The organism is Bradyrhizobium brasilense, from assembly GCF_029714345.1.
Taxonomy (GTDB): domain Bacteria; phylum Pseudomonadota; class Alphaproteobacteria; order Rhizobiales; family Xanthobacteraceae; genus Bradyrhizobium; species Bradyrhizobium australafricanum.
Window position 1 is genome coordinate 2,305,451 of record NZ_CP121669.1, and the last position, 227,652, is coordinate 2,533,102.

General features: G+C 64.7%; 206 protein-coding genes, 2 tRNA genes and 2 pseudogenes (1 of these 210 running past the window's edge). 115 read left to right on the forward strand and 95 right to left on the reverse strand.

All coding sequences use genetic code 11. The features are described from left to right. From QA635_RS10630 to QA635_RS10655, 6 genes are all read left to right on the forward strand, one after another. Positions 1–1,173 carry the 3' portion of an electron transfer flavoprotein-ubiquinone oxidoreductase gene (locus tag QA635_RS10630; RefSeq protein WP_283068778.1) on the forward strand. 486 nt of this gene lie to the left of the window's left edge, so 1,173 of the gene's 1,659 nt are visible here — the last part of the coding sequence; the start codon falls outside the window, past its left edge; its stop codon occupies positions 1,171–1,173. Between the two features lie 434 nt (positions 1,174–1,607). Further along, the gene (locus QA635_RS10635) at positions 1,608–3,392 is read left to right on the forward strand and encodes a tetratricopeptide repeat protein (protein ID WP_225160009.1); all 1,785 of its coding nucleotides are present in this window, start codon (positions 1,608–1,610) and stop codon (positions 3,390–3,392) included. A gap of 321 nt (positions 3,393–3,713) precedes the next feature. After that, the gene (locus tag QA635_RS10640) at positions 3,714–4,601 is read left to right on the forward strand and encodes a 4-(cytidine 5'-diphospho)-2-C-methyl-D-erythritol kinase (protein WP_283068780.1); all 888 of its coding nucleotides are present in this window, start codon (positions 3,714–3,716) and stop codon (positions 4,599–4,601) included. Between the two features lie 446 nt (positions 4,602–5,047). Then, entirely contained in the window at positions 5,048–5,974 is a 927-nt protein-coding gene (locus tag QA635_RS10645) for an SMP-30/gluconolactonase/LRE family protein (protein ID WP_283068783.1), read from the forward strand. A gap of 124 nt (positions 5,975–6,098) precedes the next feature. Next, the gene (locus QA635_RS10650) at positions 6,099–6,692 is read left to right on the forward strand and encodes a GNAT family N-acetyltransferase (RefSeq protein WP_253625584.1); all 594 of its coding nucleotides are present in this window, start codon (positions 6,099–6,101) and stop codon (positions 6,690–6,692) included. A gap of 28 nt (positions 6,693–6,720) precedes the next feature. Further along, positions 6,721–8,364 (forward strand): GMC family oxidoreductase, encoded by a 1,644-nt coding sequence (locus tag QA635_RS10655; RefSeq protein WP_283068786.1) that lies wholly within the window; start codon positions 6,721–6,723, stop codon positions 8,362–8,364. Between the two features lie 175 nt (positions 8,365–8,539). Here QA635_RS10655 and QA635_RS10660 read toward each other — a convergent pair whose 3' ends face one another. Further along, positions 8,540–10,042, reverse strand: coding sequence for a flavin-containing monooxygenase (locus QA635_RS10660; protein WP_283068788.1), 1,503 nt, complete (start codon positions 10,040–10,042; stop codon positions 8,540–8,542). A gap of 90 nt (positions 10,043–10,132) precedes the next feature. Further along, positions 10,133–10,975 (reverse strand): AAA family ATPase, encoded by an 843-nt coding sequence (locus tag QA635_RS10665; protein ID WP_028342982.1) that lies wholly within the window; start codon positions 10,973–10,975, stop codon positions 10,133–10,135. A 365-nt stretch (positions 10,976–11,340) separates the two neighbouring features. Here QA635_RS10665 and QA635_RS10670 point away from each other — a divergent pair, with 365 nt between their 5' ends. The 3 genes from QA635_RS10670 to sseA all read left to right on the forward strand — a co-directional run bounded on the left by QA635_RS10670 (position 11,341) and on the right by sseA (position 14,019). After that, the gene (locus QA635_RS10670) at positions 11,341–12,516 is read left to right on the forward strand and encodes a vWA domain-containing protein (protein WP_016847779.1); all 1,176 of its coding nucleotides are present in this window, start codon (positions 11,341–11,343) and stop codon (positions 12,514–12,516) included. 132 nt (positions 12,517–12,648) lie between these two features. Then, complete coding sequence (locus tag QA635_RS10675) at positions 12,649–13,062, forward strand: rhodanese-like domain-containing protein (RefSeq protein ID WP_283068790.1); 414 nt, start codon at positions 12,649–12,651, stop codon at positions 13,060–13,062. A gap of 99 nt (positions 13,063–13,161) precedes the next feature. Beyond that, the gene (sseA, locus tag QA635_RS10680) at positions 13,162–14,019 is read left to right on the forward strand and encodes a 3-mercaptopyruvate sulfurtransferase (RefSeq protein WP_283068791.1); all 858 of its coding nucleotides are present in this window, start codon (positions 13,162–13,164) and stop codon (positions 14,017–14,019) included. Positions 14,020–14,036: 17 nt separating this feature from the next. Here sseA and QA635_RS10685 read toward each other — a convergent pair whose 3' ends face one another. Further along, positions 14,037–14,882 carry a hypothetical protein gene (locus tag QA635_RS10685; protein ID WP_283068792.1) on the reverse strand — a complete coding sequence of 282 codons (846 nt, stop codon included), beginning with the start codon at positions 14,880–14,882 and terminating at the stop codon, positions 14,037–14,039. 329 nt (positions 14,883–15,211) lie between these two features. Between QA635_RS10685 and QA635_RS10690 the strand changes: the two genes are divergently transcribed. Then, positions 15,212–16,456, forward strand: a complete 1,245-nt coding sequence (locus tag QA635_RS10690; protein ID WP_225160017.1) for a L,D-transpeptidase family protein — start codon at positions 15,212–15,214, stop codon at positions 16,454–16,456. Between the two features lie 102 nt (positions 16,457–16,558). Further along, positions 16,559–17,302 carry a DUF4336 domain-containing protein gene (locus QA635_RS10695; RefSeq protein WP_283068793.1) on the forward strand — a complete coding sequence of 248 codons (744 nt, stop codon included), beginning with the start codon at positions 16,559–16,561 and terminating at the stop codon, positions 17,300–17,302. An 18-nt stretch (positions 17,303–17,320) separates the two neighbouring features. Here the strand turns inward: QA635_RS10695 and QA635_RS10700 are convergent, their stop codons facing one another. Together QA635_RS10700 and QA635_RS10705 are read right to left on the reverse strand one after the other, a co-directional pair. Beyond that, positions 17,321–18,283 carry a D-2-hydroxyacid dehydrogenase family protein gene (locus tag QA635_RS10700; protein WP_283068794.1) on the reverse strand — a complete coding sequence of 321 codons (963 nt, stop codon included), beginning with the start codon at positions 18,281–18,283 and terminating at the stop codon, positions 17,321–17,323. A gap of 117 nt (positions 18,284–18,400) precedes the next feature. Continuing rightward, on the reverse strand, positions 18,401–18,652 hold the full coding sequence (locus QA635_RS10705) for a hypothetical protein (RefSeq protein ID WP_283068795.1): 252 nt from the start codon (positions 18,650–18,652) through the stop codon (positions 18,401–18,403). A 273-nt stretch (positions 18,653–18,925) separates the two neighbouring features. Between QA635_RS10705 and ettA the strand changes: the two genes are divergently transcribed. The 3 genes from ettA (at position 18,926) to QA635_RS10720 (ending at position 22,666) form a co-directional block, all read left to right on the forward strand. Further along, positions 18,926–20,575 carry an energy-dependent translational throttle protein EttA gene (gene ettA, locus QA635_RS10710; protein ID WP_057019129.1) on the forward strand — a complete coding sequence of 550 codons (1,650 nt, stop codon included), beginning with the start codon at positions 18,926–18,928 and terminating at the stop codon, positions 20,573–20,575. Positions 20,576–20,740: 165 nt separating this feature from the next. Further along, a complete protein-coding gene (locus QA635_RS10715) occupies positions 20,741–21,322 on the forward strand; it encodes a TIGR00645 family protein (RefSeq protein WP_283068796.1) in 582 nt (193 codons plus the stop codon). A gap of 117 nt (positions 21,323–21,439) precedes the next feature. Beyond that, a complete protein-coding gene (locus tag QA635_RS10720; RefSeq protein ID WP_283071584.1) occupies positions 21,440–22,666 on the forward strand; it encodes a lytic murein transglycosylase in 1,227 nt (408 codons plus the stop codon). 95 nt (positions 22,667–22,761) lie between these two features. Here the strand turns inward: QA635_RS10720 and QA635_RS10725 are convergent, their stop codons facing one another. Together QA635_RS10725 and QA635_RS10730 are read right to left on the reverse strand one after the other, a co-directional pair. Then, entirely contained in the window at positions 22,762–23,046 is a 285-nt protein-coding gene (locus QA635_RS10725) for a hypothetical protein (RefSeq protein ID WP_016843728.1), read from the reverse strand. A gap of 236 nt (positions 23,047–23,282) precedes the next feature. After that, positions 23,283–23,588: a hypothetical protein gene (locus QA635_RS10730; RefSeq protein ID WP_016843729.1), complete on the reverse strand. Its 306-nt coding sequence runs from the start codon at positions 23,586–23,588 to the stop codon at positions 23,283–23,285. 391 nt (positions 23,589–23,979) lie between these two features. On the opposite strand from QA635_RS10730, the gene QA635_RS10735 reads away from it, so the two are divergent. Both QA635_RS10735 and bfr read left to right on the forward strand, forming a co-directional pair. Beyond that, entirely contained in the window at positions 23,980–24,252 is a 273-nt protein-coding gene (locus QA635_RS10735) for a (2Fe-2S)-binding protein (RefSeq protein WP_016843730.1), read from the forward strand. Positions 24,253–24,442: 190 nt separating this feature from the next. After that, positions 24,443–24,931 carry a bacterioferritin gene (gene bfr, locus QA635_RS10740; protein ID WP_026193251.1) on the forward strand — a complete coding sequence of 163 codons (489 nt, stop codon included), beginning with the start codon at positions 24,443–24,445 and terminating at the stop codon, positions 24,929–24,931. 95 nt (positions 24,932–25,026) lie between these two features. Here the strand turns inward: bfr and QA635_RS10745 are convergent, their stop codons facing one another. The 5 genes from QA635_RS10745 to QA635_RS10765 form a co-directional block, all read right to left on the reverse strand. Continuing rightward, positions 25,027–25,437, reverse strand: coding sequence for a hypothetical protein (locus QA635_RS10745; RefSeq protein ID WP_283068797.1), 411 nt, complete (start codon positions 25,435–25,437; stop codon positions 25,027–25,029). 187 nt (positions 25,438–25,624) lie between these two features. Continuing rightward, entirely contained in the window at positions 25,625–25,978 is a 354-nt protein-coding gene (locus QA635_RS10750; protein ID WP_225160027.1) for a hypothetical protein, read from the reverse strand. A 154-nt stretch (positions 25,979–26,132) separates the two neighbouring features. Next, a complete protein-coding gene (locus QA635_RS10755) occupies positions 26,133–26,480 on the reverse strand; it encodes an MmcQ/YjbR family DNA-binding protein (protein ID WP_283068798.1) in 348 nt (115 codons plus the stop codon). Between the two features lie 17 nt (positions 26,481–26,497). After that, entirely contained in the window at positions 26,498–27,559 is a 1,062-nt protein-coding gene (locus tag QA635_RS10760) for an alpha/beta fold hydrolase (protein WP_283071586.1), read from the reverse strand. Positions 27,560–27,670: 111 nt separating this feature from the next. Next, positions 27,671–28,072, reverse strand: coding sequence for a nuclear transport factor 2 family protein (locus QA635_RS10765; protein WP_283068799.1), 402 nt, complete (start codon positions 28,070–28,072; stop codon positions 27,671–27,673). A 139-nt stretch (positions 28,073–28,211) separates the two neighbouring features. Between QA635_RS10765 and QA635_RS10770 the strand changes: the two genes are divergently transcribed. Then, positions 28,212–28,901 (forward strand): ArsR/SmtB family transcription factor, encoded by a 690-nt coding sequence (locus QA635_RS10770; protein WP_283068800.1) that lies wholly within the window; start codon positions 28,212–28,214, stop codon positions 28,899–28,901. A 15-nt stretch (positions 28,902–28,916) separates the two neighbouring features. Here the strand turns inward: QA635_RS10770 and QA635_RS10775 are convergent, their stop codons facing one another. Next, positions 28,917–29,162, reverse strand: a complete 246-nt coding sequence (locus QA635_RS10775) for a DUF2188 domain-containing protein (RefSeq protein WP_283068801.1) — start codon at positions 29,160–29,162, stop codon at positions 28,917–28,919. A 119-nt stretch (positions 29,163–29,281) separates the two neighbouring features. On the opposite strand from QA635_RS10775, the gene QA635_RS10780 reads away from it, so the two are divergent. Both QA635_RS10780 and QA635_RS10785 read left to right on the forward strand, forming a co-directional pair. Further along, complete coding sequence (locus QA635_RS10780) at positions 29,282–29,548, forward strand: DUF2277 domain-containing protein (protein ID WP_057019313.1); 267 nt, start codon at positions 29,282–29,284, stop codon at positions 29,546–29,548. An 85-nt stretch (positions 29,549–29,633) separates the two neighbouring features. Further along, on the forward strand, positions 29,634–29,858 hold the full coding sequence (locus QA635_RS10785) for a hypothetical protein (RefSeq protein ID WP_092087309.1): 225 nt from the start codon (positions 29,634–29,636) through the stop codon (positions 29,856–29,858). 55 nt (positions 29,859–29,913) lie between these two features. On the opposite strand, the gene QA635_RS10790 is transcribed toward QA635_RS10785, so the two are convergent. Then, positions 29,914–30,441 (reverse strand): collagen-like domain-containing protein, encoded by a 528-nt coding sequence (locus QA635_RS10790; protein ID WP_057019139.1) that lies wholly within the window; start codon positions 30,439–30,441, stop codon positions 29,914–29,916. Between the two features lie 130 nt (positions 30,442–30,571). Here QA635_RS10790 and QA635_RS10795 point away from each other — a divergent pair, with 130 nt between their 5' ends. Beyond that, positions 30,572–31,567, forward strand: a complete 996-nt coding sequence (locus tag QA635_RS10795) for a hypothetical protein (protein WP_283068802.1) — start codon at positions 30,572–30,574, stop codon at positions 31,565–31,567. A gap of 112 nt (positions 31,568–31,679) precedes the next feature. Here QA635_RS10795 and QA635_RS10800 read toward each other — a convergent pair whose 3' ends face one another. Together QA635_RS10800 and QA635_RS10805 are read right to left on the reverse strand one after the other, a co-directional pair. Continuing rightward, entirely contained in the window at positions 31,680–31,940 is a 261-nt protein-coding gene (locus QA635_RS10800) for a helix-turn-helix domain-containing protein (RefSeq protein ID WP_016840962.1), read from the reverse strand. Between the two features lie 169 nt (positions 31,941–32,109). Beyond that, entirely contained in the window at positions 32,110–32,877 is a 768-nt protein-coding gene (locus tag QA635_RS10805) for an SDR family NAD(P)-dependent oxidoreductase (RefSeq protein WP_225648960.1), read from the reverse strand. A 127-nt stretch (positions 32,878–33,004) separates the two neighbouring features. Here QA635_RS10805 and QA635_RS10810 point away from each other — a divergent pair, with 127 nt between their 5' ends. Continuing rightward, positions 33,005–33,478, forward strand: coding sequence for a hypothetical protein (locus QA635_RS10810; protein WP_283068807.1), 474 nt, complete (start codon positions 33,005–33,007; stop codon positions 33,476–33,478). An 88-nt stretch (positions 33,479–33,566) separates the two neighbouring features. On the opposite strand, the gene QA635_RS10815 is transcribed toward QA635_RS10810, so the two are convergent. Continuing rightward, entirely contained in the window at positions 33,567–33,821 is a 255-nt protein-coding gene (locus QA635_RS10815) for a hypothetical protein (RefSeq protein WP_225160034.1), read from the reverse strand. A 273-nt stretch (positions 33,822–34,094) separates the two neighbouring features. Here QA635_RS10815 and QA635_RS10820 point away from each other — a divergent pair, with 273 nt between their 5' ends. Continuing rightward, positions 34,095–34,535, forward strand: coding sequence for a hypothetical protein (locus QA635_RS10820; protein ID WP_225160036.1), 441 nt, complete (start codon positions 34,095–34,097; stop codon positions 34,533–34,535). A gap of 204 nt (positions 34,536–34,739) precedes the next feature. Here the strand turns inward: QA635_RS10820 and QA635_RS10825 are convergent, their stop codons facing one another. From QA635_RS10825 to QA635_RS10840, 4 genes are all read right to left on the reverse strand, one after another. Then, positions 34,740–35,321 (reverse strand): NUDIX hydrolase, encoded by a 582-nt coding sequence (locus QA635_RS10825; protein ID WP_092087295.1) that lies wholly within the window; start codon positions 35,319–35,321, stop codon positions 34,740–34,742. 19 nt (positions 35,322–35,340) lie between these two features. Beyond that, on the reverse strand, positions 35,341–35,790 hold the full coding sequence (locus QA635_RS10830) for a GNAT family acetyltransferase (protein WP_225160039.1): 450 nt from the start codon (positions 35,788–35,790) through the stop codon (positions 35,341–35,343). A gap of 14 nt (positions 35,791–35,804) precedes the next feature. Continuing rightward, positions 35,805–37,232: an FAD-binding oxidoreductase gene (locus QA635_RS10835; protein WP_283068811.1), complete on the reverse strand. Its 1,428-nt coding sequence runs from the start codon at positions 37,230–37,232 to the stop codon at positions 35,805–35,807. A gap of 134 nt (positions 37,233–37,366) precedes the next feature. Then, positions 37,367–38,326 (reverse strand): L-threonylcarbamoyladenylate synthase, encoded by a 960-nt coding sequence (locus tag QA635_RS10840; RefSeq protein WP_283068812.1) that lies wholly within the window; start codon positions 38,324–38,326, stop codon positions 37,367–37,369. 105 nt (positions 38,327–38,431) lie between these two features. Here QA635_RS10840 and QA635_RS10845 point away from each other — a divergent pair. Next, positions 38,432–38,508 (forward strand) — tRNA-Pro (locus QA635_RS10845). A gap of 298 nt (positions 38,509–38,806) precedes the next feature. On the opposite strand, the gene QA635_RS10850 is transcribed toward QA635_RS10845, so the two are convergent. Continuing rightward, the gene (locus QA635_RS10850) at positions 38,807–40,063 is read right to left on the reverse strand and encodes a site-specific integrase (protein WP_283068814.1); all 1,257 of its coding nucleotides are present in this window, start codon (positions 40,061–40,063) and stop codon (positions 38,807–38,809) included. 1,091 nt (positions 40,064–41,154) lie between these two features. On the opposite strand from QA635_RS10850, the gene QA635_RS10855 reads away from it, so the two are divergent. From QA635_RS10855 to QA635_RS10890, 8 genes are all read left to right on the forward strand, one after another. Beyond that, positions 41,155–41,382 carry a hypothetical protein gene (locus QA635_RS10855; RefSeq protein WP_283068816.1) on the forward strand — a complete coding sequence of 76 codons (228 nt, stop codon included), beginning with the start codon at positions 41,155–41,157 and terminating at the stop codon, positions 41,380–41,382. Between the two features lie 331 nt (positions 41,383–41,713). Then, positions 41,714–42,814: a dimethylsulfone monooxygenase SfnG gene (sfnG, locus tag QA635_RS10860; RefSeq protein ID WP_283068817.1), complete on the forward strand. Its 1,101-nt coding sequence runs from the start codon at positions 41,714–41,716 to the stop codon at positions 42,812–42,814. Positions 42,815–42,836: 22 nt separating this feature from the next. Further along, entirely contained in the window at positions 42,837–43,754 is a 918-nt protein-coding gene (locus QA635_RS10865; RefSeq protein ID WP_283071588.1) for an ABC transporter ATP-binding protein, read from the forward strand. Then, a complete protein-coding gene (locus QA635_RS10870) occupies positions 43,754–44,644 on the forward strand; it encodes a branched-chain amino acid ABC transporter permease (protein ID WP_283068818.1) in 891 nt (296 codons plus the stop codon). Before QA635_RS10865 ends, QA635_RS10870 begins: the two co-directional genes overlap by 1 nt. A 3-nt stretch (positions 44,645–44,647) precedes the next feature. Beyond that, positions 44,648–45,715 (forward strand): branched-chain amino acid ABC transporter permease, encoded by a 1,068-nt coding sequence (locus QA635_RS10875; RefSeq protein WP_283068819.1) that lies wholly within the window; start codon positions 44,648–44,650, stop codon positions 45,713–45,715. Positions 45,716–45,717: 2 nt separating this feature from the next. Continuing rightward, on the forward strand, positions 45,718–47,046 hold the full coding sequence (locus tag QA635_RS10880) for an ABC transporter substrate-binding protein (protein ID WP_283068820.1): 1,329 nt from the start codon (positions 45,718–45,720) through the stop codon (positions 47,044–47,046). 61 nt (positions 47,047–47,107) lie between these two features. Continuing rightward, positions 47,108–47,893: an ABC transporter ATP-binding protein gene (locus QA635_RS10885; RefSeq protein ID WP_283068822.1), complete on the forward strand. Its 786-nt coding sequence runs from the start codon at positions 47,108–47,110 to the stop codon at positions 47,891–47,893. Positions 47,894–47,918: 25 nt separating this feature from the next. After that, on the forward strand, positions 47,919–49,115 hold the full coding sequence (locus QA635_RS10890) for an acyl-CoA dehydrogenase family protein (RefSeq protein WP_283068824.1): 1,197 nt from the start codon (positions 47,919–47,921) through the stop codon (positions 49,113–49,115). A gap of 437 nt (positions 49,116–49,552) precedes the next feature. On the opposite strand, the pseudogene QA635_RS10895 reads toward QA635_RS10890, so the two are convergent. Continuing rightward, positions 49,553–49,673: pseudogene (locus QA635_RS10895) on the reverse strand (IS630 family transposase); the annotation flags it as partial. Positions 49,674–49,972: 299 nt separating this feature from the next. Here QA635_RS10895 and QA635_RS41755 point away from each other — a divergent pair. Beyond that, positions 49,973–50,209 carry an excisionase family DNA-binding protein gene (locus QA635_RS41755; RefSeq protein ID WP_168855855.1) on the forward strand — a complete coding sequence of 79 codons (237 nt, stop codon included), beginning with the start codon at positions 49,973–49,975 and terminating at the stop codon, positions 50,207–50,209. A 162-nt stretch (positions 50,210–50,371) separates the two neighbouring features. Here QA635_RS41755 and QA635_RS10900 read toward each other — a convergent pair whose 3' ends face one another. Continuing rightward, positions 50,372–51,748, reverse strand: coding sequence for a tyrosine-type recombinase/integrase (locus tag QA635_RS10900; RefSeq protein ID WP_283068825.1), 1,377 nt, complete (start codon positions 51,746–51,748; stop codon positions 50,372–50,374). A 110-nt stretch (positions 51,749–51,858) separates the two neighbouring features. Between QA635_RS10900 and QA635_RS10905 the strand changes: the two genes are divergently transcribed. The 4 genes from QA635_RS10905 to QA635_RS10920 all read left to right on the forward strand — a co-directional run bounded on the left by QA635_RS10905 (position 51,859) and on the right by QA635_RS10920 (position 57,218). Then, positions 51,859–51,939, forward strand: a tRNA-Glu gene (locus tag QA635_RS10905). A gap of 229 nt (positions 51,940–52,168) precedes the next feature. Continuing rightward, on the forward strand, positions 52,169–54,952 hold the full coding sequence (locus tag QA635_RS10910; protein WP_283068826.1) for a UPF0182 family membrane protein: 2,784 nt from the start codon (positions 52,169–52,171) through the stop codon (positions 54,950–54,952). A 534-nt stretch (positions 54,953–55,486) separates the two neighbouring features. Beyond that, positions 55,487–55,882, forward strand: a complete 396-nt coding sequence (locus QA635_RS10915) for a hypothetical protein (protein ID WP_229189152.1) — start codon at positions 55,487–55,489, stop codon at positions 55,880–55,882. Positions 55,883–56,036: 154 nt separating this feature from the next. Next, the gene (locus QA635_RS10920) at positions 56,037–57,218 is read left to right on the forward strand and encodes a radical SAM protein (protein WP_283068829.1); all 1,182 of its coding nucleotides are present in this window, start codon (positions 56,037–56,039) and stop codon (positions 57,216–57,218) included. A 72-nt stretch (positions 57,219–57,290) separates the two neighbouring features. On the opposite strand, the gene fabF is transcribed toward QA635_RS10920, so the two are convergent. From fabF to QA635_RS10940, 4 genes and pseudogenes are all read right to left on the reverse strand, one after another. Then, complete coding sequence (fabF, locus tag QA635_RS10925; protein WP_283068831.1) at positions 57,291–58,553, reverse strand: beta-ketoacyl-ACP synthase II; 1,263 nt, start codon at positions 58,551–58,553, stop codon at positions 57,291–57,293. A gap of 379 nt (positions 58,554–58,932) precedes the next feature. Beyond that, the gene (locus tag QA635_RS10930; RefSeq protein WP_283068833.1) at positions 58,933–61,242 is read right to left on the reverse strand and encodes a tetratricopeptide repeat protein; all 2,310 of its coding nucleotides are present in this window, start codon (positions 61,240–61,242) and stop codon (positions 58,933–58,935) included. 304 nt (positions 61,243–61,546) lie between these two features. Then, positions 61,547–62,665: a glycoside hydrolase family protein gene (locus tag QA635_RS10935; protein WP_283068835.1), complete on the reverse strand. Its 1,119-nt coding sequence runs from the start codon at positions 62,663–62,665 to the stop codon at positions 61,547–61,549. Between the two features lie 266 nt (positions 62,666–62,931). Further along, positions 62,932–63,232 (reverse strand): annotated as a pseudogene (locus QA635_RS10940) (beta-ketoacyl synthase N-terminal-like domain-containing protein); the annotation flags it as partial. A gap of 355 nt (positions 63,233–63,587) precedes the next feature. Between QA635_RS10940 and QA635_RS10945 the strand changes: the two are divergent. The 4 genes from QA635_RS10945 (at position 63,588) to QA635_RS10960 (ending at position 68,003) form a co-directional block, all read left to right on the forward strand. Next, positions 63,588–64,928 carry a dsDNA nuclease domain-containing protein gene (locus QA635_RS10945; protein WP_283068837.1) on the forward strand — a complete coding sequence of 447 codons (1,341 nt, stop codon included), beginning with the start codon at positions 63,588–63,590 and terminating at the stop codon, positions 64,926–64,928. Positions 64,929–64,930: 2 nt separating this feature from the next. Continuing rightward, positions 64,931–65,503 carry a hypothetical protein gene (locus QA635_RS10950; RefSeq protein WP_283068839.1) on the forward strand — a complete coding sequence of 191 codons (573 nt, stop codon included), beginning with the start codon at positions 64,931–64,933 and terminating at the stop codon, positions 65,501–65,503. Between the two features lie 13 nt (positions 65,504–65,516). Further along, on the forward strand, positions 65,517–67,487 hold the full coding sequence (locus QA635_RS10955) for a hypothetical protein (RefSeq protein WP_283068841.1): 1,971 nt from the start codon (positions 65,517–65,519) through the stop codon (positions 67,485–67,487). 141 nt (positions 67,488–67,628) lie between these two features. After that, positions 67,629–68,003 carry a hypothetical protein gene (locus QA635_RS10960; RefSeq protein ID WP_283068843.1) on the forward strand — a complete coding sequence of 125 codons (375 nt, stop codon included), beginning with the start codon at positions 67,629–67,631 and terminating at the stop codon, positions 68,001–68,003. Here QA635_RS10960 and QA635_RS10965 read toward each other — a convergent pair. The 4 genes from QA635_RS10965 to QA635_RS10980 all read right to left on the reverse strand — a co-directional run bounded on the left by QA635_RS10965 (position 68,000) and on the right by QA635_RS10980 (position 70,653). Further along, the gene (locus tag QA635_RS10965; RefSeq protein ID WP_283068845.1) at positions 68,000–68,398 is read right to left on the reverse strand and encodes a hypothetical protein; all 399 of its coding nucleotides are present in this window, start codon (positions 68,396–68,398) and stop codon (positions 68,000–68,002) included. The genes QA635_RS10960 and QA635_RS10965 overlap by 4 nt on opposite strands. Before the next feature lie 180 nt (positions 68,399–68,578). After that, positions 68,579–69,004: an HGGxSTG domain-containing protein gene (locus QA635_RS10970; protein ID WP_283068847.1), complete on the reverse strand. Its 426-nt coding sequence runs from the start codon at positions 69,002–69,004 to the stop codon at positions 68,579–68,581. A gap of 729 nt (positions 69,005–69,733) precedes the next feature. Next, positions 69,734–70,000, reverse strand: a complete 267-nt coding sequence (locus tag QA635_RS10975; RefSeq protein ID WP_283068849.1) for an HGGxSTG domain-containing protein — start codon at positions 69,998–70,000, stop codon at positions 69,734–69,736. Next, the gene (locus QA635_RS10980; RefSeq protein WP_283068851.1) at positions 69,997–70,653 is read right to left on the reverse strand and encodes a hypothetical protein; all 657 of its coding nucleotides are present in this window, start codon (positions 70,651–70,653) and stop codon (positions 69,997–69,999) included. The genes QA635_RS10975 and QA635_RS10980 overlap by 4 nt, the downstream gene beginning before the upstream one ends. Before the next feature lie 418 nt (positions 70,654–71,071). Between QA635_RS10980 and QA635_RS10985 the strand changes: the two genes are divergently transcribed. The 3 genes from QA635_RS10985 to QA635_RS10995 all read left to right on the forward strand — a co-directional run bounded on the left by QA635_RS10985 (position 71,072) and on the right by QA635_RS10995 (position 75,485). Further along, positions 71,072–73,393: a molybdopterin guanine dinucleotide-containing S/N-oxide reductase gene (locus QA635_RS10985; RefSeq protein ID WP_283068854.1), complete on the forward strand. Its 2,322-nt coding sequence runs from the start codon at positions 71,072–71,074 to the stop codon at positions 73,391–73,393. Between the two features lie 145 nt (positions 73,394–73,538). After that, positions 73,539–74,582 (forward strand): alpha/beta fold hydrolase, encoded by a 1,044-nt coding sequence (locus QA635_RS10990; RefSeq protein ID WP_283068856.1) that lies wholly within the window; start codon positions 73,539–73,541, stop codon positions 74,580–74,582. 27 nt (positions 74,583–74,609) lie between these two features. Then, complete coding sequence (locus QA635_RS10995; RefSeq protein ID WP_283068858.1) at positions 74,610–75,485, forward strand: PhzF family phenazine biosynthesis protein; 876 nt, start codon at positions 74,610–74,612, stop codon at positions 75,483–75,485. A gap of 44 nt (positions 75,486–75,529) precedes the next feature. Here QA635_RS10995 and QA635_RS11000 read toward each other — a convergent pair whose 3' ends face one another. After that, positions 75,530–76,036, reverse strand: a complete 507-nt coding sequence (locus QA635_RS11000) for a winged helix-turn-helix transcriptional regulator (RefSeq protein WP_028334861.1) — start codon at positions 76,034–76,036, stop codon at positions 75,530–75,532. 206 nt (positions 76,037–76,242) lie between these two features. Here QA635_RS11000 and QA635_RS11005 point away from each other — a divergent pair, with 206 nt between their 5' ends. Genes QA635_RS11005 through QA635_RS11060 form a run of 12 tightly spaced genes read left to right on the forward strand, consistent with a single transcriptional unit; the run spans position 76,243 to position 88,670 of the window. Beyond that, complete coding sequence (locus QA635_RS11005) at positions 76,243–76,881, forward strand: 2-hydroxychromene-2-carboxylate isomerase (protein WP_283068862.1); 639 nt, start codon at positions 76,243–76,245, stop codon at positions 76,879–76,881. Between the two features lie 59 nt (positions 76,882–76,940). Beyond that, positions 76,941–78,485, forward strand: coding sequence for a class I adenylate-forming enzyme family protein (locus QA635_RS11010; protein WP_283068864.1), 1,545 nt, complete (start codon positions 76,941–76,943; stop codon positions 78,483–78,485). A 51-nt stretch (positions 78,486–78,536) separates the two neighbouring features. Continuing rightward, complete coding sequence (locus tag QA635_RS11015; RefSeq protein WP_016845326.1) at positions 78,537–79,274, forward strand: SDR family oxidoreductase; 738 nt, start codon at positions 78,537–78,539, stop codon at positions 79,272–79,274. Positions 79,275–79,286: 12 nt separating this feature from the next. Beyond that, positions 79,287–80,468, forward strand: coding sequence for an acyl-CoA dehydrogenase family protein (locus QA635_RS11020; RefSeq protein WP_283068867.1), 1,182 nt, complete (start codon positions 79,287–79,289; stop codon positions 80,466–80,468). Between the two features lie 20 nt (positions 80,469–80,488). Then, a complete protein-coding gene (locus tag QA635_RS11025; RefSeq protein ID WP_283068869.1) occupies positions 80,489–81,619 on the forward strand; it encodes an acyl-CoA dehydrogenase family protein in 1,131 nt (376 codons plus the stop codon). A gap of 15 nt (positions 81,620–81,634) precedes the next feature. Next, positions 81,635–82,822, forward strand: a complete 1,188-nt coding sequence (locus QA635_RS11030) for an acetyl-CoA C-acyltransferase (RefSeq protein WP_283068871.1) — start codon at positions 81,635–81,637, stop codon at positions 82,820–82,822. A 21-nt stretch (positions 82,823–82,843) separates the two neighbouring features. Then, on the forward strand, positions 82,844–83,854 hold the full coding sequence (locus tag QA635_RS11035) for an NAD(P)H-dependent flavin oxidoreductase (RefSeq protein WP_283068872.1): 1,011 nt from the start codon (positions 82,844–82,846) through the stop codon (positions 83,852–83,854). 12 nt (positions 83,855–83,866) lie between these two features. Beyond that, on the forward strand, positions 83,867–84,640 hold the full coding sequence (locus QA635_RS11040; protein WP_283068873.1) for an enoyl-CoA hydratase-related protein: 774 nt from the start codon (positions 83,867–83,869) through the stop codon (positions 84,638–84,640). Between the two features lie 41 nt (positions 84,641–84,681). Next, a complete protein-coding gene (locus tag QA635_RS11045) occupies positions 84,682–85,842 on the forward strand; it encodes an iron-containing alcohol dehydrogenase (protein WP_283068874.1) in 1,161 nt (386 codons plus the stop codon). 24 nt (positions 85,843–85,866) lie between these two features. Then, positions 85,867–86,673 (forward strand): glutathione S-transferase family protein, encoded by an 807-nt coding sequence (locus QA635_RS11050; protein WP_283068875.1) that lies wholly within the window; start codon positions 85,867–85,869, stop codon positions 86,671–86,673. 39 nt (positions 86,674–86,712) lie between these two features. After that, on the forward strand, positions 86,713–87,414 hold the full coding sequence (locus QA635_RS11055; RefSeq protein WP_283068876.1) for an SDR family NAD(P)-dependent oxidoreductase: 702 nt from the start codon (positions 86,713–86,715) through the stop codon (positions 87,412–87,414). Positions 87,415–87,467: 53 nt separating this feature from the next. After that, the gene (locus QA635_RS11060; protein WP_283068878.1) at positions 87,468–88,670 is read left to right on the forward strand and encodes an ABC transporter substrate-binding protein; all 1,203 of its coding nucleotides are present in this window, start codon (positions 87,468–87,470) and stop codon (positions 88,668–88,670) included. A gap of 18 nt (positions 88,671–88,688) precedes the next feature. Here QA635_RS11060 and QA635_RS11065 read toward each other — a convergent pair whose 3' ends face one another. Next, entirely contained in the window at positions 88,689–90,242 is a 1,554-nt protein-coding gene (locus QA635_RS11065) for a glucosamine inositolphosphorylceramide transferase family protein (protein ID WP_283068880.1), read from the reverse strand. 15 nt (positions 90,243–90,257) lie between these two features. Beyond that, on the reverse strand, positions 90,258–91,448 hold the full coding sequence (locus QA635_RS11070) for a glycosyltransferase family 4 protein (protein WP_425249180.1): 1,191 nt from the start codon (positions 91,446–91,448) through the stop codon (positions 90,258–90,260). Between the two features lie 279 nt (positions 91,449–91,727). Between QA635_RS11070 and QA635_RS11075 the strand changes: the two genes are divergently transcribed. Then, the gene (locus QA635_RS11075; RefSeq protein ID WP_425249145.1) at positions 91,728–93,836 is read left to right on the forward strand and encodes a GumC family protein; all 2,109 of its coding nucleotides are present in this window, start codon (positions 91,728–91,730) and stop codon (positions 93,834–93,836) included. Between the two features lie 74 nt (positions 93,837–93,910). Here the strand turns inward: QA635_RS11075 and QA635_RS11080 are convergent, their stop codons facing one another. Next, positions 93,911–95,236 carry a lipopolysaccharide biosynthesis protein gene (locus QA635_RS11080; protein ID WP_425249181.1) on the reverse strand — a complete coding sequence of 442 codons (1,326 nt, stop codon included), beginning with the start codon at positions 95,234–95,236 and terminating at the stop codon, positions 93,911–93,913. A gap of 618 nt (positions 95,237–95,854) precedes the next feature. Between QA635_RS11080 and QA635_RS11085 the strand changes: the two genes are divergently transcribed. Then, complete coding sequence (locus QA635_RS11085; RefSeq protein ID WP_283068885.1) at positions 95,855–97,075, forward strand: FAD-dependent oxidoreductase; 1,221 nt, start codon at positions 95,855–95,857, stop codon at positions 97,073–97,075. 24 nt (positions 97,076–97,099) lie between these two features. Here the strand turns inward: QA635_RS11085 and QA635_RS11090 are convergent, their stop codons facing one another. Beyond that, positions 97,100–98,230, reverse strand: coding sequence for a GNAT family N-acetyltransferase (locus QA635_RS11090; RefSeq protein ID WP_283068886.1), 1,131 nt, complete (start codon positions 98,228–98,230; stop codon positions 97,100–97,102). Positions 98,231–98,693: 463 nt separating this feature from the next. Between QA635_RS11090 and QA635_RS11095 the strand changes: the two genes are divergently transcribed. From QA635_RS11095 to QA635_RS11105, 3 genes are all read left to right on the forward strand, one after another. Further along, positions 98,694–99,548 carry a WecB/TagA/CpsF family glycosyltransferase gene (locus QA635_RS11095; RefSeq protein ID WP_283071592.1) on the forward strand — a complete coding sequence of 285 codons (855 nt, stop codon included), beginning with the start codon at positions 98,694–98,696 and terminating at the stop codon, positions 99,546–99,548. Between the two features lie 75 nt (positions 99,549–99,623). After that, on the forward strand, positions 99,624–100,913 hold the full coding sequence (locus QA635_RS11100) for an O-antigen ligase family protein (RefSeq protein ID WP_283068887.1): 1,290 nt from the start codon (positions 99,624–99,626) through the stop codon (positions 100,911–100,913). Next, a complete protein-coding gene (locus QA635_RS11105) occupies positions 100,910–101,935 on the forward strand; it encodes a glycoside hydrolase family 5 protein (RefSeq protein WP_283068889.1) in 1,026 nt (341 codons plus the stop codon). Before QA635_RS11100 ends, QA635_RS11105 begins: the two co-directional genes overlap by 4 nt. A gap of 27 nt (positions 101,936–101,962) precedes the next feature. On the opposite strand, the gene QA635_RS11110 is transcribed toward QA635_RS11105, so the two are convergent. Beyond that, entirely contained in the window at positions 101,963–103,174 is a 1,212-nt protein-coding gene (locus tag QA635_RS11110; protein ID WP_283068891.1) for an amidohydrolase family protein, read from the reverse strand. Between the two features lie 187 nt (positions 103,175–103,361). On the opposite strand from QA635_RS11110, the gene QA635_RS11115 reads away from it, so the two are divergent. Further along, positions 103,362–104,582, forward strand: coding sequence for an MFS transporter (locus QA635_RS11115; RefSeq protein WP_283071599.1), 1,221 nt, complete (start codon positions 103,362–103,364; stop codon positions 104,580–104,582). Positions 104,583–104,597: 15 nt separating this feature from the next. On the opposite strand, the gene QA635_RS11120 is transcribed toward QA635_RS11115, so the two are convergent. The 5 genes from QA635_RS11120 to clpB all read right to left on the reverse strand — a co-directional run bounded on the left by QA635_RS11120 (position 104,598) and on the right by clpB (position 109,858). After that, complete coding sequence (locus tag QA635_RS11120) at positions 104,598–104,789, reverse strand: hypothetical protein (protein WP_057019217.1); 192 nt, start codon at positions 104,787–104,789, stop codon at positions 104,598–104,600. 82 nt (positions 104,790–104,871) lie between these two features. Continuing rightward, positions 104,872–105,687 (reverse strand): family 1 encapsulin nanocompartment shell protein, encoded by an 816-nt coding sequence (locus tag QA635_RS11125; protein ID WP_069279514.1) that lies wholly within the window; start codon positions 105,685–105,687, stop codon positions 104,872–104,874. Further along, the gene (locus QA635_RS11130; protein WP_283068896.1) at positions 105,680–106,741 is read right to left on the reverse strand and encodes a Dyp-type peroxidase; all 1,062 of its coding nucleotides are present in this window, start codon (positions 106,739–106,741) and stop codon (positions 105,680–105,682) included. Before QA635_RS11130 ends, QA635_RS11125 begins: the two co-directional genes overlap by 8 nt. A gap of 149 nt (positions 106,742–106,890) precedes the next feature. Beyond that, entirely contained in the window at positions 106,891–107,145 is a 255-nt protein-coding gene (locus QA635_RS11135) for a DUF2171 domain-containing protein (protein WP_057019219.1), read from the reverse strand. Between the two features lie 100 nt (positions 107,146–107,245). Next, positions 107,246–109,858 (reverse strand): ATP-dependent chaperone ClpB, encoded by a 2,613-nt coding sequence (clpB, locus tag QA635_RS11140; RefSeq protein WP_283068897.1) that lies wholly within the window; start codon positions 109,856–109,858, stop codon positions 107,246–107,248. 672 nt (positions 109,859–110,530) lie between these two features. Between clpB and QA635_RS11145 the strand changes: the two genes are divergently transcribed. The 5 genes from QA635_RS11145 to QA635_RS11165 all read left to right on the forward strand — a co-directional run bounded on the left by QA635_RS11145 (position 110,531) and on the right by QA635_RS11165 (position 113,798). After that, a complete protein-coding gene (locus tag QA635_RS11145; protein ID WP_283068898.1) occupies positions 110,531–111,943 on the forward strand; it encodes a hypothetical protein in 1,413 nt (470 codons plus the stop codon). Positions 111,944–112,026: 83 nt separating this feature from the next. Beyond that, on the forward strand, positions 112,027–112,209 hold the full coding sequence (locus tag QA635_RS11150; RefSeq protein ID WP_028343296.1) for a hypothetical protein: 183 nt from the start codon (positions 112,027–112,029) through the stop codon (positions 112,207–112,209). A gap of 125 nt (positions 112,210–112,334) precedes the next feature. Then, complete coding sequence (locus QA635_RS11155) at positions 112,335–113,237, forward strand: J domain-containing protein (RefSeq protein ID WP_283068904.1); 903 nt, start codon at positions 112,335–112,337, stop codon at positions 113,235–113,237. Beyond that, a complete protein-coding gene (locus tag QA635_RS11160; protein ID WP_283068906.1) occupies positions 113,234–113,509 on the forward strand; it encodes a chaperone modulator CbpM in 276 nt (91 codons plus the stop codon). Before QA635_RS11155 ends, QA635_RS11160 begins: the two co-directional genes overlap by 4 nt. 64 nt (positions 113,510–113,573) lie before the next feature. Further along, the gene (locus QA635_RS11165) at positions 113,574–113,798 is read left to right on the forward strand and encodes a hypothetical protein (RefSeq protein ID WP_016843345.1); all 225 of its coding nucleotides are present in this window, start codon (positions 113,574–113,576) and stop codon (positions 113,796–113,798) included. A gap of 99 nt (positions 113,799–113,897) precedes the next feature. Here QA635_RS11165 and QA635_RS11170 read toward each other — a convergent pair whose 3' ends face one another. Continuing rightward, positions 113,898–114,131: a hypothetical protein gene (locus QA635_RS11170; protein ID WP_028343292.1), complete on the reverse strand. Its 234-nt coding sequence runs from the start codon at positions 114,129–114,131 to the stop codon at positions 113,898–113,900. 61 nt (positions 114,132–114,192) lie between these two features. Continuing rightward, on the reverse strand, positions 114,193–115,914 hold the full coding sequence (gene ybaL, locus QA635_RS11175) for a YbaL family putative K(+) efflux transporter (protein ID WP_283068910.1): 1,722 nt from the start codon (positions 115,912–115,914) through the stop codon (positions 114,193–114,195). Between the two features lie 114 nt (positions 115,915–116,028). On the opposite strand from ybaL, the gene QA635_RS11180 reads away from it, so the two are divergent. The 11 genes from QA635_RS11180 (at position 116,029) to QA635_RS11230 (ending at position 128,539) form a co-directional block, all read left to right on the forward strand. After that, positions 116,029–116,694: an HAD family hydrolase gene (locus tag QA635_RS11180; RefSeq protein ID WP_229190986.1), complete on the forward strand. Its 666-nt coding sequence runs from the start codon at positions 116,029–116,031 to the stop codon at positions 116,692–116,694. A gap of 9 nt (positions 116,695–116,703) precedes the next feature. Continuing rightward, positions 116,704–117,657, forward strand: a complete 954-nt coding sequence (locus QA635_RS11185; protein ID WP_057019228.1) for a sugar-binding transcriptional regulator — start codon at positions 116,704–116,706, stop codon at positions 117,655–117,657. Positions 117,658–118,022: 365 nt separating this feature from the next. Continuing rightward, complete coding sequence (locus QA635_RS11190; protein WP_283068913.1) at positions 118,023–119,336, forward strand: ABC transporter substrate-binding protein; 1,314 nt, start codon at positions 118,023–118,025, stop codon at positions 119,334–119,336. 188 nt (positions 119,337–119,524) lie between these two features. After that, complete coding sequence (locus QA635_RS11195) at positions 119,525–120,397, forward strand: carbohydrate ABC transporter permease (RefSeq protein ID WP_024583852.1); 873 nt, start codon at positions 119,525–119,527, stop codon at positions 120,395–120,397. A 4-nt stretch (positions 120,398–120,401) separates the two neighbouring features. Beyond that, a complete protein-coding gene (locus QA635_RS11200) occupies positions 120,402–121,232 on the forward strand; it encodes a carbohydrate ABC transporter permease (protein WP_069279505.1) in 831 nt (276 codons plus the stop codon). A gap of 16 nt (positions 121,233–121,248) precedes the next feature. Beyond that, entirely contained in the window at positions 121,249–122,256 is a 1,008-nt protein-coding gene (locus QA635_RS11205) for an ABC transporter ATP-binding protein (protein ID WP_092081652.1), read from the forward strand. Between the two features lie 93 nt (positions 122,257–122,349). Beyond that, positions 122,350–123,123, forward strand: a complete 774-nt coding sequence (locus QA635_RS11210) for an SDR family NAD(P)-dependent oxidoreductase (protein ID WP_283068919.1) — start codon at positions 122,350–122,352, stop codon at positions 123,121–123,123. Between the two features lie 42 nt (positions 123,124–123,165). After that, a complete protein-coding gene (locus QA635_RS11215) occupies positions 123,166–124,818 on the forward strand; it encodes an FGGY-family carbohydrate kinase (RefSeq protein ID WP_283068923.1) in 1,653 nt (550 codons plus the stop codon). Positions 124,819–124,828: 10 nt separating this feature from the next. Then, on the forward strand, positions 124,829–125,767 hold the full coding sequence (locus tag QA635_RS11220; RefSeq protein WP_283068924.1) for a carbohydrate kinase family protein: 939 nt from the start codon (positions 124,829–124,831) through the stop codon (positions 125,765–125,767). A gap of 406 nt (positions 125,768–126,173) precedes the next feature. After that, positions 126,174–127,883: a pyrroloquinoline quinone-dependent dehydrogenase gene (locus tag QA635_RS11225; RefSeq protein ID WP_283068925.1), complete on the forward strand. Its 1,710-nt coding sequence runs from the start codon at positions 126,174–126,176 to the stop codon at positions 127,881–127,883. 89 nt (positions 127,884–127,972) lie between these two features. Next, positions 127,973–128,539: a c-type cytochrome gene (locus tag QA635_RS11230; RefSeq protein ID WP_283068927.1), complete on the forward strand. Its 567-nt coding sequence runs from the start codon at positions 127,973–127,975 to the stop codon at positions 128,537–128,539. Positions 128,540–128,653: 114 nt separating this feature from the next. Here the strand turns inward: QA635_RS11230 and QA635_RS11235 are convergent, their stop codons facing one another. Further along, positions 128,654–129,586 (reverse strand): ankyrin repeat domain-containing protein, encoded by a 933-nt coding sequence (locus QA635_RS11235; protein ID WP_283068929.1) that lies wholly within the window; start codon positions 129,584–129,586, stop codon positions 128,654–128,656. Positions 129,587–129,786: 200 nt separating this feature from the next. Here QA635_RS11235 and QA635_RS11240 point away from each other — a divergent pair, with 200 nt between their 5' ends. Then, complete coding sequence (locus tag QA635_RS11240; protein WP_283068934.1) at positions 129,787–131,208, forward strand: amidase; 1,422 nt, start codon at positions 129,787–129,789, stop codon at positions 131,206–131,208. Positions 131,209–131,227: 19 nt separating this feature from the next. Here the strand turns inward: QA635_RS11240 and bla are convergent, their stop codons facing one another. Next, entirely contained in the window at positions 131,228–132,127 is a 900-nt protein-coding gene (gene bla, locus QA635_RS11245) for a class A beta-lactamase (RefSeq protein ID WP_283068936.1), read from the reverse strand. Positions 132,128–132,227: 100 nt separating this feature from the next. Here bla and QA635_RS11250 point away from each other — a divergent pair, with 100 nt between their 5' ends. Continuing rightward, complete coding sequence (locus tag QA635_RS11250) at positions 132,228–133,190, forward strand: LysR family transcriptional regulator (protein ID WP_283068938.1); 963 nt, start codon at positions 132,228–132,230, stop codon at positions 133,188–133,190. Positions 133,191–133,377: 187 nt separating this feature from the next. On the opposite strand, the gene QA635_RS11255 is transcribed toward QA635_RS11250, so the two are convergent. From QA635_RS11255 to QA635_RS11285, 7 genes are all read right to left on the reverse strand, one after another. Then, a complete protein-coding gene (locus QA635_RS11255; RefSeq protein WP_283068940.1) occupies positions 133,378–134,346 on the reverse strand; it encodes an ABC transporter ATP-binding protein in 969 nt (322 codons plus the stop codon). Then, positions 134,343–135,323, reverse strand: coding sequence for an ABC transporter ATP-binding protein (locus QA635_RS11260; RefSeq protein ID WP_229190991.1), 981 nt, complete (start codon positions 135,321–135,323; stop codon positions 134,343–134,345). The genes QA635_RS11255 and QA635_RS11260 overlap by 4 nt, the downstream gene beginning before the upstream one ends. Beyond that, on the reverse strand, positions 135,320–136,237 hold the full coding sequence (locus tag QA635_RS11265; protein ID WP_028334911.1) for an ABC transporter permease: 918 nt from the start codon (positions 136,235–136,237) through the stop codon (positions 135,320–135,322). Before QA635_RS11265 ends, QA635_RS11260 begins: the two co-directional genes overlap by 4 nt. Further along, on the reverse strand, positions 136,203–137,159 hold the full coding sequence (locus QA635_RS11270) for an ABC transporter permease (protein WP_016842735.1): 957 nt from the start codon (positions 137,157–137,159) through the stop codon (positions 136,203–136,205). The genes QA635_RS11265 and QA635_RS11270 overlap by 35 nt, the downstream gene beginning before the upstream one ends. 280 nt (positions 137,160–137,439) lie before the next feature. Then, complete coding sequence (locus QA635_RS11275; RefSeq protein WP_283068943.1) at positions 137,440–139,230, reverse strand: peptide ABC transporter substrate-binding protein; 1,791 nt, start codon at positions 139,228–139,230, stop codon at positions 137,440–137,442. A gap of 437 nt (positions 139,231–139,667) precedes the next feature. Beyond that, positions 139,668–141,086 (reverse strand): M20 family metallopeptidase, encoded by a 1,419-nt coding sequence (locus tag QA635_RS11280; protein WP_283068944.1) that lies wholly within the window; start codon positions 141,084–141,086, stop codon positions 139,668–139,670. A gap of 219 nt (positions 141,087–141,305) precedes the next feature. Then, a complete protein-coding gene (locus QA635_RS11285) occupies positions 141,306–142,397 on the reverse strand; it encodes a mandelate racemase/muconate lactonizing enzyme family protein (protein WP_283068945.1) in 1,092 nt (363 codons plus the stop codon). A gap of 148 nt (positions 142,398–142,545) precedes the next feature. On the opposite strand from QA635_RS11285, the gene QA635_RS11290 reads away from it, so the two are divergent. Then, on the forward strand, positions 142,546–143,904 hold the full coding sequence (locus QA635_RS11290; protein WP_283068946.1) for a metallophosphoesterase family protein: 1,359 nt from the start codon (positions 142,546–142,548) through the stop codon (positions 143,902–143,904). A gap of 168 nt (positions 143,905–144,072) precedes the next feature. Then, on the forward strand, positions 144,073–144,423 hold the full coding sequence (locus QA635_RS11295; RefSeq protein WP_283068948.1) for a hypothetical protein: 351 nt from the start codon (positions 144,073–144,075) through the stop codon (positions 144,421–144,423). Between the two features lie 141 nt (positions 144,424–144,564). Here QA635_RS11295 and QA635_RS11300 read toward each other — a convergent pair whose 3' ends face one another. From QA635_RS11300 to QA635_RS11315, 4 genes are all read right to left on the reverse strand, one after another. Next, entirely contained in the window at positions 144,565–144,771 is a 207-nt protein-coding gene (locus QA635_RS11300; protein WP_283068949.1) for a hypothetical protein, read from the reverse strand. Positions 144,772–145,157: 386 nt separating this feature from the next. Beyond that, positions 145,158–145,532, reverse strand: coding sequence for a response regulator transcription factor (locus QA635_RS11305; protein WP_283068951.1), 375 nt, complete (start codon positions 145,530–145,532; stop codon positions 145,158–145,160). Beyond that, positions 145,529–146,395 carry a S1C family serine protease gene (locus tag QA635_RS11310; protein ID WP_283068953.1) on the reverse strand — a complete coding sequence of 289 codons (867 nt, stop codon included), beginning with the start codon at positions 146,393–146,395 and terminating at the stop codon, positions 145,529–145,531. Before QA635_RS11310 ends, QA635_RS11305 begins: the two co-directional genes overlap by 4 nt. A gap of 97 nt (positions 146,396–146,492) precedes the next feature. Beyond that, positions 146,493–147,521: an AraC family transcriptional regulator gene (locus QA635_RS11315; protein ID WP_283068955.1), complete on the reverse strand. Its 1,029-nt coding sequence runs from the start codon at positions 147,519–147,521 to the stop codon at positions 146,493–146,495. A gap of 263 nt (positions 147,522–147,784) precedes the next feature. Between QA635_RS11315 and QA635_RS11320 the strand changes: the two genes are divergently transcribed. Both QA635_RS11320 and QA635_RS11325 read left to right on the forward strand, forming a co-directional pair. Beyond that, positions 147,785–148,234, forward strand: a complete 450-nt coding sequence (locus QA635_RS11320) for a cupin domain-containing protein (RefSeq protein WP_283068956.1) — start codon at positions 147,785–147,787, stop codon at positions 148,232–148,234. Positions 148,235–148,355: 121 nt separating this feature from the next. Next, complete coding sequence (locus tag QA635_RS11325) at positions 148,356–149,849, forward strand: flavin-containing monooxygenase (RefSeq protein ID WP_283068957.1); 1,494 nt, start codon at positions 148,356–148,358, stop codon at positions 149,847–149,849. Positions 149,850–150,046: 197 nt separating this feature from the next. On the opposite strand, the gene QA635_RS11330 is transcribed toward QA635_RS11325, so the two are convergent. Then, the gene (locus QA635_RS11330) at positions 150,047–150,772 is read right to left on the reverse strand and encodes an alpha/beta hydrolase (RefSeq protein WP_283068958.1); all 726 of its coding nucleotides are present in this window, start codon (positions 150,770–150,772) and stop codon (positions 150,047–150,049) included. A gap of 152 nt (positions 150,773–150,924) precedes the next feature. Between QA635_RS11330 and QA635_RS11335 the strand changes: the two genes are divergently transcribed. Together QA635_RS11335 and QA635_RS11340 are read left to right on the forward strand one after the other, a co-directional pair. Continuing rightward, positions 150,925–151,905 carry a helix-turn-helix domain-containing protein gene (locus tag QA635_RS11335; protein WP_283068963.1) on the forward strand — a complete coding sequence of 327 codons (981 nt, stop codon included), beginning with the start codon at positions 150,925–150,927 and terminating at the stop codon, positions 151,903–151,905. Positions 151,906–151,925: 20 nt separating this feature from the next. Then, positions 151,926–152,993 (forward strand): maleylacetate reductase, encoded by a 1,068-nt coding sequence (locus QA635_RS11340; RefSeq protein ID WP_283068964.1) that lies wholly within the window; start codon positions 151,926–151,928, stop codon positions 152,991–152,993. Between the two features lies 1 nt (position 152,994). Here the strand turns inward: QA635_RS11340 and QA635_RS11345 are convergent, their stop codons facing one another. Beyond that, positions 152,995–154,449 carry a GH1 family beta-glucosidase gene (locus QA635_RS11345; protein WP_283068965.1) on the reverse strand — a complete coding sequence of 485 codons (1,455 nt, stop codon included), beginning with the start codon at positions 154,447–154,449 and terminating at the stop codon, positions 152,995–152,997. 250 nt (positions 154,450–154,699) lie between these two features. Between QA635_RS11345 and QA635_RS11350 the strand changes: the two genes are divergently transcribed. The 7 genes from QA635_RS11350 to QA635_RS11380 all read left to right on the forward strand — a co-directional run bounded on the left by QA635_RS11350 (position 154,700) and on the right by QA635_RS11380 (position 166,504). Continuing rightward, the gene (locus QA635_RS11350; protein WP_283068967.1) at positions 154,700–157,366 is read left to right on the forward strand and encodes a M1 family metallopeptidase; all 2,667 of its coding nucleotides are present in this window, start codon (positions 154,700–154,702) and stop codon (positions 157,364–157,366) included. 78 nt (positions 157,367–157,444) lie between these two features. Beyond that, on the forward strand, positions 157,445–159,097 hold the full coding sequence (locus tag QA635_RS11355) for an acetolactate synthase large subunit (protein ID WP_283068969.1): 1,653 nt from the start codon (positions 157,445–157,447) through the stop codon (positions 159,095–159,097). Between the two features lie 244 nt (positions 159,098–159,341). Continuing rightward, a complete protein-coding gene (gene pgm, locus QA635_RS11360; protein ID WP_283068971.1) occupies positions 159,342–160,982 on the forward strand; it encodes a phosphoglucomutase (alpha-D-glucose-1,6-bisphosphate-dependent) in 1,641 nt (546 codons plus the stop codon). Positions 160,983–161,005: 23 nt separating this feature from the next. Continuing rightward, positions 161,006–161,962 carry an NAD-dependent epimerase/dehydratase family protein gene (locus QA635_RS11365; RefSeq protein WP_283068972.1) on the forward strand — a complete coding sequence of 319 codons (957 nt, stop codon included), beginning with the start codon at positions 161,006–161,008 and terminating at the stop codon, positions 161,960–161,962. Then, complete coding sequence (locus QA635_RS11370) at positions 161,955–162,830, forward strand: dihydrodipicolinate synthase family protein (protein WP_168855765.1); 876 nt, start codon at positions 161,955–161,957, stop codon at positions 162,828–162,830. Before QA635_RS11365 ends, QA635_RS11370 begins: the two co-directional genes overlap by 8 nt. Positions 162,831–162,928: 98 nt before the next feature. After that, positions 162,929–164,017 (forward strand): S1C family serine protease, encoded by a 1,089-nt coding sequence (locus QA635_RS11375; protein ID WP_283068975.1) that lies wholly within the window; start codon positions 162,929–162,931, stop codon positions 164,015–164,017. A gap of 159 nt (positions 164,018–164,176) precedes the next feature. After that, the gene (locus QA635_RS11380) at positions 164,177–166,504 is read left to right on the forward strand and encodes a xanthine dehydrogenase family protein molybdopterin-binding subunit (RefSeq protein WP_283068977.1); all 2,328 of its coding nucleotides are present in this window, start codon (positions 164,177–164,179) and stop codon (positions 166,502–166,504) included. Between the two features lie 121 nt (positions 166,505–166,625). Here QA635_RS11380 and QA635_RS11385 read toward each other — a convergent pair whose 3' ends face one another. Genes QA635_RS11385 through QA635_RS11395 form a run of 3 tightly spaced genes read right to left on the reverse strand, consistent with a single transcriptional unit; the run spans position 166,626 to position 169,844 of the window. Further along, a complete protein-coding gene (locus QA635_RS11385) occupies positions 166,626–167,822 on the reverse strand; it encodes an acyl-CoA dehydrogenase family protein (RefSeq protein ID WP_283068979.1) in 1,197 nt (398 codons plus the stop codon). Between the two features lie 13 nt (positions 167,823–167,835). Further along, positions 167,836–168,981, reverse strand: coding sequence for an acyl-CoA dehydrogenase family protein (locus QA635_RS11390; protein ID WP_283068981.1), 1,146 nt, complete (start codon positions 168,979–168,981; stop codon positions 167,836–167,838). A gap of 8 nt (positions 168,982–168,989) precedes the next feature. Further along, the gene (locus QA635_RS11395) at positions 168,990–169,844 is read right to left on the reverse strand and encodes an enoyl-CoA hydratase (protein WP_038386235.1); all 855 of its coding nucleotides are present in this window, start codon (positions 169,842–169,844) and stop codon (positions 168,990–168,992) included. Positions 169,845–170,004: 160 nt separating this feature from the next. On the opposite strand from QA635_RS11395, the gene QA635_RS11400 reads away from it, so the two are divergent. The 3 genes from QA635_RS11400 to QA635_RS11410 are packed head-to-tail and all read left to right on the forward strand — an operon-like array spanning position 170,005 to position 172,037. Next, positions 170,005–170,622 carry a LemA family protein gene (locus QA635_RS11400; protein WP_283068982.1) on the forward strand — a complete coding sequence of 206 codons (618 nt, stop codon included), beginning with the start codon at positions 170,005–170,007 and terminating at the stop codon, positions 170,620–170,622. A 21-nt stretch (positions 170,623–170,643) separates the two neighbouring features. Next, on the forward strand, positions 170,644–171,540 hold the full coding sequence (locus tag QA635_RS11405) for a TPM domain-containing protein (protein ID WP_283068984.1): 897 nt from the start codon (positions 170,644–170,646) through the stop codon (positions 171,538–171,540). 2 nt (positions 171,541–171,542) lie between these two features. Next, positions 171,543–172,037, forward strand: a complete 495-nt coding sequence (locus tag QA635_RS11410; protein ID WP_283068987.1) for a TPM domain-containing protein — start codon at positions 171,543–171,545, stop codon at positions 172,035–172,037. A gap of 72 nt (positions 172,038–172,109) precedes the next feature. Here the strand turns inward: QA635_RS11410 and QA635_RS11415 are convergent, their stop codons facing one another. The 3 genes from QA635_RS11415 to QA635_RS11425 all read right to left on the reverse strand — a co-directional run bounded on the left by QA635_RS11415 (position 172,110) and on the right by QA635_RS11425 (position 174,045). After that, entirely contained in the window at positions 172,110–172,724 is a 615-nt protein-coding gene (locus QA635_RS11415; RefSeq protein ID WP_283068989.1) for a glutathione S-transferase family protein, read from the reverse strand. 140 nt (positions 172,725–172,864) lie between these two features. Next, on the reverse strand, positions 172,865–173,674 hold the full coding sequence (locus tag QA635_RS11420) for an MBL fold metallo-hydrolase (protein ID WP_069279480.1): 810 nt from the start codon (positions 173,672–173,674) through the stop codon (positions 172,865–172,867). Beyond that, positions 173,671–174,045: a Crp/Fnr family transcriptional regulator gene (locus QA635_RS11425; protein WP_018273297.1), complete on the reverse strand. Its 375-nt coding sequence runs from the start codon at positions 174,043–174,045 to the stop codon at positions 173,671–173,673. The genes QA635_RS11420 and QA635_RS11425 overlap by 4 nt, the downstream gene beginning before the upstream one ends. Before the next feature lie 204 nt (positions 174,046–174,249). On the opposite strand from QA635_RS11425, the gene QA635_RS11430 reads away from it, so the two are divergent. From QA635_RS11430 to QA635_RS11440, 3 genes are all read left to right on the forward strand, one after another. Further along, the gene (locus QA635_RS11430; RefSeq protein ID WP_283068993.1) at positions 174,250–175,320 is read left to right on the forward strand and encodes a hypothetical protein; all 1,071 of its coding nucleotides are present in this window, start codon (positions 174,250–174,252) and stop codon (positions 175,318–175,320) included. A 91-nt stretch (positions 175,321–175,411) separates the two neighbouring features. Further along, on the forward strand, positions 175,412–176,959 hold the full coding sequence (locus QA635_RS11435) for a hypothetical protein (protein WP_283068994.1): 1,548 nt from the start codon (positions 175,412–175,414) through the stop codon (positions 176,957–176,959). 99 nt (positions 176,960–177,058) lie between these two features. Continuing rightward, positions 177,059–177,223, forward strand: coding sequence for a hypothetical protein (locus QA635_RS11440; RefSeq protein ID WP_176731389.1), 165 nt, complete (start codon positions 177,059–177,061; stop codon positions 177,221–177,223). A gap of 26 nt (positions 177,224–177,249) precedes the next feature. Here the strand turns inward: QA635_RS11440 and QA635_RS11445 are convergent, their stop codons facing one another. Both QA635_RS11445 and putA read right to left on the reverse strand, forming a co-directional pair. Further along, complete coding sequence (locus tag QA635_RS11445; protein ID WP_225646481.1) at positions 177,250–178,455, reverse strand: CaiB/BaiF CoA transferase family protein; 1,206 nt, start codon at positions 178,453–178,455, stop codon at positions 177,250–177,252. 369 nt (positions 178,456–178,824) lie between these two features. Further along, positions 178,825–181,833, reverse strand: coding sequence for a bifunctional proline dehydrogenase/L-glutamate gamma-semialdehyde dehydrogenase PutA (putA, locus tag QA635_RS11450; RefSeq protein WP_283068997.1), 3,009 nt, complete (start codon positions 181,831–181,833; stop codon positions 178,825–178,827). A 114-nt stretch (positions 181,834–181,947) separates the two neighbouring features. Here putA and QA635_RS11455 point away from each other — a divergent pair, with 114 nt between their 5' ends. The 3 genes from QA635_RS11455 (at position 181,948) to QA635_RS11465 (ending at position 185,419) form a co-directional block, all read left to right on the forward strand. After that, complete coding sequence (locus tag QA635_RS11455) at positions 181,948–182,409, forward strand: Lrp/AsnC ligand binding domain-containing protein (RefSeq protein WP_038386239.1); 462 nt, start codon at positions 181,948–181,950, stop codon at positions 182,407–182,409. A 104-nt stretch (positions 182,410–182,513) separates the two neighbouring features. Beyond that, positions 182,514–183,137: a hypothetical protein gene (locus QA635_RS11460; protein WP_425249182.1), complete on the forward strand. Its 624-nt coding sequence runs from the start codon at positions 182,514–182,516 to the stop codon at positions 183,135–183,137. Positions 183,138–183,346: 209 nt separating this feature from the next. Then, positions 183,347–185,419, forward strand: a complete 2,073-nt coding sequence (locus QA635_RS11465) for a tetratricopeptide repeat protein (RefSeq protein WP_283068999.1) — start codon at positions 183,347–183,349, stop codon at positions 185,417–185,419. A gap of 211 nt (positions 185,420–185,630) precedes the next feature. On the opposite strand, the gene QA635_RS11470 is transcribed toward QA635_RS11465, so the two are convergent. From QA635_RS11470 to QA635_RS11490, 5 genes are all read right to left on the reverse strand, one after another. Next, positions 185,631–185,831, reverse strand: a complete 201-nt coding sequence (locus QA635_RS11470) for a cold-shock protein (RefSeq protein ID WP_057019268.1) — start codon at positions 185,829–185,831, stop codon at positions 185,631–185,633. 283 nt (positions 185,832–186,114) lie between these two features. Beyond that, complete coding sequence (gene sorB / locus QA635_RS11475; RefSeq protein ID WP_283069001.1) at positions 186,115–186,426, reverse strand: SorB family sulfite dehydrogenase c-type cytochrome subunit; 312 nt, start codon at positions 186,424–186,426, stop codon at positions 186,115–186,117. Between the two features lie 11 nt (positions 186,427–186,437). Further along, on the reverse strand, positions 186,438–187,637 hold the full coding sequence (sorA, locus tag QA635_RS11480; RefSeq protein ID WP_283069003.1) for a SorA family sulfite dehydrogenase catalytic subunit: 1,200 nt from the start codon (positions 187,635–187,637) through the stop codon (positions 186,438–186,440). 208 nt (positions 187,638–187,845) lie between these two features. Next, complete coding sequence (locus QA635_RS11485; RefSeq protein ID WP_253607271.1) at positions 187,846–188,073, reverse strand: hypothetical protein; 228 nt, start codon at positions 188,071–188,073, stop codon at positions 187,846–187,848. 160 nt (positions 188,074–188,233) lie between these two features. Continuing rightward, on the reverse strand, positions 188,234–189,970 hold the full coding sequence (locus tag QA635_RS11490) for an adenylate/guanylate cyclase domain-containing protein (RefSeq protein ID WP_283069007.1): 1,737 nt from the start codon (positions 189,968–189,970) through the stop codon (positions 188,234–188,236). Positions 189,971–190,199: 229 nt separating this feature from the next. Between QA635_RS11490 and QA635_RS11495 the strand changes: the two genes are divergently transcribed. After that, entirely contained in the window at positions 190,200–191,717 is a 1,518-nt protein-coding gene (locus QA635_RS11495; protein ID WP_283071603.1) for a glycosyltransferase family 39 protein, read from the forward strand. A 115-nt stretch (positions 191,718–191,832) separates the two neighbouring features. Here QA635_RS11495 and QA635_RS11500 read toward each other — a convergent pair whose 3' ends face one another. Then, on the reverse strand, positions 191,833–192,864 hold the full coding sequence (locus tag QA635_RS11500) for a YcjF family protein (protein ID WP_283069009.1): 1,032 nt from the start codon (positions 192,862–192,864) through the stop codon (positions 191,833–191,835). Beyond that, complete coding sequence (locus QA635_RS11505; protein ID WP_283069011.1) at positions 192,861–194,324, reverse strand: YcjX family GTP-binding protein; 1,464 nt, start codon at positions 194,322–194,324, stop codon at positions 192,861–192,863. The genes QA635_RS11500 and QA635_RS11505 overlap by 4 nt, the downstream gene beginning before the upstream one ends. A gap of 194 nt (positions 194,325–194,518) precedes the next feature. Between QA635_RS11505 and trhA the strand changes: the two genes are divergently transcribed. Further along, positions 194,519–195,214 carry a PAQR family membrane homeostasis protein TrhA gene (gene trhA, locus QA635_RS11510; protein WP_057019273.1) on the forward strand — a complete coding sequence of 232 codons (696 nt, stop codon included), beginning with the start codon at positions 194,519–194,521 and terminating at the stop codon, positions 195,212–195,214. Positions 195,215–195,440: 226 nt separating this feature from the next. Then, positions 195,441–196,235, forward strand: a complete 795-nt coding sequence (locus tag QA635_RS11515; RefSeq protein WP_283069013.1) for an SDR family oxidoreductase — start codon at positions 195,441–195,443, stop codon at positions 196,233–196,235. A gap of 114 nt (positions 196,236–196,349) precedes the next feature. On the opposite strand, the gene QA635_RS11520 is transcribed toward QA635_RS11515, so the two are convergent. After that, positions 196,350–196,964 carry a TetR/AcrR family transcriptional regulator gene (locus QA635_RS11520; RefSeq protein ID WP_283069014.1) on the reverse strand — a complete coding sequence of 205 codons (615 nt, stop codon included), beginning with the start codon at positions 196,962–196,964 and terminating at the stop codon, positions 196,350–196,352. A gap of 91 nt (positions 196,965–197,055) precedes the next feature. Between QA635_RS11520 and QA635_RS11525 the strand changes: the two genes are divergently transcribed. Next, positions 197,056–198,600: a 4-hydroxyphenylacetate 3-hydroxylase family protein gene (locus QA635_RS11525; protein ID WP_283069016.1), complete on the forward strand. Its 1,545-nt coding sequence runs from the start codon at positions 197,056–197,058 to the stop codon at positions 198,598–198,600. 124 nt (positions 198,601–198,724) lie between these two features. Here QA635_RS11525 and mdlC read toward each other — a convergent pair whose 3' ends face one another. From mdlC to QA635_RS11545, 4 genes are all read right to left on the reverse strand, one after another. Beyond that, on the reverse strand, positions 198,725–200,353 hold the full coding sequence (gene mdlC / locus QA635_RS11530; RefSeq protein WP_283069017.1) for a benzoylformate decarboxylase: 1,629 nt from the start codon (positions 200,351–200,353) through the stop codon (positions 198,725–198,727). Positions 200,354–200,654: 301 nt separating this feature from the next. Then, positions 200,655–201,542 carry a BJP family subclass B3 metallo-beta-lactamase gene (blaBJP, locus tag QA635_RS11535; RefSeq protein WP_283069019.1) on the reverse strand — a complete coding sequence of 296 codons (888 nt, stop codon included), beginning with the start codon at positions 201,540–201,542 and terminating at the stop codon, positions 200,655–200,657. Positions 201,543–201,670: 128 nt separating this feature from the next. Next, the gene (locus tag QA635_RS11540) at positions 201,671–202,054 is read right to left on the reverse strand and encodes a tautomerase family protein (RefSeq protein ID WP_283069021.1); all 384 of its coding nucleotides are present in this window, start codon (positions 202,052–202,054) and stop codon (positions 201,671–201,673) included. A gap of 98 nt (positions 202,055–202,152) precedes the next feature. Beyond that, on the reverse strand, positions 202,153–202,659 hold the full coding sequence (locus tag QA635_RS11545) for a winged helix-turn-helix transcriptional regulator (RefSeq protein ID WP_283069022.1): 507 nt from the start codon (positions 202,657–202,659) through the stop codon (positions 202,153–202,155). A gap of 114 nt (positions 202,660–202,773) precedes the next feature. On the opposite strand from QA635_RS11545, the gene QA635_RS11550 reads away from it, so the two are divergent. Next, entirely contained in the window at positions 202,774–203,373 is a 600-nt protein-coding gene (locus QA635_RS11550) for a VOC family protein (protein WP_283069023.1), read from the forward strand. Positions 203,374–203,493: 120 nt separating this feature from the next. Here QA635_RS11550 and QA635_RS11555 read toward each other — a convergent pair whose 3' ends face one another. Next, positions 203,494–203,682 carry a Rossmann-fold NAD(P)-binding domain-containing protein gene (locus tag QA635_RS11555; RefSeq protein WP_028334959.1) on the reverse strand — a complete coding sequence of 63 codons (189 nt, stop codon included), beginning with the start codon at positions 203,680–203,682 and terminating at the stop codon, positions 203,494–203,496. Between the two features lie 107 nt (positions 203,683–203,789). Continuing rightward, complete coding sequence (locus tag QA635_RS11560; RefSeq protein WP_283069026.1) at positions 203,790–204,581, reverse strand: MBL fold metallo-hydrolase; 792 nt, start codon at positions 204,579–204,581, stop codon at positions 203,790–203,792. Here QA635_RS11560 and QA635_RS11565 point away from each other — a divergent pair. Then, positions 204,567–204,767, forward strand: coding sequence for a hypothetical protein (locus QA635_RS11565; RefSeq protein ID WP_283069028.1), 201 nt, complete (start codon positions 204,567–204,569; stop codon positions 204,765–204,767). The genes QA635_RS11560 and QA635_RS11565 overlap by 15 nt on opposite strands. Before the next feature lie 7 nt (positions 204,768–204,774). Here QA635_RS11565 and hisC read toward each other — a convergent pair whose 3' ends face one another. The 4 genes from hisC to QA635_RS11585 form a co-directional block, all read right to left on the reverse strand. Then, complete coding sequence (gene hisC, locus QA635_RS11570; protein ID WP_283069030.1) at positions 204,775–205,827, reverse strand: histidinol-phosphate transaminase; 1,053 nt, start codon at positions 205,825–205,827, stop codon at positions 204,775–204,777. 103 nt (positions 205,828–205,930) lie between these two features. Continuing rightward, a complete protein-coding gene (locus QA635_RS11575; RefSeq protein ID WP_157347131.1) occupies positions 205,931–206,785 on the reverse strand; it encodes an HTD2 family dehydratase in 855 nt (284 codons plus the stop codon). A 27-nt stretch (positions 206,786–206,812) separates the two neighbouring features. Continuing rightward, complete coding sequence (locus QA635_RS11580) at positions 206,813–207,913, reverse strand: CaiB/BaiF CoA transferase family protein (protein WP_283069033.1); 1,101 nt, start codon at positions 207,911–207,913, stop codon at positions 206,813–206,815. A gap of 11 nt (positions 207,914–207,924) precedes the next feature. Further along, entirely contained in the window at positions 207,925–209,094 is a 1,170-nt protein-coding gene (locus QA635_RS11585) for an acyl-CoA dehydrogenase family protein (RefSeq protein WP_050386889.1), read from the reverse strand. A gap of 152 nt (positions 209,095–209,246) precedes the next feature. Between QA635_RS11585 and QA635_RS11590 the strand changes: the two genes are divergently transcribed. After that, positions 209,247–210,170: a LysR substrate-binding domain-containing protein gene (locus QA635_RS11590; RefSeq protein WP_028334965.1), complete on the forward strand. Its 924-nt coding sequence runs from the start codon at positions 209,247–209,249 to the stop codon at positions 210,168–210,170. 13 nt (positions 210,171–210,183) lie between these two features. Here QA635_RS11590 and QA635_RS11595 read toward each other — a convergent pair whose 3' ends face one another. After that, the gene (locus QA635_RS11595) at positions 210,184–210,777 is read right to left on the reverse strand and encodes a thiamine pyrophosphate-dependent enzyme (RefSeq protein ID WP_283069037.1); all 594 of its coding nucleotides are present in this window, start codon (positions 210,775–210,777) and stop codon (positions 210,184–210,186) included. Beyond that, a complete protein-coding gene (locus QA635_RS11600) occupies positions 210,777–211,337 on the reverse strand; it encodes a thiamine pyrophosphate-binding protein (protein WP_156436427.1) in 561 nt (186 codons plus the stop codon). Before QA635_RS11600 ends, QA635_RS11595 begins: the two co-directional genes overlap by 1 nt. 366 nt (positions 211,338–211,703) lie before the next feature. Between QA635_RS11600 and QA635_RS11605 the strand changes: the two genes are divergently transcribed. Further along, positions 211,704–213,422 (forward strand): adenylate/guanylate cyclase domain-containing protein, encoded by a 1,719-nt coding sequence (locus QA635_RS11605; protein WP_283069039.1) that lies wholly within the window; start codon positions 211,704–211,706, stop codon positions 213,420–213,422. A 179-nt stretch (positions 213,423–213,601) separates the two neighbouring features. Then, complete coding sequence (locus tag QA635_RS11610) at positions 213,602–214,555, forward strand: ABC transporter substrate-binding protein (RefSeq protein WP_283069040.1); 954 nt, start codon at positions 213,602–213,604, stop codon at positions 214,553–214,555. A gap of 83 nt (positions 214,556–214,638) precedes the next feature. Here the strand turns inward: QA635_RS11610 and QA635_RS11615 are convergent, their stop codons facing one another. Beyond that, on the reverse strand, positions 214,639–215,442 hold the full coding sequence (locus QA635_RS11615; RefSeq protein ID WP_283069041.1) for an isocitrate lyase/PEP mutase family protein: 804 nt from the start codon (positions 215,440–215,442) through the stop codon (positions 214,639–214,641). A gap of 69 nt (positions 215,443–215,511) precedes the next feature. After that, positions 215,512–216,411 (reverse strand): alpha/beta fold hydrolase, encoded by a 900-nt coding sequence (locus QA635_RS11620; RefSeq protein ID WP_283069042.1) that lies wholly within the window; start codon positions 216,409–216,411, stop codon positions 215,512–215,514. On the opposite strand from QA635_RS11620, the gene QA635_RS11625 reads away from it, so the two are divergent. Next, the gene (locus QA635_RS11625; RefSeq protein WP_283069044.1) at positions 216,395–217,027 is read left to right on the forward strand and encodes a MarR family winged helix-turn-helix transcriptional regulator; all 633 of its coding nucleotides are present in this window, start codon (positions 216,395–216,397) and stop codon (positions 217,025–217,027) included. The two genes, QA635_RS11620 and QA635_RS11625, sit on opposite strands and share 17 nt — an antisense overlap. A gap of 239 nt (positions 217,028–217,266) precedes the next feature. On the opposite strand, the gene QA635_RS11630 is transcribed toward QA635_RS11625, so the two are convergent. The 4 genes from QA635_RS11630 to QA635_RS11645 form a co-directional block, all read right to left on the reverse strand. Further along, positions 217,267–219,027 carry a class I SAM-dependent methyltransferase gene (locus tag QA635_RS11630; protein ID WP_283069046.1) on the reverse strand — a complete coding sequence of 587 codons (1,761 nt, stop codon included), beginning with the start codon at positions 219,025–219,027 and terminating at the stop codon, positions 217,267–217,269. Positions 219,028–219,207: 180 nt separating this feature from the next. Continuing rightward, positions 219,208–220,482, reverse strand: coding sequence for a cytochrome P450 (locus QA635_RS11635; protein WP_157347120.1), 1,275 nt, complete (start codon positions 220,480–220,482; stop codon positions 219,208–219,210). A gap of 30 nt (positions 220,483–220,512) precedes the next feature. Further along, positions 220,513–221,784: a cytochrome P450 gene (locus QA635_RS11640; RefSeq protein ID WP_225648144.1), complete on the reverse strand. Its 1,272-nt coding sequence runs from the start codon at positions 221,782–221,784 to the stop codon at positions 220,513–220,515. Between the two features lie 241 nt (positions 221,785–222,025). After that, positions 222,026–222,400: a Rap1a family protein gene (locus QA635_RS11645; protein WP_283069051.1), complete on the reverse strand. Its 375-nt coding sequence runs from the start codon at positions 222,398–222,400 to the stop codon at positions 222,026–222,028. Between the two features lie 266 nt (positions 222,401–222,666). Between QA635_RS11645 and QA635_RS11650 the strand changes: the two genes are divergently transcribed. The 3 genes from QA635_RS11650 (at position 222,667) to QA635_RS11660 (ending at position 225,690) form a co-directional block, all read left to right on the forward strand. Then, complete coding sequence (locus QA635_RS11650) at positions 222,667–223,818, forward strand: DUF898 family protein (RefSeq protein ID WP_283071605.1); 1,152 nt, start codon at positions 222,667–222,669, stop codon at positions 223,816–223,818. A 4-nt stretch (positions 223,819–223,822) separates the two neighbouring features. Then, entirely contained in the window at positions 223,823–224,947 is a 1,125-nt protein-coding gene (locus QA635_RS11655; RefSeq protein WP_283069053.1) for a M48 family metallopeptidase, read from the forward strand. A gap of 116 nt (positions 224,948–225,063) precedes the next feature. Continuing rightward, positions 225,064–225,690, forward strand: coding sequence for a class I SAM-dependent methyltransferase (locus QA635_RS11660; protein WP_283069055.1), 627 nt, complete (start codon positions 225,064–225,066; stop codon positions 225,688–225,690). A 4-nt stretch (positions 225,691–225,694) separates the two neighbouring features. On the opposite strand, the gene QA635_RS11665 is transcribed toward QA635_RS11660, so the two are convergent. Further along, on the reverse strand, positions 225,695–226,843 hold the full coding sequence (locus QA635_RS11665; protein ID WP_057019298.1) for an ABC transporter substrate-binding protein: 1,149 nt from the start codon (positions 226,841–226,843) through the stop codon (positions 225,695–225,697). Positions 226,844–227,295: 452 nt separating this feature from the next. Between QA635_RS11665 and QA635_RS11670 the strand changes: the two genes are divergently transcribed. After that, complete coding sequence (locus QA635_RS11670) at positions 227,296–227,508, forward strand: hypothetical protein (protein WP_283069057.1); 213 nt, start codon at positions 227,296–227,298, stop codon at positions 227,506–227,508. The last annotated feature ends 144 nt before the right edge of the window (positions 227,509–227,652 follow it).

Below are 227,652 nucleotides of genomic sequence, written 5' to 3' on the forward strand. Positions count from 1 at the left end.
GGCATCGCCAGGGACGGCAGCCACAAGGATTCCTACACCCGGGGCATGGAGCTGCTCGGCAAGTACACGCTGTTCGCCGAAGGCGCACGCGGCTCGCTGTCCAAGCAGCTGATCGCGAAGTTCAATCTCGATGCCAACTCCGAGCCGCCGAAGTTCGGCATCGGCCTCAAGGAGGTCTGGCAGATCGACCCGGCGAAGCACAAGAAGGGTCGGGTGCAGCACACGCTTGGCTGGCCGCTGAACGACAAGACCGGCGGCGGCTCGTTCCTCTATCACTACGACGACAACCGCGTCGCGGTCGGCTTCGTGGTGCATCTGAACTACAACGACCCCTATCTGTCGCCGTTCGACGAATTCCAGCGCTTCAAGACCCATCCCGATGTCCGCGAGCTGTTCGAGGGCGGCAAGCGGCTCGCCTATGGCGCGCGCGCCATCACCGAGGGCGGCTATCAGTCGGTGCCGCGGCTCTCGTTCCCCGGCGGCGCGCTGATCGGCTGCGCGGCGGGCTTCGTCAACGTGCCGCGCATCAAGGGCGTCCACAATGCGATGGGCTCCGGCATGCTCGCCGCCGAGCATGTCGCGGCCGCGCTCGGCGCCGGCCGCGCCAATGACGAGCTCGTCGAGTACGAGAACGCCTGGCGCTCGTCGGCGATCGGCAAGGACCTGTTCAAGGTCCGCAATGCCAAGCCGCTGCTGTCGAAGTTCGGCAATTTGCTCGGAATGGCGCTCTCCGGCTTCGACATGTGGTGCAACACGCTCGGCTTCTCGCTGTTCGGCACCCAGTCGCACGCCAAGCCGGACCGCAAGACGCTCGATCCGTCCAAGCAGCACCAGCCGATCGCCTATCCGAAGCCGGACGGCAAGATCTCGTTCGACAAGCTGTCGTCGGTGTTCCTGTCCAACACCAACCATGAGGAGGACCAGCCGGTCCATCTCAAGGTTGCCGACCTCAATCTGCAGAAGACCTCGGAACACGACGTGTTCGCCGGTCCTTCCAACCGCTATTGCCCGGCCGGCGTTTATGAATGGGTCGAGGAATCGACGGGTCCGCGCTTCCAGATCAACGCCCAGAACTGCGTCCATTGCAAAACCTGCGACGTGAAGGACCCCAACGGCAACATCACCTGGGTTCCGCCGGAAGGCGGCGGCGGTCCGAACTACGAGGCAATGTGAGGCCAGGGTGAGCTCGAGGCGGCCGACCACATTTGCGTGAGGCGGCCGCGCGAGTTGCCGCAACCTCCGCTTTGCCTCTCCGCGCGTGGAGCGGCCGGATTGCACTTCAGGTTACAACGGAAGACGCGGAAAAGGGTGCCGTGGCACCCTTATCTCGCGCCTTTTTGCGTCCGCGCTCGAATATGCCTGGCCCGGTCACGATACCGCCATAGTGGAAGCGTCTTGCGGAGGCTGGCTGGATCGGCGGGCCTAAAGGCCTAATCTGCCAATTGATTCGTCATGGGTTGCCTTTGGGCGATCCTTGCGGATAAGCGCCAAAAGCGGCATTGTCCCCCGCCGTGATGCCGCCGCTTGGGTTCGCATTTTGAGACTGATCGCAAGATCTTGGCCATAAAATCCATCTTGGCGTAAATCCCTGGAGCAAGGCGACCGTGATGCTGTCCACCCGATTCCACCGCCTGACGATTGCCGTTCTCGCTGCCGCGGCTCTTGCCGTGCCTGCGCAGCTTGCAGCGCAAACGCCGGACCATCCGACCGACAATACCGCGCAGTTCCCGTCCAAGAACGACCTGAAGTCGCTGACCACCGCCGGCAGCTATCTCGCCGCCCGCCACGCCAGCGTCGAGCGCGATGCGACCTCGGCCGCGACGTTCTACCGCTCGGCGCTGCGCACCGACCCGAAGAATTCGGAGCTGCTCGACCGCGCCTTCATCTCCTCGCTCGCCGACGGCGACATCGAGGAGGCGGTCAAGCTTGCCGACCGCATCCTGACCCAGGACAAGGCCAACCGCGTCGCGCGCCTGGTCGTCGGCGTGCGCGATCTCAAGCTGAAGAAATATGCCGCCGCGCAGTCCAACATCAACCAGTCGGTGCGCGGCCCGATCACCGATCTCGTCGCGACGCTGCTGTCGGCCTGGGCCGCCTATGGCGCCGGCGACAGCAAGGCCGCGGTCGCCTCGATCGACAAGCTGACCGGCCCCGAGTGGTACCCGATCTTCAAGGACCTCCATGCCGGCATGATCTACGAGCTGTCCGGCAAGGAGAAGGATGCCGGCGCCCGCTTCGAGCGCGTCTACAAGCTCGACGATTCGATGCTGCGCACGGTCGACGAATATGCGCGCTGGACCTCGCGCAACAAGGACGCGGCCGCCGCGACCGCGATGTACGAGGCCTTCGACAAGAAGCTGCCGCGTCACCCGCTGGTGCTGGAAGGCATCAAGGAGACCAAGGCCGGCAAGAAGCTGCCGCCGCTGGTCGAGTCACCGCAGGCCGGCGCGGCCGAGGCGCTGTACGGCATCGGCGCGACGCTGACCCGCCGCGGCGGCGAGGACCTCGCGCTGGTCTATCTGCAGCTCGCGCTCTATCTGCAGCCCAACCATCCGCTGGCGCTGCTGTCGCTCGCCGATCTCTATGAATCGGTGAAGAAGCCGCAGATGGCGATCAAGGTCTATGAGCGGATGCCGGCGTCCTCGCCGCTGAAGCGCAACGCGCAGATCCAGCTCGCGACCAATCTCGACGCCGCCGACCGCAGCGACGAGGCGATCAAGATCCTCAAGGAAGTCACATCGGATCAGCCGAAGGACATCGAGGCGATCCTGGCGCTCGGCAATATCGAGCGCGGCCGCAAGAAGTTCGCCGACTGCGCCACCACCTATTCGCAGGCGATCGACGCACTGCCGGCCGGCGGCGACAAGAACGCCTGGGTCACCTATTACTATCGCGGCATCTGCGAGGAGCGCTCCAAGCAGTGGAACAAGGCCGAGGCCGACATGCGCAAGGCGCTCGAGCTGCAGCCCGAGCAGCCGCATGTGCTGAACTATCTCGGTTATTCCTGGATCGACCAGGGCATCAACCTCGACGAAGGCATGAAGATGATCAAGCGTGCCGTCGATCAGCGCCCTGACGACGGCTACATCGTGGACTCGCTCGGCTGGGCCTATTACCGGATCGGCAATTACGAGGAGGCGGTCAAGAACCTCGAGCGCGCGATCGATCTGAAGCCGGAAGATCCGACCATCAACGACCATCTCGGCGACGCTTACTGGCGCGTCGGCCGCACCCTGGAAGCCAAGTTCCAGTGGGCGCATGCCCGCGACCTCAAGCCCGAGCCGGAAGAGCTGCCGAAGATCCAGGCCAAGATCGACAACGGGCTGCCGGATGACACCTCCAACGCCGCCGCCGCCGAGAAGAAGAAGGACGACGACGGCAAGGGCGGCTGAGCGGCGGTCGTCGCGCTGCATCTTCATAAAATACCGTGATGCCCGGGCAAAAGCGCGAAGCGCGTCTTCGCGCAAGATGTCCCGGGCATTGACGTTTGCCCGTCATGGCCGGGCTTGACCCGGCCATCCATCCCTTCGAGAAATTCGTTCTTGGTTGATAGATGCCCGGGGCATAGGCGAGCGGAAGCGACGCCGTCCTTCAGACGGCTATGCCCGGGCATGACGAGTCATGGCGGAATTTCCATCCCAACAAAGGGATAGGATCGTACGGCGATTTACGCTAATCGCATCACGATGTTTGTTTTTTAGGGGTTTATCGCCGTGCCGGCGCTGATTGAAGAAGGGCGTGCCAAGGTCAACCTGACGCTGAAGGTTGTCGGGCGGCGCGTCGACGGGTTTCACGACTTGGAGAGCGTCGTCGCGTTTGCCGATTGCGCCGATCGCCTCACGCTCGAGCCGGGACCGGGGCTGTCGCTTTCGATGGCGGGGCCGCTGGCCGATGCCTGCGGCGACACCTCTGACAATCTGGTGCTGAAGGCCGCGCGGCTGCTCGGCGAGCGCGTCGCGGACCTCGAGGTCGGTCACTTCACGCTGGAGAAGGTGCTGCCGGTTGCGGCCGGCATCGGCGGCGGCTCGGCGGACGCCGCGGCGGCGCTGCGGCTGTTGGCGCGGCTCAATGAGCTCTCGCTCGACGATAGCCGGATCATGGAGGTCGCGCTGCAGACCGGCGCCGACGTGCCGGTGTGCGTCGCCTCGCGGGCCTGCGACATGACCGGCGTCGGCGAAGGCCTGCTGCCGCTCGACCTGCCGAAAATGCCGTGCGTGCTGGTCAATCCGCGCGTGCCGGTTGCGACCAGGGACGTCTTCAATGCGCTCGGTCTGCGCAACGGCGAGCTCCTGATCGGCGCCACCGACGTCGTGATGCAGGCGCCGTCATGGCCGGAAGCCGGCCGCGCGATCGACGATTGGATCGCGGCGCTGGCGCGCGGCACCAACGATCTCGAAGCCCCCGCGGCGCGCATCGAGCCTGTCATCAGTGACGTGCTGTCCGCCCTGCTCGAGACCAGGGACGTTCGTCTGGTGCGCATGTCGGGCTCGGGCGCGACCTGCTTTGCCGTGTTCGGAACCGACGCCGACGCCGAGGCGGCCGGCGAACAACTCCGCGCCGATCACCCCGGCTGGTGGGTGCATGCGGGCACGCTGAGCTAGCGCGCGCCCATTCTCTCTCCGTGATTCCGAGGCTCGCGCCAGGAGGCGCGCCCTCAGGCGCGCAATTGCGCACTGGGGAATGACGACGGAGAGGGGTGCGACAAAACAACCCGACGGGCAACTCAGCAAAACCTGTCAATCCTCGCGCGCGAAAATATTTCGCTTTATCCGAAGCGCGAAGCTCGGACAGTGTCGCGAGAAGGCGGAAGTTTGAATCACTGACCGTGCCACCTACTCGGTGTCGTCCCTGCCTAGTGCGCAATTGCGCACTAGGCAGGGACGACAGGGGCATTTGCGGCGCGCCCATCCCGCCCCAACGCCGGGCAGCCTTGCGGGGCCATTGCTTGGCAAGCCAAATCCCGTTTGCCATAACAGGATGAAACAACAACGTTGCGCGTGCGGGGCCGTTCGGAATCCGCCTGCAGCCAAAGAGCCGGGAGGATGCCATGGCCAATATCCGAGTTCTCGCCACCGATCTGGAGTTTCCCGAAGGTCCCGTCGTCATGCCCGACGGTTCGGTCGTGCTGGTCGAAATCCGCGGCCAGCGGCTGACGCGGGTCTATCCCGACGGGCGCAAGGAGATCGTCGCCAAGGTGCCGGGCGGCCCGAACGGCGCGGCGCTCGGTCCCGACGGCAAGATGTACATCTGCAACAATGGCGGCTTCTCCTGGATTCCGACCCGCAACATGATCATGCCGGGGCCGCAGCCCGAGGATTATCTCGGCGGCTCGATCCAGCGCGTCGATCTGCAATCCGGCAAGGTCGAGACCGTGGTGACTAAATGCGGCGAGCACGCGCTGCGCGGGCCGAATGACCTGGTGTTCGACAGGCAGGGTGGCCTGTGGTTCTCCGACCTCGGCAAGCGCCGCGCCCGCGACATGGATGTCGGCGCGTTCTATTATCTGAAGCCCGGCATGAACGAGATCGTCGAGGCCGTGCACGGCATCCTGCCAGCCAACGGCATCGGCCTGTCGCCGGACGAGAAGACCGTCTACATCGCGGAGACGCCGACCGCGCGGCTGTGGGCGTATGAAGTTTCAGAGCCCGGCACCGTCAAGCCGCGCGATGTGATCTATCGCGGCGAGCGCGGCAAGCCGATCGCCGGCCTCGGCGGCTACCAGATGTTCGACTCGCTCGCGGTCGAGGCATCGGGCAATGTCTGCGTCGCGACGCTGGTGTCGGGCTGCATCTCGGTGATCGCGCCCGACGGCACCGTGGTCGAGCAGGTGCCGACCGGCGACCGCGTCACCACCAACATCGCCTTCGGCGGCCCCGAGCTGAAGACCGCTTACATCACACTGTCGGGCAAGGGCGAGCTGATCGCGATGGACTGGCCGCGGTCGGGATTGCCGCTGAACTTTCTGAATAGATGACGATTGCGGTTCGCGAAGCGCAATCGTCATTCCGGGATGGTGCGAAGCGCCAGACCCGGAATCTCGAGATTCCGGGTTCGATGCTGCGCATCGCCCCGGAATGACAAAGATGGAGAGATCTCGAATGCCCTGGCTTGAACCGGTCACCCTTCGCGGCGCGCATGCGCGGCTGGAGCCGTTGTCCCACGATCATCGCGACGGGCTGGTCGAGGCGGTGAAGGACGGCGAGTTGTCAAAGCTCTGGTACACCGCGATCCCGCAGCCGGAGAACATGGCCAAGGAGATCGACCGCCGGCTCGGCCTGCAAAAGGCCGGATCGATGCTGCCGTTCACGGTGTTCGACGCCGACGGCAAGATTTCCGGCATGACGACCTACATGAACGTCGACACGTCGAACCGTCGCGTCGAGATCGGCTCGACCTGGTACGCCAAGCGTGTGCAGCGCAGCGCGGTCAATACGCAGTGCAAACTGCTACTGCTGACCCATGCCTTCGAGAAGCTTGATTGCATCGCGGTCGAGTTCCGCACGCATTTCTTCAATCACCAGAGCCGGCGTGGCATCGAGCGTCTGGGTGCGAAGCAGGACGGCATTCTGCGCAGCCATCAGATCGCGCCCAACGGCACGTTGCGCGACACCGTGGTTTACAGCATCATCGCCAGCGAATGGCCGACGGTGAAGGCGCATCTGACCTATCAACTCAACGAAAAGCCGCGCTGACACGATAGTCGGCGCCAGAAACGAGACGATGGAAACGTTCGATTATGTGATCATCGGCGCAGGCTCCGCCGGGAGCGTGCTGACCAACCGCTTGAGTGAAGACGCAGGCACCAAGGTGTGCGTGCTCGAGGCGGGGCCGAGCGACTGGCATCCCTACATCCATCTGCCGGCCGGCTTCATCAAGACCTTCCATATGAAGAGCGTGAACTGGGCCTATCAGCAGGAGGTGGGTCCCTACACCGGCGGGCGCAGCATCTATGCGCCGCGCGGCAAGACGCTCGGCGGCTCGTCCTCGATCAATGGCCACATCTACAACCGCGGCCAGCGCCAGGACTTCGACACCTGGGCGCAGCTCGGCAATCGCGGCTGGGGCTATCCCGACGTGCTGCCCTATTTCCGGCGCATGGAGAGAAGGATCGGCGAGGGCGACGACACCTATCGCGGCCGCGACGGCAACCTCACCGTCACCACCATGGACTGGCAGGATCCACTCTGCGAGGCCTTCATGGCAGGCGCGGTCAGCCTCGGCATTCCGCGCAATCCTGATTACAACGGCCAGTTACAGGAAGGCGTGTCGTACTGCCAGCGCACCATCCTAAACGGCCGCCGGGTCAGCGCCGCGACCGCGTTCCTGCATCCGGCGCGGCGGCGGCCCAATGTCGATGTGCGCACGCATGCGCATGTCACCGGCATCATCTTCGAGGGCAAGCGCGCGGTCGGCGTGCGCTACAACCGCGGCGGCAAGCACGGCGATCCCCTGGATATCCGCGCTACCAAGGAGGTCATCCTCTCCGGCGGCGCCTACAACTCGCCGCAGCTGTTGCAGCTCTCCGGCGTCGGCGCGCCCGAGCTGTTGCAGGCGCACGGCATCGAGGTGCGCCACGCGCTGCCGGGTGTCGGCGAAGGTTTGCAGGATCATTACGCGCCGCGCTCGGTGGCGCGGGTCAAGAACATCAGGACCATCAACGAGCTTCGCCGCGGCTTCAGCCTGTGGGGCGAGGCGATCAAATGGGCGACGACGCGGCGCGGCCTGCTGTCGCTGTCGCCGACCATGGTCTACTGCTTCTGGCATTCCGGCGAGACCACCGAGAGCTCCGATCTGCAGCTCACCTTCACGCCGGCGAGCTACAAGGAAGGCGTGCAGGGCCAGCTCGAGGACGAGCCCGGCATGACGGTGGCGTCATGGCAGCAGCGGCCGGAGAGCCGCGGCTATGTCCGGATCCGCTCCGCCGATCCGTTCGCGCCGCCGATCATCCAGACCAACTACCTTGCCGAGGAGATCGACCGCCGCGTCGTCGTCGCCGGCATGAAGCTGGCGCGCCGGCTGCTCGCCTCCGAGCCGCTCGGTCCGTATTACGCCTACGAGGACTTTCCGGGCCCGAAGGTCACGAGCGACGACGAGCTGCTCGCGGCCGCGACCGAGCGCGGCACCACCACCTTCCATCCCGGCTGCACCTGCCGGATGGGACCGGCGGACGCGCCGTGGGCGGTGGTCGACGACCAGCTTCGGGTCCATGGCATGGAGGGCCTGCGCGTGATCGACGCCTCGATCATGCCGCGGATGATCTCGGCCAATCTCAACGCCTCGACCCTGATGATCGCCGACAAGGCCTCCGACATGATCCGCGGCAAGGCGCCCGAGGCGGCTGCGAAGCTGCCGGAGTATGCGTGAGGGAATAGAGGCGAGCGCGATGGATGTTGCTTCTTGATCAGCGCGCTGTGTCTAACACCGTCATGCTGAGGAGGCCGCGAAGCGGCCGTCTCGAAGCACGACGGCCCGACTGGGGCCGTGCATCCTTCGAGACGCGCTACGCGCTCCTCAGGATGACGGGACTAATATCAGGAGCTCAGCCGTAGACGAACGCCTTGTCCTTGAGGTCGATCGCAGGGAATTCGTCCTTCTCGGCCCAGTAGTCCTGATTGTGCTGCCACTCCGGCTTGTCGCCGCGCTTTGGCAAGAGGTGCATGCCGCGCATCATGTAGCCGGGGTTGAAGTTCTCCGGATCGATCCACGGCAGCAGCGGCATGTTGTGGTCTTCGGGGCGAAGCTCCGGCGTCACCTTGTTCGCGCCGGTCGCCTTCATGTGCTGCAACAGGCGGCAGACGAAGTCGCCGACCAGATCGACGCGCAAGGTCCAGCTGGCGCGGAAATAGCCGAACACCCAGACGAGGTTCGGCACGCCGGTGAACATCATGCCGCGATAGGTCACGGTATCGGCGAAGTCGAGCGGCTTGCCGTCGATCTCGAAGTCGATGCCGCCATTGGCCGAGAGGTGGAAGCCGGTCGCGGTGATGATGATGTCGGCCTCGAGCTCTTTGCCGGACTTGAGCAGGATGCCCGTCTCGGTGAAGCGGTCGATCTCGTCGGTGACGACCGACGCCTTGCCGCCCTTGATGGCGTGGAACAGGTCGGCATCCGGCACGAAGGCGATGCGCTGCCGCCACGGCCGGTAGCTCGGCGTGAAATGCGTGGCGATGTCGTAGTCCTTGCCGAGGACGGCTTCGACCGCTGCCAGCAGGTCCTTCTTGGCGCCCTCGGGCTCGGCGAAGGTCCGCCTGGTGAAGGCGTCCTGCTCGAACAGGATCTTGCGGCGGGTGATCTCGTGGATCCAGTGCTCGTCGACCTGCAGCCTGCGCAGCTCCTCGGCGATCTCGATCGCGTTGCGGCCGGTGCGGAAATAGGTCGGCGAGCGCTGCAGCATGGTGACATGGCCGGCGTCCTTGGCCATCGCCGGGATCAGGGTCGCGGCGGTGGCGCCGGAGCCGATCACGACCACGCGCTTGCCCTTGTAGTCGAGGTCGTCGGGCCAGGTCTGCGGATGCACGACGGTGCCCTTGAACTTCGCCATGTCGGTCCATTCGGGCGTATAGCCGGCGTCGTGGCGATAATAGCCCTGGCACATCCAGAAGAAGTTGGTGGTGAAGCGCAGCCGCTCGCCGGTATCGATGCGCGTCGCATCGATGGTCCAGAGATTGGTCTCGTTCGACCACTTCGCCGCGGTGATGGTGTGGCGATAGCGGATGTGACGGGCGATGTCGTTCTCCTCGATCACCTCGCCCATGTACTTCAGGATCTCGGCCGCGGTTGCGATCGGCGCGCTGGTCCACGGCTTGAAGCGATAGCCGAAGGTGTGCAGGTCGCTGTCGGAGCGGATGCCGGGATAGCGGTGGGTGGACCAGGTACCGCCAAAACTCTTCTGCGTCTCCAGCACCACGAAGCTGGTGCCGGGGCATTGCGTGGTGAGGTGGTAGGCGGCGCCGACGCCGGAGATGCCGGCGCCTGCGATCAGGACGTCGAAGTGCTCTGTCGTGACGGGCTCGGCGGCCCGGATCTGGGTTTGGACGTTCATCTTCCCTGGTCTTCTTGCTTGTTGGCTTGTTTCTTGAACTGCAGAAGCAAAACGCCGGAGCCATCGCCCCGGCGTTTGCCGATATCGGAACTAGACTTCGCGGCGGCTGAGGAAAGCCAGCCGCTCGAACAGATGCACGTCCTGCTCGTTCTTGAGCAGCGCGCCATGCAGCGGCGGGATCAGCTTGCGCGGATCGCGCTCGCGCAGCATCTCGGGGGTGATGTCCTCGTTCAACAGCAGCTTGAGCCAGTCGAGCAGTTCCGAGGTCGAGGGCTTCTTCTTCAGGCCCGGCACCTCGCGGACTTCGAAGAAGATCCGCAGCGCCTCTTCCACCAGGCGCTTCTTGATGCCGGGGAAATGCACGTCGACGATCTTGCCCATCGTCTCACTGTCGGGGAACTTGATGTAGTGGAAGAAGCAGCGGCGCAGGAAGGCGTCCGGCAGTTCCTTCTCGTTGTTCGACGTGATCATCACGATCGGGCGCAGCTTCGCCTTGATGGTCTCGCCGGTCTCGTAGACGTGGAATTCCATGCGGTCGAGTTCGAGCAGCAGATCGTTGGGGAATTCGATGTCGGCCTTGTCGATCTCGTCGATCAGCAGCACCGGACGCTTCTCGTTGGTGAAGGCCTCCCACAGCTTGCCGCGCTTGATGTAGTTCTTGATGTCGGACACGCGGGCGTCGCCGAGCTGGCTGTCGCGCAGCCGCGAGACGGCATCGTATTCGTAGAGGCCCTGCTGCGCCTTGGTGGTCGACTTGATGTGCCAGGTCAAAAGCGGCGCGTCGATCGCCTTGGCGACTTCCTCGGCCAGCACGGTCTTGCCGGTGCCGGGCTCGCCCTTCACCAGCAGCGGGCGCTCGAGCACGATGGCGGCATTGACGGCGACCTTGAGGTCATCGGTGGCGACGTAGTCCTTGGTACCCGTGAATTTCATCTATCTGTTTGCCTTGCTTCGTTCGTCGGCGGCCCGGGCCCCCACACGAAACGACCGCTCTCGCAGCGGTCGCATGTCCTCTCCGATATCTTGTCCGGTACAATTCTAATTGAAAAAGCCGGGCGGTCTAGCGCGGATTCCGCAGCGCAGCGGTACCGATGTGGGCTTCCGCATGGAATGTCATGCATCATCTTTCCGCTCTGCGGAATGATCACCGGCGTGGCGCGACCTTGCCGCGATGGCGCGGGCGCCGCCACGGATCGACGGCGGCGGAGGTAACCCGGTGAAAGTGGATGGCTGATCTCGGGATGAAGCACGGCCGGGGGCCCTTGACGCCACCGGCCCAGCGGGCGATCTAGGTGGGTATGTTCCTGCAGTTTTTCACATCGCTGCGCGACGCCCAGGTCCCCGTGACGCTACGGGAATATCTGACCTTGATGGAAGCGCTTGACGCCGATCTCGCCGAGCAGACGGTCGAGAACTTCTACTATTTGTCGCGCGCCGCGCTGGTGAAGGACGAACGCAATCTCGACAAGTTCGACCGCGTGTTCGGCACCGTGTTCAAGGGGCTCGAGAGCCTGCTCGATGCAATGGGCAAGGCGGAGATCCCCGAGGAGTGGCTGAAGAAGCTTGCTGAGAAATATCTTACCGAGGAAGAGAAGAAGCAGATCGAGGCCATGGGCTGGGACAAGCTCATGGAGACCCTGAAGAAGCGGCTCGAGGAACAGAAGGGCCGCCACCAGGGCGGCAGCAAGTGGATCGGCACCGCCGGCACCTCGCCGTTCGGCGCGCATGGCTATAATCCCGAGGGCGTCCGCATTGGGCAGGAGAAGAACCGCAACAACCGCGCCGTGAAGGTGTGGGACAAGCGCGAGTTCAAGGATCTCGACGGCAATGTCGAGCTCGGCATCCGCAACATCAAGGTGGCGCTGCGGCGGCTGCGCAAGTTCGCGCGCACCGGCGCGCCAGACGAGCTCGACCTCGACACCACGATCAAGGAGACCGCCAACCACGGCTATCTCGACGTGCACATGCGCCCCGAGCGGCGCAACGCGGTCAAGGTGCTGGTGTTCTTCGATATTGGCGGCTCGATGGATTCGCATATCGAGCAGGTCGAGGAACTGTTCTCGGCCGCCAAGAGCGAATTCAAGCACATGGAGTATTTCTACTTCCACAACTGCCTCTACGAAGGCGTCTGGAAGCAGAACAAGCGGCGCTTCACCGATCGCACGCCGACCTGGGACGTGCTGCACAAATATCCGCACGACTACAAGGTGGTGTTCGTGGGCGACGCCTCGATGTCGCCTTACGAGATCATGGTTCCCGGCGGCTCGGTCGAGCATGTCAATGAAGAGGCCGGCTCGGTCTGGCTCGATCGCATCATCCGCACCTATCCGCACGCGGTGTGGCTCAATCCGGTGGCGCAGAAGCACTGGGACTATTCGGAATCGACCACCATCATCCGCCGCCTGTTCTCCGAGCGCATGTATCCGATCACGATCGAAGGTCTGGAGAACGCGATGCGGGAGCTGGTGCGGTAACCAATCCCGTCATTCCGGACGGTCCGCAGGACCGATCCGGAATCTCGAGCTGATGAAATTCGATCGAGATTCCGGGTTCGATGCTGCCGCATCGCCCCGGAAAGACGATCAAGAAAAGCCAGGGAGAGCCCCATGCCCCAGAACATCCACCGCGGCATCAAGGTGATGATCGACGAGGCCAATGCCGAGATCGAGACCATCAGCGCGGCCGACGCGATCACGCTGATCGGCAAGAACGACGTCGTCATCGTCGACATCCGCGATCCCCGCGAGATCGAGCGCGACGGCAAGATCCCCGGCGCGTTCTCCTGCACTCGCGGCATGCTCGAGTTCTGGATCGATCCGAACAGCCCCTATGCCAAGCCGATCTTCCAGGAAGACAAGAAGTTCATCTTCCACTGCGCCGGCGGCCTGCGCTCGGCACTCGCGGCCAAGACCGCGAAGGACATGGGCCTGAAGCCGGTCGCGCATATGGGCGGCGGCTTTGCCGCCTGGCGCGAGGCCGGCGGGCCGATCGAGGCGTGGGAGGCGAAGAAGAAGGGCTAGGCAGGATGTCACACGCGGGCTTGACCCGCGTGTCCATCGCTTCAAGGCAAGATGGATTGCCGGATCAAGTCCGGCAATGACGATGGAGAAACACGCAAGATGACGATGACTGACGATCCGCTCGTTTCGACCGAATGGCTGGCTGCGCATCTCGGCGATGCCAACGTCAAGGTGCTCGACGCGACCTTCAAGCTGCCCGGCGTGCTGCCATTGCCGAAGGACGATTATCTCGCCGCGCATCTGCCGGGTGCTGTGTTCTTCGATGTCGACGCGGTGTCCGACCATGCCAATCCGCTGCCGCACATGTTTCCGAGCGTCGAGCAGTTCGGCCGCGACATCGGCGTGCTTGGCATCGGCAATGCCGACACCGTGGTGATCTACGATTCCGGCGGCTGGGTTGCGGCGCCGCGCGCCTGGTGGATGTTCCTGTCCTACGGCCATCGCAACGTGCGCATTCTCAACGGCGGCCTGAAGAAGTGGCGCGCCGAGGGCAGGGCGGTCGAGAGCGGCGAGGTGAAGCCGAAGCCTGCGACCTTCAAGGCGAGCTACGATCCGCAGCGCGTGCGCAGCATCGAGCAGATGATCGCCAATGTCGAAAGCCGTGCCGAGCAGGTGATCGATGCGCGCGCCGCCGACCGCTTCGAAGGCCGCGCGCCGGAGCCGCGTCCGGGCATCCGCGCCGGCCACATCCCCGGCGCCCGCAACGTGCCCTACAACCAATTGTTCGATGCCGCGACCGGCGAGATGAAGCCGCTCGATGACCTGCGCAAGTCGTTCGCGGGCGCCGGCGTAAAGCTCGATGCGCCCATCGTCACGAGCTGCGGCTCGGGCGTCTCGGCCGGCGTGCTGACGCTGGCGCTCTACCGGCTCGGCGTCACCGAGAGCGCGCTCTATGACGGCTCGTGGTCGGAATGGGGGCAGGCGAGCGGCCCGCCGATCGCAACGGGGCCGGCCTGACAGGTCATTCCTGCTTGCTAGCGCCGGGTGAGCGGCACCAGGGTCGGCTGGCCGAACGGATCGAGCTGCTGCTGCTGAACGACCTGCCGAACCGGCGGCGCGCGGACAATCCGCCGCCGCTCCTTGCGATGTGCCGGCTTGCTGACCGCGCTGCGCTCCGGCTTCTTCGCCTCAGCGGCCTTCGGCGCCACCGGCGCTTCGACAACAACTTCAGGCCCACCCAGCGTCGCGATCTTGGTCGCGGCCGCGATCGCCTCGGGTGATGGCGGCGGGGCGGGCTCCGGCGCTGCCATTGCGGGTGCCGGCGGCGGAAGCGCGGGCTCGCTGGGGCCGGGCGGATCGGCGACGGCGGCGACCTTGGCCTCCGTAGCCGCCGGTGCGGCTTCGGCGGCAGCGGGCGTCGGCTCCGATGCCGCCGAGGGATCTGCGGTCGGAGTCTGAGCCGCAGTGTCGGCGGATTGGGCCGGCGCCGGGGTCTCCGTGGCTTGGGCCTCCGGCTTCGGCGGAGCGGGTGGGACCCGATCATCCGCCGTCACGGCGGCGACCTTCTCCGGCTCGGCTGCAGGGGCGGCGATCTCAGCGGGAGCGGCCGGTTGTTCGGACGCGGCCGGCTCGGACGGGGCTGCCGGCGTATCGGTCGTCACCTTGTCGGCGGCGGGCGGATCGACCCGCACCATGGCAAGCACGGGCGGGGTCTCGGGCTGCTGCGCGAATTGCGGCTCGGGCGGCGGCGCCCGGCGGGCCGGAATGCTGGCGAACTCTTCATGTGCCGCGCGAAACAGCGCGGCTGCCCCTAACCCGAACACCAGAAGCGAGGTCGCCAGCACGATCGCGGCGAACAGAAAACGAAGGCCGGGGAGCATGGGCGCGGGTTCCCCCTTCTGCGGGAGGGTCTTCGATGTCGAGGGAACGCGGTGACCACACAAGAAAGCCGGCGTCGCGAGCGCGAATCAGGCCGATTCGAAGATATCGCAACGTCCCGGGACTGTTTGTTACAAAATGCGGGTGATTGATGACTTTGGCCACGTGGACAAACATTCCCGACCCGTGAGACATCTTTGCCGCAGCGTTGACGCGAAATCACAAAAGGCCCGGAATAGCCCGGGTTTCGCGGATTTGTCTTGAATGCGCCGCTATCTTCCTGCATTGGGCCGTTAACAGTCCGGTGTGGCTTGGGGACTATAACAGAGCAATGATGATCAACCGCATTCTGACGATTTGCGCTGCCGCGGCTCTCGGCGTGGCAGGAACCTCGCTTGCGCATGCGCAGCAGGGTTATCCGGCGCCCCAGGGCACCGCCTATTCGACGGCACCTCAGCCCTACCCCCAGGGCAGCATGCCGGATTTCGACGCTCTCAATGACGATGACGGACAGGATTCGGCTGCACTGCCGCCGCCCGGTCCGGTGCTGTCGCCGAACGACCCGCGCTATGGCCGTCCGGCGAATGCGCCCACCTATTCCGATCGTGGCGCGCCGACCGGCCCAGTGATGTCGCCGGACGATCCGCGCTATGGCCGCCCGATGAATGCTCCTCCGGTCTATTCCGACCGTGGCGCGCCGACTGGGCCGGTGATGTCGCCCGATGATCCCCGCTATGGCCGTCCGATGGGGCCGCCGCCGGTGATCTACGGCGATCGTCCGGGTGCGCAACAAGCCAATCGCGACAATGGCGTTCCGGCCGCCGGTGTTTCCTACGGCGACGACCGCGGCGGCATGCGCCCGCCCGAGGGCGTTACCGGAGCCGTGCCGCAGCAGCAGGCACCGGTCGATGCCAATGGCAAGCCGGTGCAGATCGCGGCGCTGCCGCCGGACGAGCAGCCCGAAGACGCCCCGGCGCAACTGCCGCCGAATCTGCGTCGCCAGGAAGTGTCGTTCGCGACCAAGGAGCCGGCAGGCACGATCGTGGTCGATACGTCGAACACCTACCTCTATTACATCCTGGGCAACGGCCGCGCGGTTCGTTACGGCGTCCGTGTCGGCCGCGACGGCTTCACCTGGACCGGCGTGCAGAAGATCACCCGCAAGGCCGAGTGGCCGGATTGGCATCCGCCGACCGAGATGATCGAGCGTCAGCCCTATCTGCCGCGCTTCATGGCCGGCGGACCCGGCAACCCGCTCGGCGCCCGCGCGATGTATCTCGGCTCGACCGTGTACCGTATTCACGGCACCAACCAGCCGTCGACCATCGGCAAGTTCGTCTCGTCGGGCTGTATCGGCATGCTGAATGAAGACGTCTCCGACCTGTTCGAACGCGCCAAGGTCGGCACCCGCGTGGTTGTGCTGCCCGGTGGTCCGCCGCCGGGAACGGCGACGGCTTCTGCCGCGCCCGCGAACCCGATGGCTCCCTCTGCGGCCCAGGCTCAGGCGGCCGCGCCGCTGCCCGGCACGCAGCCGACCACGGTGCAGCCGCTGCCCGCACCGGTGACGGTGCGCTAGGCCAACCGGCAAGTTCATCATTGAAAAAGGCGCGCGAATAGCGCGCCTTTTTTTGTTGCAACAAGCCGCGCATTTCGACGTTGCAGCTTGGGAAGCAATGCGATGCAGGACGTCTGCGAGACCTATCCGCCGCTGAATGCGCCAAAGCCTGTCGCCGATGACGTATGGATGATCGATGGTCCGATCATCCGGTTCGGTCCGCGCTGGTTCAAGATGCCGTTTCCAACGCGCGCGACGATCGTTCGTCTGCCGGGTGGGCGGCTGTTCATTCACTCGCCGACACCATTGCTGGCCGAGCTCAAGGCCGCAATCGTTGAGCTGGGCGTACCGCGCTGGATCATCGGTCCGAACCGTCTGCATTACTGGTGGATTCCGGAATGGAATGCTGCCTATCCCGACGCGCGCATCTTCCTTGCGCCCGGGATCAAGCAACAGGCGGACAATCGGCTGACCTTCGAAGGCGAGCCACTGGAACGATCATCCGGCTATCCCTGGGATGAGTGGATCGCGACGCTGCCGGTGGCAGGCAGCTACATGACGGAGGTCGTGTTCTTCCATCTGCCGTCGCGGACATTGCTGCTGACGGACCTGATCGAGAATTTTGAGGCCGGACGAGTCCGCTCGCCGTTGATGCGGTTCCTGATCTGGCTCGGCGGCGTGCGTGATCCCGACGGCAGCACGCCAACCGATCTGCGCTCGACCTTCCTGCAGGACAGGGACGCGATGAAGGCCGCCGTCGCCCGCATGATCGAATGGGATCCGGAGCGGATCATTCTCGCCCACGGGCGCTGGTACGACCGGGATGGCCGCGCCGAGCTCGAACGCGCGTTCCGCTGGCTCGGCTAGCCGCAGTGAATGCCGCTGTCAGGCCAGGCGCCGCGGCGGCTCGTTGCCCTTGGTGAAAGCATCGATGCACTCGACCATCTGCTGATAATGCGCCTGCAGGCTCTCGCGCGTCGCGTAGCCGAGATGCGGCGTGATCACGACGTTGTCGAGCTTGCGCAGCGGGTGATCCGACGGCAGCGGCTCGACCGAGAACACGTCGATGCCGGCGCCGGCGATCGTCTTGTCGCGCAGCGCCGCGAACAGGGCGTCCTCATCGACGATCGGCCCGCGCGCGGTGTTGACGAGATAGGCCGACGGCTTCATGCGGGCGAGATCGGCGGCGCCGACCAGTCCGCGCGAGCGCGGGCTCAGCACGACATGGATGGTGATGATGTCTGATGTCGCGAACAGCTCGTCCTTGCCGGCATAGCCGACGCCGGCCTCCTTGCACTTCTCCGGCGTCAGATTGGGACTCCAGGCGATGACGTTCATGCCGAACACTTTGGCCATGCCAGCGACCTTGCTGCCGAGCTTGCCGAGGCCGATGATGCCGAGCGTCTTGCCCTCGATCTCGGTACCGGCAAAGGTCTGCCAGGCCTCGCCGGCGCGCATGCGCGCGTTCTCGCGGCCGATGCCGCGGGTCAGTTCCAGGATCAGGCCCATGGTCAGTGGCGCGGTCGGATCGCGGCTATATTGGGTGCCGCACAACACCACCTTGCGGTCCTTGGCGGCCTCCATGTCGATCGCCGCGTTGCGCATGCCTGACGTGATCAGGAGCTGCAGTCTGGGCAACGCGTCGAGCAGGCTCTTCGGGAACGGGGTGCGCTCGCGCATCGCGCAGATGATCTCGAAATCCTTCAGCATCGTCGCCGCTTCCGCCTCGCTCGCGAACGGCTTGTCGAACACGGTGACGTCGACCCGGTCCTTGACCTTTGGCCAGTCGGCCACCGAAAGCGCGATGTCAAAATAGTCGTCGAGGATTGCACAGCGCAGCCGCGTCATCGGGGAGGTCCATTCAGGGTGAGGGCGACGGCGAGAGATCAACCGTCGGGATACCCGTCATGGTCGCGCGCAATCGGCAGGCGCGCAAGCGGCCGCGGTTTCAAAAAGCGGCGATTGTCACACGAGCGGCGACGGCTTCTGCGTCTTCGTGGCGCGGATATCGGCGAGCATCGAGCGGACCGCCGGCGACAGCGCCATCTGCTTGGCGCGACAGGCCGGACCCGGGCCGCGCATATAGTGCAGTTCCGGCCGGTAAGGATTGAAAGCCTTGGCGACGAAGGCGCGCCAAAACGCGCGGAATTCGGCGAACAGCGTCGCCTCGCCTTTGGTCGCCGGGCGCGGAAGGGGTGCTGAAATGATGGTAGCCATGACGTGGCCTCAACTGTTTTGGCCGCGGTTCTGCCGCGAAAATCGCCGTTTTTCGACGTTGAGAACGAGTTTTGGCCTGATTTATTAAAAGATGGTTTCAATTGTCGTGATTCGGCGCGCACATGACGTCGAACCCGTAATCACCCGTGGTGAAGCCGCGAAACGTGGTGAACGGACGGAAAACAGAGGTCCCGCGGTTGCGCTTTCGGGGGCCGGCCGTTACATCGGCGGCAGCAAAATTTCCACAAATCGGATCAATTCCAGGGACAGCGGATGGCTCGCCAGTTCATCTATTTCATGCAGGGTCTGACCAAGGCGTACCCGACCCGCAAGGTGCTCGATAACATCCATCTGAGCTTCTACCCGGACGCCAAGATCGGCGTGCTCGGCGTCAACGGCTCGGGCAAGTCGACGCTGCTCAAGATCATGGCCGGCCTCGACAAGGAGTATAACGGCGAGGCCTGGGTCGCCGAGGGCGCCCGCGTCGGCTATCTCGAGCAGGAGCCGCACCTCGATCCGGCACTCAACGTTCGTGAGAACGTCATGCAGGGCGTCGCCAAGCAGAAGGCGATCCTCGACCGTTACAACGAGCTCGCGGTCAACTATTCGGACGAGACCGCCGACGAGATGACCAAGCTGCAGGACGAGATCGAGGCCCAGGGCCTGTGGGATCTCGACAGCAAGGTCGACCAGGCGATGGACGCGCTGCGCTGCCCGCCCGACGATGCCGATGTCACAAAACTGTCCGGCGGTGAACGCCGCCGGGTGGCGCTGTGCCGCCTGCTGCTCGACCAGCCGGAATTGCTGCTGCTGGACGAGCCGACCAACCATCTCGACGCCGAATCGGTGTCGTGGCTGGAAGGCCATCTGCGCAACTATCCCGGCGCGATCCTGATCGTGACCCACGACCGCTACTTCCTCGACAACGTCACGGGCTGGATCCTCGAGCTCGACCGCGGCCGCGGCATCCCGTACGAGGGCAATTACTCGTCCTGGCTGGTGCAGAAGCAGAAGCGACTCGAGCAGGAAGGCCGCGAGGATGCCGCGCATCAGAAGACGCTGGCCCGCGAGCAGGAATGGGTGGCGTCCTCGCCGAAGGCGCGCCAGGCCAAGTCGAAGGCGCGCTACCAGCGCTATGAGGATCTGCTCAAGAAGGCGAGCGAGAAGCAGACCCAGACCGCGCAGATCATCATTCCGGTCGCCGAGCGGCTCGGCGCCAACGTCGTAGACTTCGAAGGTCTCAGCAAGGGATTTGGCGATCGCCTGCTGATCGACGATCTCACCTTCAAGCTGCCGCCCGGCGGCATCGTCGGCGTGATCGGTGCCAACGGCGCCGGCAAGACCACGCTGTTCAAGATGATCACCGAGCAGGAGACGCCGGACAAGGGCACCATCACGGTCGGCGAGACCGTGCATCTCGGCTATGTCGACCAGTCGCGCGACGCGCTCGAGGGCAACAAGACGGTGTGGGAGGAGATCTCCGGCGGCAACGAGTTGATCCTGCTCGGCAAGAAGGAAGTCAATTCGCGCGGCTACTGCTCGGCGTTCAACTTCAAGGGCGCCGACCAGCAGAAGAAGGTCGGCGCGCTGTCGGGCGGTGAGCGGAACCGCGTGCATCTCGCCAAGATGCTGAAGTCGGGCGCCAACGTGCTGCTGCTCGACGAACCGACCAACGACCTCGACGTCGACACGCTGCGCGCGCTGGAAGAGGCGCTCGAGGATTTCGCCGGTTGCGCCGTTATCATCAGCCATGACCGCTGGTTCCTCGACCGCATCGCGACCCATATCCTGGCCTTCGAGGGCGACAGCCATGTCGAATGGTTCGAGGGCAACTTCCAGGATTACGAAAAGGACAAGATGCGCCGGCTCGGCCAGGACAGCATCATTCCTCATCGCGTGAAGTACAAGAAGCTGACGCGCTGACCAGTATGAACGGTCGAACGCGGCATCTCGCCGCGCTCGACCGTTCTTCGTTGGCAGGATCGTGACGGCATCGCGGCGCAATCTGCGGCCAGTTGTCACTTTGCACGCACGCGGGATTGCGTAGATAGAGCGCTCCGCAATTTTCAATCCTGCGAGCACTCCAACATGTCCGCTGTTTCAGACGCGCGCACCCCCCTGAAGGGTCGCTCGCTGCGTCCCGTTCCGATGCTGATCTTCGGATCGCGCTGGCTGCAATTGCCGCTCTATGTCGGCCTGATCATCGCTCAGGGCGTCTATGTCGTGCTGTTCCTCAAGGAACTATGGCACCTGTTCGCCCATTCCTTCGATTTCAGCGAACAGCAGATCATGCTGGCCGTCCTCGGCCTGATCGACGTCGTCATGATCTCGAACCTGTTGGTGATGGTGATCGTCGGCGGCTACGAGACCTTCGTCTCGCGCCTCAATCTGCAGGGCCATCCGGACGAGCCGGAATGGCTGAGCCACGTCAATGCCAGCGTGCTGAAGATCAAGCTGGCGATGGCGATCATCGGCATTTCCTCGATCCATTTGCTGCGCACCTTCATCGAGGCCGGCGCGCTGTCGTCAGGCAAGGGCAACTACACCGAGACCGGCGTGATGTGGCAGACCATCATCCACTGCGTCTTCATCCTGTCGGCGATCGGCATCGCCATCGTCGACAAGCTGTCGAACGACTCGATCGAAGGCGCCAAGCAGGCCACGCATTGAGCGCGGCCGCCAAGGTTCACAGCAATCCGGTGTCGTGGTAAGGCTCACGACACTGATATCGCGGGCGTTGGCCTGATGGCGCGCCCATTGGTCCGCTGCGTGAACAGGTTGTTGGATTTGACATTCCTCCGCGCGCTTGCCCTCGGGCTTCTGCTCGCATCCGTCGTCTCACCCGCGCGCGCGGTCGACGCCGCGTTCACCCAGTTCATCGCCTCGCTGTGGCCGGAGGCCAAGGCCGCCGGCGTGTCGCGCGAGACCTTCGATCGCGAGACGCGCTCGCTCGAGCCCGACTACAAGCTGCCCGACCTGATCCTGCCCGGACGTCCGAAGACCGGCGCACCGGCGCAGGCCGAGTTCGTGCAGGTGCCGGCCGATTATATCAGGGAAGCCTCGATCGCGCGGCTCGCCGCCGAAGGGCAGCGGTTGATGCAGAAGTATCGCTCCTCGCTCGATGCGATCGAGAAGCGGTTCGGCGTCCCGGCCACCGTCGTGCTGGCGATCTGGGGCCGCGAGACCGATTACGGCCGCTATTCGCTGCCCTACGACACGCTGCGCGTGGTGGCGACTCAGGCCTATGTCGGCCGCCGCAAGGATCAGTACCGCACCGAGTTCATCCTCGCGCTGAAGATCCTCGGCGAGGGTGCGGTGACGCGCAAGGAGATGCGCTCCTCCTGGGCCGGTGCGACCGGCTACACCCAGTTCCTGCCGTCGGAATATTACAAGCACGGCGTCGATCTCGACGGCGACGGCCGCGTCGACATCTGGCATTCGGTGCCGGACGCGCTCGCCTCCGCCGCGCAGCAGCTGGTCAACAAGGGCTGGCAGCCCGGCGTGCGCTGGGCTTATGAGGTGCAGGCGCCGGCCAATGCCGACTGCACGATGGGCGTGCCTGAAGTGACGAAGCCGATCAGCCAGTGGCTGCGCGCAGGCTTCGTGCCGGTGCGCGGGCAGAAGCTCAGCGCCGCCGAGCAGGCGCAATCGGCGTCGCTGCTGCAGCCGGAAGGCAGCTACGGTCCCGCCTTCCTGACCACGCCGAACTACTTCGTGATCAAGGAATACAATTTCTCCGATCTCTACGTGCTGTTCGTCGGCCATCTCGCCGACCGCATGACGAGCCCGCAGCCATTCGCGACGCCATGGTCGGCGTCGAAGCAGCTGCGCTCCGCCGATGTCGAGGCGATGCAGCAGCAGCTGACGAAGATCGGTCTCTACAAGGACAAGCTCGACGGCAAGGCCGGGATGCAGACCCGCGCGGCGCTCGGCGCCTATCAGAAGCAGGCCGGGCTGAAGGTTGATTGCTGGCCGAGCGAGGCGGTGCTGCGCGCGATGAACGGGCAACGCTGATCGGGCCGGCTCGCAAGGCCGCCTGGTGGCGTAAAAGCAAAAACCCGGCCGCGAGGCCGGGTTTTCGAGTGTGATGCTGAAAACGTGTCGGTCGATCAGTCGCAAACCTGGATGCGACGGAAGCGCCAGCCGTAGCCGTCCCAGAAGCGCTCACGAACCATGCGGCACGGGGCCTCTTCGACGTAAACCGGCGCCGGTGCGACATAGACCGGGGCGGGGCGAGCGCCTGCGATAGCGCCGCCCAGCAGGGCGCCGCCGATCAGGCCGCCGGCAACGCCGGCCGCGACGGCGCCGCCGTCACCAGCCTTGGCAGCCGGAGCAACGGCCAGCGAACCGGCAATCGTGGTAACGGCGACAAGGGCAGCTAAAGTCTTCTTCATGTCTTTGGCTCTCCTGGAAGGTGGTGGCGTCGTGGTTCGGCGCCGGGTTGAGGTGACTCACACGCTGATCTCGAACTGCTGTCTTGCTAAACAGCGCAGAACAGTCAACCGAAAGTAAACGTCCGCAGGCTGATCGCGCAGAAAAGCGGTTTTTTCTGGCCATCTGCAGCAGATGCCCCGGAGAAACAGTCGGTTTTCCGGGACATTTGGTTCGATTTAATCGAGATGAACGGCGATCAATCGCAAACGCGGACGCTGCGAACGCGCCAGGTGTAGCCATCCCAGAACCGCTGGCGCTGCCAGAAGCAGTCGGGACCATAGCCGGGCTCGGCGACATAGGCCGGGCCGGGCGCATAGTAGCCGTATCCGGGACCGTAATAGCGGTTCTGCGATGCGATCGCGCCACCGACGATGGCGCCACCGATCAATCCCGCAGCGACGCCGGCGGCGACACCGCGTTGTGCCTGGGCGGGGGCGGGCACCGCCACAGTCGAAGCCGCCACAGCGGCAACGGCGCAAAGCGCCAGCAATGTCTTCTTCATGGCCTCACCTTTCTCGCGGCAGCAGGGACAGCGTGCATTGTCGATCTGTCTCGCCGGAGGGTTCCATATTCAGCTTGAATGATCAATGAACGACGCTGCCGCATTCGCGACCAAATGCTTGCAGCTTTTGCAATATCTTGCAACGCACAAGCCCGATAGCGCCGCGGCGAGGCGTGTGCTCATGGGGGCCGGCGGCGAAGGAAGCGGTCATTGGCCCGTCAGCCACCCGGCGGGTGTCGGATTCCTGACCTCCGACCGATTTAGACTCATTCCAATATGAATCCCGCATCAGTTTGGAATTGCTACAAAAACCGCTTTTTCCTTTTGCATCACGCGGGAGCCGACAATATCCATATTGGGAAGCATCACCGTTGGACCCCGCCTTTCTCCGATGATTGTCTGTTCCTGTAACGTCCTCAGCGACCACGATGTCCGCAATGCCGTCAATGGCGGTGGGTCCGTGACACGAAATGCCAAGCAGGTGTATGGCTGCCTCGGCTGCAGTGCCGAATGCGGCCGCTGCGCGCGAACCATCAAGGCGATCATCGACGAGGCGCTCGGTCCCTGCGCCAAGGCCTGCTGCTCCGGCTGCCCCCACAGCGGCCATCCGCACGCCGCCAACGAGGACGCCGAGCCGGCCGAATTCGCGCTCGCGGCCTGCTAACACTTCTCGTTTCGACGCGCTTCCTGACGGCGAACGGGCTTCCGGTTCGCTGCAAGACGCTGCGCCAAATCCTTCGAACCCGGTTATCCACGCGCTGCTTCTGCGAAGGGTTGCTCTTGCCGGCAATCTGATTTAGAAACGTTCTAAGTTTAGCGCCGGCCAACGTTGGCCGCGACAGGTGGAGTGGATCATGCAAGGCGACCCGAAGGTCATCGATTATCTGAACAAGGGGCTGCGCAGCGAACTGACCGCCATCAATCAGTACTGGCTGCACTACCGGATGCTCAACAATTGGGGCCTCCTGGAGATGGCCAAGGTCTGGCGCAAGGAGTCCATCGAGGAGATGGAGCACGCCGACAAATTCGTCGATCGCATCCTGTTCCTCGACGGCTTCCCGAATCTGCAGGTGCTCGATCCCCTGAAGATCGGCCAGGACGTCAAGGAGATCATCGAGTGTGACCTCGCCGCCGAGATCGGCGCGCGCACGCTCTACCAGGAGGCGGCGACCTACTGCCATGGCGTCAAGGACTATGTCAGCCGCGACCTGTTCGAGCAGCTGATGAAGGACGAGGAAGACCACATCGACTTCCTCGAGACCCAGCTCGACCTGATCAAGCGCATCGGCCTTGAGCTCTACACCCAGAAGCACGTCGGTCATCTGAAGGGCGAGGATTCCTGACCGGCTGTCAGCCGCGCGCCGAGCGTCTGCCAAAATACGAGAGGCCGTCCTTGCGGGCGGCCTCTTTGTTTTTGTGAACGGGATCGAGCTATTCGTCAGTAGCACCGCGTGATGTTGACGGTGCGGTCGCCGCCGCGGCCGGGCACCGTGACGCTCTCGGTGGGGCAGCTCGACACATAGGGACGATCTGACGGCACCACGGCCGGCGGATAGCGATGCGCCCAATCCCACGGCACGTCCTGGGTGTAGGTGTAACGGACGTCGCTCGAGACTGGCGCCGGGACCTCGGCAGCGAAGGGAACGCTCGCCGCGCCATCATAATAACCGCTCGCGTCCGGCAACACGATGCCGGGGACCCTCACATGATGGCGGAAGGCTGGATGGTGCGAGGAGAACGTGCCGCGCGCTGCGGATCCGGATCTCGCATAAGTTTCGGTCGGGGAAGCAAGCAGCAGCGCTGCAAAGCCAAGGGACGCCATCAGCGCCCCAGTTGTTCGATACGCCATTCTTCGAAGAGCCATGGCACGCACCAACTCGCGGTTACGGAGCATTTCTACAGACGCTAGGCCGCGCCTCACGGCGCCCGCAAACTCATCCTTAATTATTGGTTAAAAAGTAAGGTTAACAGGGAGTAACTGTTTCAAATTGACGCGACCTCGCGCGCAGGCTTCCCGCGCAGGCGGCGAGCGCCGTTCAGACCGCATCCGCCGGAACGAAGCAGCTGATGATGATGCTGCCGCGGTGGTGCACGTACCACACCACGGCCTCGCCGACCGGGTTGCCGCGATCGCGGATCACGGCGCGCTCCGGCACCATCATCCACTCGCCCTCAATCGGCACCCAATAGGCGCCGCCCCGAACATCGTAGCTCGTGCGATGGCCGTCGGAGATGTCGCAGCACGGCACGCCATTTGGCGCAATCACGCTCTTGAACCAGGCGCGGATATCGGGGGGCACGTTGTCGTACTGGCCGTTGTCGAACGCCAGTGCAGCGCCCGCCATCATGGCGAGCCACGCAAGCACCGCGACATGCGTGAGCCTTCGCATTGCCTTCCTCCGGTGAAAACTTCTACGTGACCCGCGCGTAGAGCCGCGCGAATCCGGTGTTTGCGCGATTAGGCACGAACCGCGCGCGGGATGCATGCTCAAAGAATCAGCGAAACCGCGCAGTCAGGCGTGATGCAGTGCGGGATGGTTGCGCTCAGGTTGGCTGCTTCGCGCGCGCCTTCTTCGCGGGTTTTAACGCGATATTGTCCCGCGCCATTTTCAGCGCGCTGCGCAGCGTGACCTGATCCGCTTTCGCGAGGCGGACATTGGTGCTGCCGCTCTTGCCCCAGCCGCCCGGCACCGGCCGGAAGATCTCCGGCTCGGCCTCGACCACCATCGCCTGCTGCTCGGGTGTCAGCTTCACCATGCCCCAATCCCGGTCGGGATAGCCGAGGGTTGCGAAGATGCGCTTGCCGACGCGGAAATCGGTTGTGCCGTGATGCGCGCCTTCAACGACCGCGGGCAGGCCCAGCGCAATGCGGCGGAAGCGACCAGCGGACATCGCCCTGACCTCGATCGCTACATCGTGCGTTGCGGCGCCGTTTGCAACAGCTCCTGCAATTGCCTGGCATAGAACCGCGCGTCGCCGGTGGTGAGATGGCCGCGTGTCTCGCTGCTTGCCGGGATCAGATCAACCCTACCGTTCTTGATCCGCTTCACTGCAGCTTCAGTGACGCCGGTTTCCGGCGGATTACGTTCATCGTCGGCGGCGTTGATGGCAAGCAGGGTGGCCTCGATCTTCTCCATTCCGGCGGAGGGATCGTAGTCGTGCGAGGCCTCCCATTGATAGATGTAGTCGTTGGCATCTGATGTGACCGGCAGCGCCAGCTGGTCGTCGACCAGCTTGTCGGCCTGCGCCGCGGTCGGCGCCAGCGTCTGGTAATTGAGCGTGCCGCCGGCACTGGCGAAGCGATAGGCGGCGACGGCGTATTTCATCATCCGCGGCTGGCTGGTGTAGTTGCCGCCATTGTAGTCGGGATCGTTGCGGATCGTTTCCAGCATCGTCCGCCGCAGCATCCAGTTGCGTGCCGCCATAGCGGTCGGCTGCGAGGCCATCGGCACCAGCACGTCCATCATCCGCGGATAGCGCACGCCCCAGATCCAGGTGTGCATGCCGCCCATCGAGTTACCGATCACGAGCCGCAGATGCCTGATGCTGAGCCCTTCGGTGACCAGCCTATACTGCGCGTCGACCATGTCGTTGTAGTCGTATTTCGGAAAGCTCGTCCGCATCGCGTCCGACGGCTTCGACGATTTGCCGTGCCCGATGCCGTCAGGGATGATGATGTAGTATTTCGCCGCGTCGAGCGGCTGGCCCGGGCCGAACAACTGGCCGGCAAAGCTCGGCGTCAGCATGCTGGCGGCCGAGCCGCCGGAGCCGTGCAGCACCAGCACCGGCTGTCCGGTCGGTGTGCCGACCGTGGTGTAGTGCAGCCGCAATTCCGGCATCACCTCGCCGCTGTGAAACCTGAAGTCCTTTGCGATCCACTCGCCGTCCTGCGGCGTGGGGTAATCTGCAGCCATGGCCGGTACCGAGATCGAGACGAGAGCGGCCACGAGCGCCGCGCACCAACGGATCATCATGCTTCTTCCCACGCGCGGCGCGTTTGTCCAGCCGCTTCGGTGCAAGCCTAGCATGGAGGAAGGAGATGTCCGAGAGTACGTCGGCACGGCTGGCGAAGAAGTGTTCGGCTAACTCTGCTTCAGCACGTTCAGCGCATACCATCCCCAATAGACGCGGTGACGCTGGATCAGGCCGTCATCGATCTCCATGACCTCGACCAGATCCATCTGATCGCCGTCCGGAGACTGCCGCGGATATTCCCAGGTCAGGACGCGGCCGTCGCTGAAGAAACCCTGCTTGAAGCGCCGCCGTTGCGGCGGGCTGGTGCGGAACACGCGCGTGATGAACTCGCGCAGCGCGTCGCGGCCGCGGACGATCCCGTCGTTGGTCTGCATCAAATGCTGGACCAGCGGGCTCTCGATCGAGGCGTCGGCTGCGTAGAGCGCGAGCGCCGCCTCGAGGTCCTTGTTACCGAGCGCCTCATCCCAGAGCCTGTAGATGCGTTCCGCGTCGTTGCTGCCGGCTGTCATGATCGTTCCCTTGTGTTTGATCGACTGCCGCCCATTTGAACGGAACAGGCCGCCGCGACGTTTCAGGAAAATCTGAAATGAACTGCGCGGCACGGCGCATGCGGGTAGGACGTTTCGGCGCGATCTGGAGGACGATGCGGTGGGATCAATCCAGGCTTTGCAGACAGGATTTTCGCGGATCGCCGAGGCCTTGGGCGATCCGGTCCGCGAGGCGATGGTCAGTGCGCTGGCCGACGGCAAGGCGTTGCCGGCGGGCGAGCTTGCTGCGGTCGCCGGCATTTCGCCGCAAGGCGCCAGCGCGCATTTGCAGAAGCTGGTCGACGCCCGCGTGCTGTCGGTGTGGGCACAGGGCAGGTTCAGATATTACCGGATCAGGGACGACGACGTCGCGGCGCTGATCGAGAACCTCGTCGATCTTGCGGCCAAGGCCACCGTGGGGCGACGGCGTGCGATGCCGGCCGAGCAGCTCCGGCAATCGCGCACCTGCTACCACCACCTTGCGGGTCAGCTCGGCGTGCTGTTGTCGAATGCGCTGATCCGCCGCCGCCTCGTCGTGATCGACGGCCGCGATGGTCGCGTGACCGAGCAGGGGTTGGCCTGGTGCCGGGCCGAGGCGATCGATTTCGATCCGGCGCGGCGGCCGCATCTGCGGCTCTGCAACGACTGGACCGAGCGCGTGCCGCATCTCGCCGGTCCGTTTGCCAATGCCGTGCTGGCGCGGCTGGTCGAGATGCGCGGCGTTGCGCCGCATCGGATTCCGCGCGCATTGCGGATCACCGACCGGGGGCGGGCGTTCTTCGACCGGCTTGGCGTCCAGGTTCCGTTCTGAAGGCGACGAGGTGAACTAGCGGCCGTCCTCGACCTCGGTCTCCGGGCGGTCGTTGCCGGATGCGGTTTCGATCAACCATTTGCCGTCCGACGTCTCGTACTGGATCGCCTCGGTGCGGCCGGGGACACGCTGCTCGTTGGCGGCGCGTCGGGCAGCGGCGAGTGCCGCGGCGTGGGTAGGAAATGGTTCCGAGAACACCCCGTTGACGGTATAGGCCCAGCCGCCGTCGTGCTGGACGACCTTGTAGATCACGTGGCTCATCCGGAACCTCGCTCCACCGTGGACGATGACACTGCCAGAATAGACCACGATGTCGTATTTTGCAGCAGCCGATCGTCCTTGAGAGAGCCGCCCCGTTGCCGCGGGCGAGGGAGACCGACATGTGCCGCAATATCAAGACGCTGTTCAACTTCGAGCCGCCCGCCACCGAGGACGAGATCCACGCCTCGGCGCTGCAGTTCGTGCGCAAACTGTCCGGCTTCAACAAGCCGTCGCAGTCCAATGAGGCCGCCTTCAACCTGGCCGTGACCGAGGTCTCGAATGCCGCGCGCAGGCTCCTGATCTCGTTGCAGACCACGGCACCGGCGCGCGATCGCGAGGTGGAGGCGGAGAAGGCGAGGGAGCGTTCGCGCCTGCGGTTTGGCTGAGGGCGGGGCGCACCGTGATGCAGATCACGGTACGGCGCCACGCGTCCGGGCATCGGTGCAGTTCACCCGATCCCGGAGCAACGCCATGAAGCCTGCCCTGCTCACGTCCTGTTCGATTGCGTTCGCCGTGCTCTGGACCTGCGGCATGCTGTGGTCGAGCGGGACGATCGACCTTGCCAACGTCATCATCCTGTCGGCCTGCGGGGCGCTCGCGGGCGTTGCCTGGTATTACGCCATGCGCTGGGTCTTCCAGCTCATGCACCTCGCTCGCCCCTCCGATCCTCCGGCCAATCCGGGCGCGGAGCCGTAGGCATCGGGGCGACACGGACAGAGCTGGCCGTGTCGCCGCGTGAGGACAGGAAGGATTACTTCTTGTCCTTCTTGCGGTGCTTCTTCTTTTTCTTGTGATCGTCGTCCTCGTCGTCATCTTCCGCAAAGTCGATGGCGTCGACGTCAAGCGCGATCGCTTCCGCTGCTGCGCGCTCGGCGGCATCGCGCTCGGCGAACTCGGCGGCTTCACGCTCCTTGGTGCGCTTGTAGTCTTCCCAGGCGTCGAAGATCATGTGCAGCCACGGCATCACCTGTTCGATCGACGGCAATTGTCCGGGCGGGCCGGCTTCACCGCGCGGGCCGGCCGGTCCCTGCGGTCCCTGTGGGCCAGCTTCGCCGCGCGGACCCTGCACGCCCGCCTTGCCTTGCGCTCCCGGCTTGCCCTGGGGCCCCGCCTTCCCAACCAGTCCGGGCTTGCCCTGCGGACCCGGCTTGCCGCGCGCACCTTCCGGCCCCGGCCGCCCCGGATGTCCTTGCGGACCGGGCCGACCCGGCTCGCCCTGACGGCCCTGCGGCCCCTGCGCCCCTCGTGACCCCTGGCGGGAGATTGTCTCGTCAGCCACTGATATGCTCCGTCGCGATTTCAAGCCGCTTGTAACAGAGGTTGGATGACGGCTTCAATTCTGCCCGACGCGGCTGATGCAAGCGATCAACAGTCATAATTCGATGCGAAGATCGTGACGGGAGGACGCGTTGCGGATTCTGAACGACAGGCGCGGGGCAGTTGCAGGCGACGCAACAGGGGCGCTGACGTTCGACATCGTGGTGACGCGGCACGATCTGCGCGACGAAGCGGCGTTTCGCAACACTGGCGTCCTCGATCTGTATGCCGAGCTGTTTCCTCCCAACGAGCGCGACGCCCCCGACGACATTGTGCGCTGGGTGCTGTCAGATGATGTCGGCGAGCGACGAGAGTTCAGCGTCGGTGATCAGAAGCTGTCATATTGCCTCGACTCGCGCTGCTTCATCCTGCGCGCGGAAGGGCGCGCGATCGGCCTCGGCTTCTTCACCTACGATCACGCAAGCGAGCTGATCTACTGCAACTATGTCGGCGTCGCGAAGGCGTGGCGCGGCGGCGGCCTGGCGGGCCGGTTCTATCGCGAGATGATCGAGATGCTCGACGCCTTGTTTCCGCGCAATATCGGCGTGGTGCTCGAGGTCGAGCCGTATGATCGCGATCGCTTGGCGGCGATCATCGGCGATCTCGAACGGACGGGCATGAGGCGGCTCGCAGCGGATCAACAGACCGAGATTCGCAGATTGCTGCGCGTCAACTGGTACGACAAGCTTGGCTATTGCTTCTTCTGCGACGCGCGCGGCATGCAGCCGCTTGAGTGTCGCTCGCCATGCCTCGATCCATCGCTATTGCCATCCGCTTGGGGCGGCGCGGAGGAAAATTATTGGTTGGCCTGGCAGTCGCGGACCGGCGCGTCCTCGGCGGAGGGCGAGCGCGCGGGTGAGCTCTGGCAAAGAGCCGTCGCTGCGATCTATGTCGAGATCCTCGCAAAATCGCTGGTCGACGACGATCCGAAGGGACGGCGCGACTATTGGGACTATGCGACGGCGCTGGTCGCGCAGACGCTGCAACAGGCCGCGACGACCGAGGTGCGTCTCGCTCGCTGCCTCGATGCCGACGGCAGCGAGCTATTGTCGCGCTGGCGGCGGCTTTCGATCGACCTGCCGATCTAGCGTCGACGTGCCGCAAAGCGTGATGAGATCCGGTTGAATCGTCATCACGCTTAGCTCGTTGTCCAAGCACGATCTTCCCGGAAAGCCGCTTCGCGCGCTCCCGGATCTTGCTCTAGGCTGCGGCGTGCTCGCTCAGCGGCACGTCGATGCCGTCGGCCGAATATTCGCGGATCTTGTTCCGCAACGTCCGGACCGACAGCCCGAGCACACGCGCGGCGCGGGTGCGATTGCCGTCGCAGCGCGCGAGCGTTTGCAGCACGAGCTCGCGCTCGACTTCATCGACGGTCGCGCCGATCAGCAGTGGGACGATTTCATTTGGAGCCAGCGACGGCAGCAGCGCTTCCGGCGACGGTACGGTGGACGCGTAAGACATGAACTCCTCCCGATCAACGCCCGCTTCGTCGGTGAAGCGAAGACATCGAGAACCAACTACCCCGTAGATCCACGGTGTGCCGGTTTGGTTAACAAGCCCTTAACGCGCCCCTAACTCCCTGCTCTGTAAGCAAAATACCCAGAAATCGCCACGATTGCGGTTCCATCCGTCACAATGTGCGGTAGCCGCCATCGACCATCACGATCGATCCCGAGACATAGGCCGACAGGTCCGAGGCGAGGAAGATGGCGGGGCCGACGATGTCCTCCGGCTTGCCGGCGCGGCCGAGCGGGGTGTGGTCCATGAAGACCTTGACGAGGTCGGGATTGGTGGCGCGCACCTTCTCGTTCAACGGCGTCTCGATGAAGCCCGGCCCGATTGCATTGACGCGCACACCATCCTTGCCGAGCTCGGCGGCCAACGCCTTTGTGAAGCCGAGCACGCCGTGCTTGGAGGCAGTATAGGCTGGCGAACTCGGCGTGCGCAGATGCACGAAGGACTGGATCGAGCCGATGTTGACGATGCGCCCCTTGTTCTTGCGCAGTGGCGCGAGGAACGAATGCGTCACGTTGAACACGCCGGTGAGATTGATCGAGATGATGTCTTCCCAATCCTTGATCACGGCCTCGTCGGTGCCGAGCATGCCGTTGCGGCGCGCGATGCCGGCATTGTTGACCAGGATCGAGACCGGCCCGACCTTGTCGGCCACTTGCTTTGCCATCGCGACGCAGGCGTCGCGATTGGTCACGTCGAGCGCAAAGCTCTCCGCCTTGCCGCCGGCATTGCGGATCTCCCTGGCCGCTTCCGCCGCCGCATCGCCGTTCATGTCGAGCAGCACCACGCGCGCGCCCTCGCGGCCGTAGCCCAGTGCGATGGCGCGCCCGATGCCCGAGCCCGCACCGGTGATGACGGCGATGTGATTGTCGAGAAGGGCCATGGCGTTTCCTCGTTCTGATTTGTGAGCGTTGTCGACAACACTATTCAAAACCGCGCCAACCGAAACGCCAAGCCGCGTTTGCGCGTTGCTGTTATCCGGATTCGGATGACAGTTACGGACCGCGGACATGGACCCGAATATCAGACACTGGAAAGTTGCGATCGAGCGCTTTTGCGCGGCGCCGGATCCCAACTACCGCGAGATGGCCAAAATGGTCGCGGAGATCGCCGCGACCGACATCGACGAGACGCTGCGGCATGCGGCCGCACAGGTGCTGCCGATCCTGCGCCAGGCGGCGATGAAATCGGCCGACCGCCGCACCAAAGCGATGGCGCTGCGCCGTCTTGGCATCGTCGGCGACGCACTGCACATGCTGTCGGCGCCGCGGTTCGGCCGGCGCGGCCTGACGCCGAAGGTGCTGACGCAGGAGGAGCAGTACCGGCAATTGCTCGGCCTGCCGTTGGGCCGCCGCCTCGCTGCGACCGAAGTCCAGCAAGCTTTCAAGCGCGCGGCCAAGACGGTGCATCCCGACGGCGGCGGCAACGGCGCGGCATTCCTCGAACTCGCCGCCGCGCGCGACGCCCTGATCAAGCATCACTGACGCTGGATCGCGTCATATCTGACAGCACAAGGACGGACGCCGCGCTGTTGCCGCGTGTCCGCCCTGTGCGTGATCGAATGGCGTTCGCTCAGAACGCGCAGGTGCCGTTGTTCAGGAGGCCGGTCTTGTAGCTGAACGCAGCGTCGAAGGTCGGCAGCTCCTCGCTGACGATGGAGAAGTTCGCCGGCCACGGCGTGGTCGGGATGCTCTGGTCCCAGATCTGGCAGAAGCCGGTGTCCTGCCAGCGGATCAGATGATAGGGCGTGGCGCTTGCCGGGCTTGCCGCAGCAAGCACGGACACGGTGGCGGCAATGGCGGCACAGGCAATCGCAAGACGACGCATGGGAAATCTCCGGTTTGAAAAATGAATGCTCCACGGGGCAATCCTGGAGCTCAGGGGCCGATCGCCCCGGACATGCAGTGAGTATTGCAACCCCGGGAACAGGTTCAACACCGGTCGTGCGAAAGCACCCGTCAACAAATCGGCCATCGCTGTGCCAAATTGCGCCTGTTTACGCGCTTGCTACAGTCGGAGCATCGCGATTCGCAGCCGTGTCACGACGCGAGCAAATCGACGAGAGCAAATCGACGAGAGTAAATCCTGGGGAGACCGCACATGAAATCTTCATCCACCCTGCGTGCTGCGCTTGTCGCGCTGCTGGCGTTCACCGGCCTTGCGTTCTCTTCCGCGGCCCGCGCCGACAGCGGCTTCGTGACTCTCACGATCTACAAGGCCGGATGGATCATCGGCGGCTCCGGCGGCAGCGGCGTGTTGACCTTCCGCGGCCGCTCCTACCGGCTCTCCACCGGCGGCCTCGACTACGGCCTGGTGTTCGGCGGCTCCAAGACCGTGCTGCGCGGCCGGGTCAGCAACATCAACCGTCCGTCCGACGTTGCCGGCGTCTACGGTGCGGCCGGCGCGGGGCTGGCCGTCGGCCGCGGCGCGCGCGCGATCGTGCTCACCAACCAGAAGGGCGCGGTGCTCGAACTGACCGGCCACCAGGTCGGTCTGATGGCCAATGCCGATCTGAGCGGGCTTGCGATCACGATGCGGTAGAGCATTTCGTTCGGTTTATCCCCGTCATCCTGAGGAGCGCGTCTTCGCGCGTCTCGAAGGATGCACGGCCCGGCTGGTGGCCGATTCATCCTTCGAGGCTCGCCGAAGAGGCTCGCACCTCAGGATGACGGGGACAGCTAGTCTAAAGCGTTGAGTGCGCGAAGCCGCAAGGCCGTGCCGGCACTGGCCAGGGCAAAGCCGCGTTCACCTGAACAGATGTAGCGCGGCGTATTGCAGCAGCATGATGGTCTTGGCGTCGACGATGCGGCCGTCGCTGATCATGGCGAGCGCGTCGTCGATCGAGAGCTCGAGCACCTCGATGTCCTCGCCCTCGTCGGCGAGCCCGCCGCCGTCACCGATGCGCATCGCGGCATCGTATTCGGCGACGAAGCAATGCAGCTTCTCGGTCACGGCGCCCGGAGACGTGAAAGCCTCGAACACCTTGCGCACATGCGCGAGCCGGTAGCCGATCTCTTCCTCCGCTTCGGCGCGGATGCGTGCTTCCGGCTCGGCATCGTCGAGCATGCCGGCGGCAACCTCGATCAGGAGATCGTCATAGCCGTTGGCGAAAGCGGGGTAGCGGAACTGGCGCACCAGCACGACGCTGCGGGTCGTCAGGTTGTAGGGCAACAGCGCCGCACCGTTGCCGCGGTCGTAGACCTCGCGCACCTGAGTCTGCCATTCGCCGTTGGCGCGCCGGTAGTCGAACGTTGCGCTCTTCAGCTCGTAGCGGCGCTTCGAGAGCAACTCGACGTCCTTGACGCGGACGCGGTCGGCGATGCTCATGCGTTGATCCTCAACCCTCTCACGGCGTCGCTTCGCGACCGTCGAGCCATTTGGCCAGCATCACCGAGGTCGATTCGTCATAGCCGAGCGATTGGTAGAACGCGCCGGCCTTGGCGTTCTCCCGCCGCACCAGCAGTTGCAGCTTCGGCACGCCGGCGGCGCGCAGCCAGTCCTCGGCCGCCGCCATGATGGTGCGGCCAAGTCCCTTGCCCTGGCGGTTGGGATCGACCGCGACGTAATAGACCCAGCCGCGATGGCCGTCGTGGCCGACCATCGCGGTCGCGACGATCGCGTTGGCGTCGCGGCCGACCAGCACGGCCGAGTTCGGTCCGCGCCGCGCCAGCGCGATGTCGGCGGCGGGATCGTTCCACGGCCGCGTCAGGCCGCAGCCCTGCCACAGCGCGACGACATCGGCGATGTCGTTATCGGTGATCGGTGCAATGGTGAGGGAGGCAGAGGAGGAGGGCATCGTCGCCTGCTCGGTCACAGCACCTTGCCCGGGTTCATGATGCCGAGCGGATCGAGCATCGCCTTGACCTGCCGCATCAGCTCGATCGCGACCTTGTCCTTTACGTCGGGCAGTTCGTCGCGCTTGAGCACGCCGATGCCGTGCTCGGCAGAGATCGAGCCGCCCATCCGCAGCACGATCTCGAACACGACGGCATTCACGTCGTGCCAGCGCGCGAGGAAGTCGGCCGCGTTGGCGCCGACCGGCTGGCTGACATTGTAGTGGATGTTGCCGTCGCCGAGATGGCCGAACGGCACCGGCCGCGAACCCGGGATCAGCTTCACCACGGCAGCATTGGCTTCCTCGATGAAGGCGGGCACGGCGGCGACCGGCACCGAGATGTCGTGCTTGATCGAGCCGCCTTCCGGCTTTTGCGCCGCCGACATCTCGTCGCGCAGCTTCCAGAACGCCTGGCGCTGGCTCAGATTGGCGGCGATGACAGCGTCATCGACGATGCTGTCCTCCATGCCCTGGGCCAGGATCGCCTCCAGCGTGTCGCGTGCGTCGTCGCGCGACGACGACAATTCCATCAGCACGTACCAGGGGTGCTTGCTCTCAAGCGGATCGCGGATATCGATGCCGTGGCGGATCGAGAAGTCGACCGCGACGTCGGCGAGCAACTCGAAGCTCGTCAACGCACCGGCCGCTTGATCGCGCGAGATCGACAGCAGCTTGAGTGCGGCCGCCGGCGAAGCCAAGCCGACATAGGCGGTCTCGACCGCACGCGGCCGCGGAAACAGCTTGAGCGTCGCCGCGGTGATGATGCCGAGCGTGCCTTCGGCGCCGATGAAGAGATTGCGCAAATCGTAGCCGGTGTTGTCCTTTTTCAGCTTCGACAGCGCGTTCAGCACCCGGCCGTCAGCCAGCACGACTTCGACCCCGAGCGCCATTTCGCGCGCCACGCCATAGGCAAGGGCTCCGGTGCCGCCGGCATTGGTCGAGAGGTTGCCGCCGATCGTGCAGCTGCCTTCTGCGCCGAGCGACAGCGGAAACAGCCGGTCGACCTCGGCTGCCTTTTGCTGCGCGATCTGCAGCACCACGCCGGCCTCGCAGGTCATGGTGTTGGATTCGACATCGATGTCGCGGATCTTGTCGAGACGCCGGAGCGAGACCACGACCTCGCCATTGTGCGGCGTCTGGCCGCCGACCAAGCCGGTATTGCCGCCCTGCGGCACCAGCGCGATCCTGTGCTCGGTCGCGAGCTTGCAGATCGCAGCGACTTCGGCGGTCGAGCCCGGGCGCAGCACCAGCGGCGAGCGGCCGTGGAACAGGTCACGCTCCTCGGTGACATAAGGCTTGATGTCGGCGGCGTCGGTCATCGCATATTTCGCGCCGACGATGGCGCGGAATTTCTCGAGCAATTCGGGCGGAAGCGGCGGCACCGCTGATTGGACGATATTCATTTTTTCTTGGTCTTTCACTCAGTCGGGGATCTTTGCCTAAGCATGCCCTTCGCGCAAACGCTTCGCGTTTGTCGCGAGGGAAAACCGGTTCCCGCTTGGCGCCAACGCGGCCGTTCCGGTCCGGGTCATACTTGTTACCGCCCAACGGCTGCGCGGCGCAGCCGGTCATTGATGGCTTCGCCCAATCCCTCCTCGGGAATCGGCGTCACCGCGATCGCATCCGCGTTTCTCTTGTCGAGGGTGCGAAGGTAGCCGAACAGATTGGCGGCGGCCTCGGCAAGATCGCCGCGCTCGGACAGGTTCATCTCCACGGAGGCGCATTCGCGCCGCGCGACCTTGGCCGGCCCGAACGACAGCAGGGCTTCGCCGACATGGACGTCGCTGGCATTGAGCCGGACCGGTGTCCGCGGCGCGTAGTGCGAGGCGAGCATGCCGGGGGCAACCGGCTGGGCGTCGCTTTCCGCGTCTTGCGGCGGCGACTGCAAGGGCTGGCCAAGCACGCGCTCGATCTCTGCGCGCGTCAGCCCGCCGGGTCGCAGCAGCACCGGATCGGAGAAGCAGCCGACGATGGTGGATTCGACGCCGACCTCGACCGGCCCGCCGTCGACGATCAGGTCGATGCGGCCCGCGAGATCGCCGTTCACATGCTCGGCGGTGGTCGGCGAGACATGGCCGGAGAGATTGGCCGACGGCGCTACCACGGCACCGCCGAAAGCCTTGATGATGTCGCGCGCCACCTTGTGGGCCGGGATGCGTATGGCGACCGTGTCGAGCCCGGCGGTCGCGAGTTCCGCAACCGGGCAGGACAGCGCCTTCGGCAGCACCAGGGTCAGGGGACCCGGCCAGAACGCGTCCGCCAATCGCAGGGCCTGCCCATTGAACAGGGCAATCCGGCGGGCGGCGCCCAGATCGGCGACATGGGCAATCAGGGGATTGAAGGCCGGCCGGCCCTTGGCCTCGTAAAGCCGGGCGATCGCGGCGGCGTTACCGGCATCGGCGCCGAGGCCATAAACCGTCTCGGTCGGAAACGCCACCAGGCCGCCCTCGGCCAGGACCCCGGCGGCGGTCGCCGTGGCGGCGGCGCCTGCGGACAAAACGTGCGTTTTCAGACCTGTATCCACTGTGACTAGATTCCTCAATTGGGTGGCTCGTGGTCCCTTGCGGTCCCCGAAACCCGACGCTATAAGCCGGCCCTCAGTCGGAGTGTGGCTCAGCCCGGTAGAGCACTGCGTTCGGGACGCAGGGGTCGCAGGTTCGAATCCTGCCACTCCGACCATTCTTTCAAGCACTTATAGGTTCTGTGTTTTTCGTGCGCAACGAAATGCGCAACGATTTGAGTCTCGGCAGCCATGTCTGTCGCCCTCGAGGCAACCGTCAAGGACGTCGAACAGCGGTCCGCGGCGGCCTTGTACTGTTCTAAATCGGAAAAAAGACGGTCGGGAAGCGCGAGGGAACTAGCCCCTGTCGGGATGCTACATCGAACACCATCAAGCACCACAAGTCCTCCCTTCGGACCTACGAGCTGATTTGGCGGATATCAAAGCACGAATAGCTCGCGGAGAGTAGTGGTCAGCTTAGCGCCTTGCCCCAAAAGCTTTCGCCGCCTCTTCCTGAAAGTCCGGGTGGTGATGGCCATAGTTGGCCTCTAATTGCTCAACGGTCATGCCGAGCCAGCCAGCGGCTTCCCACATGTCGACGCCCGCCTGCATCAACCATGTCGCCGCTGTATGGCGCAGTGAATGCCGGACGACGTCGTCGCCCAGCCCGGCGTCCTCCAGAATACCATTCCAGGCTGACCTGATCTTGCCAGCAAGCGGCTGGCCGTCGTGCATGCGGTTCACGACGAACCGGATTTGTTCACCGTCTCTCATAACCCCTGAGACGCGGAGTTCTGCAGATCGAGCTTGGTCGATCCTGCGCCATCGAATCAGATGCGGACGCAGGCGGCTAGCGATCTTTGCCGGCGGCCGCCGTTTCTTGGTCGACTGCTCCAGCGCCCCTTTGCCCTGGTAGACCATCGCGTCAAGGTTCATCCATGGATGGGTCGTTGTTGGTAGCCACTGGGTGCGCCGGATGGTCTCTTCGCGACGAGCACTGTAAATACCGATCAGGCAGAAGCGCGCCGCGGGATAGCGACGACGAATGATCCACCGCTCCCGTCGCACGAGCTCGCCATCCTCGCTGCGCTTCCACGTTTCCTCCTCGGTGTCCCACACGTAGCCGATTGTTGCTCCGAGTAGGCGCGCTGCCTCGTTGCGCGTTAGCCATCGGTGTCGTCCTTCGGCTTTAGGAGGAAGAGTGATCTTTGGAACGACGGTGAGCGTATGCTCGGCGTGGTAGGCGTTCACGGCAGCGCGTAGATCTTCGAGTCGGCGTCGTGCGGTTTGATCAGAGACTGCCCCGTTGCGTGGCTTGATGCCAGCCTTCCTATGATTGTCGTTCGCAGTACCGGTGGACCAATCGACAAAGTCGCGACAAAGCTGAGCTTTAAGCTGACTGACGTTTTTATCGCCAAAAAAATTGTTAAGATCGAGCAAGCGAATGAGCAGCAGGTCATGTTGTGCCCACGCGCGTTCATCGCCCGTGTCCTTGGGCCGCTTTGAAATTTCGTAGGCAGTGAGGACGTCGGCTATCGCGAGGACGTTCGGGTCAGTTGCCCCGATGGTGCTGGTATGTCGCTCGCCGATATAGGTCTCGAGCGCCTTCGCAGCTCCGTCAATGTCGTCGCGGCTGCAGCCTGTGCGGATTTGCCGGCCACGATCGAGGATGATCCAGGTTTCATCGTCCTCTCTAAACCAGAGTCGTGGCGGCTTGGCTTTGCGGCCCGGCATGACGGCTTGACCAATTTGCAGATCGCTCGAGGGGTTGTCAGATCCTTGCCCGCAACTTTGGCGATTTCAAGAGTCCCAGTGGCCGCGGCTCTGCGCAACGATGATATTGTCAACGGACCGAGTGGGAAGAACACTGCCGCGGCCTCGACAAGGGTCATTACTTCATCCTCACCCCATTGGGCAGGATCGGGCCGCGCTTTTGCGCGAGCGAGCTTGTCGATCTTGCGCTTCGGCATTCCTTGAACGCGTTGCTCGTGGGGTCGCGCTGCCTTTGGATCGGAGCGTGAGGCCCTAAGTGTAGACGAAATCCACTCTTCGAGCAGTCCTACTGATGCGTGGATGGGGTAATCGGCGGCTTACGACTGCGAATCGGACAATTGTGCTTGCAGAGCGCAGTGGAGTGGCGGCGGCCCTTTGCTCCGGGGACAGTGGTGAGCAGCTCAATAGGCGGGAGGATCTTATTCGAGCTTGAGGTGGCGCCGCCCTATCGCAGGTTTTGCAATCTTAACAACCTGTGACAGCCGAAGCTATCCTGAGAACGAGTCTCGGCTGTCTGACATCACACTCGACTGGATGGTGGAATTCATCACCGAGAAGATTCCCGAAGCAGGGCGCGTGATCGTCGACAAGAACCTGTTACGGCTCTATCCGCCGGCCGATGGAATGATGCGCGACGAATGCATGGTCGGATGGGCGGAACCGCATTCCGTTGGTCGAAAGCGGTCCGCGACGTGCCAGAAACCGCGCAACTTCACGAGACGGTCTATCAAAGGCTTGCGATGAGCTCGGTCCGCAACTTTACGAGCTTTGGCCCGTACAGGCCAGTCGCTCTGCGAAATCATCTAAAGGCAAAGGCGTTCTTCGAACCAGCCTCGACGGAGAAGGATCTCGCCGCGAGATAACATTCCAAATGAAAAACAAACGTGCCTCGCTTTATGAGGGAGACTCAGCGGCGAAGTAGACCCTCGCTGCCCGACAACGCCGATCACTTCGTTTCTGAATAGAGGGGGGCAATGATCGCGGCCGCAACCTCCTATTGGATAAACTAAGCCAGCGACACCGCATCGCAAGGAGCTGCTTGGATTTGGCAAATGGATAACCACAGTCTTCGCGCTCGTGTCATTCCGATGGCAGGAAATTCAACTGCTGATGCAATGGAGGTCCAGCGATACACTTGTTGGACGGCTCTCGATTTTGCTATCAAAGCCGCTTGCCATTATCTTCAGCAGGCGAGTCTTCGCAACCGAGTTTTCGCCCGCATGGCAACAATCGTCGCGTTTCGCGTCAACAAAAGAATACCGCTTTCCCGGACGCGCTGAAAAAGAGTTTGGCTTGGACTCGCTCGTCCCAATTTTCTCTGAGAGTATTGGTTGCTCGCCGATGATGCTTGCGAGGGGAACGTGGATGACTTTCAAGGGCCTCTTTGACCGATCTCGAACCTGCGTTGCGCAGCTGATGTCCTATCGCGCACCGTGTTGTTGACGCACCGATTGCGCGCCGGCGCGGATCAGGGCTGATCGCGCAAAGTTTCCCATCCCGATCTCAGTGACGGCTTGAACGAGCTGTGTCGTAACCCGCGCCAGCCGCAGCGTGAATGCATCGTGCTGCTTGCGTCACACTTGCAAATCCAAACTTCAGAAGGACATTCCTATGACCGCGAACCATGATCAGATCAAATTCGCCTATTGGGTGCCGAACGTTTCCGGCGGCCTCGTGATCAGCAAGATCGAGCAGCGAACCGGGTGGGATATCAATTACAATCGCCGGCTGGCGCAGATCGCGGAACAGGCGGGGTTCGACTATGCCCTGAGCCAGATCCGCTTTACGGCCGGCTATGGCGCCGAGTTCCAGCACGAGCCGGTCGCCTTTAGCCACGCGCTGCTCGCGGCGACCACGAAGCTGAAGGTGATCGCGGCGCTGCTGCCCGGGCCTTGGAATCCGGCGGTCGCCGCCAAGCAGATTGCCACCATCAACCAGCTCACCGAGGGCCGCGTTGCGGTCAATATCGTCTCTGGCTGGTTCCGTGGCGAGTTCACCGCGATCGGCGAACCCTGGCTCGATCACGACGAACGCTACCGGCGCTCGGAAGAGTTCATCCGGTCGCTACGCGGGATTTGGACTCAAGACAGCTTTACCTTCCGCGGCGATTTCTATCGCTTCAGCGACTACACGCTGAAGCCGAAGCCGGCCCAGCCGCTGCCCGAGATCTTCCAGGGCGGCAGCTCACGCGCGGCGCGCGACATGGCCGCGCGGGTGTCGGACTGGTACTTCACCAACGGCAACTCGGTCGATGAGATCAAGAAGCAGGTCGACGACATCAGGGCCAAGGCAAGGGCCAACAACCATTCGGTCAGGATCGGCGTCAATGCGTTTGCGATCGCGCGCGATAGCGAGGCCGAGGCGCGCAGCGTCCTCAACGAAATCATCGCCAAGGCCGATCCGGAGGCCGTCGATGCCTTTGGTCACGAGGTCAAGAACGCCGGCAAGGCCTCGCCGGAAGGTCAGGGCAATTGGGCCAAATCGAGCTTCGAGGATCTCGTCCAGTACAATGACGGCTTCAAGACCAACCTGATAGGCACGCCCGAGCAGATCGCCGAGCGCATCATCGCGCTCAAGGCGGTCGGGGTCGACTTGGTGCTGCTCGGCTTCCTCCATTTCCAGGAAGAGGTCGAGTATTTCGGCCGCCGCATCATTCCGCTGGTGCGTGCACTGGAAGCGGACGCGTCGCGGCACGTCCAGGCCGCCGAGTGATCCGGGAAACATTGGCGTGACCATGATCGCAGCAAGCGCGGGTGTGCTTCCGTTGGATGGCGCCCTTGTCGAGCCGGCGCTCTCTGCGCCCTTGTCCGCGCGCGCGGACGTCGCGGACTGCGCGCTCGTGAAACGAGACAGTGGCGAGATCCAGCCGGTGCTCGCGCTTGCTGACATCTCGCTCTCGTTCGGCGGCGTCGCCGCACTGCGCGACATCGATCTCGAGGTCGCACAAGGCGAGATCCGCGCGGTGATCGGCCCCAACGGTGCCGGCAAGAGCTCGCTGCTCAATGTCATCAGCGGGCTCTACCGGCCGGACCGGGGCCGGGTCTGGCTCGGCGAGCATTCCTTCGGCCATGTACCGACGGCGCGGCTGGCGCAGCATGGTGTGGCGCGGACGTTCCAGAATCTCGCTGTGTTCAAGGGCCTCTCGGTGCGCGACAACGTCCTGATGGGACTGGCGCACCGGGTCCGCGCCGGCTTTCTGCGCCAGATCGCCGGCTCGCCTCTGGCGCGGCGGATCGAAGCGGAGAACCGCGCCGCCGCAGAAGACGTCATCGGCTTCCTGCACCTTCGCGAGGTGCGCGACCGCGCCGCCGGAACCTTGCCCTATGGTTTGCAGAAGCGCGTCGAGTTGGCGCGCGCGCTGGTGGCGCGGCCGTCGCTTTTGCTGCTCGACGAGCCCTTTGCGGGCGTCACGCTCGGCGAGAAGCACGAATTGGCTGCGCATGTCCGCAACGCCCGCGACAGCTATGGCGCCACCATCGTCCTAATCGAGCATGACATCGGTGTGGTGATGCGGCTGTCCGATCGCATCGCGGTGCTCGACTATGGCCGCAAAATCGCCGACGGCACGCCGGACCAGGTGCGGTCCGACCAGGCGGTCGTCGATGCCTATCTCGGCGTCGCGCATGCGGACGAAACGGAGCTCGCACTTTGATGTTTGACTATCAATTCCTCATCGAAGTGCTCGTGGGCGGTCTGCTATCGGGCGTGATGTATTCGCTGGTCGCGATCGGCTTCGTGGTGATTTACAAGACTTCGGGCGTGCTCAACTTCGCGCAGGGCGCGATGCTGCTGTTCGCGGCGCTGACCTTCGTCAGTCTGGTCGAGCGCGGCGTCGCGCTTCCGCTCGCGCTGCTGGCGACACTCGCGATCATGGTCGCGCTCGGTGTCGCGGTCGAGCGCACGGTGTTGCGGCCGCTGGTCAACCAGCCGCCGATCACCTTGTTCATGGCGACGCTGGGGCTGTCCTATGTGATCGAAGGCGCGGCGCAGCTGTTGTGGGGCACCCAGGTCCACGGCCTCGACATCGGCATCAGCGACGTGCCGCTCGATATCGCCGGCGTCTTCATCAGCCGGTTCGACCTGTTCGCGGCGGCGGTGGCGGGCAGCCTGGTAGCGCTGTTCGCGCTGTTCTTCCGCACCACGCGGACAGGGCTGTCGTTCCGCGCCGTCGCCGACGATCCGTTTGCAGCACTTGCGGTCGGCCTTCGCCTGCCGCGGGTGTGGGCCATCGTGTGGACGGTCGCCGGCATCGTTGCGATGGTCGCCGGATTGCTGTGGGGCGCGCGGCTCGGCGTGCAGTTCTCGCTGTCGCTGGTGGTGCTCAAGGCGCTGCCGGTGCTCGTGCTCGGCGGCTTCGATTCGATCGCCGGCGCCATCGTCGGGGGCCTCCTGATCGGCGCGATCGAGAAGCTCGCCGAGGTCTATGTCGGCCCGTTGATCGGCGGCGGCATCGAGGCTTGGGCGGCCTATGTCGTCGCGCTGGCATTCCTATTGGTGCGGCCCTCGGGACTGTTCGGGCAGAAGCTGGTCGAGAGGGTCTAGCACATGGACGCAACCTCGAACCTGCGCCAGACCCGCCCCATCGACCGCATTCTGATCGGCATCGGCGCAGTGATTGCGTTCGGCGTTATCCCGCTCGCCGGTTCGGATTATTTGATGGACGCGGTTCTGACGCCGTTCCTCGCGCTGGGGCTCGCCGCGGTCGGGCTCAACGTCCTCACCGGCTATGCTGGGCAGGTGTCGCTCGGCTCGGCCGCGTTCCTCGCGGTCGGCGCCTATGCCGCCTACAATCTGCATCTCCGTGTGCCCGAGCTGCCGCTGCTGCTCGATCTGGTGTTGGCCGGCCTCGTCGCGGCCGCGATCGGCATCGTGTTCGGGCTGCCGAGCCTGCGGTTGCGCGGGTTCTATCTCGCGGTCTCGACGCTCGCGGCGCAGTTCTTCGTACAATGGGCGCTGACCAAGTTCGGCTGGTTCTCCAACGACAATCCGTCCGGCGTGATCGACGCGCCGGCGCTGACCATCGCCGGCTATTCCTTCACCAGCGCGGCGGGCCGCTACCTGTTCTCGCTGGCCGTCGTGACGGTGGCGACGATCTTGACCTTGCTGCTGCTGCAATCGCAGACCGGCCGCAACTTCATCGCGGTCCGCGATCACGAGATCGCGGCAAAGGTGGTCGGTGTGCCGCTGCTACGGACCAAGCTGCTGGCGTTCGGCGTCTCCTCGTTCCTGATCGGGGTCGCTGGGGTGCTGTGGGCCTTTGCCTACCTGCGCACGGTCGAGCCGGCCGGCTTCAATCTCGATCGCTCGTTCCAGATCCTCTTCATCATCATCATCGGTGGATTGGCATCGCTGCGCGGCGCGTTCCTCGGCGCGGCCTTCATCGTGGTGTTTCCGCTGATCCTGTCGCGGCTCGGCGCGGCGCTGCTCGGTGGCGTGTTCGACTCCGGCGTGCTGGAGATGAGCCAGCGCATCGTGGTCGGTGCGCTGATCATCGCCTTTTTGATCGCGGAGCCGCGCGGATTGATCGCGCTGTGGGACCGGTTTCGCGCGGCGTCGGCCGCGTGGAGCGGCTTCCGCAAGACGTTTCCTGCAACTGACACATCAAGGAGCTGACGATGAGGTTTCTACACTTGAAATTCGCGCTGGGGGTAGTGGGTGTCCTTGCATTTGCCGGAGCACCGGCGGTCCACGCTGACGAGCAGTTCTTTCCGCTGCAAAGCTATCGGGTTGGCCCCTATGCCGCCGGCGGCACCGGCTTCTTCGGCGGCTTCATCGACTATCTGAACCTAATCAATATCCGCGACGGCGGCGTCAACGGTGTAAAACTGACCTGGGACGAGGGCGAGACCCAGTACGAGGTCGAGCGCGGCGTCGAGGTCTATGAGCGGTTGAAGAACCGGCCCGGCGTCGCATCCTGGAATCCGCTGTCGGTCGGCATCGCCTACGCCATGATCGACCGCATCACCAAGGACAAGGTGCCGCTGATCACCGTCAACCATGGCCGCACCGATTCGACCGACGGTCGCGTCTTTCCCTACGTCTTCCCGCTGCTGCTCAATCCTTACAGCGAGACCTCTGGTATCGTGAACTACATCGCGAGCCGCGAAGGCGGCGTCGATAGGCTCAAGGACAAGAAAATCGTCGTGCTCTATCATGGCTCGCCCTACGGCAAGGAGACGATCCCGATCTACAAGCTCCTCGCGGACAAGTATCATTTCAGCGTCGAGCAGATCGAGGTGCCGCATCCCGGCAACGAGCAGCAGTCGCAGTGGCTCTCGATCCGGCGCGCCAAGCCCGACTATGTGGTGCTGCGCGGCTGGGGCGTGATGAATCCGGTGGCGCTGAAGACCGCGCAGAAGGTCGGCTTCCCGGCCGACCACATCATCGGCAATGTCTGGTCCAATTCCGAGGAAGACGTGATCCCAGCGGGCGACGCCGCCAAAGGCTATATCGCGATCACCACGCAAGCCTCCGGTGCCGAATATCCGGTGCTGCAAGAGGTGATCAAGACCGTCTATGGCGCAGGCAAGGGCAATCTCGACGACAAGAAGCGGATCGGCAGCGTGTACCACAACCTCGGCATCGTGAACGGCATCCTCAACGTCGAGGCGATCAGGATCGCGCAGGCGAAGTTCGGCAAGCGCACGCTGACCGGCGACGAGGTGCGCTGGGGCTTTGAGCATCTGCAGCTGAATCCGGCGCGGGTCGAGGCGCTCGGCGCCAAGGGGCTGTTCCATTCGATCAATGTCACTTGGGACAATCACGAGGGCGACGGCCGCGTCACCTTCCAGCAGTGGGATGGCGCGAAGTGGAAGGTGGTGTCGGACTGGATCGCGCCGGACTGGGCGTCCCTGCGGCCGATCATCGAGAAGTCCGCGGCCGCCTATGCCCAGGAGCACGGCATCAAGCCCCGCACTTCCGGCGACGATCCGGTCAGCCAGTAATTGATCGCGCCGCTGCGGGAGCCTTATGCCTCCCGCAGCCGGTAACTCGACGGATCGAACCATGAGTGAAGTCCTGCTCTCAGTCGACGGCCTGGCCGCGACCTACAATCACGCCATCCGCGCCGTCAGCGACGTGTCGCTCGTGGTGCGGCCGGGCGAAATTGTCGCCGTGCTCGGCGCCAACGGCGCCGGCAAATCGTCCACCCTGCAGGCAGTGTCGGCGCTGCTGCCCGCCCGCCGCGGCCAGATCACTGCGGGCCGCATCCTGTTCGACGGCCACGATCTTGCCGGCATATCGGCCGCCGCGCTAGTGCGGGTCGGCATCGTGCCGGTGCTCGAAGGGCGGCACTGTTTTGCGTCGCTGACGGTCGAGGAGAACCTCTTCACCGGCGCGATCGGGCGCGATGCGACCCGCGCCGAGACCGCAGATGATCTCGACCGCGTCTACACGCTGTTTCCGCGGCTGAAGGAGCGGCGCCGTTCGCTGGCCGGGCTGACCTCCGGCGGCGAGCAGCAGATGACAGCGATCGGCCGCGCCCTGATGTCGCGGCCGCGGCTGCTGGTGCTCGATGAGCCGTCGATGGGGCTGGCGCCGCTCGTCGTGGAGGGGATTTTTCGCGCGCTCAAACAGCTCAATGCCGAGCAGGGTCTGTCGATCCTGGTCGCGGAGCAGAACTCGACGGTGGCGCTGCGCTTCGCCGACCACGCTGTCGTGCTCGAGAACGGCCGCAGCGTGCTCGCGGGTGCCGCCGGCGAGCTGCGGCGGCGCGGCGACATCAAGACGCTCTATCTCGGCGGATCGTCACAAGCCGATCCGAGCCGGCAGCCGACCCACGTTGTCGCTTGACATCAACCCGGACAGGAGAATGACCATGGTCCAAGAAAATCTCGCCCGAAAGATCGACGACGACGTCTATGCAAGACTCGACGCCGCGATCGACGCCACCGTAAAGGTGAACGCCGATCGCAACGACAAGGAGAGCCGGTTTCCGCGCGAGAATCTGCGTGCGCTGTCGGAGGCCGGATGGACCGGTGTGCTGAACGAGGTGCAGCATGGCGGGCTCGGCCTCGCTCACGTCGACTTCGCCGAAGCCGCCTATCGCATCGGGCAAGCCGATGCCTCGACCGGCCTCGTCTATGTGATGCATGTCGGCGCGGCCCAAACTATCAATCTGTTCGGCAGCGCCGACCAGAAGGAGCGCTGGCTCAAATCCAACAATGGCGGCCTGCTCGGCACCTATTCGACCAGCGAGCGCGCCACCGGCGGGCACTGGTGGTTCAATCTCTCGGAAGCCTCGCGCGACGGCGAGGATTATCTGGTCAATGCCGAGAAGTCGTTCACGACCAGCTCGGGCCAAGCCGATTACTATGTGGTGCAGACGCGCACGCCCGGCGCAAAGGACCAGGCCGATATCGTGTTCTTCATCGTCGACGGCAAGGCCGAAGGGATCGAATCACGGCCTTGGGATGCGCTCGGCGTGCGGGCCAATCATTCAGGCCCGATCCGCTACAGCAATGTGCGGGTGCCACGACACGACCGGCTCGGCGGCGAGGGGCAGGGCAAGGAAATCATCTATGACGGCGTGTCGCCGGTCTACCTGATCGGACTCGGCGCGGTCTGGGAAGGCGTGGCGCGCGGAGCGCTGAACGCGGCGGTGGCGCACACCACGAGCTTCGTGCACAAGGATCGGAATAAGAGCCTATCGGATTACCAGGCGATCCGGCAGGAGCTAGGCGCCGCTAAGGTGCTCGTCGAGACCTTGCGGCCGTGGCGCAACGAGCTCGCGGCGCGACTCGACGTGCTGTGGCGCGCCGGCAGGCCGCAGAGCGAGATCCTGATTCCGCTGACCGAATTCAAGGTCCACGCCGCCGAGGTCGCCAACAAGGTCGCGGCCACCGCGCTGACGGTGACCGGCGGCTATGGCTACCATCGGGGTCCGATCGAGCGATCCTATCGAGACGCGCGCGCAGCGATCGCGATGGGCCCGTCGAATGTGATCGCACGGGACTGGATCGGCAAGGCGCTGGTCGGCCTACCATTGGAGCTGTTCTACGAAGGCGGTGAGTAAGGCCTCACGGCCTCTACTCCATAGGCCGCGGATGACCGTCCACTACGTCGGTAGTTGACCGCGAACCGCGAATTTGTACAAGCTTAGGGGCCCTTCAGAAGTCGTTGGCAGTCTTTGGCTCGCTCGATCAACTTTGCAGCAAGGTGCTGGATAACGGCGTTATCTAGCCCTTCCGCTTGCGCGGTAGGGAGTGGGGTAACACCAACAGCATTGCTTGTTTTAAAGATCGGAAAGAGTGCTGGATATCTGCAATACAGGCCATCGGAGCCAAGCAGATTGGAAGGATGCGCAGCCTGTTCTGATGGCCGATAGCTGCTCAGCGGTTACTCCTCGACGAAGGACTGATCGGTAGGCCACTTATGAATCATTGAAAAATTGATTCGGGAATCCTGATAAGAAATCCAGCAATCTGCCAAAGTAGTGCTAGTCACGTGAATCTAAAGTTCACCACATAAAGTCTGGTGAGCTTTGTGGCAGAAGCGTTTAACGGAAGCCAAAATCTGGTTGGCAGACTTTAGTCCATTTGAAGGGCTTCGGGTTTTTGTTGTGCAGCTTGCGTGGCGTCAAGACTGATGCGGAGTACGCCTCCGATGCCCTGTCCAGCATCAGATCTCCTGTCGTCCTGATCGGGTACAATCTCAGTTACGAAAAATTCAGCGTTGTCTTTCGTAGCCGAGTCTTTTCTGCCACTTCCTGACGCTCGCTAGGGCCCTCCCTACTGCTCCTTTGCTTCCATTGACGTTGAATGCGGGGCGCCTCAGGGTAGCTCCTTCGATTATGGAGGAGACGTGATCTTGATACGGCGTGGTCAGGACCTCGAAAGCAGTGTCCAAGTTGAACGTAGTGCAGCCGCAGATATGCCGGTGCCCAGCCATCTGCGTCGCCTCCCGTTTGCGCAGCGGGTGACCTGCACTGTCGCGGAGGCCTGTGAAGCGACAGGTCTCGGGCGGACCAAGATCTATGAACTAATCGGAGATGGTCGAGTTGCCACGACGACGGTCGGTCGCCGTCGTCTAGTCATTGTGCAATCTCTGTTGGCTCTGGTTGGTGTCAATGCCAAACCAGCCGACCCTGGACAGGTTCGCGGCTCCTGATGACAGCTGACGATGGCACGGCTACCATATCGATCGTGAATTGGCTCTTACCTTGGTTGTCGCCTCAGCCCGGTAAAGCCCCGAGTCTGGAAGCCTGATACTATCAGTCGTGTGGTGGAAGCCACTATAGAGTGTGCTTTTGCAGTAAGCGCCTCTTATTGATCATCCGAGCCCAACCGAATTTTCGCTGTGGCGCGGGACCAGGGAGACAACTGCCGCCCGCGCGAGATCTTCCAACGCCGTTGAGATATATTTAGCGTAATGCCGCTCAATCATTTTCACGGAAGTGTTGTGCAGCTTAGCAACGTGTTGAATAGGGAGGCGGTTTCGCAATCCGCGAACGATGCTGGAATGTCGCAACGCATAAGGAATGGCTTCTGGTAGCGCGGCGCGATCTCGGATGGCGTGCCATGGACGAGTAAGTTCTGCCGTCTTCCATGGACCGCGTTTTGACTTTCTCCAAACGATGCTGCCGGCCTCCTGCTCGTAGCTCCATCGCTCGAACAACGGCGCCTCTTTTGGCCGATCCAATATGGCTGGCAACAGGACTTGGATGACATCTTCGCCCACCGGAACTGGAACGGAGCCACCGTTGCCACCACGCCCCTTGTATGAACCTGGCACCATCAAGCGCTGCTCGTCCCATTGTGCATCACTGACGCGCATCCGTCTTGCCTGTGCAAATCGCGCACCCGTGGCTGCAAGGCACACGACAATGCGATGTAGGTCGCCTTCGAATCTCTGCTCATCGTCGATCTCGCGCGCGGCCCGAAGTAGGGTGCAGATTTGCGCATCCGTAAGGACTTGGTTGTCTCGAGCGACTGATGACTCATCATCATCATCGATGCGCTCAGCTTTAAATCCGTCTTTCACAATCGAAGGGAACGTTGGGTTCAGCTTCTTTTGTTCCGCCGACAGGCGGGGCCATGCTGCATTCAGCCCGGCCTTCAGATCATTTATGAGCCGCTGTTTTGTCGTGGCCTTCAATTCGACAGGAAGATCCTCGCGCCACGTCAAAAGATCATCTTCCCGTAGCGCGTGCAGATGCACTGCGGCGAGAGAGGCGGCCTCAACGGCTTCCTGGCTACCACGCTCCTCTTGACCAAGAACATAACGCCGCAAGCGGTGACCAGCATCGGATCGAACCTCGCGACCGGCCCGTCGGCTATCACGGGCATTACGTTCCCTGATGTACGTCTCTACAGCCGTACGCACGGTGGGTGCCGGTCCGGCCGCTTGGGCCGCCGCTTCTATTCTGAACCGGGTGACGTGTTCCCGCGCTTGGGCCGCCGCCAGCTCGAAAGTCAGCGTGCCTTCGGCAAGTTTGTCGTTGACGTCGTTGGCGATGCCGACCGGCGCCTGCTTGTAGTTGGCTCCGTCATGGTGATTGCGCCAGCGCACGAGCCAAACGCCGCTCCGCTTGCCCTTGCGGTAGCCAAGATGCGCCTCGGCATCGAGGCGGCGCCAATGCACGCCAAGCTCCAGTCTGGAGCGGGCCTTGGCAGTGGTGATCTGAGCCTCAGTGAGTGTCTTTGTCATAGTATACGACCCCCGGAGTCGTCGAATATCCGTCGAATAAGCATCGGCGTACAAGGCCGAACAGCGAAGAACGGCTTTTAGCTAAGTTATTGACAAGGCTAGATTATGACGAACGAGTGCGGACCTGGCCGGGGAGAGTTTTCAGCCCTCTCAAGGCTGAAACAGGGGTTCGATTCCCCTAGGGAGCGCCAAATGTTCGCTATTCCACGACATTTTACGATACGGCTCCATTCGCCGGGAGCTTTCCTGCTCGACGACTGATTGATCACGCCGGCCGCCTGAGCAGTTGCCGCCTTGTGCTCATTTGCGTCCCGGTGACGCAGCTTCGAGCCCTCATCGCGCCTTGGCGGGCAATCTTGGCGGGCAATCCCCACCACGAAACAAGCGGCGGGCGTCCCTCGTTTCCGCTATGATGAAGCCATGACGATCGGGATTACCGGACCCGGCCGGAAAGGACCACGGCAAAGTGGCGTGGTCAGGCTGATCGTTGCGGCCATCGTCATCACGATTTGCCTGATCCTGCTCTCGTTCGCGAGCGACTTCCTGGTCGATTGGCTGTGGTTTTCATCGATCGGCTACCTACAGGTTTTCCTGACGGCGATCGGCGCCAAGGCAATCGTCTTTCTCTCCGTCTTCGCGGTGACCACTGTCGTCCTCTCGCTGAACGGAGTCCTGGCGGTGCTGTTTGCCATGCAGCAGCCGCTACAGAACCGAGTCGCCCCGGGGAAGGTCGCCGGTTTTACGGCGCCGCCCGATCCGTTCGTAGAGCTGCGCGACCAATTAGCCCGGCCGCGGTTTGTCGCGCTCGGTGCGGGCGTGCTCGCCGTGCTGGTTGCCGCAGGCGAAGTCGGCAATTGGAACATCTTCCTGCAGTTTCTCTACCACGTGCCCTACGGTGCGCAGGATCCGCTCTACAACAAGGACATTGGGTTCTATCTCTTTTCGCTACCCGCCTATATCGCGATCAAGAACTGGATGCTGCTGACAATTATCCTGGGCGCGCTGTTTGCCGGAGCGATCTACTGGGTGCGCGGCGACATCGAATACGATGTTCACAACCGTTCAATTTCGCCGACCGTGATCGCGCATGGCTCGGCGCTGATTGGCCTTCTGTTCGCGGTGAAAGCCTGGTCCTATGGGCTCGACCGCTATCTGCTGCTCTACGGCGACAATGGTGTCGTGGTCGGGGCGAGCTACACCGATGTCAATCTGGGGCTGCCGGCTCTGTGGTTGATGATCGGGCTTTCGATCATCGCGGCGCTCATCGCATGGGCCAATTTGCGGGCGTGCACCTACCGGCTTCTTGCCGCCGCGTTCATCCTCGTCGGCGTCGGCTCTGTCATGCTGTCGAGCCTCGTCCCTTCGCTTTTCCGGCACTTCGTCGTCAAGCCGACGGAGTTGGAGTTGGAGAAGCCCTACATCGAACGCAACATTGCGCTCACCAGGCAGGCCTACAATCTCGACCGGATCGCAACCAAGCCGTTTGCCGCTGAACAGAGGCTGACCTTCAAGACGCTGGAAGCGAACAAGGCGACCATCGACAACATCCGGCTGTGGGACTGGCTGCCGCTGTCGAATACCTACGCGCAGCTGCAGGAGATCCGTACCTATTACAATTTCCACGATCTTGACGTCGATCGCTATTGGCTCGACGGCTCCTACCAGAGCGTGATGCTCTCGGCCCGCGAACTCCGGGCCTCCCTGCTGCCGGCGAACGCCCAGACCTGGGTCAACCGCCACGTGCTGTTTACGCACGGCAACGGCGCAGTGATGAGCCCGGTCACCCGCAAGAGCACGGAAGGACTGCCGTTCTTCTATTTGCGCGATATTCCGCCCGTTGCCGACGGTGGCCCCAGGATCGACGAACCGCGCATCTATTTCGGCGAAGAGAGCGACGACTACGTCATCGTCAAGGCCAGCATCCCGGAGTTCGATTATCCGAAGGGGAAGGACAACGTCTATGCGGCCTATGACGGCAGCGGCGGTGTGCCGATCGGAGCATTGGGATGGAGAACGCTGTTCGCCTACTACTTCAACGACGCGAATCTGGTCCTCTCAAGCTATATCACGGCCGACAGCCGGATCATGATCCGGCGCAACATTACGGAACGGGTGCGCACGATCGCCCCATTCCTCAGGCTCGATCATGATCCCTATCTGGTCGTCAGCAACGGTCGGCTGTTCTGGATGCAGGATGCCTACACCACGAGCTCCTATTTCCCCTCAGCGCAGCCCGTGCCGGAGCTCGATCTCAACTACATCAGGAATTCGGTGAAAATTGTCGTCGATGCCTATAACGGGACGGTCGATTTTTACCTGATCGACCCAAGCGACCCCATTGCAGCGACCTACCAGCGCATCTTCCCGGACCTGTTCAAGCCGTTCATGGCCATGCCGGCGGATTTGCAGAAGCATATCCGCTATCCGGAGAATCTGTTCCTGATCCAGGCGCGGCTGTATCAGACCTACCACATGGAGCAGGCCGAAATATTCTACAACCGCGAGGACTTCTGGCAGTTTCCGCGACAGCCGGGCGGCGACGGCACTTCGGTGATGACCCCCTATTACATCATCATGCGGCTGCCCGGCGAGCCGCAGGCCGAGTTCTTCCTGATGCTTCCCATGGTACCGAGCCGTCGCGACAATATGATCGCGTGGCTCGCGGCGCGTTGCGACGCCCCCGACTACGGCAAGCTGATTGTCTACGAGTTCCCCAAGGACAAACTTGTCTATGGGCCGTTTCAGATCGAGGCACGGATCAATCAGAATACCGAGATCTCGCAACAACTCACGCTGTGGAATCAGATGGGCTCGCGGGTGATACGCGGTGCGAACCTGCTGGTGATCCCGATCGAGAACTCGATCCTTTATGTCTCGCCGCTCTATTTGCGCGCCGAGCTTGGACACCTGCCGGAGCTGAAACGCGTGATCGCGGCCTACGGTGAGCACGTCGTGATGAAGGAGACGCTCGCTGACGCCCTGGCCGCGTTGTTCGCGGAGCCCGGTGCGGTGCCGGCGGTTTCAAACGCAACCGAAACGGCGTCCCCTGCGGGCGGGACGGCGAGCCCGGCGCAGCAGGCGCTCGATCACTACAATCAGGCGATGGAGCGATTGAAGGCGGGAGACTGGAAAGGTTTCGGTACCCAGTTCGATGCCCTGCGCGAGCCCCTTGAGGAAATGAACCGACGCTCCGCCGGTCACTAGAGCATGATCCGGAAAAGCGTGTAGCGGTTGTCCGAAAAGATCGTGTCAAATCAAAGGGCCAGAGCGGGATGACGATTCGAAGAAAAGTCATCGCGCTCCAATGGGCGCGGGGAATTGTGAGTGCGGACGCACGCCTCAATCGGGTATTGTTAAAGGTCGCATTGCAATTTCAATCACATAGAGTTCGCAGTTTCGTTCCGATTGGCGCGCCATTGAGCCCTCATCCGCAAACCCGGAACTGACCCGCTTCGGCACGCAAAAGCGGCCATTTCGAGCGCATGGCTGCGGCTCCCGATTCAGATTGCGGTGCCGTTGGCCGCGATCACATTCGTGAACGATTGCGCAGGTCTTTCGGAACGGGCGCGCGCGAGAGCGCGCCTTGGTCGTTCGCCCCTCGCGAACTGATCGGCGCAGCATCAGACGCGATAGCTAGACTCCGCTGCAAATCCGCTGCTATACTTTCAGTTGCTCGACCGGCGTAAGGCACGCGCCGACATTTCGTTTGATTGCGATATCGCGAAAAGGAGCTCAACGATGGCGATCACGCTGACGGTCTTGGCGAGCCTGCTGCAACTGCACGGGCCGGGTGCGACAATCGAAAGCGATCATCAGGGTATCGACGCATTGCTGAGTGGTGTGCGCGAGCAGAGCCTTCAGGAGCAGGGCGCTCAGGAACAGAGCCCTCAAGAACAGAGCTTGCAAGAACAGAGCCCTCAAGACGTACAGGGCTTCCAACTCGGGGTGGTTTCCGACCAGCCCCAGGCGACTCAGGTCTATTTCCGACGCGGGGCCTTTGCCAGGGGGCCCTATGCGGGCGGCTTTCGCAGAGGCGGCGGCTACTATCCGGGCGCCGGCGCATTTCGCAGGGCCGGCGGATATTATCCCGGAGCAGGCGCGTTCCGACGAGGTGGCTTCGTCAGGGGCTACTAGAGCATGATCCGGAAAAGTGGAAACCGGTTTTCCCTCGCGACAAACGCGGGACGCGTTTGCGCGGAGATCATGCTCAAACAAACAGATGAGATCATGATGCGATTCCGTGGAAACGCATCATGATCTAGCCCGATCGCAGCTTGCTGGTATCCGCATGTCGGTTGACGCTTCAAATTCCGTCGCGTTTCAGGAGCAGCCGATCACGCAGTTGCTGGTCAAGGTCGCGGCGAGGTGCAACATCGATTGCTCCTATTGCTACTGGTTTCGCGATGCGGCCGTCTACGACAAGCCCAAGCTGATGAGTGCGGAGGTGCTGCAGCAGCTATTGCTGCGGCTCGAACAGCACGTCGCCAGATACTCCCTCGTCGACTTTCCCGTGATCCTGCACGGCGGTGAGCCGCTGCTTTGGGGCGTCGATAATTTTCACCGTTTTGCGGAGGGCTGCGAGGGCATTTCATCCCGGACCGGCTGCGAGATCCCCATCGCGGTGACGACCAACGGCGTCCTGATTGATGATGAATGGCTCGACTGCTTCGAGGCCCGCAATATTTCGGTGGCGATCAGCATCGATGGGCCGGCACATATTCACGACGCTCACCGCAAGACGTTTCAGGGGACCGGCACCCATGCCGCTGTGGAACGTGCCGCCCGCATGCTGGTCTCGCGCGACATCGGCGTGATCGCCCTCGCGGTCTGCAACCCGGCCTACGCGCCAAAGGAGTACGCGGATTTTTTCGCGGCGTGCGGCATCGCCAACTACGACATCATGATTCCCGACGCCACGGTGGACGAGAAGCCGTCGTCCATTGCCCCGTTCTATAACGGTCTTTTCGACTTGTGGCTGGAAGCCAATCGCACCAAGCCGACATCGAATGTCCGCATCATTTCCGACATGGTCGCGGCCCTGATCGGCAACAACGCGCCGACTGAAGGTGTCGGCCACAAGCCGGTCGAGCTTTGCACGGTCATGACCGACGGCACGGTGGAGGCCCACGACGTGTTGCGAATTGCGGGTGACGGTTTCACCAACACGCGGTTCAACATCTTCGATCACGCGATCGACGATGTCAGGACCGAGCCGCGCTGGAAAGCCGCACGCGATGCTTCAGTCAATCTTTGCGAGAAATGCCGGCAGTGCAAGTTCATGAACGCCTGCGGCGGAGGCTACCTTCCGCACCGCTTCTCCACGAAGAACGGTTTCGACAATCCGTCGGTTTATTGCGACGATCTCTATTCGATGTTCGAGAACATGCAATCCGTGCTGGAACGTCATCTCTACGTCCGCAAGCAGGACGGGGAACGGATTGACGTGCGCAACGCAGCGGCGGGCGGTTAGGCAATTCGAGAGATTTTCCCGTTCCGATGGAATCGGAACGGGGCTCCAGATTCTTGTTTTGACGCGACCGCCTCAAGACCACCGTCGAAACACCAGGCTGGCGTTGACGCCGCCAAATCCAAAACCGTTCGAGATCGCGTTTTCGATCGCCATCGGCCGCGCGACGTTCGCGACGAGGTCGATGCCCTGCGCTGCGGAATCGGCGTTCTCCAGATTGAGCGTCGGTGGCGCGACCTGATCGCGCAGCGCCAGGATGGTGAAGATCGCCTCGATGCCGCCGGCGGCGCCGAGCAGATGTCCGGTCGCCGACTTGGTGGCGCTGACGGCAACCTTTCCCTCGCGCCCGAACACGCGCTTGATCGCCTCGAGCTCGGAGAGATCGCCGACCGGCGTCGACGTCGAATGCGCGTTGAGATGCTGGACCTCGCCGGGCCGCAGGCCGGCCTGCCGCAGCGCCGCCTCCATCGCGCGCCGGGCGCCGTCGCCGTCTTCGGGACCCGCGGTGATGTGATAGGCGTCCGCCGTCGTGCCGTAGCCGATGAGCTCGGCGATCGGCTTCGCGCCGCGCCGAAGCGCGTGTTCGAGCTCCTCGATGACCAGTACACCGGCGCCTTCGCCCATCACGAAGCCGTCCCGATCGCGGTCGAACGGCCGCGACGCCCGCGCCGGCGTGTCGTTGAACGACGTCGACAGCGCCCGCGCCGCGGCAAAGCCGCCGAGGCTCACCGGATCGATGCAGGCCTCCGCGCCGCCGCAGATCGCAACGTCGGCTTCGCCTGATCTGATCAGGCGCGCGCCGTCACCGATCGCCTGAACGCTGGCGGCGCAGGCGGTCACCGGCGCGCCGATCGGACCCTTGTAGCCGTAGCGGATGGTGATGTGCCCGGCCGCGAGATTGGCCAGGAAGGATGGAATGGTGAACGGCGACAGCCGGCGCAGGCCGCTCTTCTCCGCCGTGCGTACGGCGTCTGCGATCGCCGGAAATCCGCCGATCCCGGATGCGATCACGGTGGCGGTGCGCTGCTGCGCCTGCGCCTCGGTCGGCATCCAGCCGGCCTGCGCCACGGCTTCCGCCGCGGCCAGCAGCGCGAACAGGATGAACCGGTCCATCTTCTTCTGGTCCTTGCGCGGGGCTGCGGAATCGGGATCGAAGCCACCTTCGGCATCCCCGGCCTTGTCAGGCACCTGTCCTGCGACGCGCCCCGGCAGCGCCCCCGCCCATTCCGGCAATGCTGCGAGCCCGGAATGCCCCGCCAGCAGCCTCGACCACACCAGTTCGGTGCCACAGCCCAGCGGAGACACCGTCCCCAGGCCGGTCACAACAATTCGACGCATGGTTCTCCTGTCGCGCCCCTGGTGCGAACCGGCATGGCCGGGATTCGAACCGGCCCGGGCGTCGGGTCGTTATATGATGATTGTCATCTATTGTCTCGACCGGCCGGACGTCAAGGGATTGACTTCGCTCTCAACGCGCCGTTCGTCTGGCGGTGGGGACGTGGCCGCTCGAGGCCGGAACAAGGGGTTGATGAGCGATTGCAGCTAGTGTGCTGAATGCGAAGTTCGTGCGATTTCGCGGCAGCTAGTTTCACGAACTTCGCATTCATAAAGCACACTGGAATCATAAGTTTGCTAGTGTCCTTATCGAATCCGAAGTTCGCTCCGAAGGTGCGGCAAATGATGCGAACTTCGGATTCGGGACACTAGCCAGCAACGATCACGCCGGCACGACGATATGGTCCGGCGCAATGCCCGCGCGGTGACGCTCATACATCGCGGTATAGGCGGCCTCGATATGCCGGGTGAAACGTTTGGTATCGAACAACGGCGCCGTCAGCTGGTTGGCCTTCAGCCTGGTTCTGAGCGCCGCGAGCTTCTCGGGATCGGTCGCAAGATCGACCGCCATGCGCTCATAAGCCTCCGGCGATTCCGCAATAAGCTCGGGCAGGCCGACCGCATGGAGCAAGCTCGCCGCGACCCGGCTGGCAAACGTGTGGCCGAGAATGGTCAGCACCGGCAGGCCGGCCCATAGCGCATCGCTGGCGGTGGTGTGGGCATTGTAGGGCGTGCTGTCGAGGAACAGGCCGGCGAGGCGATGACGCGCGAGATGGTCGGGCAGCGACATCCGCGATGCGAACACAAGGCGCTCCGCAGCGACGCCACGCGCGACCGCCTCCTTTCGCAAATTTGCGGCAGAGTCGGCGTTGGCTTCGAGGAGCCACAACATGCTGCCCTCGACGCGGCCGAGAATCCTCGTCCACCGATCGAACATGTCAGGCGTGATCTTGTAGTTGTTGTTGAAGCAGCAGAACACGAAGCCCGTCGGCGCCAGCCCCACGTCGCCGCGCGTGAACACGCGATCGGCAATGACGCGCTTGTCGTCGTTGGCCTGATAGCAGTCGGGCAGGGCGACCACCTTTTCGCTGTAGAATTCGCGATGGTGATCCGGGATCACGGTACGATCGGCGATGATGTAGTCGATGAACGGGGCACCGAGTGTTCCCGGATAGCCCAGATAATTGACCTGGATGGGGGCGGGCCGGCGGCCAAGGACTCTGGTGCGGGATCCCCCGGTAAAGCCTTTCAGATCGACCAGGATGTCGATTTCCAATTGTCTGATCAGGTCGGCGACCTCATCGTCGCTGCTGTCCCGGACCTCGACGAATCGATCGAATGAGGCCTCCAGCCGTCGACGCATCTCCGAGGGGTCGTTGGGCGACCATGAGATTGCCACCGTCTCGAATTTCGACCGGTCGTGGCACTCGAACATCCCTGCCATCAAGAGCGATGTCGCGTGGTTGCAGAAATCCGACGAGAAATAGCCGACGCGAATTCGATCGTGATGGTAGCGCTCGCCCCGCCAGCGCTGGCTTGCGGACGGCGGATGATTCTTCGCGGTCCATCGCGTGGCGCATAGCAGTTGGTCGGCGGTCGATGAAGGAACGCTGCAAAACAGAAATGGCGGCGTCGTCGCGTTCCGGGTCCTGATCAACTCGATAAGTCGGTCGCACTCGGCGTCAAAGCCGGCCCAGTCGCAAATGTGGGATTTGGCGTGCAGGCGATAGCCTTCGATGTCGGCCTGGTCCGGTTTGAGCGCGACGGCCTTGTCATAGGCGGCGAGTGCCTCGGGGTAGCGCGCCAGAGTGGACAGAACCTTGCCGCGGTTGGCGTGGGCAGCCGCATCGTCGCCCTTGTGCTGGATCGACTTGTCGATGCTGGCGAGCGCCGCCTCATGATGCCTGAGCCTGAACAGCGCCGAGCCGCGGTTGTTGTAGGCCTCGGCATAGTCGGGCCGCAGCGCGATCGCCTTGTCGTAACTCGCGACTGCCTCTTCGAGACGATCCAGTTCGACCAGCACGTTGCCGCGGTTGTAGCACGCGCCGGCAATTCCCGGCGCCCGGTCGTAGCTCGCGAGCGCATCATCGAACCTCTTGAGGTCGTTGAGCACGTTGCCGCGATCGTTGTGTGCGCCGGCATCGTTGGGCTTGAGCGCGATCGCCCTGTCCAGGCTCGCCAGCGCCTCATCGAGCCGCTGCAGCTTCCTCAGCGCGGCGCCCCTGTTTCGATGGGCATCCGCATGGTCAGGCACCAGCGCGAGCACGCGATCGAAGCTTGCGAGCGCCTCCTCGTGGCGTCCAAGCTCCGCGAGCGTGATTCCGCGATTGTAGAGCGCCGGCGCAAGGTTTTGCTTGAGCGCGATCGCCACATCGAAGCTCGCGAGCGCTTCGTCGAAGCGGCGCAACGCGCGCAGCGCATTGCCGAGGTTGCTGTGCGCGTCCGCGACGTTGCCGTTGAGCCTGATCGCGCGCCGGATCAGGTCGACGCCGCGCTCGCTGCGCCCGGTCTGCGCGGAAATCAGGCCCAGCAGATGCAGCGCATCGAAGTTGTCCGGCTGCTGTCGGAGCATGTCTTCATAGATTTTTTCTGCTGCGGCCAACTGCCCCCGCTGATGCAGCGCGACAGCCTGCGCGAAGGCGCGCTGCAAGGCGGTCGCGCTGGATTTTTGAAATTCACCTGTTTCGGGCATCAGACGTCTTCACGCGCTCTGTGTCCGGGTCATGGCCTCACGCCGGCGGACATGTCGCATCCTGTGCCCGCGATATGGATCGCCCGTTGATTAAAGGTTGAAAACTGGCAGATCGTCCTCGATTGCGCAACGGCCTCCAGGAACAGCTCCAGGAACAACTCCACGAATAGTCGGACTGAAGCGGATGGTCCCCGGTCAGCCCGGCGGCTGCCTCGTCAGCCGCAGCCGAACCGTGGACGGTCACGACGCAAGCAGCGGCGTCGTCTTGAGCAATAAGGCCGGCGCTCACGATGCGCCTGCCATTCTAGCTCGAACACGCGTCGTTGCTGAGAAGCGGCGTCGGGTTCTCGGTCGAATTTTCCCCGCCGCGATACCATGGCTTGAAACGAAACCCGGTTCTCGCATACGACCATGGCGCGGTCAGGGATCGAGCGTTGCCCTCCGTCGTATATTCTGAAGCGACGCCAGGGTCTGGATTGTAGAGCGAGAAGATCCCGCGCCAGCTGCCGTCCGGCTGCTCCTGGGCGTAGGACAGCTCCACCTTGTTTCGCGAGACCGAAACCAGACGATCCGAAACGTGATCGAACACGAATGGCCGCTCGAACCAGATCGTCGTCTCGTCCTGCTTGATCGCGACGTTGGCCTCCTGTCTTGCCGTGCCGCCACCGACCAGCAGGGGAATCCCCAGCGGCACCGCGACGTCAGCGGTGGCGGTGGCATTGAGACGGTGGGCGGAAAGCGTCGATGCAAAACCATCGGGCCGCGCGATGATGGTCTTCTTCGTGAACGGGCCCTGCGGGCTATCTGCCGTGGCAACCAGCGCGACGGCATTCTGCGTGTTGTTGTAATAGCCGTGATAGAAGATGACATATTCGCCGTTCGCGCGCCGGCAGGCATAGCTGATCGACAGCCCGGACGCTTCCTCGGGCAGTGAGGGCGTGATCACGGTGCCATGGCGCGTGAACGTCGTGCCGTCGACGCTGGTCGCCAGCTTGATCTGCTTCGACGCGCGGTCGAGGTAATAGATCATGTACGGCTCGGCTGCTCCGGGCTCATACACCACCTGCGCCGGGCCGATCCCGCCGGGCTCGGACGCGTCCGACTGAAAGGCGATTCCTTGCGGGATCCAGGCGCCTTCGTTTGTCGACGTCCAGAGCCGCAGCTGAAACCAGCCCGTCGTATAGGCTGACGCGTAAAGACGCCGGGTATGCGCATCCGGCGCGATCGCGGATGGCCACGCCAAATAAGGAACGCCATCGGGCGGCGACAGCGCCGGCGTCAGGCTCGACACCAGGCCGTCGTCGCCGAACTCCCAGATGTGATAAATGCCGCTGCTTCCGAGGCCGTTGAGAAACCAGCTTCTGGCAATTGCGCCGCCCGGAAAAATGCTGAGGATGACGAAAAGAAGTCCCCGCACAATCATGAAATTTATCCTGGGTCGTGCCGTCTATCGAGCAAACAATTCCGCTGTGATGACACACTCGGGCGCCCGTTTCGCCCGGAAATTTGTTTCTGAAAATAGAACGAATTCCGGATTGAGACGCGCAGGACAGGCCGGCGGATTCAATTGCCGGTGGCACTCGCCGTCGATGTTGCGGCGCTGCAGAGTCTTCTTGAAATCGCTGCCGCGGCGGAGATCGGCGATCGCTTTGCTCGCGACCTCGATCAGCGAGTGTGGCCCGGATCAGCGGTGGCGATGCGCTCCTGCGCAAGCGCATCGACCGGCATCCAGCCGGCCTGCGCCACGGCTTCAGTCGCGGCGAGCAGCGCGAACGAGATGAAGCGGTCCATCTTCTTCTGGTCATTGCGCAGGGCTGCGAGGTCAGGATCGAAGCCGCCCTCGGCATCCCCAGTCTTGTCAGGAATCTGACCTGCGACGCGCAATGCGCCAAGCCCTGAATGCCCCGCAAGCAGCCCTCGACCAGACCAGTTCGGTGCCGCAGCCCAGCGGAGACACCGTCCCCAGGCCGGTCACAACAATTCGACGCATGGTTCTCGTGTCGCGCCTTTACCGGCTACCGCACGGCGTCGGTCCTCGAAACGGTAGGGTTTCGAGGTCGCCTAGATACATGACGATCGTCATCGATTATCTCAACCGGTCGGGCGTCAAGGCACGACGTCACGCCGTTCCCAACGTACTCCTGTGCTCCCGGCAACCCGAATCCGGCGACATCAGAATTACGTCGCTCGCGCCTAGCTTTGCCGCACTGCAATGCGACCGGTCTGCCCAGACCGGCTAACGGCGTCGTCGCCAACTGTCCATATCCGACGACGATCAAAGGCTTGGCCTTTTTGATGATCCGGGTTAGCGGAATTTCGCTCGCCTCACGGTTGTGATTCCGATAATGGTGGGCCGGTATTTTTGGATCACCATGTCGAATTCTTCACCGACCGACGAGCGGTCGAAACCAAAAAAGCACAGCACGAAAAAGTCGCTCGTCAGCGCGCCCCCAACGCCTATCGACGTCTTCAACGATTCCGATCCGGGTGATGCTACCCAGCGCAATTTCCGGTACCAGCACGCATTTGGGGTAATTCTCCTCGTAGCCGGAAAAATGGGCAATCGACCTTACGTTGCGATCTGGTGTGAGCAGCACGAAGACTTACTTGCCGAACGAAGTGACGGAACGTTCGACGGCTACCAAATCAAGACCTCCCGCCCCGAAAACGGCCCCTGGAAACTCAACGACCTAGAGCTAATTAAGACGATTGGCCGCTTTACTGGACTCGTCCGGGAATTCGGCAATGCCATCAACGAAGTCTTCTTCGTATCGAATACCGAATGCGACAGCATTGGCAAGGAAGCAACGAACGATCGTCGACGGTCGCTATGCCCACGCCTCTTCCTAGAGCACGTCCAATCGTGCAGCGCGCCATCCGAGATCAACTCGGTTTTTTCTCTCACTTTCCAGAATCTGCAAGCTGAGTGTGGCTGCAGCGAAGCCGTGTTATTCCAGACGCTGCACAAAATGAACATTGTACTGGGGCCCTCGCGCAGCGAATTCGAAGCAGCGATATCACACGAACACATTGCACAGCTCGACCAATGCAAAGAGCTCAACGCAGACCAATTAGACGCGTTTCGCGATTACTTAATTGGCGTTGTCTATCGCGCATCTTCTCTACAAACCGGCGACCCTATCCGCCATCTTCGTCCGCTTATCAATGGGGGGGATATTGATCCGCGATTGGCCAACAAGCGGCTTCCCGTCGAGAGCTTAGTAATCTACGCCGCTCAATCCCAAGGGCCCCACGTGTTCCAGTACGTCGGCGAGAGCCTCATTGAGCTTGGCAAGCTTGGACGATCAACAGTCCTAAAACAAAAGCTTACCGCGGGTGGCTTGTCCGATCAGATCGACTATATGGCTGAACGCGAGCGGTCTGCCGAACGACATCTATTGGAAGATGTCCAACGCAGACCGGAACGCTATCCTGAGTTGATGAAGCAAATTGAACAGGTGGTACTCGGCGAATGCCGCGAAGCCCACCTACGTGCGCGACAAACCTCGGCACCGTACGGGCCGGCCATGCTGATCGATGTGCAGAATCGCTTGCGCAAGATCGCTCGCGAAGAGACGGCGCTGATAGGCGACCACACCTACGAATGCCTTATCGGAATGGTCGGTCTGCTGACACGGGAATGTGTCGTTTGGTGGAGTCCTAGTTTCCCAATTGAGGGCGACTAGATATGAGCCTACGCCTTGTCAAAGCCGCTGCCGAATCTGAAAACGACGATAATCTACACCTCGCGCGACTGCTGCTTCTGCTCGGGAGTGCCGATGCGCGCAAGACGACGGTCATTACAAAAGCACGAGCTGTTGAAGGCATAACGAAGCTGGCGAAGATGGACTTTCTGCTTCGCTATCCTACGTGCCTTGAGCGAGTTCTCGTCGCTCTCAATAGATCTCCCGAAGATGTCGGCGTGCATGAACGCGAGCGCACGTCTATCGAATCCAAGATGATCCGATTCCGGTATGGTCCGTGGGACGTTCGTTATCGTCGCTGGCTCGGCCTCCTTTCCTCCCGCGGACTCGTCCGGCTGGCAGTAGAGGGAAACACAATTGTTATTGGCTTAACCGATGCGGGTCGTGCTCTCGCAGAATCCATCAAAACCGATCCGCTGTTTGCAGAGTTGGCACATCGCAGCGACATTGCTGTTAAGGCCGTCGGCTCCATGTCCGCCACACGCTTAAAGGATTTTGTCTACGAAGCGGTTCCTGAAATCACGACTATGAAGTGGGGCGACGAAATCGCTCTTTGACCTGGAGGCCTGCTTGGAGTTTCATCTGCTATCTTTGATGCTCGCGTTTAGGCGGGAGACTGTTACGATCCCGCTTGCGCAGGTCAGTTATTTTTGGGGTCAGATGGGGGCTGGGAAGACAAGCGTTGCCCGACTGATAGATTATTGTCTCGGCGGCAACATCGAGCTCTCGCCAGCGCTTCAGAATGAGTTTGTGTCGGCAACTTTAACCCTCAAGCTCAAGAAGGGGCTGCTGGAAGTTGAGCGCGGCCGCGATACGAACACGATCGTTGCTAAATGGGGAGAAAGGGATGGTGCCGTGCAGGTCGCTGTTCCTGCCCGAGAGGCGCATGGCGAGCTTGTTCCAGGCACAGGGATCGAAAATCTCTCGGATTTGCTCTTCTGGATGTCCGGACTTGTTCCACCACGTGTAAGAAAAAGTAAAACCAAGGCAGACAGTGAGACGAAGCGTCTCTCTATGCGAAATCTGTTGTGGTACTGCTATTTGGACCAAGACGAGATCGACAGCTCCTTCTTCCATCTAGACAGCCGAGATCAGTTCTCGCGGTTAGCTAGTCTTGACGTAGTGCGATACGTCACCGGCTATCACGATGAGCACATCTTGGACATTGAAGCTGAGCTTGACTCCCTTAGAGGTGAGCGAATGGCGATGCTCGCAAGCATTGATAGTCTTGCGCGCGTCCTTCGCGATGTTGGCGTCGGATCGGAGCTCGAAATATCTAGTCGCGTCGAGGCGCTCCGCGAGACAGCAGACGCGATTTCAAGAGAGATCAGTCAGCAGCGTGCGGCGTCCGTATCCGATCGCACGACCGTACATGCTCTCGATACGCTGAAAGCGGAGGCTCATGCTCTAAGTATCCAAATTTCGGGGGCCGATCAGGCGATCTCAGAACTGCTTCAAACGAAGGATCGCGATACGCGGCACCTCCACGAAATTGAAACCCTATCGATAAAGTTCCGGCGCTCTCAATCTGCCCGCGCGGTACTGTCCGGCGTTCAATTCCATTCGTGTCCGCGCTGTGCGCAAACCCTTCCTGAGCGATCCTACGAACAATGCATCGTCTGCGGACAAGTAGAACTCGACGGCACTCCCAATTCAACCGAGGACGCCCTCCTCCAGAGAGATATCAAGCAACGATCCGAGGAGCTTCGCGACATCATACGTAGACATGACGAGGCTCTGATTCCGCTCCGTCGAGAGCGAGATGCACTCGATGTGGATAAGCGCCGCATCGAACGAGAGAGAAACGAAGCATCTCAGCGGTTCGATTCTGCCTATCTGTCAACTATGCTGAGCAAGGAGCGAGAGCGGTCTGCTTTGCTCCAACAAGCAGATAGCTTGGCGGCGATGGCGCGCTTTCCACAAATGCTGGAGGCCCAGCGTCAAAGAGTTGCGGACATCCAGGCACAAGAATCAAAACTTCGCGGTCAACTGAAAGAAGCTCGTGAGGCGGCGGAGAAAGACGCCACAAATATCAACACGTTACGTCAGTTTTTCCTGGACTGTCTCGTTCGATCGGAGGTGCCGGGCGTCACGTCAGACGATGTTGTCGAGATTCCGACGAACACCTACTTGCCCGAGATTCATTCTCCGGGGCTCGCTGATAATACCGTTGCAAGCTTCGCAACGCTGAGCAGCGGAGGAAAAAAGACTCTCTTCAAATGCTGTTTCGCCGTAGCGATGCATCGACTGGCGGTCAAAGTCGGTGCGCCGCTTCCGGAGATGCTAATTATCGATTCGCCAATGAAGAACATCAGCGAACGAGAGAACCGCGAGCAATTTGAGGGCTTCTATAACATGGTTTATCAACTAAAGGCCACCGAACTCAACGCGACGCAGTTCATCCTCATCGATAAGGAATTTACGCCTCCGCCGGAGGGGCTGAAGTTGAACGTATTTAATAGGCATATGAAGCCGAACGACCCGTCAAAACCCCTTGATCCTGAAACAGCGCCACTGATCCCGTATTACCTTGGAAGCTGAGCAAGCGTAGCCCGGATGAGCGCAGCGACATCCGGGGAATGGTCCGTCCCGCATGTCGCTGCGCTCATGCGGGCTACTTGCTGTCACTGTAAACGCATGCTTACGCTTAGGGCGGACTGCTACAACACTTGAAAGACTATCATGATCGATAAGGTCAAACCCCGAGTGAGCTTGTCGTTGTTCATCGATGCGCAGCGGCGACGCGATGATCCAAGTGCGGTACAGGCTCAAGAAGAGATCGCGAACTATTACCAGAACGCGAAGGAGGGCGACGTAGCTGCGATCCGCGAGACCTATGCCGGGAAACTCTGGTTTATCGTCACTACGGTTGTCGGCTCAAAAAGTGGTCGAATTTACATGAAGGATGCGCCTCTGTCGGGCTATAGCGGTCCTGCCTTTTACATCAAGAGTGGCAAGAACTGCCGAGCTCCCAAGGGGCAGTGTTCGGTTGTCAAACCAACGCCCGAAGTCTTGGCGCACGCGGAGAAGCACCCGCCGACAAATCTTGGGTATTAGCGCTTGTGCTTCGCGTCCCATGCGCGTTCGGCAGCTTCAATTTCCACTCGGTGGTGGTAAAACCACAAATCCATGAGATCGGTTTCCGGTCGGTGCTCATGTTCGTAAAGAGGATCATCGTTGGACTTCCTCTTCCCAGCGGCGGCCAACACCGCGCTGTCCACGGGCTTGCCGATCAGCCGCAGTGCGGCGGCACGGAAGAGCCCCGCATCTTCGTCCGGCACGTCTTTTGATGCGATGTAGAGGTAATGCGCGACCGCGCCCGCCAGGCTGCCTTCGAACTCCTGAGTAGTGTCTACGGCGCGGCCGATCTGGTCACCGCCGATAATCGCGAACCTTCCGTTCCGCTCCAACCACTCTTGAAGACTCATTTCAGCAATCGACTTCGTAGGCATATCCGACTCCGGCGATTTGGGGGATGGCGCCAACGTGGCAGAAGATGGCAATTCGTCAAGCCAAGGATGAGAACATTTTGAGCCGCCACGTCCCCGCTACCGATCTCAGATCAACCGCGTTCTTGGAGGCTGGCAGCGCCCGATCGACCCCGACGGTGATGATTGGTGGGCAGAGGCAAATCACTTCGTCCCCTCCAATAGCCTCCACGCTTCCCGTAACAACGCGCATATCCGCCTTCGCTCAGCGATCGCATCCCTGCTGAACAGGCCGCGCTTGCGCGCGTTCTGGTTTGCCCTTGGCGGGCTGGATCGCTTTGGGCCGCCGAGCATGCGGCAACGCGTCTTGCCGTACACCGCCGGCGCGCGGCACGCGACGCCCGAGCGGGTTCTGGCGCCGCAGCACGGCTCGCCGGCATCGGTCCGGTCGTTCTGATGTGATCGCTCACGCCTGTGCGTCCCGCCCGGTATCAGCGGCATCATGCCGTCGCCTGGCGCCTGCGGACCTAAGTGCCCGCGCCGCGGGTGGTCGGAGACGATCACGCGCGCATGCCGTATGACGTTGCCGACAAAGGCGTTGCCGCCGCCCTCCACCTTCTCGTTCTGCACGGTGACAAGCCCGACAGGCCGGCAATTGGAAAGAGAGGGTTACTTCCTCAGAGCCCACAGGGTTGGCGCCGGCGGCTTACAGGGACTAGCCCGGATGGACGGTCCCGTAGATTTACCATGATCCGGAATTCCAGCTGTCCGGCGCCGGAGCGGGCGCTAAGTTGATGGCGCGGGGGCGGCGCCTTGAGGTCAGGAGGCCGCAGTGGAGCGTCTGTATTTGGGCATCGCCGTCACCAGCACTTACGCGCTGGTCACGATTGCGCTGATCCTGGCCTTCGTGCACTGACCGCCGGGAATCCGGATCTTTGCCCGCCGGGCCGCTACGGAGTGCGTCGTCTTCGCGGAACGCGGCAATGTCCGGCAACCGGCAAGCTTTTACTGCGTCAGCGGATTTAATCGTCATGCCGAGGCCAGTAGCGATAACCCTGATGAGTTTGGCCGTTGCAACGCTCACGGCGTTCGGCATCGCCGCAGCCCTCATGATCCATTAGCGGGAATGGGCCACCGGGATTTTCACGCCCGGCGGCCATTGGCCGTTGCGGAGCGCGGGCGAACGACCATCAGTTCGGTCGTGATCTAGCTGCTGCGATCGACCCGAAGATGAATGCCGTTGCCAGTGCGATCTTCGCAATTCTCATTTCAACGTTTTCTTTCCTATCGAGCTGGCGCAACACGCCTCGAGGATCGACGTTCCCAAATCCCGTTTTTGCGCGCGGCCATTAAACGCGGTCACTTCATCCCCTCCAGCATCTTCCGCACCTCCCTCAACAACGAGCGGATCTGCCTTCGCTCGGCGATCGCATCCCCCGTGAACCGGCCGTGCTTGCGCGCGTTCCGGTTCGCCCGTGGCGCGCCGGATCCCTTTGCGCCGCCGTGCATGCGGCAGCGCGTCTTGCCGCGCACCGCCGGCGCGCGGCAAGAACCGCCGCCGCGGGTCCTGGCGCCGCAACGCCGGCTGGCCAGCATCGGGCCGGTCGTTTGGATCTGGCCGCTCATGCCTGAGCGTCCCGCCCGGCATCGGCGGAATTCCGCCGTCGCCTCGCGCCCGCAGCCTTCGGCGCATTCCGCGCCGCGGATGCCGGGTTGTTGTCGGACACGATCACGCTCGCATGCTGCGTGACGTTGCCGACGATCGCGTTGCCGCCGTCCTCGACCTTGACGTTCTGCACGGTGATGGCGGGCTCGCCATGGCTGCGGTGGCGGTTCAGCGCGTCGATCTGGGCGGGAAAGGTGCGGGCGAGCCGGCCCAATGCGCGCGCGGCGCTGTCGTGCTGGGCGAGGTCCTTGGCATGCGCGAGGTGATGGGCACAGCGCATCGCCATCACATGAACCGACACCATCTGCGCCACCAGCATGGCCTCGACGGAATCCCGCGGACCGATGCTTCTCACCATCGAGATCATGAAGGCGAGGTTGACCTCGCAGGGTTTGCCGCCGCTCACGCTGGCCTTGACCAATTGCCGCAGGATGCCGTCCATCGCGTCGCGGTCGGCGACCCCCAGCGCGTTCGCCATCAGCTGTGCGCCGAGCTCCGGATCAGGATGGTCGATGCAGAAGCCGTGCGGGGAGAATTTGATCCGCGGGGCTGCGGCAGCGTGGGCGGTTGCGGCGGCCATCGTCGGCACGGCGATGTTGGGTGCAGTATCCATGTCGGGTATTCCTTGGAATGCGCGCGGCAAGCGCGCAGACGATCGCTCGCTGCGGCAGCCGGTGCGATGTCAATTGTGGGGAGGGTCTTGGGCGGCAAGCGCCATCCGCGCGCCCGCTGTTGCGGGCGAGGGGGGCGGTTACACGATTTCGGAATATTGGAAATGTATCCCTGATTTGCCCGACACGTCAAGTGGCCTTGTCGGGCGCCGGCGGCCGCCGGCTCCTTTGCATGGGGTTGTTTTCGATATTTTGGCGGCGCGGCCCCGGCGGGGAGTTCCGCCGCCGTCGCCCGCAGTCATGCCGGCAAGGCACGGTGCGATCCGTGTTAGCGGGTACCGTGCGCCGATTGGATCATTATACTGGCGGGGAATGTTGCGACAGGCGTGGCGTGCGCCGGCCTGGGATGAAGGAGCATCGATGAGCGAGACCATTGGCCACCCCGATCCCGGCCTCGATCTGTCCGACGGATTCAAGCCGCACACCTCGCATTGGGGCGTGTTCTCGGCGCGGCTCGGCAAGGCGGGTCTCGAAGTCAGGCCCTATGCCGCCGATCCCGATCCGAACCGCATTATCAACAACTTCCCCGGCGCGCTGCGCCATCAGGCGCGCATCGCGCAGCCCGCGATCCGCCGCGGCTGGCTCGAGCGCGGGCCCGGTCCGGACGATCGCCGCGGCCGCGACGAGTTCGTCTCGGTCAGCTGGGAGCAGGCGCTCGATCTGCTCGGCGGCGAGCTGACGCGGATCCGCGACACCATCGGCCCCGGCGCGGTGTTCGGCGGCTCCTACGGCTGGTCCAGCGCGGGCCGCTTCCACCACGCGCAGAGCCAGGTGCACCGCTTCCTCAACATCGCCATGGGCGGCTATGTCCGCTCGGTGAACACCTATTCCTCGGGCGCGTCCTCGGTGCTGCTGCCGCAGATCCTGACCGGCTACGAGGACATCACCAAGCGCAACGTCACCTGGGAGCAGATCGCAGCCGAGACCGACATCGTGCTGGCGTTCGGCGGCATGGCGCTGAAGAACTCGATGGTGGCCGGCGGCTCGATCAGCAAGCATGTCGAGCGCGGCGCGATGGAAGCCGCGCAGCGGCGCGGCTGCCAGTTCGTCCTGGTCAGCCCGCTGCGCGACGATTTCCCCGTCGAGGCCGGCGCGGAATGGATCACGGCCACACCCGGCACCGACACCGCGCTGATGCTCGGCATCGTCCATACGCTCGTCAGTGAGGGCCTGCACGATCAGGCCTTCCTCGATCGCTACACCGAGGGCTGGCCGGTGTTCTTGCGCTATCTGACCGGCGAGAGCGACGGTGTGCCCAAGCGCGCCGAATGGGCCGCGGCGATCTGCGGCATCGATGCCGGCACCATCAAAGCGCTCGCGCGCCGGCTCGCCGGCCGTCGCGCGCTGATCACCGTGTCGCATTCGCTGCAGCGCGCCGAGCATGGCGAGCAGCCGGTGTGGATGGGCATGGTGCTGGCGGCGGCGCTCGGCCAGATCGGCCTGCCCGGCGGCGGCTACGCCTATTCGCTCGGCGCGATCGGCTATTACGGCCGCCGCGTCAACGCGGTGCCCGGACCGACGCTCGGGCAGGGCCGCAACGGCGTCGCCGACTTCATTCCGGTGGCGCGCATCGCCGACATGCTGCTCAATCCCGGCACCAGCTATCGCTACAATGGCGAGACGCGGACCTATCCGGACATCCGCCTCGTCTATTGGGCCGGCGGCAATCCGTTCCACCATCACCAGGACCTCAACCGCCTGCGCAAGGCGTTTGCGCGGCTCGACACGCTGGTGGTGCATGAGCTGGCATGGACCGCCACAGCACGCCACGCCGACATCGTGCTGCCCTCGACCATGACGCTGGAGCGCGAGGACATCGGCTATTCCAGCAACGATCCCTTGATGGTCGCGATGCACCGGATCGCCGAGCCGTTCGGCCTCGCGCGCGACGACTACGAGATCTTCGCCGATCTCGCCGAGCGGTTAGGGGCCCGCGAGCCCTTCACCGAGGGACGCACGTCGCGGCAATGGCTGGAGCATCTCTACGAGCCGACCCGCAAGGTGCTCGCCGCGCGCGGGCTCGAAGCCCCGAGCTTCGAGGAGTTCTGGGAACGCGGCAGCCTGGTGGTGCCGCAGCATCTCGACGACGGCGGCTCGCTGCGTCGTTTTCGCGAGGACCCGGTGGAGCGCCCGCTGCCGACGCCGAGCGGGCGCATCGAGATCTTTTCGCGGAAGATCGCTAGCCATGGCGATGCGGACTGTCCGGGCCATCCGGTCTGGCTCGAGAAATCAGACACGCCGACGCCGGGCGCGCCGTGCTTCCTGGTCGCCAACCAGCCGGTGACGCGCCTGCACAGCCAGCTCGACTTCGGCGGCCATTCGCTTGACGCCAAGCATCGCGGCCGCGAGGTCGCGCGCATGAACCCGCGCGACGCCACGCCGCGCGGCATTGCCGACGGCGACATCATCCGCATCTTCAACGCGCGCGGCGCCTGCCTCGCCGCGGTGCATGTCACCGACGGCATCGCGCCCGGCGTGGTCCAGCTGCCGACCGGCGCCTGGTACGATCCGATGGACCCCGAGGAGGAAGCGCCGCTCTGCGTGCACGGCAATCCGAACGTGCTTACCCGCGACATCGGCACGTCATCCTTCGCGCAGGGCTGCACCGGCCAGCTCACCAGCGTCGAGGTCGAGCGTTTCAACGGCAATCTGCCGCCGATCCGGGCGTTCGATCCGGCGTAGAGTATGATCCGAGGCGGTGTTCCCTCGCGACAAACGCGTAGCGTTTGCGCGGAGATCACGAACAAATCATCGCTGGGCGCTGGATGGCGCTCACGCGTTCGGCTACGGCATCACGAGATCGCCCCTGAGTTCTGGATTTGCTGAGATGCCCCTGAAAACCCTGTTTCACATCGCCGTCGCCGCGACCGTTGCGCTCGGATCGTCCAATGCATTGGCGCAATCGGCCGCCGAGCCGGCCTATGGACCGGAATTGCAGGGCTTCGACTATCCCTATCCGGTGGAGCATTATCGCTTCAGCTCGCAGGGGCAGGAGCTCGACATGGCCTATCTCGACGTCAAGCCGGCGACGCCGAACGGCCAGACCGCGGTGCTGCTGCACGGCAAGAATTTCTGTGCCGCGACCTGGGACGGCACCATCAAGGCGCTCAGCGGCGCCGGCTATCGCGTCATCGCGATCGACCAGATCGGCTTCTGCAAATCCAGCAAGCCGGAGCGCTATCAGTTCACCTTCCAGCAGCTCGCCGGCAACAGCCGCGCGCTGCTCGCCTCGCTCGGGATCGCGCATTCGATCATGGTCGGCCACTCGACCGGCGGCATGCTGGCGATGCGCTATGCCCTGATGTATCCGGAGGCCACCGACCAGCTGGTGCTGGTTGATCCGATTGGCCTCGAAGACTGGAAGGCCAAGGGCGTGCCGTGGCTCAGCCTCGACGGCTGGATGCAGCGCGAGACGCGCGTCACCGCGGACAGCATCCGCGCCTATGAGCGCGCCACCTATTACGCCGACACCTGGGATGCGTCCTACGAGACGTGGGTGCAGATGCTGGCCGGCATGTATCGCGGTCCGGGCCGCGCCGCCGTGGCATCGAGCTCGGCGCGACTCTATGACATGATCGCGACCCAGCCGGTGTTCTACGAGTTCGAGCAGATCAAGCCGCCGACGCTGCTCTTTGTCGGCGACAAGGACACCACCGCGATCGGCAAGGACACTGCGCCGCCGGAGATCCGCAAGACGCTCGGCAATTATCCGGTGCTCGGCAAGGAGGCGGCCAAGCGGATTCCGCATGCGCAGCTGATCGAATTCCCCGACCTCGGCCATTCGCCGCAGATCCAGGCGCCGGCGCGCTTCCACGAGGCGCTGCTCGGCTGGCTGCAGCATCCGGAGACCGGTGCGTCGCTGGTCAAGTAGCAGACGGCGAGACAGGCGAGCGACATCATGACGACAGCCGAACTGGTCAGCGTGTTCACGGTGGATGGGCAGGGCGGCAATCCCTGTCCGATCGTGGTGGATGCAAGCGGCATGAGCGCGTCCGAGATGCAGGACGTCGCCCGCCGCCATAATCACGAATCCGGCTTCGTGTTGCCGGCGCAGAGTGACGATTTCGACGCCACGTTCCGCTTCTTCGTTCCGAACCACGAAATGGAAATGTGCGGCCACGCGACCATCGGTGCGCTCTGGCTGCTTGCGCGCCATGGAAAGTTGCCGGGCGACACGATGCGGATCTCGACGCGCAGCGGTCCGGTCACCGGCTTCATCAGCCGTGATCGTCACGGCGAGCCGCGTGTCGAGATCACTCAACCGGCCGGGAAGACCGTTCCGCTCACCACGGCGCAACGCGATGACGTGCTGCGGGCGCTCGCGATTGGACCGCATGCGATCGGTGAGGGAACGCCCTGTAACGCCGTCACATCGCGGATCAAGACACTCGTTCCGATGCGCTCCCCCGGAGCGCTGAATGCGCTCGATCCCGCCGCCGAGCAAGTCGAGGCGGTCTGCGGCCGGATCGGATCGACCGGGCTCTATCCATTCGCCGTGATCGACCGAAAAGCTCGCCTGTTCGAGGCGCGGCAATTCCCGCGCTCCTCAGGTTATCGGGAGGATGCCGCGACCGGCATTGCGGCCGCCGCGCTGGCGTTCGGCCTACTCGACTATGGCCTGGTCGCTCCTGATGACGACGAGATCCGAATCTTGCAGGGCAGGGCGATGGGGCGGCTGTCCGAGATCCGCGTCCGCATCGGCTTCGCCGGCGGCCGCCCCGTCGGCTGCCTGCTTGGCGGCAATGTCGCGCTGATGGCTGCACCGTCACACTGAGCAGCACCAGCGCGGGGCGCCGGCTTCGTGAGCAGTATCCGGGTTTAATCAGCGGCGCGCTTGGCTCGCTCCTGCGCCTTGGCGTGCACCGGTGATGATTTCCGCGCACCGGGGCCCGGATGCACGTGGACCGCCTTCGCGCTCAGCGGCTCGCCGCATTCCGAACAGACCATGACGGGATCGAACATCTTCTTGCAGGTCTTGTGTTCGTGCAGCATCGGCCGGCCGCGCGAATCGACCATGTGGACGTTGCCCCAGTGCACGATCGACATGATGATCGGATAAAGGTCGAGCCCCTTCTGCGTCAGGATGTATTCGTAGCGCTTCGGCGCCTCCTGATACGGAATCTTGCGCAGCACGCCGAACCGCACCAGCTTCTTCAGCCGATCGGCGAGCAGATGCCGCGTGATCCCGAGCGACGCCTGGAAGTCATCGAACCTGCGGATGCGCAGGAAGCATTCGCGCAGGACCAAGAGGCTCCAGCGGTCGCCGATGACAGCCACCGTGCGGGCCACCGAGCACGGCTCCTCCTCGAGGGCATCCCATTTCATCAGCATCTCCTGCGGCCGGCGACGATATCGCTCAGTAAAATTCTAAAACAGAACTAACGTTATTTCAATAGGATGCCTCGCTTGCGGCCGTAGCTTGGTCATTGGATGACAAATATCATATTGACAGTTCTAAAATAGAACTTAAGGTCCCGGCTCGATCAACGCGGCGGCTGACGGCCGCTGGCAATCGAAGGGAAGGGCGTTCCATGGCTGCTCCGCTCAAGGTCGAATTCCATTTCGATTTTGGAAGTCCGAACGCCTATCTGGCGGAACTGGCGCTGCCCGACATCGAGAAGCGTACCGGAGTGAAATTCGACTACATCCCGGTGCTGCTCGGCGGCGTCTACAAGGCGACCGGCAACATGTCGCCCGGCGAGTCGCTGCGCGGCATCAAGAACAAGCCCGAGTACAACGCGCTCGAGACCGAGCGCTTCCTGCACCGCCACAGCATCACGACGTTCAAGACCAACCCGTTCTTTCCGGTCAACACGCTGATGCTGATGCGCGGCGTCGTCGCTGCCGATTTCGAAGGGCTGTTCGAGCCGTACTTTCGCGCCGCCTATCACCACATGTGGTCCGAGCCCAAGAAGATGGACGATCCGCAGGTGTTCCGCGAAGCGTTCCTGTCTTCCGGCCTCGATATCGACCGCATCATCGCCCGCGCCCAGCAGGACGAGGTGAAGAAGAAGCTGATCGACAACACCAGCAACGCGGTGGCGCGCGGCTCGTTCGGCTCACCGACCTTCTTTGTCGGCGACGAGATCTTCTTCGGCAAGGACAAGCTGCGCGAGGTCGAGGACGAGATCGTCGCGCAGCTGGCTGCGCCGCGACGCAAGACCGCCTGAGCGGGAAAATTCCTCAAGACAACAAATCATGCCCAAAGGGCTGTCACAGGGAGGTTTCAGTGCAGGCGTCGACCCAGTTTGAAGGAAGTGTGGAAGGCTTGCCGAACCGCATCCACGAGGTGATCGATCACCACGTCGGGGCGACGCCGGATCATCCGGCGCTGATCGACGACAAGACGCGGCTGACCTACCGCGAGCTCGACCGAACGGTCGGTCGCGTCGCCGAGGCGCTGCGGGCGCTCGGCATCCGCGCCGGCGACCGCATGATGATCGTGAGCGAGAATTCGATCCCGCTGGCCTGCCTGCTGCTGGCGGCGAGCCGGCTCGATGTCTGGTCCATCGTGGTCAATCCGCGGCTCTCGCCGCGTGAGCTGGACCAGATCAGGGATCACAGCGGCGCCCGGCGCGTGCTGCTGACCGCCGACGTCTCGCAGGAGGCGGCTACCCATGCCGCGCGTTACGAGGCCGCCGTGCAGGATGTCGGGCCGCTTCGCGGCATCGCCGTTACCGGCCTGAACCTGGCAACCGTGGCTGAGCCGGTCGAGGCCGACGGCGCCAACCAGGTCGCGGTTCTCATTTACACCTCCGGCACCACGGGCACGCCGAAGGGCGTGATGCTGACCCATCGCAATCTGTTGTTCAGCGCCCGGGCGACAGCAAGCTTCCGAAAGATGGCGGCCGATGACGTGCAGTATTGCGTGCTGCCGATCTCGCATATCGTCGGCATCTCGTTGCTGACCATGACCCTGATGATCGGCGCCACCGTGCGTCTGGTGGCGAAATACGATCCGGCCGCGCTGGTCAAGGCGATGACTGAAGAGGGCATCACGATCCTGAACGGCGTGCCCGCGACCTATCAGCGTCTGCTCGAATACCGGCGCAATGCCGGCCTGCCGAAGCTCGATCGCGGCCGGTTGCGGGTGATCTCGGTGGCCGGCGCGCCGCTCGACCTCGATCTCAAATCACGGGTCGAGCAGGAACTCGGGCTGCCGCTGCTCAACGGCTACGGCATCACCGAATGCTCGCCGGGCATCTCCGGCGTCCGGCCCGACAATCCGCGGGCCGACCATGCGGTCGGCACCGTCATGCCCGGCCTCGAGGCCAAGCTGGTCGGCCGCGACCTCAAGCCGGTCGCGGCAGGCGAAGTCGGCGAGCTGCATGTTCGCGGCCCCAACGTGATGCGCGGCTATTACCGCGCGCCCGACCTGACCGCCAAGGCGATCGATCCCGACGGCTGGTTCAACACCGGGGATCTGGCCCGCTTCGAGAACGATGCGCTCTATATCGTCGGGCGAACCAAGGAGATGATCATCCGCTCCGGGTTCAACGTCTATCCGGCCGAGATCGAGGCGGTGCTGAGCACGCACGACGCCGTGGTGCAGTGCGCCGTGGTCGGTCGGCCGGTCGAGGGCAATGAGGAGGTGGTCGCCTTTGTGCAGCTGATCAAGGGCTCGTCCGCCACCGTACAGGACCTGATGGCCCATATTGCCCCGCAACTCACCTCGTACAAGCGTCCGTCGGAGATTATCCTGATGGACGCGCTGCCCGCGACATCGACGGGCAAGCTGCTGAAGCACAAGCTGGCGGAATCGCTGCGCGGCTGAGACTGAGCCGTCGCCGCGAGCCAGTTCACTCAAACAGGACCGGAGTACACCATGCAGAAGAGAAACAGGACGGTGGCCGTCATTGGTGCCGGCGATTTCATCGGCGGCGAGATCGCCAAGAAGTTCGCCTCCGAAGGCTTTACGATCTTCGCCGGCCGCCGCAATGGCGACAAGCTGGCGCCGCTGGTCAAGGAGATCGAGGCTGCCGGCGGCGAGATCCATGCGCGTTCGCTCGATGCGCGTAAGGAGGAGGAGATCACGGCCTTCCTCAACGACGCCGACAAGCATGCGCCGCTTGAGGTCTGCATCTTCAACATCGGGGCCAACGTCAATTTCCCGATCCTCGAGACCACCGAGCGGGTGTTCCGCAAGGTCTGGGAGATGGCCTGCTACTCCGGCTTCCTGGCTGGGCGCGAGGCGGCGCGGCTGATGATGCCGCGCGGCGAGGGCAACATCTTCTTCACCGGCGCCACTGCGTCACTGCGCGGCGGCAGCGGCTATGCCGCGTTTGCCAGTGCCAAGTTTGGCTTGCGTGCCGTGGCGCAGGCGATGGCCCGCGAGCTGGGGCCGAAGAACATCCATGTCGCGCATCTGATCATCGATTCCGGCGTCGACACCGAATGGGTGCGGCAGCGCCGCATCGAGGCGCTCGGCCCGAACGCGCTCGACAATCCCGATCTCTTGATGCCGCCGGCATCGGTCGCGGGCGCCTATTGGCAACTCTATCAGCAGCCGAAGAGCGCCTGGACCTTCGAGCTGGAAATCCGGCCCTTCGGCGAGAAGTGGTAGGGAGCCGGTCAGATGGAGCTCGCGCTATCCCCTGAAGATGCGGCGTTCCGCGATGAGGTTCGCGCCTTCATCAAGGACAACTACCCGGCGGAGATGCGCGTCGCTAATCCGGAGACCGATCTCTCCAAGGAGCAGATGCTGCTGTGGCATCGCATCCTGCATGACAAGGGCTGGATCGCGCCGCTCTGGCCCAAGGAATATGGCGGGCCCGGCTGGTCGATCACCCGCCGCTTCATCTTCGAGCAGGAGACGACGCGCGCCGGCACCATGCCGCCGCTGGCATTCAGCGTCACCATGGTCGGCCCGGTCATCTACACCTTCGGCAACGACGCGCAGAAAGGGAAATTCTTGCCGCGCATCCTGTCCGGCGAGGACTGGTGGTGCCAGGGCTATTCGGAGCCGGGCTCCGGCTCCGACCTCGCCACCGTGCGCACCAAGGCGGTGCGCGACGGCGACCATTACATCGTCAACGGCCACAAGACCTGGACCACGCTGGCGCAGCACGCCGACTGGATATTCTGCCTGGTTCGTACCGATCCCACAGCCAAGCCGCAGTCCGGCATCTCGTTTCTCTTGATCGACATGAAGTCGCCCGGCGTCACCGTGCGGCCGATCATCACCATCGACGGCTCGCACGAGGTCAACGACGTCTTCCTGGAGAACGTCCGCGTCCCCGCCGAGAACCTGATCGGCGAGGAAAACAAGGGCTGGACCTACGCCAAATTCCTGCTCGGCAATGAGCGCACCAGCATGGCCGGCATCGGCCGCTCGACGCGCTACATCGCGCGGCTGAAGAAGATCGTGAAGGCCGAGATCCCCGAAGACGATCCGGCGCATCTGGAGTTCATCAGGGACATCGCCCGCGTCGAGCTCGACGTGCTGGCGCTGGAGGCGACCGAGCTTCGCGTCGTCGCCCAGATGGCGCGCGGCATCGACCCGGGACCGGCGGCCTCGCTGTTCAAGATCCGCGGCACCGAAATCTTCCAGGATATCACCGAGCTGACGCATCGGGCGATCGGCAATTACGGGCTTGCGATCCGCGAGCATCCGGTCAGCGCCAATCACTTCATGCCGGGCCCCGACTACGGCCACACCGCGTCGGAAAAATACCTCAACTCGCGCAAGCTCTCGATCTACGGCGGATCGAACGAGATCCAGCGCAACATCATCGCCAAGGCAGTGCTTGGTCTCTAGCCACAAGCAACGAGGATCGGATGGATATCCAGTTCACGGAAGAGCAGGAATTGTTGCGGTCCAGCGTCCAGCGGCTGCTGCGCGACCAGTATGATTTCGACGCCCGCCGCAAGATCGTCGCGAGCGAGGAGGGGTTTGGCCGCAAGCAATGGGCTGAATTCGCCGAGCTCGGCCTGCTCGCCGCGCCGTTCTCGGAAGCGGTCGGAGGGCTCGGCGGCGGGCCGCTGTCGACCATGATCATCATGCAGGAGTTCGGCCGCCATCTCGTGGTCGAGCCATTCGTCGAGACGGTCGTCGTGGCGGGCGGCTTGATCGAGCAGGCAGGTTCCGACGCGCAGAGGCAAGCGTTTATTGCCGACATCATCGCAGGCACGAAACTTTGGGCGCTGGCCTGGACCGAGAACGGCTCGCGCTTCGATCTCGCCACCGTCACCACCACGGCGCGCCGCGAGGGCGACGGCTATGTCCTCACCGGAGAGAAGACGGCGGTGCTAGCGGCGCCGTGGGCGGATTATCTGATCGTCTCCGCACGCACCTCGGGTCATCGTCACGATCGCGGCGGCGTCAGCCTGTTCGTGGTCGATCGCCGCGCCGCCAATCTCGACCTGCAAAGCTTCAGGACGATCGATGGCCGCAGGGCGGCCGAGATCAGCCTGCGCGGCGTGCGCGCGGAATTGCTGGGCAGCGAAGGCGGGGGCGTCGCCGCGCTGGAAGCCTGCCGTAACCGCGCGATCGGCGCGCTCTGCGCCGAGGCGGTCGGCGCGATCGGCGAGCTGAATGCGGCGACGCTGGACTATTCCAAGACGCGAAAGCAGTTCGGCGTCACGATCGGCAGCTTCCAGGTGCTGCAGCACCGGATGGTCGACATGTTCATCGCGCATCAGGAGGCGCTGTCGCTGATGCAGCATCTCAGCCTCAGTCTCAGTGACGATGAGGCCGGCGTGTCTCGGCTCGCCTCCGGCGCCAAGTCGAAGATCGGCCATGCCGGCAAGTTCGTCGCCGACCAAGCGGTGCAGCTGCATGGCGGCATGGGCATGGCCGACGAGCTCAATGTCGGCCATTACTTCAAACGGATTTCCTCCATCAACATCCAGTTCGGCGATCCCGCCTATCACGTGCTGCGTTATGCGCAGCTCGACGCGGTCGCCTGATTCAGAGAGGCAAGCATGTCACAAGATGCAGTCATCGTCTCCACCGCGCGCACCGGCGTCGGCAAGGCCTATCGCGGCGCGCTCAACAACACCGACGGCCCGACTTTGGCCGGGCATGTGATGGCCGAGGCGGTGAAGCGCGCCGGCATCGCGCCCGGCGAGGTCGAGGACGTGGTGATGGGCTGCGCCATGCAGCAGGGCACCACGGTGATGAACGTCGCGCGCAAGGGCGCCATCCGCGCTGGACTTCCCGTCACGGTCGCTGGGACCACCATCGACCGGCAATGCGCCTCCGGCCTGCAGGCGATCGCGGTCGCTGCCCGCTCGGTGATATCAGACGGCGTCGAGATCGCGATCGGCGGCGGCATCGAGTCGATCAGCCTGGTGCAGAACGAGCACATGAACAGGTTCCACGCCGTCGACGACGAGCTGATGGCGATGAAGCCCGAGATGTACATGTCGATGCTGGAGACCGCCGAGGTCGTCGCCGAGCGCTACGGGATCGGCCGCGACAAGCAGGACGAGTACAGCCTCGAGTGCCAGCGCCGCGTCGGCGCCGCGCTGCAGGGGGGCCGCTTCAACGACGAGATCGTGCCGATCACGACCAAAATGGCCGTGGTCAACAAGGACACTAAGGAAGTCAGCTACCAGCAGGTGACGCTGGCGAAGGATGAGGGCCCGCGGCCGGATACCACAGCGGACGGGCTCGCCAAGATCAAGCCGGTGTTCGAGGGCAAGACCATCAGCGCCGGCAATGCCAGCCAGCTCTCGGACGGCGCCTCGGCCTGCGTGATCATGAGCGACAAGGTTGCCGCGCAGAAGGGCCTGAAGCCGCTCGGCATCTTCCGCGGCTTCGTCGCCGCCGGCGTCGAGCCGGACGAGATGGGCGTCGGCCCGGTTGCCGCGATCCCGCGGCTCCTCAAGCGGCACAACCTCAAGATCGACGACATCGATCTCTGGGAGCTCAACGAGGCCTATGCGGTGCAGGTGATCTATTGCCGCGACAAGCTCGGCATCGATCCGGACAAGCTGAACGTCAATGGCGGCTCGATCGCGATCGGCCATCCCTACGGCATGACCGGGGCGCGGCTCACCGGTCACCTCTTGATCGAGGGCCGGCGGCGCAAGGCGAAATACGGCGTGGTGACCATGTGCATCGGCGGCGGCATGGGCGCGGCGGGCCTGTTCGAAATCGTCCACTGAGCGGAAACGCGGGAGAGACTTGTGAAGACAGCAATCACTGAACTGTTCGGCATCCAGCATCCGATCATCCAGGGCGGCATGCATTTTGTCGGCTTCGCCGAGATGGCGGCCGCGGTGTCCAACGCCGGCGGCCTCGGCATCATCACCGGCCTGACCCAGAAGACGCCGGAGCTGCTGGCGAAGGAGATCGCGCGCTGCCGCGACATGACCGACAAGCCGATCGGCGTGAACCTGACCTTCCTGCCGAGCTTCACCGCGCCGCCCTATCCGGAGTATATCGCCGCGATCCGCGAGGGCGGCGTCAAGGCGGTGGAGACCGCGGGCCGCAGCCCGGAGCAGTACATGCCGGCGCTGAAGGCGGCCGGCATCAAGGTGATCCACAAATGCACCTCGGTGCGGCATTCGCTGAAGGCCGAGAAGATCGGCTGCGACGCGGTCAGCGTCGACGGCTTCGAGTGCGGCGGTCACCCCGGCGAGGACGACATCCCGAACATGATCCTGCTGCCGCGCGCGGCGGACGAATTGAAGATCCCGTTCGTCGCCTCGGGCGGCATGGCGGATGCGCGCAGCCTTGTCGCCGCGTTGTCGATGGGTGCCGCCGGCATGAACATGGGCACGCGCTTCATCGCGACGAAGGAAGCACCGGTTCATCCCAATGTGAAGCAGGCGCTGCTCGACGCCGACGAGCTCGACACCCGCCTCGTGATGCGCGCGCTACGCAACACCGAGCGGGTGCTGAAGAACAAGGGCGTCGATGAGCTGCTCGAGATCGAGCGCGAGAAGGGCGCCAGGCTGAAGATCGAGGATATCCACGAGCAAGTCGCCGGCGTCTATCCGAAGGTGATGATCGACGGCGAGATGGATGCCGGCGCCTGGAGCTGCGGCATGGTGGTCGGCCTGATCAATGACATCCCGACCGTCAAGGAGCTGATCGACCGCATCATGACCGAGGCCGAAGCGATCATCCGGCAGCGGTTGACCGGCTTCCTCGACGGCAAATTCGAAACCACGGCGGCCCGCGCGGTCGCCTGACGGGAGAGTGCCATGACCGAGCATGTCAAGGTTGAGATCGCCGCCGGCGTCATGACGCTGACCTTGCAGCGGCCCGAGAAGAAGAACGCGCTGACCGGCGCCATGTATGACGCCATGTCGCAGGCGCTGAAGCAGGCCGAGACCGATCTGGCCGTCCGCGTCATCCTGTTCCAGGGCGACGGCGACAGCTTCACCGCGGGCAACGACCTCGCCGACTTCGCGAGCCAGGCACGCGGCGAAAGCGCAGTCGATAGCCCCGCGCATCGCTTCATCGAGACCATCAGCAAGGTCGGCAAGCCGCTGGTCGCCGCCGTGCAGGGCAATGCGGTCGGCGTCGGCACCACGATGCTGCTGCATTGCGACCTGGTCTATCTTGCCGAGAATGCGCGGCTGATCACGCCGTTCGTCAACCTCGCTCTGGTTCCGGAAGCGGCGTCGAGCTGGTTGCTGCCCTTGAGGATCGGGCATGCGCGGGCCTATGCGATGTTCGCGCTTGGCGAGCCGATGGATGCGCAGGGCGCGCTGGCATCGGGCCTCGCCAATGCCGTGGTACCGCAGGCCGATCTGCGCAAGAGGGCGCATGACGCGGCGATTGCGCTGACCAGGCGGCCGGCGGGGTCGCTCGGCATGACCAAGAAGCTGATGCGCGAGCAGCAGCGGATCGCGGCGCAGATCGCCGAGGAGGGCGTGTTGTTCAAGGAACGGCTGACGACGCCCGAAGCGCGCGAGGCCTTTGCCGCCTTCGCCGAACGACGCCAGCCAGATTTCACCAAGCTGTCTGCCTGACCGGCGGCGGAACTCACGGACATATCGAGGGAGTGAAAAGCATGGGCGTCGTGGGCAGCCATCAATATCCCAGCATGGAATCCGTGATCTACGGCAAGCCGGCAGCCGAGGCGCTGCGCGAGGAGGCCGAGCGGCTGGGCGCCAAGCGCGTCTATCTGATCGCCAGCCGGACGTTGAACACCACGACCGACGAGATCGAGAAGATCCGCAAAGCGCTCGGCGATCGTCATGCCGCGACCTTCGACGGCGTGCCGCAGCACACGACGCGGGACGTTGTGACGCAGATCGCGCGGCAGGCTAGCGAGGCCAGGGCGGACCTCGTCGTCGCGCTCGGCGGCGGCTCGGTGGTCGACGCGGCGAAGATCGTGCTGATGTGCATGGAGCACGAGATCTTCGAGCCGGCCGGGCTCGACGGCTTCGAGACCACGCCGGATCGGCGCTTTGGGCCGTTCCGCTCGCCGAAGGTCCGGATGATCGCGATCCCCAGCACGCTGTCCGGTGGCGAATACAATTCCGGCGCGCTGGTCACCGATACCAGCCGCAAGCTGAAGCAGATCTTCAACCACCCGATGATGATGCCGCGCAGCATCATCCTCGATTCCGCGATCACGAAATATACGCCGGAGAAGCTCTGGCTCGGCTCCGGGACGCGGGCGATGGATCACGGCATCGAGGCGATCTGCTCCAGCCGCCCCAACGTGCTGGTCGATGCGGTGTGCCAGCAGGGGCTGCGCTATCTGCACGACGGCCTGCTGCGCACCAAGGCCCACCCCGACGACGCGGCGGCGCGGCTGAGCTGCCAGCTCGGCTCCTGGCTGTCGGCGTTCGGATTGCAGTCGCGGGTGCCGATGGGCGCCAGCCACGCCATCGGCCATGTGCTCGGCGGCACCTGCGACGTGCCGCATTATTTCTGCACGGCGGTGATGATGCCGAGCGTGCTGCGCTACAACCGCCCGGCGACGGAGGCCGCCCAGCAATCGATCGCTGCCGCGCTCGGCGCGCCGGGGCGCGATGCCGGCGAGGCGTTTGCGGCGTTCATCGCGGAGCTCGGCCTGCCGCGCCGGCTTGCCGATGTCGGCGTCGGCGAGGACCGCTTCGAGCTGATCGGTAAGAACGCCATGCTGTCGATCTTCACGCGGGCCAACCCGCAGCCGATCCGCGAGCCCAGCGACGTCGTCAAGATCCTGAAGCTCGCCGCCTGAGGCATCAGCACCGGAGCAGCCGCCATGGCCGCCTTGCGCATCTTCTCCTATCTGCCGAACCCGCGCGTCTGGAAGGCAACCATCGCGGCGCGGTTCTGCGGCATCGATGTCGAGGTCAGGGGCGCCTCGGGCAAGGAGTTGCGCGACTGGTTGTGGGACTATGATGCCCGCCCGCTGGCGGAGCATGAGCGCGCCTCGCTGTCGTCGCTGGCACGGACCGGACGGGTCGGACTGACCGGCGCGCAGTTGTTCAAGACCGACGCGTTCATGGCGGCGCAGCCGTTCGGTAATGTGCCGGCCGCGTTCGGCGCCGACGGCAAGGTCGGGATCTTCGAATCGAACAGCATCATGCGCGCGGTGGCGCGGCTCGGCGAGGCGAAGTTCCCGCTCTACGGGCGCGACGCCTATGAGGCGTCGCGGATCGACAGTTTTCTCGATGTCAGCCTGGTGTTCGCGCGGGACTCGCAAATCTATCTGCTGGCGCTCTCGGGCGGCACGGTCGATGCGGCCATTCATGCGCGTGCCAAGGATGCGTTCGCGATCTATGCGTCCGGCATTGAGCAGGCGCTGTCGCCGCGGCGGGAGGCGCTGGTCGGGAACGGCATCTCGATTGCCGACATCTGCTTTGCCGCCGAACTCGCGCTGTTCATGAATGAACATGCGCGGACCGAGCAGCTGCAAAAGCAAGGATTGGCGAAAATTCTGCACCCGGGCGTGCAGGATGAGTATCCGCTGATGTTTGCGCACTTTGATCGCCTGATCGCGCACGAGCATGTCAGGCCGGACCTCAAGCCTTACGTCGAGAAGCTGCTGTCGAAGGCGGCCGCCTGACCATGAAGGCCAAAGGCCGCAACGCGGAGGGTTGATCGCATGACCGCACCTGTCTGTCTGATATCCGGCGTTGGGCCCGGCACCGGCTCGGCGCTCGCCAGGAGATTCACTGAGGGCGGCTATCGCGTCGCGCTTCTCGCCAGGAACGAGGCGCGCCTCGCCGCGCTCGAAAAGCAGCTTCCGGGCGCAAAGGCCTATCGGTGCGATGTGTCCGATCCCGCGCAGGTCGAGGCGGTGGCCTCGTCCGTGGAGCGTGATCTCGGCAGCCCGGGCGTCGTGATCCACAACGCCGTCGGCGGCGCTTTCGGCACCTTCCGCGAGATCGATCCGGAGATTCTCAATCGCAACTTCCAGGTCAACACGATGGGACTACTGTACCTGGCACGGCGATTTGCCCCGGCGATGATCGCTGCCGGCAAGGGCGCCATCGTCGCGACAGGCAACACCTCGGCGTTGCGCGGCAAGGCCGGCTTCGCGGGGTTCGCGCCGACCAAGGCGGCACAGCGGATTCTCGCCGAGGCGATGGCCCGCGATCTGGGGCCGCAAGGTGTTCACGTCGCCTATCTCGTGATCGATGCCGTGATCGATCTGGAGTGGACGCGGAAGCGCTGGCCGGATCGGCCGGACGACTTCTTCATCAAGCCGAAAGCGATCGCCGACGAGGTCTGGCACGTCGCCCATCAGGATCGCAGCGCGTGGTCGTTCAATGTCGAGATCAGGCCGTTCGGCGAAGCCTGGTAGCGCCGCGCGCCGGTCGCAAGAGTTGGAATTCATAAAAGCTCAGGAGGAATTTCATGGTGTTGAAGACGTTTGCCGTGTCCGTTGCGATGCTTGCGGCGCTTGCCGCAGCTCCAGTCCGCGCCGAAACGCCAGGGGTATCGGAATCGGAGATCAAGGTCGGGGCGACGTTCCCGTTCAGCGGCCCGGCGTCTCCGCTCAGCAACACCGGCAAGGGGTTGATCGCCTACGTCCATTCCGTCAATGACCGCGGCGGCGTGAACGGCCGCAAGGTCAACCTCATCACCTATGACGATGCCTACACGCCGCCCAAGGCCGTGGAGCAGACCCGCAAGCTGGTCGAGAGCGACGAGGTGGCGTTCCTGTTCAGCCCGCTCGGCACGCCCGGCATCGGCGCGACCATCAAATACGTCACCGCGAAGAAGGTGCCGCATCTGTTCGTCGTCAGCGGTGCGACCAAGTTTGCGAATTTCGCGGAGTTTCCGCTGACCACCACGGGACTGCCGAGCTACAACACCGAAGGCAAGATCTACGCAAGATACATCACGCAGACGGCGCCCGATGCGAAGATCGCGATCCTCTACCAGAACGACGATCTCGGCCGCGATTTCGTGGCCGCGTTCAAGGAGGTGCTGAAGGCCGATTTCGACAGGAAGGTGGTGACGTCTCCCTATGAGGTCACCGAGCCGACCATCGAATCCCGCGTGGTGACGTTGAAGGCGTCGGGTGCGCAGGCGTTCCTGATCGCCGGCACGCCGAAATTCGCGGCCCAGGCGATCAAGAAGGCGAACGAGATCGGCTGGTCGCCGCTGACCATCGTCAACTACGTGTCGAGCTCGGTCTCCGCGACCATCGTGCCGGCGGGGGCAGACAAGGCGGTGGGCGTTGTCGTGGCGACCATCACCAAGGATCCGAACGACAAGAAGTGGGCCGACGATCCCGGCATGAAATGGTATCGCACCCATTTCGAGAAATATCTTCCCGGCGCCGATATCGGCGACAACAATTATCTGTTCGGCACCCAGCAGGGCCAGATCCTGGAGCAGGTGCTGAAGCAGTGCGGCGACGACCTGTCGCGCGAGAACATCGTGAAGCAGGCGCGCAACATCAGAGGGCTCGTGCTGCCGACGCTGATGCCGGGCATCACCATCAACACAAGTCCCGACAACAGCATGGCCTATACGCAGCTTCAGTTGCAACGCTGGACCGGAAGCTCATGGGAGCAGTTCGGCGGCGTGCTGAGTGCCGACCTGAACTGAGCCGGGTCGACCGAGGCGCTAGTGGAGCCGACGTGCGATCGGCTTCGCCAGCGTGCCTTGCCACTCCCGCGGCGATGACCGGCCGCTTGACCGCAGGCTGTTCAGCAAGGCGGTGGTCTTGGGCTGAACCCGCGAGCCGTCGACCACCTCGAGCCGGCCGCAGCGGTTGAGCGTGTGCAGCTTGCGACCGGTCCACAGCGGCCCGGGCTTGAGCAGATGGCGCACGGCTTGTCGGTAGGTCGTCGGCGACAGTTCGAGCACTTCCGCAAGTCCGAGCGCCGCGCCGTATCCGTTGGTGCAGTCCTGCACCGGCCGCCACAGCTTGCCGTTGATGGTCACGAAATTGCCGGCCGGCCGCGTCGTCGCGCGATCCATCAGGATCGGATTGCTTGCATGCGGCCGCCACGGGCCGAGCAACTGTTCGGCGTAATAGATCGCCAGCGTGTCGGAATATCCGCCGGTGCCGTCGCGCCAGGCTCCGAACATGTAGTAGAGGCCGTCATGCTGCGTGATGGTCGCGTCGGCGAGTTCGAGCCCGGACAGCAGCGTGCCTTGCCGTTCCCACTTGTCGGGAAAGCGAACGCATTTGTAGATCGGGACATCCCGATGCGCGGTGCTTTCCGGGATCATCCACAGTTCGCCGTTGTTCTCGATCAGGAACGGGTAGGACAGGTGCCACGGCTCTTCGAGCACCGGCAGCACCGTGCCGACCGGACCCTTGCCGTCGAATTCGATCGCGGAGATGATGCCCTTGCCGGTGCGGTGGTCGAGGTCCTCGAAGAACACGAAGGTCCTGCCCTGCCACTTCACCGGGACGGGATCGGCATAGAAGTGATTGCCGGGATCGCCGAGCACGTTCCAGGCAGGCCCCGACAGGTCACCGGTCCGCCAGACATCCGCGTTGTCGGCGTAGCGCCAACCGACATGCCAATGCGGCGCATAGCAGCAGAGACGGTAGATTTCCTTCGCGATCGAGGTCGCGACGCCGCGCAGGACAAAGGGCGCGGGATTTCGCGGCGCGCTGGCCGCCGGCACGGCCAGTTGCGGGACCAGTCGCGGAGCCCCCGACAATATCGGCGGCAGCATGGACAAGGTGCGCGCCATCACCGTTTCGAGCCCGCCGCTCAGGCCGGCGGCGATTTCCGCTGAGGGATGGCCGCGGTCCATCACCGCGCCGTCGAGCTCGTTGACGATTTCAATCACCGGCAGGTCGCCGGCGAGAATGGCGGCCAGTGCGGCGGCTTCGCCCGCCTGTCCGTTGAAGCGCGGACGGAGATAGAGCCTGGCGGAGCGGTTCGGGTCCCGCGCGGCAGTGGTGAAGTCGACAACCACATCGGGGTTGCCCAAGCGCGGTCGTTCCGCAATCGCCTTCAGCCTGTCGGCATCGCCGGCCTTGCCTCTGCGCAGCACGATGCGTTCGAGCTCGAACAGCATGTCGAGGCCGGCTGGCCTCGGCCCCGGCGTCGTAGTCCAGGCGATTTGAACGGGAATATCCTGATCGCTGACGCGCAGCGTCTCGCGGCGCATCCAGAGTCGCGCCTGCGCGCGATCGCAGCGAAACTCGATAATCATGTCCAGCCCAATTTCCTAGTGCGCGTCCACTCCCACGGCATTGCCGAGAATGCGGACGTATTCCTCTATCATGGCATCTAACGAATAACGCGACTTCAGGCCCACGGCACTTTGCCGCAGCTGATCGCTCAACAAACGATCGGTCAGGACTTTCGACACGGCGGCCGAAAACTCCGCCTCGTTCGCCGCGTCAACGAAGACCGCCGCGGGCTGTCCCTGGTAGGACAGCACCTCGCGCAGCACGGGAAGATCGTTGACAACGCAGGGAATGCCGGCGCTCGCGGCTTCCACCGCAGCGAGGCCGAAGGTTTCGGCCTGCGTCGGAAAGACGAAGACGTCGAGGCACGCCAGGAATTCGGCCATCTGGCGCGGTGGGATCTCGCCGATGAAGTGCAGCCGGTCCGCGACCTTCAGCTCGCTCGCCAGGGCTCGCAGCCGTTCCTCATCCGCGCCTTGTCCGGCGAGGGCAAGATGCCAGGATTGGTCGGCGGCCAGCAGGCGAATTGCCGCATCGAGCCGCTTGTGCGGATGCAGCCTTGCCGCGCAGCCGAGCAGCGTGCGATCCGGCGGCAGCCTGAACTGCTGCCGCGCGACGTCCTTCGGCAGGCTGTGCGACTTGTCGTCGAAGCCGTGCGGGACGTGCGTCATGCGCGCGCGATAGGTCGCGGGGTAGCGGGCGTATTCACGCTCCATGTCCCGCGAATTCAGCGTGATGCACTGGAAGAAGCCGGTCGAGCCCATGAAGATGTCGGCGGCGCGCACCGGCATGCTCATCGACATCGCCGAGGACACCTGATTGGCGATCACCGGAGCGCGGCTGACGAGCCGCGACACGCCTCCGCCGATCATATTGCCGAAGTGCTGGAAGGTCAGCACGACATCGGGCCTGATGGTCCTGAGATGACCGGCGAGCGTCCACAGCATCCGCAGCAGGGCCAGGGGATTTCCCGGGCGGGTGGGCGCGCAATAGAAAGTATTGGGCGGCTCGTCGAAGGAATCCGATTTGCGGAAGAAGAACAGGTTGGCCACCTCGTAGCCGCGCGCGGAGAGGCCCGCGCCGAGCAGCCGCGATATCTCCTGCGCGCCGGCGTTCTCGGCCTGGGTCTGCACCAAGACGACACGCAGCTTTGGCTTGCCCACGTTCGATTGATCGCGTGGCGCGGTCGATGCCTCGCGCAATTCTATGCTTGGCCTGTAATGGAGCACGGCTTCCTCACCCGTCGAAGGAATGAAATCGTCTCCCTCGCTATTGCGCGCGTACTTATCACGCGAAGCGCGCTCGTAGACCGAGTAGCGCGTGTTGAGGTTACTGCTCATTTAGTGCGATCAGACATTGCCAGCAATCGAGAGCCATTGTTTCACACATAGGGTACAGCCGGCTCGTTAACTAATTGGTTACGTCCGCAAGAGGAGGGGGTAACCGTGGATTAACCATAGATATTTACGTTGGAGCAGCACTGTCAGTTGAATTCGAGTAACAGCCCCATGAAGTTCGGTAGCCGCGTAGGCCCGAGACGTTCCGAAGCCACGGAACCCGCCGCGTCGTGGGAAACTGCTGGCGTGCCGACCAGCCGATCCTCTGCGGAAACCACCAAGGGCGTGCTTAGCATTCCCGGCGTGGTGGCTTTTTTCCGCGAGAACGGTCAACGCATTCTGATGCTCGCCGCGGTGATCTTCGCGGTCGGCGTCATTCTGCTGATGTTGATTCCGGCGCGCTATGCCGCGACCGCGCTCGTCGTGGTCGACCCGCGCGAGCAGCGCGTCACCACCGATCAGGACGTCCTGCCGGGCATCGGTCAGGATGCCGCAGCACTGCAGAGCTATGTCGAGATCGCCAAATCCGACGGATTTCTCGGGCCGCTGATCGAGCAGCTCAAGGTCGCCGAGGACAGCGACATCTCCGGCGGCAGGACCGATCCCACGCGCCTGCTCGACCGGTTCCGCAACCGGCTCGACATCTCCCGGCGCGGATTGACCTATGTCATCGCCATCAAGTTCACGTCCAACAACCCGCAGCGCGCGGCGTATTACGCCAATGCGGTGGCTGCGGCGTTCGTCGCCAGCCAGCGCGGCACGCGCAGCGTGGCGACCGACGAAGCCGCCGACTGGCTGAAGAGCCGGCTCAAGACGTTGAACGACCGCTTGCGGTCTTCGGAAGATGCCGTTGCGAAGTTCAAGCTCGAGCACCGGATCGTCAACGCCGGCAAGGAATCGACGACGCAGCAATTGCGCGTCACCGATCTGACCCAGCAGGTCGCCGCCGCGCGCGCCCGCACCGAGGAGGCCAAGGTTCGCTACGAGCAGCTGCAGCGCGACCTGAGGGCCAATGTCGACGGGCCCGTCAAGCAGGACCTGCTGAGTGCGCTGCGCGCCCAGCGCTCCGCGCTCAACGACCAGATCGCACAAAAGCGCGGGGTGCTGGGCGACCGTCATCCGGACCTCGTGATGGCCCTCAGCCAGCTCAGCGATCTCAACCGCCAGATCGAGATCGAGCGGAAGAAGAACATCGACACCGCGAAGTCGGAATATGAGGCGCAGCGCGATCAGCAGAAAGCGCTCGAGGATCAGCAGAAGGCGGTCGAACAGCAAATCCTGGTCGACGGTCAGGCCCTGGTCAAGTTGCAGGAGCTGCAGCGCGACGCCGACGCCAACAAGAATATCTACGAGCAATTCCTCTCGCGCTACAAGACCACCGACGAGCAGCGGCTGCTGCAGAGCTCGCAGACCAAGGTCGCATCGCCCGCGACGCCGCCGGTGCGCTCGACGCTGCCGCCGCTTCCGCTGTTGCTGGTCGCGCTCGCGATCGTCTCGCTGCTGACGTCGACGGCGATCGTCGCTGTTCCCGGTCTGAATCTGAAGCAGCTCCCGATCAAGGCCATTCCGCCGCTGCGTCGGGCCGAGGCGCCCGCACCGCCGGCGCCCGCCGCGCCGCAACCCGCGCCGCCGCCGGAATTGCCGGTGCTGGCCCGCATTCCCAACATCGCGTCGCCGGATGCCGTCAGGAGCGTCTGGCAGACCCCGATCCCGTCGACGGCCGAGCCCGATCTCGCGCCGCATCTTCAGCTGCTGATCGAGAACATCGAGCAGCTTCCGGGAGAGCACGGCAAGGTGGCGCTCCTGCTATCGGTTGAGGGCGGTGCGGGCGGCAGCACCGTTGCACGGTCGCTGAACCGATCCGCCGTCAAGAACGGGATGCTCAGCGTCCTGATCGAGATGGAATCCAGGCGCGCCGAGTCGGCGCCGTCGCAAGGATCGGGGATCATCAAGGCCGATCTGCCGTCCGTCGTCGAACTGCTGGCTGCCAGCAGCAAGGCGCCGCCCTATCCGCCGGACGATATTCGCGCCGATTTCGGCCTGATCATCGTCGACGCATCGTCGCTTGCCCTGCAGCCGGCCGCGGTGGCGCTGGCTGCCCATGCCGACCTGGTGATCCTCGTGGTTCGCGAAGGGGCGGCCAACTCGGCTGCGATTGGCAAGGCGCGGGCCGATTTATCCGGGTATGGTTCGGTCCCGACCGCGCTGGTCGTCAATCGCGTGGCGGTCGATGCCGCCGTTCGCGGTCGCCAGGGCGAGGCGCTCGGCCTGGCGAGCTGAAGGCGGTTCGGCTGAAGCTAGCGCCTTTTTCGTTCCGATAGTATCGGAACGCGGCTCTTCGCTCGAAAAACGCTCTAGTCGTTGCTGTCCGCAACGCGGACCGCGTAGGCGTCACCTTTCGACGGCCACAGATGCGACAGTACCAGAATGGATGGGTCGACGCCGGTCCGCCGCCGGCACAGCACGTTGAGCGCGATGGTGGCGACGACCAGCGAAACCGTCGCCGAGATCGCGGCGCCGAGCACGCCGAGCCACGGGATCAGCACGACAAATCCCAGCAGCCGCAACGCCACATTGGCTGCAACGACGGGAACATAATCGCGCTCATGGCCTGTCAGCTGCAGAACAGCGGCAGAGGGTCCGCCCGCCGCCTGGAAGGCCGTTCCGATCGCGAGCACGATCAACACCCACTGCTGCGCCGCGAAGTGCGGCCCGAACAGGCCGAGCAGATGGGGGGCACCCACCCAGACGATGACGAGTCCGCTGAGTACGCAGAGCGCGGTCACCTCGGCCATCAGCTTCAACGTATGTTCGAGCTCGCCGTGGTTCTTGCTGAAATACAGCGAGGGGAGCCGGCGCGCGCCGAATGTGTAGAGCGCAGCCGACAGCATCGCGAAGATGTTCGCCAGCCGCGAGGCGGCGAAATAGACGCCGGCGGTGGCCGGGTCCAGCATCCAGTAGACCAGGATGACGTCGAAATACTGGTTTGCCGCTTCGAGAATGGAGGCGAGCCAGAACCGGAATGCGCTCTTGTTCCAGCGCGAGGCCTCGAAGCGCGCCGTGACCGACCGCAGGTTCGGCAGCGCCCGCATGATCGATACGATCTGCACGACGAGCCCGAGCGCCATCGCGGCCGACATCGCGCTGAACAGCTCGGCAGGAGTGAGTTGCCGGTGGCCGAACAGCACCGCGATCAGGAACAGGACGACGGCGACGCGCCAGAAGAACTCCCGATTGCCTTCGCCCATCAGGATGCTGACCAGGGATCGCGCGATCTGGCTGCCGAGCATGAGCCCAGCATTGATCGCGGTGAACGCCGAGACCGACAGGATCAACAGCCACCACTCGCCGCGAATGCCTGCCACCGCGGCGATCGCGGCGATCGAAATCAGCATCCCGATCGCTGAGTTCCTCAGGCTCGTCAGCAGCACACCCTTGGTGAACTCGGCCTGGCCGCGCACCTCATACTCGTTGAGAAACCGAACCAGGAGCAGCTCCTGGCCGACCAGGCCCACCACCGAGGCGATCTGGGCGACAGAGAGCAGGGTTGCGAAGTTTCCAAACGCGTCCGGCGTCATCGCCCGCGCGGCGAGCGAGAACAACGCGAATGCGAGCCCGCCGCTACCAACCTTGAGCAGGATGGTCCCGGCAACGCCGCGCGTAACGTCGCGCCGTAACAGTTGGAGCACGGAGGCAATCACCAGAGACGTCTCAATATCCAGTCGGGCTGTTGACCGCTGCAATCGGTGAAGCCTGGAGTGTTAATGTTCTCTTGCTAAGATTCCGTTCCTTTCGAACGGCTGCCGGGCCCAACGCAGTTGTGAACAGGGCCAGGTCGCGTTGCTCCATTCTGGAACGGCGCCGTCTGCCCTGTCTCCAAACGGCGCAGGTTGGATTTGCCTCCAGCGTCCAGTCCAGTGGTGCGGACCTTGCCGGAAGAGACTGCGCTTGTGCGTCAACGCCATTTGTCGCTGCTCGATGGCCTGGCGATCGCCTCGCCATCCCGCTGCGGAGCCTGCAAAGGATCGGTTTCATGGCCGACCGTCGTGCAAGCCATGTGCCGAGAGACCGCTGATCGTGGTCCGGAGGTTTTCATTAACCGCAATTCTGGAACTCGCCATGCTCGATCGGCAAGGCGGCCCCGCAGGCAAGGAAATTGCAGTTCTGCGGCCAACCAGAGCTTTTCCCGTTCCGATGGAATCGGAACGGGGTTCTAGATTCTTGTTTTGACGCGTTTTCTTCACGCGAACCGGTATCGACTTCGCTCGAAAACGCTCTAGCCGTCGGAGCGGACGAACATGATTGCCGAGAAAAGTGCGACCAAGCCAATCGTGGCCTGCGAGACCGAGGTCATCGAAGCGGACGTCGCAATTGTCGGAGCCGGTCTGGCAGGCTCGCTCGCAAGGGCTGTGCTCGCCCGAGCCGGATACCGCGTCGTCCTGATCGACAAGCGATCGATCCCGCCGGACGAATTCCGGGTTGAAAAAATCGCCGGACGGCAGATCGACATCTTGCGCCGCCTCGGCTTCATCGACGACGTCGAGGCCATTGCCGCGCCCTATGACCGGGTGCTCAACATCAGGAGCGGCAAGCTGGTCGATATCGGCGTCGGCCGGTCCTACGGGATTTCCTATGCCAACCTCGTCAACATGGCACGCGGCCTGACGCCCGATGCGTCGAGCTTGCTGCTCGACCAGGTGACCAATGTCAGCTGCAGCGAGGAACGTCAGCAGTTGACGCTGGCCTCCGGAAAGCGCGTCGTCTCGCGTCTGGTCGTTCTGGCGACCGGCATGGCGAACTTGCTCGGCCATAATCTCGGAATGCGCCGGCAGATGCTTGCTGCGCGCCACTCTGTCTCGTTCGGCTTCACGATCGCACGGCCGGACAACGCGCCATTCGATTTCGATGCGCTGACCTGCTATGGCGAGCAGGCGGCTGACGGCGTCGACTATCTCAGCCTGTTTCCGATGTCGGGCGGCATGCGGGCGAACCTGTTCATGTTCCGCGATCCGACCGATCCGATCATGCGCGAGCTGCGCCGCGACACCAGACGGACGCTGCTTCGCCTGATGCCGGGATTGCAGCCCCATCTCGGCGATTTCGAGGTGGTCGGCCAGGTGCAGAACTGGGTCATGGATCTGACCGTGACCGAGGGCCATCTGCAGCCCGGCGTCGTGTTGATCGGCGATGCGTTTCAGACCAATTGTCCCGCAGCCGGAACCGGCGTGGGCCGCCTCTTGGTGGATGTCGAACGTCTTTGCACGGACTATGTGCCGCGCTGGCTGGAGACCGCCGGTATGGGCGCGGACAAGATTGCGCAGTTCTATTCCGATCGGGACAAGCTCGCCGCGGATCAGCACTCGCTGCACCTGGCGAGCTTCCGTCAGGCCTTGACGCTGAACACCGGTGTGCGCTGGAACTTGCGGCGGAAGCTGCACTTCCTGCGCCGCATGATCACGCACCGGGTGGACCGGATTCGTCCGGGATGGGTGATGCGCGTCCGCAGCGCGCTCCGCTGATCGGGCTGCCAGCGCCGGGCGGCGCTAGCGCGTGCCGGTCGAGGTGCGGACCGGCCTGAAATCGGTCACACGCTTGGCGGCCTGCTTGATCCAGGGCGCCTGCTTCAAGGCAAACAGCGCGAGCGAGCCGGCCGCGCTCCCGGCCCGCGTCACGGCCGACATCGGCGTCGGCTGACCGCCGAAGTACGTCTTGTAGGGTTCGTCACCGATGGTGAAGTCCAGCACCCGACCGCCGCGCTCGATGCAATCCCTTGCGACGCTCTCGAATGTCAGCGCGCCGATCGATTGGCTCTTGTACCCCTCGACATCGAACGCCGTCATGACGACAAGGAGGCTGTCACGGTGAACCAGCCCAAGGGCCGCCGCGATGACTTTGCCGTCCATCTTCATGGCGTAGAGCCGGGTAAACGAGCCCATGCCGCGAAGCGCCACGCTCGAGTAGAAATCGAAATACTCCGGTCGCTGCAACAGGTCGCCATCACCCTGTTCGTGAAACCGCGGACCGCGAAACTTTCTCATCGTCTCCATGGCTTCGCCGACGGAAGCGCTATCGTCGCAGCATGAGAAGGTGAGCGTGCCCTTCTTGTGGATCTGGCGCCATTTCTTTGCCAGCTCCTTCTGGTACGACTTTCCCATTGCATTGATCTGCCATTGCTCGAACGGCGCGACCAGGACCGTCGCGTAAGCATTGGTATCCATCAGGCTGCGATGGGGCGCTCCGAGCAGATTCTCGATCGGCATCCTCGCATCGAGCAGCTTGGGTATGCGCAGCAGGTCGAACGGTCGCAGCAGCTGTCGAAGCCTTTCGCAGGCACGCTGGTCTTGCAGCAGGTCGGTGAATGTCGCGATGCTGCACACCGGCGACAAATAGTCGGACACGCGGAGATCGGCGAATTCGATGGTGCGCATCGGGCCGCGCCGCACGCGCAGCATCGGCAGCACGGCCGCAAGCGACTTGTTCGCACGATGGCGGACGGCGACGACCAGCGGCTTGGCCGACGCAGCGGGAGCGAGCTTGCGATAAAGGCTGTCCAGCCATAGCGGATGCTGGAAGGCGGTCGCGTCCGAGCCTTCAAATAACTTCACGTACTCTTCAGACAGGAAGTCGAATGCGTCGTCGATGCTGACATCGAACGCGTCATCATTCTTGTTCATGTGAGACCAAACAAAACGACAGTTTCAAAGCGCCGATTGTATCCGGCACGCCGCCCTTATAGCAAAGGTCGATCGGCTCGGGCAGCGGCAGAATACGATTTGTATTAATGCAATGCCTCGACCTTTGCACATTGTTGCTGGGTCGAGCCCTTGGCTTCATCGCATCGACTGCGATCGGCTGTCATCTCAACGTGGCCGCGTCCGAAGGATCAGCATCGTTAACAATTCCTTAAGGATCAGCTCAATCGCGCCGTGGTGAGATATCGCACGCGGTCTGGACCGGATATTGCAGTTAAGGGCTCGCAAGTCCTGGAGTCCCGCCGAAATGCTGAGTCACAGCCAAAAAACCCGCGCTTCCTATGCAATTTCGTCCCCGCAGGCCGACCGCAAGCCGCCTCGGCGTCTCAATTCGGACATGGCTGCTCCGCCTGTCCGGATTTGCGACACGTCGCGGGCCGAGCGGATGTCCCCGGCGCCGGCGCAGATCGGATCATTGCCACACGGCGCTCCGGAGCGGCGTATCAATCCTGTCGGCAGGGCTGCGACTGCCAGTGTCCCCCGGGCGACCATCGGTGGGCTGCGGCTCGCCGTGCTCGATCGCGAGCAGACCGCCGAGTTCATGGTCGAGGCGGTGCATCCGAACCGGCGCGCCAATCGTCCGCTGTATCTGACCTCCGCCAACGGCGAGGTGCTGTCGCGCTGCTCGACCGAGCCGATGACGGACCGGCTGTTCCGTACCGCCGACCTGATCAACGCCGACGGGCAACCGCTGGTCATGGTGTCCAAGCTACGGTCGCCGAATCCGCTTCCCGAGCGCGTCGCGACCACGGATCTGTTTCACGACGTCGCACGCAAGGCGGAAGAGCTCGGGCTGACTTTTTACCTGTTCGGCGCCAACGAAGCCGAGAACAAGGCCGCCATCGCCAATGTCCGCCGGGCCTATCCGGCACTCAAGATCGTCGGCCATTCGCACGGTTATCTGCGCGGCGACGCGCTGCGGACCAAGGTCGACGAGATCAACGCCCTGGCGCCTGATTTTCTCTGGGTCGCGCTCGGCGTGCCCTATGAGCAGGCTTTCGTCGACCAATTCATGCCTCGGCTCGGCAATGTCGGCGTCATCAAGACCTCGGGCGGGCTCTTCAACTTCCTGTCCGGCTCGCGGCCGCGTGCGCCGAGATGGATGCAGATCGTCGGCCTCGAATGGGCCTGGCGCCTGTGGCTCGAGCCGCGGCGACTGTTCTGGCGCTACCTGACGACCAACCCGCACGCGCTCTATCTGCTGTTCAACCGGACCCGATCCTCCTCAACGAAAGACTGACGCCTCTCACGAGTGCAATGTGCTGCTCCGATCCACCGGAGCAGCAAGCTCATTCCATGAGCGGGGTACAACCGAATGGACGGACGTGCGATCGACAGTTCGATCTGGCAGGCACCCGGCGTCGGGGCGGAGAATTTCGCCAGGACCGTCGTCGGTTGGTCGATCACCATCAATGTGATCATGTCGATGGGGACCTTTCACGCGGCGCTGCTTCCGACTGAATTGACCCTGGTACAGCAAGCCGTCGCCCTGTTGATGTGGGGCGTCCTGATTTACGCAAGCCTGTTCATCCGTCCTTGCCTGCGGCTGGCCCTCAATCTCGACACGCTCGTGATCGTCGCGTTCTATGCGTTTGCCACTGTTTCCGTGCTGTGGACCAACCTCGGCGTGGCGGCCCTGATGAAGGCCGCGGCGCTCGCAATCACGACGCTTGGCGCGTTCTGCATGATCACCCGCGTCGATATCGACGACATCGTGACATCGGCCACCCGCGGCCTGTTGGTGCTGATCGCGGCCTCTGCGCTCTGTGCGGTGATCCTGCCGGACATCGGAATCGATCAGACCTGGATGCACAAGGGGCAGTGGCAGGGGGTCTTCGAGTCGAAGCAAACCCTCGGCTTCGCCGGGGCCTATCTCATGTTCTTCGCCTGCTATCGAAAGATAGCGGGACAAGGATGGCTGTCGTTCCTCGTGACGTTCGTGCTGGCCTCCACCTGTGTCATGCTTTCGGAGTCGCGCGGCGCCGGCGCCCTGTCGTTGGTTGCCTGCGCGCTGCTGCTCACCTCCCTGTGGTCGGTCCGGTGCATGCAGGTCTACGCGATCCTGCCATGTGTCATGTGCGTCGCGGCCGCGCTATTGATCCTGTATTTCTACACGACCGGATACGATTCGATTCATGCCTTCGACACGACGATCGACTTCACCGAGCGAACCTTCATCTGGCAGTACGCCATCAGCCATTTCGATGACGCGCCGCTGTTCGGATTCGGCATCAACGGTTTCTGGACCAATCCGGCGATCTACGACTATTTCAACCAGAACCACGGCTGGGTCCTCGACAATTATCACAACGGCTATATCGCCATTCTCGTCGAGACCGGATTCCTGGGCTATTTCCTGTTCACGGCGAGCGTCTTCCTGTTTTCCTACAAGGTGCTCTGCCTGATCGCAGCGCGGGCGATCGACCGCCTGCACTGCGCGTTGATCATCGGGTTCGTCTTCCTCAACTGCCAGACCAATTTCACCGAGACGGTCTTCCTTCGCTCGACGATGTTCACGTCGGTGCTGCTGATCGCATTCTTCCTCGCCATCTGCCGGCCGGTGCCGTCATCGCGCGTAGATCCGCGCGAGTTGGAGCAGCCATGACCGCGTTCCGATTGCTTCTGCGAAGAGCCTTCGTCATGCTGGCGGCGGCGGCGCTTGCTGTCCCGCTGACCGCACCGGCGAATGCGGCGGGGCGGGGCGCATCGCCGGACGCCGCGGCATTGGGGCGCGGCATCAATATCCTCGGCTATGACGGCATCTGGGAAGGCTACCGGAACGCGCCGTTCCGCCTGGAAAACCTCGCCGCGATTCGCAGGGCCGGCTTTTCCCATGTCCGGATCAACTTCTTTGGCTTCAGGCATATGGATTCCGGCAACATCCTCGATGATGCCGTCCTGCGGCGCCTCGATGCCGTGATCGAGCAGGTGCTGGAGAATAGGCTCGTTCCGATCCTCGATGAGCACGACACCGATCTCTGCCAACGCGACGTGGCCGAATGCGGCGTGAAGCTCAAGGCATTCTGGCGCCAGATCGCATCGCGCTATGCGGGGAAATACCCGGCGCTGGTGTTCGAGATCCTGAACGAGCCCGGCGGCAACATGACCTCGGCCGAATGGAATGCGCTGCTCGGCGATTGCCTTGCCGTCATCCGGGATACCAACCCGAAGCGCAATGTCGTGGTCGCGATCCTGAACACCGAGGAGCTGCCGATCGATCAGCTGGCGCTGCCGGCCGGCGACCGAAACCTGATCGTCACATTCCACTATTACCTGCCGCTGCAATTCACCCATCAGGGCGCGCCGTGGTCGCCGACCTTCTCGAAGATCGGTCCGTTGCACTGGGGCTCTGCGGAAGACGAAGCCAGGGCCTCGGCCGATTTCGACAAGATCCGCTCCTGGTCCGAGAAGGAACAGCGCCCGATCTATCTTGGCGAGTTCGGTGTCTATGAACGTGCTCCCGCGGAGAGCCGCGCGACGTATCTGTCGTTCATGACTCGACGCGCGGAACGCAATGGCTGGGCGTGGGCTTACTGGCAGTTCGACCACGATTTTGCGGCATTCGACGGCGCCCGGCAACGCTGGAAGGCGGATATCCTCCGCGCGATCATCCCTCCGGTCCGCTAAGCCGTTCGATTGGGCGCAGCGTCCGATTCAGGATCGGCTGGCGGCCTTGACGACGCGATTGTCCCGCGCAACGAGCACGCCACCCTTGTAGACTGAACGCCCGGACGGCCGCGCCACCACGGCCTCCTGGATATGCACGGCGTTCAGGGTCACGAAATCGGCCTTGGCGCCGACATGCAGGCCGTAGTCCTCGAGCCTGAGCGCCTTGGCGCCGGCCGCGGTGATCATGTCGAACGCGATCGCGAGTTCCTCATCGGTGTAGAAACCCGAGCGGTATCCGATCATCATGGCACGGCCCAGCATGTCGGCGTCGCCATAGGGCCACCAGGAGTCGCGGATGTTGTCGTTGCCGCTGAACACGGTGACGCCGGCCTTTCTCAACACGGCGACGGGCGGGAACGGCCGGCTACCCGGCGCATTCGTCATGATCGCCACGCCCGAGCGCGCCAGACTGTCGGCGGTCTTCTTCAGCGCATCGGCGGGAATGTCGCCGAGCCCGTAAGCGTGGCTGACGGTGACGCGGCCCGCCATGCCGAGCGCGCGGGTTCGCGCCGCGATCTGCTCGACCTCGAAGGCACCGAGCATGCCGCCGTCATGAAGATGGATATCGACATCGACGCCGCGCTTTTGCGCAACGCCAAACACGACGTCGAGATGGCCCTCGACATCCCGGTCGAAGCTTGCGGGATCGAGCCCGCCGACCGCATTGGCCCCGAGCTTGACGGCCTCGTCGAGCAGTTGCGGCGTGCCGGGGCTGGTGAGGATGCCGTTCTGCGGGAACGCCACGAGCTGGATATCGATCAAGTCCCTGTATTCCTCGCGAACCCTGAGGATGGTCTCCAGCGACTTCAGCCCCACAGAGCCGTCGACCATGACGTGGCTGCGCATCCGCGTCGTGCCATGGCCGATGCAGAGGTCGAGCTGGTTCCGCGCGCGCACGTCCATCGGCGCGGCGGCGGCAAGGTTCTCGGCCTGAAACGCCACCCGCTCATGGACGTCGAATCCGTCGGTGCAGGGACGGTGCGGCCGCCAGCTATCGCCGTAAAAACTGGTGTCGAGATGAATGTGGCCTTCGACGAAGCCGGGCACGACCAGCGCATTGCCGAGATCGACGATCTCGACCCCGCTCGGGCGTTCGCCTTTCGCCTCGATCGCAACGATGCGGCCGTCACGGACCAGCATTTCGCGGCTGGCGCCGTCACCGAGCCTGGTGTTGATGAAGAGTTTGTCGGCTGGCATCGGATCTGTTCCTCTTGTCGCTTGCGTCGCATGCAGATCGCGCGGCTCTCCATGCCTTGCCTAACATGGTCAGAGGAATAATACTCCGCTCGCACAAGCAGACAAGGAACCGAGAGCGTTGCCGGAGATTGCGAGCAGGGAACAGTTCGATGTCAAGCGCGCAGCCTTTGCCGCGACCATCGGCAACATGCTGGAGTTCTACGACTTCATCACCTACAGCTTCTTTGCGACCGAGATCGGCCGCACCTTCTTTCCCGCGCACAGCGAATACGGCAGCCTCATGCTGTCGCTTGCGACCTTCGGTGCCGGTTTCCTGACGCGGCCGATCGGCGGCATCGTGCTCGGCATCTTCTCCGACCGGGTCGGACGGCGGCCGGCGATGCTGCTGAGTTTCGCGCTGATGGGCGGCGCGATCCTGACCATCGCGCTGACGCCGTCCTATGCCGCGATCGGCATTGTGGCGCCGATCATCGTGATCCTGGCGCGGATGGTGCAAGGATTTGCGCTGGGCGGCGAGGTCGGACCGACCACGGCCTATCTGATCGAGATCGCTGCCCCGAGGAACCGCGGCCTCGTGGTCGCCTGGCAGCCTGCCAGCCAGGAGATCGCGGCGACGGTGGGCGCGCTTGTCGGTGTCATCCTGAGCAGCACGATGGCGCCCGACATGCTGCAGGCCTTTGGATGGCGCATCGCCTTCCTGCTCGGGGCCGTGTGCCTGCCGTTCGGCATCTGGATGCGCCGCACGCTGCCGGAAACGGTCTCGCATGGCGAGCACGTCGGTGGGCAGATCGAACGCTCGAGCCATGTGGCGCTGGCGCGGCGGCATCTTCGCGTCATCGTGCTGGCGGTGATGATCCTGGCCAGCGGCACGATCTCGACCTATGTGACGCAATACATGACGACCTACGCCAAGAATACGCTGCATGTGTCGCCGTCGCTGGCGTTCACGGTATCGCTGGTCAGCAACGGACTGCAGATCATCGGCGCGGTGCTGGGCGGCTGGCTTGCCGACCGGCTGGGGCGAAAGCCGATCATGATCTGGCCGCAGCTGGTCGTGCTGGTGCTGACCTATCCGGCCTTCCTGTGGATCGTCCAGGACCCCGGTGCGTGGTCGCTGCTGTTCGGCTTTGGCATCCTGTCGTTCATCGGATCGCTGCCGTTCACGGCGTTCTATGCCGCCTTCACCGAAGCGCTGCCGCAGAGCATTCGCGGCGGCGTGTTCGCCACGATCTACGCGGTCGCCATCGCGACGTTCGGCGGCACCGCGCAACTCGTGGTCACGTGGCTGCTGCACGTGACCGGGGATCCGCTGGCGCCGTCCTGGTATCTTCTGCTCGCGGCGGCGGTCGGCATCGTGGCCATGAGCCTGATGCCCGAGACCGCCCCGGTGAAGGTCGGCGAGAAATAACGCCGGCAGACGCGCTCAATCCATGTCGCGAAAGGCGTGGCCGTTGGCCTCGATTTCCTTCACGAGCTGCGGCGGCAGATTGGCCTGCGCCGAGGTGCCGTCGAACACCCAGTCCTTGGCGTCGGCAAGGTCGGGAAGGCCGGCGCCCTTGCGGACGTAGAGACCGACCGATGCCTTCTTCGGATTGATGTAGAGATCGTAGTCCATTGCGCGCCTCCTCTCCGTTTCACGTTTGGCGGAAGCTCCGGCCACGGCCGGAGACTTCCCGGATAGGTCAACGCCGGCAAGACTAGGCGGGTTTCTTCGCCTCCGGCGCAAGCACCACTGACGCCTCGCTCGTCAGCATCAGGAAGGTGATGGTCTCCTGGAAATACAGCTGAACCGATTTCGCCGAGTGGCTGAGATAGCCGATCGAAAGATCCTGGCCGATCGAGAGCTGGAAATCGCCGCCGCGGGTGGTCAGCAGGACGCCACCCTCGATCGCGGGCGCCCAGATGATCTTGCCGTCGATCAGGCGCTGAATGTGCTGCAGCACCGGATAGCCGTCGTCGGTCGCGCCGCCGATCGCGGTATAGGGCTCGGTGCCGAGCAGCAGCGTATAGGGACCGTTGACGCCGGCGAGCCGCAGCTGGCTGACCGCCTGCGCGACCACGGCGGGATAGTTCTTGACGCTCGACGGCAACGTCAGCACCGGGTTGCTGGTGCCTTGACGGATGCCCTGAATGCCGGCGGCCGCATAGCCGTCGAACACCGCGCGATCCTCGGCGAAGGCGATCTTGCGCGCGGCATCCTTGAGCGGATCCCAGTCGGAATCATTCGCGCCGCGCTCGACATCGTCGATCGCCTGGCGCGAGAGCTCGAACGGCACACGCAGTTCGACCAGCGCCTGGACGTCGCGCTGCGTCGCCTCGACCCCGTCGCCCGGCGCCGCAATCTTCTTGAGATGACCGGTGCCGACCGCGGAGAAATCCGTTCCCTTCGGACCGTCGACGTCGACGACACGGCGCGCCGCCAGATGGCGCTTCAACGTGCGCGAGGCCTCCTCTTCGATCTGGGCCCATGCCGCGTCCGAGATGGGAGCGAGTCCCCGATGAAGATTATTCATGTCCAGCCTCTCCTTTCAGTGAGCCGATCCCGAGCGAGCCGTCGGACGGCGATATTCCTGGTGCAGCTGTGTCGCCAGCCCCGGCGTCGTCCAGCGACGGCTCGGCGGGCGAAGCTGCCGGCGCCTCGCTCGCAACATCCTCCAGGAAGGTCGCCGACGGGACGAAGAACAGCATGCCGGTGACGGCGCGGCTGAAGTCGAGCAGGCGGTCGTAATTGCCCGGCGGCTTGCCGACGAACATGTTCTCGAGCATCTGCTCGATCCGGTGCGGGGACTTGGCATAGCCGATGAAATAGGTTCCGAACTCGCCCTTGCTGATATTGCCGAACGGCATGTTGTCGCGGACGATATCGAGCTCCTCGCCATTCTCGACGATCGTGGTCAGCGCGTTGTGCGCGTAGCTCGGCTTCACCGCGTCGTCGAGCTCGATGTCGGACAGTTTGGTTCGGCCGATGATCTTTTCCTGCATCTCGACCGGCAGCTCGTTCCACTTCTTCAGATCGTGCAGGTATTTTTGCACGATCACATAGCTGCCGCCGGCAAACGCCGCGTCCTCGTCGCCGATGATGGTGGCGTCGGTGGCCGCCTGGTCCTCCGGATTCTCCGTGCCGTCGACGAAGCCGAGCAGGTCGCGTTCGTCGAAATATTTGAAGCCGTGCACCTCGTCGGAGGTCGCAACCGCATCGCCGAGCCGCGTCATGATCTGGGTCGCCAGCTCGAAGCACAGGTCCATCGGCACGGCGCGGATATGAAACAGCAGGTCGCCCGGCGTTGCGACGGCGTGGTGGACGCCGTTGATCTCGCGGAACGGATGCAGGCCTTTCGGCTTCGGCGCGCCGAACAGCCGGTCCCATGCGTCGGAGCCGATGCCCATGACGCATGACAGCCGGCCCTCGAGATCGCGGAAGCCCACCGCACGCAGCAGCGCGCCCAGATCGGCGCACAGCGACCGCACCACCGCGTCATATTCCGGATTGGGCTTGATCGTGACCGCAAGGAAGATGGCCGCGCGCGTCAGCTTCGCAGCGACCGGTTGCGGAACGGCTGATGGCACGCATGTCTCCTTGACTAAAAACGGCACTTCCGCGAGGACAAAAGGCAGGCGCTGGACGCCGGATCGGCGTCCAGACAGCGGCAGAGGAGCATGCCAGTGGAACCTTTACAAGGGCTCGAATGGCTCAGGCTCTTGCAGAGGTGCCTGTCTCAATCGACGGGCTTGCCGGACTTCTCTTCCTCGAGGGTCACCGCAATCGCGGCGTTGGCCGAGAGCCGAACCTTGGAGCCTTCGACACCCGCCACGAAGCCGAGCTCGATGAAGTGGTGATGGCCCTTGTGGAAGCCGTCGCTCTCGCTTTTCTTGAGCTTGATGCGGTTGCCCTCGACGTGATCGACGGTGCCGACATGCACGCCATCGGCGCCGATGACCTCCATGTTGTCCTTGATCTTGTGCTGCGTCATGGCGCTCTCCTGGTTGCAGGTCAGCTTGTATGTTCGGCTTGCATATGATGCCGGCAGACGACGCGGCGATGACAGCGCGTCGCTGGCGATCCGGCCTGTCTCACACCGGTTCGAATTCGTCCGCCGCCGCGTTCTCCGGCTTCTTGCCGTTGAAGGTGAGGCCGGCCCTGGTGGCCGAGAGCTTCACCTCTGAGCCGTCGCGCACGTCGCCGGAAAGGATCATCTCCGCCAGCGGATCCTGTACGCTGCGCTGGATCACCCGCTTCAGCGGGCGGGCGCCGTAAGCCGGATCCCAACCCTTCTCGGCGAGCCAGTCGCGCGCCTTCGGGTCGAGCTCCAGCTCGATCTTGCGATCCTCGAGCAGCTTGCGCAGCCGCGAGAACTGGATCTCGACGATGCGGCCCATGTCGCTCTTCTGCAGCCGGTGGAACAGGATGATCTCGTCGATCCGGTTGAGGAATTCGGGCCGGAAGTGCGCCCGTACCATGTTCATCACCTGCTCGCGCACCGCGCTCGTGCTCTGGCCTTCCGGCTGGTTGACAAGATACTCGGCGCCGATGTTCGAGGTCATGATGATCAGCGTGTTGCGGAAATCGACGGTGCGGCCCTGGCCGTCGGTCAGGCGGCCGTCGTCGAGCACCTGCAGTAGTACGTTGAAGACGTCGGGATGCGCCTTCTCGATCTCGTCGAACAGCACCACCTGATATGGCCGCCGCCGCACCGCTTCGGTCAGGGCACCGCCCTCATCATAGCCGACATAGCCGGGCGGGGCGCCGATCAGCCGCGAGACCGAATGCTTCTCCATGTATTCGGACATGTCGAGGCGGATCATCGCGGTCTCGTCATCGAACAGATATTCGGCGAGCGCCTTGGCAAGCTCGGTCTTGCCGACGCCGGTGGGACCCAGGAACATGAACGAGCCGATCGGCCGGTTGGGGTCTTGCAAGCCGGCGCGGGCGCGGCGCACCGCGGTCGACACCGCGCGGACCGCCTCGGCCTGGCCGACGACGCGCTTGCCGAGCATCTCCTCCATGCGCAGCAGCTTGTCCTTCTCGCCCTCGAGCATCTTGTCGACTGGCACGCCGGTCCAGCGCGACACCACCTGCGCGATATTGTCGGCGGTCACGGTCTCGCTGGTGGACGAGGTCTCGCTGGCCTCGACCGCCGCGAGCTTCTTCTCGAGCTCGGGAATGCGGCCATAGGCGAGCTCGCCCGCCTTCTGGAATTCTCCCTTGCGCTGCGCGTTGGCGAGCTCGGTACGCAACTGTTCGAGTTCACCCTTCATCTTCTGCGCATCGGAGAGCTTGCTCTTTTCCGACCGCCATTTCGAAGTCATATCCGCCGATTTCTTTTCCAGGTCGGTGAGATCCTTCTCGAGCGTCTGCAGGCGGGTCTTGGAGCCGAGATCGGTCTCCTTCTTCAGCGCTTCCTGCTCGATCTTGAGCCGGATGATCTCGCGGTCGAGCGAGTCGAGTTCTTCAGGCTTGGAATCGACCTGCATCTTCAGCCGGGCGGCCGCCTCGTCCATCAGGTCGATGGCCTTGTCGGGCAGGAAGCGGTCGGTGATGTAGCGGTTCGACAGCGTGGCAGCGGCGACCAGCGCCGAATCCGCGATGCGCACGCCGTGATGTTGCTCGTATTTGTCCTTCAAGCCGCGCAGGATCGAGATGGTGTCCTCGACCGTCGGCTCGGAGACGAACACCGGCTGGAAGCGCCGCGCCAACGCTGCATCCTTCTCGACATGCTTGCGGTACTCGTCGAGCGTGGTGGCGCCGATGCAATGCAGCTCGCCGCGGGCGAGCGCGGGCTTCAGGAGGTTGGATGCGTCCATCGCACCGTCGCCCTTGCCGGCGCCGATCAGCGTGTGCATCTCGTCGATGAACAGGATGATGCCGCCCTCGGCCGAGGTCACTTCCTGCAGCACCGCCTTGAGCCGTTCCTCGAACTCGCCGCGATACTTTGCGCCGGCGATCAGCGCGCCGAGATCGAGTGCGAGCAGCGCCTTGTCCTGCAGGCTTTCCGGCACGTCGCCGTTGACGATGCGCAGCGCGAGGCCCTCGACGATCGCGGTCTTGCCGACACCGGGCTCGCCGATCAGGACAGGATTGTTCTTGGTCCGCCGCGACAGCACCTGGATGGTGCGGCGGATCTCCTCGTCGCGGCCGATCACCGGGTCGAGCTTGCCGTCGCGCGCGGCCTGGGTGAGGTCGCGGGCATATTTCTTCAGCGCGTCATAGGCGTTCTCGGCCGATGCGCTGTCGGCGGTGCGGCCCTTGCGCAGCGCGTTGATGGCCGCATTCAGGTTCTGCGGATTGACGCCGCCCTTGGCGAGCAGCTTGCCGGCCTCGCTGTCCTTGTCGGCTGCGAGCGCCTGCAGCAGGCGTTCGACCGAGACAAAGCTGTCGCCGGCCTTGTCAGCGGCCTGTTCCGCCGCGGCGAAGGCGCGCGCGGTCTCGGGCGCCAGGTAAATCTGTCCCGAGCCGGCGCCGCTGACCTTCGGTACCTTCGCCAGCGCGTCCTCGGTCGCCTTGAGGATCGCGCGCGAGTTGCCGCCGGCGCGGTCGATCAGGCCGGCCGCGAGGCCCTCATTGTCGTCGAGCAGCACCTTCAGGATGTGCAGCGTCGAGAACTGCTGATGCCCCTCGCGCATCGCGAGCGATTGCGCCGACTGAATGAAGCCGCGAACGCGATCAGTATATTTTTCTATGTTCATCGTGGCACCTCAAGCAACGCAAGCTCGTCGAGATCCATTATGCCACGCAGTTCCGTCGGCGACAGATGGCGGAACGATGACATCCATCATGCAACAGCCCCGTGCAATTGCGCCGGCGGAAAACCGCGGGCCCAAGGCTGCCGCGTCCCGCATCGTGTGGTCCTTTCAGGGGAGTGTCAATCGCGCAGCGCGCTCGCTGGGATGCTGCGGTTAAGCCGTTGCGAGGGCTGACGTTCGTCGCTGGCACTCATCCGGGGGCACTGCTACGGCCGCGCGGGTAAGACGGGGTGCACGCATCGCGCTGATTACGGTTCGATGGATCGCCGGGCTCGCGAAGCGAGTGTTGGATGAGCATGGACCGGTGTGATCGTACAAAAGCCCAGGTCATGATCGGGACACGTTATCGGAATCGATCGCGTCGCGTTTCGCGTCGCTCGCTCGCTCGATGATACAGAGAAGCAACGCGCGATGTTCCACTGCATCGCGCAACGTTGCATCACGGCGCACTCTGAACCGACCGTGAATAGCCGGATGAGCGCGTTTCCGTTTGCGTCGATGCGTTTCAGGCTGGTGTAAGGTCAAGGCGCTAGCGATGAAGTGTGTCGGTGCATTGCCGACGCACGGAACTTTTGTTCCGTCTCACGTTGAACGTGCTCATCGAAGAGGCTCCCAATGACAACTCGTCTCCTTTCGACCGTGTCGTGTGCAGCGATTACCACGGCGCTGTTCTATGCGACTGCGGTGCCCGCAATCGCGCAGGATGCGGCATGCGCGCCGGTCTCTGCCGTCGAGACCGCGCCGCCGCCATTGCCGACCTACGATCAGCCGCCGGTGCCTGGTCCCGGCTACATGTGGTCGCCGGGCAATTGGTCGTGGGACGAGGATCGCGGCGATTACTACTGGGTGCCGGGCACCTGGGTGCAGCCGCCGCGGGTCGGACTGCTGTGGACGCCCGGCTACTGGGGTGCATTCGGTGGCGGCTTCATCTTCCATCAGGGCTATTGGGGTGATCGCGTCGGCTTCTACGGTGGCATCAATTACGGTTTCGGCTACGGCGGGTCGGGCTATGAAGGCGGCCGCTGGGATCACGGCAACTTCTTCTACAATCGCACCGTGAACAATCTGCAGGGTGCGCGGATCACCAACGTCTACGAGAAGAACGTCACGATCAATCAGACCACCGTCAACAACGTCAGCTACAATGGCGGCCGCGGCGGCATCGAGGTGCGGCCGACGCCGGCCGAGCGCACGATCGCCAAGGAGCAGCACTTCGCGGCGACGCCGTTGCAACGCAAGCAGGTCGAGACCGCAAGCCAGGATCCGAACCTGTTCAAGCGGACCAACAATGGCGTGCCCGCAGTCGCCGCAACGGCGCGTCCCGGCGAATTGAAGGGACCGGGCGTGGTTCGCGCGCGGCCGGCCGGCGAGGCAGTGCCTGCCAACGCCGCACGGCCGGCGGCCGGGGAGCCGGGGCACCCGGGAGCTGCACCCGCACCCGCAGCAGCACCGGCTGCCTCCCATGCGCTCCCGGTCCCGGGAAAGGAGCTTCCGGCGGCGCATCCGCCCGCCGAGGCGAACAAGCCCGCGGCCGAGGAGAAGCGCGCAGCACCTGCTCCCGAGACCAAGGCCGAGCCGCACCCTGCTGCGCCGGCACCTGCCGGATCCCACGCGCTTCCGGTTCCCGAGAAGGGTGTTGCGGCGCATCCGCCCGCCGAAGCGAACAGGCCCGCGGTCGAAGAGAAGCGCGCGGCGCCTGCCGCCGAGCCGAAGCTTGAGCCGCATCCTGCAGAAGCGGCGCGGCCTGCCGTGCAGGAGAAGCGGCCCGAAGAGGTGCGCAAGGAAGAGCCGCGTCCCGAGCCTGCCGCGAAGCCCGTCGCGCGGCCCGAGCCAGCGAGGCCCGAAGCGCGACCGGAGCCAGCAGCGAAGCCGCAAGCGCACCCGGAGACGATGGCGCGCCCTGAGCCGCATCCGCAGCCGCAGGCCGCCCATCCCCAGCCGGCGGCACGGCCGGAGCCGCACGCCGCTCCGCATGCTGCGCCTGCGGCAGGTCATCCCGCAGAGGAGAAGCGGCAGGAGCAACACTAAGGCACGTCCGCGCTCCGCTGGCTCGTTCCGGCGGAGCGCGGTATTGTTCCGCCTGTGCAAGCGATCATCACTGGAGGTTGGTCATGGCACAGAGTCATGGCGGCGATGGACAGCTCGACGATGGCAAGCCGCGCTTGAGCGAGGACGACATGCAGCGTGCCCTGCTCGGTCCGAGGGGCGTGCCAGGCAAGGCGGATACCGCCAAGATGACGCCGCAGCAGCAAAAGAACATGCCGAACTATCTGGACCCCGGACATACATCTTAACTTGTCATGTGACGTGAGCGCATGCTGCGTCGGCCGCTTCCGGACGGCGCGCCTGCGCACTTGCAAATCGCCTGCTTTTGCGCCCTCATGATTGCAGGTGCACTCACGGTGTTGCGGAGCAGGTTGTGAGAAATCCGTACGAGGTCCTTGGCGTTGCCCCGACGGCCTCTGCGGCCGATATCCAGAAGGCCTATCGCAAGCTGGCGAAGAAGCTGCATCCGGATCTCAATCCGGGCGACAAGGCGGCCGAAGACAAATTCAAGGAAGTCGCGGCTGCGAACGATCTGCTCTCGGATGCCGAGAAGCGCAGGCGCTTCGACGCCGGCGAGATCGATGCTGATGGCGCCGAGCGGCCGCAGCATCGCTACTACCGGGATTTCGCCACCGCCGATGCGGGGCATCCCTATGCCGACAGCTCCGGCTATGCCGACTACATGGACCAGGACGACGCCTTCGCCGAATTGCTCCGGCGCAGCGAGCAGGCGCGCGCCAACCGGCGTGGCCGCGATTTGCATTACGCTCTCGCGATCGACTTCGCGGAATCGATCACCGGTGCGAGCAAGCGGCTGACGCTTCCCGACGGCGGTACGCTCGACGTGACGATCCCGCCGGGGCTCGTCGATGGCCAGATCATTCGTCTGCGCGGCAAGGGCATGCCCGGCAGCGGCAAGGGCGGTCCCGGCGATGCGCTGATCGAGGTGGAAGTTCGCCCCGACCCGCGCTTCACCCGCGAGGATGACGACATTACGCTGGAACTGCCGATCTCGCTGTCCGAGGCGGTGCTCGGCGGAAAAGTCCGCGTTCCGACGCCGACCGGTGCCGTGACCATGACGGTTCCGAAGGGATCGAACACCGGCACGACCATGCGGTTGCGCGGCAAAGGCGCGCCCCGCGTCGGCGGAGGCCATGGCGACGAACTCGTCAAGCTCAAGGTGGTCCTGCCCAAGGGACCCGATCCCGAGCTCGAGGCGTTTGTGTCGAACTGGGATCGAAAGGCATTCGATCCGCGCGAGGATGGTGCATCATGAACAAGCAGCAGTTCCTCATCGATGCGGGTCTGGAGGTGCAGACCCTGGAGTTCTGGATCGAGCAGCAATGGCTGGTGCCGGACGAGACCGCCAGCGAGATCAGCTTCTCCGACACCGACGTGGCGCGCGCGCATCTGATCCGCGACCTGAAGGGCGACTTCGGCGTCAACGACGAGGGCATCGACGTCATCCTTCATCTGGTCGATCAGCTGCACAGCCTGCGCCGTGCGTTCGAGCAATTGCACAAGGACATGGCGTCACCATCGCGCTAGGCGCCTCACTTGCGACGAACCTCAGCCTTGGGACTCAACCTTGGGATCAGCCTGGGAGACGATCATGACGGACAAGCCGACGCCGCTGGCGCATGGCGAGATCGACGTTCTTATCCTGCAGGCGCTGGTGCGCAAGCTGATCGCGAAGGGCGTGCTGACGCCGGACGACGTCCGGTCGATGCTGTTCGAGGCCGCCAAGAATCTTGACCTGGTCGGCAGCGAACTGACGACGGAAGCCGCCAACATCATCGTGCAGGAGGATCTGGCGCCGGCATTCCTTGGCGGCTAGCGCATGATCCGGAAAAGTGGAAGCCGGTTTTCCCTCGCGACAAACGCAAAGCGTTTGCGCGGAGATCACGCTCAAACAAAGAGCTCAAATAATGAGGCTTCAGGTCTGGCCGCCGCGGGTGGAGACCAGCCGGATCCGGGTGACTTGGCCGGCATTGCCGGCGAGATAGGCTTGTGCGTCACGCACCAGCCGCTCCACGGCGGCCGCGTCATAGCTCGGATGACGGGTGTTCAGATGCAAGTCGGTCTCGATCTGCATGACGTTTGTCGTGTCCGCGGCGCCGATCTCGACCGAGAACGACACCAGCGATACGTGCGGGCTCTTGAAGGCCATCGCTCGATCTCCCTCATCGCGTGACGCGCGGCGCGCATCGGTACGATGGGCGCAGTCTATCTCAAGCTGCCGAATCCTGCTCGGCCGTTCGCATAGCAGCCGGACGCGCCCTGTCGAGCTCCTCGATCATGCCGCGGGCGATCTCGCGCTCGCCCATGATCACGATGTCGGCGCCAAGTGCCTTGAGATGATCGACCTCGGCGTCGGAATGTGCACGGGCGATGATCTGGATATCGGTATTCGCGGCGCGCGCCTGCTCGACGATCTGGCCGGCCTCGAAGGCTTCGGGAATGGCGATGACCAGCGATCGCGCGCCGGCCGGATTGGTCGCGCGCAGCACGCTGGCGCGCGCGGCGTTGCCCATCAGAGCTTCGATGCCGCGCTCCTTGAGCTTGGCAACCATGTCGTCGGACGCCTCGACCGCGAGGAACGGCGCGCTGCGTTGATGCAGCGCATCGCCAACGATGCTGCCGACCCGGCCGTAGCCGACCAGGATGGTGTGATCCTGCAATTCGGTGACCGGGATTGGTTCAGAGGCCGCGGCGGTTGGCGAGGAGGTCTGCGGCTTCTCGAGCCGCGACGTCAGCCAGTCGACCACCGCGAACACCAGCGGGTTGAGCATGATCGAGAAGATCGCGCCCGCCAGGATCAGGTCGCGGCCGGCCTTCGGCAGCAGATTGAGCGCAACGCCGAGTTCGGCCAGGATGAAGGAGAATTCGCCGATCTGGGCGAGGCTCGCCGAGATCATCAGGGCGGTTGCCATCGGATGACGGAACAGCACGACGATCAGAAGGGCGGCGATCGACTTGCCGACCACGATGACGAACAGCGTCGCGACGAATGGCCAGGGCTCGCGGACCACGCTCATCGGGTCGAACAGCATGCCGACGGAGACGAAGAACAGCACCGCGAACGCGTCGCGCAGCGGCAAGGTCTCCTGGGCCGCGCGCTGGCTGAGCGGCGATTCCCGCAGCATCATTCCGGCGAAGAAGGCGCCGAGCGCCAGCGAGACGCCGAACAGCTTGGTCGCGCCGAACGCGATGCAGAGCGCGATCGCGAGCACGGTCAGCCGGAACAGCTCGCGCGAGCCGGTATGCGCGATGTAGTGCAGGACCCACGGGATCAGCCGGCGTCCGACCACCAGCATCAGCGCGATGAACAGGGCGATCTTGATCAGCGTCAGCACCAGCACGCCGGTGAGCCCGAGACCGAAACGGGCGGCGAGGGGGTCGGAGGTGAGCGCCGCGCCATCGCCGCCCTGCAAGCTCGCCACCGCCGGGAACAGCACCAGCGCCAGCACCATGGCGAGGTCTTCGACGATCAGCCAGCCGACCGCGATCTTGCCGCGTTCGGTGTCCATCAGGCGGCGCTCCTGCAGCGCGCGCAACAGCACGACGGTACTTGCGACCGACAGCGCGAGGCCGAACACCAGACCCGCGCCGACGGTCCAGCCCATCAACAGCGCGAGGCCGAGGCCCATTAATGTGGCGACCGCGATCTGCGCAATCGCGCCGGGCACCGCGATCGCGCGTACCGACAACAGATCGTTCAGCGAGAAATGCAGGCCGACGCCGAACATCAGGAGAATGATACCGAGCTCCGCCAGCTCGGTTGCCAGCGCCTGATCGGCAACGAAGCCGGGCGTGAAGGGACCGACGGCCACGCCCGCGAGCAGATAACCGACCAGTGGCGGAACCCGAAAGCGCTGGGCGATGGTTCCGAAGACAAAAGCGAGGCCGAGGCCCGCGACGACGGTCGCGATCAGAGGTGTGTCATGCGGCATTTCGCCTTGTCGCACAGCATCCCTGGCGGTGCACCGCGACCATTTGAGGCGCGGCATTCCGCGCGGAAACCGTGATCTATTGCTCATGGCGTGAGCATATGATCTCATGTCGGGATGGATCCGCGGCTTCCCGAGACTGATCTCGTCATCTTCGACTGCGACGGCGTGCTCGTCGACAGCGAGGAATTGAGCTGCCGCTGTCTTGCCGAGGCGATGGTTCGGGCCGGCATCGGGATGAGCACCGAGCGGGCGCTCGAGCTCTTCCTCGGCCGCAGCACCGCGGCCCTGGTCGACTACTGCCGGGGCGTGGGAAAGCCATTGCCCGAGACGTTTCTGCCTGACCTCGCGCTGCAGGTCCGTGAGACCTTCCGCTCCCGGCTGAAGCCGATCGCCGGCATCGCGGCGGTGCTCAAGGAATTGCGGCTGCCATATTGTGTCGCCTCATCGAGCGATCTCGAGCGGGTGAAGTTTTCGCTGGAGCTGACCGGCCTCGCTGCCAGCTTCGGGCCGCGGCTCTACACCGCGCAGATGGTCAAGCGCGGCAAGCCGGCCCCGGATCTGTTCCTGCATGCGGCAAGCGCAATGGGCGCCGCGTCGCGCCGCACGCTCGTGATCGAGGACAGCGTCAGCGGTGTGATGGCTGCGAAGGCGGCGGGCATGAAAGTGTGGGGATTTGTCGGCGGCGCCCACTATCGGTTGGCGGATGGCAGTGCTCTGCTGCGGCAAGCGGGGGCGGATCGAATCTTCGCCGCGATGACGGATTTCTGGATGGAAGGCTGACGCAAGACGATGGCTGCGCCCGACAACGAAAAGTCTCGCCTCGACGATGCGGCGCGCGCCGGCTGGCTGTATTTCATCGCGGGCCACACCCAGGATGAGATTGCGAAAATGCTGCAGGTGTCGCGCGCCTCGGCGCAGCGTCTGGTGTCGCTGTGCCTGGCGGAGCGGCTGATCACGTTCCGCCTCGAACATCCGATCGCGGCCTGCATGGAGCTGGCCTCCCGGCTGAAGGCGCGGTTCGACCTCGTGCATTGCGACGTCGTGCCGACCGATCCGGCGGCGCCGCTGTCGAATGCAGGGATCGCCGAGCGCAGCGCCAATCTGCTGGAGACGACGCTGCGTTCGGAGACGCCCGTGATCGTGGCGCTCGGCACCGGCCGCGCGGTGCGCGCCGCGGTCGAGCGGGTCTCGCCGATCGAGCGGCCGGATCACCAGATCGTCTCGCTGGTCGGCAACATCTCCGCCGACGGCTCGGCGAGCTTCTACGACACGGTGGGACGGCTCGCCGATCGCACCGGCGCGCGCCATTACCCGATGCCGCTGCCGTTCCTGATGTCGAGCGAGGACGAGCGCAACCGCATGGTGCGCATCGACCCGATCGCGCGGGTGAGGGCGGTCGCCGCCAAGGCCGATCTGCGGCTGATCGGCATCGGCCAGATGGACCAGAAGGCCCAGGTCCATGTCGACGGCTTCGTCACCCGTGAGGAGCTGCTCGAGATGATGCGGCTCGGCGCGGTCGGCGAGGTGACCGGCTGGGCCTATGACGCCAAGGGCCGCCTGATCAAGGGCGGCACCAACAAGCGGCTGACGAGCATTCCGCCGCAGATCCCCGCGGAAGCGACCACGATCGCCGCGGCCGTCGGCGCCGCCAAGGTGCCGTCGATCAAGGCCGCATTGGCGGGCCGGGTGGTCAACGGCCTCATCACCGATGAGGCCACCGCGCGCGCGGTGCTGGATCGCTAGGCGCCACGAGTCGTACTTCACCTCGCCCCGCCTGCGGGGAGAGGTCGGATCGCATCGGAGATGCGATCCGGGTGAGGGGGATCTCCGCGCATTCGTCCGCTTCGTATGCGCGGGAAGAGCCCCTCACCCCAACCCTCTCCCCGTAAGAACGGGGCGAGGGAGCGCAGTCCCGCTGTGGCCGCAAATCAAGTTGCCTTCTGGTCTCAGCGCCCTTCTTCATCTCCGCAAACACCTCCATTCCAGCGTGCAGTGGAACCCGCAAACGCGCGGGACGGCGCTTCCGCGCGCTTGACAAAATTTGACGGCAGTATGAACATACGCTCAACACGTGGGCATATGCTCAACGTGACATAAGGGAGGTCACCTTGAAAAACGTCCTTTGCGCCGTTGCGGGCGCGGCTGCTGTTTTGATCTCTGCCCCCTCGATCGCCCAGACCACGCTGACGGTGGCGACCGTCAACAATGGCGACATGATCCGCATGCAGGGGCTCACCAGCGAATTCACCGCGAAGAATCCCGACATCACCGTCAAATGGGTAACGCTCGAGGAGAACGTGCTGCGCCAGCGCGTGACCACCGACATCGCCACCAAGGGCGGCCAGTTCGACGTGCTCACCATCGGCACCTATGAGGTGCCGATCTGGGCCAAGAAGAACTGGCTGGTGCCGCTCGACAAGCTCGGCGCCGATTACGACGTCGGCGACCTCCTGCCCAAGATCAAGGACGCGGTCTCGGTCGACGGCAAGCTCTATGCCGCGCCGTTCTACGGCGAAAGCTCGATGGTGATGTATCGCACCGACCTGTTCGACAAGGCCGGCTTGAAGATGCCGGAGAGCCCGACCTGGGACTTCGTGGTCGACGCCGCCAAGAAGCTGACCGACAAGTCGGGCGGCGTCTATGGCATCTGCCTGCGCGGCAAGGCCGGCTGGGGCGAGAACATGGCGTTCCTGACCGCGATGGCGAATTCCTTTGGTGCGCGCTGGTTCGACGAGAAGTGGGAGCCGCAATTCACCTCGCCGGAATGGAAGAAGACGCTGACGACCTATGTCGACCTGATGAAGCAGGCCGGCCCTCCCGGCGCCTCTTCCAACGGCTTCAACGAGAACCTCGCACTGTTCAACGCCGGCAAATGCGCGATGTGGATCGATGCCACGGTGGCGGCGTCGTTCGTCAGCAATCCGAAGGAATCCACGGTCGCCGACAAGGTCGGCTTTGCGCTGGCGCCGAACACCGGGCTCGGCAAGAACGCCAACTGGCTGTGGGCATGGAGTCTCGCGGTTCCTGCCGGTTCGAAGAAGGTCGAGGCGGCCGAGAAGTTCATCGCCTGGGCGACCAGCAAGGATTACACCAAGCTCGTCGCCGCGAAGGAAGGCTGGGCCAACGTGCCGCCGGGCACGCGCACCTCGCTGTACAAGAACCCCGACTATCTGAAGGTCGCCCCCTTCGCCAAGCTGACCTTGGCCTCGATCGATGCCGCCGATCCGAACAAGCCGACGGTGAAGCCGGTGCCTTACGTCGGCGTGCAGTACGCGGCGATCCCTGAATTCCAGGGTATCGGCACCCAGGTGGGCCAGCAGTTCTCCGCGGCGCTCTCAGGCTCGACCACCGTCGATGCGGCGCTCACCGCTGCCCAGTCCGTGACCGAGCGCGAAATGAAGCGCGCGGGCTACATCAAATGAGCATGATCCGGAAAAGTGTGAAGCGGTTTTCCGAAAAGATCATGCTCAAAACAAAGCCGCGACTCGATAGCTAAGGCGCGACAGCCGCCTTGGCCGCCCGACCAGCTTAGACCTCCCGAGCTGGGCCACTCGCGACCATCCTGTCCCGCAGCGGGATGGTCGCTCCTTTCCTTGAGAAGGAGGCGGGGATGGCGACCCAGCAGACCCAACTGCTCGCACGCACGCTGCTCACGCCCGCGGTGGCGCTGCTGTTCATCTGGATGATCGTGCCGCTGGCGCTCACGATCTATTTCGCGACCCTGCATTACAATCTGCTCGATCCCGGCTCTGAATCATTCGTTGGGCTGGAGAATTTCCGCTACTTCCTGACCGATCCGGCCTTCCTCGCCTCGTTGCAGAACACCCTGGTGCTGGTCGGCTCGGTGCTCGCGATCACGATCATCCTCGGCGTGCCGCTGGCGCTGCTGCTCGACCAGCAGGTGGTCGGGCTCTCGATCGTCCGCCTGATGGTGATCGCGCCGTTCTTCGTGATGCCGACGGTGAGCGCGCTGGTCTGGAAGAACCTGTTGATGCATCCGGTGTCGGGCCTGTTCGCCTGGATCGCGCATCTGTTCGGGCTGCCGGCGATCGACTGGTTCAACGACGCGCCGCTGTTCTCGGTGATCCTGATCATCTCCTGGCAGTGGCTGCCGTTCGCGACCCTGATCCTGCTCACTGCGCTGCAATCGCTCGACGAGGAGCAGAAGGAGGCCGCCGAGATGGACGGCGCCAGCGCGATCTCGACCTTCATCTACATCACGCTGCCGCATTTGGCGCGCCCGATCACCGTGGTGATCCTGATCGAGACCATCTTCCTGCTCACGGTGTTCGCGGAGATCTTCGTCACCACCGGCGGCGGCCCCGGCCTGCAGACCACCAACATCGCCTTCCTGATCTATTCGCAGGCGCTGATCCAGTACGACGTCGGCAGCGCCTCGGCGGGCGGCCTGGTCGCGGTGGTGCTCGCCAACATCGTCGCCTTCTTCCTCGTTCGTATCGTCGGCCGGAATCTGGAGGCGTAACGTCATGGCGCGGATGGTCACGACACGGCGCAAGGTGATCTCGACGGTGGCGGCCTGGCTGGTCGGCTTCCTGATCTTCTTCCCGATCCTCTGGATGGTGCTGGCGAGCTTCAAGACCGAGCTCGAGGCGTTCGCGATCCCGCCCTCGTTCCTGTTCTTCCACTGGACCACCGAGAACTACGCCACGGTGCAGGAGCGCAGCGACTATTTCCATCACGCGCTCAACTCGATCATCATCGCCGGCGGCTCGACCTTGATCGCGATGCTGATCGCGATCCCGGCGGCGTGGTCGATGGCGTTCTCGCCGACCAAGCGGACCAAGGACGTGCTGCTCTGGATGCTGTCCACCAAGATGATGCCGCCGGTCGGCGTGCTGGTGCCGATCTATCTGATTTACCGCACCTTCGGCCTGCTCGACACCCGCTCCGGCCTGATCTTCATCCTGTGCCTCGGCAATCTGCCGATCGTGATCTGGATGCTGTTCACCTATTTCAAGGAGATCCCGAAGGACATCCTCGAGGCGGCGCGGATGGACGGCGCCACGATCGGCCGCGAGCTGATCTACGTGCTGACGCCGATGGCGGTGCCGGGGCTGGCCTCGACGTTGCTGCTCAATCTGATCCTGGCGTGGAACGAGGCGTTCTGGACCCTCAACCTGTCGACGCTCGAGGCCGCGCCGCTCACCGTCTTCATCGCGTCCTATTCCAGCCCGGAAGGATTGTTCTGGGCGAAATTGTCGGCGGCGTCGACGCTCGCGATCGCGCCCATTCTCGTGCTCGGCTGGTTCAGTCAGCGGCAGCTCGTCCGCGGCCTGACCTTCGGCGCGGTCAAGTAGCAGAAAGGCTTTTGCCATGGGTCAGATTACGCTGCAGGGTGTGCAAAAATCGTTCGGGCCGGTCCACATCATCAAGGGCGCCGATCTCGACATCGCCGACGGCTCCTTCGTCGTCTTCGTCGGTCCGTCCGGCTGCGGCAAGACCACGCTGCTGCGGCTGATCGCGGGGCTCGAGGACGTCACCGGCGGCGCCATCCTGATCGACGGACGCAATGTGGTCGACGTGCCGCCGGCCAAGCGCGGGCTGTCGATGGTGTTCCAGTCCTACGCGCTCTATCCGCATATGAGCGTGCGCGGCAACATCGCGTTCGGCCTGAAGATGGCCGGGATCGCCAAGGGCGAGATCAACCGCAAGGTCGAGGCCGCCGCGGCGACGCTCAACCTGACGCCCTATCTCGACCGCAAGCCGCGCGAGCTCTCCGGCGGCCAGCGCCAGCGCGTCGCGATCGGGCGCGCCATCGTGCGCGAGCCGAAGGCGTTCCTGTTCGACGAGCCGCTGTCCAATCTCGATGCCGCGCTGCGCGTGCAGATGCGGCTCGAGGTGACGCGGTTGCAGAAGCAGCTCGGCACCACGGCGATCTACGTCACCCACGACCAGGTCGAGGCCATGACCATGGCGGACAAGATCGTGGTGCTGAACGGCGGCAAGATCGAGCAATACGGTTCGCCGCTCGAGCTCTATGAGAAGCCGGCCAATCTGTTCGTCGCCGGCTTCATCGGCTCGCCGAAGATGAACTTCGTCACCGGTGAGATCGCCAAGCAGCAGGGCGCCGCGACCATCGGGGTGCGGCCCGAGCATTTGAGGGTCGAGCGCGACGGGCAGGGCGGCTGGCACGGCACCGTCTCGGTCGCCGAGCATCTCGGCAGCGACACTTTCCTCTATGTCGACGCCGGACCGCTGGGAATGCTGACCGCGCGCTATGTCGGCGAGCTTGACCTGCATCCCGGCGACCGGGTGTCGCTGATCCCGGATCCGGCGCGCATCCACCGTTTCGACGACAGCGGAAAATCGATTCACGCATAGAGCATGATCCGGACCCGGAGGGCCGCGTTAGCGCAAAGCGTGAAGCGGTTTTCCGAACGGATCATGCTCAAAAAGAAGCTAAGGAAGAAGAAAATGTATCTCGAAAAGTTCAGGCTCGGCGGCAAGACCGCCATCATCACCGGCGCAGGTCAGGGCATCGGGCTCGCCTGCGCCGAGGCGCTCGCCGAAGCCGGCGCCAAGGTCATCATCGGCGATCGCGACGCCAAGGTTGCCAATGACGCCCAGGCGGCGCTGAAGGCCAAGGGCTTTGACGCCGACATCGCGCTGATGGACGTGACGGATTCCGGTCGCGTCGCCGCGGTCGCCGACGAACTGGTCGGCAAGTACGGCAAGGTCGACATTCTCGTCAACAATGCCGGCATCGCCCGCAGCGAGACGCCGGCGGAAACCGTGACCGACGAGCACTGGCTCAACGTCATCGACGTCAACCTGAACGGCACCTTCTGGTGCTGTCGCGCCTTCGGCAATCACATGCTGAAGGCGAAGTCCGGCACTATCGTCAATGTCGGCTCGATGTCCGGCTTCATCGTCAACAAGCCGCAGGAACAGTGCTTCTACAACGCTTCCAAGGCCGCGGTGCATCACCTGACCAAATCGCTCGCCGCCGAATGGGGCGCGCGCGGGGTTCGCGTCAACGCCGTGGCGCCGACCTATATCGAGACGCCGCTGAACGCCTTCGTGAAGAACAGCCCCAGAATGTACGACGCCTGGATCGGTGGAACCCCGATGGCGCGGATGGGGCAGGTTGACGAGATCGCCTCCGTGGTGCTGTTCCTGGCGTCCGAGGCGTCGAGCCTGATGACCGGAAGCATCGTTCTGGTCGATGGCGGCTACACTTGCTGGTAGGCTTGCGCCCGGGGATCATGCTCAAGCAAAGATAAAGCGGTCATGCGGCAAGCCTATATCGGGGTGGACGTCGGAAGCACCAGCGCCCGGGCGGGCGTGTTCGACGAGTCGGGGAAGCTGCTCGGGTCGGCCCGGCATCCGATCCGGGTCTGGCACGAGCCCGGCGACATCGTCGAGCAATCGTCCGACGACATCTGGGCGGCCTGCGTCGCCTCCGTGCGCGGTGCGATGCGGGAGGCTGCGGTTGCCGCCGAACACGTCAAAGGCATCGGCTTCGACGCGACCTGTTCGCTGGTTGTGCTGGATAGGGAAGGCCGGCCGCTCACCGTCAGCCCGTCCGGCGATCCCCTACGCAATGTCGTGGTCTGGATGGACCACCGCGCAATGGACGAGACCGAATTCGTCAATGCGACCGGCGACAAGGTGCTGCGCTATGTCGGCGGCGCCATCTCGCCGGAGATGGAGATCCCGAAAATCCTCTGGCTGAAGCGGCATCTGCCCGCGACCTTCGAGGCCGCCGGGCATTTCTTCGATCTTGCCGACTATCTGTCGTTCCGCGCGTCCGGCTCGCTGGCGCGCTCGACCTGCACGGTCACCTGCAAATGGACCTATGTCGCTGACGAGGGCGGCTGGAGTGAATCCTTTTTCAAGCGGGTCGGGCTCGAGGCGCTCGCGGCCGACCGCTTTGGGCGGATCGGCAGCGAGATCGTGCCGCCCGGCTCGCCGCTCGGCCGCGGGCTGTCCGAGGATGCCGCGCGCGATCTCGGCCTGCTGCCGGGAACCGCGGTCGGTGCCTCCCTGATCGATGCCCATGCCGGCGGCGTCGGCGCGATCGGCGGCCGCGATGGCTCCGGCGCCGAGGTCGATGTCTGCCAACGGCTCGCCTACATCATGGGAACGTCGGCCTGCATCATGGCGACGACGGTCGATCCCTGCTTCGTGCCCGGCGTCTGGGGGCCGTATTTCGAAGGCATGGTGCCGGGCTTCTGGCTCAACGAGGGCGGCCAATCGGCGGCGGGCGCTGCGATCGATCACCTGCTCAAGTCGCATCCGGCGCATGCCGAGGTTGCGCTCGCGGCGAAGACCGACGGCGTCGACGTCATCGAATATCTCGAGAAGCGCATCCTGGCGCGCAGCGGCAATGCCGGTGCTGCGGCGTTGCTCGCGCGCAACGTTCACGTTCTGCCGGAGTTCCTCGGCAACCGTTCGCCCTATGCCGATCCCGGCTCGCGCGCGGTGATCGCGGGCCTCGATCTCGACACCGACGTGTCGGCGCTGGAGCGGCTGTTCATCGCCGGCCTGTGCGGGCTGGCCTATGGCCTTGCCGACGTCATCGACGCCTTGCAGGCGCATGGCGTCAACGGCAAGACCATCGTGATCGGCGGCGGCGCGAGCCGCAGCCCCCTGGTGCGCCAGATCATGGCCGACACGACAGGCTACACGGTGGCGCTGCCGCAGACGCAAGAACCCGTTTTGCTCGGCGCGGCGATGCTGGGCGCGGTCGCCAGCGGTGCGCACAATTCGATCAATGCGGCGATGGCCGGCATGTCGGCGCTCGGGCGGTTGAGCGAGCCGACCAGGCCGGAGCTTGCCGAGTTCCATCGCAAGAAGCGCGGCGTGCACAAGCTGCTGCGGGAGCTTGACCGCGACAGCCGCGAGGCGATGAGGCGGGCGCCCGGCGAAGCGCCGACGTAAGGTTTGCCCCATGCTGCTGAGTTGCGGAGATGCGCTGATCGATTTCCTGCCGTCGAAGACGGCGGATGGACGTGAGGCCTTGACGCCCGCCGTCGGCGGCTCCTGCCTCAACATCGCGATCGGCAGCGCGCGGCTCGATGTTCCCACCGGCTTTGTCGGCGGCATCTCGACCGACACCTTCGGCAGGATGATCGCCGATCATGCCGCGGCGTCCGGCGTCGATCTTCGTCGCGCCACCCGCAGCAATCGCCAGGCCACGCTGGCCTTTGCGCGCGTCACCGGCACCGAGACGCAATACGCCTTCTACGACGCCGACACCGCGTCGCGGAACTGGACCTATCGGCGCGATGCGGTCGCGCTTGACGGCGTCACCTGCGTGCATACCGGCTCGACCACGCTGGTCCATGACAAGGGTGCGGCGGAGACGCTGGCCTTGATCGAGGATGCGCGGCCGAACGTGACGATCTCGCTCGATCCAAACTGCCGACCGAACCTCGTCAAGGACAAGGACGCCTATCGCGCGCGCATGCTGGCGTTCTGCGGCAAGGCCGACATCGTGAAGATGTCCGACGTCGACTTCGCCTATCTGTTCGGTGACGAGGCCCATGCTGCGCGGGCCGAGACGCTGCTGTCGGGCGGCGCATCGCTCGTCGTCATTACGCGCGGCAATGATGGCGCTTGCGCCTGGCATCGCAATGCCGGACCGATCGCGGCCGAAGCGCCGGTGGTCAACGTCGTCGATACGATCGGCGCCGGCGACAGCTTTCAGGCGGCGCTGCTCGCTGCGTTGCATCGGCTGGACCGGATCGCGCAGCCGCGGTTGCGCGACGTCCCCGCAGCCGAGCTGACTCGTGCGCTGTCCTTTGCTTGCAAGTGTGCCGCCTTCACCTGCACGCGGCCCGGCGCCGATCCGCCGCGCAGCCGGGAGTTGCCGGCCGACGATTGGTAGGGCATCCACGGCCTCAGCCGGCGCGGCCTCTCGCGCGATGCCGTCGCTTGACGCTTAGTCTCATTTTGCGTGCTGCGCCTGCGAAGGCAAATCTGCCCGGCGATGCGTGAAGGCGTCCGAAGCACCCGATATCGCTCGGATTTGATGCCAGCCCGCGATCGCTACATTTCGAGCGTGCGAAGTCATGCTGCTTCGGCTTCGCATTGAGCGCATCGGTTGTCTTTGTGAAAGACCGCGCTAACATGGAATCCATCCATCGATACCTGTCTTCGTCCTTTTTTGATCGTCTATTGCAGCGCAACCAGGCCACGCAACGGGTTGCGGGCTCGCCAGGGCGACCGGGCCTCGAAGGGAAGTAGCAGACACGCATCCCTAATATTGCAACCAAGAAATAACGGGGGAAGATATGTATGTGAAAGGGATTGCGGCATTCGCCGCCGCACTCGGCGTTGGCCTGTTGTCGGGCGCCGCCATCGCGCAGGAAGTCAAGCAGGAGAAGCAGTCGGTCCTCGGCAACGCCAATGTTTCTCCGGTGACCCAGGAGCAGCTCAACGCCGCCGACAAGAACAGCAGGGATTTCCTGCTCACCAACGGCAACTATGCCCAGACGCGATTCTATCCGGGCAAGCAGATCAGCCGGGACAATGTGAAGGACCTGCACGTCGCATGGATCTTCCAGACCGACGTCAAGGAATCGCTTGAGACGTCTCCGATCGTCGTCGATGGCGTGATGTTTGTCACGACGTCGTTCAGCCATGTCTATGCGCTCGACGCCAAGACCGGTCAGCAGCTCTGGCACTACGCCCACAAGATGGGCCCGATCACGGTCTATTGCTGCGGTCCCAACAATCGCGGCGTCCAGGTGCTCGGCGACCGGGTCTATCTGGCGACGCTCGATTCCAAGCTGATGGCGCTGAATGCCAAGACCGGCGAGGTGGTCTGGACCACCAACATCGCCGATCCCGAGCTCGGCTACAGCGAGACGATGGCGCCGACCGTGGTCAAGGATAAGGTGCTGATCGGAACCAATGGCGGCGAGTACGGCATCCGCGGCTTCGTGCGCGCCTATGACGCCAAGACCGGCAAGCAGCTCTGGAATTTCCACACCATTCCGGAGAACTCCGTCGGTGTCTGGGCGACCAAGGATGCCACCGGCCGCGACATGCATCGCAATATCCAGGCCGAGAAGGACATGCTCGCCAAGATCGGCGATCCCTATGCCAAGCTCGGTGGCGGTGTGTGGCAGAACCCGTCGGTCGATCTCGCGACCAACCGGATCTACTTCGTCGTCGGCAACCCGTCGCCCGACCTCGACGGCTCGAACCGGCCCGGTGACAACCTCTACACCAACTCGCTGGTCTCGCTCGATCTCGACACCGGCAAGTATGTCTGCCACTTCCAGTACATCGCCCATGACGTCTGGGACCTCGACGCGGTCAGCCCGACGGTGCTGGTCAACGTCAAGGACAAGAGCGGCAAGACGATTCCCGGCGTCATTCATGCCGGCAAGACCGGGCACATCTATGTGCACGATCGCAAGGACTGCAGCCTGATCCGCTTCTCCGAGGCGATGGTGCCGCAGGAGAACATGTGGGTGCTGCCGACCAAGGAAGGTGCGCGCATGCTGCCCGGCGCCAATGGCGGCGTCGAATGGTCGCCGATCGCGACCGATCCGGGACAGGAGCTGGCCTACGCCATCAACCTGCACCAGCCGATGACCTACCACGTCGAGAGCTCGGCCTATCCGAACGGCAAGCTGTGGCTGGGCGGTGCCTTCAAGGTGATCCCGGGCGAGAAGCAGGCGGGCAACATCACCGCGGTGAACTACAACAACGGCAAGATCAAATGGCAGGTCAACACGCCCGAGCCGATGATCGGCGGCATCCTCGCCACCGCCGGCGGCCTGGTCTTCACCGGCGAAGGCAACGGCAAGTTCGCGGCCTACAATTCGTCGAACGGCAAGGAGCTGTGGAGCTTCCGGGCCGGCGCCGGCGTCAACGCGCCGCCGTCGAGCTACATGGTCGGCGGCAAGCAATATGTCGTGGTCGGCGCGGGTGGTAACACCCAGCTCGACTACAAGCGTGGCAACAACATCATCGCCTTCACGCTCGACTGAGCCCGAGCCTGATGCATCATCACGCGTGCAAACATTGACGGCGAGGCGGGACCGGTTCGGTCCCGCTTCTGTTTTCTACGGATGAGCAGATGTTCAGTAGATTGATGATTTGCGGCGCCGCGCTGTTGCTGATTGCGGCGCAGGCGCGCGCAGAGACGATTGAGGAAAAAGTGCAGGTCTGCGCCGGCTGCCACGGCGAGAACGGCAAGCCGGTCGACAAGACCATTCCGACGATCTGGGGCCAGCAGGCCGGCTATCTCTACATCCAGCTGCGCGATTTCAAGCGCGGCGATCGCAAGAGCGAGATCATGCAGCCGATCGCGGCGCAGTTCGAGCGCGACGACATGCTGGCGATTGCGGAATATCTTTCGCAGAAGCCGTGGCCTGACCTCGGCCAGCCGCGCGCGCCCAAGGACGTGGCGGAGAAGGCGGTCAGCGCCAGCCGCTCGGTCGGCTGCCCGGCCTGCCATCTCGATCGCTTCCAGGGCGACGGCACGGTGCCGCGGCTCGCCGGCATGGGACGGGATTACCTCGCCAAGACCATCGCCGATTTCCGCACCCGCGCGCGCGGCAACAATCCCGGCATGTCCGACCTGATGCTGGCAACTTCGCCCGACGACCTTGCCGCGCTGGTGGACTATCTGGCGGGGTTGTAGCTGCGGACACTCGTCATGCCCGGCCTTGTCCCGGGCATCCACGTCTTGGTATCCAGGCAAAGGAAGACGTGGATGGCCGGGACAAGCCCGGCCATGACGTCCGAGCAAGTCGCTTCAACGCGGCGTCAGCTCTTCGCGCAGCACTGAGAGGATGGTGAGATCGGCGGCGTGCTTGCCGGCCTTGTCGGCCAGCGCAGGGTCGGCGCCGTGCGCCAGCAGTGTCCTGGCAATCGCCGGATGGTTGCCTTCGGCGGCGATCATCAGCGCCGTGCGGCCGCGCGCATCGCGGTCGTCGACCTTGGCTCCGACGTCCAGCAGATATGAGACGACCTCCAGCGCCTGCGCCTCCGGCACGGTCTCATCCGGTCCGGCGGCCCACATCAGGAGCGTCAGATCGTTGGCGTAGCGCGCGTTGATGTCGATCTCGCGCGCGAGCAGCTGCTTGACGATGCCGAGCTGGCCGCCGGCCGCGGCGTAGATGACCGGCGGCTTGCCGGTGTCGTCAGCCTTGCGGCCGTCGGCGCCGTGCGCCAGCAGCATGCGTACCACCATGTCCCGGCCGGCATAGGCCGCGGCCGCGACCGGGGAGGCGCCGCTGCGTCCGGTGAGATTGACGTCGGCGCCGCGGTCGATCAGGCGCTGCACGATCGCGACATGGCCGCGCTCGGCGGCAAAGTACAGCGCGGTCGATCCCGCGAGGTTGCGCGCATCGAGCGGCGCGCCGCGTGCCAGCAGCAGGTCGACCATGGCAAGATGGCCGGAGCGGGCGGCATGGCTCAGCGGCCTTGCGCCCAGCCGGTCCCGCGCATCGACCGAGGCGCCGTGATCGAGCAGCTCGGTAGCAAGGTTGATGCAATCGGCATTGGCGGCCGCAAACAGCGACAGCGAGATCTCGATCGCGCTGAGCTGGGCCTTGTCGGTTTCGTATTTGCGGATCAGCTCGCGGCACCGCGCCGGATCGGGCGCCGCGAGGCTGCCGGGCACGCTGCCGGCAACGATCAGCACGGCGAGGGCGATGCGGCGATACAAGGCGTGGTCCTCCGTCATGCTGACAGCATTCGGTTCAAGCGTCGCATGATCCTCCGTCGCTGCCAAGCCGCGCGGCCGGGAAGGGCCCGCCGGAGCCGGCAGGCCATGCACCCGTCGTGGCTCCACGGCGTTGCGCCATGCGTCCGAGCGGATGGACTTGCCGCATGCCGCGCGGCACGATGCGGCGTCGACCCTGTCTGACGCGAGTCCCTGCCCAAATGAGCGACGATCTGTGTCTGCTGTCTGCCGTTGAGCTTCGTGGGCGCATCGCCCGCAAGGAGGTTTCGCCTGTCGAGGTTACGCGCGCGGTGCTCGCCCGTGCCGAGCGGCTGCAACCCGAATTGAACTGCTTCATCACGCTGTGCGGCGATGCGGCGATGGCGCAGGCGAAAGCCGCCGAGCGGCAAATCACGGCCGGCGAGCCGCTAGGTCTGCTCCACGGCATCCCTTTCACCGTGAAGGACATCGTCAACACCAAAGACGTCCGGACGACCTTCGGCGCGGTGCCGTACCGGGACAACGTGCCCGACAATGACGCCGTCGCGGTGGCCCGCCTCCGTGCCCAGGGCGGCATACTGATCGGCAAGTCCACGACGCCGGAGTTCGGCAGCAAGTGCCTGACCGACTCGCCGCTGTTCGGGCGAACCCGCAATGCATGGAGCGCCGAGCGGTCCAGTGGCGGCTCCAGCGGCGGCGCGGCGGCGGCCGTCGCGAGCGGCATCGCGCCGCTGGCGGTTGCGACCGATGGCGGCGGCTCCACCCGGATTCCCGCCGCCTGCAACGGTGTGGTCGGAATCAAGCAGAGCAACGGGGTGATCCCGCATAGCCAGGTGCAGGACGCTTTCGGCAACCAGACCTATGTCACGCCGACCACGCGCACCGTTGCCGATACGGCGCTGATGATGCAGGCGATGGCGGGAGAAGATCCGTCGGACCCCTGGTCGATCGGGGTGCCGGTGCCTGACTATCTCAGGCTTGCCGCCCCGCGCGGCGACCTCAAGGGCCGGCGGGTGCTGTTCTGCCTGTCGCCGCCGGGGCGTCCGGTCACATCCGATGTGGCCGCGGCGTTCAAGGCAAGCCTCGACCGTCTGGCGAGCCTCGGCGCCGCGCTCGAAGAGTTTTCCGGCGACGGCTTTGACATCGAGCCGATCTGGCGTGCGATCAATCACACCGTCTGGCGCACCCGCTTCGAGAAGCTCGCGGCCGATCATCCGGATGATCTCAGCGCAACCTTCCTGAAGCAGCTCGCGCTGGCGGCCCAGGTCAGCGGTGTCGACTACCAGCGGGCGATGTTCGAGCGCACCGCGCTGTTCCGCCGGGTGCAGTCGCTGTTCGCGCGCGGCGATCTCCTGGCGATGCCGACCTTGACCCGGTCGGCGCTGCCGATCGACCAGGACCTGTTCGGCACGATCGAGATCGACGGCCGGAGTTTCGACAGCGTGCGGCCGCACTGGTTTCCCTGGACCATGCTGTTCAACATGACCGGGCATCCCGCCGTCAGCATCCCCGCAGGTTTCGGCCGCGACGGCCTGCCGATCGGACTGCACCTGGTCGGCCGCTTCCGGGCCGATGCCGAGCTATTGCGCGTTGCAGCGTTGTTCGAGGCGGCGAGCGACTTGCTTGGTCGCTGGCCGGCCTGATGTTGTCGGCGTCGCCGGTTTAGCCGGTCTGCCCGGTGCTCGCATTGGCGACGGCGCGCGCGACATTGGCGATCACCTCGTTGCACTTCTCCATGGGAGCACTTGCCCCGGTCAGGTAAACCGTCACCACGATCGGCTTGCGGCCGGGCGGCCAGAACACGCCGATGTCGTTGTAGGTGCCGCGCTCGCCGGTGCCGGTCTTGTCGGCAACCCGCCAGTCGCGGGGCACGCCGGCACGCAGCCTTGCGTCGCCGGTTTTGTTGGCGACCATCCAGTCCACCAGCTTCTGGCGCGAGACGGTCTGCAGAACGTCGCCGAGCACGACGCGCTGCAAATCCTTCAGCATCGCGACAGGACTCGTGGTGTCGCGCTGGTCGCCGGGCACGGCTTCGTTCAGCTCCACCTCCCAGCGGTCGAGCCGGCTGACATTGTCGCCGATGGTGCGGAAGAAGCTGGTAAAACCGGCGGGCCCGCCGATCTCGCGCAGCAGCAGGTTGGCGGCGGTGTTGTCGCTGAGTGTGATGGCAGCCGCGCAGAGTTCGGACAGAGTCATGGCCGATCCGACGTGCGCCTTGGTGACCGGCGCGTAGGCCAAGATATCCTTGGCCTCGATTTGCACGCGCTGATCGAGGCTGGATTCGCCGCGGTCGACCCGGTGCAGCACCGCAGCCGAGGCCAACGCTTTGAAGGTGCTGCACATCGGGAACCGCTCGTCGCCGCGCCGGCTCGCGCGCAATCCCGTCTCCATGTCGAGCGCGGCGACGCCGAGCCGGCCGCTGGTCGCCAGCTCGATGCGCGCAAACTCCTGCTGCAGCCGCTGCGCCGGATCGCTTGGTCCCGCCGCCGCGCCTGAACGCGCCAGAGTGCAGGACACCGCAAGGCCCAGCGCGCGCAATCCAAATGTCCGTCTCGTCAGCATGTCGAATCTCCCGTTGGCGGCGCGAACCTGCCGGGCGGCGTGACGGCGCACAAACAATCATTTATACAGCGAGACATGAGGAAAACTTGGTCATGACGCCGTGCGCCGGCATCTCCCGCTGAACGCGCTGCGCGCCTTCGAGGCCTCCGCGCGGCTGCTCAGCTTCACCCGCGCCGGGCTGGAGCTGCGCGTGACGCAGACCGCGATCAGCCATCAGGTCAAGCAGCTCGAGGATCTCCTGGGCACGAGCCTGTTCCGCCGGCTGCCGCGCGGGCTGGTGCTCACCGACGAGGGGCTGGCGCTGTTGCCGGTGCTGTCAGACGCGCTCGACCGGATCGGCGCCGCGATCGACCGCATCGAGGCCAAGGGCACGCGCGAGGTCGTGACCGTCGGCTGCGTCACGACGTTCGCGACCGGATGGCTCTTGCAAAGGGTCGACCGCTTCAAGCGCGCGCATCCCTATATCGATCTGCGTCTGCTCACCAACAACAACCGCGTCGACATCGCGGGCGACGGGCTCGATCTCGCGCTGCGCTTCGGCGACGGCTCGTGGCACGGCACCGAGGCGATCCATCTGTTGTCCGCACCGCTCTCGCCGGTGTGCTGCCCCGACGCGGCGGACCGGCTGCGCAAGCCGTCCGATCTCGCGCAGGAATTCCTGCTGCGCTCCTACCGCGCCGAGGAATGGCCGCTGTGGTTTGCGGTCGCCGGCGCGCCGTGTCCAAAGATACAGGGGCCGATCTTCGACAGCTCGGTCGCGATGGCCGAGGCCGCCGCGCGCGGTGTCGGTGTCGGCCTGGTGCCGATCGCGATGTTCGGAAATGAGCTGGCGTCCGGCCGGCTGCTGCGGCCGTTCGCGGCCGAGGTCCCGGCGGGCTCCTATTGGCTCACCTGGCTGAAGTCGCGCGAGGTAACGCCGGGCATGCGCGCGTTTCGCGACTGGCTGCTCGAGACGCTGCGGACGGAGGCGAATGAGGTGGAGGACGCCGTCGCGCCTGCACCGCGGCGGAAGATCAAGACAAAGGCCGGACCGAAGCCGCGGACCAAGACCAAGCGGCGTTAACGTCTGACGACGCGATTCAACTATCGTCGCCATTATTTCGGAATTATCGAATGATGTCGCTGATTTGCCCGACATGTCAAGTGCCGTGTCGAACGCCCGCAGCCGCCGGCTACTTTGCATGGGGTTGTTTTCGATATTTTAGGCGGTGCGCTCCCGCGCCGGCTGGCTATCGCATCTGGCGCGCGACCTACGCCAGATGGCACGCCACGGAATGCCCGTTCCTGCCTTCCAGCAACTCCGGCGCGCTCTGCCGGCAGCGCTCCTCGGCGATTGGACATCTCGTGTGGAAGTGGCAGCCCTTGGGCGGATTCATCGGGCTCGGCACGTCGCCCTTCAGGCGGATGCGGTCGCGCTTCGCCTTGGGATCCGGCACCGGCACCGCCGAGAGCAGTGCCTTGGTGTAGGGGTGCTGCGGGTTGCGGTAGAGATCGCTGGCCTTGGCGAGCTCGACGATGCGGCCGAGATACATCACCGCGACTCGGTCGGAGATGTGCTCCACGACCGAGAGATCGTGGGCGACGAACAGATAGGTGAGGTTCAGCTCGGCCTGCAGATCCTCGAGCAGGTTGATGACCTGGGCCTGGATCGAGACGTCGAGCGCGGAGACGGGCTCGTCGCACACGATCAGCTTCGGCTCCAGCGTCAGCGCGCGGGCGATCGCGATGCGCTGGCGCTGGCCGCCGGAGAATTCGTGCGGGTAACGGCGCATGTGCTCGGCCTTCAGCCCGACCTTGACCAGGAGGCTCGCGACGCGGTCCTCGCGCTCGCTGGCCGAGCTCACGAGGTTATGGATGATGAAGGGCTCGCCGAGGATCGCGCCGACGGTCATGCGCGGATTGAGCGAGGCGAACGGGTCCTGGAACACCAGCTGCATGTTGCGCCGCATGGCGCGCAGATCGCCGCCGCCGAGGCCCGTCACGCTCCGGCCGTCGAACACGACCTCGCCCGAGGTCGGCTCGATCAGCCGCAGCACGCAGCGGCCGGTGGTCGACTTGCCGCAGCCGGATTCGCCGACGAGGCCGAGCGTCTCGCCGCGATTGACCGAGAACGACACGCCGTCGACCGCATAGACCTGGCCGACCTCGCGCGAGAGCAGGCCGCCCAGCACCGGAAAGTACTTCTTCAGATTGGAAACGCGCAGCAGCGGTTCGCTCATGACGCGTCTCCGAGGTGGCAGGCCATGCGGTGGCCGGGCGCGATCTCGCGCAGCCGCGGCTCCTTTTCGGTGCAGATGCTCATGGCGTATTTGCAGCGGGCGGCAAAGCGGCAGCCGGGCAGCGGATTGATCAGGATCGGCACCGAGCCGCCGATCGCCTCCAGCCGCGTCTTGTGCGCGGCGTCGAGATCGATGCGCGGGATCGAGCGGATCAGGCCCTGGGTGTAGGGATGGCCGGGATTGCCGAACAGTTCGTCGACCGGCGCCTCCTCCACCACCTTGCCGGCGTACATCACGACGACGCGTTGCGCGGTCTCGGCGACCACGCCCATCGCGTGCGTGATCAGCATCACCGCCATGCCGAAGCGCTCCTTCATGTCCTGCAACAGGTCGAGGATCTGCGCCTGGATGGTGACGTCGAGCGCGGTGGTCGGCTCGTCCGCGATCACGAGCTTGGGCCGGCACGCCAGCGCCATCGCGATCATCACGCGCTGGCGCATGCCGCCGGAGAACTGGTGCGGATAATGATGCACGCGGCCTGCGGCGTTGGGGATCTGCACCAGCTTCAGCATCTCGATGGTGCGCTCGAGCGCCTGCTTCTTGGTCACCGCCTCGTGGCGGCGCAGGCTCTCGGCGATCTGCTCGCCGATGGTCAGCACCGGATTGAGCGAGGTCATCGGCTCCTGGAAGATGAAGCCGATCTCCTTGGCCCTGATGTCGTCGAGCTGGTGGCTGGTCAGCGGCACCAGGTCGCGACCCTCGAAGATGATCTCGCCTTCGACGATCTTGCCCGGCGGCATGGCGATCAGCTTCAGGATCGACATCGCGGTGACGGTCTTGCCGCAGCCGGATTCGCCGACCACGCACAGCGTCTCGCCGCGATTGATGCTGATGTCGACGCCGTCGACCGCCTGGAGGATGCCGTCGTCGGTGGTGAAATGGGTTTTCAGGCCCTTGATGTCGAGCAGCGCCATCAGATCACCTTGCGCGCGTCGAGCGCGTCGCGCAGCCCGTCGCCGATGAAGTTGATGGCGACCACCGCGATGAAGATCGCGCCACCCGGGAACAGCGCCCAATGCGGGCCGATGTCGAGAAAGTCCTTGGCGTCATAGAGGATGCGGCCCCAGGTCGGCGTATCCGGCGGGAAGCCGAGGCCGAGGAACGACAGCGTCGATTCGGCGATGATGGCGGCGGCGACGTCGATCGTGCCGGCGATGATCACGGGTCCCAGCGCGTTGGGCAGGATGTGGCGCACCACCTGGCGCACCGGACTCGCGCCGAGCGCGCGCGCCGCCTCGACGAATTCCTTCTCGCGCAGCGATAAGAACTGAGCGCGCACCAGGCGCGCGACCGGCATCCAGCGCAGGCCGCCGATCACCAGCACGATCAGGATGAAGATGCCGCCCTCGGGACCGAACATCGCCTTCAGCCCGTCGCGGAACAGGTAGATCAGCATCAACAGCAGCGGCAGTTGCGGCAGCGACAGGAACAGATCGGTCAGCCACATGAGGGCATAGCCAAGCGCGCCGCGCGACATGCCGGCGAGCGCGCCGATCAGCGTGCCGACGAACACCGAGACCAGCATCGCGGCGAGACCGACCGCGAGCGAGATGCGCCCGCCATAGATCATGCGGGCGAGCAGGTCCTGGCCGAGATCGTCGGTGCCGAACGGATGCGCCAGCGAGGGGCCCTGCAGGCCGGCCACGACGTCCATGTCGCTGATCGAGACGCGCCAGACGAACGGGCCGATCACGACGGCCGCGATCAGCAGCAGCAGCAGCACGGCGCTGACCACGGCCGGCCGGTGCCGGCGGTAGCGCCGCCAGGTTTCGCGCCAGGGCGAATAGCCGCGCCGCTCAGCGGAAGGAGATGCGAGGGTCAAGCCAGCCATAGAGGACATCTGCGATCAGGTTGAACAGCACCACGAGACACGCGAAGACGAAGGTCACGGCCATCACGACCGGCGTGTCATTGGCGAGGATGGAGGAAATCAGCAGCGAGCCGATGCCGGGAATCCGGAAGATCTGCTCGGTGACGATGGCGCCGCCGAACACGGCGGGCATTTGCAGCGCAATGAGCGTGACGACCGGGATCATCGCGTTGCGCATCACGTGCTTGACGATCACCTTGGCCTGCCCGAGCCCCTTGGCGCGGGCGGTGGTGACATAGTCGAGCCGGATCACGTCGAGCATTGCCGAGCGCACGAAGCGGGTCATCGACGCCGCCTGGAACAGGCCGAGCACCATCACCGGCATGATCGCCTGCCGGATCATCTCCAGCAGCCAGGGAATGCCGCTGCCCGGCACGTCGGTGTAGACGAAGGGCAGCCAGTCCAGCTTCACCGAGAACACCAGGATGAACAGGATGCCGGTGAAGAAGGTCGGCAGCGAGAAGCCGATGAAGGCGAAGGTGTTGGCGAGCTGGTCGAAGATCGAATAGGGCCGGGTGGCGGCATAGACGCCGACCGGGATCGCGATCAACAGCGCCAGTAGCTGCGCCGAGCCGATCACGTAGAGCGTGGTCGGCAGCCGCTGCAGGATCAGCGTGTCGACATTGATCCGGCTGACAAAGGAAAAGCCCCAGTCGCCTTGCGCCATCGCCGCGAGCCAGTGCAGGTAGCGAAGATAGATCGGGTCGTCGAGGCCGAACTTGGCGCGCAGCGCGGCCTGCACCTCGGGCGGCACGTTCGGATTGGTCGCGAGCTCGCTGAACGGATCGCCCGGCGCGAGCGCCAGCACGACGAACAGCACGAGCGAGATCCCGAGCAGGCTCGGAATCGCGATCATCAGGCGACGCAGGATATATTGACTCATCGAGAGATCATCTAACTAACGCTCGCACCTTGAGCACGTTGATCTTGCTTCCAGTCGAAAGGCGAGCTTCACCTCGCCCCGCGTGCGGGAAGAGGTCGGAATTCAAGCACGGCTTGAATTCCGGGTGAGGGGGAGTCTCCACGAACTCATCTTTCACGGTGTTTGCTGCGAAAGCCCCTCACCCCAACCCTCCAAGAGCGAGCTCCGCTCGTCTCGACCCCGTAAGAACGGGGAGAGGGAGAAGATGCACCTACTCAAACTCCGAACCTGTCCCCGTGTCTCAGGTTTCACGATACCAGTCTTGCAGATTGTCGGTCTGGTTGGCCCAGCCGGAGAGCGCGGGCCGCACCGTGTTGGAGCAGGCTTCCACTGCGAGGCGGTGCATCACCGGGATCACCACCGTGTCCTGCCACATCAGATCGTTGCACTTGATGTAGAGCTCGGCCCGCTTGATCGGATCGGTCTCGATATCGGCCGCCTCGATCGCGGCGTCGAAATCCTTGTTGACCCAGCGCGGGAAGTTCTGCCCTTGCCACTTGTTCTCCTTGGTCGCGACATTGCGCGACAGATAGCGGCGCATGTGCAAGCCCGGGTCGGGTTGCGTCATCGGGATCTGGAACATCTCGATGTCGGCGTAGAACTTGGAATAGGTGTCGGGGTTGGCGACGTCGGAGGAGAAGAACACCGAGGCCACCACCGACTTCAGCTCGACGTCGATGCCGGCCTTCTGGCAGGCCTGCTTGACGATCGCCTGGGTCTTCTGCCGCGGGCCGTTGATCGAGGTCTGGTACAGCAGCTTCAGCTTCTTGCCGTCCTTCTCGCGGATGCCGTCGGAGCCGACCTTCCAGCCGGCCTGTTCGAGCAGCGCGCTCGCCTTCTCGACCGAGAACTCCCATTTGGTGTTCTTGGAAACGAACTCCTCGGGGCCGTTGAGATAATTGGCGGTGGCGCGGCCGGCGCGGCCGTAGATCACCTTCTTGACGGAGTCGCGGTCGACCAGCAGAGCCAGCGCCTTGCGCACCGCCGGATCCGACAGGATCGGATGCTTGGTCTTGATCGACGAGCGTTCGCCGTCGACCTCGGTGTTCGGGTCGGTGAAGTTGATGGCGATGAATTCGATGTCGCCGCCGACGGCATAGAGCGTCTTGCCCTTGCCGCCCTTTTCCAGCCGCAGCAGCACCTCGTCCTCGACCTGGATGTTCCAGGCGAAATCATATTCGCCGGTCTGGATCACCGCGCGCGCCGCCGACACCGCATCGCCGCCGCCCTTCATCTCGATCGTGTCGAAATAGGGCCGGTTCGGCATGTGGTAATCGGGATTAATTTCGCCGCGCACCAGATCGCCCGGCTTGAACTCGACGAACTTGTAGGGGCTGGTGCCGACCGGCTTCAGATTGTTCGGCGCCTCGCGTGACTTGCTGCCCTTGTACTCGGCGAACAAATGCTTTGGGATGATGCAACCGTAGGCGCCGACGAACGCATTGGCCCAGAACGGCGTCGGATCCTTGAACTTGATGCGGACCGTGAGGTCGTCGACTTTCTCCACGGTCATGCCGGAATAGGTGCCGCTCGAGACGGCCGCGGTCGCAGGGTCGGTGGCATATTCCCAGTTGAACACGACGTCGTCGGCGGTGAAGGGTTTGCCGTCATGCCATTTGACGCCGGGCTTGAGTTTCCAGACCACCGACTTGGCGTCTTTGGAAAGCCCGCCGTTCTGGATCGAGGGGATTTCGGCGGCGAGGATCGGGTTGAGATGGCCGTCGACGTCCCAGCTTGCCAGCGGTTCGTAGAACAGTCGCGAGCCGTCCTGGTCCTTGGTGCCGGTGGCGAAGTGCGGATTGAGCAGGGTGGGGCCCTGCCACCACAACAGCTTCAGCGGACCGCCGCCGCCGCGCTTGGTCGGCTTGTAGGGATTCGGGCTCTGCGCCATCGCGACGCCGCCGATCGCAAGGATCTGGTTGGCCATCGGCGCGGTGAGGCCGACGGCAATCATTCGCTTGACGAAGGCGCGGCGATCCATCCGCCCGTCCTTCACGTCGTCGATCATGCCACGCAGATTCCTGTCGAACATTGTCCCCTCGGTCCGGCTCAATTGGTTATTGCGGCGGGCCGTGGAACCGGCCGCCGTGTTGGCGGCAGGATGGCACACCGAATGACCGCGAAGGTCAACGCCTCCCGCCCATCAGCGCATAGGTCTTTTGGCTATCGCTTGTGCAGAACCTCCCCTTGCCGCACACCGGTTCAGCAGATCGGCGCCAAAGCACGCCCTTGCGCGCCTCGCAGTGCGGAAAATTTGTTCGTTATCCTTTGTTCCGAGATGCTTTTTTGCCACGCAGGCCGGAGTTCGCGTCTGAAGCGATCCGTCCACAAACTCGTCATGCCCGGCCTTGTGCCGGGCATCCACGTCTCCGTTTCCGCGTGAGAAAGTCGTGGTTGGCCGGGACAAGCCCGGCCATGACGATGGGGATATGCGATTGCTTGATCCCGGAGAGCCCGCACACGCGGCTCTCAGGCGATCGACATGTCCAACGGCGGTGCAACATTCGCCGGCAGCGGACTGACATAGGGCGTTCTTGTGGTCCGCTTCTTGAGGTCGGCCTTGGCGGCGGCGATCAGCTCCGGCTCCATCAGCGCCTTGACGCCGAGGCCGGCCATCGCCTTGGCGGCCTGCACCATCGCCTTGTGCGCGGCCGGCGTCTTGCCCTGCGCCACAACCTGCCAGGTGTGGAACGGCGTGCCGATTGCAACCGTCGGTGCATGGACCTGCACGGTCGGCACCACCCAGCTGACGTCGCCGACGTCGGTCGAGCCGATCAGCGGATTGCGCGTGGCGTCGATCGGCACCAGGAAATCGGCGAGCGGCCGGTCGGTCGGCTCCATGCCGATCGCATAATAGACCGAAGCGATGTCCTTGTCGGTCAGGGTCGCGCGGATCTTGCCGGCGAAATCCTTGTCGGCATCGTCGAAGTGCGGCGGGCCGAGTTCTTCCATGATCCGGTGCAGCGTCTGTTCCAGCGGCGTGTTGGGCAGGATGTTGGAGACCGCGGAGATGATCTTCATCTCCACCTTGGTCTCGGTCATCAGCGCCGCGCCCTGCGCGATCTTGTGCACGCGCTCGACCAGCTCGTTCATGCCGGGCAGGTCGCGGGCGCGGATCGAATAGCGCACCCGGGCATGGGCCTGCACCACGTTGGGCGCGATGCCGCCGGTGTCGAGCAGTGCGTAGTGCACCCGGGCGTCGCTCGGCATGTGCTCGCGCATGTAGTTGACGCCGACATTCATCAATTCCACCGCATCGAGCGCGCTGCGGCCGAGATGCGGCGAGGCTGCCGCATGCGAGGTGCGCCCGGTGAAGGTGAAATCGGCGCGGGTATTGGCGAGCGACGGCGTCACCGCCACCTCCCAAAAACTGTGCGGATGCCAGGTGATGGCGATGTCGGCGTCCTCGAACGCGCCACAGCGCACCATGAAGGCCTTTGCCGCGCCGCCTTCCTCGGCAGGACATCCGTAATAGCGCACGCGCCCCGGCACCTTGTTGGCGGCCAGCCAGTCCTTCACCGCGGTCGCGGCGAGCAGCGCGGAGGAGCCGAGCAGATTATGTCCGCAGCCATGGCCGTGGCCGCCGCTTTCGACCGGGCGATGCTCGGCGATTCCGGCCTCCTGGCTGAGGCCGGGCAGGGCGTCATATTCGCCGAGGAAGGCGATCACCGGGCCGCCTTCGCCCCATTCGCCCATCACCGCGGTCGGGATCTCGGCGACGTTCTCGGTGATGCGAAAACCCTGATGGCGCAGTTCGGCCAGATGTTCGGCGGATGAGCGCGCCTCGGTGTAGCAGACCTCGGGCATCGCCCAGACCCGGTCGCTCAATTCGATGAAACGCGGCTTGATCGCGTCGACGCCGCGCCAAACATCACTACGGTTGTCCATTTGCTCCGATCCCTTAACGCTAGAGCATGATCCGGAAAAGTGTGAAGCGGTTTTCCGAAAAGATCATGCTCAGACAATGAGCCGAAGCGCGATGATCTCATCGCGCTTTGGGCAATCTGAAGCGCGAAACGCTAGCAGCTTGTCGCGACGCCGCCTAGCGCGCGCCGGCAGACCTGCTTTTCCGAATGTCACGTCCTGGTGTGCAGAAATGTTTCTGCGTCAGGCGGCGCTGAGCCGCTCCAGGCCTTTCCAGTCGAAGGCGATGCCGTGCCCCGGGCGATCCGGCGCAATCGCCATGCCGTTCTCCAGAACCAGCGGGTGCTCGATATAGCGGTCGAGGCCGAAGCCGTGCGCCTCGAGATACGACCGGTTCGGGCACGCAGCCAGCAGATGCACGGTGATGTCGTGCGCGCCATGGCTGGTCACCGGAATGTTGAAGGCCTCGGCGAGCCGGGCGATCTTCATGAAGCTGGTCACGCCGCCGCAATTGGTGACGTCGGGCTCGGCATAGGACAGCGCGCCGCCGGCGATGTAGGGCTTGAATTCCCACAGGCTGCGGAGGTTCTCGCCGGCCGCGATCGGCACGCCGCCGGCCTGCACGATGCGAGCGTGTCCCGCGACGTCGTCCGGAATCGTCGGCTCCTCGAGCCAGGTCAGGTCGAACGGTTGCAGGGCGCGCGCGGCGCGGATCGCTTCCTCGACGGTCCATTTCATGTTGGCGTCGGCCATCAGCGGAAACTCGTCGCCGAGATGGCCGCGCATCGCCTTCACGCGCGCCACGTCGGACGCAAGGCTCGGCCGACCGACCTTCATCTTGATGGCGCGAAAGCCCTTGGCCAGATTGTCGTCGGTCTGCTTCAGCAAACCATCCAGTGGCAGATCGAGGTCGATGCCGCCGGCATAGCAGGGCACGCGACGGTCGAAGCCGCCGAGCAGCCGCCACAGCGGCAGCGATGCCCGCCGCGCCTTGAGGTCCCACAACGCGATGTCGAGCGCGGACAGCGCCAGCACCGCCGGCCCGCCGCGGCCGCCATAATGCAGCGCCCACCACACTTTGTGCCAAAGCTGCTCGGTGTCGTCGGCCTCCATCTCGCGCGCGATCTCGGTGATTTCGCGGCCCAGGATATCGGCGATGGCGCCGCCATTGCGGCCGACCGTGTAGGTGTAGCCGGTGCCTTCCGCGCCGTCGGCATCGCGGGCGCGGATCGTGACGAGCTCGAACGCCTTGATCTCGCCATGCGTGCTGTCGCTCAGCACCACCGGGAGCGGGATCTTGTAGAATCCGATGCTGAAGTCCTTGAGGATGGCCACGCCGGAACTCCTTGTCATGGACGTATGCAATGCGCGGCACACGATCTCAAAAGCCCCGGCTGCCTGCAACCTTGCGCCTGCGAATGTCTGCCTTGAGCGATCAGTCTGCCTTCCTCTATGATGTGGCTCGCGAGGACGTGGTCCGACCATGGATGATGCAATTCCGTCTCTGTTACCGAGAAATTCGGGCCACCAGTTCGTGATCTATGCCGATGCCTGCTCGGGCGTTCCGGGCGCGCTGCATGAGCGCACCTTCGCGTCGGTGAACGACGTGGTGCGCCGGCTGCATCCTGCGCCTGAATTCATTCTGTTCCCCGGCGACGAGATCATCGGCCTCACCGCCGATGCCGACGCGCTGCGCGCGCAATGGCGGCATTGGTTCGAGGTCGAGATGTCCTGGCTCGACCGGCGCGCGGTGCCGCTGTGGCACACGACCGGCAACCACACCACCTATGACGAGATGAGCGAGGCGGTGTTCCGCGAGGTGCTGCAGCTGCCGCGCAACGGCCCGCCCGGTCAGGAGGGGCTGTCCTACTGGGTTCGCCGCGACGATCTCGTGATGGTGTTCGTGCACACGCTGTGGAGCGGCCTCGGCGGCGAGGGGCATGTCGAGACCGACTGGCTGCAAGCGGTCCTCGCACAGCACAAGGACGCCAGGCACAAGCTGGTGCTGGGCCATCATCCCGTGTACCCCATCAACGGCTACAGCGGCAGCTATCAGCGCGAGATCGGCCACGAATACCGCGAGCGCTTCTGGGATATCCTCGTCCGCGCCGATGTCACCGCCTATCTGTGCAGCCACATTCTCGCATTCGACGTCCAGGTTCATCGCGGTGTGCTGCAGGTCTGCACGGCGGGCGCCGGCACCGCGCACCGGATGCCCGAAGGCGTCGAGTATCTGCATTGCGTGCAGGCCGCGCTCGATCAGGATGGGTTCCGCTATCAGGTGCTCGATACCGAAGGTGTGGCGCGCGAGCAACTGGCATGGCCGCTGCCATCGCTGGACCAGGCCGCGTGGTCGCCGCTGCCGCGCGGGACCAGCCCTGCACCGCTGTCGGGGACATTGGCGCCCGCGACGGTCATCGCGCTGAAACTGGCGGGCCGCACCGCCGCGGGAACCGCCGCGCCACAAACGCTGCTCTGCACGCCCGCGCCCGGCGTGATCGCACCGCTCTGGCTTGGCTTGCGCGGGCCGAATCAGACGCTCACCTTGATCCTTGGCCGCGAGCGTGGACGCAGTCCCTATTACTGGATCGGTCCCGATCTCGGTGCCAACAGCGATTTCGACCTCGACATCGCCTTCTATCCGGACATGGGACCGGGCGGCGTGCTGTGGCGACGCAGCGGTGACACGCGCTGGACGTCGTGCGCGGCGATATCGGCAACGGGGCTGGAGCGGTTCGCATGGCCGGCGGTCTGGAACGTCGGGTGCGGCGAGGGTGGGCCGGATGACAGGCGCTATGCCGGACCACGGCTCGAGATCGCTAATTCCGTCATCGCATTGTAGCCAGTCGCGCCCGGGCCGACGCGCTGGACGTCGGCGCTGCGGCTGAGCGGGCTTCGACGCCCGCATTGCGGTCGCATTGGCTCCAATGAATGGCCATGGAAAAATCAGACGTCAGCCAAACTTCGCGCGTAGGTTTTATCGCTTGCTGACCTCAAAAAGGAATCGACCATGCGCAATCTCACAGCATTCGTCACTGTTGCCGCGCTCGCTCTCGGAACGCCCGCCTTGGTGCAAGCGCAAGGCGCGCAACCCAAGGCGCCGCCGCAGTCATCTGATCAATCCAATGTCATCCGGAGCATACAGGTCGTTGACATCAAGGACCTCAAGCCCGAGATGCGATCGAAGATCGAGGATGCGATGGCAAAGACCAAGGAGGACGACATCCAGTCGCTTCGGAAGTCGATTGACGCGACACCGCAGGCGGTCTCCGCGCTCAAGGCCAAGGGCCTGACTTCGTCGCAGGTCGTCGCTATCAACATTGCCGATGGCGTGCTGACGATGTTCGCCAAAACAGCCTGACCAGGGTCAGCGAATGTCGGCAGCGGTGGTTGGACCTCCCCGCGGCCACCGATGCCAACAACTCCCTCAGCCGGCGCTGCGGGAGTTTTCGTTTCTAATAGGTGCGCGGCACGTCCAACGGACGTTCACCGAGGTGAGTGATTAGTCAGGCTCGTTGGTACGTTCCGCGCGTTTCAATTCGCGATCGATCAGCGTGCAGACTCGCCGCCGCGCCAGCAGGTCGAGCCGCGCGCGCGTGGTACCTTGCCTGGTCTTGCCGTTGATGTCGAACGACCAAGCCCAAAGGTCGGGTTCGATGTTGGTGAGTGTGTATTGAATGTCCCGATGACGACCGATCAGCTTCTTCATGCCGCTTCTTCTTGTTGGCTGAAGATTGCATAGCCAGATCGTGAAGGCGTCTGTATCCGGTCGAATACTGAGTCGGGTGTCCGCAGGGCGGAATTTTCCAAATCGCTGATTTGGGTTGCTGTGCAGTGGCTGCGTGAAGCAGACGAGTGCGCACGAAAGATTCGCAGTCGTCCTGGCGAAGGCCAGGACCCATTACCCCAAGTGCGCACTGTTGCGCGATGCTGGGGTTCACCGTCAAATGCTGTGGTTATGTCTTGGCTTTCGCCGGGACGACAATGACGAGTCCCGCCTGCAACATCCGCCGCCGCGTATGAGCCCCTGCTTTCGTAGGGGATGACGGGTGGAGAGATCTCAGCTCAGCGTCACTACAACAGTCATCCCACCCATCACAAATTGATCACCCCGCGCCGCGCGGCATGGGCGACGGCGTCGGTGCGGCCGGTGGCATCGAGCTTGTCGAGCAGCGAACCGACATGAAACTTGGCGGTGTGGACGGAAATCCCGAGCCGCTGTGCGATCATCTTGTTGGACGCGCCTTCCGCCAGCAGCGCCAGCACGTCGAGCTCGCGCGGCGTCAGCTCGAAGTTGCCGGCGCCCGCGGCCTCGCGGTTGCGTGCGACGACCGCCGCCGTGGCCTGTTCGCCCGGCGCGGCGAGCCGCAGGCCGGCGACGCTGCCGAGCAGGGTCGCCAGCCGGTCGGCGAGGACGGCGTCGTCGACCTCGAGCGCGATGACGATGTCGTTGGCCGGCTCACCGCTCACGTCTCGGGCCTCTCGCCGACTGTCACCTTGAAGTTCAGCGGCTCGCCGCCGCGATGCACGGTGAGCTCGACCACCGTGCCGACGCTCTGCGGTCCGAGGCCGCGCGACAGCGCGCGCACGCCGGACAGCTTCTCGCCATTCACGGCAATGATCACGTCGCCTTGCCGGATGCCGGCGGCGGCCGAGGGGCCGGCCTTGTCGACGTTCATCACCATCGCGCCGAGGCCGTCGTCGAGACGGACCGGCTGCAATCCGACGCCAAGATATCCGCGTGCGATGCGGCCGCTCTGCTCGAGCTGGCCTGCGACCCGCTCGATGGTCGTAGCCGGGATCGTCAGCACGCGGCGCGGGCCGAGCACGGCCATGCCGAACGGCTCGCCCGCGGCGTTCAGCGCGAGGCCACCCTGCTGGCTGTGCCGCAGCCGGACGTCGAGCTCGATCCGTGCATCGATTTCGCCGCCGCGCAGGCTGCGCCAGGCCGGGCCGGACAATGCGACCATGCCGAGCCGCGCGGTCGGCGCGCCGCGGTCGGCGGCGACGATCACCGCGAGCGATCCCAGCGCGGGGTTCTCGGTCGAGAGCTTGACGGGGGCGACATCGCCTTCGACGCGCAGCAGCGCGATGTCGGTGGTGTGGTCGCGTCCGACGACGGTCGCCGGCCTGCGGCTGCCGTCGGCGAACTGGATTTCGATCTCGCCCTCGTCGGCCAGCGCTTCGTCGGCGGTGACGATCAAGCCCGCCTTCCAGACAAAGCCGGAGGCGCGCGCGCGATGCGAATGCACGGAGACGATGGCGGGCGCAGCGCGCGCAATGGTCTCCGCGAGGGCTGATGACAGCGATGACAGGATATTCGGTTCGGTCATGGGAAACTCCGTTGGCTTCCCTCAATCTGGGATGTTGCGGCTGACGGCGATACTGGCCGGATGGGCAGGGCGTGGCCGGGCCGCCCGGAACTGCCGCTCAGCTCAGCCGCTGCAGGGTCGCCTTCGGGCTCTCGCCGAACTTGGCGCGGTAGGCGCTCGCCATCCGGCTCAGATGGGTAAAGCCGAGGTCGAATGCAATATCGACGATGCGCTCGCTCGGCCGCGCCGTCTTGAGGCGGGCGTTGAGATGGGCGAGGCGGATGTCGAGCAACATCTCGGACACGGTCGTGCCGAAATGACGGCGGAAGCCGAGTTGCAGCGCGCGGATGCCGGTGCCCGCGATCTCCGCGAGCTCGGCGAGGTCCAGCGGCTCGGTCGCCCGGCTCTCCAGATAGGCGCGTACGCGTTTCAAGGCGGCCGGCTGAGCCTCGGTGCGGCCGTTGAAGACATCGATTGCCGAACTCAGGCTGTGCCGCTGCCCGTTGAGCAGGACGTTGAGAAACGACTCGCGCCAATCGGCCGCCGCGACCGCCGACAAAGGCTTGCGCGGCCCGAGCTGCTCGGCGGCCGTGACAAGCTGCTCGATCCTGGCCGAGAGCGTCTGCCCGAGCGGCCCGCTCAACGCGACGGCCGGATCGAACTCGACCGGCCTCACCGCCACGCCGCCAAGCGCCGCGGCGCGATGCTCGACCAGCTTGCGGTCGAGCAGCAAGATCAGCTGGGCGCAGTCGCCGCGCCAGGTCATCTCGGTCGGAATGGTCGGCGACAGCAGCGAGGCCGTGTGCCGTGGTCCGGTGGTGAGCTCGCGCGCGGCGGTCCGCACCGCGGCCGAGCCGGACAGCGGCATCTGCAGCAGGAAGAAGCGGTCGAGGCAGCCGGGATTGATCGCGACCGATCCGCCATAGGCGACGTAGTTGACGGAGAAGCCGTCGAAGTCGGCGCAATTGTGATGCGCGGAGAAATCGCTCGCGGAATGATCGACCGGCGTCAGATCGTGCGGACAGAAGATGCGGCCGATCGCTTCCGCCGCGTCATCGACGCGCGCCGTCGCGACGCGTGCGAAATCCTTGAGCCTTGTGCTTGCCGGATTTGCGCTTGCCGAAACCTCGTTGCCAACAGCAGTCACGCCGGCCGTCCGGAGTTGTTTGAGGCCTAAAACATCAGGCAGCCTAGAGCATCCCGCGGCAAAGGGGAACGCCGTTTCGTCGTGCAATCTGCCCGATCGGCGGTCAGGACGATGCGACGGCATTGGGCAGCAGCCGGCCGGCGCAATGCTCCCGCATTGCAGCATGAAGGTGCCGGGTGCGGATTCGTTTATCGGCTAGACAGCCTCACCGGCCGGCGACAGGCTCCGTGTCGGCACTGCGCATCAAAACTGGAGAGGCTGACATGGGCACGCTCGAAAAAGGCATTACCCGAACCGGCACCGGCTACGGCGGCAAGACCTGGAATATCCTGGGCCAGGTATACTATCCGAAGGCGGTCACCGACTCGACCTTCGCGTTCGAAACCAACAGCGATCCCGGCCAGTTCGTGCCGGTGCACATCCACCCGACCCAGGACGAGTTTATCCTGGTGCAGGAAGGCGTGCTCGACCTCAAGCTCGACGGCGTCTGGGTGCAGGCCAAGGCCGGCGACCTCGTGCGCATGCCGCGCGGCATCCCGCACGGCTATTTCAACAAGTCGGACAAGCCGGCGCGGGCGCTGTTCTGGGTGTCGCCGATGCAGAAGCTCGAGGCGCTGTTCGAGAAGCTGCACAATCTGCAGGACCCCGCCGAGGTGGTGCGTATCTCCGCCGAGCACGACGTGGACTTCCTGCCGCCGGAAGCCAACGACTAGCCCGGCGGTCAAACAGACAATACGCACACGAGGCGGCAATCGCCGGAGCTGGACTCCGGCGATGACGGGGACGCGTGCGCTTAACGAAATTGGACCTGTTCATTCAATTCGGAGCGGTTTCATGGTCAAGCAGAAGCATGTGTGCGTCATCGGCGCCGGCATTTCCGGCCTTGCCGCCGGCAAGGCCTTTGCCGGTCGCGGCCACAAGGTGACCATCATCGAGCGCAGCGGCGATCTCGGCGGGGTTTGGGAGCCCGCGCGCTCCTATCCCGACGTGCAGACCCAGAGCCCGAAGGAGCTCTATCGCTACACGGACAAGGCGATGCCGGAGTCCTATCCGGAATGGCCGAAGGGTCCGCAGGTCCATGCCTATTTGCGCGACTATGCCCGCAGCCACGGGCTCGACGGCGCGATGCGGTTCGACACCAAGGTCGAGACCATGACGCGCCGCACTGACGGCAGGCCGGGCTGGACGCTGGCGCTGCGCTCGACCGACGGCGCCACCGGCCACGAGGATTTCGACTTCGTCGCGGTCTGCACCGGGCAATTCAACGAGCCGCAGGCCTTGCCGCTGGCGGGCGAGGACGGCTTCAAGGCGCAGGGCGGGCAGATCCTGCATTCATCGCAATACGGCGATCCAACGCTTGCCAAGGGCCGCAAGGTGGTGGTGCTCGGCGGGTCCAAATCGGCGACCGACATCGCGGTGAATGCGGTCAATTCCGGCGCCGGCGAAGTCACCATCGTGTTTCGCGAGCCGGTCTGGCGGATTCCCTATTTCGTCGGCGGCCTCGTCAACTTCAAGCGCATCCTCTACATCCGCGCGCAGGAGCAGATGTTTGCCAGCTGGGGCATCGGGCCGATGGCACGCCTCGCGCATGTGGTGGCAAAGCCGTTCGTGTGGGCGAACTGGCGCGGGCTCGAGAGCATGTTGAAGATGCAGCTCAAGCTGAAGCAGTGCGGCATGGTGCCGAAGGAGCGGATCGAGGACGGCGTCAACTGCTCGGTGCCGATCGCAACCCCCGGCTTCTATCCGATGGTCGCCGACGGCCGGATCAAGGCAGTGCGCGGCACCTTTGACCATTACGACAGCAAGACCATCGTGATGAGCGGCGGCCAGCGCGTCGCGGCCGACGTCGCGGTGCTCGCGATCGGCTACAAGCTGGGCGTGCCGTTCCTGCCCGAGGAGTATCAGAACAAGCTGGTCGAGCCCGACGGGCAGTACCGGCTGTACCGGCTGATCGCCAATCCCGATCTGCCCGACATGGGCTTTGTCGGCTTCAATTCGAGCTTCTGCACCGTGCTGTGCGCCGATCTCGCCGCGAACTGGCTGGTGCGCTACGCCGACGGCCAGCTGGCGCGGCAGCCGAGCGCGGCCGAGATGCACGACAACATCGCGATGATGCTGAACTTCAAGCGCGTCGAGCGTCCGGCAGCGGGCGTCTATGGCGGGCTGTGCGTCGCGCCCTATCACTTCAAGCATTTCGACGAGCTGCTGGCGGACATCGGCACCAAGGCGTCGCGCCGCAACCCGCTTGTTGAAAAGTTCACCCCGCCGGATGCGGACGCCTATGCCCGCTTCCTCGCGACTGCGCCAGCATACAGAGCGGTGGCGTAGAGCATCACGGGATTGGGGCGAGCAGCAAGGGCGCTGCGCTCCCTCTCCCCGTTCTTACGGGGAGAGGGTTGGGGTGAGGGGCCGTCCCCGCATCTGCGGTGATAGCTGCGTTTGTGGAGACTCCCCCTCACCCGGAACGCATCTAATGATGCGTTCCGACCTCTCCCCGCACGCGGGGCGAGGTGAAACGGAGGCCGCTAATCGCGGCCGGCGTCAAGGAAGGCCTGCGCCAGCCGCTCGGGGTTGGAGAAGCACAGCTCGTGGCTGCCCGGCACCTGGACCAGGCGGAACAGCCCGAGCTTCTCCGACAATCGCGGATGCCAGGGCAGGCTGTGCGGCATCGCGGTGTCCTCCGTGCAGTTCACGTAGGACTTTGCGATGGGCATCTCAGCAGGATTGCTGCGCAGCGCGATCTTGTCCTGGAAGGTCTTCAACGGGTGCGGGTTGAGCTTGTCATAGGCGCGCTGCGCCGTCTCGAGATCGGCGTCGTTGATGAAGGCCTCGCGCCAGATCGGGAACGGCAGCACCACCGAGCCGTCGCCCCGCTCGGCATGAATGGCGTCGAACAGGCCGCGATAGTGCGGCGGCACCATGTCGTTGAGGCATTCGCCATTGTTCGGGACAAAGGCGTTCCAGTAGACGAGGCGGCGGATGCGGTCCGCGGCAGCGTCGGCAACGCCGGTGATGACCATGCCGCCATAGCTGTGGCCGACCAGCACGATGTCCTTGAGGTCATGCTCGGCGAGATAATCCACGATCGACTGGATCGCCTCGGCGAGGCCGGAGTCCTTCCGGTCGCCGGGCCGGTTGCCCCTGATGGTCGGGGTGTGGACGGCATGGCCGGCCTTGCGGATGGCGGCCGCAACCGGCTCAAACTCGGCGCCGGTATGCCAGGCGCCATGGACGAGAACATAGGTCGACATGTTGTACCTCCCTGTCTGGATTGCCGCGTCCAGACGGCCCGGGATACGCGCAGGTTTCATCCGCTTCCTGATGGATATTGACCTGGATATTGACCTGGACCCGCGGAACGCGCTTGGCTGTGAGCGAACCGGACTGGGCTCGGAGTGAACTGATGCAGCAAATCGCCGCCGCGGATCGCTCGCGCAGGCTGAGCTGGAATACCGCGGACACCAGGCCCGGCGAGCAGTTCGCGTATTACCGCGAGGCGATCTGCCAGGCCTTCATGAACCTGACGCCGGAGCCGCCGGCGACGCCGGGCTTCCTCGCCCGCGTCGAGACCGTTAGGCTCGGTGATGGCGCGGTCAACCGGGTCAGCTTCCCGGAGCATGTCGTGCGGCGCTCCGCTGCCGACATCGCCGCGTCCAGCCGGCGCTGCTACTACCTCAATCTGAAGCTCGCCGGCCGCTGCCGGATCCAGCAGGCGGGACGCGAGATCAGCCTGTCGCCGGGGCAGGTCGGAATCTTCGACAGCGGCCAGCGCTTCGCGCTGCTGCACGACCGCGGCCCGGCGCTGCAGGTCGCCTCGTTCTGGGTGCCGGCCGAGGCGCTGGATGAACGGCTGCCGTCGGCGCCCGAGGTCGCGCCGGCGCGAGTCTCGGATGATCCCTTCGTCGGCCATCTCATCACCGAGACGGCGCAGGTCCTGAACACATCCGCCCTCCGTGCTTCGGATGCGGACAACGCGCGGCTGTTCGGCGTGCTGCTCGATCTGGTCGCGCTCAGCCTGTCGCGCAGCGGCCGCGCCGGCGTCGCCGAGAGCGCCGGCCTTGCCGATGCGACGTGGCTTGCGTTGCGCCGTGCCGTGGACCGCAGGCTGCGCGAGCCCGGGCTCGGCGTTGCCGCCATTGCGGCTGCGATCGGCATCAGCGAGCGCTATGTCCACAAACTGTTCGAGCGCGCCGGCACCACATTCGCCAGCCATGTGATGGACCGCCGTCTCGACGGCGCCGCGCGCGATCTGAGGGATCCCGCGGTCGCCGGGCGCGCGATCGGCGACATCGCGTTCGACTGGGGCTTCTCCGACCTGTCGCATTTCACGCGGCGCTTCAGGCACCGCTTCGGCTGCACGCCGCGCGACTGGCGCCGCGGCTGACCAACGCTTCGGAAATCGCCATGACGCAGCCGTTCACCTACCAGGTCAGCCCGATGCGGGTCGTGTTCGGGGTCGGCACGGTCGCGCAGCTGGCGGACGAGCTCGACCGGCTTGGCGTTAATCGCGCGCTGGTGCTGGCGAGCCGGCGGCAGCAGGCCGAGCTCGGCGATCTCGCTGACCTGACCGGCGGCCGTGTGGCCGGATCGTTCGACGGCGCGGTGGTGCACACGCCGGTCGCGGTGACCGAACGTGCGATGGAGATCGTCCGCGAGCTCATGCCGGACGGCGTGGTTGCGATCGGCGCCGGTGCCGCGACCGGCCTCAGCAAGGCGATTGCGCTGCGCACTGACCTGCCGCAACTGATCGTGCCGACCAGTTATGCCGGCTCCGAGATGACGCCGGTGCTCGGCGAGACCGTCGACGGCGTCAAGACCACGCAATCATCGCCCAAGATCCTACCCGAGACCGTGATCTACGACGTCAACCTGACGATCTCGATGCCGGCAAAATTCTCCGCGATCTCCGGCCTCAACGCGATCGCGCACGCGGCCGAGGCGCTGTACGCGCGGGACGGCAATCCGATCACCTCGCTGATGGCGGAAGAGGCGATTGCGAAGCTTGCCTCGTCGCTCCCCGACGTGATCGCGCGGCCGCGCGATCTCGAGGCGCGCGCGGACGCGCTCTATGGTGCGTGGCTGTGCGCGGTCTGTCTCGGCACCGTGGGCATGGCGCTGCATCACAAGCTCTGCCACACCGTCGGCGCGTTGTTCGACCTGCCGCATGCCGAGACCCATGCGGTGCTGCTGCCGCATACCATCGCCTACAACACGCCCGCCGCGCGCGATCCAGTCAGCCGCGCGGCGAGGGCGCTTGGGGCGGCCAGCGCCGCCGACGGCCTGTTCGATCTGTCGGTAAGGCTCGGCGCGCCGCGCTCGCTCGCCGAGATCGGCATGCCCGAGGACGGCATCGCAAGGGCCGCCGCGCTCGCCACCAAAAATCCTTACTGGAATCCGCGACCGATCGAGGAGAGCGGCATCCGCGATCTGCTGAAGCGCGCGTGGTCCGGCGCGCGGCCGCAGGCCGGATAGATCACACCCCGATCGCGTTGCGCGCGATCACGTCACGGTAGAACGCCGCGCTCAATTTCGGCACCCGGGCCTGGGTCTCGAAATCCACCCGGTAGAGGCCGAAGCGCTTCTCATAGCCGAAGATCCATTCGAAATTGTCCATCAGGCTCCACAGGAAATAGCCGTGGACCGGGACGCCGTCGGCGGTCGCGCGCTGCAATTGGGCGAGGTAGTTGCGCAGGAACATGATGCGGTCGAGATCGTAGATCTGGCCGTCCGGATGCACCTTGTCCTCGCCGGACGTGCCGTTCTCGCTGATATAGATGCTCTTGATGTTCCACAGCTTGGCGGCGATCCGCGGCGCCCAATAGATCGTCTCTGGTGCGATCCGCAGCCATTCCGAGCTCATGTGCGGGAAGGAGGCCGGCATCGGCAGCGGCTTCCAGCCGGGGGCATGGTCGGTGGCAAGGATGTAGCATTGCGGCGCGTAGATGTTCAGCCCGACGAAATCATTGGGCTGCGAGATGATCTTCAGCTCGTCCGCGGTGAATTTGGGCGCATCCGCGCCGGCATATTGCAGGAAGCCTTCGGTGTACTTGCCTTCGAGGACGACGCCGAGAAAACCTGCGTTGAGCTCGCGGGTCGCGGTTTCGGTGGCGCGGATGTTTTCCGGCGTGTTGAAGGCGGGCACGCAGGCGGTGATGTTCTCGGCCGGCCCGACCCGCGTGCCGGCACGGCCCTTGGCGCGGATCGCCTGCACCGCAAGGCCATGCGCCAGCGCCACATGATGGCGCGCCTGGTTTACCTCGCCCGCCGGCAGCTTCAGCCCGGGGGCGTCGACGCCGAGCGCATAGCCGAAGGGGAGGAAACGTCCGACCTCGTTGAGGGTGAAGACGTTCTTCACGCGGTCGGTCAGTCGCTGCGCCACGTAGCCGGCATAGTCGCCGAATGCCTTCGAGGTGTCGCGCGAGCGCCAGCCGCCGACGCGGTCCTGCAGCGCCTGGGGCAGGTCCCAGTGATAGAGCGTGGCGTAGGGCTCAATGCCGTTCGCCAGCAGCTCGTCGACCAGGCGGTTGTAGAAGTCGAGGCCCTTCGGGTTCGGCGTGCCGGTGCCATCGGGAAACACCCGCGGCCAGGCGATCGAGAAGCGATAGGCCTTGGCGCCGAGATCCTTGATGAGGCGGACGTCCTCCTTGTAGCGGTGATAGTGGTCGTTGGCGCGGTCGCCGGTCGAGCCGTCCTCGATCTTGCCCGATGTATGGGTGAAAGTGTCCCAGATCGATGGGCCGCGGCCGTCCTCATTGACCGCGCCCTCGACCTGGTACGACGAGGTTGCGGTGCCCCAGATGAAGCCCGCGGGAAAGCTCGTGCCGTCCGGCCGTGACGCACGGTTTGCAGCCTCGGCAGGGCCGGTCAAACCGAACGCCGAGAGGCCTGCAAGGCCCGCAAACTGCCGGCGCGAGAACTTTCCGAACATTGCTGTCTCCCGTCGCCGAACGCTGCGGTTGGAATGCGGGCCGTAGGTTAACCTTCCATCCCGCCGTTGAGCAACAAGGGTCAGCAGGCCCAAGCGCCGTGGCGAGCGGCGCACCAATCAATGCGAACCATTGTGATGTCAATGTCGCGGAGTTGTCAGTTTTGTGGCGACATTTTCTCTACTAGATTGCCTGCTACGTCCTTCCGCAATGACATCCGAATATCCCCGAGATCCCGGTGAGCTGCGCGCGATGAACAAGCCTGCAACCCATGTCCGAAGGGCGCTGCTGCGTCGTCTTGCCACTGCGATCGGCTTGGCTTTGGCGATGGCCGCAAGCGCGCAGGCCGAGCAGACATTCTCGTTCGACCACACGCCCGGAAAGCTGCCGAAGACGGTCGTCCCGTTGCATTACGCGATCGAGCTGACGCCTGATATCACGGGCCTCGCTCTGCCAGGCGTCGAGACCGTCGACATCGAGGTGCGCGAGGCGACCGCGCAGCTGACGCTGAACGCGATCAACACGACTTTCACCGAGGTTACGATCGATGACGGCGCGCAGCGCGTGGAGGTCGCGACCGACGCCGCCGCGCAGACCGCAACGCTGACCTTCGCCAGGCCGCTTGCGGCCGGCCGCCACAAGCTGCGCATCGCCTTCACGGCGCAGATCAACAAATTCGGTACTGGCCTGTTCTCGGTCGACTACCCGACCAGGACCGGGATCAAGCGGATGATCTCCAGCAAGCTGGAGCCGGCCGATGCCAGGCGGATCTTCCCGTGCTGGGACGAGCCGTCGTTCAAGGCGAGCTTCGCGCTGACCGTCGTCATTCCGCGCAATCTGCTCGCGGTCGGCAACATGCCCGTGACCAGCGAAGAGCCGGTCGCCGGCGATCTCAAAAAGGTTACGTTCGCGCCGACGCCGAAGATGTCGAGCTATCTGTTCGTGCTCACGGTCGGCGAGCTCGAGCGCATCACAGCGGATGCCGGCGGCGTCACGGTCGGCGTGGTGACGACGGAGGGCAAGGGCGGGCAGGGCCGGTTTGCGCTCGACAGCGCGGTGAAGCTGCTCGCCTATTACAACGACTATTTCGGCGTCAAATATCCCCTGCCGAAGCTCGACCTGATCGCCGTTCCCGGCGGGTTCGGCGGCGCGATGGAGAATTGGGGCGGCATCACCTTCTTCGAGAGCCGGCTGCTGTTTGATCCCGCGACGTCTGCGGAGACCGCGCGGCGCGGCATCTTCGCCATCATCGCGCACGAGATGGCGCATATGTGGTTCGGCGATCTCGTCACCATGGCGTGGTGGGACAATCTCTGGCTCAACGAGGGTTTTGCCAGCTGGATGGCAACCAAGGCTTCGGAGCAGTTCTATCCGCAATGGCAGGGCTGGCTGAACGGCTACGGCGCGAAGCAGTTCGCCATGGCGCTCGATGCGCGGCGCACCTCGCATCCGGTGCAGCAGCCGATTGCCGATCACAGCGAAGCGGTGACGGCGTTCGACGCCATCACCTACAACAAGGGGCAGGCGTTGATCCGCATGCTCGAGACCTATCTCGGCGAACCGGCGTTCCGCGACGGCATCCGCAAATACATGGCCGCGCATGCCTACAGCAACGCGACGACCGCCGATCTCTGGCAGGCGCTCGAGAGTAGCGGCGGCAAGACCATCACCGGTATCGCCGCCTCCTTCACCGAGCAGGACGGCGTGCCGCTGGTCGTGGCCGAGACGGACTGTGCTGGCATGGCGCAACGTCTGACCTTGCGGCAGGACCGCTTCGTGATCGCGCCGGCCAACAATCCGCCGCTGCCGGCCCGCAACTGGCAGATCCCGGTTGCGGTCGGGCCGGCGCATGGCAAGCCGTTTGACGAGATATTGCTGAAGGGGAGCACCAATATCCCGGCCGGCGCCTGCGGCGATGCGATCAAGGTCAACCTCGGCGACGTCGGCTACTTCAGGGTCGAGTACGGCCCGAAGAACCGTGCGGCGTTGCTGAACGCATTCCCGCAAATGCAGGTCACGGACCGTCTCAATGTCGTCACAGACAGCTGGGCGCTGGTGCAGGCGGGCCGCGCGGAGGCGCCGTCCTATCTCGCGCTGCTCGATGCCCTCGATGCCGGTGACCAACGCGCGGTGTGGGACCAGGTGATCTCGACATTCGCAACGCTGAACCGGCTGTCGCGCGGCCGCACCGAGCGGCCGGTGATCCAGGCCTATGCCCGCGCCAAGCTGCGCCCGGTGTTCGATCGGATCGGATGGGACGGCGCCGGTTCAGGCGACGATGACACTGCGTTGTTGCGTGCAAGCCTGATCTCGACGCTCGGCGACCTCGGGGATGCGGCTATTGTGGCGGAAGCGAAGCGGCGCTTTGCGGCATTCGTCGATGATCCCAATTCGCTTCCGACCGCATTGCGCGATGCCGTCACGCATGTTGTCGGTGTGACCGCCGATCGGGCGACCTACGGCCAGCTGCTGGCGCTGGCGCGCAACAGCACGGCGACCAATGAACGGCTGCGTTATTATCTCGCCGCGGCAAGCGCCCGCGATGCCGAATTGGCGCGGGCGACGCTGGCGTTGACGCTGACCAACGAATTGCCCGACACGATCGTGACGGGGATGATCAACGCGGTTGCGTCCGCCGGCGAGCAGCCGCAGCTCGCCTGGGACTTCGTCCTGACTAATTTCGATACGTTGCTGGCAAGGCAGGGGCCGAACTTCCGCGACCAGTTCGTGCCGAACTTCATGACCAATTTTACCGATGAGGACCACGCGGCGGAACTGGCCGCGTTTGCTCCGTCGCAATCGACCACCGGCGGACGGGTGATGGTGGCGCGATCGGTGCAGGCGATCGCGATCTCGGCCGATCTTGCCGCGCGCGTGCTGCCCGCCGCCGATGCCTGGATCAGGGCGCACAAGCCGTGAGCTCGCGAAGCAGTTTCCGGCGGCGCGCGATGCGGCTATGCTCCGTGCGCGGCATGCAATCAACGATGCGAGGCTGAGATGGTCAAAGGTTCCGATTTGCTGGTCGCGGCGCTCGAGAATGAGGGCGTGGAGCGGGTGTTCGGCGTCCCGGGCGAGGAGAATCTCGATGTCGTCGAGAGCCTGCGCAAATCCTCGATCAAACTGATCGTGACCCGCCACGAGCAGGCGGCGGCGTTCATGGCGGCGACCTATGGCCGGCTGACCGGTAAGCCCGGCGTCTGCATGACAACGCTCGGTCCCGGCGCGCTCAACCTGACCACCGGCGCCGCCTACGCGCTGCTCGGCGCGATGCCGATGGTGATGCTGACCGGACAGAAGGGCATCTTGAGCAGCCGGCAGGCCAAGTTCCAGATTGTCGACATCGTCAACACGTTTCGCCCGCTGACCAAATTGTCGCTGCAGATCGTCAGCGGCGCGACCATTCCGACGCTGGTTCGCGACGCCTTCCGAATTGCGACGCAGGAACGGCCGGGGCCGGTGCTGCTCGAACTGCCGGAAGATATCGCAGGCGAGGAGATTGCGCCGGTCGAAATGATACCGCCGCATCCGATCGAGATTCCGATCGCGCACGCCGCCGCGCTCGACCGTGCCGCCGACATGATCCTGAAGGCGCAGCGCCCACTGATCATGCTTGGTGCTGCGGCATCGCGTCCGCGTTCGACTGCCGGGATCGGCGACTTCGTGCGGCGCACGAAGATCCCGTTCATCACCACGCAGATGGGCAAGGGCACGGTATCCGGCGGCACCAATCAGTATATGGGAACCGCCGCGCTGAGCGAGCGCGACTACGTGCACGAGGCGATCGACCGCGCCGACCTCATCATCGCGATCGGTCACGACACGGTCGAGAAGCCGCCTTTCATCATGGGCCCGAAGGGGCCGCAGGTGATCCATGTCAGCTACATGCCGGCAACGGTCGAGCAGGTCTATTTCCCGCAATGCGAGGTGATCGGCGATGTCGGGCCGAGCCTCGAATTGCTGGCCGATCGGGTCGAGGGGAAGCTGCCGCATGCCAGCGCGCTGCTCAGCCTGCGCCAAAGCATTCTGGCCAAGATCACCGATCGCGCCACCGAGGGCCGCTGGCCGCCGACACCGCAGCGCATCGTGCACGATGTGCGGCAGGTCATTCCGGAGGACGGCATCGTCGCGCTCGACAACGGCATGTACAAGATCTGGTTCGCACGCAATTATCGCACGCTGCTCGCGAACTCGCTGCTGCTCGACAACGCGCTCGCGACCATGGGCGCCGGCCTGCCGTCGGCGATGATGGCGGCGATGCTGTATCCGAGCAACCGCGTGCTCGCGGTCTGTGGCGATGGCGGCTTCATGATGAACTCGCAGGAGCTCGAGACCGCCGTCCGCCTCAAGCTCAATCTGGTGATCCTGATCCTGGAGGATTCCGCCTACGGCATGATCCGCTGGAAGCAGGCGGTCGACAATTTCCCGGATTTCGGCCTGACCTTCGGCAACCCGGATTTCGTCAAATACGCCGAAAGCTACGGCGCCAAGGGTTCGCGGATCACGAGCACGGATGCGATCGTCCCGACACTGGAACGGGCCTTCTCGGGCGGCGGCGTGCACCTCGTCGTGGTGCCGATCGACTATACCGAGAACAAGCGGGTGCTGGTCGACGAATTGCGCGAGAAGGTGCAGCAGATCGATGTGTCGTAGAGCATGATCCGGACCCGAAGGGCCGCGTTAGCGCAAAGTACGAAGCGGTCTTTCCTCGCGACAAACGCAAAGCGTTTGCGCGGAGATCATGCTCAAACAAGAAGCCAAAGCATTGCTGCGATGGGCAAGGAACGAAAAGCGCTCGGCTTGATTGAACGTAAGCCGCCATGGTAGCACGCCAAGATGTCACGCAATGGCATCACCATTGCGCAGATTGTCGGCGATACCAGATCTGAGAGGTCACGTGACTGCACCAAATCCTGCCGCCGGAAAACCCATCGATCCCGCCTCGCTCGCCAATGTGCCGCGGCTGGTCACTGCCTATTTTGCCGGCAAGCCCGACGCTGGCGATCCCGCTCAGCGGGTTGCGTTCGGCACCTCGGGCCATCGCGGCTCGTCGCTGAAGAATTCCTTCAACGAGGACCATATCCTCGCCACCACGCAGGCGATCTGCGATTACCGGCGCGAGAAGGGTCTCACCGGGCCGCTGTTCATCGGCATCGACACCCATGCGCTGGCCGAGCCGGCGCTGGCCAGCGCGGTCGAGGTGTTCGCGGCCAACGGCGTCGAGATCATGATCGACGCGCAGGGCGGCTACACCCCGACGCCGGTGATCTCGCATGCGATTCTGAGCTACAACAAGGGCCGTAGCGCGGGCCTCGCCGACGGCGTCGTCATCACGCCGTCACACAACCCGCCGGAGGACGGCGGCTACAAGTACAATCCACCGCATGGTGGTCCGGCCGACACCGACGTCACCGCCGTGGTCGAGAAGAACGCCAACCGCTACATCGAGGCCGGTCTCAAGGGCGTCGCGCGGCTGTCCTATGATCGCGCGCGCAAGGCGGCGACCACGCATCTGCACGATTATATCACGCCCTATGTCGCCGATCTCGGCAACACCGTCGATCTCGCGCTGATCAAGTCTGCCGGCGTCAAGATCGGCATCGACCCGCTCGGCGGCGCGGCGGTGCACTACTGGCAGCCGATCATCGCGCGCTACGGCATCAACGCCAGCGTCGTCAATGATGCGGTCGATCCGACCTTCCGCTTCATGACCGCGGACTGGGACGGCAAGATCCGGATGGACTGCTCGTCGCCTTATGCGATGGCGAGCCTGATCGGGATGCGCGACCGTTTCGACGTCGCTTTCGCCAACGACACCGACGCCGACCGCCACGGCATCGTGACCCGCTCGAACGGGCTGATGAACCCGAACCACTTCCTCGCCACCGCGATCGCGTATCTGTTCGCGCACCGGCCGCAATGGAGCAAGGACGCCGCGATCGGCAAGACCATCGTGTCGAGCTCGATCATCGATCGCGTCGCGAAGAAGCTGGGCCGCAAGCTGGTCGAGACGCCGGTCGGCTTCAAATGGTTCGTCGATGGGCTGGGCAGCGGCGGCTTCGGCTTTGCCGGCGAGGAGAGCGCGGGCGCATCGTTCCTGAAGCGCGACGGTTCGGTGTGGACCACCGACAAGGACGGCATCATCCTCGGCCTCCTGGCGGCCGAGATCATCGCCAAGACCGGCCGCGATCCGAGCGAATTGTTCGCCGAGCTGACCGCTGAGCTCGGCGTTCCCTATTACGAGCGCATCGATGTGGCGGCGACGCCGAAGCAGAAGAACGCGCTGAAGGCGCTCGGGCCCGATCAGCTCAACATGACGCAGCTCGCCGGCGATGCCGTGCGCGCGGTCAGGACCAAGGCGCCGGGCAACGACCAGCCGTTCGGCGGCATCAAGGTCGAGAGCGAGGCGGGCTGGTTCGCCGCGCGTCCCTCCGGCACCGAGGATGTCTACAAGATCTACGCCGAAAGCTTCCGCGGGCCGGATCATCTGAAGCAGATCCAGGGCGACGCGCAGGCCGCGATCGCCAAGGTGTTCTGAAAGGCGCGGGCCGGGCGGACCTCATGCGAATATTGTTGACCGGCTCCTCCGGCTGGCTCGGCCGTTTCCTCGCGCCGCGGCTTCGACAGGCCGGCCATGATGTGGTCGGCCTCGACGTCGTCCCGGGCGAGGCGACCGATGTCACAGGCTCGGTAGCCGAACGATCGGTGGTCGAGCGCGTGTTCGCCGAGCGCGGCATCGAGGCCGTGATCCATGGCGGCGCGCTGCACAAGCCCGATATCGCGCGGTTCGGGCCGCAGGCCTTTGTCGACGTCAACGTGTCAGGCACGCTTAACTTGCTGCAGGCAGCAGTGGCTGCCGGCCACGACCGTTTCGTCTTCACCTCGACGACCTCGCTGATGATTTCGCAGGCGATCCGCGACGAGGAAGGCCATGCTGCGGTATGGCTCGACGAGACGACAGGACCGCTCGAGCCGCGCAACATTTACGGCGTGACAAAACTTGCCGCTGAAGGGCTGTGCCGTCTGTACAGCCGCGAGCACGGGCTGAACTGCGCGGTGCTGCGCACCAGCCGCTTCTTCCCCGAGGATGACGATACCATCCGCGACATCCATGGCGAGAACCTGAAGGCGACCGAGCTGCTGTACCGCCGCCTTACCGTCGAGGACGCCGCCGATGCCCATGTCGTGGCGCTGGACAAGATCCGCGGCTTCGAGGTCTTTGTGATCAGCGCGCCGACGCCCTTTGCGCGCAGCGATGTCGCCGACCTGAAGACCGACGCGGCCGGGGTGATCGCGCGCACCTTCCCGGATGCGCCGGCGCTGTTCGCGCGGCGTGGCTGGCGCCTGCCGAAATCGATCGGCCGGATCTACGACGCGAGCAAGGCCGAACGGCTGCTCGGCTTCCGTGCCGGCACGGATTTCGCAGCGGTGCTCGGCGCCTTGCGCAGCGGCGCGCCGCTTCCCTTTGCGCACGATCCCGATTATGTCTCGCCGTCAACGAGGCTCGCAAATGGCTGATTTCCACGGCGTCTTTCCGTACCTGGTGTCCCCGGTCGACCCTGCCGGCCATGTCCGCACCGAGGTGCTGGGCCGGCTCTGCGACGATCTGGTCAAGGCCGGCGTCCACGGCCTGACGCCGCTCGGTTCGACCGGCGAATTCGCCTATCTCAACAATGCGCAGCGCATGCAGGTGGTGGCGACCACGATCGAGGCCGCGCAGGGCCGCGTGCCCGTGGTGGCCGGCGTCGCCTCGACCTCGACGGCGGATGCGGTGGCGCAGGCCAAGGCCTACCAGAAGCGCGGCGCGACCGGCATCCTCGCGATCATGGAGGCGTATTTTCCGGTCGGCGACGCGCAGGTCGAAGCCTATTTCCGCGCCATCGCCGATGCCGTCGACATTCCGGTCGTGATCTACACCAATCCGAATTTCCAGCGCTCCGACCTCACGCTCGACGTCATCGCGCGGCTCGCCGGGCATCCGCGCATCGGCTACATCAAGGACGCCTCGACCAACACCGGGCGGCTGCTGTCGATCATGAACCGTTGCGGCGACAGCCTGAAAGTGTTCTCGGCCTCTGCCCATATTCCGGCCGCGGTGATGCTGATCGGCGGCCATGGCTGGATGGCGGGCCCGGCCTGCATCATCCCGCGGCAAAGCGTCGAGCTCTACAATCTGTGCCGCCGCACCCGCTGGGATGAGGCGATGGCCCTGCAGCGCAAGCTGTGGCGCATCAACGAGGCGTTTGCCCGCTTCAACCTCGCCGCCTGCATCAAGGCCGGGCTCGCGAGCCAGGGCTACGACGTCGGCGATCCCGTGCCGCCGCAGGCGCCGCTCACGGCCGAGCAGCGCAAGGTGGTCGAGGCGGCGTTGCGCGATCTGGGCTGACGCCGTCGGGGGGCTGCGCGGCAAAATGCCGGGCAATCCGCCTTGGCCATGCCAGAAACCTCCGCTTGGTCAGCGCGTTTGTTGCGTGGAGCACAGCAATGAATCGGCGTACCGTCCTTGTCCTGGCCGTGATCGCGGCCGTTCTGCTGATATTCGCGGCCGGCAGCATCCGTCAGGCGCCGTGGAGCGGCCCGGCTGCCCGCGCGGTCGCCGAGCGCGGCGCGCTGTCGGATGCCGAAAAGGCCAATGTCGAGGTCTTCGAGAAGGTCTCGCCGTCGGTCGTGCAGGTGGTGACGCAAACCGCCGCCAATCCGCTGAGCGAGGAGCAGGAGGGCGGCGCGGCGTCGGGCACCGGCATTGTCTGGGACAATGACGGCCATGTCGTCACCAACAACCACGTGGTGCAGAACGCAAGCCAGGTCGCCATCCGCTTTGCCTCCGGCGAAGCGGTGCGAGCCGAAATCGTCGGCACGGCGCCGAACTACGATCTGGCGGTGCTGCGCATCCGCAGCGCGCGCAAGCTGCCGCCGTCACTGGCGCTCGGCAGCTCGGCCGATCTCAAGGTCGGCCAGTTCGCCTACGCGATCGGCAACCCGTTCGGGCTCGATCAATCGATGTCCAGCGGCATCATCAGCGCGCTCAAGCGCCGGCTGCCGACCTCGAGCGGGCGCGAGATCTCCAATGTGATCCAGACCGACACCGCGATCAATCCGGGCAATTCGGGCGGCCCGTTGCTCGATTCCGCCGGCCGGCTGATCGGCGTGACCACGGCGATCCTGTCGCCGTCGGGCTCGAATGCCGGCATCGGCTTTGCGATCCCGGTCGACATCGTCAATCGCGTGGTGCCCGAGCTGATCCGCAACGGCCGCGTGCCGACGCCGGGGATCGGCATCGTGACCGCGAATGAGGCCGTCGCCACCCGTATCGGTGCCGAAGGATTGATCGTGGTGCGCACGACACCTGGGTCGCCGGCCGAGCGCGCCGGGCTACGCGGGGTCGACATGTCGACCGGTGAGCTCGGCGACGTGATCACCGCGGTCGACGGCAAGCCGGTGCACCGGCTCTCCGATCTGGCCGACCAGCTCGAGCAGATCGGGGTCGGCAAGAAGGTGCGGCTCAGCGTGAACCGCGACGGCTCGGCGCGCGATGTCGAAGTCGCCATCGTCGATATCGGCCGGGCGCAATAATGTCGTCACTGCCCTGACGCGTGCCACCGGATTGTGCTTTCGCGCGCCGCGCGACGAGACGCCTGTCCTCCGGCCGGCGCGTGGTTGTCAGGCCGCCAAAATCCGCTAAAACCCCCGCCAAATTCTCTGGAAATTCTTGGAAGCTCGAAGGACCCTCTGATGAACATTCTTCCCGGCAATATGCGTTTTGGTGCGGGCCAGCCAGTCAAGCGTCTGGAAGACCAGCGGCTGGTCACCGGGAAGGGGCATTTCATCGACGACAAGCCGCAGGACGGTGCGCTCTGGCTGCACGTGCTGCGCTCGCCGCACGCCCACGCCAACATCAAGGCGATCGACGCCAGGGCGGCGCTGGAGATGCCGGGCGTCAAGGCCGTCTATACCGGCGCCGACCTCGTCAAGGACGATATCGGCACGCTGCCGACGCTTGCGATCTTCAAGCGGCCCGACGGCTCGCCGATGACCGTGCCGCCACGGCGCCTGCTGGCGCATGATGTGGTGCGTTACGCGGGCGAGGGCGTCGCGGCCGTGGTCGCGACCTCGCGGGTGCTGGCGCAGACCGCGGCCGAGGCGATCGAGATCGATTACGAGGTGCTGCCCTCGGTGGTTGATCCGGTCGATGCGATCAAGCCCGGTGCGCCGGCGGTCTGGCCGGAGGCGCCCGACAACATCGTGGCCGCGATGAGCTATGGCGACGCCGCCAAGGTCGAGGAAGCCTTCGCCAATGCCGCGCACAAGGTGTCGCTCGATCTGGTCAGCCAGCGCCTGGTGCCGTCGGCGATGGAGCCGCGCTCGACCATTGCCGAGATCGAGAAGAAGACCGGACGGCTGATTCTCCACGTGCAGTCGCAGACCCCGGGCTCGACCCGCGACCTGCTGGCGGAATCGATCCTGAAGCGGCCGAAGGACAGCGTACGCGTGCTGGTCGGCGACATCGGCGGCGGCTTCGGGCAGAAGACCAGCCTGTATCCGGAAGACGGCATCGTCGCCTATGCCGCGACGAAGCTGAACGAGAAGATCCGCTGGCGCGGCGACCGCACCGACGAGTTCGTCGGCGGCACCCATGGCCGCGATCTGACCTCGACCGGCGAGTTCGCGCTCGACGCCAAGGGCCGCGTGCTGGCCTACCGGGTGCGCTCGATCGGTGGTACCGGGGCCTATTCGTCGGGCACCGCCAACATCATTCCGCTGGTGCTCGGACCGTTCGTGCAGACCGGCGTCTACGATTTGCCACTGGTGCATTTCGAGGTGAAGTCGGTGATGACCCACACCGCGCCGGTCGGCGCCTATCGCGGCGCCGGCAGGCCCGAGGCGGTGTTCATCGTCGAGCGGCTGTTCGACGCCGCCGCGCGCCAGATCGGCATGGACCCGCGCACCATCCGCAAGGTCAACTACATCAAGCCGGCGCAGCTGCCCTACACCAACGCGGTTGGGCAGGTGTACGATTCCGGTGCCTTCGCGCACATGCTGGAGCGCGCGTCCGATTTGGCCGACTGGAACGGCTTTGCCGCGCGCAAGAAGGCGGCGAAGAAGAAGGGCCTGCTCTACGGCCGCGGCCTGACCAGCTACATTGAGTGGACCGGTGGCCGCGCCCACACCGAGAACGTCTCGCTGCACGCGACCGCCGAGGGCCGCGTCATCCTGCATTCCGGCACCATGGCGATGGGGCAGGGCCTCGCCACCACCTACACCCAGATGATCGCTGATACGCTCGGCATCGCCATGGACAAGATCGACGTCGTCCAGGGCGACACGGACCTCGCCACCGGCTTCGGCAGCGTCGGCTCGCGCTCGCTGTTCGTCGGCGGCACCGCGGTTGCGGTCTCCACCAACGACATGATCAACAAGGCGCGCGACAAGGCTTCCAATCTGCTGGAAGCCTCCGTCGAGGACATCGAGTATCGCGACGGCTTCCTCACCGTGGTCGGCACCGACAGGCGCATCAGCCTGTTCGAGATCGCGGCTAAGGAAAACAGCGCAAAGCTCTCGGTCGAGAGCGAGGGCAATGTCGACGGGCCGAGCTGGCCGAACGGCACGCATATCTGCGAGGTCGAGATCGATCCGGAGACCGGCGTCACGCGGGTGGTGCGCTACACCACGGTCGACGACGTCGGCGTCGCGGTCAATCCGATGCTGGTGACGGGGCAGGTGCATGGCGGCGTTGTCCAGGGCATCGGCCAGGCGTTGTACGAAGGCGTGGCCTACAGCGAGGAAGGCCAGTTGCTGACTGCGAGCTATCAGGACTATTGCATCCCGCGCGCGGACGACATTCCGCCGATCACGGTGACGCTCGATGGCTCCGCGCCGTGCAAGACCAATCCGCTGGGCGCCAAGGGCTGCGGCGAGTCCGGCGCGATCGGCGGGCCGCCCTGCATCACCAACGGCGTGATGGATGCGCTGAGCGAGGTCGGGATCACCCAGCTGAACACGCCGCTGACGCCGTCGAAGATCTGGCAGGCGATTCGCGACGCCAAGGCGACGGCCGTTTAGCCGTCATTCCGGGGCGACGCGCAGCGTCGAACCCGGAAGCTCGCGCCACAACATCGAGGTTCCCCGGTGCGCAATTGCGCACCTGAGGTTCATCGCTCTGCGATGCCCCGGAACGACGGGGCTACAGCCCCAGCACCATCTTCGCGATGATGTCGCGCTGGATCTCGGACGATCCGCCGAAGATCGTATAGGCGCGGCCGTTGAGATATTCCGGCACCACCGGCAGCAGTTCTTCGGGGATCGCCGGCTCGTGGTTGAGCCGGTAGAACGGCCGCGCCGGCTCGACGGCAAGCCCGTCCTGGCCGATCACGTCGACGCCGAGCCGCGTCACTGCCTGGCGGATCTCGCTGACCCTGAGCTTGATCAGCGACGACACCGCGCCGGGATTCTGCCCGGTCTGCAGCGCCGACAGCACCCTGAGCTCGGTCATCTCGAGCGCATCGATATCGACCTCGACCTCCGACATCCGGACCGCGATATCGGGATCCTCGATGGCGCGGCCGGTAACCTCGGAGCCAGCGAGATCGGTGATCGTCTTCAGCGCCTCGCGCAGCTTGGCGGACGCGATGCCGGAGCCGCGCTCGAATTCGAGCAGATATTTGCCGTAGGTCCAGCCCTTGCCTTCCTCGCCGACGCGATTGGCGATGGGAACGCGGACGTCGTCGAAGAACACCTGGTTGACCTCGTGGTCGCCGCCGATGGTCAGGATCGGGCGCGTGGTGATACCCGGCGTCTTCATGTCGATCAGGATGAAGCTGATGCCCTCCTGCTGCCGCTCGCCGTCGCTGGTGCGCACCAGCGCGAACATGCGGTTGGCGTGGTGGGCGTGCGTGGTCCAGATCTTGGTGCCGTTGATGATGTAGTCGTCGCCGTCGCGCACCGCGCGCGTTTTCAGCGAGGCGAGGTCGGAGCCCGAGCCCGGCTCGGAATAGCCCTGGCACCAGTAATCCTCGCCGGAGAGAATCCGCGGCAGGTAAAAGTTCTGCTGCTCGGGCGAGCCGAACCCGATGATGACGGGGCCGACCATCTTGACGCCCATCACGTTGACATTGGGCACGCCGGCGCGGGCGCATTCGGCCTCGAAGATCCAGCGCTGTGCCGGCGTCCAGTCCGGTCCGCCATGCTCCACCGGCCAGCCCGGCGCGCCCCAGCCCTTCTTGTGCAGCGCGCGCTGCCAGGCCATGCCGATGTCGGGATCGGAGAACACCGACGGCGTCAGCGCGGTGGCGCGCTTCATCTCCGGCGTCAGGCTCCCGGCAATGAAATCGCGGACTTCCTGCTCGAAAGCGCGTTCCTCGGCGCTGAAGGTGAGATCCATGGTGCGCTCTCCGTTAGGCGTGGGCGCGGCCGCTGAGCGCGGCGTGGCGGCGATAATGATGGGCGCTGTTGCCGAACAGCGTATCGAACGCGAGCAGCCGCTTGAAATAGGCGCCGATGTCGAGCTCCTCAGTGACGCCCATCGCGCCGTGCAGCTGCACCGCCTGTTCGGCGACGAAGCGCGCGCATTTGCCGATCTTCGCCTTGGCGCCGGATGCCGCACGGCTGCGGGCCACGGGCTCGGCATTGGCCATCAGCGCGGCGCGCAACGCCATCGAGCGCGCCTCGTCGACCTGCATCGCTACGTCGGCGAGGCGATGGCGGATCACCTGGTTGGCCGATAGCGGCCGGCCGAACTGTTTGCGGATTTTGGTATATTCGAGCGTGGTGTCGAGCAGCGTCTGCATGATGCCGACCGCCTCCGCGCCGAGCGCGGCCATCGCGCGGTCGACCACGGTTTCGATCGCGGGTAGCGCATCGCTGCCGTCGCCGAGCAGCGCATCGGCCGGCAATTGCACATCCTTCAGATCGAGATTGCAGCCGCGCCCGCCGCCGAGCCGCGCGTAGTCGCGCAGAGTGAGCCCGGGCGTCCCCGCCGGCACCAGGAACAGGCCAAGCTTGCCGGACGCACCATTGGCGTTGGCGATACGGGCCGAGACGATGATCTGGTCGGCTGCCGCGCCGTCGAGCACGGCGATCTTGCTGCCGTTCAGGCGCCAACCGTCGGCCGTCTTGCTGGCCGTCGTGTCGACATGAGCGAGGTCGAAGCGCGCGGCGCGCTCCGAATGCGCGAAGGTGAGCGTAAGCTTGCCCTCGGCAACATCAGGGAGGATCGCCTGCTTCTGCGCCTCGGTGCCGCATTCGGCGACCAGCGCGGCGCCGATCACGACCGTGGATAGGAACGGCTCGGACACCAGCCCGCGGCCGAATGCTTCCATCAACAGTCCGATCTCGATCGCGCCGCCGCCGAGCCCGCCATGGGCTTCGCTGATCGGCAGCGCCAGCCAGCCGAGCTCGGCGAACTGTTTCCAGATCGCGGGCGAATAGCCCAGCGGATCGTTCGCCGCTTTCTTGCGATGCTCGGGGTTAAAGGTTTCCGCCACGAAGCGGTCGGCACTTTCGCGCAGCAGGCGCTGCTCGTCGCTGAGGGTGAGGTCCATCTGGCTTGCTACACGTTGGCGGTTTTCTTGACGGAGGGATGCAGACCCGCGGGGTCGACCACCATGCCGAATTCCTGAAGGTTGTGGGCGTGGCAGAGCTGATGCAGCGCGAAGGCCTGATCGATCGCGGCAGGCTGCCCCATGATGTCGATCGAGCGGTTCACCGCCTCCTTGGAAAGCTTCAGCGCAAAGGCGGGCTTTGCGGCAATCCGCCGCGCCAGCGCCAGCGTGAACGACGACAGATCGCCGCGCGGCACCACGTGATTGACCATGCCGAGACGATGCGCCTCGTCGGCACTCCAGACGTCGGCGGTGAACAGCATCTCCTTGGCCTTGCGCGCGCCGAGCTCCCAGGGATGCACGAACCATTCGACGCCGCAGACGCCCATCGTCACCACGGGGTCGCAGAACTCGGCATCGTTGCTGGCAACGATCAGGTCGCAGGCCCAGGCCAGCATCAGTCCGCCGGCAATGCACTTGCCGTGTACCTCGGCGATGGTCGGCTTTGCCAGATTGCGCCAGCGCCTTGTGATCTGCAGGTAGATCTCCTGCTCGCGCGCGAAGCGGCCATGGGCGTTGGGCTCGGCGAAGCCGCCCCAATTTCCAACTGGCGGGAAATCGACACCGGCCTGGTTCTTGGCCCCTGGCCTGAGATCGTGACCGGCCGAGAAATGCGGGCCGTTGCCGGCGAGGATGATGACCTTGACCGCGTCGTCCTGCACCGCCCGGTCGAAGGCGGCGTTGAGGTCGTAGGTCATCTGCAGGTTCTGGGCGTTGCGGGCCTCGGGGCGGTTCATCACGATCCGCGCGATCGCGGGCTCGGGCCGTTCGACAACAATCGTCTCGAATTGTTCAGACGCCAATGGATCCTCCCGCGATCGATTTTTTCGCCATGATGAACGGCGCGGGCAGGGATAGGCAAGCGTCATCATCCGCAAAAGAAGCCGCGAAATCCGCCGCACGGGATTATCCGGCGAAAATCTGTTACGCTGACGCAGAATCCACCCGGGGAGGACCATCTTCATGCGCAAGCTTTGGACCGTGCTCGCAGCGCTGGCGACATTGAGCCTGACCAACTGCGGCTACAACGCGATCCAGACCAGTGACGAGCAGGTGAAGTCGAGCTGGTCGGAGGTGGTGAACCAGTACCAGCGGCGCGCCGATCTCGTGCCCAACCTGGTCAACTCCGTGAAGGGCTTTGCGCAGCAGGAGAAGGACGTGCTGCTCGGCGTCACCAACGCGCGCGCCAAGGTCGGCAGCATCCAGGCAACGCCCGAGGTGCTCAACGACCCGGCCGCGTTCCAGAAGTTCACACAGGCGCAGGGAGAATTGACCAGCGCGCTGTCGCGGCTGCTGGTCGTCACAGAAAACTATCCGCAGCTGAAATCGGACGCGCTGTTCCGCGACCTGATGGCGCAGCTCGAGGGCACCGAGAACCGCATCACGGTAGCGCGCAATCGCTACATCAAGGCAGTGCAGGACTACAATGTCGGCATCCGCACCTTCCCGAACAATCTGACCGCGATGGCGTTCGGCTACAAGGAGAAGCCCAACTTCACGGTCGACAATGAAAAGGAAATATCGACCGCGCCGAAGGTCGATTTCAATAATCCGTCGCCGACCCCGGCGCCGTCGAAATAACGCCGGCGTGCGCGCATCGCGATGACCGCCGCACGCGTTATCCTGCTCGCCTTCCTGCTGGGCTTGGTCTGCCCGGCATGGGCCGAGGTCGCGGTGCCTCCGCTCACCGGCCGCGTCGTCGACCAGACCGGGACGCTGTCCGCCGGCGATATCGCATCGCTGACCGACCGGCTGAAGGATCTGGAGACTCGCAAGGGCAGCCAGATCGCGGTCCTGATCGTGCCGACCACCGGCGAAGAAACCATCGAGCAGTTCTCGATCCGCGTGGCCGAGGCCTGGAAGATCGGGCGCAAGAAGATCGACGATGGTGCGCTCCTTGTCGTCGCCAAGAACGACCGGCATTTGCGCATCGAGGTCGGCTACGGCCTCGAAGGCGTGCTGAGCGATGCCGTCACCCATCGCATCATCGACGAAGACATCACGCCGAAATTCAAGGCCGGCGATTTCGCCGGCGGCATCTCGGCCGGCGTCGACCGGATGATCCGCCTGATCAATGGCGAGCAATTGCCGGCGCCGGAGCCCGAGCATTGGCAAGGGCCGAACCTGGTCGACTTCGCCAATCCGGTGACAATCTTTATCGTCATCATCGTGGCCGGCGTGTTGCGTGGGATACTGGGACGGTTGTTGGGCTCGGTTGCGACCGGCGGTGTCGTCGGCGTCTTCACCTGGATGGTGGCCGGCTCGCTTGCCACGGCGCTGGTGGTCGGCCTGTTCGCCGCCGTTGCGGCGCTGATCTTCGGCGGATTGAACTTTGGCGGTCCGGCGGCAGGCTCGGGACCGTACCGGCGCGGCGGCGGTTATTCCGGCGGCTGGTCCGGCGGCGGGGGCTGGAGCAGCGGCTCGAGCTCGAGCGATAGCGGCGGCTTCAGCGGCGGAGGCGGCAGCTTCGGCGGCGGCGGCGCCTCGGGGAGCTGGTAGGCATGGGCATCAAGCGTATCGGCAAGCATCTGCTCGAACACCGCTGGCGGGTGCGGCGTGATTTTCCGCCGCGCGTGCTCGACGCCATCGAGCGGGCGATCAAGGCCGGCGAGGCCACTCATTCCGGCCAGATCCGCTTCGTCGTCGAGGGCGCGCTCGACGGCGTGCCGCTGTTCCGCAATCAGGCTGCGCGGGAGCGCGCGCTCGACGTGTTCTCGCACCTGCGGGTCTGGGACACCCATCAGAACAATGGCGTCCTGATCTATCTGTTGCTCGCCGACCGCGACGTCGAGATCGTCGCGGACCGCGGCATCGACGCGAAGGTCGGCCATGCCGGCTGGGAGGCGATCTGCCGCACGATGGAAACGGATTTCCGGGCAGGCCGCTTCGAGCAGGGCGTGATCGAGGGGATTGAGGCGGTGTCGCGCGAGCTGGCGAAGTATTTTCCGCCGCCGGCCGGCCCGAATGAGCTGCCGGACAAGCCGGTGGTGATTTAGGGATTGAGTGGTCGGGTGCTCTTCATCCTCCCCTGGTGGGACCCTGGAGGGGGAGGATGAGAAGACCGCCTTTTACGCCTTCACCGATGGCCGCGCGCCGACGCGGTTGAACCAGGCGACGACGTTGGCGTTCGACTGGTCCAGCGGCTGGCCGACCTGGTTGCCGAAATCGAGCCAGCAATAGAGCAGCATGTCGGCGAGCGTGAAGCGCTTGCCGCAGATATAGTCGCGGCCGTCGGCCATCTGGTCATCGAGCCATTTGATGCGGTTGGCGGCGATCATCTTCAGGCCGGGCGAGGCTTCGGGTGCAACGGGAATGCGCTTCTCGAAGAATTTCAGCGCTTCGCCGAAGCGGTAGCCGTTGGCCAGCGGCTCGGCGATGTTGAGATCGACGCGGCGCGTCCACATCCGGCATTCCGCGCGCTCTTCCGGCGTGGTGCCGATCATCGCGGGCGAGGGGTGCTTCTCCTCGAGATATTCGCAGATCGCCGTGATCTCGGAGAGGTAGTTGCCGCAGTCCAGCTCGAGCGCCGGCATCTGGCCGTGCGGATTGCGCTTCAGGTGTTCCGTCTCGCGGTTCTCGCCCTTGCGCAGGTCGACGGTCTGTTTGGGTATCTCGATGCCCTTTTCCGCCATGAACATGCGCACGATGCGCGGATTGGGTCCGATCGAGTCGTAAAGCTTCATGGTCCTCGCTCCCTGTTTTCTTCAGCGTTGTTGTTGCCGCTGTTGAACAGGCCGGGCGCGGATTTGTCAAATGTGAAGGTGCTCGGTCGCCCGAACGTCATTGCGACCCGTTGGCTCGCAACGACGGGGAAGAACTGAGCTCAATCGTCGAGCTTGTTGAGGTCGCGCACCGACTGCATGATCGGCTCGAAATTCGAGCGCGCATCGAGCGCGTCGAACAGTTGCGCGGTGTCCTCGAGCAGCCCGTGCGAGCGCTGCAGCGCGATCCGGACATCGTCCTGCGGCGTATCGGACAGCCGGCCATGACCCGACAGCAGGATCTTCGAGTTGAGGCCCTTCAACCGCTCCAGCGACTGGATGTAGTCGGCGATCGAGCCGGAGCCGAACACGCCGCCCATCACGCCGCCGGGCATCAGCGTGTCGGCGGCGAACAACAGGCCCTTGTCCTGGTCGAACAGCGTGATGCAGGCCGAGGTGTGGCCGGGCGTGTACATCACGTTGAGGCGGAAATTGCCGAGGTCGATCAGGTTGCCTTCCTCGAGCCAGATGTCGATATCGATCGGCACGTTCGGCTCGTTGAACATCTTGCGCAGCATCGAGAAATCGTCGCGCAGCATGATCTTGTTGGCGGCGAGCCGGTGCGCGGCGATATAGGCGCTGCCGTGGAAATGATAGGCCGCGCCGATGTGGTCGAGGTGTTCATGGCTCAGCACCACCATATCGATCATCTCGGGCGTCACCCCGAGATGGTTGAGGCAGGCAATGAGCGACGGATAATTGCTCGACAGTCCGACGTCGATCATGATCGTCCGCTTGCTGCCGCGCACCAGATAGGCGTTCGCCGCGCGGTTCTTGAAGCGGATCTGATAGACGTCGTCGGCGGCCTGGATCAGTGTTGCGACCTCGGCGTCGAACAGCGTCTTGAACGGGCTTGGCTTGCGGTCGCTCATGGTGTTGCCGCCGTCCGGTAAGTGACCGCGTTGGATGCGCGCAGGCGCTTCGAGAGCGCATCCATCACCATCAGCGCAAACGCCGGTTGTTGGCTGACCAGATAGACGAAGCGGGCGTGGTTGATCCGCATCACCCGCGTCGCGGGCGCGGAGGCGATGGCGGTCGCCGAGCGCGCCGAGCCGTCGATCACGGCCATCTCGCCGAAGAACTCGCCCTTGCCGAGGCTGACGATAACAGTCTTGTTTCCGCGATCGATCTTGGCGATGTCGACCTTGCCGTCGAGCACGACAAACAGCTCACGGCCGGTCGAGCCTTCCTCAAAGATGACGTCATCGACACCAAATTCCTTGATGCATTTCTCGATCGTCATGGCGCTCTCCTGCCTTCTGGCTGGAAGATGGCGGTATGTTAATCGGGAAAGCGCCGCGCGCAAACGGAAGCGGCGCAGATTGCCGCAGGGCAGCATCGCCCAAATCCGGCCCGGAAAACTCCCTAAAATTTAGGTAATGGCGGAGCGGGGTAACCATTTCGCAAGCAATAAAAGTTACCGAATTGTCAACCTAGTCTGGAGACTTTGAACGTGAGTGAGCAGCAGAGCGAGCCGGTCAGCGGTCAAACCGGCGCCGAAATGGCGGCGAAAAGCGAGCCCGTGATGGCCGCGACCGGTGTCGAAGCTCCCCGGCTTGCGCCCGAGCAGGAAGAGACGTCGCCAAAGGCGGACGCGCCCCGGATGCACGCGCCCAAGATTGAACCCTCGAAGCTTGAACCGTCCGGGATCGAGCCCAAGATCGAGTCCATGATCGAGCCGAGGGTCGAGGCCAAGGTCGAGCCGACCAATATGGACGTGCCCAAGGTCGAGACCGGCAAGCGGGAAGAACCGCATTTTCCGGGCAAGCTGATGATCATGGCGCCGGGTGACCGCACCTGGGACCATGAGGCAACCGCATCCAGGCCGGGCGCCGAGCAGGCGGCCAAGGCGGCAGGCAAGCCGGCCGGCACGCGCCGGATCGGGGCGATGGCCGCGGTGATTGCGCTGGCGACCGTGGCCGGCGCCATCGGCGGTGCGCTCGCGACCGCAGGGCTCGGCCATCTTGCCACCCCCGCCGTTGCTTCCGCGACCGATACGGCTGCCAGGGACGCGGCGGCGAAGGAAGCGGCCGATGCCGCGCTCGCCCGGATCGAATCCGAGGTCGCCGCGCTGAAGGCCAGCGTCGAGCAGACCGCCAAGGCCGGCCAGGCCCAGTTCAGCAAGGCCAGCGACCGGATCGAGAAGGTCGAGAAGGCCCAGGCCGAGCCGATGGCCAAGCTCAACAAGCTCAGCGAGGCGGTCGACAAGCTCCGCGCCACGCCGCAGACGACCGCCGCCGCGGCGACGCCCGCCCGCGAGGTCACGGGCTCGATCACCCCGGCGACTGCCGCGGCGGCCCCAGCCGCGCCCAGGCCCGAGGTCGGCCGCCTGCCGGTGGTCGACGGCTGGTCGCTGCGCGACGTCGGCAATGGCGGCGCGCTGATCGAGGGCCGCGGCGGCATCTACGAGGTCTATGCCGGCGACCCCGTTCCGGGTCTCGGCCGCGTCGACGCCATCCGCAAGCAGGACGGCCGTTGGGTGGTCGTCACCAGCAAGGGCCTGATCGTCTCTCGCTGATCGCCGAAACGCGACAACACCAAGGCGCTTCACCACGATGTGAAGCGCCTTTCTTCTTGAATAGGGTTTGCCGCGCGGTGTTAGTGGGGGCATGAGCCGTGCGCTGAAATGCCTCCTGCTGATGTCCGTTCTGCTCTGCGGCGTCGCGCCTGCACGTGCCGCCGAGGATCGCACGCTCGAGCGCGGCGCGGCTGTCATCGATCCCGCCATCCTGCGCGAGCTCGATCATGGCCGCTTCAACCTCGGCCGGATGCTCGCGCCGGAGCGTTCCGCCGACACGCCGCTGTCCAACCGCGATCTGTTCGGGCTCGCCGCGATGGTTCCGGTGCGCGAGGCGCTGGATCGCGAGTTCGATCGCTACGTCGCAAAACATAAGGCAAGCCTGCCGAATGAGAGCATCGGCGTCGGCGACGGCTTCGCCTTTCAGCTGTTCGACCGGGCGCTGCTTGCATCCCCCGACGTCCGCTTCGTGCTGTCAGGCATCGTCAACCGCATGGACCGCGCCTATGTGGCGCCGAAAGATTGCGGTGAAATCCGGTTGATCTACCGGCTGACCCGTACCGATGTGCCGCCGATCGGCGAGAACGCGGTGTCGCAACGGCTGCCGATGACGCTGAACTTCGTGCTGAAGGCGAAAGGCGACGGCAACGACGCATCGCTTGGCTGCCGCGAAATCGCGCGGCGCTGGCTCGCGACCGGCAGTGCACCGCCGGTGATGGAGAAACTGCTCGGCAAGGACGGTCCGCTCGACCTGATCGATGCGCGCAATATCGATCGCATCGAGACCAATCTGCAGATCGCGCACGCGCCGAAATCCGCGGTGCGCGATTTCCGCACCGACTATCTGCTCAAAGTGTTCGATTATGACGGCGCGGCAAAGCGGTTTGCCGAAGCGCCGCTGGAGAACCAGATCGATCGCGACCGCATTTTGGCGGACGAGGCACTGAGGCGCGACTTCAAGGCGTGGCTGCTCGATCCCAAACATTTTGCCGAGCTCGATCGCGGCACCTTGCTGATCCCCGATCGCTTCCTCGCGACCGCAGCGGTCGCGCCGACGCCGACCGGTTTCGATGTCAGCGAGCTGGAGCCCGAGTTCGGCATGGTGCAGGGCGAGGGCACGGCCGGCAATGCGGTGTTCTCCGATGGTGACGTCGTCGGCGCCTTGCAGAAGGCTGCGGCCGACGGAACGAAGCTGCAGAACATCCAGTCGCTGGCCGGCTTCGAGCGGCGCCTCAACGATGTCACCTGCGCCGGCTGCCACCAGACCCGCGGCATCGGCGGCTTCCATTTCCCCGGCGTCGACTGGATGGCGGCAAAGCCGTCGAACTCCACCGTGGTGCCGGCCTCGCCGCATTTCTTCGGCGACCAGCCTCGCCGCCGCGATATCCTTGCAAGCTTCCGCGACGGCAAGGCGCCGGACTTTTCGCGCGGCTTCTCCAACCGGCCGCAGCAGCGCGGCAGCGCGGAGCTTGCCGGCACCGAATACAGCGACGGCTGGGGCGCGCACTGCTATCTGCCGGGCGCGAGGCCCGCCGAGAGCGATCGCAGCTTCCGCGGCTGGACCTGCGCCGAGGGCCTTGCCTGCCAGGTGGCCGGGAAGGCCTCGCGCATCGGCATGTGCTTCGTGAAGGGCCGGTGATTTCGGCCGGAACCGAAGCGGCTGCGCGTCATTATTTGATGCTACATTCCGCGTCGCGACCACGCCCCGAACAGCCCAGCCTTGAGCGGAGACCGGCCGATGAGTGCTCCCGAGGACGACAAGCAGCGCGACCGCGAGATCGCGGCCAACGAGGCCGAGCGTCAGGCGGTCAGCGCCGTCCGCGTCAGCAGCTGGGCGATCGGGCTCGCGGTCATCATCGGCATCATCGTTGTGGCCATCGTCTGGGCCTGGATGAAGCGCTGAAGCGACGCTCGACGGAGATCGATCCGCTACGCCACAGCGCCCGACGCGCGCAGCTTCTGGATCGTGGCCTCGTCGTAGCCGGCCTGGCGCAGGATCTCGTCGGAATGCTCGCCGACCTCGGGCGGCTTGCGCGGCTGCACCTTCCTCGCGCCGTCGATGAAGATCGGGCTGTTGACGGTCAGCATGGTGTCGTTCTCGAACCGCACCAGCACCTCGTTCTCGATCATCTGCTTGTCGTTCGGGATGTCGTCGAGGATGCCGACGACGCCGAACACGAGACCATTGCCGTCGAGGATCTTGCGCCATTCGGCGAGGTCCTTGCCGGCGAACACCTCGTCGAAGATCTTGATCAGCTCGACCGAGCGCGCATGGCGGTCCGCCTTGGTGGCGAAGCGGGCATCGGCGACGAGGTCCTCGCGGCCCATGCAGCGCGCCAGCGTCGGCCATTGCCGGTCTTCGTTGAGCAGCGACAGGATCAGCCAGCGGCCGTCCTTGCACTTATAGTGGTTGGTGACCGCGTTCAGCGCCTCTTCGCGCGGCTTGCGCTTCTTGAACTTGGCGCCGGCGAGCTTGGCCTGCGCCAGCACGCCATTGGCCCAGACGCCGTTGGCCATCAGATTGGTCGAGACGTGCGAGCCCTTGCCGGTCTTCTCGCGCTGGAACAGCGCGGTGACGATCGCGCCGTAGAACGCCATCGCGCAGGGGTGATCGCCCATGCCGGCGACCGAACGGGCCGGCGTGGTCTCCTCGTCGGCGCGCACCAGATCCATCAGGCCGGAGCGGGCCCAATAGGCGTTGGAGTCGAAGCCGGGCTTGTTGGCCTCTTCGCCCTTCTCGCCATAGCCGGTGAAGGAGGCGTAGATCAGCCGGTCGTTGAGATGGGCGAGATGATCGTAGGTGATGCCGAGCTTTGCGCGCACCTGCGGCGGCATGTTGGTGATGAACACGTCGGCCTCGGCGACGAGCTTGTACAGCACCTGCTGCGCGTCAGGCTTGGTGAGGTCGAGCGCGAGGCTCTTCTTGTTGCGGGCCTCCAGCATCCACGCGAAATTGTGCTCGCTCGATGGATAGCCGGGCAGATTGGGCAGATTGCGATAGGGATCGCCGGCGCCGGGCGGCTCGATCTTGATGACGTCGGCGCCGAAGTCGGACAGCACGGTGGCGGCCGCGGGCGCCGCGATGAAGCTCGCGCAGTCCAGGACCTTGAGCCCGTCAAAAATGCCTTTTTCCATCGTGCCGTCGCTCCCGTGGCGCTTGTTGGTGTTTTTCCGGTAGCTGGAATTATCGCAAGCAATGATCCCGATCGGACCGCCATTTGACCCATCTGGGGGGCACGATGCAACGGCACTTTCTTACCCTCACTTTCACCCTCCCCTGGAGGGCAGGGCTATCGCATATGCCCCTTGGCGACCGCGCAAGTGCTTGGCCTCGTGGTTCGAGACGCGCCGCAAGCGGCGCTCCTCACCATGAGGGTCTACTATTGTGCCGCAAAACAAGACCTCATCCTGAGGAGCCCGCCGAAGGCGGGCGTCTCGAAGGATGGCCACAAGGACACCGCCACGAAATGCGATAGCCCTGGCCTCCAGGGGAGGGTGAAGCGCTTACTCCACCCCCGCCATCAGCGCCGCATTGCCGCCCGCGGCGGCGGTGTTGATCGTGATCGTCTGCTCGGTGGCGAAGCGTGCGAGGTAATGCGGGCCGCCGGCCTTGGGGCCGGTGCCGGACAGGCCGCTGCCGCCGAACGGCTGCACGCCGACCACCGCGCCGATCATGTTGCGGTTGACATAGATGTTGCCGACCTGGAGGCGGTCGATCACGTGCTCGATCGTGTCGTCGATGCGGGAATGGATACCGAGCGTCAGCCCGAACCCGGTCGCCTCGATCGCGGTCAGCACCTCGCCGAGCTTGTCGGCGCGATAGCGCACCACGTGCAGGATCGGGCCGAACACCTCTTCCTTCAGTTGCCCGGCCGCCGACAGCTCGAAGATGTGCGGCGCGACGAAATTGCCTGACGGCGCCTCGCCGGCGAGATGCACCCGCGCCTCCTGCTTCATTTGCGCGATATGCGCATCGAGCCGCTGCTTGGCGTCGGCATCGATCACCGGTCCGATATGCGTCGACGGTTCGGAGGGATCACCGATCTTCAATTCGCGCGCGGCGCCGGCGATCATCTCGATCATGCGGTCGGCGACGTCGTCCTGCACGAACAGCAGCCGCAGCGCCGAGCAGCGCTGGCCGGCGGAGCGGAACGCCGAGGTCACGACGTCGTCGGCGACCTGCTCCGGCAGCGCGGTGGCGTCGACGATCATGGCATTGATGCCGCCGGTTTCGGCGATCAGCGGCACGATCGGGCCGTCCTTGGCGGCGAGCGTGCGGTTGATCGACCGCGCGACCTCCGTCGAGCCGGTGAAGACGACCCCGGCGATGGCGGGATGCGCCACCAGCGCGGCGCCGACCGCGCCGTCGCCCTGGACCAGATGCAGTGCCGATGGCGGCACGCCGGCCTGATGCAGCAGGGCAACCGCTTCGGCTGCGATGCGCGGCGTCTGCTCGGCCGGCTTTGCGATCACCGCATTGCCCGCCATCAATGCCGCCGTCACCTGGCCGAGGAAAATCGCGAGCGGGAAATTCCACGGCGAGATCGCGACGAACGCGCCGCGGCCGTGCAGCTCCAGCACGTTGCTTTCGCCGGTCGGCCCCGGCATCGTCTCGCCTTCGCCGAACAGCTTTTGCCCCAGCGCGGCATAATAGCGGCAGAAGTCGATCGCCTCGCGCACTTCCGATAGCGCATCATCGAGGGTCTTGCCGCCCTCGCTTTGCAGCAGAGCGAGGAAATGGTCGCGGCGCTGCTCGAGCAGCTCCGCGGCCTTGTCCAGGATCGCCGCGCGTTTTGTCGCCGGCGTGGCGTTCCAGGCCTTGAAGCCGCGGCGCGCCGCGGCAACGGCGGCATTCGCCTGCTCGGTTGTTGATGGGGTGATCGAAGGCGGGGCCTTGCGCTCGGCTGCGATCGCCGATGTCATCGTGTCGAGCGCTTTGCGTTCGCCGAATTCGATGCCGTGCGAGTTCTCGCGCTGCGGCCGATAAAGCTCGGCCGGCAACGGAATCGCGGAGTGCGACGCCTTGTCGTCGGTGCCGACGATCTCGGCCGGGCGGCGCAGCAGGTCCACGATGGACACGCGATTGTCCGCGGCCAGCGCCACGAAGGACGAGTTGGCGCCGTTCTCGAGCAGCCGCCGCACCAGATAGGCGAGCAGGTCGCGGTGGCTGCCGACCGGCGCATAGGTCCGGTGGGCGATCTCGGGCCTGTCCTCGCCGAGCTGGGCGTAGAGCGCTTCGCCCATGCCGTGCAGCCGCTGGAATTCGAAGCTTGAGGGATCGTCGGCGAGTTCGAGGATGGTTGCGACCGTCAGCGCGTTGTGGGTGGCGAATTGCGGAAACAGCCGAGGCCGCAGCGCCAGCAGCTTGCGCGCACAGGCGACGTAGTTCAGGTCGGTCATCGCCTTGCGGGTGAACACCGGATAGCCATCGAGCCCGCGCTCCTGCGCGCGCTTGATCTCGGTGTCCCAATAGGCGCCCTTGACCAGGCGCACCATCATCCTGCGATCGAGCGCACGCGTCAGCGCATCGACATAGTCGATGACGTCGGCGGCGCGCTTCTGATAGGCTTGGATTGCGAGGCCAAAGCCGCTCCAGCCGGCGAGCGAGGGGTCGGCGAATGCGGCGGCGATGACGTCGAGCGACAGCTCCAGCCGGTCGGCCTCCTCGGCATCGATGGTGAAGTTGAGGTCGAATGCCTTGGCGCGGCGCGCGAGATCGATCAGCTGCGGCACCAGCTCGGTCATCACCCGCGCGTGGCTCACCGCCTCGAAGCGCGGATGCAGCGCGGAGAGTTTCACCGAGATGCCGGGCCGGTCGGGCAGGGGCTGGTCGCCGGCCGCCTTGCCGATCGCCTCGATCGCGCGGGCGTAGGATTCGAAATAGCGATGGGCATCGTCGGCGGTGCGCGCACCCTCGCCGAGCATGTCGAACGAATAGCGCGAGCCGCGCGCCGTGTGCGATTGCGCGCGCGACAGCGCCGCCTCGATGGTCTCGCCGAGCACGAAATGGCTACCCATCAGCCGCATCGCCTGCCGTGTCGCGGCGCGCACCGCCGGCGCACCGAGTCGCTTCGTCAGCCGCCCGATCGTGCCCTGCGGCGTCTCGCCGGGCTGGATCACGCGGGCCGACATGCCGAGCGCCCAGGCCGAGGCGTTGACCAGGAACGCGCTCGATCTGGTCTCGTGGTTGACGAAGTCGCCCTGACCGAGCTTGTCCTCGATGAACTGGTCGGCGGTGCGCGCGTCCGGCACCCGCAGCAGCGCCTCCGCCAGCACCATCAGCGCCAGCCCTTCCTTGGTCGACAGCGCGAACTCCCGCAGCATGTCCTCGACCCCGCCGAGCGGATCGTCATTGGCCCGGATCGCCTCGATCAGGCGGGTTGCCGCGCGGTCGATCCGTGCCTCCGCCTCTGCGCCAAGCTTCGCGTCCTGACGCAGGCGGGCGGCGATGGCGCTGTCGTCTGGCGCATACGGCGCGCTGAACGGGGGCGGGAGCGGCAACGGGTCTGGCATGGCGGTTCCTTGAGATTGTGTGGGAACACGTACGCGCTAGTGAACCGTAGTTCGATAGACAAATTAGCAGATTTGCCTTAGAAAATCAGGATCAATTCGAGAATTACCGTAGATATGACAGAAATCGACAAGACTGACCGCAAAATCCTCTCGATCCTGCAAGGGGATGGCCGGATTGCCAATGTGGAGTTGGCGGAAAGGATCGGCCTATCGCCGACCTCGGTCGGCGAACGGTTGAAGCGGCTGCAGCGCGACGGCTTCGTCGAGGGCTATGGCGCGCGGCTCAATCCGCACCGGCTCGGGCTTGGTCTGCTGGTGTTTGTCGAGGTGCTGCTCGACAAGACCACGCCCGATGTATTCGAGAAGTTCGCCAGGGCGGTCCAGACCGCGCCGGAAGTGCTCGAGTGTCACATGGTGGCCGGCGGCTTCGACTATCTGGTCAAGGCGCGGGTCGCCAACATGACCGCCTATCGCAGGTTTCTCGGCGAGACCCTGCTGGCGCTGCCGGGCGTGCGCGAGACGCGAACCTACGCGGTGATGGAGGAAGTCAAGCGCGACGCGCCGCTGCCGGTCTGATCCACAGCCATGCGCCGGATGTCTTGGCATCGCGACACGCCCGCGATAATCCTTTGGTCGAGTTGGGGCGGTGGTTCATGAAAGACGCTGATCAGCCGATACGAATGAAGCGGGCCGGATTTGCCGGCGCGCTTGCTGTGCTCATGCTGTCGTTGCCGTCGGCCATGCCGGCCCGCGCGGCCGAGCTCAGCTCCGGCATCCTGCAGCTCTACACCTCGGTCTCGATCTATCCGCCGTCGGCGACGGGGATGACCGTCTGTTACGGCTTCGTCTGCCGGCGTCGCGAGATGCTCGACTTCAGCGCAGCCGACCGGGCGGCGCTGGCCAAGATCATGGCCACGGGCCGCGCCAATGCCGCCGCCGAACGCGCGGCCGTGCAAAAGGCCGTGATCTGGTTCGACCGGCGCATGGGGCCGATCCTCGGCACCGACAAGCGCGTGGCGAAAGCGGATTTCCGCGCCAACGACGACAAGCACAATTATGATTGCTGGGACACGACGCGGAACACGACCAGCCTGATGCTGGTGATGCGGGCGTGGAACCTGTTCAGGTTTCATGACGTCGGGGATCCCCACTATCGCGGATTTTCGTTGGCGCAAACGCCGCACAACACCGCCGTTCTCGTCGAGCGCGCGAGCAAGGTGGAATGGGCTGTCGATCTCTGGCCCCGCGGCTATCTGCAACCGCCTGATGTCATGACCGTCGCCAAATGGGTGACGGAAGATTGAACGGCTGAGCGTCGTAGCTGCGCGTTCCGCGCTGTTCCATCCTCATTGATCTCAGGGATAGCGTTCCGCGTGACGCTGGGAACCGAATGCCAAGATTCGAACAATAGCTTCGCACGATATGGTTCCAAAAAATACGTTCAGTGCCGATCACCATAAGAACCAAGTGACGCGTTAACACCGGCAGCATTCGGTCAACCCGAGGCTACCACATGCGTTCACGTTCGATCTGCATTGATGCCGCCAGCGGCGGCGTTCGTTTCCCACAGCTGCTGGCGCTTGCGCTGCTGCTTTGGCCTGTGCTCGCCGGCCCTGCCCGTGCGGGTGATGTCGAGGATTGCAGCGGGCCGCCGACGGACAAGGCCGAGGCGGCGTGCTCGGGCATCATCAACGATACCGCACGCTCCACGGAGGACCGCACCAAGGCCTTCACCGGCCGCTCGCGATTTCACATCGCGCGCGGCAAGATCGATCAGGCGCTCAGCGATGCCGATGCGGCGGTGCAGCTGAATGGACAATTCGTGCCGGCGCTGATCGCGCGCGGCTATGTCCAGCAACGCAAGGGTAGCGCGGATCAGGCCCGCGCCGACTTCGATCGCGCGATCGAACTCGAGCCGAAGAACCCGTTCGGCTTCCTGGCGCGCGGCAATCTGCGCGCCGACCAGCACGCCTGGAGCGATGCGATCTCGGATTACGACCAGGCGATCACGTTGCGGCAGGATCTTCCCGCTGCCCGTGTCGGGCGCGCGCGGGCCTATGTCGAAACCGGACAGCCCGATGCGGCGCTGGCCGACGCCAACACCGCGATTGCCGTCAACGCCGGCACGCCGAATGCATTCTACTGGCGGGGTCAGGCCTATCGCCGCAAGGGCGACATGGATAAAGCGATCGAGGATTTCTCGCGCGCGATCGCGCAGGCGCCGCAGGCCGAGCGCAACGCCTATTTCGCCCGTGCCCAGCTCTACAGCGCCAAGGGCGACTATGCCCGCGCGATTGCCGACTTCGACCGGCTGTTGACGGTGCTTCCCGACAACAAGGAGATCCAGCAGCAGCGCCAGCAGGCGGTCACGATGCAGGCCGAACTCGCCAAGGCAGCAGGCGGCGCCGCGCCGCCGCAGGCCGCGCCGGCTCCAGGCGCGCCGCCGGCGCGGCCAGCCGGGCCGGCGGCGGGTAACCAGCAGGTCGAGCAGGCCAAGCAGCTCGTCGCACAGGGCAACTACGCGGGCGCCGTTGCCAATCTCACCCCGGTGCTGGGCGGCGATCCCCGCAACGAGGCTGCGCTGCGTCTGCGTGCACTGGCCTATTCAAAGCTCGGCCGGTCGGCGGACGCGCGCAACGATCTCAATGCCCTGCTCAAGGTCAAGCCGGACGATCCGCAGCTGCTGGCGGCCCGCGCGCTCAATGCCGCCGGCACGCGGCAGTTCGATCAAGCGATGGCCGACGCCGGCCGTGCCATCACGCTCGATCAGAACAATTCGTTGGCCTATCTGGCGCGCGGCCTCGTCAAGGCCGGCACCGGCAAGGTGCAGGACGCGCTCGCCGACTACGATCATTCGATCTCGCTCAATCCCAAGGAGACGCTCGCTTTCACCGAGCGTGGGCTCGCCCATATCGGCCTCAATCAGCTCGACAAGGCGCTCCTGGATTTCGATCAGGCCCTGGCGCTGGTGCCGACCAATCTGATCGCCAAATCGTGGCGCGGCCTCGCGTTGATGCTCAAGGGCCGCGCAGATGAGGGACTGGTCGATATCGACGCTGTGCTGGAGCGAAGCCCGAACAATCCGACGGCACAGCTCGGCCGTGGGCTCGCGATGCTGACTTCCTCCCAGTACGACCGCGCCATCGCCGCCTTCGACCAGATCATCACGCGGGCGCCCAACGATGCCTTCCCGCATGTGCTGCGCGCCCGGGCCTATCTCGGGCTGAAGAAGCCGGATAACGCGATGAAGGATCTCAACTTCATCCTCTCTGCGCGGCCCGATTATCAGCCGGCGTTGACATTGCGCGGCATCACCTGGTCGGCGTTGCGCAACTACGACAAGGCGGTCGAGGATCTCGATCGAGCGATTGCGCAGAAGGAGACGGTTGAGGGCCTGTTCGCCCGCGCCAAGGCGCATGAGGCGCTCAACCATGTCGACAAGGCGACCGAGGACTTCCGCAAGGCCACGCAGCTCACCCCGTCAAGCGTGTTCGACGTGCTGGCGCAGGCCGAGTCGAACCGCAAGGTTCAGCAGCTGTCGAAGCGGGTGCCGTGCGGCAACGGCCAGAGCGGCACGTGCCTGTGATGCTGCAATGCACAGCCGCGCTTCCCGGCGCAAAAGGCAGTCGTCGGCGCGCGAGCGGTGGCCGCCGAAATAGTTCAACGCCATATAGTTCAACGCCATGGCGCGCGGGCATCGTGCCCGCCCCGCCGAACGTCACGTTGTCTGGTGTGTGGATCGGCCCCCACTCCCGGATGGCGTCCGAGAGTGCGCCGCCGGATCTGGCGCTGTGACGCTAGACCTTGAGGTTTTCGGCTGACGTCTTGCCGCGATTTGCAATCTCTTCGTATTCAACCGACTGACCTTCGTTGAGGGTCTGAAGGCCAGCCTTCTGAACTGCTGAAATATGAACGAAAATGTCCTTGCCGCCCGATGCGGGCTGGATGAATCCATAACCCTTGGTCGGGTTGAACCACTTCACTGTACCTTTGGGCATTCCAGTCGTCTCCGCGGAATCAATCGAAAACAGACCAGTCGGTCCCCGCAAAAACCGGCTTGTCCGCAACGACAGGATAGCAGTTTGAAAAAAGCTGGGTAGATCAAACGACGGTGTGTTTTTGACCGGAAACAACCCGCTTTGCGGGGGTTTTACGCCGGATTGCCCGTTTCGTGGTCAATTGATGCGCTGCAAAAACGGATCGGTTCCGGTGTACCGAACTGGATCGATCGTCCCGCGCGCTGCCTTTTCGGCCGGCGCGCGGGGATCGACCGGCCGCGTTTCAATAGGTAGCGGAGAGGTATTCGACGATCTTGCCGACGTCGGCTTCGTCGATCGGCGCACCGTAGACCTTGATCATCTTGGTCACCTCGGCCTGCCAAAAATCCTTCTTGAACTTCTCGCCCTGCGGCTGGGTCTTGATGTAGTCGGCCGAGTGGCAGGCGGTGCAGTTGTTTTGCACCACCTCGAGGTTGGGACCCGGCTTTAAGGCCGCGGTCTCCTCGGGGACCGTGTAGTTCACGGGCGCGGCGATGGCGGCGCCGATCGACAGCGCAGCGATCGCGGCGAGGGATGGAAGCAGCTTGCTGGTCATGATGCTTCTCCTCACGCTGCGGTGACGCGCACGGTTTCGACGACGTTGCGCAGATAGCCGGCCGGATTCCACAATGGATCCGTCGGCTGGGTGTCGCCGGCATTGTTGGTGGCGCGCACCTTCAGCTCTGCGGGACCGGCCGCGAGCTTCACCGGCAACTTCCATTCGCGGAAGGCGTACTTGCCGAGGTCCTTGCCGAGCTTGGCCGGCGTCCAGCTCTTGCCGCCGTCGGTCGAGACCATCACCTCCTTTATGCCTTTACCGCCGTCGAAGGCAATGCCGCGCAGCATGGTGCGGCCGGCCTTCAGCTTGGCGCCGTCGGCAACGCTGGTGATGAACGAGCGCACCGTGAAGCGATTGATCGGGATCGTCGCCTTCGGTGCGGTGCCGGGCTCGACCGCATTGTTCGGCGTATCCGGTATCCGGTAGGCGGACTTCATCCAGAAGCCCTCGAACACGTTGTCGATCACGGTGATCTCGTTGAGGTGCTTCACCCAATAGGTGCCGTAGTAGCCGGGCACCACGAGGCGGAGCGGGAAGCCGTTGAGGAAGGGCAGGTCCTCGCCGTTCATGCCCCAGGCCAGCATCACCTCGCCGTCGCGTGCGTGGTCGATGTCGAGCGCCTTGACGAAATCCGGCGTCTTGTCGCTGACCGGACCATCCATGCCGTTGAAGGTGACCTGCTTGGCGCCGGCCTGCACGCCGGCCATGTCGAGCACGGTCTTCAGCGGCACGCCGTGCCAGCGCGCGCAGCCCATCGCGCCGTTGCCGAGCTGGCCGCCGGCGACGCGCGGACTGAAGAAGCCGCGGCTGTTGCCGGAGCACTGGTTGACGGCAACGATCTCAGTCGCCTTCAGCTTCCTGACGTCCTTCAGCGACAGCCTCAGCGGCTTGTCGACCTTGCCCTTGATCTCCAGCGTGAACTTGTCCGGATCGAGATTGTAGGGCAGGTCGGCGAGATGATAGCGGACGAAGAACGCATTGTTCGGTGTGATCGGGCCGTCGTTGAAGACCGCAAACGGCGTTTCCAGCTGCGGCGGACGGGCGGTCAGGCCGATCATCGGGCGCTTTTGCGGGTAGCGCACCTGCGGTCGCTCGCCATTGCCGAAGGGCAGCGTCACGGTGTCGAGGGCGAGTGCGCCCCTTGATCCCAGCCCCGTCACCAAAGCCGCCAATCCGGCGCGCTTCATCAAGTCTCGTCGATCGAGCATTCCGCTTCCTCCGAAGCTGTTCTGTCGTGAGCCGGTCATCACCAGGCCCAGATTGCCTTGCGCGCCCTCGCATCATGGAATGCGCGCGGTCCAAATGTCGCACCTGACAACCGCGAGTCAATTGAGCTTTCGCAGCGTTGCGTCGCAACAACGAAAAGCCCCGGTCGCGTCGGCGACCGGGGCGTTTCCATCCAAGTAGAAGGTTCGATCAGTAGCAGACGTTCACGGTGCGATAACGATAGCCATAGGGCGTCAGCACCAGGCGGGTGGCGTAGCAGCCGGAGTCGACGAAGCCGACGGCAACGCCCGGGCCACCCCAGAAGTGATGGTGATGCGGATGCCAGAAGAACGGCTTGGCGGAAGCTGCGGTCGGCGCCAGCGCGGCGGCACCGAGGGTTGCGGCAGTGGCGAGAGCGAGCGTGACTTTGCGAAGCATGGTCTTCTCCTTGATGCGCGTTGAGCTCTGTCGCGGCGCGGTTGCAGTGTTACCCATCGCCAGTCAGTCGCATCCGGCATCGGGCACGTTCGAGCATCTCTGCTGAACGCACCGTCGGATGTGCGGCAGGTCACATTGGGCTGAAGCGGAGATGAACCGGTCAGGCCGCGACGGCACGCCGGTCGTCGACCAGCGTTGACAGGAGCTGCGTCTTTTCGATCGTGCGCACGGTCATCGGCTCGTTGCGGCCGCGGATCGCGACCTCCTGCGCCGGCAGGGCAACGTCGGCCAGCCCGGCGGTGACGCGCACCTCGTCCGAGATGATCGCCTCGCAGGCCAGCGCCTTGGTCATGTCCTGCAGCCGTGCCGCGACGTTGACGGCATCGCCGAGCGCGGTGAACACCATGTGGTCGCGATAGCCGATATCGCCGACGATCACCTCGCCGCCATGGATGCCGATGCCGAAGCGGATCGGCTCGCGCAGATCGTGGCTCAGGAACTGGTTCAGCTCGTCGATATGGGTTGCGATCAGCGCCGCCGCGCGCAACGCCTGGCGGCAGGCCACCTGCCGGTCGGTGGCAAGCCCGAACAGCGCCAGCATGCCGTCGCCGATGAACTGGTTGGGCCGGCCGCCTGCCTCCAGCACCGCCTGCGACACCGCGCCGAGGAAGCGGTTGACGATGAACACGGTGTCGAACGGCAGCCGCTTCTCGGCAAGCTGCGTCGAGCCGCGCATGTCGACGAACATGCTGACCAGATAGCGCTCCTGGCCGACCCGTGCCGGATTGGCGGCGTGTGCATTGGCCGACGTCGTGCTCGGCAGGAACAGCTGGAAGAAATTCAGGTCGGCGGTCGGCCGCAACTGGCAGGCCAGCCGGATCGACGGATCGTCAGTGCCGACCCGGTGCAGTACGAAGGCTTCGCGCGGCGAGGGCTCGGGCAATCCTGCGTGATCGCCGATGATGCGGATGCGGCAGGTCGAGCAGCGTGCGCGGCCGCCGCAGACGCTCGCATGCGGCACGTTGTAGCGCAGGCTTGCTTCCAGCACGCTCAATCCCCTCGGTACCCGCAGCGTGCGGCCGTTGCCGTAGGACAGCGCGATCATGCCGCCGCGGCGCTCCAGCAGGGCCCGCGCGCCGCGCGCCAGCAGCACGAGGCCGAGCAGGCCGAGATAGCCGATGGTCAGGCCGTCGGTGATCTTCTCGAGCGTGCTCCCCTGCGCCGCCGTGCCGAGCTTCTGCACCGACAGCTCCTCGCGCCGCCAGTCGGGATCTTGATAATCCGCGATCGTGGCGCGGCCGCCCTGGTAGATGCCGAGCATCGCCAGGGTCGGGATCAGCACCGCTCCGGCGAGCAGGAACGGCGCGGCGCGCTTGAAGAACGGACGCAGCCGCAGCCAGAAATACAGGCCAATGCAGCCATGCACCCAGGCGATCACCAGCACCGCCAGCATCTGCCACAGCCGGTTCGGCGAGGCGATGAAGAAGGTGTACAGCTCCTGGGGGTAGAGCTTCTCTTGCCCGTACAGGGTCTGGCCGAGCCGTACGCCGACGACGTGGGCAACGATCAGCATCGGGATGCTGAGGCCGAGCGTGAGTTGCAGCGGCTCGATCGCTTTCCAGTGGAACTCGCGGCGCTGATAGAGCGCCCAGATGCCGAGCCCGGTATGCACCAGGCAGGCGCTGTAGAACACGATCGCGACCGGCAGGAACTGCCAGAACTCGGTGTGGTAGTAGACCCCGATCGCCATCGCCTCCGTCGAGATATTGCCGAGCGCGTGGTTGAGGAAATGGCTGATCAGGTAGGCGAACATGATCGCCCCCGTGACGATGCGGACCTGCCGCAGGCCGATACCGCGGGCCATGTCCTGCAAATGCTCGCGCGAGGGGGAGGCCATGTGATTCATGATCGGCAAGTCTAGTGGTTAATTCCCGCGCTGAACACCACCGCGGGTCCGCACCAGCCGTGAGAGCGGGCCGTGCGGCACGTTGACACTCCGTTAAGAGTCGAACAAAAAGCGCGCCGTGACGATAGCCCAAGCCGAACCTGGAGCCGATAACAACAGCGTTAAGCCGGCCCGTTCGCGCGCGCCGGACTGGCGGGGCGTCATCGCCGTGATCGTTGCCATGACCGCGATGCGGCTGGTCTACGCCCATGCGCTCGATCTGCGCACCGACGAGGCCTATTACTGGACCTGGTCGAAGGAAAACGTGCTGTCGTTCCTCGACCATCCCCCGATGGTCGCCTGGTTCATCCGCTTCGGCACCGCGATCCTCGGCGACACCAATCTCGGCGTCCGCCTCGGCGGCATCGTGGCGATGCTGGCCACCCAGTTCCTGCTCGCCGACATCGTCCGCCGCGTGACCGCCAACAACGTCCGCGCCGTGATGCTGGCGCTGCTGCTGCCGGAGGCGGCGCTGTATTACGGCCTCTTGATGGCCAAGGTCGCGCCCGATACGGCGCTGATCCCGTTTTCGGTGGCGATGCTGTGGTCGCTGGTGCGGCTTGCGCAAAGTGGTGACGGACGCTGGTGGCTCGCGGCGGGGCTGTTTGCCGGGCTGGCGCTGCTGTCGAAATTCACCGCGATCATGTTCGCGCCGGCGGTGCTCGCCTTTGCGCTGGTGCCGGACTGGCGCTGGCGCTGGCTGCGCAGCCCGTATCCGTATCTTGCCGCGCTGATCGCGATCGTCGTGTTCGCGCCGGTGCTGATCTGGAATGCCGGGCACGACTGGGCCTCGTTCCGCTTCCAGGCGGTGCGCGCCACCGCCGAGCGCGCCTTCACGCTGCGCACCGTCGGCGAGTTCGTCGGCATGCAGTTCGGCCTGGTCGGCTTCGTGCTGCTGCCGGTGACGCTGTTCGGCACCGCGCTGACGGCATGGCGCGGCTATCGCAAGCGCGAGCCGGTCGCGATCCTGCTGGCGACCGCGGTCTTGGTGCCGTTCATCTACTTCCTCTGGAAGTCTTTCACGCTGCGGGTCGGCGACACCTGGCCGATGTTCCTGTGGCCGGCCGGCTTCGCGGCGGTCGCCATCAACGTCACGCGGATGCCGTTCGAGGGCTGGTCGGTCGGGCTCGTCAAATCTACGGTCTATTGGGCACGGACCGCGATTTCCACTGGCATCGTGTTCGTCGTCTGCGTCTTCCTCTACTACATGTTCGCGCCGTGGAATCTGATCGGCCGCACCGATCCGATCGGCACCGAGGCGGGCTACGATGTGGTGGCCGCGCGTACCCTGGCCCAGGTTGAGGCGACCGGCGCGACCTGGGTCGCGACCACGGATTACCGCACCTATGCGATGCTGCGCTGGTTGCTGCGCGGGAAGGTGACGGTCATCGAAATCAACGAGCGCGGCCGCTTCCAGGGCTTTGCCGATCCCGGCATGAGCAAGATCCGCGATCACGCCGGCATTTATGTCGGGCGCGAGCCCGAGAACAATCTGTCGCTGTGGAACGAGACAACAGCGGTGCGCCAGCCGCTGGAGCGCGTGACGCGCAGCTGGCGCGGCATGGTGATGGACACCTATGCGCTGGAGAAGATCAGCGGCTGGACCCCCGATCTGTCGCCGCCGCCGGACACCACCTTCTTCCGCTGGCGCGTGCTGGCCTCCTCCTTCTCCCCGCTTGCGGGGAGAAGGTCGGGATGAGGGGGAGTCTCCGCGGGGATGGCGAGAGTTGGTCTCGCGGAGACTCCCCCTCACCCGGAATTTGCGCTTCGCGAAAATTCCGGCCTCTCCCCGCAAGCGGGGCGAGGCAAGCACCTCATTCCTCTTCTTCGCGCTTGCGCAAAAGGTCTTTCGCGAGATCCGTTAGCGCCGGGCGCGGCAGGGCGTTGAAGGGAAGCGGACGGGTGACGTCGATCGCGGCGAGGCCGAGCCGGGCGGTCAACAGGCCGTTGAGCATGCCTTCGCCGAGGCGTTGTGACAGTTTGGCCGCGATGCCGTGACCGAGCATCTGCTGGATCAGGCTGTCGCTGGCGGCCATGCCGCCGGTGATGGCGAGATGCGCGATGACGTGGCGCAGCAGGCGGATCATGCCGAGCGCGCCGGGCCGGCCGCCATAGAGCCGCGCCAGCTGCCGGATCATCCGCAAGCTCGCCACGAACACGAACAGCACGTCGAACAGCGCGCGCGGGCTGACCGCGGTGACGACCGAGACGCGCTGCGCGGCCGTCGACACCAGCCGCCGCGCTTCCTCGTCGAGCGGGGTCATCAACTCGCGCTCGGCGAGGCGGATCATGTCGGCGCCGTCGATGATGTCGTCGGTGTGGCTCTGCAGCGCGCTGCGGGCGCGGGCGAGCTGCGGGGTCTGGTGCGCGAGCTTGAGCAGGTCGCCGACAACAGCGCGGCTCGCGGCCCGGTCGTCGCTGATCAGTACCTCGGCGGCGCGCAGATGCAGCTTCTCGATCGTCGCCAGCCGCGCCAGACCGACCAGCTCGCGCGTGGTCACGACCGCGAGCGCCACCGCGGCGATGACGGCGAGTCCCAGCCCGAGGACGCCGAGGCCTTCATTGCGCGCGAACAGGTCCTCGACGAGGTTGAGGACGCCAAGCCCGGTGCCGAGCACTACCAGGCCCGCGACCGCGCTCCAGAACAGCGTGCCCCAGCGGAAGCCGCGGCGCGCCGGCACCAACGGCGTATCGACCGGGACCGGGAGCTGCGCCGGCTCGGCCTCGGGCACGATCTGGATCGTGCCGCGGGTGAGGCGGCCGCCGTCGTCCGGATCCATCACGACCACGCCGGGATCGTCGAGCTTGAACGTCGCCGGCCGCCGCGGGGGCGTCTTCTCGTTCATTGCAGTCTGTCTCCGATCAGGAACTGGAGAGCGCGGTCAAGGCGGATGTGAGGCAGCGCCGGCTCTGCATCGCCGTTTCGTTCCCGCTTTGGCGGACGGAAGCGCAGGAAGCGGTAGTCCGCGGCCTCTGTGTCCGAGCTTGAGAGGCCGCGGAAGCCGCCGTTGAAGAGCTCCTCCGGATTGTCGGGCAGGTCGCCGGGAAAGGTCGCAACTTCCGTCTCGCCGTCGAGCCGCTCGCCATTGGCGACCTCGCCCGGCGCCGGCGTGCCGAGGATCGACGGCAGCCGGTCGCGCCCGCGCTGGACCTGCGCCTCGCGCGTGGCGCGCACCGCGGCGAGCGCGACGACGTCGATGTCGGCGCCGGCATATTCGGCGCGCTCGGCGGCCTTGGCCACGATCCGCCGCAGCACGGCCTCCAGCCGGTCGTGGCTCTGGTGGTGCAGATGGTCGGCCTTGGTTGCCGCGAACAGGATGCGGTCGATGCGCGGCCGGAACAGCGCGCTCAGGATCGTGCTGCGGCCGATCCGGAAGCAGTCGAGAATGCCGGCGAGCGCGGCCTCGAGATCGTGCAGCGCCTCGGGGCCGGCATTGAATGCGGCGAGCGCATCGGCCAGCACGATCTGGCGGTCGAGCCGCGCGAAATGATCGCGGAAGAACGGCCGCACCACGACGTCCTTGTAGGCCTCGAAGCGCCGCCGCATCATCGCCCACAGCGAGCCGTCGGATGCGCTGCCGCCTGCGGGCACGTCGAGCGGCGCAAAGGTCAGTGCCGGCGTATCGGCGAGATTGCCGGGCATCAGGAAGCGGCCGGGCGGCAACAGGCTCATCGCGAAGCGCTCGTCGCGGCAGGCGCGCAGATAGTCGGTGAACAGGCGCGCTTCGGTCAGCGCGGCCTGCTCGTCCTCTTTGGCCTCCGGCTTCAGCGTTGCGAGATGGGCGTGCCAGGGCGCCCCGAGTTTGGCGCGCAGCGGCTCGCGCGACAGCGCAAGGCTCTCCGCCGACCATTGCTCGTAGCTCTTGTTGAGCAGCGGCAGATCGAGCAGCCACTCGCCGGGATAGTCGACGATATCGAGGGTCAGCGTGCGGTCCGCGCCATTTTGCCGCTGATACTCGATCACGAGACGGAGCTCGGAGATGTCGGTGGTCGAGTTCGGCCAGCGCCGCTCCTCGACTAATGTCCGGACATGGTTCTCATAGGCGAAGCGCGGCACCGCATCGTCGGGCTGCGGGGCGAGATAGGCGCGCGCGATCCGCCCCGAGGCATAGGCCTCGAACACCGGGAAGCGGCCGCCGCGGGTCAGGCCGTGCACAAGCGCGGTGATGAACACGGTCTTGCCGGCGCGCGACAGGCCGGTGACGCCGAGCCGCACCGTCGGGTTGAAGAACCCCTCGCCATAGTCGAGCAGCGCCCGCGCCGAGAGACGGGCTTCCTCGACGATATCAGTGAAGCTGGGGGGCATGGAGGGTTAACGATAAACCCGGCAGGAGGGACCAAAAGGGCGGGCGATCACCCGCAAGGTGGCGATTATCGGGCCAAAATCAAGCTTCACATTTCCGGCGCCTTTGCAGGCGAGGGGTTGTCGGGGGGCAGGGGAATTGAACGCGTCAGACCACCCGCGCTCCCCATCGTCCATCGGCCCACGGGAAAGCCTGCATGACGGTCTTCCGCCTGAAGCAACTTGCCTCGACCTCGATCCACGCGGCCGGCGCCGCGCTGTGGAACTACGACCGTGCCGAGCTGATCGCCGACGGCGTCGTTCATCTCGTCGGCGTCGCGTTCGGGCTGGTCGCCGCCACCGCGCTGATCGTGCTGACCGCGGTCTATGCCGGCCCGTTCGACATCGCCGTGGTGTCGGTCTATGTCGCCGGCCTGCTCGCGATGCTGGTGCTGTCGGCGACCTATAATCTGTGGCCGGTGTCGCGCGCCAAATGGGTGCTGCGGCGCTTCGACCATTCCGCGATCTATCTGCTGATCGCCGCGACTTACACGCCGTTCATCGTGGAACTGAAGGACAGCACCTTCGCGATCGCGCTGCTGGTCGGGGTGTGGTGCGTGGCGATCGTCGGGATCTGGCTGAAGCTGCGCTATCCCGGCCGCTTCGACCGGCTCTCGATCGGGCTCTATCTCGCGATGGGCTGGAGCGGCATCATGCTCTACGACCGCGTCGTGAAGGCGCTGCCGGCGATGGCGCTCGGCTTCGTGCTGGCCGGCGGTATTCTCTACAGCCTGGGCGTGATCTTCCACTCCTGGCGGCGGCTGCGCTTCCAGAACGCGATCTGGCACTGCTTCGTGCTGCTCGGGGCTGCCTGCCACTACACGGCGGTGTTTGACGTCGTGCTGGCGAGCTGAAGTTCTCGCCATCTGCGGCGAATGGGCTATCATGTTTCGTGATAGGCGCATTCAGCCCTCACACCGTCACCCTGAGGAGCCGCGCAGCGGCGTCTCGAAGGGTCGACGGCCACCAGCCGGGCCGTTCATCCTTCGAGACGCGCGTCGCGCTCCTCAGGATGACGGACGGCGCAGGGCAGAATGGGCAAGGCAACAACGTACGAGCAAAGATAGCGGGAGGATGGCCATGCAGGTGGCAGGTAAGGTTGTGGTGGTCACCGGCGGTGGCAATGGCATCGGCAAGGCGCTGTGCGAGGCGTTCCATGCCGCAGGCGCGTCGAAGGTCGTGGTCGTCGACCTCGATCATGGCGCGGCCGAGAAGGTCGCGGCCACGGTCGGTGGTGCCGCCTTCAAATGCGACGTCGGGCAGGAGAAGAACATCCTGCATGTGATCGACGAGACCGAGCGCATGTTCGGCCCGATCGCGCTGTTCTGCTCCAATGCCGGCATCGGCGGCGGCTTCGATCCGCTGTCGGTGAATGCCGGCGGCACCTCGGACGAGCCGTGGTCACGGAGCTGGGCGATCCATGTGATGGCGCATGTCTATGCCGCGCGGCATCTGGTGCCGCGCATGAAGGGGCGCGGCGGCGGCTATTTCCTCAACACGATCTCGGCCGCGGGCCTCTTGTCGCAGGTCGGCAGCCCGGCCTATTCGACCACCAAGCACGCCGCGGTCGGCTTTGCGGAAAACCTCGCGATCTCGCACCGCGCCGACAACATCAAGGTCTCGATCCTCTGCCCGCAGGGCGTCGACACCAACATGCTGCGCTCGATCCCGAAGGGCCCGCAATCCGGCGACGGCGATCTTTCCGCCGAGCAGGTCGCGCAGGATGCACTCAAGGGCATCGAGCAGGAGACCTTCCTGATCCTGCCGCATCCGCAGGTGCTCGGCTACATGCGCAAGAAGACCGAGAATTACGACCGCTGGATCGGCGGCATGGCCAAGATCCAGGCCAAGATGCGGGAAGCGCACGGTAAGTGAGACCTGTAGCCCGGATGGAGCGAAGCGTAGTCCGGGTCGAACGTGCGCGCGTGAATCCCGGATTTTGCTGCGCTTCATCCGGGCTACGATATCGGCCGCGCAACTGAGGCGGCCTCACTCCTTTGCGATCTGCGCGATCCTGTCGCGCAGATAGGCGTCCATCAAATCGGGCGCCGAGGCGCCGAACATCCTGATGCGGCCGGTGTGCAATAGCAGCAGGAGGCCGGTCGCATGCGCGAAGCAGTCCACCATCACCGTGTTCGCCTTCGACCTGGAGGCGCCGAGCGCCTCTGCGGCTTCGGCGATCGGATGCAGCGCCGCCTCCAGCGCGGCGTTCAGCGCGTGATCGCGGTCATGGCCGAGCCCGGCCGGCTTCATGCCGCCGCGGAACAAATAGAAGCCGAGATCGAGGTCGCGCGGGTTGTCCGCGTAATAGCGGAAGAAGCCCATGCCTGCGGCGTGCAGCTTCTGCTTGGCGCCGCGCGTCGTCGCGACTGCCGCACTGACGGCTTCGCCGAGCGAGGCCAGCGATTGCCGCAGCACCTCGGCGTAGATCGCCTCCTTGGAATCGAAATGGAAGTACAGCGCCGCCGGCGTGTAGCCGGCCCGCGTCGCGATCGCCCGCAGGCTCGCGCCCTCGAGGCCTTCCTCCGCGAACACGCTGCGCGCCGCGTCGAGGATCAGCTCCCGCTTGTGGCGGCTGACCGCTTCCTTCCTGCTCTCGCGCATCTGCATGGCCCGGCGAATCCGTTCTTGACTCAATTCTAACAGCGTTAGATAATTTAACAATGTTAGAATAAATGAGCAAGGGAGAAGCGCCATGCTGATGACGGCTGCGGACTACCGGGAATCCCTGCGCCGCTACAAACCGCGTGTGTTCATCAACGGCGCGGCCGTTGCGAGCGTCGCGGACGAGCCGTTGCTGGCGCCCGGCGTGGCAGGCGTCGGCGTGACCTATGATTTCGCGCTGCAGCCCGAGCATGTGCCGATCATGACGGCGCGGCAGGGTACCTCGGGCAAGACCGTCAACCGCATGCTCCACATCAATCGGAGTTCGCAGGACCTGCTCGACAAGCTCGAGGCGGTGCGGCTGGTGTGCAGGACGTCGGGCTGCGCGCAGCGCTACCTGAGCCATGATGCGCTGAACGGTCTCTTTCAGGCGACCAGGCTGACCGACGATCGCCACGGCACCGACTACAGCCAGCGCTTCCTCAACTATCTGCACGAGGTGCAGGACCAGGATCTGACGCTCGGCATCGCCATGACCGATGCGAAGGGCGACCGCTCGAAGCGTCCCGGCCTGCAGGCCAATGCGGACGTCTACGTCCACATCAAGGAACGTCGGCCCGACGGCATCGTGATCCGCGGCACCAAGGCGATCGTGACCGGCGCGCCTTACATGCACGAATTCCTTGTCATGCCGTGCCGCACCCATGTGCCCGCCGACAAGGATTTTGCGGTCTGTTGCGCCGTGCCGGTCGATGCACCCGGCGTCACCATCGTCGCACGCCCGGCGGGCCGGCCGGGCGATGCCGCGGCGAAATTCTCGGCGAAGTATGGCCAGTCGGTCGGCGTCGTGATGTTCGACGACGTATTCGTGCCGCATGACCGCGTGTTCCTCGCCGGCGAGACCGAGGAGGGCGGCTTCCTCACCACCTCATACGCGACGCATCACCGGCATTCCTGCATCGGCGCCCGCGCCGGCTTCGGCGATCTCTTGATCGGCGCCGGCGCGCTGATGATCGAGGCCAACGGGCTCGATGCCGAGAAGCACGCGCATATCCGCGAGGCGATGGTCGAGCTGATCACCATCACCGAAAGCTTCTATGCCTGCGGCGTCGCCTCCTCGGTCTACTGCACGAAGGATCCGGCGGGCTCGGTGATGCCGGATGCGGTGTTCTCCAACATCGGCAAGCTGCTGCTGGCGACCAAGATCTACGACATGCACCGCGTCGCGCATTACGTCTCCGGCGGGCTGATCGTCGCGCTGCCGGGGCCCGACGAGGATCACAATCCGGAAACGCGCGCCTCGCTTGCCGCTGTCATGGGCGGACGTCCCGATATCCCGGCCGAGCAGCGCGCCGAGGTGGCGCGGCTGATCGAGGACCTCACCGTCTCGCACGAAGCCGGCTGGTATTCGGTGATCTCGTTGCACGGCGGCGGCTCGCCGGAGGCGATGAAGCGCGAGATCTGGCGCAACTATCCGGTGATGGAGAAGGCCGAGCTGGTCGAGAATTTGCTCGGCCGCGACCTCGTCGACCAGGGACAACGGGTGTCGAAGCAGCCCGGACGCTGCTGCGCAACCGGCTGCGAGGCGCCGACGCCGTCAGCGGCGCCCATGCTCGGCGATCCAATGCCCTCGTAATAAGGTTGCGAATATATGTCCAGCCGTCATTGCGAGGAGCGGCAGCGACGAAGCAATCCATATCTCCACTTGCCGAAAGATGGATTGCTTCGCTTCGCTCGCAATGACGTGGCGAGATTGCCGCTCAGCTCTTCTGCGCGTAGAGCAGCGGCACCGCGGAATCGACCATCACCTCGATCAGGCTGGTGCCTTGATGCGACAGCGCGCGCTGGTAGGCGCCCGGAAGCTCGGCTGATTTCGTCACCCGCACGGCGTCGCAGCCCAGGCCTTCGGCGAGCTTGACGAAATCGATGCCGGGCAGATCGAGGCCCGGCACGTTGCGCACCTGCATCACCTGGCTGAACGAGCGCATCGCGCCGTAGCCGGAATTGTTCAGCACGACGACCGTCAGCGGCAACTTGCGCTGCGCCGATGTCCACAGCGCCTGGATCGAATACATCGCCGAGCCGTCGCCGATCAGGCAGACCGTGCGTCCCTGGCGTCGACCGAGCGCCATGCCGACCGCGGCCGGCAGGCTGTAGCCGAGGCCGCCGCTCGCCATGGTGTAGAAGCTGTCCTGGCCGTGCATCGGCATCGCCTTCTGCATCAGCGGGCGGTGCGACGGTATTTCCTCGACCAGCGCATCATGCGACCCCATCGCGGCCGAGAGCGCGTGCAGCGCGTATTCGGCGGGGATCGGGTCGCCGGCCGCGGGCGCCGGCGGCAGGATGCGGCCGGCCGGCGCGGAGCGCCTGGTCTCGGGCAGCATCTCGAGCAGCGCCGTCAGCGCCGGCTTCATCGTCGCGACGATGCTGTGGCCGGTCGGCGTCATCGCGGCGGCATCCGGATCGTCGGTGATCTGGAAGATCGTGGTCGAACCGTCGAAGATCGCCGCATGGCCCTCGACATGGAAAGTGAAGACCGGCGCGCCGACCACGACGACGAGATCGTGATCGCGCAGCGCATCGGAGAGCTGGCCCGGCGCGGCATGCAGGAAGCCGGCGAACTGCGGATGCCGTTCGGGGAACGAGCAGCGCGCCGAGAACGGGCTGGCCCAGACCGCGGCTCTCGACTTCTCGGCGACGCCAACCATGAGATCGACCGCCTCGGCACGATCGACGGCCGGGCCGACGACGAGGGCAGGGCGCTTGGCCTCGCCAAGCGCGGCCACCAGCGCCTGCATCGCCGACAGATCGGGGCCGATCTCGCGGCTGACCTGGCGCGCGTCGAGCGGCTGCGTCGCATGCGCCCAGTCGCCGATCGGCACCGAGACGAAGGTCGGCCCGCAGGGCGGCTGCATCGCGACATAATAGGCGCGCGCGATCGCGGCGGGCACGTCTTCGGCGCGCGCCGGCTCGACCGCGAATTTCACGTAAGGCCGCGGGAATTCCGAGGCCCGCTCGGCATAGAGGAAGGCTTGCAGCGGCATGATCGAGCGCGCCTGCTGGCCCGCGGTGATCACCAGCGGGGTCTGGTTGCGATACGCGTTGTAGATGTTGCCGAGCGCGTTGCCGACGCCGGCCGCCGAATGCAGATTGACGAAACCGGCATTACGCGTCGCCAGCGCATAGCCGTCGGCCATGCCGACGACGGAAGCCTCCTGCAGGCCGAGCACGTAGTCGATGTCGTCGGGCCAGTCGCTCAGGAACGGCAGCTCGGTCGAGCCGGGATTGCCGAACACCTTCTTGATGCCCCACGCGCGCAGCAGGCCGAAGGTGGCGTCCTTGACGGTGACGGTCGTGCCTTTGCTGGCGGCGGGTTTGCGCGAGGACATCGGGCGGCTCCCATTTCTGTCTTGTTACGTTCCGTCATTGCGGGCGGCAAAAGCGGAAAGGCAATCCACCTGTCGATGGATTGCCTGACGATGTCAAGCCGCGGTCTGGATGCGCTCCAGCGTGGAAGAAGCACCGTCGGCTATTCCACGTCATCCTGAGGTGCGAGCGGAGCGAGCCTCGAAGGATGCGTGGCCCGAGTTGGGCCGTCGATCCTTCGAGACGCGCGCTGATGCGCGCTCCTCCAGCGACAAAGGTGCAGCCTTTGCGCGGGGATGACGGGATGACATTCCGTTGCGCTAGTTAATTGGACTTCTGCAGCGCGGCGGTCTGCTTGGCGAGCTGCTTGTCGAAATCCTGCTCCAGCCCGGCCACGTAGGTGGCATTTTCGCCCGGCTTGACGAATGGGTTCGGCGCGCCGTCCTTCATCTGCGCCCGCTTGGCCTGCATGCCGTAGACCTCCGGATGCGGCCCGAGCAGCACGTCGACCTTCATCGCCTTGACCTTGGTGAAGGTCGAGCGGTAGTCGTCGACGATGCCGGGATAGGTCGGACGGCCGACCAGCCGGTTCAGCGCCACCGTTCCGCTGCAGAAGAACAGCACGTTGCGCGCCTGGCTGCCGTCCTTGACCGTGATCTCCCAGCTGGTGCAGCCGGGCGAATGGCCGGGGGTGGTGTGCGCGGTCAGCGTGACATCGCCGAGCGTCACCTTGTCGCCTTCCTTGACGGTGCGGTCGACTTTCACCGGCGCAAAGGCGAGATCGGCGTTATTCTCGTCGCCCGGATAATAGCCGCCCTCGAGCAGCGGCTTGTCGCGCTCGCCGGCGATCAGTTGCGCGCCGGTCTCCTTCTTGATCTCGGCAAAGCCGCCGGTGTGGTCGAGATGGGCGTGGGTGTTGAGGATGACCTTGATGTCGCCCTCCTTGAAGCCGAGCTTGGCGATGTTGTCCTTGATCATGCCGGTCGACTGCTGCATCGCCGTGTCCATCAGGATCAGCCCTTGCGACGTCTTGATGACGTAGACCGCGATCCCGTCAGTGCCCACGTAGTAGATATTGTCGATGAGCTGGAACGGTTCGAACGGCGCGGTCCATTTCTTCATGACAACAGCCATGAAGTCCTTGAGCGTCTGTGCCTGCGCACCGGTTGCGATCAGCGTGAGCGCGCACAGCGCGGCTGCGATCGTCCTCATGGTTGCCTCCCTCTTTGTTGTTGTTCGTGCACGGGCGGGACTATGCGTGCTGGCAACGCCGACCGCAAGCTGCGGAAGGCAAGCCGCCGGGCAGGCGGCCGTCCGTCCGGCGCATTCCTGTTCTGCGTTCAGCTCGCGTATTGCGCGATGCCGTGGCCGAACGACCAGTTCTCCTTGGCGACCTCGACCAGGTTGATGACAACGTCGTCCGGCCGGCCCTGCAGCTGGCTCTGATAGTCGTCCACGATCCGCTTGTAGAACGCCTTCTTCATCTCGACGGTGCGCCCGGCATTCATGGTGATCTGGATGAAGACGAGATCGTCGCTGTAGGTATTGCCGAGATAGTTGTCGGCGTAGTTCAGATCGCCACGGTCGTGCTCGGTGATGACCTGAAACTTGTCGTTCTCCGGCACGTTGATCACCTCGCGCATCGCCTTGTAGACGATCTCGCCCAGCGTCTTGCGATATTCGGCGGACTTGCCGCGCTTCAGGTCGATGCGAACGAATGGCATGGTGGTCTCCTGTGTTGCGCGAGGCTCGGCCCCGCGTGATCGGGATGTACGACGGTGCGAACGGGCATCGTCCGCTTGCGCCGGCGAGGTCGGTGCGTTCAGCGGGCCGCCTTGAAGGCCTCCCAGCGCGCATCGCGCTCTCTCTGGTATTTGGGCGTTCGCTCCGCAACCATGTCCGACCAATGCAGCGGCTTGCCGCAGGACTGGCAGACCGGACCGAGCCCGGCCGGCTTGCCGCAGACGAGGTGCGTATAGTTCATGGAAAGACCGTCCCTGGGTGACTTGCACCAGGTCTCGCCCCAGGCGCGCAGGGCAAACATGACGGGGAAGAACGCCGCGCCCTTCTCCGTCAGATGATATTCGTGGCGCAGCGGCCGCTTGTTGTAGACGCGCCGCGTCACCAGTCCGTCCGCCTCCAGCTTCTTCAGCCGCGCGGTGAGCATCTGCGGGGTCGCGCCGGTATGGGCCTGAATCTCCTCGAAGCGATGGTTGCGCGCGAACAGCTCGCGCAGCACCAGCACGGTCCAGCGGTCGCCCACCACGGTCTCCGCGCGCGCCACCGGACACAGCGTTTGGTCAGCAGGGTTGCCCTTTGGCCTTGCCATCACGTTTTCTTCATCCGGCATTGTTGCTATGATTTTCATAGCAATATGGGCTATCGTCGATATGGATGCAACGGCCGTTTCCGGCCCGGTCCCTCACATTTCAAGGAGCACGCCATGAGTACCGAAGGCAGGAAATCGGGTATCGACATGAAGCTCGAGGTCGTGGTGATTCCGGTGTCCGATGTCGACCGGGCCAAGCGCTTTTATGAAAATCTCGGCTGGCGGCTCGACGCCGATTTCGTCAGGGCGGACGGGTCCCGGGCGCTGCAGCTGACGCCGCCGGGCTCGCCGACCTCGATCCATCTCGACAAGGGATCCGCGCTGCCGCGCTTCCTGATCGTGAACGACATCGAGGCGGCGCGCGCCGACCTGATCGCGCGCGGCGCCGATGTCAGCGAGGTGTTCCATCGCGGGGCGGCGGGCCGCATCAAGGGACCCGATCCGGAGCGGCCGAGCTACGGTTCGCTGGCGACCTTCAACGATCCCGACGGCAATGTCTGGCTGCTGCAGCAGGTGACGCAGCGTCTGCCCGGACGCGTCGACGGAAACAGCACGACTTTCGCTTCATCCGCTGATCTTGCCGCGGCGCTCCGGCGCGCAGCCGAAGCCCATGGCGAGCACGAGAAGCGAACCGGCGGCCACGATGCGAACTGGCCGGACTGGTACGCCGACTACATCGTGCGCGAGCAGGCCGGCAAGCCGCTGCCGGAGTGAAGGATCAAACAGGAGTATCCGTCATGGCGGCGCAATCGATCGCGCAGTTTCGCGAACGGACCGCCGCGCTCGGCGTCAAAGTTGCCGGGGACGCGGTGTACGCCGGCCGAGTAGGCGGAGTTACGCCTTGAGGCTGGCGCCGCGCTCGGACAAAACCTTCTCGGCCTTCGGCGTCAGCTCGTAGAGGTCGCCGTCCTTGGCGACGTATCCCTCCCTGATGAGCCGGTCGACTTCGCCTTGCACGTCGTCAGCGAAGGCAATGGATTGGGCGATGTCGCAGAGAACCGCGACCTGTTCATCTCTAAGCATGGCGTCCTCCGTCAGGGCGGGGAACGCGCAAGCCGGCATTCGGTTCCAAGGGGCCGGATGATACACCCGGCTTTCACCCGGTGAGCTGTGGCTCCGGGTGTTGCATCTTACCCATGCCGCGCATCGAGTACCGGCGCGTAGCCACCGCCGTCTCGGCGAACATGAGCACAGCGCGGGCCGCGGAAGTGGGCGGGTATGACGAGGCGGCCGCTGTCCGCGGCCTCTGCCAGGATCTTCGTCCTCGTCTCGCGCGCGAGCTGTGGGTCGGCACAGGATGATGTCGACAGATCGGGCTGGAAGATCTGCACCGGATTGTGCACGGCATCGCCGCAAAAGATCGCGCGATGTTGTGCGTAGTCTACCATCAGCCCCATCTGGCCGCTGGTGTGGCCCGGCAGCGGGACCAGCCGCAGGCCCGGTCCCAACTGATGGCCATCGTCGACCAGATCGACACGGCCTGCCTCGACGATCGGGATGACGCTCTGCTCCAGGGCGCGGGCGTGGATCGGCGGGGCACGTCCGGCATCATGCTGCGTCATCCAGTCGGCCAGCTCGCGGCGGCCGAACAGATACCGCGCGTTGGGAAAGGTCGGCTGCCAGCGGCCGCTGTCCTGGCGGGTATTCCAGCCGACGTGATCGACATGCAGATGGGTGCAGAATACGACGTCGATGCCGGCCGGGTCGATGCCGCACGCGCGCAATCGATCGAGGAAGCCGCTGCCGCGCCGCCGATGCCAGGCCGGAATCTCGGGGATGTCCTTGTGCTCGCCGATGCAGGCGTCGATCAGCAGCGTTCGGCCGCCGGTTCGCACCACAAAACTCTGGATCGCGTGTTTCGCGACGCCCCGGGTGAGGTCGATGAACACCGGCTCCAGCGTGGCACGATGCGCTTCGATCAAGCCGCGATCGTGTCCGGGCAGGAATTCGGCGAGCGGAAGGCCGAAATCGTCGTCGTCGACGATGACGTCGACGGTTGCGTCGCCGATCGCAAATTGCATGACCGCTCCTTCCCGGAGAACCGTGCATCCCAACGCGCGGTCACTATGCAGGTTGGCGCCGTCGATCGCAAGTTGCGTCGCTTGTGAACGGCTATCAGACCATGCCGCGCAGCAGGCCGATCAGGCGGCCGCACTCATCGTCGGTGCCGACCGTGATGCGCAAGAAGTCCTCGATCCGCGGCTTCTGAAAATGCCGCACCAGCACGCCGCGCTCGCGCAACCTCGCGGCGAGATCGGCGCCGCGATGGCTGGGATGGCGGGCGAACACGAAATTCGCCTGCGACGGCAGCACCTCGAAGCCCAGCTCAATGAGGCTGCGGACCAGCGCCTCTCTGCTCCGGATGATGCGTTGCCGCGTCTCCTCGAACCACGCCTCGTCCTCGATGGAGGCGACCGCGCCTGCGAGCGCGAAGCAGTCCAGCGGATAGGAGTTGAAGCTGTCCTTGACCCGCTCCAGCGCCTCGATCAGCGGGCGTTGGCCGATGGCGAAGCCGACGCGCAAGCCGGCCAGCGCGCGCGACTTGGAGAGCGTCTGGATGACGAGCAGATTGTCGTGGCGCGCGACCAGCGGCACGGCGCTCTCGGCGCCGAAGTCGACATAGGCCTCGTCGACCACCACCAGCCGGTCGGGATGCTCGGTGAGCAGCGCCTCGATCGCGGCGCGCGGCAGCGCGGTGCCGGTCGGTGCGTTGGGATTGCACAGCAGGACGGCGCTGCCGGGCCGCCGGTAGTCGGCAAGGTTCAGCCGCATCGCGGCGTCGAGCGGCACGGTCTCGTAGCCGACGCCATAGAGGCGGCAATAGACCGGGTAGAAGCTGTAGGTGATATCGGGAAACAGCAGCGGCGCATCGTGCTTCAGCAGCGCCGGGAACGCGTGGGCCAGCACCTCGTCCGAGCCGTTGCCGACGAACACGTCGTCCTCCGCGACGCCGTAGCGCCTCGCGATCGCCTCACGCAGCGCGGTTGCGCGCGGGTCCGGATAGAGCCGCAGGCGATCCGTCGTCGCCGTGATCGCCGCCACCGCACGCGGCGACGGCGGGTAGGGATTTTCGTTGGTATTGAGCTTGATAAGGCCGTCGATCTTCGGCTGCTCGCCGGGCACGTATGGCGACAGATTGTGGACGACCGAACTCCAGAAGCGACTCATGATCTGCGATCCAGGGATGAACGCGATCACAATAAGGAATACGAGGCGCTGATGAAAGCGCCTCTTTATTCCCTCGCGTTATGACAGGCGTCGTGCTCGCGCGTTACCAGGTCGCCGTGCCCTTCATGGTCGGCTGGCCCTCGGCATTCGCGGTCCACAGCTCCATGCCGCCGTCCTTGTCGCTGGCATTGATCGAGAACTCGCTGCCCTCGAACAGCGGCTGCACGCCGCGATAGGCGAGCTTCTTCGGCGGCTTGCCGCCGCGCAGCTTGGCGGCGAACTCGACGATGAAGGAAGCCTGCAGCGGGCCGTGGAAGATCAGGCCCGGATAGCCCTCGACCTTGGTGACGTAGTCGCGGTCGTAATGAATGCGATGGCCGTTGAAGGTCAGCGCCGAGTAGCGGAACAAGAGCACCGGGTCGGAGACGTGGCTCTCGCGATGCTGCGCGACCGGCGGAGGCGGCGGCGCCTTGGCCGGCGCAGCGCCCTGCGTGCTCGTCATCTCGCGATAAACGATGTCCTGCCGTTCGCGCACCGCAAGCCCGCGCGAGGTCGTCACCTCGTGATTGACCGAGACGAAGCACAGCGTGCCGGTCGAGCCTGATTTGACCGTGACGTCGACGATCTTCGAGGTGCGTTTGGCCTCATCGCCGATGCGCAAGCTGTCGAAGAATTCGAGCTCGCCGCCGGCCCACATCCGGCGCGGCAGCGGCACCGGCGGCAGGAAGCCGCCGCGGGTCGGGTGGCCGTCGGGGCCAAGCTGCGACATCGGAAACACCGGCTGCGCCAGGCACCAATGCGTGGTCCACGGCGCGGCGTCACCGGCCTTCGGCTCGCCGATCTCCTGGAACAGCGTCGCGCGCAGCCCCATCACGAGATATTTGGTGACGACGTCGGAGGCCTCCGTGGTCTTGCCGATCCATTGGCGGAGATGATCGAGGTCGAGTTTGTCGCTCATGATTGTGTTGCCCGGGCAGGAGGGATTTCAGGAACGTCTGGTGCGCTCGCCGATCGCGGGCACCTTGCCGTAGTGCCTGTCCTCGCCGACCACGATCGCGGCCGGCGCCGGATAGCTGACCTTGCCGTTCGGCGTGTCGACCTCGACGCGGCGCAGATGCGGATGTTTCGCGAGGTCGTCCATGCTGTTGACCTCGGCAAAGGCGATATCGGCCTCGGCAAGCTTCGCCAGCAATTCCTCGCGCGTCAATTTGCCGAAGCTGTCGCTGACGATTCCGTCGGTCAGCACCCGGTTGCGCACGCGCTCGACCATGTTGGCAAAGCGCGGATCGTCGGGCAGGCCGGGCTGGCCCAGCACCTTGGCGCAGAGCGTCTTCCACTCGCGCTCGCTCTGGATCGAGATCAGGATCTCCTTGCCGTCCTTCGAGCGGAACACGCCATAGGGCGCGATCGAGGGATGGGCGAGGCCGATCCGCTTCGGCGACTTGCCGTCCTCGGCATTGAGCAGCGGCACGGTGAGCCAGTCGGCCATGACGTCGAACATCGAGATGCGGATGTCGGCACCGTCTCCGGTGCGGCCGCGGCCGATCAGCGCCTCGAGGATCGCGGCATGTGCGGTGGCGCCGGTTGCGACGTCGACGATCGACATGCCGACGCGCGAGGCGCCTTCCGGGCCGCCGGTGATCGAGGCAAGGCCGCTCTCGGCCTGGATCAACAGGTCATAGGCCTTGCGGTCGGCATAGGGGCCGGTGTCGCCATAGCCCGTGATCGTGCACATGATCAGCTTCGGGTAATCCTTGCGCAGCCGCTCGCGCGCGAAGCCGAGCTTGTCCATCGAGCCGGGCTTGAGGTTCTGCAGCAGCACGTCGGCGTCGGCGATCAGCGTCTCGAGCTGCGCGCGGCCTTCCTTGGTGGCGAGGTCGACCACGGCAGAATCCTTGCCGCGGTTCAGCCAGACGAAATAGCTGCTCTGGCCCTTCGCCGCGGCGTCGTAGCCGCGGGCGAAATCGCCTTCGGGCCGCTCGATCTTGATGACATGGGCGCCGGCGTCGGCGAGGCGTGACGAGCAGAACGGCGCGGCAACCGCTTGCTCGACGGCGATGACGGTCAATCCCTCAAGCGGCAGCATGATCAAGCAACTCAGTAGGAGCGGGGCATGCCGAGCACATGCTCGGCGACGTAGGACAGGATCAGGTTGGTCGAGATCGGCGCCACCTGGTAGAGCCGGGTCTCGCGGAACTTGCGCTCGACGTCGTATTCCTCGGCGAAGCCGAAGCCGCCATGGGTTTGCACGCAGGCATTGGCCGCTTCCCAGGAGGCATCGGCCGCCAGCATCTTGGCCATGTTGGCCTCGGCGCCGCAGTCGAGACCGGCTTCATATTTGCGGGTGGCTTCCTTCACCATCAATTCGGCCGCGCGCATCGAGGCATAGGCCTTGGCGACCGGGAACTGGATGCCTTGATTCTGGCCGATCGGCCGGCCGAACACGCTGCGCTCCTTGGCGTAGTTGGTCGCCTTGGCGATGAACCACTTGGCGTCGCCGACGCACTCGGCGGCGATCAGGATGCGCTCGGCGTTCATGCCGGAGAGGATGTAGCGAAAACCCTTGCCTTCCTCGCCGATCAGATTCTCCGCCGGCACCTTCATGTCGGTGAAGAACACTTCGGTCGTGGCGTGGTTCATCATGGTGCGGATCGGGCGGATCTCCAGCCCCTTGCCCTTCACCTCGCGCATGTCGACGATGAACACCGAGAGACCGTCGGTGCGCTTCTTCGACTGCTCCTTCGGCGTGGTGCGCGCGAGCAGGACCATCAGGTCGGAATACTCGGCGCGGCTGGTCCAGATCTTCTGGCCGTTGACGACGTAATGGTCGCCCTCGCGGCGCGCGAAGGTTTTCAGCGACGACGTGTCGGTGCCGCTGGTCGGCTCGGTGACGCCGAACGCCTGCAGCCGCAACTCGCCGGTCGCGACCTTCGGCAGATACTTGGCCTTTTGCGCGTCATTGCCGTGCCGCAGCACGGTGCCCATCGTGTACATCTGGGCGTGGCAGCCGCCGCCGTTGCAGCCGGCGCGCTGGATCTCTTCCAGGATCGCCGCCGCCGCCGACAGCTTCAGGCCGGCGCCGCCATATTCCTCGGGGATCAAGACCGAGAGATAGCCGGCCTCCGTCAGCGCATCGACGAACTCCTTCGGATAGGCCATCTGGCGATCGAGCTTGCGCCAGTATTCGCCGGGAAACTGCGCGCAGAGTTTTGCCACCGCGTCGCGGATGTCGGAATGGTCGTCGATGTGTTGATCGTGTGCGGTCATTGTTTCGTCTTGCCGAGAGGTTGCGCCAGAGCGTGTTCGAGCGAAGCGGAAATCGGTTCGCGTGAAGAAAACGCCCGCTGTTGTGGGGCCCCGGTAAACTCCCTATGCTGTTTTGTTATAGCGTATGAACCTGCCTTCCAGGATTGGCAAGTATGGATTTCCGCCAGCTTAGGACCTTTGCGTGCGTCGCGGAACTCGGGAGCCTGAGCAAGGCATCCGATACCTTGCGGGTCGCGCAGCCGGCGCTGAGCCGGCAGATCAAGCTGCTGGAACACGAGCTGCGCACCGAATTGTTCACGCGCAACGGCCGCGGCATGGTGCTGACCGATGCCGGCCGGCTGCTGCTGGCGCGCACCAGCGGTATCGTGCGGCAGATCGACCAGATCCGCGACGACATCCAGTCCGCCGGCGGCGCACCGTCCGGGCGCGTCGTGCTCGGGCTGGTGCCGACGGTGAGCTGCGTGCTGTCGGCGCGGCTGGCGCGGCGCACGGTGGAGCGCTATCCCGGCATCTCGCTCTGCATCGTCGAGAGCTACAGCGGCCATCTGATCGAGTGGCTGCATCGCGGCGAGATGGACCTTGCCGTGATCTATGGCCCGTCGGTCGATCTGCATCTGGCGGTGCAGAGCCTCGGCCGCGACAGCATCGTCGCGGTCGGCCCGCGCGGCAGCGGGCTGAAGCCGAAGAAGCAGGTCGACTTCGGCTGGCTGATGCGCCAGCGCCTGGTGCTGCCAAGTCATTCGCACGGCCTCCGTGCGCTGCTCGAACATGCCGCGGCCAAAAAGAAGATCGATCTCGACGTCAAGCTCGAGGCGGATTCGTTTCGCGTGCTGACCAGCCTGGTCGAGGAGGGGCTCGGATATACCTTGCTGCCGCCGTCCTCGGTCCGCGCCGAGGTGGCGGAGGGCCGGCTCGAGACCGCCGCCATCGCGCGGCCGGCGCCGCGGCGCGAGCTGACGCTGGCCTCGCCGGTCGAGCATCCCGGCTCCAACGCGATGACGCTGATCGCGAAGCTGTTGCGTGACGAGGTCGCCGCGCTGCGCGCCGAGGGGCTCTGGGATATCCAGCTCGCCTGAGCGCGGCTCCGCATCAGCTCACCTTGAAGCCGAGATGGCCGCGGAAGCGGTTCTTCAGGTAGGTGCCGTCGCGCGGCGGCAGCGCGCGCTCGACCTCGCCGGCCGCGATCCGGATCCGCGCCAGCCGCGGGCCGCCGCCGAGATCGCGCAGGCTGTTGCGGAAGTTCTCGATGCCGGCCATGTCGGCGATCTCACAGACATTGCCGATGCCTGCGCCGCTCGCAATCACTTCGAGCCTGGCGCCGAGGCCGGAGTGACTCGGCTGCATGCCGGTCTCGCCGAAATGGCCGTTGTCGAGCACCGCGATCGAGAGATTGCCGGGCTGCTTGGTCGCGATCGTCAGCAGGCTGCCGATCCCCATCAGCTGCTCGCCGTCGCCGGTGATCACGAGCACCGGGCGCTTCGGTTGCGCCAGCGCGAGGCCGAGCCCGACCATCGCGGCGCCGCCCATCGCGCCCCACAGATAGAAATTGCCGGGATGCTCGCCGGCGTCGAACACGTCGTAGGAGGAGGAGCCGAGCCCGGAGATCACGAGCAGCTCGCCGCGGTCGGCGAGCAGCGCCTTCACGGCAGCGCGGCGATCGAGAGTGCCTGTTGATGCCGACATCAGTGCGTCTCCCTGGTCCACTTCTTGCGGCCGATCATCCGCTGCGAGATCAGCACCGCGACCTGCTGGTCGCCGTCATAGGCGAGCGAGGCGGCGGCCGAGATCACCTCCTCGGCATCGTCGGGGTTCTCCAGCCGCAGCACGGTGGTACCCATGATCTCGAACGCCTGCGGCGTCGCCCGGCCCATCGGGATCTGCCAGGGATTGAACTCGGCCCATTCGCCGCGCATCGTCACCAAGGTGAGCAGCGGGAAACGGCAGCTCGCCATCAGCGACAGCATGTTGACGCAATTGCCGACGCCGCTCGATTGCATCAACAGCACCGCGCGATCGCCGCCGAGCCAGGCGCCGGCCGAAAGCGCCACGCCCTCTTCCTCTGTCGTCAGCACCGTGGTCTTGATGTCGGCATCGGCGTGCGACAGCTTGATCAGCTTGGAATGTCCCGCATCGGGAACGTAGGACACCTGTGCCACGCCAAAGCTCTTCAGCGTGCGGTAGATCGCAACCGGCCAGTCCCGGCTGGTTGCGCTGTCCTGGTGAACGGCAATCTGGTCCATCATGGCCTCGGCGGTAGCGTTTTCGAACGAACCGGGTACCGGTTCGCGAAGAAAAACGCGTCAATACAAGGGACGCGCATTGGCGCGTCCTCATACCGCTGGCTTTAAGCCAGGTCAGGGGTTTATTCTCTTCGCATCTGGCTCGCCCAGCTATGCCGGAATTTTATAGGGCCAGGGTTTTGCAGGGCCGACGCAAGCGAAATGGCGGGCGGAGCCGACTGCGTCTTTTGGTCGGGTCGAACGACAGCCCCATTACGGCCTAAAACGACGCTCTATGCTAGAAGATGCCGGTTGGCGGCAGCGCCGGCTTCATTTTCAAGGCTTCATTTCGCATATCGATATATCCGTCGCATTTTCAGGGATCAGGGCATGATTGTCCGAGATCGGTTTCGCGGCCTCTTCCCAAAGTATTTTCTCGCGCTGTTCCTGGCCGTCGCGCTTCCGCTCGTGATCAACGGGTCGATCGAAGCCTGGTTCGGTTACCGCGATCAGCGCGCAAGGCTGGACCAGTTGCTTGGTGTTCAGGCGGCTTCCGCGGCCGCTGAAATTCATAACTTCATCTCCGACATTGCAAGCCAGCTCGGCTGGCTGGTCCAGCTTCCCTGGACCAACGAGGCCGATGAGGATCGCCGAACCGATGCGTTGCGTCTGTTTCGTCAAGCGCCGGCCGTCGTCAGCCTGACACTCATCGACAACAATGGGTTGGAGCGTCTCTACGTCTCACGGGTCGGCCTCAATCGAATTGAAAGTCGTATCGACCGATCGGCTGAACCTGCGCTGGTCGGCGCCCACGCGCGCCAGGTTTGGTTCAGCGATGTCAGCTACAACAGAGGCTCGGAGCCGTATTTGACCATTGCGCTCGTCGGTAACCGATCCGCCGTCGGCGCAGTCATCGCCGAAGTCAATCTCAAGCTGATCTGGGATGTCGTATCGGCGATCAAGGTGGGAGAGACCGGCCTCGCCTTCGTGCTGGACCGGCCGGGCCGTCTCATTGCCCATCCCGACATCAGCCTCGTCCTCCGCGGGCTGGAAGAAACAACCTCTCAGCCGTTTCGCACCATACGCGACGCGATCGGCCCGGGAGCGGGCTTTGCAACGGGCCGCGACGGACAGGGACGTCCGGTTGCCGCCCGCGCGGCTCCTGTGGCGGGTCCCGACTGGACCGTCGTGGTGGCGCAGCCGCTCTCCGAGGCTTACGCCCCGATCTATGCCGCGTTGCGACGGACCACAGTGCTTCTCGCGGGCAGCACCGTATTTGCAGGGCTGCTCGCCTATGCATTCGCGCACCGGATGACCGAGCCGATCAGGCTGCTCGAGGAGGGGACGGAGCGGATCGGCGCCGGATCGTTCGAGCACCGCATTTCGATCCAGACCGGGGACGAATTTCAGCGTCTGGCAAGCAGCTTCAACAGGATGGCCGGCGAGCTCGCGCTGGCGCAGCAGCACCAGGAGCGGATCGCGAAGCTCAAGCGGTTTCTCGCGCCTCAAGTCGCCGATCTCGTCGATCGTGCCGGCGATGACAGCGTGCTGGATGGCCGACGCACCGACGTCGTCGTTGTGTTCTGTGACTTGCGCGGGTTCACCGCGTTTTCCGCGGGCGTCGCTCCCGAGGAAGTCATGAGCGTGCTGTCCGAATATTATGAGGTTCTGGGCAGGGTCATTGCGCGGTTCGAAGCAACGCTCATCAGCTTCTCGGGAGACGGGTTGATGGTGCTGGTGAACGCACCCGTGCCGGTCGAGGAGCCGGCGCTGAGAGCCGTCGACCTTGCGACCGAAATGCAGAAGCGCGTGCAGGGCTTGATCGGCGGCTGGCGGTCGCGGGGCTACCAGGTTGGCTTTGGAATAGGGCTTGCCAGTGGATCGGCGACGGTTGGGCGGATCGGCTACGAAGACCGGCTCGATTACACGGCCATCGGCAGTGTCGTGAATCTCGCCGCCCGCCTGTGCGCATCTGCCGCAGATCGGGAAATCCTGATGGACGCAGGGACCGCCGCAAGCGTCAGAGGCAAGCGCTCCCTGGAGGATATCGGGAGTCGCCAAATCAAGGGCTTCGATGACGCCATTCCGGTGTTCGGAATATCTTTTTGATGTGCGTCGGCCGATGTAGACCGGAGCGGTTCGGTGCAGTCCATTGGCGACTGGTTTCGGATCGTGGGATATACTTCCGCCGACGGCGAACGCCAGCGGGTCGATAGAGCATGAGTTGCGCTCATTCTCGTGCAGCAGCATCGCACGGACGCGGCAGCCGGCGCGAGGTCCTGTTGTTGATGGCCGCCGCCGCGGCCTGGACCACATCCTCGCGGGCGCAGAAGCCGTCGATGCCTGTGATCGGCTATCTTTGTCCGGAATCGCCGGAGTTGTTTGGCAGCCGGCTGAACGCTTTCCACCAGGGACTTCGTGAAGCCGGCTTTGTCGAGGGCCGCGATGTTGCGATCGAATATCGATGGGCCAACGGGCAATATGCCCGGTTACCTGCACTGGCCGGCGAATTGATCGCGCGCGACGTCGATGTGGTGGTTGCGCCCGGCGGCGCCCCCGTCGCGCTTGCCGCCAAAGCTGCCGGCGTCACCAAGACAATCGTTTTCGAGATGGGCGGCGACCCCGTTCAGCTGGGTGTGGTGGACAGCCTGTCGCGGCCGGGAGGCAACATCACGGGAATCTCGAGCCTGAGCGTCGACGTGTCGCCGAAGCGGCTCGAGTTGATGCACGAACTTCTGCCGGCGGCGAAAACGTTGGGGGTCGTGACCAATCCGACAAGTCCAACCGCCGGCTCGCAACTGCAGAAGCTTCAGGCCGCTGCCGAAACTTTGGGGGTCCATCTGCAGATATCGAGGGCAAGCAAGGAAGAGGAGTTCGAAGCCGTATTCGCTTCCGTAGCGAGAGAGTCGACCAATGCGCTTGTTTTCACCTCCGATCCCTATTTTGCATTTCGCAGCCGGCGATTGGCCGATCTCGCACTGAAGTATCGTGTTCCCGCAATCACGCAGACCCGGGATTTCCCGACAGCCGGAGGCTTGATGAGCTATGGCGGAGATTTCGTGCAGTCGCATCGACGCGCGGGCGTCTACGCCGGCCGGGTTCTGAAGGGTGAGAAGCCTGCCGATCTTCCGGTCCAGCTGGTCACCAAGGTCGAGTTCGTCATCAACCTGAAGACCGCCAAACTGCTCGGCCACGAGTTCTCTGCTTCAGTCGTCAGCGGCGCAGACGAAGTGATCGAGTGAGTCATTCCTTCATGAGCCTGGTAGTCCGGCCGGCACGGAGTGAGTGGTCCGGCCGGACCGTGGCATCGCGTGCGCTCACGGGCTCAACTGTCGGGCTGTAGAAACGCGCCGTATTGCTTGCTCGTGGCGACCACGGCTGCCGCCTGTCCGATCACACGCATTGCCGCCATCATCGGCCACGGCCCAAGGCTCACCCTGCGAACACCGGCACGGGCGAGCTCGCCGATTTCGGGCACGCCTTGCGTCACCATGATGTTGACGGGCAGCGGCGTCAGTTGAACGAACCTCTCGATCAGTACGAGGTCGGTGAGCCCCGGCACAAAAATTCCATCAGCGCCGGCATCGGCATAGACCTTCGCACGTCGCGCCGCCTCATCCAGACATTGCTCGGGCGAGCCGAACTTCAGCAGAAACGGATCGGTTCGCGCATTGATGAAGAGGTGAACGCCGAGTTTTTGCGCGGCGTCCCGCACCGCTCTGATCTTCGCGGCATGCTGCTCCGGAGCGACGAGCTGCCGCTTTCCGCCAACAAGCCCGTCCTCGATATTGATGCCGATCGCGCCGGCCTTCAGGATCATCGCCGCCGAATGCGCGGCGGCATCCGGCGTGTCGCCATACCCCGCCTCCAGATCGATCGACACCGGAACCGGCACCGACGCGGTCATCCGCGAGACCAAGCCTTCCACGATGTCGAGCGGGGCATTTTCGCCGTCGGCGTAGCCGAGCGCGGATGCGACCGCGCCGCTGCTGGTCGCCACCGCCGGCGAGGCCTTCGCGATCGCCTTGGCGGTGGCGACGTCCCAGGCGTTGAACAGGACGAGCGGATCGCCCTGCTTGTGAAGTCGGTGAAACGCTTCGGCGTAGTGCTGCTGTGTCGTGGCGTCCATTGCGCGCACTCCTGGTCAGAGAATTCGAAGGATGGTGTGGCTGACGCGGCCGCAGGTGGTGGCGTCCGTTCAGTCGGCGGCGTGCGTTGTGAACCAGTCCATGATCAGACCTGTGACCTCGGCCTCGCGCTCGAGATGCGGGAAGTGTCCGACGTCGGGCAGGACGATGCGCCGATGTGGTCCCTTGAAGAGCGGCTCTTCCTTGATCGAATACCGCGCCGTCGGATCGTTGCCGCCATAGATTGTCAGCGTCGGTGTATGCATGTCGTTGACCGGTAGCCGGCCCGCAACTCCCGCATCGACCAGGCCATTGTAGTATTTCAGCGCCGCCTTCATGGTGCCGGGAGAGCTGAGCGTCTCCTTGACCGAGCGGAGATGCTCGTCGTTCTGCAGGGTTGGCGACCACAGCTTCCAAAGGTAGTCGACGAAGGGAAGTCCCTCGATGTTGACCGCCGAGTGAGCGCCAGGCACCGTGAAGAAATAGACATGGAAAACCGATCGAACGGCATCGGGATCGCTCCGGAGGCTTGGGATTGTGATCGGGTGCGCGGTGTTCATGACCACCGCGGCCTTGATCGCCGACGGCGCCGTGGCCAGTGCCTGGAAGGTTGACGTGCCGCCCCAATCCATGCCGACGACGTAGGCCCGTCCGTCGTCGCTCAGCGCCGCGATCAACGCTTCGAGATCCTGGCCCAGCGCGATCGGATCGAAGATGCCGTCGGCGGGAATCTCGGTCGGCGCATAGCCGCGCAGGAACGGCGCGACCGCGCGATAGCCGGCATCCGCGAACACCTGCAGCTGCTTTCGGTACGACCAGGCGTTGTCGGGAAAGCCATGCATGAACATGACGAGCGGTCCGCTGCCTTGTTCGAGATAGGCAAATCGCACGCCGTTGGCCTGCACGTATTTCAGGGCGGGTTCGCTGCCGGCGGCGTCACGCGTTGCCAGTGCGGTGCTTCGGGTCGTCATCGCTGCTCTCCATTTGTGTCGTCGTTGCACTCCCGGGCATATATGTGCGCAGCGCACATATATGGTCAAGTTGTTTTTTGTGCGCAGCGCACATATTATTCCCGGCATGGAACACGGAATCGCCAATCTGCTGGGCGCGCTGTCGCTCGCCGTCATGGATCGGATCGAGCAAGGCGCGCGCGAGGTCGTCGGTCGCGGCGGCGAAACGCCCGCGGCGCTCATCGTCATCGGCTATGGTCAGGGCATGACCAACGACAAGCTGAGGCGGATCCTTGGCCTGTCGCACTCCGGAACGGTCCGCCTGGTGGATCGCCTGGTTTCGGATCGGCTTGTCGAACGCCGGGCCGGCAAGGACGGCCGCGAGGTCGCCTTGCACCTGACGGCATCGGGCGCCGCGTCCCGCAACGAACTGCTGGCGTCGCGGATTTCGGCCGTGACGTCGCTGCTGGACGTACTGTCGGCCGCCGAGAGGAAGCAGCTTGCAACGCTGATCCGCGAGCTGCTGGCGAGGCAGGATACATCCGAAATGGATCGCTTCACGATCTGCCGGATGTGCGACGACCGGGTCTGCACCAATTGCCCGTTGCCGACCAACAAGGGCCAGCACGCGCGCTAGAGAGGTTACTCTGAATCGAGCGGCCAACTCCGCTCACCTCGCCCCGCGTGCGGGGAGAGGTCGGAACGCATCGCTAGATGCGTTCCGGGTGAGGGGGAGTTTCCGCAAACACAGCTATCACCGCTTATGCGGAGAGTGCCCCTCACCCCAACCCTCTCCCCGTAAGAACGGGGAGAGGGAGCGCGGTGCCATCGCGGCCGCTATTCGACCTCATCTCCTCACGCTCCAGCAGCTTGCCGTCAGCGCGCGCTCTTGCCCGCCATGAACACGTACATGTCCCAGAACGTCTCGGGATGATCGACCTCGAAGCGGTGCCACTGATCGAGATTGGTCTCGTCGGCCGCGCCGGGAAACTTCTTGCGGAATCGGTCGAGCACCGCCGGGTCGTCAAACGGCTCGAATCCCCCAAACGTCAGGCCGTGTTCACTGAGGAATGCCGCGATCGCCGGAATCGTCAGGCGGTGTTCCATGACGTTGAACAGCAGATCGCGGCAGCCGCTCATGCTGTAGAAATCCTTGGCGCCGATCAGGGGTTTCCATTTGTCGGCTTCGCGGAAGATGTCCTGCCGGCAACGTCTGATGTCGTCGGCGGTGGCGCGATAATTGCGTGCCGCGATGCGATCGCGGGCCTCGACGATGACGCGGCGCGCCAGATCGCTGTAGAGCCCGATGCGCATCGTGCCGCCCGGCCGCAGCAGCGAGACCAGCACGCGCCAGCCGGCCAAGGGGTCGGCAAGATGATGCAGCACGCCGACCGACTCGATGCTGTCGAAGCTGCGGCCGATCGAGGCCAATTCCAGGATGTCCGCCTGCGCATACTCGATGTTGCGCAAGCCGAGCTCCCGCGTCTTGCGGCGCGCATAGGCGAGGCTGGTCATGCTGATGTCGACGGCGAGCAGGCGGGCGTTGGGATAGACCTGCGCGATCTGGATCGCGTGCGAGCCGGTGCCGCAGCCGGCGATCAGGATATCCCGTTCGGCTCGCTGGTCCGCGGTTGCGACGGTCCGTCCCTGCGCCCGGTCCGCTGCGAAGGCCGTCAGCGGGTTGACGGTCCAGCGCGGATAGGGATTTTCCTCGTATTGGCGCATCACGTCGACCGACACGCTGTTCTTGATCGGTGTGAGCGTCGCAACGGCGCTGCGCTCTTCGATCTCCTCGCGGGGTTCGCGAAGCTGCACCCGCAACAGGCCGGCGACGGCCGCGGGCCAATCCCGGCGCAGCAGCGCGTCCGCCGTCGGCAAGGCATGAAGCGGGAAGTAAGCGGCGACAACGGCGAGCGTGAGCGGCGTGATCGCAGCGCCTGATGCCAGGTCCTGCAGCAACCGGTCGCGCAGCGCGCCCGCGTCTTCGCTCTCCGCCCCGGTCTGCGCATAGACATATTCGTTGATGAAGCATTGCCGGGCGAGCGCGCAGGCAAAGGCTACGATATCGTCGTCGACGTCATCCTGATCCGGCTTGCTCGCGAGCCGCAACAGCTCGGCCCGCGCATATCCGAACAGCACCTCAAGCTGCATGCTCGCCAGCGTCGTCGTTTCCATCGCGCAGCGCAGGAACAGGTCGTTCGCGAGCGGAGCGACACCCTCGCTGCCGAACAATTCGACGCTTGTGACCGGTAGCGGCCACTTGCTTGCAATCCGCCCGACATAGCTGGTGACGGTCGGGCTCTGCAGGATGAAGCCGACCGCCTTCGCGTCCATGCCGAGCGCCAGCGCATTGCTGAAATGCGCGGCCGCCTTGCTGCGATTGCCCAGCGCCTGGTAGGAATTGCCGGCGTTGTAATGGCAGGCGGCATTGACCTCGTCCGAGGCAATCGCCTTGGTGAACATCTTTGCGGCAGCCCGGTGATCGCCGGCAGCCTGCGCCATCAGGCCGAGAAGATTCAGGCTCTGCACATGGGCCGGCTCACGGACGAGAATCTGCCGGCAGATCTCCTGTGCTTCGTTGAAGCGACGCATCCCGTAGAAGCGGCTTGCCTCGGCGGCGAGGCCGCCAATGCTCACACCCGTGGAGCCGAAGGCAGGTACGTTTTTGCTGGACGCGTCCCGTTGCTTCCCGGCCGCACGCCGCTCTTTTCGGTTCATGTTCCGTCAACTGGCCCAAGCTGCGAGACGCGGTGCATCAACCACCACGCCCGGGAAGACATAGGGCCGATCGTCTTTGGGGCCAAGGACAATCTGGCTTCAGCCCGGGATCCGCACCGGCAGGTTCTCGATGCCGCGGACGAAGCTGGAATAGACCCGCTTCGGCTCGCCGACCACCTCGATGCGGTCGAAGCGCTTCAGCATCTCTTCCCAGACGATCCGAAGCTGCAGCTCGGCGAGCCGCATGCCGACGCAGCGGTGGATGCCGAAGCCGAACGACAGGTGGATGCGCGGCCGCGGTCGGTCGATGATGAACTCGTTCGGACGGTCGATCACCTCGTCGTCGCGGTTGCCGGAGACGTACCACATCACGACGCGGTCGCCCTTCCTGATCGTCTTGCCGCCGATCTCGGTGTCCTGAAGCGCGGTGCGCCGCATATGCGCGAGCGGCGTCTGCCAGCGGATCACCTCCGGCACCATGGTGTCGATCAGCGCGGGATTTTCCTTCAGCTTCCTGAACTGGTCGGGGTGCTCGTGCAGCGCCAGCACCGAGCCGCTCATGGTGTTGCGCGTGGTGTCGTTGCCGCCGACGATCAGCAGGATGATGTTGCCCATCAGATTGTCGGGGTCCATGTGCCGCGTGGCGTCGCTATGCGCCATCATCGACAGAAGGTCGTTGCGCGGCGGGGCGTTGACGCGCTCGTTCCAGAGCTTCGAGAAATAGGCGTAGCACTCGTCCATCTCCTGCCGCCGCTCCTCCGGCGAGTTGACGATGCCGCTCTTCGGCAGCGCGGTGGAGACGTCGGACCAGCGCGTCAGCTTGCGCCGCTCCTCCCAGGGGAAGTCGAACAGCGTCGCCAGCATCTGGGTGGTCAATTCGATCGAGACGCGCTCGACGAAGTTGAAGGTCTCGTTGCGCGGCAGATTGTCGAGCACGCTGGCCGAGCGCTGCCGGATCAGCTTTGCCAGCTCGTCGAGATGCGTCGGCGTGAACATCGGCGACACGGTCTTGCGCTGATGAGCGTGCCTCGGCTGGTCCATCGCGATGAAGCTCGGATAGTCGTAGCCGGGCGGCACGTCGCGGATCGAGATGCCGCCGAGCGTGGAGTCCGAGGAGAAGATGCCGTGGCTGGTGTCGACATGCATGATGTCGTTGTACTTCACCACCGACCAGTACGGCTCGATCGGCGCATTGGTGCAGTAGTGCACCGGCTCTTCCTTGCGCAGCCGCTCGAACCACGGCCACAGCGTGTCGTTCTGGAACAGTTTTGGCGCGCCGGGATGAAAGTCCTTGAGCGGTGTCGAATACGCTTCCTCGCGGGCCTGGCGCAGCAACTCGGCCCGGTCGGCACGGATGGCGGTCTGGACGTTCATGTTCCTTGATCCCGGTTGGCTCGCGACGCGTCAGGCGGCGATGCGCACTGGCAGCGTCTCGTAGCCCTTGATGAAGCTGGAATACACCCGCTGCGGCTCCTCCACCACCTCGATGGTGTCGAAGCGCTTGAGGATCTCCTCCCAGATGATCTTGAGCTGCAGCTCGGCAAGCCGCAGGCCGACGCAGCGGTGGATGCCGAAGCCGAACGAGATGTGGGTGCGCGGCCGGGCGCGGTCGATCAGGAACTCGTAAGGCTTCTCGATCGCTTCCTCGTCGCGGTTGCCCGAGACGTACCACATCACTACCTTGTCGCCCTTCTTGATCTGGCGGCCGCGGAACTCGTAGTCGGCGAGCGCGGTGCGCCGCATATGGGCGAGTGGCGTCTGCCAGCGGATCACCTCGGGCACGAAGCTGTCGATCAGCGCCGGATTCTCGCGCAGCTTGCGGTACTGCTCCGGATGCCTGCTCAGCGCATAGATGCTGCCGGACAGCGTGTTGCGCGTGGTGTCGTTGCCGCCGACGATCAGCAGGATCAGATTGCCGAGGAAGTTCTTCGGGTCCATGTTCCGCGTGGCGTCGCTGTGCGCCATCATCGAGAGCAGATCGCTCTTCGGCGGCTGGCTCGCGCGCTCCTTCCACAGCCTTGCGAAATAGCTCGCGCATTCCATCAGTTCGGCTTGCCGCTCGTCTTCGGTGGCGACGAGGCCGCCGGCGCCGGGCAGGGTGGTCGCGACGTCGGACCAGCGCGTCAGCTTGCGGCGGTCTTCCCAGGGAAAGTCGAACAGCACCGCGAGCATCTGGGTCGTCAGTTCGATCGAGACCTTGTCGACCCAGTCGAACACCTCGCCGCGCGGCAGATTGTCGAGGCACTCGGTCGAGCGCTTGCGGATGTTGGTGGCGAGCTCGTCGAGGTGCGTCGGCGTGAACATCGGCGCCACGGTCTTGCGCTGCGCCGAATGGCGCGGCTGGTCCATCGCGATGAAGCTTTCGCGGCGCAGATCCGGCGGCACGTCGCGGATGGTGATGCCGCCGAGCGAGGCGGCCGAGGAGAACACCGAGTGGTTGGTCTCGATGTCCATGATGTCGTTGTAGCGGGTGATCGACCAGTACGGACCGAACATCGAGTCCTTGCAGTAGTGCACCGGATCCTCGCGGCGCAGCCGGTCGAAATACGGCCAGAAGGTATCGGTCTTGAACAGCTCGGGATTGCCGGGATCGTAGTCCGAAAGCGCAAGCGAGTTGGCGCGTTCGCGTGCGGCGTCCAGATTCGTGTTGTCGACGAGATCGATGGTCCCGTGCATGAGCGGCTCCTCAACCGTTTGAGCTGCCGGGGCATGGCCGGCGCGGCATGTTTTACCGAATTACATTCTCATTCCGCGGTTTGCGCAAGGGCTCTCGACGCGCATTTGGCCGCATTGATGTCAGGCCAAAGCGGCCGAATCCGGGCTTTTCCGGTGGGGAACGGGCGCGGCCGCGACCACGCCCGTTTGAAACGGCGTTTGATTTGGCCGGGCGGCGGCGTGCGAAAGGTGCGGGCGCCGTTTATTGACCGCCGGTTTTCTCGCCGGCGGGCTTTTCGCAGGGGTAGGTGTCCTGCATCCCCCACAGCAGCAGGAGAGCGATCACCATCTCACCTTTCGCCGAGCGCTTGTCGGCGGACTTGAGCATGATCTCTTCGGTCTGCTCGCTGCTCAGTGCAAGGTCGTCGGGCATGCAGAACAACAATTGGCCGCCATGCCGTTTCAGCCAGGCATTGGACGCCATCAGGCCACCCCTGACGCCGTCGAGGTACATGTGATTGAAGATGCGGAAATTCTCACTCTTTGGATTGCGATAGGAATCCAGCCGCACGTCGACGGCAGTAGCCGGAGCTGCCGTGAGCGTCAGGAGGCATGCTGACAGGATCCATCTGTTCATCGCTGCGGTTTCCTCGCTTTGCGGCGGCGCCTTCGCCTCGATCGCCTGATCGTTAAGTATGTCATTGCCGCCCGGGGGTTCGACGCCGGCGGTCGATCGAGGACCGCGCGCTTTCCGGCATTGCCGTTAAGGCATGGCCAACCGCATCCCGCCAAAAATCGGCCGGCGATCTCGACCTTGTGTGAAACCTGGATCACACTCGCGACGACAAATCTGTGCTTTTGATACCCAGAGATTGTCCCGCCAGGAGCCATCCCGTGAACGACATGAGCTGGACCCCGCTGGGTCCGCCGCAGCCGCCTCCGCAACCGGCCCCGCCGCCGATGCCGGTGGCGTTTTCAGGGAACCGGAAGGAGTTCTTTCGCCTGGTCGCGCGCGGCGCCGGGCTCGAACTGGTCACGGTCGGCTTCTACCGGTTCTGGCTCACCACCGACATCCGCCGTCATCTGTGGTCGAACAGCCAGATCGATGGCGACGCGCCGGAATATACCGGCCGCGGCAAGGAGCTCCTGATCGGCTTCCTGGTCGCGCTCGCGATCCTGGTGCCGATCTATCTCGGCTATTTCCTGATCGGCGTCGAGGCGGAGCATCTCAAGGCGTTCGCCTCGCTGCCGCTGGTCGCCTTCTTCTATTTGTTCGGCCAGTTCGCGATCTATCGCGCGCGGCGTTACCGCCTGACCCGCACGGTGTGGCGCGGCGTCCGCTTCTGGATGAGCGGCTCGGGTTGGGTCTATGCGCTCAAGGCCTCGCTCTGGGGCGTGCTGGTCGTGATCACGCTCGGCCTCGCGCTGCCGTGGCGCGAGGCGGCGCTCGAACGCTACAAGATGCGGCACTCCTATTACGGCGACCTGCAAGGCTCGTTCGACGGCCGCGGCTGGGAGTTCTTCAAGCGGGGCTGGTGGCTCTGGGTCCTGATGCCGTTCGCGCTCTACAGCACCATCTTCGCCCCGTTCGCCTATGCCGCGTTCAAGGCGGTCGAGTGGCGCTGGTGGCTGTCGGGAATCCGCTTCGGCGAAGTGAGGCTGGAATCCACCCTCCGCCGCGGCGCGCTGATCGGCCTGTACTGGAAGGTGATCGGCTGGGTCGTGCTGCTCGGCGTGGTGTTCGCGGCCTATCTCGCGCTCTGCACCTTGCTGGTCGCCAGCATGGACGGCTCCTCGATCGCGGACTTCTTCAGGACCGAGGCGTTCGCCAAGAGCATTCCGTTGATCGTGCTGCTCGGCATCGGCTATCTCGCCTTCGCGCTGGCGCTGAACGTGGTGTTGCGCGTCTATCTGATGCGCGATCTCTGGGTCCGGGTGCTGTCCTCGACCATCGTGCACAACATCCAGGCGGCGGCCAACGTCACCGCGCGCGGCGAGCTCGCCAATGCGCTCGGCGAAGGCTTTGCCGACGGCCTCGACGTCGGGGGCTTCTAGCTCCATGGAATCCGATTCCAGCGAGACAAACTCCGCGGCGCTGCCTAATCCCGGCGGCGTCTTCTTCGACGGCCTGTCGAACCGGCGGCGCATCGTCGCACTCAGACTGTCCGACGCACTGGAGATCCGCGAAGACGGCGCGCTGCTCGCGCGGTGGGCGTTTCACGACATCCGCCGCGCCGACAGCCCGTCCGGCCTGTTGCGGCTGAGCTGCCTGACCGCACCGCCTCTGGCGCGGCTCGACATCCGCGACGCCGGGCTGATCGCCGCGCTCGTCGCGCGCTGCGACACGCTCGAGGAGGGACTACCGAACCGCAGGGGCGTCGCCGCGATCGTCGGCTGGTCGCTCGCGGCCGCGGTGTCGATCGTGCTGGTGGTGCTGTTCGGCGTGCCGCTCGCCGCCGAGCGGCTGACGCCGCTGGTGCCCGACTCGTTCGAGCGTCGCATCGGCGATGTCGCGGAGGCGCAGGTCAAGGTGCTGTTCGACGGCAAGCCGTGCAGCAATCCGGCCGGCCAGGCGGCGTTCGCGAAGCTGGTCGGCAAGTTGCGGCAGTCCGCAGGCTTCGATACGTCGGTGCAGTCGGGCGTGCTGGCGACGTCGGTGCCGAACGCCTTCGCGCTGCCGGGCGGCAAGGTCTATCTGTTCGACGGGCTGTTGGAGAAGGCCGAGAACCCCGACGAGATCGCCGGCGTGCTGGCGCATGAGCTCGGCCATCTCCGGCATCGCGACAGCATGCGCGAATTGATCCACAACGGCGGCACCTCGTTCCTGATCGGGCTGTTGTTCGGCGACGTCACCGGCTCCGGCGCGCTGATCTTCGCCTCGCGCTCGCTGGTGACGTCGTCCTATTCGCGCGACGCCGAGACCAACGCCGACAGCTTCGCGATCGAGACCATGCACAAGCTCGGCCGTCCGGCCAAGCCGATGGGCGAGCTGATGTTCCGCGTCACCGGCAAGGAGGGCGGCAAGGGGCTCTCGCTCGTCTCCAGCCATCCCTTGACCGAGGACCGCCTCGCGCGCATGGACAAGGCCGATGCCGCCAGCCGGCCCGACGGTCCGCCGCTGTTGTCGTCCGCCGAATGGCAGGCGCTGAAGGGCATCTGCGCGGCGGGCAAGGGCAAGGTGTGACGCAGGGGGATTTCGAGACTGGAGCAGGCTAGCGCGACATTTTGACGGAATTGACCTGGGTGGATGCAGACTGCTCATGGTCTCCGAGCCCGCACGCGCCCGGAGGATTTGCCGTCTTGACCATCGAAAGCGACGCCCGCTTCTGGGACCAGGCTGCACGCAAATATGCCGCGCGGCCGATCGCAGCGCCGGCCGAATATGAGCGCACGCTGGACCGCACCCGCGCACTGTTGAAATCCGGCGATCGTGTGCTGGAGCTCGGTTGCGGGACCGGCACCACGGCGCTCCGGCTCGCGGGCGACGTCGAGAGCTATCTCGCCACCGACATTTCGGCGGAGATGATTGCGATCGCCAATGAGAAGCACGCGAAGACGCCGATCCGGGGTCTGACGTTCCGGGTCGCGACTGCCGATACCACTGCTGGACCATTCGACGCCATCCTGGGCTTCAACTACCTCCATCTGGTTCGGGACCTGCACGGCACTCTCTGCCGGATTCACGCGCTGCTGGTGGCGGATGGCGTTTTCATTTCCAAGACGCCCTGTGTTGGCGAGATGAACCCGCTGGTCCGGCTTGTGCTGCCGGCGATGCGCGCGATCGGAATGGCGCCCCATGCCGGCGTGTTCACGTCCGAGAGACTGCGCGAGTTCTTGAATGCCGGCGGGTTCGAGATTGTTGCCGCAGAGAACCATGCAACGAAGGGCGACGATCATCGCCCCTACATCGTGGCGCGCAAGAGGTGACGTTCTACTTCACCAGCCGGAACTTGCCGCCCTCGACCTTGATCAGGAACGCCGAACGCTCGTCATAGCCGTTGTGATCGGTCGGGCTCATGGTCGAGAGGCCGTTGTTCAGGTAGACGTCCTTGCCGCGCTCGAGCTCGTCGCGCAGCGCGGCGCGGAATTCCGCCGTGCCTGGCTTTGCGGTCTTCAGCGCATTCGCGGCTGCCCGCTTGAACAGCGTGACGGCGTCCCACAGATGGGCGCCGAAGATGTTCGGCTTTTGCCCGTTGGCCTTTTCGTAGGACGACACGAACTCGTCGCGCACCTGGCGGAACGGATCGTTCGCCGGCAGATCGTCGGCGATGGTGAAGGCTTCGCCGGTGAAGATCGCGCCCTCGACATTGGCGCCGCCGAGCTTGATGAATTCCTCCGACGCCACGCCGTGGGTCTGGAAGATCTTGCCGGCATAGCCGCGGCTGCGCAGCGCCTCCTGCGGCAGCACGGCGGGCGTGCCGGCGGAGGCGATGAACACCGCTTCCGGATTGGTCGCGATCACCTTCAGCGCCTGGCCCATCGCGCTGGTGTCGGCGCGCGCATAGACCTCATGCGTCGTCACGGTGAGGCCGAGCTGAGGGGCAAGCCGCGACACCTCCTTGTAATAGCCCTCGCCATAGCCGTCGGAGACGCCGATATAGCCGAGCGTCTTGATGCCGGACTTGGCGATGTATTTCAGGATCGCCGCCGCCATCAGGTCGTCATTGGGCACCACCTTGAACGCCCAGCGGCGGCGGTCGTCCATCGGTTGCACGATCGCGGTCGCCGCCGCGAGCGAGATGATCGGCGTCTTGCTCTCCACGGCGACGTCGAGCATCGGCATGGTCACCGGGGTGAGCGAGGAGCCGATCAGGATATCGACGCCGTCCTGGATCACGAGGCGCCGGGCATTCTGCGTACCCTTGGTCGGATCGGACTCGTCGTCGAGCGCGATATAGGTGACCTTCTCGCCGCCGATCTCCTTCGGCAGCGCGGCGATGGTGCGCATCTGCGGCTGGCCGAGCGCCGAGCCCGGTCCGGATCCGGACACCACGACGCCGACCTTGATGTCGGCACGCGCGCCCGGCGCAATCAGGATCGCGCTCGCAAATGTCAACAGTCCGGCCATGGCCAGCTTCATTGCAACTCCTCCCAGCAGGTTCTTTTTATCTGCGGCCGATGATAGCGGACCGCCGTCCGGTCGCGCATCATATTGATTCCGCCCGATCCGTCTGTCCCCCTGATTGGGGACATTGGGCGGCGCTGGGCAGGGTCTGCGCCTCCTTGAGTTCTGCCCTGATCGGCTGAGATGCCGGAACGGGGAACGGGGATGGCGAGGCCGACATCGTCCGGAGCTCTTGAACGGGCTCCGCCCGTCCTCAACCTCGCGTTTACCAATCCCTTAAAGGCCGTGAGAACCAGTTTCCCTAATCGGGCGGCAACGACCTGCTGTTATTGAAGGACAGGAAAAGGGAGTACGAACCATGTTCAGCATTGTTCGGATCCTCGTCTTGATCGCATGTGCACATGCGGGATCCGTGGTTGCGGAAGTGCAGTGGGACGGCGCGCAGTCATCGCCGGCGGTCCACGTCCATGATTGAGCCTCATCCGATTGCGTCCGAGCACGCGCGCGCCATCTGCGAAGAGATTGGCGAACGGCTGCGCCATGCCCTGCGCGGCGATTACGCCGATCTGCCGCCAAGGCTGCGCGAGCTGGTCAACGAGCTCGCTCTGCAGGATTGTGAAGCGCCGCCGCTGGTGCCCACGATGGCGGAGATGACGAGACCGCTGGTCGTCGCGGCCTAGGTCATCGCCTCACGACGATCTGCCGATCCGCCGGCGTGCCCTTCGAGAGCGATAATCAATGCACGGAAATCGGACTGAATAACGGTTGGAGAAGCGGTGAAGTCTCCGCTTATTGCACCAGCCTTGCTTTGAAGTAGGGAACAG

Excerpts from the sequence above, each read along its gene's own strand:
- QA635_RS11435 (WP_283068994.1), top strand. The coding sequence starts at position 175,412 with ATGAGCCGTGCGCTGAAATGCCTCCTGCTGATGTCCGTTCTGCTCTGC.
- bfr (WP_026193251.1), top strand. The coding sequence starts at position 24,443 with ATGCAAGGCGACCCGAAGGTCATCGATTATCTGAACAAGGGGCTGCGC.
- QA635_RS10780 (WP_057019313.1), top strand. The coding sequence starts at position 29,282 with ATGTGCCGCAATATCAAGACGCTGTTCAACTTCGAGCCGCCCGCCACC.
- QA635_RS10900 (WP_283068825.1), bottom strand. The coding sequence starts at position 51,748 with ATGACAAAGACACTCACTGAGGCTCAGATCACCACTGCCAAGGCCCGC.
- QA635_RS10705 (WP_283068795.1), bottom strand. The coding sequence starts at position 18,652 with ATGGCTACCATCATTTCAGCACCCCTTCCGCGCCCGGCGACCAAAGGC.
- QA635_RS10820 (WP_225160036.1), top strand. The coding sequence starts at position 34,095 with ATGAAATCTTCATCCACCCTGCGTGCTGCGCTTGTCGCGCTGCTGGCG.
- QA635_RS11385 (WP_283068979.1), bottom strand. The coding sequence starts at position 167,822 with ATGGATCTCACCTTCAGCGCCGAGGAACGCGCTTTCGAGCAGGAAGTC.
- QA635_RS10745 (WP_283068797.1), bottom strand. The coding sequence starts at position 25,437 with ATGGCGTATCGAACAACTGGGGCGCTGATGGCGTCCCTTGGCTTTGCA.
- QA635_RS11085 (WP_283068885.1), top strand. The coding sequence starts at position 95,855 with ATGATTGCCGAGAAAAGTGCGACCAAGCCAATCGTGGCCTGCGAGACC.
- QA635_RS11575 (WP_157347131.1), bottom strand. The coding sequence starts at position 206,785 with ATGAGCGACAAACTCGACCTCGATCATCTCCGCCAATGGATCGGCAAG.
- QA635_RS11405 (WP_283068984.1), top strand. The coding sequence starts at position 170,644 with ATGACCGCCGCACGCGTTATCCTGCTCGCCTTCCTGCTGGGCTTGGTC.
- QA635_RS10825 (WP_092087295.1), bottom strand. The coding sequence starts at position 35,321 with ATGAGCATCGCCGACCGCGTCCGCGTCAAGGACGTCGAGTTGCTCTCG.
- QA635_RS10885 (WP_283068822.1), top strand. The coding sequence starts at position 47,108 with ATGAGTGAAGTCCTGCTCTCAGTCGACGGCCTGGCCGCGACCTACAAT.
- QA635_RS11280 (WP_283068944.1), bottom strand. The coding sequence starts at position 141,086 with ATGGACAACCGTAGTGATGTTTGGCGCGGCGTCGACGCGATCAAGCCG.
- sorA (WP_283069003.1), bottom strand. The coding sequence starts at position 187,637 with ATGCTCGATCGACGAGACTTGATGAAGCGCGCCGGATTGGCGGCTTTG.
- QA635_RS11595 (WP_283069037.1), bottom strand. The coding sequence starts at position 210,777 with ATGTCGGCATCAACAGGCACTCTCGATCGCCGCGCTGCCGTGAAGGCG.
- QA635_RS11330 (WP_283068958.1), bottom strand. The coding sequence starts at position 150,772 with ATGTCGACCTATGTTCTCGTCCATGGCGCCTGGCATACCGGCGCCGAG.
- QA635_RS11255 (WP_283068940.1), bottom strand. The coding sequence starts at position 134,346 with ATGAGCGAACCGCTGCTGCGCGTTTCCAATCTGAAGAAGTACTTTCCG.
- clpB (WP_283068897.1), bottom strand. The coding sequence starts at position 109,858 with ATGAACATAGAAAAATATACTGATCGCGTTCGCGGCTTCATTCAGTCG.
- QA635_RS11580 (WP_283069033.1), bottom strand. The coding sequence starts at position 207,913 with ATGCTGCCGCTTGAGGGATTGACCGTCATCGCCGTCGAGCAAGCGGTT.
- QA635_RS10945 (WP_283068837.1), top strand. The coding sequence starts at position 63,588 with ATGGTGGGCCGGTATTTTTGGATCACCATGTCGAATTCTTCACCGACC.
- QA635_RS11165 (WP_016843345.1), top strand. The coding sequence starts at position 113,574 with ATGACGGACAAGCCGACGCCGCTGGCGCATGGCGAGATCGACGTTCTT.
- QA635_RS11040 (WP_283068873.1), top strand. The coding sequence starts at position 83,867 with ATGACCGAGCATGTCAAGGTTGAGATCGCCGCCGGCGTCATGACGCTG.
- QA635_RS11020 (WP_283068867.1), top strand. The coding sequence starts at position 79,287 with ATGGAGCTCGCGCTATCCCCTGAAGATGCGGCGTTCCGCGATGAGGTT.
- QA635_RS11060 (WP_283068878.1), top strand. The coding sequence starts at position 87,468 with ATGGTGTTGAAGACGTTTGCCGTGTCCGTTGCGATGCTTGCGGCGCTT.
- QA635_RS10935 (WP_283068835.1), bottom strand. The coding sequence starts at position 62,665 with ATGATTGTGCGGGGACTTCTTTTCGTCATCCTCAGCATTTTTCCGGGC.
- QA635_RS10835 (WP_283068811.1), bottom strand. The coding sequence starts at position 37,232 with ATGAATATCGTCCAATCAGCGGTGCCGCCGCTTCCGCCCGAATTGCTC.
- QA635_RS10950 (WP_283068839.1), top strand. The coding sequence starts at position 64,931 with ATGAGCCTACGCCTTGTCAAAGCCGCTGCCGAATCTGAAAACGACGAT.
- QA635_RS11585 (WP_050386889.1), bottom strand. The coding sequence starts at position 209,094 with ATGACCGCACACGATCAACACATCGACGACCATTCCGACATCCGCGAC.
- putA (WP_283068997.1), bottom strand. The coding sequence starts at position 181,833 with ATGCCAGACCCGTTGCCGCTCCCGCCCCCGTTCAGCGCGCCGTATGCG.
- QA635_RS11460 (WP_425249182.1), top strand. The coding sequence starts at position 182,514 with ATGAAGCGGGCCGGATTTGCCGGCGCGCTTGCTGTGCTCATGCTGTCG.
- QA635_RS10995 (WP_283068858.1), top strand. The coding sequence starts at position 74,610 with ATGACGACAGCCGAACTGGTCAGCGTGTTCACGGTGGATGGGCAGGGC.
- sfnG (WP_283068817.1), top strand. The coding sequence starts at position 41,714 with ATGACCGCGAACCATGATCAGATCAAATTCGCCTATTGGGTGCCGAAC.
- QA635_RS11620 (WP_283069042.1), bottom strand. The coding sequence starts at position 216,411 with ATGACGACCCGAAGCACCGCACTGGCAACGCGTGACGCCGCCGGCAGC.
- QA635_RS10975 (WP_283068849.1), bottom strand. The coding sequence starts at position 70,000 with ATGAGCGGCCAGATCCAAACGACCGGCCCGATGCTGGCCAGCCGGCGT.
- QA635_RS11300 (WP_283068949.1), bottom strand. The coding sequence starts at position 144,771 with ATGAAGAAGCTGATCGGTCGTCATCGGGACATTCAATACACACTCACC.
- QA635_RS11545 (WP_283069022.1), bottom strand. The coding sequence starts at position 202,659 with ATGGCAAGGCCAAAGGGCAACCCTGCTGACCAAACGCTGTGTCCGGTG.
- QA635_RS11110 (WP_283068891.1), bottom strand. The coding sequence starts at position 103,174 with ATGCCAGCCGACAAACTCTTCATCAACACCAGGCTCGGTGACGGCGCC.
- QA635_RS11470 (WP_057019268.1), bottom strand. The coding sequence starts at position 185,831 with ATGCCCAAAGGTACAGTGAAGTGGTTCAACCCGACCAAGGGTTATGGA.
- QA635_RS10875 (WP_283068819.1), top strand. The coding sequence starts at position 44,648 with ATGGACGCAACCTCGAACCTGCGCCAGACCCGCCCCATCGACCGCATT.
- QA635_RS11335 (WP_283068963.1), top strand. The coding sequence starts at position 150,925 with ATGCAGCAAATCGCCGCCGCGGATCGCTCGCGCAGGCTGAGCTGGAAT.
- QA635_RS10990 (WP_283068856.1), top strand. The coding sequence starts at position 73,539 with ATGCCCCTGAAAACCCTGTTTCACATCGCCGTCGCCGCGACCGTTGCG.
- QA635_RS10965 (WP_283068845.1), bottom strand. The coding sequence starts at position 68,398 with ATGCCTACGAAGTCGATTGCTGAAATGAGTCTTCAAGAGTGGTTGGAG.
- QA635_RS11225 (WP_283068925.1), top strand. The coding sequence starts at position 126,174 with ATGTATGTGAAAGGGATTGCGGCATTCGCCGCCGCACTCGGCGTTGGC.
- QA635_RS11295 (WP_283068948.1), top strand. The coding sequence starts at position 144,073 with ATGCGCAATCTCACAGCATTCGTCACTGTTGCCGCGCTCGCTCTCGGA.
- QA635_RS11125 (WP_069279514.1), bottom strand. The coding sequence starts at position 105,687 with ATGAATAATCTTCATCGGGGACTCGCTCCCATCTCGGACGCGGCATGG.
- QA635_RS10890 (WP_283068824.1), top strand. The coding sequence starts at position 47,919 with ATGGTCCAAGAAAATCTCGCCCGAAAGATCGACGACGACGTCTATGCA.
- bla (WP_283068936.1), bottom strand. The coding sequence starts at position 132,127 with ATGCTGACGAGACGGACATTTGGATTGCGCGCGCTGGGCCTTGCGGTG.
- QA635_RS11195 (WP_024583852.1), top strand. The coding sequence starts at position 119,525 with ATGGCGACCCAGCAGACCCAACTGCTCGCACGCACGCTGCTCACGCCC.
- QA635_RS11610 (WP_283069040.1), top strand. The coding sequence starts at position 213,602 with ATGGCCGCCGCCGCGGCCTGGACCACATCCTCGCGGGCGCAGAAGCCG.
- QA635_RS10650 (WP_253625584.1), top strand. The coding sequence starts at position 6,099 with ATGCCCTGGCTTGAACCGGTCACCCTTCGCGGCGCGCATGCGCGGCTG.
- QA635_RS11220 (WP_283068924.1), top strand. The coding sequence starts at position 124,829 with ATGCTGCTGAGTTGCGGAGATGCGCTGATCGATTTCCTGCCGTCGAAG.
- QA635_RS11635 (WP_157347120.1), bottom strand. The coding sequence starts at position 220,482 with ATGAACGTCCAGACCGCCATCCGTGCCGACCGGGCCGAGTTGCTGCGC.
- QA635_RS11555 (WP_028334959.1), bottom strand. The coding sequence starts at position 203,682 with ATGCTTAGAGATGAACAGGTCGCGGTTCTCTGCGACATCGCCCAATCC.
- QA635_RS11075 (WP_425249145.1), top strand. The coding sequence starts at position 91,728 with ATGAAGTTCGGTAGCCGCGTAGGCCCGAGACGTTCCGAAGCCACGGAA.
- QA635_RS11415 (WP_283068989.1), bottom strand. The coding sequence starts at position 172,724 with ATGAAGCTTTACGACTCGATCGGACCCAATCCGCGCATCGTGCGCATG.
- QA635_RS10880 (WP_283068820.1), top strand. The coding sequence starts at position 45,718 with ATGAGGTTTCTACACTTGAAATTCGCGCTGGGGGTAGTGGGTGTCCTT.
- QA635_RS11410 (WP_283068987.1), top strand. The coding sequence starts at position 171,543 with ATGGGCATCAAGCGTATCGGCAAGCATCTGCTCGAACACCGCTGGCGG.
- QA635_RS10635 (WP_225160009.1), top strand. The coding sequence starts at position 1,608 with ATGCTGTCCACCCGATTCCACCGCCTGACGATTGCCGTTCTCGCTGCC.
- QA635_RS11425 (WP_018273297.1), bottom strand. The coding sequence starts at position 174,045 with ATGACGATCGAGAAATGCATCAAGGAATTTGGTGTCGATGACGTCATC.
- blaBJP (WP_283069019.1), bottom strand. The coding sequence starts at position 201,542 with ATGAGGACGATCGCAGCCGCGCTGTGCGCGCTCACGCTGATCGCAACC.
- QA635_RS11400 (WP_283068982.1), top strand. The coding sequence starts at position 170,005 with ATGCGCAAGCTTTGGACCGTGCTCGCAGCGCTGGCGACATTGAGCCTG.
- QA635_RS11025 (WP_283068869.1), top strand. The coding sequence starts at position 80,489 with ATGGATATCCAGTTCACGGAAGAGCAGGAATTGTTGCGGTCCAGCGTC.
- QA635_RS10865 (WP_283071588.1), top strand. The coding sequence starts at position 42,837 with ATGATCGCAGCAAGCGCGGGTGTGCTTCCGTTGGATGGCGCCCTTGTC.
- QA635_RS10750 (WP_225160027.1), bottom strand. The coding sequence starts at position 25,978 with ATGCGAAGGCTCACGCATGTCGCGGTGCTTGCGTGGCTCGCCATGATG.
- QA635_RS11655 (WP_283069053.1), top strand. The coding sequence starts at position 223,823 with ATGGAATCCGATTCCAGCGAGACAAACTCCGCGGCGCTGCCTAATCCC.
- QA635_RS11500 (WP_283069009.1), bottom strand. The coding sequence starts at position 192,864 with ATGAACGAGAAGACGCCCCCGCGGCGGCCGGCGACGTTCAAGCTCGAC.
- QA635_RS11090 (WP_283068886.1), bottom strand. The coding sequence starts at position 98,230 with ATGAACAAGAATGATGACGCGTTCGATGTCAGCATCGACGACGCATTC.
- QA635_RS11455 (WP_038386239.1), top strand. The coding sequence starts at position 181,948 with ATGACAGAAATCGACAAGACTGACCGCAAAATCCTCTCGATCCTGCAA.
- QA635_RS11230 (WP_283068927.1), top strand. The coding sequence starts at position 127,973 with ATGTTCAGTAGATTGATGATTTGCGGCGCCGCGCTGTTGCTGATTGCG.
- QA635_RS11200 (WP_069279505.1), top strand. The coding sequence starts at position 120,402 with ATGGCGCGGATGGTCACGACACGGCGCAAGGTGATCTCGACGGTGGCG.
- QA635_RS11540 (WP_283069021.1), bottom strand. The coding sequence starts at position 202,054 with ATGCCATTCGTTCGCATCGACCTGAAGCGCGGCAAGTCCGCCGAATAT.
- QA635_RS10660 (WP_283068788.1), bottom strand. The coding sequence starts at position 10,042 with ATGAACGTCCAAACCCAGATCCGGGCCGCCGAGCCCGTCACGACAGAG.
- QA635_RS10735 (WP_016843730.1), top strand. The coding sequence starts at position 23,980 with ATGATTGTCTGTTCCTGTAACGTCCTCAGCGACCACGATGTCCGCAAT.
- QA635_RS10920 (WP_283068829.1), top strand. The coding sequence starts at position 56,037 with ATGTCGGTTGACGCTTCAAATTCCGTCGCGTTTCAGGAGCAGCCGATC.
- QA635_RS10830 (WP_225160039.1), bottom strand. The coding sequence starts at position 35,790 with ATGCCCTCCTCCTCTGCCTCCCTCACCATTGCACCGATCACCGATAAC.
- trhA (WP_057019273.1), top strand. The coding sequence starts at position 194,519 with ATGACGGTCTTCCGCCTGAAGCAACTTGCCTCGACCTCGATCCACGCG.
- mdlC (WP_283069017.1), bottom strand. The coding sequence starts at position 200,353 with ATGTCCTCGCGCAAACCCGCCGCCAGCAAAGGCACGACCGTCACCGTC.
- QA635_RS10815 (WP_225160034.1), bottom strand. The coding sequence starts at position 33,821 with ATGCGTCGTCTTGCGATTGCCTGTGCCGCCATTGCCGCCACCGTGTCC.
- QA635_RS11115 (WP_283071599.1), top strand. The coding sequence starts at position 103,362 with ATGCTGGAGTTCTACGACTTCATCACCTACAGCTTCTTTGCGACCGAG.
- QA635_RS11310 (WP_283068953.1), bottom strand. The coding sequence starts at position 146,395 with ATGACCGAACCGAATATCCTGTCATCGCTGTCATCAGCCCTCGCGGAG.
- QA635_RS11485 (WP_253607271.1), bottom strand. The coding sequence starts at position 188,073 with ATGCTTCGCAAAGTCACGCTCGCTCTCGCCACTGCCGCAACCCTCGGT.
- QA635_RS11205 (WP_092081652.1), top strand. The coding sequence starts at position 121,249 with ATGGGTCAGATTACGCTGCAGGGTGTGCAAAAATCGTTCGGGCCGGTC.
- QA635_RS11550 (WP_283069023.1), top strand. The coding sequence starts at position 202,774 with ATGAGTACCGAAGGCAGGAAATCGGGTATCGACATGAAGCTCGAGGTC.
- QA635_RS10775 (WP_283068801.1), bottom strand. The coding sequence starts at position 29,162 with ATGAGCCACGTGATCTACAAGGTCGTCCAGCACGACGGCGGCTGGGCC.
- QA635_RS11275 (WP_283068943.1), bottom strand. The coding sequence starts at position 139,230 with ATGTTCGACAGGAATCTGCGTGGCATGATCGACGACGTGAAGGACGGG.
- QA635_RS11340 (WP_283068964.1), top strand. The coding sequence starts at position 151,926 with ATGACGCAGCCGTTCACCTACCAGGTCAGCCCGATGCGGGTCGTGTTC.
- QA635_RS11160 (WP_283068906.1), top strand. The coding sequence starts at position 113,234 with ATGAACAAGCAGCAGTTCCTCATCGATGCGGGTCTGGAGGTGCAGACC.
- QA635_RS10645 (WP_283068783.1), top strand. The coding sequence starts at position 5,048 with ATGGCCAATATCCGAGTTCTCGCCACCGATCTGGAGTTTCCCGAAGGT.
- QA635_RS11345 (WP_283068965.1), bottom strand. The coding sequence starts at position 154,449 with ATGTTCGGAAAGTTCTCGCGCCGGCAGTTTGCGGGCCTTGCAGGCCTC.
- QA635_RS10850 (WP_283068814.1), bottom strand. The coding sequence starts at position 40,063 with ATGCCGGGCCGCAAAGCCAAGCCGCCACGACTCTGGTTTAGAGAGGAC.
- QA635_RS10810 (WP_283068807.1), top strand. The coding sequence starts at position 33,005 with ATGGACCCGAATATCAGACACTGGAAAGTTGCGATCGAGCGCTTTTGC.
- QA635_RS11440 (WP_176731389.1), top strand. The coding sequence starts at position 177,059 with ATGAGTGCTCCCGAGGACGACAAGCAGCGCGACCGCGAGATCGCGGCC.
- QA635_RS11135 (WP_057019219.1), bottom strand. The coding sequence starts at position 107,145 with ATGACGCAGCACAAGATCAAGGACAACATGGAGGTCATCGGCGCCGAT.
- QA635_RS11210 (WP_283068919.1), top strand. The coding sequence starts at position 122,350 with ATGTATCTCGAAAAGTTCAGGCTCGGCGGCAAGACCGCCATCATCACC.
- QA635_RS11215 (WP_283068923.1), top strand. The coding sequence starts at position 123,166 with ATGCGGCAAGCCTATATCGGGGTGGACGTCGGAAGCACCAGCGCCCGG.
- QA635_RS11370 (WP_168855765.1), top strand. The coding sequence starts at position 161,955 with ATGGCTGATTTCCACGGCGTCTTTCCGTACCTGGTGTCCCCGGTCGAC.
- QA635_RS11325 (WP_283068957.1), top strand. The coding sequence starts at position 148,356 with ATGGTCAAGCAGAAGCATGTGTGCGTCATCGGCGCCGGCATTTCCGGC.
- QA635_RS11375 (WP_283068975.1), top strand. The coding sequence starts at position 162,929 with ATGAATCGGCGTACCGTCCTTGTCCTGGCCGTGATCGCGGCCGTTCTG.
- QA635_RS11015 (WP_016845326.1), top strand. The coding sequence starts at position 78,537 with ATGCAGAAGAGAAACAGGACGGTGGCCGTCATTGGTGCCGGCGATTTC.
- QA635_RS10670 (WP_016847779.1), top strand. The coding sequence starts at position 11,341 with ATGTTCCTGCAGTTTTTCACATCGCTGCGCGACGCCCAGGTCCCCGTG.
- QA635_RS10655 (WP_283068786.1), top strand. The coding sequence starts at position 6,721 with ATGGAAACGTTCGATTATGTGATCATCGGCGCAGGCTCCGCCGGGAGC.
- QA635_RS10665 (WP_028342982.1), bottom strand. The coding sequence starts at position 10,975 with ATGAAATTCACGGGTACCAAGGACTACGTCGCCACCGATGACCTCAAG.
- QA635_RS10785 (WP_092087309.1), top strand. The coding sequence starts at position 29,634 with ATGAAGCCTGCCCTGCTCACGTCCTGTTCGATTGCGTTCGCCGTGCTC.
- QA635_RS11290 (WP_283068946.1), top strand. The coding sequence starts at position 142,546 with ATGGATGATGCAATTCCGTCTCTGTTACCGAGAAATTCGGGCCACCAG.
- QA635_RS11170 (WP_028343292.1), bottom strand. The coding sequence starts at position 114,131 with ATGGCCTTCAAGAGCCCGCACGTATCGCTGGTGTCGTTCTCGGTCGAG.
- QA635_RS11645 (WP_283069051.1), bottom strand. The coding sequence starts at position 222,400 with ATGAACAGATGGATCCTGTCAGCATGCCTCCTGACGCTCACGGCAGCT.
- QA635_RS10870 (WP_283068818.1), top strand. The coding sequence starts at position 43,754 with ATGTTTGACTATCAATTCCTCATCGAAGTGCTCGTGGGCGGTCTGCTA.
- QA635_RS11380 (WP_283068977.1), top strand. The coding sequence starts at position 164,177 with ATGAACATTCTTCCCGGCAATATGCGTTTTGGTGCGGGCCAGCCAGTC.
- QA635_RS10960 (WP_283068843.1), top strand. The coding sequence starts at position 67,629 with ATGATCGATAAGGTCAAACCCCGAGTGAGCTTGTCGTTGTTCATCGAT.
- QA635_RS11505 (WP_283069011.1), bottom strand. The coding sequence starts at position 194,324 with ATGCCCCCCAGCTTCACTGATATCGTCGAGGAAGCCCGTCTCTCGGCG.
- QA635_RS11365 (WP_283068972.1), top strand. The coding sequence starts at position 161,006 with ATGCGAATATTGTTGACCGGCTCCTCCGGCTGGCTCGGCCGTTTCCTC.
- QA635_RS10805 (WP_225648960.1), bottom strand. The coding sequence starts at position 32,877 with ATGGCCCTTCTCGACAATCACATCGCCGTCATCACCGGTGCGGGCTCG.
- QA635_RS11320 (WP_283068956.1), top strand. The coding sequence starts at position 147,785 with ATGGGCACGCTCGAAAAAGGCATTACCCGAACCGGCACCGGCTACGGC.
- QA635_RS11000 (WP_028334861.1), bottom strand. The coding sequence starts at position 76,036 with ATGAAATGGGATGCCCTCGAGGAGGAGCCGTGCTCGGTGGCCCGCACG.
- QA635_RS11640 (WP_225648144.1), bottom strand. The coding sequence starts at position 221,784 with ATGCACGGGACCATCGATCTCGTCGACAACACGAATCTGGACGCCGCA.
- QA635_RS10700 (WP_283068794.1), bottom strand. The coding sequence starts at position 18,283 with ATGACGCGGCTGCGCTGTGCAATCCTCGACGACTATTTTGACATCGCG.
- QA635_RS11605 (WP_283069039.1), top strand. The coding sequence starts at position 211,704 with ATGATTGTCCGAGATCGGTTTCGCGGCCTCTTCCCAAAGTATTTTCTC.
- QA635_RS11045 (WP_283068874.1), top strand. The coding sequence starts at position 84,682 with ATGGGCGTCGTGGGCAGCCATCAATATCCCAGCATGGAATCCGTGATC.
- QA635_RS10725 (WP_016843728.1), bottom strand. The coding sequence starts at position 23,046 with ATGAAGAAGACTTTAGCTGCCCTTGTCGCCGTTACCACGATTGCCGGT.
- QA635_RS11600 (WP_156436427.1), bottom strand. The coding sequence starts at position 211,337 with ATGATGGACCAGATTGCCGTTCACCAGGACAGCGCAACCAGCCGGGAC.
- QA635_RS11495 (WP_283071603.1), top strand. The coding sequence starts at position 190,200 with ATGACCGCGATGCGGCTGGTCTACGCCCATGCGCTCGATCTGCGCACC.
- QA635_RS10855 (WP_283068816.1), top strand. The coding sequence starts at position 41,155 with ATGGATAACCACAGTCTTCGCGCTCGTGTCATTCCGATGGCAGGAAAT.
- QA635_RS11095 (WP_283071592.1), top strand. The coding sequence starts at position 98,694 with ATGTCCCCGGCGCCGGCGCAGATCGGATCATTGCCACACGGCGCTCCG.
- QA635_RS11615 (WP_283069041.1), bottom strand. The coding sequence starts at position 215,442 with ATGGACGCCACGACACAGCAGCACTACGCCGAAGCGTTTCACCGACTT.
- QA635_RS41755 (WP_168855855.1), top strand. The coding sequence starts at position 49,973 with ATGCCGGTGCCCAGCCATCTGCGTCGCCTCCCGTTTGCGCAGCGGGTG.
- QA635_RS10760 (WP_283071586.1), bottom strand. The coding sequence starts at position 27,559 with ATGATCCGTTGGTGCGCGGCGCTCGTGGCCGCTCTCGTCTCGATCTCG.
- QA635_RS10910 (WP_283068826.1), top strand. The coding sequence starts at position 52,169 with ATGACGATCGGGATTACCGGACCCGGCCGGAAAGGACCACGGCAAAGT.
- QA635_RS11665 (WP_057019298.1), bottom strand. The coding sequence starts at position 226,843 with ATGAAGCTGGCCATGGCCGGACTGTTGACATTTGCGAGCGCGATCCTG.
- QA635_RS11420 (WP_069279480.1), bottom strand. The coding sequence starts at position 173,674 with ATGAGCGACCGCAAGCCAAGCCCGTTCAAGACGCTGTTCGACGCCGAG.
- QA635_RS11520 (WP_283069014.1), bottom strand. The coding sequence starts at position 196,964 with ATGCGCGAGAGCAGGAAGGAAGCGGTCAGCCGCCACAAGCGGGAGCTG.
- QA635_RS11490 (WP_283069007.1), bottom strand. The coding sequence starts at position 189,970 with ATGGCCTCCCCCTCGCGCGAGCATTTGCAGGACATGGCCCGCGGTATC.
- QA635_RS10800 (WP_016840962.1), bottom strand. The coding sequence starts at position 31,940 with ATGTCTTACGCGTCCACCGTACCGTCGCCGGAAGCGCTGCTGCCGTCG.
- sorB (WP_283069001.1), bottom strand. The coding sequence starts at position 186,426 with ATGACCAGCAAGCTGCTTCCATCCCTCGCCGCGATCGCTGCGCTGTCG.
- ybaL (WP_283068910.1), bottom strand. The coding sequence starts at position 115,914 with ATGCCGCATGACACACCTCTGATCGCGACCGTCGTCGCGGGCCTCGGC.
- QA635_RS11350 (WP_283068967.1), top strand. The coding sequence starts at position 154,700 with ATGAACAAGCCTGCAACCCATGTCCGAAGGGCGCTGCTGCGTCGTCTT.
- fabF (WP_283068831.1), bottom strand. The coding sequence starts at position 58,553 with ATGCGTCGAATTGTTGTGACCGGCCTGGGGACGGTGTCTCCGCTGGGC.
- QA635_RS11240 (WP_283068934.1), top strand. The coding sequence starts at position 129,787 with ATGAGCGACGATCTGTGTCTGCTGTCTGCCGTTGAGCTTCGTGGGCGC.
- QA635_RS11030 (WP_283068871.1), top strand. The coding sequence starts at position 81,635 with ATGTCACAAGATGCAGTCATCGTCTCCACCGCGCGCACCGGCGTCGGC.
- QA635_RS11065 (WP_283068880.1), bottom strand. The coding sequence starts at position 90,242 with ATGATTATCGAGTTTCGCTGCGATCGCGCGCAGGCGCGACTCTGGATG.
- QA635_RS10730 (WP_016843729.1), bottom strand. The coding sequence starts at position 23,588 with ATGAAGAAGACATTGCTGGCGCTTTGCGCCGTTGCCGCTGTGGCGGCT.
- QA635_RS11670 (WP_283069057.1), top strand. The coding sequence starts at position 227,296 with ATGATTGAGCCTCATCCGATTGCGTCCGAGCACGCGCGCGCCATCTGC.
- QA635_RS11590 (WP_028334965.1), top strand. The coding sequence starts at position 209,247 with ATGGATTTCCGCCAGCTTAGGACCTTTGCGTGCGTCGCGGAACTCGGG.
- QA635_RS10980 (WP_283068851.1), bottom strand. The coding sequence starts at position 70,653 with ATGGATACTGCACCCAACATCGCCGTGCCGACGATGGCCGCCGCAACC.
- QA635_RS10690 (WP_225160017.1), top strand. The coding sequence starts at position 15,212 with ATGATGATCAACCGCATTCTGACGATTTGCGCTGCCGCGGCTCTCGGC.
- QA635_RS11465 (WP_283068999.1), top strand. The coding sequence starts at position 183,347 with ATGCGTTCACGTTCGATCTGCATTGATGCCGCCAGCGGCGGCGTTCGT.
- QA635_RS11100 (WP_283068887.1), top strand. The coding sequence starts at position 99,624 with ATGGACGGACGTGCGATCGACAGTTCGATCTGGCAGGCACCCGGCGTC.
- QA635_RS11515 (WP_283069013.1), top strand. The coding sequence starts at position 195,441 with ATGCAGGTGGCAGGTAAGGTTGTGGTGGTCACCGGCGGTGGCAATGGC.
- QA635_RS11145 (WP_283068898.1), top strand. The coding sequence starts at position 110,531 with ATGACAACTCGTCTCCTTTCGACCGTGTCGTGTGCAGCGATTACCACG.
- hisC (WP_283069030.1), bottom strand. The coding sequence starts at position 205,827 with ATGAGTCGCTTCTGGAGTTCGGTCGTCCACAATCTGTCGCCATACGTG.
- QA635_RS10695 (WP_283068793.1), top strand. The coding sequence starts at position 16,559 with ATGCAGGACGTCTGCGAGACCTATCCGCCGCTGAATGCGCCAAAGCCT.
- QA635_RS11565 (WP_283069028.1), top strand. The coding sequence starts at position 204,567 with ATGCGCTTCGATCAAGCCGCGATCGTGTCCGGGCAGGAATTCGGCGAG.
- QA635_RS11120 (WP_057019217.1), bottom strand. The coding sequence starts at position 104,789 with ATGGACTACGATCTCTACATCAATCCGAAGAAGGCATCGGTCGGTCTC.
- QA635_RS11270 (WP_016842735.1), bottom strand. The coding sequence starts at position 137,159 with ATGAGTCAATATATCCTGCGTCGCCTGATGATCGCGATTCCGAGCCTG.
- QA635_RS11265 (WP_028334911.1), bottom strand. The coding sequence starts at position 136,237 with ATGGCTGGCTTGACCCTCGCATCTCCTTCCGCTGAGCGGCGCGGCTAT.
- QA635_RS10985 (WP_283068854.1), top strand. The coding sequence starts at position 71,072 with ATGAGCGAGACCATTGGCCACCCCGATCCCGGCCTCGATCTGTCCGAC.
- QA635_RS11445 (WP_225646481.1), bottom strand. The coding sequence starts at position 178,455 with ATGGAAAAAGGCATTTTTGACGGGCTCAAGGTCCTGGACTGCGCGAGC.
- sseA (WP_283068791.1), top strand. The coding sequence starts at position 13,162 with ATGACGATGACTGACGATCCGCTCGTTTCGACCGAATGGCTGGCTGCG.
- QA635_RS11235 (WP_283068929.1), bottom strand. The coding sequence starts at position 129,586 with ATGACGGAGGACCACGCCTTGTATCGCCGCATCGCCCTCGCCGTGCTG.
- QA635_RS10765 (WP_283068799.1), bottom strand. The coding sequence starts at position 28,072 with ATGACAGCCGGCAGCAACGACGCGGAACGCATCTACAGGCTCTGGGAT.
- QA635_RS10715 (WP_283068796.1), top strand. The coding sequence starts at position 20,741 with ATGTCCGCTGTTTCAGACGCGCGCACCCCCCTGAAGGGTCGCTCGCTG.
- QA635_RS11355 (WP_283068969.1), top strand. The coding sequence starts at position 157,445 with ATGGTCAAAGGTTCCGATTTGCTGGTCGCGGCGCTCGAGAATGAGGGC.
- QA635_RS10930 (WP_283068833.1), bottom strand. The coding sequence starts at position 61,242 with ATGCCCGAAACAGGTGAATTTCAAAAATCCAGCGCGACCGCCTTGCAG.
- QA635_RS11650 (WP_283071605.1), top strand. The coding sequence starts at position 222,667 with ATGAGCTGGACCCCGCTGGGTCCGCCGCAGCCGCCTCCGCAACCGGCC.
- QA635_RS11005 (WP_283068862.1), top strand. The coding sequence starts at position 76,243 with ATGGCTGCTCCGCTCAAGGTCGAATTCCATTTCGATTTTGGAAGTCCG.
- QA635_RS10675 (WP_283068790.1), top strand. The coding sequence starts at position 12,649 with ATGCCCCAGAACATCCACCGCGGCATCAAGGTGATGATCGACGAGGCC.
- QA635_RS10915 (WP_229189152.1), top strand. The coding sequence starts at position 55,487 with ATGGCGATCACGCTGACGGTCTTGGCGAGCCTGCTGCAACTGCACGGG.
- QA635_RS10755 (WP_283068798.1), bottom strand. The coding sequence starts at position 26,480 with ATGTCCGCTGGTCGCTTCCGCCGCATTGCGCTGGGCCTGCCCGCGGTC.
- QA635_RS11050 (WP_283068875.1), top strand. The coding sequence starts at position 85,867 with ATGGCCGCCTTGCGCATCTTCTCCTATCTGCCGAACCCGCGCGTCTGG.
- QA635_RS11185 (WP_057019228.1), top strand. The coding sequence starts at position 116,704 with ATGGCTGCGCCCGACAACGAAAAGTCTCGCCTCGACGATGCGGCGCGC.
- QA635_RS11150 (WP_028343296.1), top strand. The coding sequence starts at position 112,027 with ATGGCACAGAGTCATGGCGGCGATGGACAGCTCGACGATGGCAAGCCG.
- QA635_RS10685 (WP_283068792.1), bottom strand. The coding sequence starts at position 14,882 with ATGCTCCCCGGCCTTCGTTTTCTGTTCGCCGCGATCGTGCTGGCGACC.
- QA635_RS11390 (WP_283068981.1), bottom strand. The coding sequence starts at position 168,981 with ATGGACCTCACCCTCAGCGACGAGCAGCGCCTGCTGCGCGAAAGTGCC.
- QA635_RS11055 (WP_283068876.1), top strand. The coding sequence starts at position 86,713 with ATGACCGCACCTGTCTGTCTGATATCCGGCGTTGGGCCCGGCACCGGC.
- ettA (WP_057019129.1), top strand. The coding sequence starts at position 18,926 with ATGGCTCGCCAGTTCATCTATTTCATGCAGGGTCTGACCAAGGCGTAC.
- QA635_RS11105 (WP_283068889.1), top strand. The coding sequence starts at position 100,910 with ATGACCGCGTTCCGATTGCTTCTGCGAAGAGCCTTCGTCATGCTGGCG.
- QA635_RS11180 (WP_229190986.1), top strand. The coding sequence starts at position 116,029 with ATGGATCCGCGGCTTCCCGAGACTGATCTCGTCATCTTCGACTGCGAC.
- QA635_RS11525 (WP_283069016.1), top strand. The coding sequence starts at position 197,056 with ATGCTGATGACGGCTGCGGACTACCGGGAATCCCTGCGCCGCTACAAA.